General features: G+C 65.6%; 165 protein-coding genes, 7 tRNA genes, 1 pseudogene and 2 riboswitches. Of the genes and pseudogenes, 60 read left to right on the forward strand and 113 right to left on the reverse strand.

All coding sequences use genetic code 11. The annotated features are described in order from the left end of the window. Positions 1-69: 69 nt before the first annotated feature. The 6 genes from BLU67_RS05415 to BLU67_RS05440 form a co-directional block, all read right to left on the reverse strand. Entirely contained in the window at positions 70-399 is a 330-nt protein-coding gene (locus BLU67_RS05415; protein ID WP_261977044.1) for an MFS transporter, read from the reverse strand. A gap of 91 nt (positions 400-490) precedes the next feature. Next, positions 491-1,675, reverse strand: coding sequence for a thiolase family protein (locus BLU67_RS05420; protein WP_092563326.1), 1,185 nt, complete (start codon positions 1,673-1,675; stop codon positions 491-493). 19 nt (positions 1,676-1,694) lie between these two features. After that, a complete protein-coding gene (locus BLU67_RS05425; RefSeq protein ID WP_176780710.1) occupies positions 1,695-3,143 on the reverse strand; it encodes a CoA-transferase in 1,449 nt (482 codons plus the stop codon). Between the two features lie 14 nt (positions 3,144-3,157). Then, entirely contained in the window at positions 3,158-3,898 is a 741-nt protein-coding gene (gene fabG / locus BLU67_RS05430) for a 3-oxoacyl-ACP reductase FabG (protein WP_222842391.1), read from the reverse strand. After that, positions 3,895-4,908, reverse strand: a complete 1,014-nt coding sequence (locus tag BLU67_RS05435; protein ID WP_176780711.1) for a LacI family DNA-binding transcriptional regulator — start codon at positions 4,906-4,908, stop codon at positions 3,895-3,897. Before BLU67_RS05435 ends, fabG begins: the two co-directional genes overlap by 4 nt. Positions 4,909-5,082: 174 nt before the next feature. After that, positions 5,083-7,719, reverse strand: a complete 2,637-nt coding sequence (locus BLU67_RS05440) for a penicillin acylase family protein (protein ID WP_092563338.1) — start codon at positions 7,717-7,719, stop codon at positions 5,083-5,085. Between the two features lie 86 nt (positions 7,720-7,805). On the opposite strand from BLU67_RS05440, the gene BLU67_RS05445 reads away from it, so the two are divergent. From BLU67_RS05445 to mscL, 3 genes are all read left to right on the forward strand, one after another. After that, positions 7,806-8,078 carry an FmdB family zinc ribbon protein gene (locus BLU67_RS05445; protein WP_092563341.1) on the forward strand — a complete coding sequence of 91 codons (273 nt, stop codon included), beginning with the start codon at positions 7,806-7,808 and terminating at the stop codon, positions 8,076-8,078. 95 nt (positions 8,079-8,173) lie between these two features. Then, positions 8,174-8,842 carry an SAF domain-containing protein gene (locus BLU67_RS05450; RefSeq protein WP_092563344.1) on the forward strand — a complete coding sequence of 223 codons (669 nt, stop codon included), beginning with the start codon at positions 8,174-8,176 and terminating at the stop codon, positions 8,840-8,842. 94 nt (positions 8,843-8,936) lie between these two features. Continuing rightward, complete coding sequence (gene mscL / locus BLU67_RS05455; RefSeq protein WP_092563347.1) at positions 8,937-9,332, forward strand: large conductance mechanosensitive channel protein MscL; 396 nt, start codon at positions 8,937-8,939, stop codon at positions 9,330-9,332. Between the two features lie 68 nt (positions 9,333-9,400). On the opposite strand, the gene BLU67_RS05460 is transcribed toward mscL, so the two are convergent. From BLU67_RS05460 to BLU67_RS05470, 3 genes are all read right to left on the reverse strand, one after another. Then, a complete protein-coding gene (locus BLU67_RS05460) occupies positions 9,401-9,616 on the reverse strand; it encodes a hypothetical protein (protein ID WP_092563350.1) in 216 nt (71 codons plus the stop codon). Further along, complete coding sequence (locus BLU67_RS05465) at positions 9,606-13,877, reverse strand: hypothetical protein (RefSeq protein WP_092563353.1); 4,272 nt, start codon at positions 13,875-13,877, stop codon at positions 9,606-9,608. Before BLU67_RS05465 ends, BLU67_RS05460 begins: the two co-directional genes overlap by 11 nt. Before the next feature lie 183 nt (positions 13,878-14,060). Further along, positions 14,061-14,133: transfer RNA gene (locus tag BLU67_RS05470), tRNA-Arg, on the reverse strand. 176 nt (positions 14,134-14,309) lie between these two features. On the opposite strand from BLU67_RS05470, the gene rocD reads away from it, so the two are divergent. Then, entirely contained in the window at positions 14,310-15,533 is a 1,224-nt protein-coding gene (gene rocD, locus BLU67_RS05475; protein ID WP_092563356.1) for an ornithine--oxo-acid transaminase, read from the forward strand. A gap of 54 nt (positions 15,534-15,587) precedes the next feature. Here rocD and BLU67_RS05480 read toward each other — a convergent pair whose 3' ends face one another. From BLU67_RS05480 to BLU67_RS05490, 3 genes are all read right to left on the reverse strand, one after another. After that, positions 15,588-16,517: a universal stress protein gene (locus tag BLU67_RS05480; protein WP_092563359.1), complete on the reverse strand. Its 930-nt coding sequence runs from the start codon at positions 16,515-16,517 to the stop codon at positions 15,588-15,590. Between the two features lie 237 nt (positions 16,518-16,754). Beyond that, entirely contained in the window at positions 16,755-17,582 is an 828-nt protein-coding gene (locus BLU67_RS05485; RefSeq protein WP_092563362.1) for a C40 family peptidase, read from the reverse strand. Next, a riboswitch (cyclic di-AMP (ydaO/yuaA leader) is annotated at positions 17,581-17,750 on the reverse strand. It overlaps the preceding gene by 2 nt. Before the next feature lie 143 nt (positions 17,751-17,893). Beyond that, positions 17,894-18,574, reverse strand: a complete 681-nt coding sequence (locus BLU67_RS05490; protein ID WP_092563365.1) for a metal-dependent transcriptional regulator — start codon at positions 18,572-18,574, stop codon at positions 17,894-17,896. Between the two features lie 149 nt (positions 18,575-18,723). Here BLU67_RS05490 and BLU67_RS05495 point away from each other — a divergent pair, with 149 nt between their 5' ends. After that, positions 18,724-19,743 carry a phosphoserine transaminase gene (locus tag BLU67_RS05495; RefSeq protein ID WP_315971778.1) on the forward strand — a complete coding sequence of 340 codons (1,020 nt, stop codon included), beginning with the start codon at positions 18,724-18,726 and terminating at the stop codon, positions 19,741-19,743. On the opposite strand, the gene BLU67_RS05500 is transcribed toward BLU67_RS05495, so the two are convergent. The 4 genes from BLU67_RS05500 to BLU67_RS05515 all read right to left on the reverse strand — a co-directional run bounded on the left by BLU67_RS05500 (position 19,740) and on the right by BLU67_RS05515 (position 25,349). After that, a complete protein-coding gene (locus BLU67_RS05500; protein WP_092563371.1) occupies positions 19,740-21,104 on the reverse strand; it encodes an MFS transporter in 1,365 nt (454 codons plus the stop codon). The two genes, BLU67_RS05495 and BLU67_RS05500, sit on opposite strands and share 4 nt — an antisense overlap. Next, entirely contained in the window at positions 21,101-21,589 is a 489-nt protein-coding gene (locus BLU67_RS05505) for a MarR family winged helix-turn-helix transcriptional regulator (RefSeq protein ID WP_092563776.1), read from the reverse strand. Before BLU67_RS05505 ends, BLU67_RS05500 begins: the two co-directional genes overlap by 4 nt. 218 nt (positions 21,590-21,807) lie before the next feature. Further along, complete coding sequence (locus tag BLU67_RS05510; RefSeq protein ID WP_092563374.1) at positions 21,808-23,778, reverse strand: OPT family oligopeptide transporter; 1,971 nt, start codon at positions 23,776-23,778, stop codon at positions 21,808-21,810. Positions 23,779-23,885: 107 nt separating this feature from the next. Next, positions 23,886-25,349, reverse strand: coding sequence for an NCS2 family permease (locus BLU67_RS05515; protein WP_092563377.1), 1,464 nt, complete (start codon positions 25,347-25,349; stop codon positions 23,886-23,888). 77 nt (positions 25,350-25,426) lie between these two features. On the opposite strand from BLU67_RS05515, the gene BLU67_RS05520 reads away from it, so the two are divergent. Then, complete coding sequence (locus tag BLU67_RS05520; protein ID WP_092563380.1) at positions 25,427-26,374, forward strand: NAD(P)-dependent oxidoreductase; 948 nt, start codon at positions 25,427-25,429, stop codon at positions 26,372-26,374. Here the strand turns inward: BLU67_RS05520 and BLU67_RS05525 are convergent. From BLU67_RS05525 to BLU67_RS05540, 4 genes are all read right to left on the reverse strand, one after another. Beyond that, the gene (locus tag BLU67_RS05525; RefSeq protein WP_222842392.1) at positions 26,371-27,633 is read right to left on the reverse strand and encodes an MFS transporter; all 1,263 of its coding nucleotides are present in this window, start codon (positions 27,631-27,633) and stop codon (positions 26,371-26,373) included. The two genes, BLU67_RS05520 and BLU67_RS05525, sit on opposite strands and share 4 nt — an antisense overlap. Next, on the reverse strand, positions 27,630-28,406 hold the full coding sequence (locus BLU67_RS05530; protein ID WP_092563383.1) for a DUF3027 domain-containing protein: 777 nt from the start codon (positions 28,404-28,406) through the stop codon (positions 27,630-27,632). Before BLU67_RS05530 ends, BLU67_RS05525 begins: the two co-directional genes overlap by 4 nt. 14 nt (positions 28,407-28,420) lie before the next feature. After that, on the reverse strand, positions 28,421-28,798 hold the full coding sequence (locus BLU67_RS05535) for a cold-shock protein (RefSeq protein ID WP_092563386.1): 378 nt from the start codon (positions 28,796-28,798) through the stop codon (positions 28,421-28,423). Between the two features lie 77 nt (positions 28,799-28,875). Continuing rightward, positions 28,876-29,580 (reverse strand): type 1 glutamine amidotransferase, encoded by a 705-nt coding sequence (locus BLU67_RS05540; RefSeq protein WP_092563389.1) that lies wholly within the window; start codon positions 29,578-29,580, stop codon positions 28,876-28,878. A 71-nt stretch (positions 29,581-29,651) separates the two neighbouring features. Here BLU67_RS05540 and BLU67_RS05545 point away from each other — a divergent pair, with 71 nt between their 5' ends. From BLU67_RS05545 to BLU67_RS05585, 9 genes are all read left to right on the forward strand, one after another. After that, a complete protein-coding gene (locus tag BLU67_RS05545; protein ID WP_092563392.1) occupies positions 29,652-31,676 on the forward strand; it encodes a TPM domain-containing protein in 2,025 nt (674 codons plus the stop codon). 79 nt (positions 31,677-31,755) lie between these two features. Continuing rightward, entirely contained in the window at positions 31,756-32,616 is an 861-nt protein-coding gene (locus tag BLU67_RS05550; protein WP_092563395.1) for a PspA/IM30 family protein, read from the forward strand. Between the two features lie 70 nt (positions 32,617-32,686). Then, on the forward strand, positions 32,687-33,253 hold the full coding sequence (locus tag BLU67_RS05555) for an NYN domain-containing protein (protein ID WP_092563398.1): 567 nt from the start codon (positions 32,687-32,689) through the stop codon (positions 33,251-33,253). A gap of 17 nt (positions 33,254-33,270) precedes the next feature. Beyond that, on the forward strand, positions 33,271-34,737 hold the full coding sequence (locus BLU67_RS05560) for an amidohydrolase (protein ID WP_092563401.1): 1,467 nt from the start codon (positions 33,271-33,273) through the stop codon (positions 34,735-34,737). 23 nt (positions 34,738-34,760) lie between these two features. Then, positions 34,761-36,029, forward strand: coding sequence for a M18 family aminopeptidase (locus BLU67_RS05565; protein ID WP_092563404.1), 1,269 nt, complete (start codon positions 34,761-34,763; stop codon positions 36,027-36,029). 9 nt (positions 36,030-36,038) lie between these two features. Beyond that, on the forward strand, positions 36,039-36,752 hold the full coding sequence (locus BLU67_RS05570) for a response regulator transcription factor (RefSeq protein WP_092563406.1): 714 nt from the start codon (positions 36,039-36,041) through the stop codon (positions 36,750-36,752). Further along, positions 36,749-38,227, forward strand: coding sequence for a sensor histidine kinase (locus tag BLU67_RS05575; protein WP_092563409.1), 1,479 nt, complete (start codon positions 36,749-36,751; stop codon positions 38,225-38,227). Before BLU67_RS05570 ends, BLU67_RS05575 begins: the two co-directional genes overlap by 4 nt. A 52-nt stretch (positions 38,228-38,279) precedes the next feature. Then, on the forward strand, positions 38,280-39,440 hold the full coding sequence (locus BLU67_RS05580; protein WP_143027345.1) for an HD domain-containing protein: 1,161 nt from the start codon (positions 38,280-38,282) through the stop codon (positions 39,438-39,440). Positions 39,441-39,583: 143 nt separating this feature from the next. Further along, positions 39,584-39,871 carry a WXG100 family type VII secretion target gene (locus BLU67_RS05585; protein ID WP_092563415.1) on the forward strand — a complete coding sequence of 96 codons (288 nt, stop codon included), beginning with the start codon at positions 39,584-39,586 and terminating at the stop codon, positions 39,869-39,871. A 37-nt stretch (positions 39,872-39,908) separates the two neighbouring features. On the opposite strand, the gene BLU67_RS05590 is transcribed toward BLU67_RS05585, so the two are convergent. From BLU67_RS05590 to BLU67_RS05605, 4 genes are all read right to left on the reverse strand, one after another. Further along, on the reverse strand, positions 39,909-40,556 hold the full coding sequence (locus BLU67_RS05590) for a class I SAM-dependent methyltransferase (RefSeq protein WP_092563418.1): 648 nt from the start codon (positions 40,554-40,556) through the stop codon (positions 39,909-39,911). Between the two features lie 107 nt (positions 40,557-40,663). Further along, a complete protein-coding gene (gene groL, locus BLU67_RS05595; protein WP_092563421.1) occupies positions 40,664-42,292 on the reverse strand; it encodes a chaperonin GroEL in 1,629 nt (542 codons plus the stop codon). Between the two features lie 208 nt (positions 42,293-42,500). After that, the gene (locus tag BLU67_RS05600; protein ID WP_092563424.1) at positions 42,501-43,163 is read right to left on the reverse strand and encodes a LytR C-terminal domain-containing protein; all 663 of its coding nucleotides are present in this window, start codon (positions 43,161-43,163) and stop codon (positions 42,501-42,503) included. A gap of 9 nt (positions 43,164-43,172) precedes the next feature. Beyond that, the gene (locus BLU67_RS05605; protein ID WP_092563427.1) at positions 43,173-43,433 is read right to left on the reverse strand and encodes a DUF3263 domain-containing protein; all 261 of its coding nucleotides are present in this window, start codon (positions 43,431-43,433) and stop codon (positions 43,173-43,175) included. 95 nt (positions 43,434-43,528) lie between these two features. Between BLU67_RS05605 and BLU67_RS05610 the strand changes: the two genes are divergently transcribed. Next, complete coding sequence (locus BLU67_RS05610; RefSeq protein WP_092563782.1) at positions 43,529-44,212, forward strand: uracil-DNA glycosylase; 684 nt, start codon at positions 43,529-43,531, stop codon at positions 44,210-44,212. A 113-nt stretch (positions 44,213-44,325) separates the two neighbouring features. Next, positions 44,326-45,612: a hypothetical protein gene (locus tag BLU67_RS05615; RefSeq protein WP_092563430.1), complete on the forward strand. Its 1,287-nt coding sequence runs from the start codon at positions 44,326-44,328 to the stop codon at positions 45,610-45,612. 156 nt (positions 45,613-45,768) lie between these two features. Here the strand turns inward: BLU67_RS05615 and BLU67_RS05620 are convergent, their stop codons facing one another. From BLU67_RS05620 to BLU67_RS05635, 4 genes are all read right to left on the reverse strand, one after another. Beyond that, entirely contained in the window at positions 45,769-47,133 is a 1,365-nt protein-coding gene (locus tag BLU67_RS05620; protein ID WP_092563433.1) for a class II 3-deoxy-7-phosphoheptulonate synthase, read from the reverse strand. Between the two features lie 198 nt (positions 47,134-47,331). After that, positions 47,332-47,404, reverse strand: a tRNA-Thr gene (locus BLU67_RS05625). A 58-nt stretch (positions 47,405-47,462) separates the two neighbouring features. Next, positions 47,463-48,335, reverse strand: coding sequence for a DsbA family protein (locus BLU67_RS05630; protein WP_092563436.1), 873 nt, complete (start codon positions 48,333-48,335; stop codon positions 47,463-47,465). Positions 48,336-48,350: 15 nt separating this feature from the next. Then, on the reverse strand, positions 48,351-50,363 hold the full coding sequence (locus tag BLU67_RS05635; RefSeq protein WP_092563439.1) for a serine/threonine-protein kinase: 2,013 nt from the start codon (positions 50,361-50,363) through the stop codon (positions 48,351-48,353). Positions 50,364-50,482: 119 nt separating this feature from the next. Between BLU67_RS05635 and BLU67_RS05640 the strand changes: the two genes are divergently transcribed. The 5 genes from BLU67_RS05640 to BLU67_RS05660 all read left to right on the forward strand — a co-directional run bounded on the left by BLU67_RS05640 (position 50,483) and on the right by BLU67_RS05660 (position 56,123). Continuing rightward, on the forward strand, positions 50,483-51,907 hold the full coding sequence (locus BLU67_RS05640) for an alpha,alpha-trehalose-phosphate synthase (UDP-forming) (RefSeq protein ID WP_092563442.1): 1,425 nt from the start codon (positions 50,483-50,485) through the stop codon (positions 51,905-51,907). Next, positions 51,900-52,733 (forward strand): trehalose-phosphatase, encoded by an 834-nt coding sequence (gene otsB / locus BLU67_RS05645; protein ID WP_222842393.1) that lies wholly within the window; start codon positions 51,900-51,902, stop codon positions 52,731-52,733. Before BLU67_RS05640 ends, otsB begins: the two co-directional genes overlap by 8 nt. 153 nt (positions 52,734-52,886) lie before the next feature. Next, a complete protein-coding gene (locus tag BLU67_RS05650; protein WP_092563448.1) occupies positions 52,887-54,002 on the forward strand; it encodes an ABC transporter ATP-binding protein in 1,116 nt (371 codons plus the stop codon). Between the two features lie 136 nt (positions 54,003-54,138). Beyond that, entirely contained in the window at positions 54,139-55,386 is a 1,248-nt protein-coding gene (locus BLU67_RS05655; protein ID WP_092563451.1) for a DUF4032 domain-containing protein, read from the forward strand. Positions 55,387-55,850: 464 nt separating this feature from the next. Then, positions 55,851-56,123, forward strand: a complete 273-nt coding sequence (locus tag BLU67_RS05660; RefSeq protein ID WP_092563454.1) for a hypothetical protein — start codon at positions 55,851-55,853, stop codon at positions 56,121-56,123. A gap of 36 nt (positions 56,124-56,159) precedes the next feature. On the opposite strand, the gene BLU67_RS05665 is transcribed toward BLU67_RS05660, so the two are convergent. Genes BLU67_RS05665 through cysS form a run of 4 tightly spaced genes read right to left on the reverse strand, consistent with a single transcriptional unit; the run spans position 56,160 to position 61,000 of the window. Next, positions 56,160-57,437 carry a hypothetical protein gene (locus BLU67_RS05665; RefSeq protein WP_092563457.1) on the reverse strand — a complete coding sequence of 426 codons (1,278 nt, stop codon included), beginning with the start codon at positions 57,435-57,437 and terminating at the stop codon, positions 56,160-56,162. Positions 57,438-57,485: 48 nt separating this feature from the next. Beyond that, positions 57,486-58,460 carry a 23S rRNA (guanosine(2251)-2'-O)-methyltransferase RlmB gene (gene rlmB, locus BLU67_RS05670; RefSeq protein ID WP_092563460.1) on the reverse strand — a complete coding sequence of 325 codons (975 nt, stop codon included), beginning with the start codon at positions 58,458-58,460 and terminating at the stop codon, positions 57,486-57,488. A 24-nt stretch (positions 58,461-58,484) separates the two neighbouring features. Then, positions 58,485-59,513, reverse strand: a complete 1,029-nt coding sequence (locus BLU67_RS05675; protein ID WP_092563463.1) for a Gfo/Idh/MocA family protein — start codon at positions 59,511-59,513, stop codon at positions 58,485-58,487. A gap of 35 nt (positions 59,514-59,548) precedes the next feature. Beyond that, on the reverse strand, positions 59,549-61,000 hold the full coding sequence (gene cysS / locus BLU67_RS05680) for a cysteine--tRNA ligase (RefSeq protein WP_092563466.1): 1,452 nt from the start codon (positions 60,998-61,000) through the stop codon (positions 59,549-59,551). 38 nt (positions 61,001-61,038) lie between these two features. Here cysS and BLU67_RS05685 point away from each other — a divergent pair, with 38 nt between their 5' ends. Next, positions 61,039-62,448 carry an MFS transporter gene (locus BLU67_RS05685; protein ID WP_092563469.1) on the forward strand — a complete coding sequence of 470 codons (1,410 nt, stop codon included), beginning with the start codon at positions 61,039-61,041 and terminating at the stop codon, positions 62,446-62,448. Here the strand turns inward: BLU67_RS05685 and ispF are convergent. The 3 genes from ispF to BLU67_RS05700 are packed head-to-tail and all read right to left on the reverse strand — an operon-like array spanning position 62,436 to position 64,231. Continuing rightward, complete coding sequence (ispF, locus tag BLU67_RS05690) at positions 62,436-62,924, reverse strand: 2-C-methyl-D-erythritol 2,4-cyclodiphosphate synthase (protein ID WP_092563472.1); 489 nt, start codon at positions 62,922-62,924, stop codon at positions 62,436-62,438. The genes BLU67_RS05685 and ispF overlap by 13 nt on opposite strands. 4 nt (positions 62,925-62,928) lie before the next feature. Continuing rightward, positions 62,929-63,693 carry a 2-C-methyl-D-erythritol 4-phosphate cytidylyltransferase gene (gene ispD / locus BLU67_RS05695; protein ID WP_092563475.1) on the reverse strand — a complete coding sequence of 255 codons (765 nt, stop codon included), beginning with the start codon at positions 63,691-63,693 and terminating at the stop codon, positions 62,929-62,931. A gap of 7 nt (positions 63,694-63,700) precedes the next feature. Beyond that, complete coding sequence (locus BLU67_RS05700; RefSeq protein ID WP_092563478.1) at positions 63,701-64,231, reverse strand: CarD family transcriptional regulator; 531 nt, start codon at positions 64,229-64,231, stop codon at positions 63,701-63,703. Between the two features lie 175 nt (positions 64,232-64,406). On the opposite strand from BLU67_RS05700, the gene BLU67_RS05705 reads away from it, so the two are divergent. Continuing rightward, positions 64,407-64,880, forward strand: a complete 474-nt coding sequence (locus tag BLU67_RS05705; protein ID WP_092563481.1) for a hypothetical protein — start codon at positions 64,407-64,409, stop codon at positions 64,878-64,880. 24 nt (positions 64,881-64,904) lie between these two features. Here BLU67_RS05705 and BLU67_RS05710 read toward each other — a convergent pair whose 3' ends face one another. Both BLU67_RS05710 and BLU67_RS05715 read right to left on the reverse strand, forming a co-directional pair. After that, entirely contained in the window at positions 64,905-65,591 is a 687-nt protein-coding gene (locus BLU67_RS05710) for a response regulator transcription factor (RefSeq protein WP_092563484.1), read from the reverse strand. Continuing rightward, entirely contained in the window at positions 65,588-66,748 is a 1,161-nt protein-coding gene (locus BLU67_RS05715; RefSeq protein ID WP_222842394.1) for a sensor histidine kinase, read from the reverse strand. The genes BLU67_RS05710 and BLU67_RS05715 overlap by 4 nt, the downstream gene beginning before the upstream one ends. Positions 66,749-66,891: 143 nt before the next feature. Between BLU67_RS05715 and phoU the strand changes: the two genes are divergently transcribed. Continuing rightward, on the forward strand, positions 66,892-67,584 hold the full coding sequence (gene phoU, locus BLU67_RS05720) for a phosphate signaling complex protein PhoU (RefSeq protein ID WP_092563490.1): 693 nt from the start codon (positions 66,892-66,894) through the stop codon (positions 67,582-67,584). 61 nt (positions 67,585-67,645) lie between these two features. Here the strand turns inward: phoU and BLU67_RS05725 are convergent, their stop codons facing one another. The 8 genes from BLU67_RS05725 to topA form a co-directional block, all read right to left on the reverse strand. Beyond that, positions 67,646-68,383, reverse strand: a complete 738-nt coding sequence (locus tag BLU67_RS05725; protein ID WP_092563493.1) for a phosphoglyceromutase — start codon at positions 68,381-68,383, stop codon at positions 67,646-67,648. Positions 68,384-68,422: 39 nt separating this feature from the next. After that, on the reverse strand, positions 68,423-68,755 hold the full coding sequence (locus BLU67_RS05730) for a histone-like nucleoid-structuring protein Lsr2 (RefSeq protein WP_092563496.1): 333 nt from the start codon (positions 68,753-68,755) through the stop codon (positions 68,423-68,425). A gap of 82 nt (positions 68,756-68,837) precedes the next feature. Next, complete coding sequence (locus tag BLU67_RS05735; RefSeq protein WP_092563499.1) at positions 68,838-69,023, reverse strand: hypothetical protein; 186 nt, start codon at positions 69,021-69,023, stop codon at positions 68,838-68,840. A 61-nt stretch (positions 69,024-69,084) separates the two neighbouring features. After that, a tRNA-Thr gene (locus BLU67_RS05740) sits at positions 69,085-69,160 on the reverse strand. Between the two features lie 59 nt (positions 69,161-69,219). Then, a complete protein-coding gene (locus tag BLU67_RS05745; RefSeq protein ID WP_261977046.1) occupies positions 69,220-70,767 on the reverse strand; it encodes an alpha/beta hydrolase in 1,548 nt (515 codons plus the stop codon). Positions 70,768-70,803: 36 nt separating this feature from the next. Beyond that, positions 70,804-71,949 carry a DNA polymerase III subunit delta' gene (locus BLU67_RS05750; RefSeq protein ID WP_092563503.1) on the reverse strand — a complete coding sequence of 382 codons (1,146 nt, stop codon included), beginning with the start codon at positions 71,947-71,949 and terminating at the stop codon, positions 70,804-70,806. Beyond that, positions 71,946-72,557 (reverse strand): dTMP kinase, encoded by a 612-nt coding sequence (tmk, locus tag BLU67_RS05755; RefSeq protein WP_092563506.1) that lies wholly within the window; start codon positions 72,555-72,557, stop codon positions 71,946-71,948. Before tmk ends, BLU67_RS05750 begins: the two co-directional genes overlap by 4 nt. 10 nt (positions 72,558-72,567) lie before the next feature. Next, the gene (topA, locus tag BLU67_RS05760; RefSeq protein ID WP_092563509.1) at positions 72,568-75,282 is read right to left on the reverse strand and encodes a type I DNA topoisomerase; all 2,715 of its coding nucleotides are present in this window, start codon (positions 75,280-75,282) and stop codon (positions 72,568-72,570) included. Positions 75,283-75,414: 132 nt separating this feature from the next. Between topA and BLU67_RS05765 the strand changes: the two genes are divergently transcribed. Next, positions 75,415-75,948 carry a tetratricopeptide repeat protein gene (locus BLU67_RS05765; protein ID WP_092563512.1) on the forward strand — a complete coding sequence of 178 codons (534 nt, stop codon included), beginning with the start codon at positions 75,415-75,417 and terminating at the stop codon, positions 75,946-75,948. 228 nt (positions 75,949-76,176) lie between these two features. Here the strand turns inward: BLU67_RS05765 and BLU67_RS05770 are convergent, their stop codons facing one another. The 5 genes from BLU67_RS05770 to purD form a co-directional block, all read right to left on the reverse strand. Next, on the reverse strand, positions 76,177-77,145 hold the full coding sequence (locus BLU67_RS05770; RefSeq protein WP_092563516.1) for a CPBP family glutamic-type intramembrane protease: 969 nt from the start codon (positions 77,143-77,145) through the stop codon (positions 76,177-76,179). Further along, positions 77,142-77,942 carry a phosphoribosylformylglycinamidine synthase subunit PurQ gene (gene purQ, locus BLU67_RS05775; protein ID WP_261977047.1) on the reverse strand — a complete coding sequence of 267 codons (801 nt, stop codon included), beginning with the start codon at positions 77,940-77,942 and terminating at the stop codon, positions 77,142-77,144. Before purQ ends, BLU67_RS05770 begins: the two co-directional genes overlap by 4 nt. Before the next feature lie 4 nt (positions 77,943-77,946). After that, positions 77,947-78,201 carry a phosphoribosylformylglycinamidine synthase subunit PurS gene (locus tag BLU67_RS05780; RefSeq protein ID WP_092563523.1) on the reverse strand — a complete coding sequence of 85 codons (255 nt, stop codon included), beginning with the start codon at positions 78,199-78,201 and terminating at the stop codon, positions 77,947-77,949. Between the two features lie 95 nt (positions 78,202-78,296). Further along, entirely contained in the window at positions 78,297-79,193 is an 897-nt protein-coding gene (locus BLU67_RS05785; protein ID WP_092563526.1) for a phosphoribosylaminoimidazolesuccinocarboxamide synthase, read from the reverse strand. A 21-nt stretch (positions 79,194-79,214) separates the two neighbouring features. Continuing rightward, the gene (gene purD, locus BLU67_RS05790; protein ID WP_092563529.1) at positions 79,215-80,528 is read right to left on the reverse strand and encodes a phosphoribosylamine--glycine ligase; all 1,314 of its coding nucleotides are present in this window, start codon (positions 80,526-80,528) and stop codon (positions 79,215-79,217) included. A gap of 86 nt (positions 80,529-80,614) precedes the next feature. Here purD and BLU67_RS05795 point away from each other — a divergent pair, with 86 nt between their 5' ends. Both BLU67_RS05795 and BLU67_RS05800 read left to right on the forward strand, forming a co-directional pair. Beyond that, the gene (locus BLU67_RS05795) at positions 80,615-81,517 is read left to right on the forward strand and encodes a carbohydrate kinase family protein (RefSeq protein ID WP_092563531.1); all 903 of its coding nucleotides are present in this window, start codon (positions 80,615-80,617) and stop codon (positions 81,515-81,517) included. Then, positions 81,514-83,088, forward strand: coding sequence for a beta-N-acetylhexosaminidase (locus BLU67_RS05800; protein ID WP_092563534.1), 1,575 nt, complete (start codon positions 81,514-81,516; stop codon positions 83,086-83,088). The genes BLU67_RS05795 and BLU67_RS05800 overlap by 4 nt, the downstream gene beginning before the upstream one ends. A 265-nt stretch (positions 83,089-83,353) precedes the next feature. On the opposite strand, the gene BLU67_RS05805 is transcribed toward BLU67_RS05800, so the two are convergent. Further along, positions 83,354-85,189: a phosphoenolpyruvate carboxykinase (GTP) gene (locus tag BLU67_RS05805; protein WP_092563537.1), complete on the reverse strand. Its 1,836-nt coding sequence runs from the start codon at positions 85,187-85,189 to the stop codon at positions 83,354-83,356. A gap of 431 nt (positions 85,190-85,620) precedes the next feature. Here BLU67_RS05805 and BLU67_RS12400 point away from each other — a divergent pair, with 431 nt between their 5' ends. After that, a complete protein-coding gene (locus tag BLU67_RS12400; RefSeq protein ID WP_143027346.1) occupies positions 85,621-86,793 on the forward strand; it encodes a hypothetical protein in 1,173 nt (390 codons plus the stop codon). 61 nt (positions 86,794-86,854) lie between these two features. Here BLU67_RS12400 and BLU67_RS05820 read toward each other — a convergent pair whose 3' ends face one another. After that, a complete protein-coding gene (locus BLU67_RS05820) occupies positions 86,855-88,147 on the reverse strand; it encodes an adenylosuccinate synthase (protein ID WP_092563546.1) in 1,293 nt (430 codons plus the stop codon). Positions 88,148-88,211: 64 nt separating this feature from the next. Then, entirely contained in the window at positions 88,212-90,362 is a 2,151-nt protein-coding gene (locus BLU67_RS05825; protein WP_092563549.1) for an ATP-binding SpoIIE family protein phosphatase, read from the reverse strand. Between the two features lie 146 nt (positions 90,363-90,508). Between BLU67_RS05825 and BLU67_RS05830 the strand changes: the two genes are divergently transcribed. Beyond that, positions 90,509-90,817 (forward strand): STAS domain-containing protein, encoded by a 309-nt coding sequence (locus BLU67_RS05830; RefSeq protein WP_176780712.1) that lies wholly within the window; start codon positions 90,509-90,511, stop codon positions 90,815-90,817. On the opposite strand, the gene BLU67_RS05835 is transcribed toward BLU67_RS05830, so the two are convergent. The 3 genes from BLU67_RS05835 to BLU67_RS05845 all read right to left on the reverse strand — a co-directional run bounded on the left by BLU67_RS05835 (position 90,814) and on the right by BLU67_RS05845 (position 94,512). After that, on the reverse strand, positions 90,814-92,892 hold the full coding sequence (locus tag BLU67_RS05835; RefSeq protein ID WP_092563555.1) for a beta-galactosidase: 2,079 nt from the start codon (positions 92,890-92,892) through the stop codon (positions 90,814-90,816). The two genes, BLU67_RS05830 and BLU67_RS05835, sit on opposite strands and share 4 nt — an antisense overlap. Positions 92,893-93,001: 109 nt before the next feature. Continuing rightward, the gene (gene fbaA / locus BLU67_RS05840) at positions 93,002-94,021 is read right to left on the reverse strand and encodes a class II fructose-bisphosphate aldolase (RefSeq protein ID WP_092563558.1); all 1,020 of its coding nucleotides are present in this window, start codon (positions 94,019-94,021) and stop codon (positions 93,002-93,004) included. Between the two features lie 293 nt (positions 94,022-94,314). Next, positions 94,315-94,512, reverse strand: a complete 198-nt coding sequence (locus BLU67_RS05845) for a hypothetical protein (RefSeq protein WP_092563561.1) — start codon at positions 94,510-94,512, stop codon at positions 94,315-94,317. Positions 94,513-95,088: 576 nt separating this feature from the next. Here BLU67_RS05845 and BLU67_RS05855 point away from each other — a divergent pair. Beyond that, positions 95,089-95,799, forward strand: a complete 711-nt coding sequence (locus tag BLU67_RS05855) for an MgtC/SapB family protein (RefSeq protein WP_092563565.1) — start codon at positions 95,089-95,091, stop codon at positions 95,797-95,799. Between the two features lie 16 nt (positions 95,800-95,815). On the opposite strand, the gene BLU67_RS05860 is transcribed toward BLU67_RS05855, so the two are convergent. Further along, a complete protein-coding gene (locus BLU67_RS05860) occupies positions 95,816-96,397 on the reverse strand; it encodes a hypothetical protein (protein ID WP_092563568.1) in 582 nt (193 codons plus the stop codon). A gap of 207 nt (positions 96,398-96,604) precedes the next feature. Here BLU67_RS05860 and BLU67_RS05865 point away from each other — a divergent pair, with 207 nt between their 5' ends. Both BLU67_RS05865 and BLU67_RS12245 read left to right on the forward strand, forming a co-directional pair. Continuing rightward, the gene (locus tag BLU67_RS05865) at positions 96,605-98,065 is read left to right on the forward strand and encodes an NAD(P)/FAD-dependent oxidoreductase (RefSeq protein ID WP_092563571.1); all 1,461 of its coding nucleotides are present in this window, start codon (positions 96,605-96,607) and stop codon (positions 98,063-98,065) included. 9 nt (positions 98,066-98,074) lie between these two features. Continuing rightward, the gene (locus tag BLU67_RS12245) at positions 98,075-98,233 is read left to right on the forward strand and encodes a hypothetical protein (RefSeq protein ID WP_176780713.1); all 159 of its coding nucleotides are present in this window, start codon (positions 98,075-98,077) and stop codon (positions 98,231-98,233) included. Here the strand turns inward: BLU67_RS12245 and BLU67_RS05870 are convergent. The 6 genes and pseudogenes from BLU67_RS05870 to BLU67_RS05895 form a co-directional block, all read right to left on the reverse strand. Beyond that, positions 98,230-98,871: a TrmH family RNA methyltransferase gene (locus BLU67_RS05870; protein ID WP_092563574.1), complete on the reverse strand. Its 642-nt coding sequence runs from the start codon at positions 98,869-98,871 to the stop codon at positions 98,230-98,232. The genes BLU67_RS12245 and BLU67_RS05870 overlap by 4 nt on opposite strands. A gap of 4 nt (positions 98,872-98,875) precedes the next feature. Further along, the gene (locus tag BLU67_RS05875; protein ID WP_092563576.1) at positions 98,876-99,475 is read right to left on the reverse strand and encodes a LemA family protein; all 600 of its coding nucleotides are present in this window, start codon (positions 99,473-99,475) and stop codon (positions 98,876-98,878) included. A gap of 72 nt (positions 99,476-99,547) precedes the next feature. Then, the gene (pyrE, locus tag BLU67_RS05880; RefSeq protein WP_092563579.1) at positions 99,548-100,117 is read right to left on the reverse strand and encodes an orotate phosphoribosyltransferase; all 570 of its coding nucleotides are present in this window, start codon (positions 100,115-100,117) and stop codon (positions 99,548-99,550) included. A gap of 4 nt (positions 100,118-100,121) precedes the next feature. Beyond that, positions 100,122-101,912, reverse strand: coding sequence for an SDR family NAD(P)-dependent oxidoreductase (locus BLU67_RS12635; protein ID WP_092563582.1), 1,791 nt, complete (start codon positions 101,910-101,912; stop codon positions 100,122-100,124). Positions 101,913-101,931: 19 nt separating this feature from the next. Further along, positions 101,932-102,435, reverse strand: a pseudogene (locus BLU67_RS05890) (carbohydrate ABC transporter permease); the annotation flags it as partial. Beyond that, positions 102,399-102,803, reverse strand: coding sequence for a hypothetical protein (locus BLU67_RS05895; protein WP_092563585.1), 405 nt, complete (start codon positions 102,801-102,803; stop codon positions 102,399-102,401). The gene BLU67_RS05895 and the pseudogene BLU67_RS05890, both read right to left, overlap by 37 nt. A gap of 264 nt (positions 102,804-103,067) precedes the next feature. On the opposite strand from BLU67_RS05895, the gene BLU67_RS05900 reads away from it, so the two are divergent. Then, positions 103,068-103,865, forward strand: a complete 798-nt coding sequence (locus tag BLU67_RS05900; RefSeq protein ID WP_092563588.1) for an exodeoxyribonuclease III — start codon at positions 103,068-103,070, stop codon at positions 103,863-103,865. Between the two features lie 3 nt (positions 103,866-103,868). Here the strand turns inward: BLU67_RS05900 and BLU67_RS05905 are convergent, their stop codons facing one another. Together BLU67_RS05905 and BLU67_RS05910 are read right to left on the reverse strand one after the other, a co-directional pair. Further along, positions 103,869-104,735, reverse strand: a complete 867-nt coding sequence (locus tag BLU67_RS05905) for a serine hydrolase domain-containing protein (protein WP_092563590.1) — start codon at positions 104,733-104,735, stop codon at positions 103,869-103,871. Positions 104,736-104,756: 21 nt separating this feature from the next. Next, positions 104,757-105,227: a pyridoxamine 5'-phosphate oxidase family protein gene (locus BLU67_RS05910; RefSeq protein WP_092563593.1), complete on the reverse strand. Its 471-nt coding sequence runs from the start codon at positions 105,225-105,227 to the stop codon at positions 104,757-104,759. A 105-nt stretch (positions 105,228-105,332) separates the two neighbouring features. Here BLU67_RS05910 and BLU67_RS05915 point away from each other — a divergent pair, with 105 nt between their 5' ends. From BLU67_RS05915 to BLU67_RS05925, 3 genes are all read left to right on the forward strand, one after another. After that, the gene (locus BLU67_RS05915; protein WP_092563788.1) at positions 105,333-106,106 is read left to right on the forward strand and encodes an HAD-IIA family hydrolase; all 774 of its coding nucleotides are present in this window, start codon (positions 105,333-105,335) and stop codon (positions 106,104-106,106) included. A 282-nt stretch (positions 106,107-106,388) separates the two neighbouring features. Further along, a complete protein-coding gene (locus BLU67_RS05920) occupies positions 106,389-106,772 on the forward strand; it encodes a hypothetical protein (RefSeq protein ID WP_143027347.1) in 384 nt (127 codons plus the stop codon). Between the two features lie 38 nt (positions 106,773-106,810). Next, positions 106,811-107,323: a hypothetical protein gene (locus tag BLU67_RS05925; protein ID WP_092563599.1), complete on the forward strand. Its 513-nt coding sequence runs from the start codon at positions 106,811-106,813 to the stop codon at positions 107,321-107,323. A 143-nt stretch (positions 107,324-107,466) separates the two neighbouring features. Here BLU67_RS05925 and clpB read toward each other — a convergent pair whose 3' ends face one another. The 3 genes from clpB to BLU67_RS05940 form a co-directional block, all read right to left on the reverse strand. Next, the gene (clpB, locus tag BLU67_RS05930) at positions 107,467-110,082 is read right to left on the reverse strand and encodes an ATP-dependent chaperone ClpB (protein WP_092563602.1); all 2,616 of its coding nucleotides are present in this window, start codon (positions 110,080-110,082) and stop codon (positions 107,467-107,469) included. Positions 110,083-110,185: 103 nt separating this feature from the next. After that, positions 110,186-112,129 (reverse strand): heavy metal translocating P-type ATPase, encoded by a 1,944-nt coding sequence (locus BLU67_RS05935; protein ID WP_092563605.1) that lies wholly within the window; start codon positions 112,127-112,129, stop codon positions 110,186-110,188. Between the two features lie 99 nt (positions 112,130-112,228). After that, positions 112,229-113,680: an amidase gene (locus BLU67_RS05940; protein ID WP_092563608.1), complete on the reverse strand. Its 1,452-nt coding sequence runs from the start codon at positions 113,678-113,680 to the stop codon at positions 112,229-112,231. A 135-nt stretch (positions 113,681-113,815) separates the two neighbouring features. Between BLU67_RS05940 and BLU67_RS05945 the strand changes: the two genes are divergently transcribed. Then, positions 113,816-114,088 carry an antitoxin gene (locus BLU67_RS05945; RefSeq protein ID WP_092563611.1) on the forward strand — a complete coding sequence of 91 codons (273 nt, stop codon included), beginning with the start codon at positions 113,816-113,818 and terminating at the stop codon, positions 114,086-114,088. 56 nt (positions 114,089-114,144) lie between these two features. Here BLU67_RS05945 and BLU67_RS05950 read toward each other — a convergent pair whose 3' ends face one another. Beyond that, a complete protein-coding gene (locus tag BLU67_RS05950) occupies positions 114,145-114,861 on the reverse strand; it encodes a hypothetical protein (protein WP_176780714.1) in 717 nt (238 codons plus the stop codon). A 439-nt stretch (positions 114,862-115,300) separates the two neighbouring features. Between BLU67_RS05950 and BLU67_RS05955 the strand changes: the two genes are divergently transcribed. Together BLU67_RS05955 and BLU67_RS05960 are read left to right on the forward strand one after the other, a co-directional pair. Beyond that, positions 115,301-116,488, forward strand: a complete 1,188-nt coding sequence (locus BLU67_RS05955) for an MFS transporter (RefSeq protein WP_222842395.1) — start codon at positions 115,301-115,303, stop codon at positions 116,486-116,488. A 41-nt stretch (positions 116,489-116,529) separates the two neighbouring features. Further along, positions 116,530-118,641 carry a prolyl oligopeptidase family serine peptidase gene (locus tag BLU67_RS05960; RefSeq protein ID WP_092563617.1) on the forward strand — a complete coding sequence of 704 codons (2,112 nt, stop codon included), beginning with the start codon at positions 116,530-116,532 and terminating at the stop codon, positions 118,639-118,641. Positions 118,642-118,711: 70 nt separating this feature from the next. Here the strand turns inward: BLU67_RS05960 and BLU67_RS05965 are convergent, their stop codons facing one another. After that, on the reverse strand, positions 118,712-119,512 hold the full coding sequence (locus BLU67_RS05965; RefSeq protein WP_143027349.1) for a hypothetical protein: 801 nt from the start codon (positions 119,510-119,512) through the stop codon (positions 118,712-118,714). 123 nt (positions 119,513-119,635) lie between these two features. Between BLU67_RS05965 and BLU67_RS05970 the strand changes: the two genes are divergently transcribed. Genes BLU67_RS05970 through BLU67_RS05980 form a run of 3 tightly spaced genes read left to right on the forward strand, consistent with a single transcriptional unit; the run spans position 119,636 to position 121,079 of the window. Beyond that, the gene (locus BLU67_RS05970) at positions 119,636-120,112 is read left to right on the forward strand and encodes a DUF2871 domain-containing protein (protein WP_261977048.1); all 477 of its coding nucleotides are present in this window, start codon (positions 119,636-119,638) and stop codon (positions 120,110-120,112) included. Positions 120,113-120,172: 60 nt separating this feature from the next. After that, the gene (locus tag BLU67_RS05975) at positions 120,173-120,604 is read left to right on the forward strand and encodes a cupin domain-containing protein (RefSeq protein WP_092563623.1); all 432 of its coding nucleotides are present in this window, start codon (positions 120,173-120,175) and stop codon (positions 120,602-120,604) included. After that, positions 120,576-121,079: a hypothetical protein gene (locus BLU67_RS05980; protein ID WP_222842396.1), complete on the forward strand. Its 504-nt coding sequence runs from the start codon at positions 120,576-120,578 to the stop codon at positions 121,077-121,079. Before BLU67_RS05975 ends, BLU67_RS05980 begins: the two co-directional genes overlap by 29 nt. On the opposite strand, the gene BLU67_RS05985 is transcribed toward BLU67_RS05980, so the two are convergent. From BLU67_RS05985 to dnaK, 4 genes are read right to left on the reverse strand one after another with little or no spacing between them, the layout of a single operon-like run. Then, positions 121,076-121,558, reverse strand: coding sequence for a heat shock protein transcriptional repressor HspR (locus tag BLU67_RS05985; RefSeq protein WP_092563626.1), 483 nt, complete (start codon positions 121,556-121,558; stop codon positions 121,076-121,078). The genes BLU67_RS05980 and BLU67_RS05985 overlap by 4 nt on opposite strands. A 14-nt stretch (positions 121,559-121,572) precedes the next feature. Beyond that, positions 121,573-122,586, reverse strand: coding sequence for a DnaJ C-terminal domain-containing protein (locus BLU67_RS05990; RefSeq protein WP_092563629.1), 1,014 nt, complete (start codon positions 122,584-122,586; stop codon positions 121,573-121,575). Between the two features lie 37 nt (positions 122,587-122,623). Further along, positions 122,624-123,355, reverse strand: a complete 732-nt coding sequence (locus tag BLU67_RS05995) for a nucleotide exchange factor GrpE (protein WP_261977049.1) — start codon at positions 123,353-123,355, stop codon at positions 122,624-122,626. Continuing rightward, positions 123,356-125,215: a molecular chaperone DnaK gene (gene dnaK, locus BLU67_RS06000; RefSeq protein ID WP_092563632.1), complete on the reverse strand. Its 1,860-nt coding sequence runs from the start codon at positions 125,213-125,215 to the stop codon at positions 123,356-123,358. Positions 125,216-125,492: 277 nt separating this feature from the next. On the opposite strand from dnaK, the gene BLU67_RS06005 reads away from it, so the two are divergent. Further along, positions 125,493-125,978 (forward strand): MarR family winged helix-turn-helix transcriptional regulator, encoded by a 486-nt coding sequence (locus BLU67_RS06005; RefSeq protein ID WP_092563635.1) that lies wholly within the window; start codon positions 125,493-125,495, stop codon positions 125,976-125,978. Positions 125,979-126,155: 177 nt separating this feature from the next. Continuing rightward, on the forward strand, positions 126,156-126,833 hold the full coding sequence (locus BLU67_RS06010; protein WP_261977050.1) for an aldehyde dehydrogenase family protein: 678 nt from the start codon (positions 126,156-126,158) through the stop codon (positions 126,831-126,833). Here the strand turns inward: BLU67_RS06010 and BLU67_RS06015 are convergent. Beyond that, positions 126,830-128,170 (reverse strand): DUF2254 domain-containing protein, encoded by a 1,341-nt coding sequence (locus BLU67_RS06015; RefSeq protein ID WP_092563638.1) that lies wholly within the window; start codon positions 128,168-128,170, stop codon positions 126,830-126,832. The two genes, BLU67_RS06010 and BLU67_RS06015, sit on opposite strands and share 4 nt — an antisense overlap. A gap of 28 nt (positions 128,171-128,198) precedes the next feature. On the opposite strand from BLU67_RS06015, the gene gluQRS reads away from it, so the two are divergent. Beyond that, positions 128,199-129,155, forward strand: a complete 957-nt coding sequence (gluQRS, locus tag BLU67_RS06020; RefSeq protein WP_092563641.1) for a tRNA glutamyl-Q(34) synthetase GluQRS — start codon at positions 128,199-128,201, stop codon at positions 129,153-129,155. A gap of 67 nt (positions 129,156-129,222) precedes the next feature. Here the strand turns inward: gluQRS and BLU67_RS06025 are convergent, their stop codons facing one another. Both BLU67_RS06025 and BLU67_RS06030 read right to left on the reverse strand, forming a co-directional pair. Continuing rightward, positions 129,223-129,897, reverse strand: coding sequence for a PT domain-containing protein (locus BLU67_RS06025; protein WP_092563644.1), 675 nt, complete (start codon positions 129,895-129,897; stop codon positions 129,223-129,225). 444 nt (positions 129,898-130,341) lie between these two features. Beyond that, positions 130,342-130,427, reverse strand: a tRNA-Ser gene (locus BLU67_RS06030). Between the two features lie 90 nt (positions 130,428-130,517). Here BLU67_RS06030 and BLU67_RS06035 point away from each other — a divergent pair. Together BLU67_RS06035 and BLU67_RS06040 are read left to right on the forward strand one after the other, a co-directional pair. Continuing rightward, entirely contained in the window at positions 130,518-131,891 is a 1,374-nt protein-coding gene (locus BLU67_RS06035; protein ID WP_092563647.1) for a glycoside-pentoside-hexuronide (GPH):cation symporter, read from the forward strand. Continuing rightward, complete coding sequence (locus BLU67_RS06040) at positions 131,888-133,807, forward strand: alpha-glucosidase (protein WP_092563650.1); 1,920 nt, start codon at positions 131,888-131,890, stop codon at positions 133,805-133,807. The genes BLU67_RS06035 and BLU67_RS06040 overlap by 4 nt, the downstream gene beginning before the upstream one ends. Here BLU67_RS06040 and BLU67_RS06045 read toward each other — a convergent pair. Then, positions 133,804-134,298 carry a nucleoside deaminase gene (locus BLU67_RS06045; protein ID WP_410002420.1) on the reverse strand — a complete coding sequence of 165 codons (495 nt, stop codon included), beginning with the start codon at positions 134,296-134,298 and terminating at the stop codon, positions 133,804-133,806. The two genes, BLU67_RS06040 and BLU67_RS06045, sit on opposite strands and share 4 nt — an antisense overlap. Before the next feature lie 22 nt (positions 134,299-134,320). On the opposite strand from BLU67_RS06045, the gene upp reads away from it, so the two are divergent. Beyond that, positions 134,321-134,959, forward strand: a complete 639-nt coding sequence (gene upp / locus BLU67_RS06050) for a uracil phosphoribosyltransferase (RefSeq protein WP_092563656.1) — start codon at positions 134,321-134,323, stop codon at positions 134,957-134,959. 60 nt (positions 134,960-135,019) lie between these two features. On the opposite strand, the gene BLU67_RS06055 is transcribed toward upp, so the two are convergent. From BLU67_RS06055 to BLU67_RS06065, 3 genes are all read right to left on the reverse strand, one after another. Continuing rightward, positions 135,020-135,916 (reverse strand): MetQ/NlpA family ABC transporter substrate-binding protein, encoded by an 897-nt coding sequence (locus BLU67_RS06055; protein WP_092563659.1) that lies wholly within the window; start codon positions 135,914-135,916, stop codon positions 135,020-135,022. 92 nt (positions 135,917-136,008) lie between these two features. Then, on the reverse strand, positions 136,009-136,764 hold the full coding sequence (locus BLU67_RS06060; protein ID WP_410002421.1) for a methionine ABC transporter permease: 756 nt from the start codon (positions 136,762-136,764) through the stop codon (positions 136,009-136,011). Continuing rightward, positions 136,761-137,759: a methionine ABC transporter ATP-binding protein gene (locus BLU67_RS06065; RefSeq protein ID WP_261977051.1), complete on the reverse strand. Its 999-nt coding sequence runs from the start codon at positions 137,757-137,759 to the stop codon at positions 136,761-136,763. The genes BLU67_RS06060 and BLU67_RS06065 overlap by 4 nt, the downstream gene beginning before the upstream one ends. Before the next feature lie 8 nt (positions 137,760-137,767). Beyond that, positions 137,768-137,859: riboswitch (SAM riboswitch) on the reverse strand. 58 nt (positions 137,860-137,917) lie between these two features. On the opposite strand from BLU67_RS06065, the gene BLU67_RS06070 reads away from it, so the two are divergent. Further along, positions 137,918-138,955 carry an alpha/beta hydrolase gene (locus BLU67_RS06070; protein ID WP_092563665.1) on the forward strand — a complete coding sequence of 346 codons (1,038 nt, stop codon included), beginning with the start codon at positions 137,918-137,920 and terminating at the stop codon, positions 138,953-138,955. On the opposite strand, the gene BLU67_RS06075 is transcribed toward BLU67_RS06070, so the two are convergent. From BLU67_RS06075 to BLU67_RS06140, 14 genes are all read right to left on the reverse strand, one after another. After that, positions 138,945-139,961, reverse strand: a complete 1,017-nt coding sequence (locus BLU67_RS06075; protein WP_092563668.1) for a MauE/DoxX family redox-associated membrane protein — start codon at positions 139,959-139,961, stop codon at positions 138,945-138,947. The two genes, BLU67_RS06070 and BLU67_RS06075, sit on opposite strands and share 11 nt — an antisense overlap. 9 nt (positions 139,962-139,970) lie before the next feature. Next, positions 139,971-140,546, reverse strand: a complete 576-nt coding sequence (locus BLU67_RS06080) for a TetR/AcrR family transcriptional regulator (protein WP_092563671.1) — start codon at positions 140,544-140,546, stop codon at positions 139,971-139,973. A 43-nt stretch (positions 140,547-140,589) separates the two neighbouring features. Then, entirely contained in the window at positions 140,590-141,933 is a 1,344-nt protein-coding gene (locus BLU67_RS06085; RefSeq protein ID WP_092563674.1) for an MFS transporter, read from the reverse strand. A gap of 110 nt (positions 141,934-142,043) precedes the next feature. Further along, positions 142,044-143,105, reverse strand: coding sequence for a DMT family transporter (locus BLU67_RS06090; RefSeq protein ID WP_222842397.1), 1,062 nt, complete (start codon positions 143,103-143,105; stop codon positions 142,044-142,046). A gap of 259 nt (positions 143,106-143,364) precedes the next feature. Further along, positions 143,365-144,492, reverse strand: a complete 1,128-nt coding sequence (locus BLU67_RS06095; RefSeq protein WP_092563680.1) for a serine/threonine protein kinase — start codon at positions 144,490-144,492, stop codon at positions 143,365-143,367. Between the two features lie 152 nt (positions 144,493-144,644). Continuing rightward, on the reverse strand, positions 144,645-145,574 hold the full coding sequence (arcC, locus tag BLU67_RS06100; RefSeq protein ID WP_092563683.1) for a carbamate kinase: 930 nt from the start codon (positions 145,572-145,574) through the stop codon (positions 144,645-144,647). A 4-nt stretch (positions 145,575-145,578) separates the two neighbouring features. Beyond that, on the reverse strand, positions 145,579-146,580 hold the full coding sequence (gene argF, locus BLU67_RS06105) for an ornithine carbamoyltransferase (RefSeq protein WP_092563686.1): 1,002 nt from the start codon (positions 146,578-146,580) through the stop codon (positions 145,579-145,581). A gap of 33 nt (positions 146,581-146,613) precedes the next feature. Then, positions 146,614-147,837 (reverse strand): arginine deiminase, encoded by a 1,224-nt coding sequence (gene arcA, locus BLU67_RS06110; protein WP_092563689.1) that lies wholly within the window; start codon positions 147,835-147,837, stop codon positions 146,614-146,616. 375 nt (positions 147,838-148,212) lie between these two features. Further along, positions 148,213-149,172, reverse strand: coding sequence for an alpha/beta hydrolase family protein (locus tag BLU67_RS06115; protein WP_143027350.1), 960 nt, complete (start codon positions 149,170-149,172; stop codon positions 148,213-148,215). A gap of 334 nt (positions 149,173-149,506) precedes the next feature. Continuing rightward, positions 149,507-149,579: transfer RNA gene (locus tag BLU67_RS06120), tRNA-Arg, on the reverse strand. 101 nt (positions 149,580-149,680) lie between these two features. After that, a complete protein-coding gene (locus tag BLU67_RS06125) occupies positions 149,681-150,766 on the reverse strand; it encodes a hypothetical protein (RefSeq protein WP_092563695.1) in 1,086 nt (361 codons plus the stop codon). 25 nt (positions 150,767-150,791) lie between these two features. Continuing rightward, complete coding sequence (locus BLU67_RS06130; RefSeq protein ID WP_092563698.1) at positions 150,792-152,363, reverse strand: SLC13 family permease; 1,572 nt, start codon at positions 152,361-152,363, stop codon at positions 150,792-150,794. A gap of 231 nt (positions 152,364-152,594) precedes the next feature. Further along, positions 152,595-152,685: transfer RNA gene (locus tag BLU67_RS06135), tRNA-Ser, on the reverse strand. A gap of 72 nt (positions 152,686-152,757) precedes the next feature. Next, positions 152,758-152,844, reverse strand: a tRNA-Ser gene (locus tag BLU67_RS06140). A gap of 96 nt (positions 152,845-152,940) precedes the next feature. On the opposite strand from BLU67_RS06140, the gene BLU67_RS06145 reads away from it, so the two are divergent. Continuing rightward, a complete protein-coding gene (locus BLU67_RS06145) occupies positions 152,941-153,885 on the forward strand; it encodes an NAD(P)H-quinone oxidoreductase (protein ID WP_092563701.1) in 945 nt (314 codons plus the stop codon). Here the strand turns inward: BLU67_RS06145 and BLU67_RS06150 are convergent, their stop codons facing one another. From BLU67_RS06150 to serS, 8 genes are all read right to left on the reverse strand, one after another. Then, positions 153,886-155,160 carry an AGE family epimerase/isomerase gene (locus tag BLU67_RS06150; protein ID WP_092563704.1) on the reverse strand — a complete coding sequence of 425 codons (1,275 nt, stop codon included), beginning with the start codon at positions 155,158-155,160 and terminating at the stop codon, positions 153,886-153,888. It lies immediately after the preceding gene. An 87-nt stretch (positions 155,161-155,247) separates the two neighbouring features. Further along, positions 155,248-156,291 carry a carbohydrate ABC transporter permease gene (locus BLU67_RS06155; protein WP_222842398.1) on the reverse strand — a complete coding sequence of 348 codons (1,044 nt, stop codon included), beginning with the start codon at positions 156,289-156,291 and terminating at the stop codon, positions 155,248-155,250. Further along, entirely contained in the window at positions 156,288-157,265 is a 978-nt protein-coding gene (locus tag BLU67_RS06160; RefSeq protein ID WP_092563706.1) for a carbohydrate ABC transporter permease, read from the reverse strand. Before BLU67_RS06160 ends, BLU67_RS06155 begins: the two co-directional genes overlap by 4 nt. Before the next feature lie 91 nt (positions 157,266-157,356). Then, positions 157,357-158,757 carry an ABC transporter substrate-binding protein gene (locus BLU67_RS06165; RefSeq protein WP_092563709.1) on the reverse strand — a complete coding sequence of 467 codons (1,401 nt, stop codon included), beginning with the start codon at positions 158,755-158,757 and terminating at the stop codon, positions 157,357-157,359. Positions 158,758-158,919: 162 nt separating this feature from the next. Further along, positions 158,920-159,702 (reverse strand): hypothetical protein, encoded by a 783-nt coding sequence (locus BLU67_RS06170; protein WP_092563712.1) that lies wholly within the window; start codon positions 159,700-159,702, stop codon positions 158,920-158,922. Between the two features lie 8 nt (positions 159,703-159,710). Then, positions 159,711-160,718 carry a LacI family DNA-binding transcriptional regulator gene (locus BLU67_RS06175; RefSeq protein WP_176780715.1) on the reverse strand — a complete coding sequence of 336 codons (1,008 nt, stop codon included), beginning with the start codon at positions 160,716-160,718 and terminating at the stop codon, positions 159,711-159,713. Positions 160,719-160,740: 22 nt separating this feature from the next. Beyond that, the gene (locus tag BLU67_RS06180; protein ID WP_092563718.1) at positions 160,741-161,589 is read right to left on the reverse strand and encodes an HAD family hydrolase; all 849 of its coding nucleotides are present in this window, start codon (positions 161,587-161,589) and stop codon (positions 160,741-160,743) included. 8 nt (positions 161,590-161,597) lie between these two features. Then, positions 161,598-162,872, reverse strand: coding sequence for a serine--tRNA ligase (serS, locus tag BLU67_RS06185; protein WP_092563721.1), 1,275 nt, complete (start codon positions 162,870-162,872; stop codon positions 161,598-161,600). Positions 162,873-162,929: 57 nt separating this feature from the next. On the opposite strand from serS, the gene BLU67_RS06190 reads away from it, so the two are divergent. From BLU67_RS06190 to BLU67_RS06200, 3 genes are all read left to right on the forward strand, one after another. Beyond that, positions 162,930-164,114 carry a diacylglycerol/lipid kinase family protein gene (locus BLU67_RS06190; RefSeq protein ID WP_092563724.1) on the forward strand — a complete coding sequence of 395 codons (1,185 nt, stop codon included), beginning with the start codon at positions 162,930-162,932 and terminating at the stop codon, positions 164,112-164,114. 176 nt (positions 164,115-164,290) lie between these two features. Then, complete coding sequence (locus BLU67_RS06195; protein WP_092563727.1) at positions 164,291-164,929, forward strand: hypothetical protein; 639 nt, start codon at positions 164,291-164,293, stop codon at positions 164,927-164,929. 75 nt (positions 164,930-165,004) lie between these two features. Further along, complete coding sequence (locus BLU67_RS06200; RefSeq protein WP_143027351.1) at positions 165,005-167,359, forward strand: hypothetical protein; 2,355 nt, start codon at positions 165,005-165,007, stop codon at positions 167,357-167,359. On the opposite strand, the gene BLU67_RS06205 is transcribed toward BLU67_RS06200, so the two are convergent. Further along, positions 167,328-168,134 carry a glycosyltransferase family 2 protein gene (locus BLU67_RS06205; protein WP_092563733.1) on the reverse strand — a complete coding sequence of 269 codons (807 nt, stop codon included), beginning with the start codon at positions 168,132-168,134 and terminating at the stop codon, positions 167,328-167,330. The genes BLU67_RS06200 and BLU67_RS06205 overlap by 32 nt on opposite strands. A 103-nt stretch (positions 168,135-168,237) precedes the next feature. Here BLU67_RS06205 and BLU67_RS06210 point away from each other — a divergent pair, with 103 nt between their 5' ends. Together BLU67_RS06210 and BLU67_RS06215 are read left to right on the forward strand one after the other, a co-directional pair. Beyond that, positions 168,238-168,771, forward strand: a complete 534-nt coding sequence (locus BLU67_RS06210; RefSeq protein WP_092563736.1) for a methylated-DNA--[protein]-cysteine S-methyltransferase — start codon at positions 168,238-168,240, stop codon at positions 168,769-168,771. A gap of 157 nt (positions 168,772-168,928) precedes the next feature. Next, a complete protein-coding gene (locus BLU67_RS06215) occupies positions 168,929-169,960 on the forward strand; it encodes a LacI family DNA-binding transcriptional regulator (protein WP_092563739.1) in 1,032 nt (343 codons plus the stop codon). Positions 169,961-170,155: 195 nt separating this feature from the next. Here the strand turns inward: BLU67_RS06215 and BLU67_RS06220 are convergent, their stop codons facing one another. The 4 genes from BLU67_RS06220 to BLU67_RS06235 form a co-directional block, all read right to left on the reverse strand. Beyond that, positions 170,156-171,019: a DUF5926 family protein gene (locus BLU67_RS06220; protein WP_092563742.1), complete on the reverse strand. Its 864-nt coding sequence runs from the start codon at positions 171,017-171,019 to the stop codon at positions 170,156-170,158. 95 nt (positions 171,020-171,114) lie between these two features. Further along, entirely contained in the window at positions 171,115-172,164 is a 1,050-nt protein-coding gene (locus BLU67_RS06225; RefSeq protein ID WP_222842399.1) for a formate dehydrogenase accessory sulfurtransferase FdhD, read from the reverse strand. A gap of 8 nt (positions 172,165-172,172) precedes the next feature. Further along, positions 172,173-174,593: an FdhF/YdeP family oxidoreductase gene (locus tag BLU67_RS06230; RefSeq protein ID WP_092563749.1), complete on the reverse strand. Its 2,421-nt coding sequence runs from the start codon at positions 174,591-174,593 to the stop codon at positions 172,173-172,175. Between the two features lie 39 nt (positions 174,594-174,632). Further along, on the reverse strand, positions 174,633-174,983 hold the full coding sequence (locus BLU67_RS06235) for a rhodanese-like domain-containing protein (RefSeq protein ID WP_092563752.1): 351 nt from the start codon (positions 174,981-174,983) through the stop codon (positions 174,633-174,635). An 88-nt stretch (positions 174,984-175,071) separates the two neighbouring features. Here BLU67_RS06235 and pgm point away from each other — a divergent pair, with 88 nt between their 5' ends. After that, positions 175,072-176,772: a phosphoglucomutase (alpha-D-glucose-1,6-bisphosphate-dependent) gene (pgm, locus tag BLU67_RS06240; protein ID WP_092563755.1), complete on the forward strand. Its 1,701-nt coding sequence runs from the start codon at positions 175,072-175,074 to the stop codon at positions 176,770-176,772. A 215-nt stretch (positions 176,773-176,987) separates the two neighbouring features. Continuing rightward, positions 176,988-178,241 carry an MFS transporter gene (locus tag BLU67_RS06245; RefSeq protein ID WP_092563758.1) on the forward strand — a complete coding sequence of 418 codons (1,254 nt, stop codon included), beginning with the start codon at positions 176,988-176,990 and terminating at the stop codon, positions 178,239-178,241. 80 nt (positions 178,242-178,321) lie between these two features. Here BLU67_RS06245 and BLU67_RS06250 read toward each other — a convergent pair whose 3' ends face one another. The 3 genes from BLU67_RS06250 to BLU67_RS06260 are packed head-to-tail and all read right to left on the reverse strand — an operon-like array spanning position 178,322 to position 181,150. Next, positions 178,322-179,110 (reverse strand): ATP-binding cassette domain-containing protein, encoded by a 789-nt coding sequence (locus BLU67_RS06250; RefSeq protein WP_092563761.1) that lies wholly within the window; start codon positions 179,108-179,110, stop codon positions 178,322-178,324. Next, the gene (locus tag BLU67_RS06255) at positions 179,107-180,141 is read right to left on the reverse strand and encodes an ABC transporter permease (RefSeq protein ID WP_092563764.1); all 1,035 of its coding nucleotides are present in this window, start codon (positions 180,139-180,141) and stop codon (positions 179,107-179,109) included. The genes BLU67_RS06250 and BLU67_RS06255 overlap by 4 nt, the downstream gene beginning before the upstream one ends. Before the next feature lie 10 nt (positions 180,142-180,151). Next, positions 180,152-181,150, reverse strand: a complete 999-nt coding sequence (locus BLU67_RS06260; RefSeq protein WP_092563767.1) for a substrate-binding domain-containing protein — start codon at positions 181,148-181,150, stop codon at positions 180,152-180,154. A 102-nt stretch (positions 181,151-181,252) separates the two neighbouring features. Here BLU67_RS06260 and BLU67_RS06265 point away from each other — a divergent pair, with 102 nt between their 5' ends. Further along, positions 181,253-182,329 (forward strand): App1 family protein, encoded by a 1,077-nt coding sequence (locus BLU67_RS06265; RefSeq protein ID WP_092563770.1) that lies wholly within the window; start codon positions 181,253-181,255, stop codon positions 182,327-182,329. A gap of 37 nt (positions 182,330-182,366) precedes the next feature. Here BLU67_RS06265 and BLU67_RS06270 read toward each other — a convergent pair whose 3' ends face one another. Continuing rightward, on the reverse strand, positions 182,367-183,071 hold the full coding sequence (locus tag BLU67_RS06270) for a FadR/GntR family transcriptional regulator (protein ID WP_092563773.1): 705 nt from the start codon (positions 183,069-183,071) through the stop codon (positions 182,367-182,369). A 228-nt stretch (positions 183,072-183,299) separates the two neighbouring features. Between BLU67_RS06270 and gndA the strand changes: the two genes are divergently transcribed. Further along, entirely contained in the window at positions 183,300-184,946 is a 1,647-nt protein-coding gene (gndA, locus tag BLU67_RS06275; protein WP_261977052.1) for an NADP-dependent phosphogluconate dehydrogenase, read from the forward strand. Positions 184,947-185,107: 161 nt separating this feature from the next. Here gndA and BLU67_RS06280 read toward each other — a convergent pair. Continuing rightward, positions 185,108-186,289 (reverse strand): HNH endonuclease signature motif containing protein (locus BLU67_RS06280; protein WP_143027352.1); only part of this gene is annotated, 1,182 nt, incomplete at its 5' end.

Here is a 186,289-nt window from a genome sequence, read left to right on the forward strand (position 1 = left end):
CTGGGATTCCGGAACCTCACCCACTACATCGCCAGATCACTGCTCGAGACCGGCGGCTTCAGACCCCAACTACACCCTGCATTGTGATGAGCCCGTAATCATGATTCGCGCGATCCAGAATCGCGCACCGAGCTTATGCATCAACAGATTCGAGGGAACTTCGAGCAGAGAATATGCGAAGAAGAACAGACCTGCGCCCAGCCCGTATGCAGCGGCAGTCAGACCGATATCTGCCTGCAGCGCGTTCTTGGCCATGCCAATGTTGGTGCGGTCAATGAAGGCGATGATGTACACGACGATCATCAGTGGCATCAATTTGCCAAAGTTGGTCTTGGTAATGCGCTCCAAGCGGCTCCGCTTGGCGGGGTCGGCCATAGGCCCGACAACGGTATCGGACATGACAATTCCTTTCTGGGGAACTTACCGAGGGGTGTTTACATCCGCCGTGAGGCGGGGCGTGGTCGGCACAGGTGTACCGACCACGAATGCGCTACATTGCGCGGAACACAGCGGAGACAGCTTGGCCACCGCCGATGCACATCGTCACAAGCCCATGCTCGATGTCGTTGGCTCGCATATTCATCAGAGTGCGAAGGGTGAGGATAGTGCCGGTGGCTCCAATTGGATGTCCCCATGCGATCGCTCCACCGAGTGGGTTCGTGACCTGGGGGTCGAGCCCGGCATCACGCATGACGGCAACAGCCTGCGAAGCAAATGCCTCATTCAGCTCGATCCAACCGAGATCGGATAGCGTCAGCCCTGTTCGATCCAGAATCTTTTCGATGGCGAGCTTAGGCGCGTATCCCATGATTTCTGGGGCCAATCCGACCTTTGTGAAATCGAGAAGCTCTCCGATTGGGCTTAGGCCTCGCTTTTCTGCTTCGGCAAGCGTTGTCACAATGACAGCGGCACCTGCATCGTTGATTCCGGAGCTATTCCCTGCTGTAACTGAGCCGTCCTTCGCGAAAGCTGGACGCATTCGGCCAAGGGACTCAGTGGTAACACCCGAGCGCGGGTGCTCGTCGGTGTCGACGATTGTCTCTCCCCGTCGCGTCGAGATCGTCAGAGGTTCAATTTCGTGAGCCACTGCACCATTCGACAAGGCTTCTTGAGCTCGACGCTGAGATTCAGCTGCGAATTCATCTTGCGCTTCGCGGCTGACACCGAATTTATCGGCTACTTTCTCAGCAGTTGCACCCATTGGGTAATTGCCCCACGGGTCTGTGACGAGCGAGAGCGTGCCGTCTACGAGCGTGTGATGACCCAAGCGATAGCCGTTGCGGGCATCGAAATCCATGAAAGGCTGCCGAGACATATTCTCACAACCGCCTGCTACGACTAACTTGGCTTCACCTTGGCGCAGTTCCAATGCTGCACTTGCAATGGCCTGCAGCCCCGAGCCGCACAGCCGGTTCACGGACATGGCGGTCGATGATTCGCGCGCTCCAGCCTCGAGAGCAACACGGCGTCCGATGAATGCATCACCGCCAATTTGTCCTACACAGCCAATGATGAACTCATCTACATCTTCCACATTGACACCAGCGCGCTGACACGCAGCTTTGACTGCGTGCGCACCGAGCTCGTGATTGGGAACTGCCGCGAGCGCGCCACCGAAACTCCCGGTTGGCGTCCTAGCGCCCGAAATAACGACAATGCGTTCGTTCGTATCCATGGTTGGTTCTCCGTATTTCTTAGTTGGTTGCAAGCGCAAAGCGTATTGACGACAACGCTCGCTGAGCTTCAGGTGAGTCGTCCTCCTGCATGACCCTCCACCCCGAGTCAGTGAATTCGAGTAGGTAATACTCGCTTGCGAGGTAGACCTTCTTGCCTCGTTCGAGTGCGCGACGTGCGCTAAAGGAGACCTGGTCGACTTGCTCGACAAACTTCGGGTGTCGACCCGATGCTGACATCAGGAAACAGACCTTCTTGGCGCCGTCGGTGATGTCCATGAATCCACCGACGCCGACAGCTCTGCCCCCGAGCAACGAAACATTGACATCCCCATCGGGATCAACCTGTCCAGTCCCCATGAACGTGATATCGACTCCTCCCCCGTTGTAGAAGTCCATTTGCTGAGGGTGCCCAATGATCGCTTGGGGACTGATGGCAGCTCCGAAATCGACGACCCCCAGCGGAATGCCGCCATACGTGCCAGACTCGACAGTTAGAAAAACATCGTCGAGTTTTCCTGCTTGGAACAGCGCACGCCCGATGGTGTCGGCAGGGATCCCGGTGCCGACATTGATGACATCTCCGGACTCCACAATCTGCACGCCGCGGAGTCCTATAGCAACGCGTTCCTCGGCCATTTCCTGAGCTTCAAATGCACGGCCGACATTATCGGGTGTGACATATCCAGAAAGGAGTTCGTCGTTGTACTTCGGGAAGGAGTGGGTTTGCCGGTGATGTAAGTCAGGGTTCGTCGTCACCGCCGCGTAATCGACTAGCACACCTGGAACGGTGACGTCCCTTGGCCTAATCTCCCCGGGTTCGACGATCTCCTTGACTTGGGCAATCACAATGCCTCCGCAGTTGTGAACTGCTTGCGCAATTCCAAGAGCATCAAGACCTGATACCTCTTCGCGGTGCGATAGATTGCCGAGTTTATCGATCACGGCTCCACGGATGATGGCTACGTCGAGCTTGATTGGCTTGTACCTCAGGTACTCACGACCGTCTATTTCGACGAACTGCACGTACTCCTCGGAATCGACATTTGCCTTGGCTGAATCGTTGAACCGGCCCCCATCGACCCGAGGATCCACAAACGTCCCGAGGCCGACTGTGGAGAGCTGTCCTGGACGACCTGCAGCGATCGTGCGATAAAGCGTTGAGAGCTGGCCTTGTGGCAAACAGATACACTCTGCTTCATCGTTTCCTAGAAGTTCACCCATTTTTGGAGTGAGACCCCAGTGAGAGCCAATAACTCGTTTGACGAGTCCTTTGTGTGCCATCCGAGACATGCCAATTTCACGGTTTGACTGTCCAGCGGACTGCACCCACGTGAGTTGGTTTGGCGTACCCGACTCAAGAAACGAGCGTTCGATTTCGGCGAGGATCTCATCGGCTACACCCATAAGGGTCATACCATCCGTCACCACCGTAGAGCCATCTGGGATTAGGTCGGCGACCTCGTCCATCGACACAAAAGCGGTCACAGCTGGTACCCCCCACCGATGTCAATCACCTGGCCGGTGACGTAGGAGGAGTCATCCGAGGACAGGAATGCCACGACGCGTGCTACATCTGCCGGCTGCCCCACGCGCTGCATCGGAATCTTTGCGAGTTGAGCATCGAAGAGATTCTCCGGCATTCCGCGGGTCATATCCGTTTCAATGAAACCCGGGCAGACTGCATTCGCGGTGATTTGCGAGCGGGCAAGCTCTTTCGCGATTGAACGGGTAAGTCCAACGACGCCTGCCTTAGCTGCTGCATAGTTAGTCTGTCCGATATTTCCCATCCACGATGCAGATGCCACATTGACAATGCGGCCGTACTTATTTCCCCGCATATGGGCACCTACCGAACGACATGTGTAGAACACACCAGATAGGTCCACCGAAATAACCGAATCCCACTGCTCATCAGTCATCTTCCAGAGCATGGCGTCCCGGTTGATCCCCGCATTATTCACGAGGATGTCGATTCGTCCGCAGTTCTCAATGATGTCTGCGACCGCTGCATCAACTGCTTCCCGGTCAGAAACGTCCAAACCGATTCCGTAACTCTCGTTACCGAGGTCTTCAGCAGTACTAGAGGCGGCTTCGGCGTCAACGTCAGCAACGATGACCCGTGCTCCTCGCTCGGCCAATTCTGTGGCAATACCGCGTCCGATACCGCGCGCCGCACCAGTAACTAGCGCTACCTTGTCGTCTAACGATGCTGTCTCAATCACTCGTGTTCTCCTTTCTTCCTGCTGCATCCGCAGCTGGTTCCGATGTATAGGCCGTGGCGACACAGAATGCTCTGTGGAGGACCGTTGGGCCGCTTAAGCCGAATAGTCACCAGATCGACGGCTGCTTGGGCCATCTGGCGACGAGGCTGGATGATGGTGGTCAGATCGATCATGTGGGCACGAGTTGCAGTCAAACCGTCAAACCCCGTGACAGCGAGATCACGAGGAACTCGGATGCCCCTGCTTCTGAGTTCACTAATCACACCAAGCGCGATGGCGTCGGTACCGCAAACGACGGCTTCGGGCAGCTCGCCCAACTCGAGGAGATAGCGCGCGGCGTTAACCCCATCCGGGACGTTGAGACCGCCCGTAATGTTCCATTTCCTCGGAAGCCGAATCCCCGCGGAAGACAAAGCTTCGCGGAAACCAGCGGCACGGGTGGCAGAAGCAGTTGAGCTCACCGGACCACCTACGATGGCGAACTTCCGGTAGCCGTGTTCGAGCAAGTGACCAACTATCTGGAGACCCGCTGCGCGATCATCAATCCCGACAAAATCAGCTTCGGCGTATTCCATCCGCCGCGAGATTTGCACAAATGGAATGCGCGCGGCGCGGAGCATCCGACAAACCTCGCCGTCTCCGGACTGAATGGCGGTGAGGAGCACCCCATCGACGCGATGATGGATCATTGTCGTGACCGCGGCAGTTACAGCACGGTTCTCATCCCGACTGTGACTAAGAAAGACTTCGTGCCCCTGTTCGCGTGCCACGTCAGTTACCGAGATGGCGAACTCGCTGTAGAACGGGTTCGATACATCGGCCAGTATGACGCCAAGAACCGCGGTATCGCTCGTAGCACTACGAGGTTGCGTAGGACGAACGTCGTATCGCTTAGCGGCCTCGAGAATCCGCTTGCGCGTTTCGTCTGAAACACCAGGTTGGCCATGCAGCGCGTATGAAACCGCCGCAGCGCTCACCCCAAGCATCCGCGCTAGCTGGGCAGCCGACATCCGTCGACTCCCTTGCGGCGGGGAAGGAGTGTTCATAACTCTGTCCTAGGTCCAAGAGGGCTTCACCCCCGTTGGTGGGGCCCTTGTACCTGACAGAATGATCTGGCGCTAGGTGATTAAGCAACGTTAAGCTGCGACGTAGATCATACTCCTTGATAGCGAGCGGATTCCAAGCTACTCCCGCGGCTCGATCACGAGCGTCTGCGTGGCTGCCTCGGCCACCGCGTCGGCGCTGAACGGCCACGGGAAATACTCGCCGCTCGCCCACGGCTCGATCTGATCGGTGTAGTGCCGCGAGGCGGGATGGCCGGAATTGCCGGTGAGGTTCACCCAGCTGGAGGCGTCGAGGTCGGACAAGTCAACGACCATCCGCATCGAGGGCGCCGTCGTCACCTGGTAGTCGCCGCGGCCGCGCTTATCGAGCTGCGGGGACCAGCCCGTCGCGTTCACGATCGAGGAGCCGCCGGAGGCCGGCACGGGCGCGGGGTTGACGAGCCAGCGCACGGGCGCGGGAATGTCGGCGCCGCCCAGCAGCGAGTGCGTCGGGCGGAACTGGTGCAGATCGCCCCAGCTCCAGCGCCCGGGCTCCTTGCCCTGGACGTTCGTGAGTTCGTAGCGCGCGTTGGTCAGCGCGCGGGTGAGGATCTCGTCGCGGGTTTCGCGCACGTTAATCGTCGTGCGGTCATCCCACCAGCTCGACTGCGGATCGTCGATGAGCTCGGTCATGACGGCGAGCCAGCGCGAGCCACCGCTGATGGCGATCGAATCGGGCAGGTCGTCGTCGAAGGTGCCGGAGACGAGGTGGGCCCACACCGAGGCGAAGTAGGCGGCGCCGGGCGCGTCGGCGGACTGCTTCAGGCCGTCGCGCTGCCAGGTGCGCAGCTCGTCAATGGCCTCCTTGATGAAGGGGTCCTCAATGTCCAAGCGCAGGATCGCGGGCAGCAGCTTTTCGGCGAACGGGTTCGCGTCGTCGAGCATGTACTGCTCGGCCATCTCCGTGGTGATCGGTGTGCCGGCGGCGATGTCTTCGCTGATGCGGCCGCGCAGTTGCTGGGAGCGGTAGCCGTAGTCGAAATCGCGGCCGAGGAAGGGGCGGTCGCCCGGCGCGACGATCGCTTGGTTGGCGGCGACGACGAAGCCCTCCTCGGGGTTGGTCACGCGCGGGAGTTGATCGCCGGAGAGGTAGTCGAGCCAGTCGTAGGCGGCGTCCCAGCCGGGGCGCGGCCACGTGCCATCGGCGGGGACGACGGCGTCGGAGACGGTGCCGCGCACGGGGATTTTGCCGGGCATGACGTAGCCGATGTCGCCGTCGGTGGAGGCCCACACGATGTTCTGCGCGGGGACCTCGAACTTGGCGGCCGCAGCGGCGATCTCCTCGGCGCTAGTGGCGCGGTCGATCGCAAAGACGGCGTCCATCGTGGCGCCGGGCTGCAGCGCCGTCCACGCGAGGGAGACGGCGTAGCCGTTGGAGCCGGCCGACGGCGAGCCCGCGGGCACCGGCAGCGCGGAGACATCGGCCAGGCCGAGGACGTCGGAGACGATCGGGCCGTGGCCGGTCTCGCGCACCGTGAGTTCGATCGGCTCCTCGACGCCCGCGACGGCGAGCTTCTCGGTGCGCGTCGTCAGCGGGACCTCATCGGCGCCACGCTGGTAGGCGGTGCCATCGGCGGAGAGGCGTTCGAGAAAAAAGTCGGTGACGTCGGCGCCCGTGTTGGTCAGGCCCCACGCGATTTTATGGTTGTGGCCGATGACGACGCCCGGCATGCCGGCGAACGAAAAGCCCGAAACATCAAACGTGCACGAATCGGACAGCTGCTTGCATTTCAGCCCCACCTGGTGCCAGACGCTCGGCTGGGATACCCCGAGGTGGGGGTCGTTAGCGAGGATCGGCTTACCGGTATCGGTGTGCGCGCCCGAGATCACGAAGGAGTTCGAGCCGGTGCCCTCGCCGCCGCCGATGAGCTGCGGTACCGCGGAGATCGCGGCCTTGGCCGAGGCGAACGCGGCCGCCGCGGTGGGGTCGCGATACTCGCCGAGCGCGGAGTCGCGCTCCCCGCTCAGCCGCGCGGGCGAGGTGACGGCCGGCGCCGTCGGGGCGTTCGGGCCCGCGACGATCGGAGCGTTGTCCTGGATCGGGTAGTCGGGAAAGAGCTGCTGGACGCGGTCGAGATCGCCGAGCGCCGCATATAGGTGGGCACGCGTTAGCTCGTCCTCGAAGTTGTTCTTCAGGTCCCACGCCATTGCCTTGAGCCAGGCGAGCGAATCGATGGGGTCCCAGTTCTCGATATCGGGGGTGCCGGCGCTCAGGCCGAGGACGGTGTACTCGACGCCGAGCTCGCTCGCTTCGCGGCCCTTGAGGTAGGTGTTGACGCCGTCGGCGTAGGCGGTCAGCAGGTCGCGCGATTCCTGGCTGATGAGTTTCCACTCTTGTTCGGCGACGCGGCGCCAGCCGAGTGTGCGGATGACCTTGTCCGCTTGGATCGCTTCGGGCACGTCGCCGACGAGCTCCGCGAGCCGCCCGCTCGTGACGTGGCGGCGGTAGTCCATTTCGAAGAAGCGGTCCTGCGCGTGCACATAGCCCTGCGCGCGCATGAGGTCGGCGTCGGTTTCCGCCGTGATGGTGGGGACCGAGCGCTCATCGCGGGTGATCGTGACCGGGGCTGCGAAGTCGGATAATCGGATGGAGCCGTCGGTCGTCGGCAACGGGCGCCGAACCGTGTACAGGCCGACGCCGAGCGTGACAACGAGGGCGACGACGAGGGCGATCGCCGTAAAAATTCCGGCCCGCTTCGCAAATTGGGACTTAGTCACGGCAAAAGACTATCGATTTTCACCACGTCGCGTAGCGGGCTATCATTAGCACTCAGAAGGTCTGAGTGCCAAGCTTGGAGGAAGAGATGCCCACCTACGCCTACCGCTGCACGAACTGTGCGCACGAGTTTGAGGTTCACCAGTCCTTTAGCGAAGACTCGCTCAAGACCTGCGAGGGCTGTGGCGGCCGGCTGCGAAAGCTCTTCCAGCCCGGTGCCGTGATGTTCAAGGGCTCCGGTTTCTATCGCACGGACTCGCGTAATTCGGGCTCCTCGTCGGTCTCGAGTTCGAAGCCCGCCAAGCCCAGCACGTCTTCAAAGCCGTCTTCTGGTGGCGGCTCCAGCGCCGGGGGACGCTAGCCTTTTCTATCCACACCGCGCCCAACTGCGCGGTGTTTCATCCTGCCCTCGCACTCCCCCGCACTTTAGGGCCCGTGTCGACCTACCGTCGTGACATGCCTCCAGCACCTAGGTTCGCGGCCCCTACCCCATCCCGCTCCGCAGCCCCGCACGTCCGGCGATTTCGGATCGCGCTCTACCGCTTTCGCCACCTCCTCGCAGCCTTCGCCCTCCTCGCAGCGCTGTGGTGGGCGGTGAGCTCGTTTGCTCCAGCACCGGACAGCCGCGCCGTCGTTGTGGCTGCGAGCGAAATTCGCGCCGGGGAGCACATCAGCGAAACAAACATCGAGCTGCGCGAGATCCCCGAGGCGGGGATTCCACCCGATGCCGCGGTCGACCTCGAAGACGTTCTCGGGGATCCAGCGATCATTGGAATCCAGCCTGGTACTGTCCTCACCACCGCGATGGTGGCGAGCCCAAACCTTGGGCACACGCTGCATTCGGGTGAGGTCATCGTGCCGGTAACCTTCGCCGATCGCGGCTCGCTTTCTGTCGCTCGCCCAGGACAAATTGTCTGGCTGTATGCCAACACGGATGAGGAGGCCGCCCGCGTCGGATCGGAGGCGCGTGTTCTCGCCATTCTCTCCGCACCCGAGGCGGGACTCCTTGATTCAGGTGGGGAGGATCTCACCGACGGACTCGTCGCGGTGCAGGCTTCAGAGGCTAGAGTTTTGTTAGACGCGCTTTCCAGAGGCCCGCTGCGAGCTGTTTTGCCAGCGACCTGAGCGGCCAGGGCGCGCGGCGCGGAGCCAATCCTGGTTCGCGTCCCACCTCAGCACCGTTCCGCTTCCCAGCGGTTCACCATGTCAGGAGGCACTCATGCTCCAGGGATTCAAGGAATTCATCTCCCGCGGCAACGCCATGGAAATGGCCGTCGGTATTGTTATCGGCGCCGCATTCGGAAAGGTCGTCGACGCACTCGTCGAGGGCATCATCAACCCGCTCATCGGTGGCCTGTTCGGCGCCGTGAACTTCGCCGAAGCTTGGGCCGTCAAGATCGGTCCGGCCACCATCTCCTTCGGTATGGTCATCAACGCGCTCATCTACTTCCTGCTCGTTGCCGCCGCCGTCTACTTCCTCATCGTTGTCCCGATGAACAGGCTCGCCGCCATGCGCAAGGCCAAGGACGAGGAGCCCGCCGCTCCCGCCGACGACGTGCGCATCCTTACCGAGATCCGCGACCTGCTCGCTAACAACCAGCAGCCGCGCGTCTAAGCACCAACGCGAAAGCCGCCTCCGAGTTTTTTCTCGGGGGCGGCTTTCTTGCGTGTGCGAGTCGTCGCCTACCCGCGCCCCCAGTGCGGGGGTAGGTTCTCCAGCAGCCTCGCGTCGTTGGAGTCCTCGCTATCGCCCCAGGCTCGATCGGACTCGCTCTCGCTATAGCGCGGCAGGACGGGCGAGGCACTGCTGCTCGCCTCGCCCCGCTCCCCGGCTTCGCGCAATTCGCGGTCCACGCGGGATTCGACCACGACGCGGCGGCGCTTTTTCTTAGCGGTCACGGCGACGAATGGCGGCGAGCAACACGGCGTCGATCTGAGCGCCGCGACGCTCGATTTCCATCTCCTCGCGCAGCTCGGCAAGGAAGTCCTCGTCGCTACGAGGCAGCCCGTCGGAGGCGATCCAGGAGACCATGTCATCGAGTTGGTCATCGGAGTAGGCCGACAGCGGCAGGCCGGGCACGATGCCGGGGTGCGCGCTGCGCTCCTTGGGCTCGGGCGCTGACTGCTCCGCCTCCGGGCTCTCCTCGGAGACGTCCGTCGTCGATTCCTCCGGCGTTTGTGCAGCGGGACCATCGGCGATGGCCTCGACGTCGGTGCCACCGCTGCGCTCACTCATGACTTGCACGACGCGTTTGACAATGCGTTCGGCTTCGGACTGCGGGTCCATGAAGACGGAGGTTGAAAATGCCTGGTAGACGTCCCAGCCACGCTCGCGCAGGCGCTCGATGCGGTGGCGTTCGCGCACGCGCACACTCGGCTCACGCACGTAGCCCTCGTCGTCGGTGACGACGGCGACGAGGAGCTCGCCGGGCAGGTGCGGGTGGCCGATGGCGAGCGGGATGCGGACGCCGCCGGGCACGCCGTAGCGCGGGACGACGGTCAGGCCGAGGCGCCAGAGGCGATCGGCGAGATCGACGAGCAGGCGGTCGGGCGCGGTGTCCTCGAGTTCGCCGGCGACGGCAGGCGAATCGGTGGCGTCGGACTCGATGTGGGCGAGCAGATCGTGCAGCAGCTCGGCGCCGGCGTTGCGCAGGCGCTCCCGATCGAGATCGCTGGAGCTGAAGCACGAGACGACGACGAGTTCGCTGCGCACGGCGTCGAGCGTATCGACCATGAGGGATAGGCCCTCCGCGCCGGAGATGGCGCCGAGGCGGTGCAGGACGCGACCGTGGGGAGTCTTGCCGTAGCCGACCGACAGGATGATCGAATCGCGCTGCAGGCCCTGCGCGCCGGTGACGTCGGTGACGAGGAAGGGCTCGGCGGCGTCGGGGTCGAAGAACTCGCGGATCGCGGGTGAGTCCGCCACGAGGCGGGAGACCGCGGCCTGCACGCGTTCGGCGTGGCGCTCGTTCAGCGTGATGACGGCAAGCGATCGCTCGGGTTGGGTGAGGGCGTGTTCGACGACGAGGTCCACCGTGCGATCGACCTCGGACTGCACGGATTCGACGGCCTCGGCGCCGGGCGCGGGCATGCCGTAGCCCTCGACGTGCTCGATGCGCATCGTCGAGCGGGAGGGCGGCGCGGGGATCGAATCGACGAGGCCCGCATAGCCGTGGGAGGCAAGGAAGGCCGCGACGTGCTCCTCGCGGTCGGAGCGGTCCGTCGGCAGATCGCGGTGCGGCAGGATCGTCGCGAGGTCGGCGACGGCCGACTCGCTGCGGCGGCGCGGATCGCCGAAGACGATCACCTGCTTGGCACGCGCGAGGACGCCGATGAGGTGGGCCGTCGGCGTGTGCTGGATGCCGTCGATGACGACGAGATCGAGCGCGTCCTCGGTGCCAAGCAGTTGGCTGACCTGGGCGGGCGTGAAGACCCAGATGGGCCGCAGCGCGATGACGAGATCCCGGTAGCGCGTGATGAGCGAACGCAGGTTATCGGGGTGCGCGGAGGACAGCTCGCGGAACAGCTCGCGCGCGAGGCCCTTATCGCGGCCGACCTCGCGCAGCAGGCGACGAGCCGTGGCGCGGCGAACCGGCCCGGGCAGGGAGGCGATCTGGGCGGCGTCAAGCTCGCGGAAGGACTCCGCGAGCGTTGTGAGCTCAGCGCCGTCGTAGGTGGCGAGCAGCGAATCGGAGCGCAGCACCGTCTCCAGGATGGATGCCCACCAGCACAGTTCGACCTCGGCGCGCACCTGATCGCGCGTGATGCGGCGCTCGGCGAAATCGTCGATGAGGCTATCCGCGCCGAGCTCCCGCAGGCGCGCGAGGATCTGGGTGCGCTCGGGCAGCGTGCCGAGCCCGTCGACGTCGGTGGCGAGCGCGCTCATCCGCGTCTGCAGTTCGGCCAGGTCCATCGCGAGGAGGTCCTCGCCAAGGATCGGGGTGAGCTCGGTCAGCTCCGCCTTGACGTCGGCGACGAGTTGCTCGGTGGCGGCCATGCCCTGCGGCAGGCGCGGCCAGCCGCCGGCCGGGCAGTGGCGGCGCCAAATCTTGGCCTGCTGCTGGACGTGGACGAGCTCGGCGTGCAGGTCATCGACCTGGCGGCCGGGGCGCACGAGGTCCGCGGCCTGCTTGCGCAGGCGGCGGCGTGTGGAGCCCTTCATCGTGACGTCATGGTCCTCGCGCCACTGCCGGCTCGCCGTGGCGATGACCATCTGAGCGGCGGAGGTCTCAAAGATCTGGGGCTGGAAGACGTCGAGCGCGGCGCGCACGCCCTGGAGCATGTCGAGCTGTTCGGCAAGGCCCGCGACGCTCGTCATCTTCGTCAGCCCGGTGTCCGTCGTGATGGCCTCGGCGCGCGCGGCGAGCTCGGGCAGCAGCCGCGTGGCGAGCCGCTCGGCGCTCTTCAGCGCGTGATCGGCCTGGCCCGCATCGGTTAGCTGGGCGCCGTACCAGGCGGTCTCGTGGCGGCGCAGCGTGAAGGCACCGAGCTCGGCGGCGTGCTCGAGGTCGGCGATGACCTCCTCGCGACGCTCGCTCGTCATCGCGTTCAGGGCCGGACCGCTGAGGCGCACGCGGGTGCGAGCCCCGGGCCGCACGGCGGTCAGGCGCGCGAGTTCCTGCAGCGCGTGGTGGGCCGAGACGCCCCACGGCTCGCGGATCTCATGCAGCGCGTCGACGTAGCTGCCGAGCGTCTCACGCGCCTCGATGAGCTGTTTGCGCGAGGCGATGATGGCGGCGTCATCGAGGGTGTCCTCGTATTCGACGAAGGCGGACTTCAAGCGTTCCAGCGCGTCGGTGCGCCAGCGTGGGCCGGTCAGGTCGAGGACGAGGTCGGCGAGACCAAGCCTGTTCAGCGCGGAGATATCCGAGCGCGCGCGGCGGGCATTGCCGGAAACGAGCGCGACGGAGCGGCCGGAGGCCGCGGCGTCGGCGAGGATCGCGGCGATGACCTCGGACTCGTTGGAGCCTGGCACGGTATCGACCATGAACGATCGCCCGGCGGCGCTTGTTTCGACGACGGTTTGCTGGATCGGCGCGAGATCGCCGACGCCGCGCTCCGTGTCGGGATCACGGTCCGTGCGGTCGACTTTCGGCAGCGGCTGCGCGAGCCGCGTGCGCGAGGCGGGATCGCCCGCGAGCGCCGCGACGAGCGGCCGGCGCGCGAGGTCGCCCTCGAGCGCGTGCAGGTCAGCGCTCAGCAGCTGGCCGGGGTTAACGAACGGCGCGATGAGGATGCGCTCGTCGTAGTGGAAGCCCGCGAGGTGGCGCTGAGCCCGCTCGACAACCATCGCGAGCGCCGCGCGCGGCGTGAAACCGTGCTCGGTGATGACGGCGCGTGCCAGATCACCGGGCTTGATCTCGGCGCCCGCGCTGCGCAGCGAGGTCTCCAGCGCGGGGTTGAGTTCGATGCCGGGTTCGAGGCAGATGTCGATATCGCCATCGGGATGCGGGTCGACGCTGATGCGCACCGGCCGCAGCAGGATCGGCGCGGTAAATTCCCGCAGCCGCTTTTCCATCGGCGCGCCCGACGGCGAGGCCGCGCTCCCAGCGGCGGGCACCGGGCGCGGCAGCCCAGCGGCATCGGCGCGCAGCGAGCCCGCAGGCGCGAAGTGCGAGGGGGTGGGCTTCTCCCCCGTGGTGGGCGGCACCGGCATATCGACGATTTCGGACCAGCTCGCGACCCCGATCGCGAGGTAGATGGGCGCCTGGCCGTGCTGCTGTTCGAGCTCATCTGCCCGCTCAACGACGGCCTTGGCGGCGCGCCGCCCGCGCGAGTAGGCCGAGCCCTCGCGCAGCAGGTTCGTCAGGCGCGTGGGACGCGCGGCATAGAGCTGGGCGATCCCCGAGGGGTGGGCGGTCGTCAGGTCGAGGACGGTGCCATCGAGCTCGTCGATGTCGGTCAGCGCGGAGAGCCCCGCGAGGTCATCGATGCGCGCCTGCCAGGTCGGCAGCGCGCGGCGCACGAGGAACGCGGTCTCGCGTGCGACGGGTGCGGCGCCCGCGGGAGGCGGCGGAGCTGGCTGGGCAGAGACCCGCTTGTGGGCGCTTTGGGCACGGGCGGGCGCCTTGGCGGCACGCGGGGCGGCGGGCTCGGCAGCGGCCGGCGCGGTGCCGGCGCTCTCGCGTCGGCGACGGCCGAAAAACAGCGGCGGGGTCATTCTTCCACGCTAATAGACGGACAAAAATATAGCTGGGTGCAACACCGTGTGCGGGCAAATAGAGAGACGCCGTGTGACACGCAGGGGGGCAGGCATCACACGGCGTCGTAAACAAAAGTATGCCTGACGATTGCCGTGTCACGCAAGTTCTGTTTCGAGCGATTATTCCTCGCTCGCTGCCGGTGCCCCCGAGACGATTCGAACGTCCGACACCCGCTTTAGGAGAGCGGTGCTCTATCCACTGAGCTACGAGGGCAGCAACCCGCAGTTGCGGTTTGTTCCTCCGCAAGGTTACCAGCTCTACCCGCGATCCGATACGGGCGTAAAACCGCCGCAAAACGCCGATTCTTCGGGGGGTTACGCTTATCCGTTTTGCCCGTTATGATCAGGCTAAGGTGTGTTCCACCTCACCCACGTTTCTCAGGAGGTTTAATGCTGCAATCCACCCTTGATCGGACTGCCGTGTTGGCGCCCAATTACCGTCCGCTCGACGTCGTCATCGAATCCGCTGACGACTGCTGGGTCACCGACGTTGACGGAAAGAAGTACCTCGACTGCCTGGCGGGATACTCGGCGCTGAACTTTGGGCACAACAACCCTGTGCTCAACAAGGCAGTGATCGATCAGCTTCACAAGGTCACGCTGGTCTCGCGCGCGTTCGATCATGACCAGATGTTGCCGTTCGCCCGCGAGCTCACCGAACTCACTGGCACCGAGATGATGCTGCCAATGAACACGGGAGCCGAGGCCGTCGAGTCCGCCATCAAGGCGGCTCGTAAGTGGGGCTACGACGTCAAGGGAGTTGCGCCAGAGCAGGCCAACATTATCGTCGCGGAAAATTCCTTCCACGGCCGCACGACAACGATCGTCTCCTTCTCCACCGACGCCGATGCCAAAGACGGCTACGGCCCCTACACCCCGGGCTTCCGCGTCGTGCCCTACGGCGATATCGAGGCCGTGAAGGAAGCGATCGACGACAACACCGTCGCCCTGCTCTTCGAGCCCATCCAGGGTGAGTCCGGCGTCGTCTTGCCGCCCGATTCCTTCCTGCCGGCGCTACGCGAGCTGTGCGATGAGACCAACGTCCTCATGATCCTCGACGAGATCCAGTCCGGCCTTGGCCGCACGGGCCACACACTGGCCCAGGACTACTCGGGCATCCGCGCGGATCTCACGACGCTCGGCAAGGCCCTCGGCGGCGGTGTGCTCCCGGTCTCGGCCGTGGTCGGCCGCCGCGACGTCCTGCAGGTCATGACTCCGGGCACGCACGGTTCCACCTTCGGTGGTAACCCGCTCGCCTGCGCGCTGGGCCGCGCCGTCATCACGATCCTGGCCGAGGGCGAAATCCAGCAGCGGGCCGCCCACCTCGGCTCGATCATGGAAGAGCGCCTGAAGAAGATCGAAAACGATGGCCACCTGGCCGACACGCGCTGCCGCGGCCTATGGGCCGGCATCGATGTCGAGCCGCGCCTGGGCCTGACGGGTCGCCAGCTGTGTGAGCGCCTGGCCGAGCGCGGCATGCTGTGCAAGGACACGCACGGCTCGACGATCCGCCTCGCTCCCCCGCTGACGATCAGCGAGGAGGACCTGAACTACGCGATGGACATCCTCGAATCCGTCCTGAACGAACAGGCCGCTTCAATCGGCGTCGACTAACGCGCACGACAAAGCGGGCGGGAGACCTTGATCTCCCGCCCGCTTTGTCGTCTCTTAGCGGTGTTGCCACATCTCGGTGGGCGACATTTCCTTCGCGTCGTACTTGCTGGGCACGACCATCACCGGGCAGACCGAGTGCTGCAGCAGGGCCTGCGAGGTCGAGCCGAGCATGAGGCCGGCGAAGCCGCCGCGGCCGCGCGTGCCGACGACGACGAGGTCAACGGCCGTGGAGAACTCGGCGAGCAGCGCCGCCGCGTTGCCATCGAGCGCGTGGCGTCGCACTCGCACGTCCGGGTAGTCGGCCGTCGCGGCATCGATCGCGACGTCGAGGCCCTCGCGCACATCGGCGAGGATTCGATCGCGGTCGACGGTGGCCGGCATCCACGCCAGCGTGCCCGCGGCCGAGGCGATCGCCACCGCCGCGATTGCCGTGAGCTCTGCCTCCCACACGGAGGCCTCCCGCACGGCCTGGTAGAGCGCGCCCTTGGCGGATTCGGAGCCATCCACGCCGACGACGATGCGACGCACCGGCACGAGCGGCTCCTTGCCCTCCTCGCGCAGCGGCACGATGACGGTCGGGCAGTGCGCGTGGGCGGGCAGCGCCGAGGAGACCGCGCCGAGCAGCCGGTCGGTGAAACCGGAGCCCTTGTGCGAGCCGATCACGGCGAGGCCGGCTTGCTTGGACAGCTCGACGAGGACCGCCGTCGGGTCGCCGTTCTCTAGCGCTGAAGTTACTTCCAGGCCGTCGCCCGCGCGGGTGACCGCCTCGTGCAGGACCTGCTGGGCCCCGTTATGAATCTGAGTGTCGTCGAGGGCCGCGTAGCCGCCATCGATCGAGGTTGCTGGGAATGAGGGTAGGGCGTACGCGCAGACGATGTGCAGGCGCCAGCCGAGCCGTTTCGCGTGCGCCACCGCCCAATCGACCGCGCCCAGGGCAGCGGGAGAACCGTCTACTCCTACTAGCACCACTGGTTCGTGAGTCATGGCGTCACCTTCCTGTTGCCGATGCCACTCTCCGTCGGGTGGCCTTCGCTTCCTATTTTGCCTCTTTTTGACTTCCGCCGCACTGACCTCGCGCCCTTTCGGCGCCGAGAAAACCGAAATGGCCCCATCCGGGCAGATGGAGCCATTTCAGTTAGGGGTTGCAGCAATGCTGCTGGATAGGCCGCGACAAGGGCGACTCGGACTACCGCGCCTCGCCGCTGCGCAACGGAGACGTCGTTAGCCGGTGACGCGAATGAAGGTCGCGCCGCTGCGATAGATCGGTCCAGCCTTCAGCGGGGTGCCCGGGTTACGGGCCGCGATGTGCTGTCCGTTGCCGAGGTAGATGCCGACGTGTCCGGGCCACCAGATGAGGTCACCGGGGCGAGCCTCGGAAGCCGAGACGACGCGGCCGGCGCCACGCTGAGCAGAGGACGAACGCGGCAGGGTGATGCCCACCTGAGCGTAGACGTAGGCGGTGAAGCCGGAGCAGTCGAAGCCGCCCGGGGTCGAGCCGCCGTGGACGTAGGGGGTGCCGATGTAGCGGTAGGCGATCGAAACGACCTTCGCGCCAACGTCGGAGGCGGGAGCCGAAGCGACGGGCGCCTGCTCCTTGGCTGCGGGGGCAGCTTGCTGACGCTGGCGGGCGGGCGCCTGACGCTCATTGGTGCGCGAGGCGCGAGCGGTCTCGCGCTCAGCGGTCTGCTGCGGGGCGGCGGCGGGGCGAACGACGGGCTTGGGAGCCTTCTTCGCATCAACCTTGACGGCTGCGCCGGATTCCCAGGCGGCGTCCTTGGCGACCTCAACGGTCACCGGCGCGGCGAGGGCAGTCTTGGCCTGCTGGGAAATGTGAGTGGTATCGATCGTGGCCTGAGCGGCGAGCTCCGGGGTGGGAGCGGTCGCGGCGCCGGCGGCGGTAGCCACCATGGTCAGGGCCAGGCCAGAAGAGGCAGCAATAACAGTGCCCTTACGGGAATTGCCTGCCGTCAGTGCACCGGTGAGGTCTTTGACCGTAGAGAAAGCGGTGCGCGGGGCGCCGTATCGGGCCTTGTGAGAAGTTGCGGTCACGTCTTGTCTCCATGCCGACGAGGTGAGCTGTCGGGTGCGGGCGGAGTGCCCGGCGCTTTCGCGCTTTACCCCTAGGTTCTCGTATCTGAGAAAAGAACCAAATGGTGGTTCCCCCGTCCCCGCCAAACTGTCTTGTCCGATATCACCGAGCGGCGGCGAGGTTGGGCTCCGCCGGTGCCACTCATGGAGGAGGGTTCCACAAGCTGAAGTCGAGACTAGCCCCGTTGCCTCGCATTGTCACGCTTCGGTTACGTCCGATGGGACAAAGGGCCTCATCCCTAGGGATGATAGCTGTATAGAAGCTACAAGGGTCAGCGGCGTTTGACGAAGATCGACCGCGAGATATTGTCGGGGACCTCCAGAACTACGTCAGAATTCGTGGCGCCCACTACGTGGATTCCGTCCTGTTCGCTGACAGTAATCTCAGCCCCAGGAAGGACTCCAGCTTCGGTAAAACGGGTCAACAACTCGATATCAACCTGCAGGGGTTCACCGATGCGTGCGACGGTCACGTGCTGCTCGTCTTCCCCCTTAATCTCGGTCAGGGGAAGCAGGCCCACGCCCGCCGCGACAGCCGGATCGGCGCCCACTTCGGGGATGGGGTTGCCGTAGGGGTCGGTGCCGGAGGAATCGAGGATCCCGAGGAGCTTTGCCTCGACCGTATCGCTCATGACGTGTTCCCAGCGGCAGGCCTCGTCGTGCACGAGCTCCCACTCCAGGCCAATGACGTCGATGAGGAGCCGTTCGGCCAGGCGGTGCTTGCGCATGACGTCGCTCGCCTTGGCAAAGCCTTCATCGGAGAGGCGGATGATGCGATCCTCGTCGACGGTGAGCAGGCCGTCGCGCTCCATGCGGGCCACGGTTTGGGACACGGTGGGCCCGGAGTGGCCGAGGCGCTCGGCGATGCGGGCACGCAGCGGTGGCACGCCCTCTTCGAGCAGCTCGTAGACGGTCTTCAGATACATCTCGGTGGTATCGATGAGGTCTTTCACTGAGTGGTCCTTCCGTCCCGCGCGCCACGCAAACGTGCCATGGTCAAGACATGGATGATTCCGGCTTCGCTTCTGTCCCCTCAATCTTGCCTCATGACGGCAGGTTCGGCAGCGGTCCAACGCGAATTCGCCCCGAACAGCTCGCAAGCTTGTCGCGCGCACCGCTCGGAACCTCCCACCGGGCGGCTCCGGTGCGCAGCCTCGTCGGGGAGATCCGCGAGCGCCTTGGCGCGCTACTGAACGTGCTCGCGGGCTATGAGATTGTCCTTGGTAATGGCGGGGCGACGCTCGTCTGGGAGGCGCTGACATTTTCGCTCGTGCGCGAGCGTGCCGCGCACGCGGTGTGCGGGGAGTTTGGAGGCAAGTTCGCGGCACTGACGGCATCGGCGCCGTTCTTAGCGGATTCGATCATCCACCACGCCGAGCCTGGCAGCTGGGTCGGGGTGTCCAGCGCCGATGACGCCGACGTGCTCGCCTTCGCCCACAACGAGACCTCCACGGGGGTGTGCTCACCGCTCGATCACGTCGGCGAACGCGACGCCGATCAGCTCGTCGTCGTTGATGCGACATCGATCGCCGGGGCGGTCGAGGTCGAGCTGGACGGTATCGATGCCTACTACTTCTCGCCACAAAAGGCGCTCGGCGCCGACGGCGGCCTGTGGTTCGCGATCCTCTCACCGGCCGCGATCGAGCGGATCAGCCAGGTGCGCCAAGGGCGCTGGATTCCGCCGATGCTCGACCTTGGGATTGCGCTGGAGAATTCTCGCAAGGACCAGACCTACAACACGCCCTCGGTCACGAACCTTGCGCTGATTGCTGACCAGCTGCGGTGGATCGAGGCCGAGGGCGGGTTGGGTGCGATCGAGCGGCATTGCCGGGCAATGTCGCAAGCGCTTTATGACTGGGCGGATGAGCACCCGCAGGCCTCGCCGTTTGTGGCTAGCAGCGAGTACCGCTCCCCCGTTGTCGCAACGATCGACCTGAGGGAGGTCGACGCTGAGGCGGTGCGTGCGGAGCTCGCCGAGCGTGCCGGCATCGTCGATATCGCGCCCTACCGCTCGCTGGGTCGTAACCAGGTGCGCATTGGGACGTTCCCTTCGGTTGCACTCAGCGACGTCGAGGCTCTTATCGCCTGGCTCACCTGGGCGCTTTCCGCGCTGCGCTCCTAGGCGCTTTGGAGCTGCTCTTCCTTCGCCCGCGAGGCGTTGAGCGTCGCGTCGCCCTCGATCTCCTCGGCGTGCGGCACGAGGTTCTCGGCGCGGCGTGCCGCGCGCTCACCCGGGCCGTCAATGTCGAGGTAGGGACGGTGCCAGTGGTAGTGCACCTCCACCCGCCAGTTGCGCTTGGCCCACAGCGCCGCACCCGCGGCGACGAGGATTGAGGCGATCGCGCCGATCCCGACGGACCAGCGTGCCGAGAACGTCTCCGCGATCCAGCCGACGAACGGTGAACCGATCGGGGTCGTACCCAGGAAGACGAGCGTGTACAGCGCCATGACGCGGCCACGCATCGACGGCTCGGTCGACATCTGGATCGCGGTGTTCGCGGAGGTGATCATCGTCAGCGAGCAGAAGCCCACGGCGATGGAGGTCAGCAGGTAGAGCTCCCACGTCGGCGCCATCGCGTTGATGCCCGCGGCGATACCGAAGACGAACGCGGAGATAATGACGAGTCGGACGCGCGGCTGGCTGCGGCGTGCCGCGACAAGGGCGCCACCGACGGAGCCGATCGCCATGACGGAGCCGACGATGCCGTAGCCGGTTGCTTCCCGGCCGAAGACCTCGGTCGCCATGACCGCGCTCGTGAGCTGGAAGTTCAACCCGAGAGCGGAGACGACGCCCGCGACGATCATGATGACCATGATGTCGGTGCGGCGCTTGACGTAGCGCAGGCCGTCCATGACCTGCCCCTTGGTGCGCGGCGCCTTGGGCAGTTCCCGCAGCTCGCTCTTGCGCATGATCATGAGCGCGCCGATCGTGGCGGCAAACGAAACCGCGTTAATCAGGAAGACCCAGCCCGTGCCGACGGCGGCAATGAGAATGCCGGAGACGCCAGGGCCGATGAGGCGCGCCGCGTTGAACGACGTCGAGTTCAGCGCAACAGCGTTCGGCAGCGAGGAGGAGGGCACCATTTCGCCGACAAAGATCTGGCGCGCGGGGGCATCGATCGCAGCGATCGCGCCGAGCACAAGAGCAAGCACGTAGATGTGCCAGAGCTGGGCGTGTCCGCCAAGGACCAAGATGCCCTGGACGAGGGCCGTCAGCCCCATGCCCGCCTGCGTCCATATGAGGAGCTTGCGACGGTTGCACCGGTCGGCCAGGACGCCCGCGAGCGGGGTAAGCACGAGCAACGGAGCAAACTGCAGTGCCGTGACAACACCGACGGAAAAGCCCGAGCCGTCGGTCAGGACGCGCAGGACCAGCCAGTCCTGCGCAATGCGCTGCATCCAGGTGCCGACGTTTGCGACGAGGGCACCAATGAACCAGATGCGGTAGTTATGGAAAGAAAGGGATTGGAAAGTCTTGCTCATCGCTCCACCATTTTCAGCAAGAGTTCAGCAGCTTCACGCATCGCGTCGCGCTGCTTCGGGTCAAGTTCGTTGAGTGCGGCGGTCAGCCAGGCCGTGCGGCGGCGACGCACCGTATTGAGAATTTCGCTGCCCTCGTCCGTCAGGCCCACCAGAACTTGGCGGCGATCGGAGGGGTGCGGTCCACGCTGGACGTATCCCGCCTCGTCGAGGCCCGCAACGGTTCGGGTCATCGAGGGCGGCTGGACCTGTTCTTGTTCGGCAAGTTCACCCGGCGTCATCGGCCCGTGTCGATCCAGGGAGGCCAAGACGCAGAACTGCGACTGGGTGATATCCGCGGCGCTTTGTGCTTCAAAGCGCAACCGGCGGGCCGTGCGGTGAACGGCTACCCGCACCAAGGTGGTCAGGTCATCTTCTTGCGGCCCAAACGGCACGCCAATAACCGCATCTGCCTGGGGAAAGGTCTCGTCAGTCGGTGTCGCAGTCATCATTTAGTCCAAGGTGAAATCTCAATAACACCCTTAGCTTAGCTCATTACCTAAGCTAACGATAGATGACAACGGTCACCTTTTCAGCCAAAGGTCGCCTTTTTACCTTGATTCATCCGACCCGATGATGACGCGTCACCGACTTTCCTTTACTTTTATGCAATGAACGAGCCGCCATCCCCTGGCGGGCATGGCGGCTCGAGTCGGAGCGGTAGCGGTTACGGCGCCGTTGTTTGTGCCGCAGCGCGCTGCTGGACCCAGCGGTACAGACCGAGGATCACGACAACGAATGCCGCAACGCCCAGCCAATTCGCGACGGTCTGGAAGCCATCACCAACGATCGCCAGCGGCGTCTCGGAACCGGTCGCGGCAATGACACCGGCCAGGAGCACGCCGAAGAGGCTCTCACCTACGATGAGGCCCGTTGCCACAAGGATGCCGAGGCGCTTGGCGTGCTCGGGTCGCGCGGTGCGGGCGGCCCAGCGGTCGTAGAACAGGCCGAGGACGGCGCCGACCGGGATGATGAGCGTGAGGTCCATCGGAAGGTACATGCCCATACCGACGGCCAGCGGCGGCAGCGCCCACTTCTTCTTCGTCGTGCCGCCGAGGACCTCGTCGATCACGATGACGCCGATACCGATGAGGGCTCCGAGCCCGATGAGCCCCCAGTTCAGGTCCCCGCCGAGCACGCCCTTGACCAGGGAGGAAATGAGCGAGGCCTGCGGCGCAGCGAGCGCGTCAGGGCCGGCATCGGGGGCACCGGCGAAACCGAAAGCCGTATTCATGAGGCCAAGAACGGGCGGGATCACGACCGAACCGAAGAGCACACCAATGACGAGGGCGACCTGCTGCTTCCAAGGCGTGGCGCCCACGAGCTGGCCAGTCTTCAGGTCCTGCAGGTTGTCGTTGGAAATCGTCGCGACACCGAAGACGACGGCGGAGACGAACAGCGTGAAGGCCACGAGCGAGGTGATCTCGTTCGGGTTGTGGCTGTGCACCGTCTTAATGAGCAGCGCCGCGGTGATGGCGACGAGGATGCCGACGCCGGAGATCGGGCTGTTCGAGGCGCCGATGAGGCCCGCCATGTAACCACACACGGCAGCGATGACGAGGCCGATGAGCAGGATGTAGATGACGGCGATCGCCACGAGCCCAACGGAGTTGTGTGCGAGCGGGGTGTCCTGGACGAAGAGCCACAGCAGCACACCGATCGGCAGCATGGAGGCGAGCGTCGTTCCGACGACGACCGTCATCGGCAGGTCGCGCTCGGTGATCTCGACGTGGCCGCCCTGGCGGCGGGCGCGCGTGGACTCGAAGGCCTCCTTGATGCCGCGCGTAATCGGCGAGATGAGCTTGATGAGCGTCCAGATCGCGGCGATCGCGATCGCGCCGGCGCCGATGAAACGCACGTCGTGTGCGAAGGCGGTGGAGACGGCATCGGTGATGTCACCGGTCGCGGGCAGCGTGCCGGCCGAACGCATCGGCAGCAGGATCCCGTAGGAGATAATCATGCCGACGATCATCGCGATACCGACCGTCACGCCAACGAGGTGGCCAACGCCGATGAGCGCGAGCGACAGGCTCGCCCCAAACAGGGTGCCACCCGAGCCGATCCGGAAGGCCGTACCAATCGAGTTCGCCACGACCTTCAGCGCCGCACCCAGCGACATTGCGGCGGCCGCGAGCGAACCGGCGATGATGACGCGCAGCCCCTGCTGGTTGTCCTCGGCCGCGCCCTCGGTATCGCCCACTCGCAACACTTCGGCGGCGGCCACGCCCTCGGGATAGGGCAGGTCCGATCCCGTCACCATCGCGCGACGCAGCGGGATCGAATACATGACGCCAAGGATGCCGCCGAGCGCGCACAGCGCGGCGGTCGTCCAGTACGGGAATCCGGTCCACCAGCCGACGATGACAAGGCCCGGCAGCACGAAGATGATCGCGGATAGCGTTCCCGCCGCCGAGGCAATCGTCTGGACAATGTTGTTTTCGACGACGGAATGCTGCGCGAAGAAGCGCAGCACCGCCATGGAGATGACCGCGGCGGGGATCGATGTCGCGAAGGTCAAACCGACCTTCAAGCCGAGGTAGACGTTCGCGGCGGTGAACACCAGCGTGATGATTCCACCGAGGATAATCCCGCGGATGGTGAGTTCCCGGACGGGTGATGTGGTGGTGTCAGATGACAACGGAGTCTCTTTTCCAGAGGGAAGACGGAAACAATCAGTTCAGGCTACTACCGCAAAGTGCCGGCACCAGGGGCTTTTTTCCCCGGATGCCGGCACTGGCAGCAGCGTTACACGCCCAGTAAGCCCTGCAAGGGACCAAGGACGAAGTAAAGGACGAACAGCAGGGAGACGATCCACATGAGCGGATGGATCTTCTTCACCTTGCCGAGCGCCAGCTCGATGATCAGATAGGTGACGAACCCGGCGCCGATGCCGACCGTAATGGAGTAGGCAAACGGCATGAGGGCAATCGTCAGGAACGAGGGGATCGCGATCTCGGGGCGGTGCCACTCGATCTCGGTCACCTGGGTCATCATGAGGAATCCGACCGCGACGAGCGCAGTCGATGCGGCCTCGGAGGGCACGAGCTCGACGAGCGGCGCGAGGAACATCGACAGCAGGAACAAGATGCCCGTGACCGTCGTCGCGAGGCCCGTGCGGGCACCTTCTCCGACGCCCGCCGAGGACTCGACATAGCTCGTCGCCGAGGAGACGCCACCCATGCCGCCGGCAGCGGCGCCGATGGAGTCGACGACGAGGATCTGGCGGGTGCGCGGCGGGTTGCCTTCCTTATCGAGCAGGTCAGCCTCGCCACCGATCGCGACCATCGTGCCCATGGTGTCGAAGAAGTCGGCGAGCATGAGCGAGAAGACCAGCAGGATCACTGCAAGGAAACCGATCTTGCCGAAGGCACCAAACAGGTCGAACTGGCCGATCGTGGAAAAGTCCGGCAGCGAGACCGGGGAGCCCTCCAGCGCGGGGACCGTCAGGCCCCAGCCCGTCGGGTTCTCCTCCGACTTCGGGCCGAGCTGCGCGATCGCCTGGACGATGATGCCGAGGACGGTCGCGGTGAGGATACCGATGAGGATCGCGCCGCGGACCTTGCGGACCATGAGGACGATTGTGACGAGCAGGCCGACGACGAAAATGAGCGCGGGCCATCCGGCCAGCGAGCCATTGATGCCGAGCTGCAGGGGAGTGCCGCCGGGGCGGACGATGCCAGCGTTGACGAGGCCAACGAGCGCAATGAACAGGCCGATACCCACAGAAATGGCGGTCTTCATCTGGGCGGGAACCGCCCGGAAGACCGCCTCGCGGAATCCGGTGAGCACCAGGACGAGAATGATGATGCCTTCCCAGACGATCAGGCCCATTGCCTCCGCCCAGGTCAGGCCGGTGGCCGCCACGAGGGTGAAGGCGACCATGGCGTTCAGGCCCATGCCCGAGGCAAGCGCCAGCGGGAAGTTCGCCCAGACGCCCATGAGGATCGACAGCAGGCCGGCAATGAGTGCCGTACCGGCCGCGATCGCCGGGATGTTGGCTTCCGCGCCGCGGCCGAGGAAGCCGCCGGCGGAATCCATGCCCGACAGGATGATGGGGTTCAACACGAGAATGTAGGACATCGCGAAGAAGGTCACGAGGCCCCCACGGATCTCCCGGCTGATGGTGGAGCCACGCTGGGAGATCTGGAAGAAGCGATCAAGAGTGCCGGCGAAGCCGGAGTGCTGAGGGGTGGTGACAGGTGCGTTCACGAAAGGAATGGTCCCACACTTTTCGCCCACTTCCGGCACACTGGTGGCAGGACAAAACCGCTGCGGAAGGGCCCCTCATGAAGATCTTGGTTCCCGACGATGTCGCTCTTGACTTAGACCTTCCCCAGGACGAGGTCGTTTTATACACCTTTGGTGAGCCCATTGCTGAACAACACCGTGATGCTGACGTCATTGTGATGTGGGGTTTTGGTCACCGTTGGTTGAACGAAATTGTGCCGACCCTGCCCGACTTAAAACTCATCCAAACACTTGCCGCTGGTCCCGATGCACTCTTGGCCTCGGGCGCGGCCCCGCCCGGTGTTGAGATCACGACGGGTCGAGGTTTTCACGACCGCACGGTCGCCGAGCACACCCTCATGCTCACCCTGGCGCTCGTGCGCCACCTTCCGCTGTCCCTGCAAGCCCAGGCAGAGCACCGGTGGGCAACCGAGATCACCGGCAGCCAGCCGCTGCACCCCGAAGGCCAGATCACGACCCTGATTGACGCACGTGTCCTCATTTGGGGCTTCGGCTCGATCGGGACCCAGGTCGCCAAGGTCCTGGAAGTCTTCGGCGCCAAGGTGCGCGGCGTTGCCCGCAGCGCGGGCGACCGCGCGGGCTTCCCGGTCGTGGCCGAGGATGATATCGATTCCGAGCTGGCTGAGACCGACATTCTTATCATGGTGCTGCCGACCAGCGAGTCGACCGCCGACGCCCTCGATGCCCGCCGGCTCGCCCTGCTGCCGAAACACGCCCTTGTCGTGAACGTCGGTCGTGCGACCACGTGGGATGAGGATGCCGTCATGACCTCGCTACGCGACGGTGAGATCGCGGGCGCCGCCACCGACGTGACGCGCGAGGAGCCGCTGCCAGCGAACTCGAAGCTGTGGGATACCCCGAACCTCATTATCACGCCGCATTCGGCCGGCGGCCGGCCCGATAACCCCGAGCCGACTATTCACGACAACGTCGAGGCCATTCGTCGCGGTGAGCTCGACCGGCTCATCAATCGGGTCGAGCGCTAGTCCAGGAGCCCGGCCGCGCGCCGGGTGCCGCGTGAGGCGTGCACGCTCCAACGCGGCACCCACTTCGCCTGCGCAGCCGAGGAGACTACCGACATTCCGCCCATAACCCAGATGCCGGCGGCGAGTGAGCCGAGGAACGCTCCCCCGGTCAGGATGGCGGGACCGAGCACGCCGCCGAAGTCGGAAAATAGTCGCCACACGCCAAGGAACTGACTTCGCCCTTCGCTGGGGGCAACATCCGCGCCGAGCGTCATGAGGATCCCAGAAGAGATCCCATTTCCAAGGCCCAGGATGATCGCGACGATGCTCACGGAGATCACGGTCGTGGTGAACGGCAGCGCGATAAGCGCGCCGCCCATAATGATCATCGCGGGAATCCCGACCCAGAGCCGTCCCATGGTGTCCATGAGCTTGCCGGCCGGATAGAACAACAGCATGTCGGCGGCATTGGCAATACCGAAGACGATCGAGGTCGTCTCCGGCGAGATCCCCAGGTGTTCGGTCCACAGCGGCAGCACATTGATGCGCGCGGCCCGCACGGAGCCGATGAGGAGCACCGCGATCCCGAGGGTGGAGAACACCGGCCAGAATTTGCGGAAAATCTCGGTCATTGGGACGGCGGGCTTGTCCTTGACCGCGGCCAGGCGCTGACGCATGCCCGGGGCTTTCACGCCCTTTTCGGAGCCGAAGACCGCCACGAAAACCATCGCGATGAGCGTGGAGATCACCGCGAGCGCGTAGACCGCGTGCAGGCTGGAGAGTTTGATGACCGCGGCGCCCGCGAACGGTCCAATGAAATAGCCGACCCGGTGAATCCCGCCGAGGGTCGACATCACGCGGGCCCGGCGCAGCGGGTGGGTGATCTCGGTCAGATAGGACTGGCGCGCAAGAAAGTAGGAGGAGGACGCACCTCCGATCAGCAGCACGGAGCAAATGAGCAGTACGGGATTCGTGGCGAGCCCAGCGCCAATGAACCCGAGGATCGCGACGACGGAGGCCGCGAGCATCGCGGCCCGGTCCCCCACGCGCGCGGCGATGGCGCCCGCGGGCACGTCCATGAGGATCTGACCGATGGCGAGCACCGTGACGAGGAAGGCCGCGCCGCCAAGCGAAAACCCGACCTCGGTCGCGGTCGCCACAATGATCGGGATGACCGCACCGGCGCCAAGTTCAAAAAAGATCGTCGGGACGAAGGTTCCCAGCACCACGGTCCGCATGGGAAACATGGGACCGGTCGGCAGACCGATATCGCGAGTCACGACTCGCTGAGCGTGAAGGGTTCGAGATCGAGTTCGTCGATGACCGGCTCGGATTGCTGCCAGTCGCCGCTGCGGGCAGGGATATCGGTTTCGGAATGGGCGCCACAGCCGTGATCCAGGCTCACGACGCGGCCGTCATCGGAGGACCACTCGTTGGCGCAGACCCCGAACATGTGCCGGGTGGAGCCGGAGAGCTTCAGCAGGAAACCGCAGGTGCCGCACTTGGCTTTGGCGCGCCGGGCGGAGGAGGTGTTGGGACCACCTGGGCCGGCGTACCAGCGTTCGGCGGCCGCCGCCCGACCGGCAGGTGACAGGACGCGCTTGCGGCCGAGCCCCATCTCATCGAATTCGGTATCGGCTTCCTCATCCGCGGCCTGGGCGAGTTCGGCATCGCTTTGCTCGACGAGGCGTTCATCGTGCGGGACGTAGGGCAGCGTGTCGCCGGGGCGCACGTCCTCGGGGCGCAGGCGCTGCGCGTAGGGAACCCAGGGCGGGGCCAGCAGCGAATCGGGGCCGGGCTGCAGCGCGACCTCGCAGATCGTTGCAGCGCGACCGCGCGGGACGCGGGTGAGGGTGACGGCCCAAAACCAGCCGCGGTAGCCCGGATCGGTGCAGGCAAAGCGGTGGGTGCCGAGCCGCGTGTCCTCCATGTCGAAGGCGGCGTGCTCGCCGACTTTGTCTTCACCCGCGAGGTCGACGGCCGCCGCGCGGGCGACGTCGATCGCGCCGGCGAGCGTCTTATCGATCGGGGTCTTTTTGGCTGGTGAGCTCATCTATAACTACCTAGTTACGCGTCAAAATCATCGGCCACCGCGCGCAGGACCTGGGCGAGCTTGTGTCCGTGCTCGGGGTAGCGGCCACGGCGCAGCGCGTTGGAGGAGGCGTCGAGCATCCGGATGAGGTCCTCGACGATCGGCACCATCTCGGTGGGCTTGCGGCGCAGGTTGCGCGAGACGGAGGGGGCGGGTTCGGCGAGTTCGACGAACATGGCCTGGGGGCCGCGCCGGCCATCGGCGATGGAATACTCGAGTTTTGCACCGGCTCGCAGGGTGGTCACGCCCTCGGGTAGCGCTGAGGCGTGCAGAAACACTTCCTGGCCGTCATCGCCGGTGATGAACCCGAAGCCCTTATCGGCATCGAACCACTTGACCTTGCCACTGGGCATGGCGCTATCCTCCCCACGGTTGTTCCGCTTATGAATGCACAAGCTCCCCTATTCTATCGGGACAATAGCCGCCGTGCTTACGGCCGTGCGCGGGCGAGGACCTCCCGCGCGAAACCGCGCGCCAGCGCGCGACCCAGCGCGGCGATCGCCTCGTCGTGGGCGGCGAGCTCGGCCAAGACCGCCGCCGAATCCACCTCGGGGTAATTCTCCGTCCAGCCCGCTATGAGCTCGGGGCTCGCCTCCGGATGGAATTGGATGCCGAGCCCGCTCCCGATCCGAAACGCCTGGAGGTAGTCGGCCGAGTGGGCGAGCGCCTGCGCGCCCTCGGGCAGGCTCGTCACAGCATCGGAGTGCATCGAGGCCGCGGCGGTGAGGTTCGCTGCCACCGCCTCACCAAGGATCGGATCGGCCGCGGCCTCCTCACTCCACGACACCTCGATCGCGCCCAGTTCCCGACCCGCCGGATGGGAGATCGTCACCTCGCCGCCGGTCGCGACGGCGAGCAGCTGGTGGCCGAGGCAGATCCCGAGAACCGGAATGTCCTCGGCGACGGCATGGGCGATGAGGTCGCGAGTCGCGGGCAGATGCGGCGCCACGTCATCGGCATAGGCATTGGCCTCCCCACCGAGCACGATGAGGCCCGCTCCGGGCCGAGCAGGGATAGCGTCGTGGCGGCCGCTGACGACCTGCAGGTCGAGGTCTTCCTCACCGGCAAGCCAGTCGGCGAAGCGGGCGAGGGGCACATCGTCGTCGTGTTGGATGACGGTTACGGGAAGTGTCACGCTCGTGAGCTTAGCGCTGAATCGGTCCCGATAGTGTTGCGGCTCATAGTTCTGCTCGGGATGATGGAAGCGTGAAGAAATTGCTGACGACGACGGCGATCGGCGCCTTTGGCCTGATCGTGCTTGCCCCGGTGCTGCCGGCCCACGCGGTGAGCGAAGCACCCGCGGGGGCTATCAGTGTGGGCTTCGAAGCTCCCGAGCGCCTGCCCGAGCGCATCACGGACCACGCCGGGGTGCTGTCCGCGGCGCAAAAGACGGACCTGACCAACCAGATCGCGAAGCTGCGCGAGGAGCACGGCGCCGATCTGTGGGTCGTGTTCGTCAATACCTTTGACGGGATCAGCCGCGAGCAGTGGGCGGATCGCACTGGCCAGCTGTCCGACCTCGGCGAGGACCAGTACCTGCTGGCCGTCGCCGTGCAGGATCGCAACTTCCAGTTGGCCCGCCACCGCAACGCCGAGCTGTCATCCTCGCAGATCGCTTCGATCGCGAACTCCGATGTCAGCGGCGCGCTGTCGCGCAATGACTGGGCCGGCGCCGTCAGCGGCGCGGTCAGCGGCATCAACTCGGCGCTCACGCCCGGCTTCCCGGTGCTGCCCGTCGCCGCCCTTGGCGCGGGCGGGCTCGCGCTCGCCGGTTACGGGGTCTCACGGGCACGGAAGAAGGGCAAGGAACGCCAGCAGCGCGCGACGACGCTGCGCGGCCTCGCCCAACAGGCCGGATCGGCCCTCGTTGACGTCGATGACGCGATCCGCGGCGCCCGCGACGAATTGGGCTTCGCGCAGGCGGAGTTCGGCCTCCAGCAGACCGACGAATTCACCTCCTCCCTCAGCCAGGCCGAGAAGCTGCTCGCGCAGGCCTTCGCCATCCAAAAGTCGATCGATGATCCGGCCGCGGCAGGCCAGCTCAGCGAGGCCGAGACGATGGACCGCTACCGCGAGATCCTCGATCTGACCGACGGGGCCCGCTCGAGCGTGGAGGAACACCTCAAGCAGTTCTCCGAGATGCGCAACATGCAGTCCCGCGTCGAGTCCGTGCTCGCGGAGCTCACCACGCGCGAGACTGAGGTTCGCTCCCGGCTGGAGGGCACACGCTCGATCCTTGCGACGCTGTCCAACCGCTACCCGGCGAGCGCTCTCGCGTCCTTCGTCGGCAACCCGCAGCGCGCCAAGGACTTCCTGGACACCGCCCGCCACGCCATTGGGGCCGGCCGAGAGCGGGTGGAAAAGAACGACCGCGCTTCGGCCGTCGTCCAGGCGCGCCTCGCCGAGGGCGCCATCTCGCAGGCCGCCGAGCTCCTGGAAGTCGTCGGCCGCGCGGATACCGAGATCGCCGAGGCGGCCAAGCGCCTGCCCGCGGCCATTGCCTCGATCAGCTCGGACCTGAAGGACGCGGATCGGCTGCTGCCCGACCGCACGACGCTCGCCCCGGAACGCAAGGGCGCGCAGGCCGCGATCTCGCTCGGGCATGAAGCCCAGCAGCGTCAGGGCGATCCCGTCGGCGCACTCAATGCCCTGACAAGCGCCGAGGACGCGATCGACCGCGCGCTCGAGCCCTACCGCGCCGCGGAAGAGCAGCAGCAGCGCGCCGAACGCAATCTCGCCGATCGCCTCGGTCAGCTCGACAGCCGGCTGCGTCACTTGGACGGCCTGCTGCAGACCCACCGCGCCCGCATCGGTTCGCGTGCCCGTTCGATGTTCACCGAAGCGGTGGACCTGTCCGAGCGCGCGCATTCGCTGGCCAGCACCGATCCTGTCCAGGCGGTGCAGGTGGCCTCGGCCGGAATCCAAAAGATCGATGCCGCGACCCGCATCGCCCAAACCGATCTGTCCTCGGGCGCCAACCTCGGCGGCCCCTGGCGGGATCCCGCGCGCCCTCCCGGCTGGGACCCCGATGACTGGGACGACTGGGGCGGCGGCCGCTCACGGCGCGGCGGCGGCGGGGACATCCTCGGCCAGGTCATCGCCGGCCAGGTGCTCGGCAACATCCTTGGCGGTATGCTCGGCGGGGGCCGGGGCGGCGGCTTTGGCGGAGGCGGCGGCTTCGGCGGGGGCGGCGGCTTCGGTGGCGGCGGAGGCGGCGGCGGCCGGTTCTAGCCCATAGATATAGCGCAGATCACTTCGACCTTCTACCATCAATAGTGACCACGAGGTCGCACTCCTGAAAGGACACCCCATGGCAGAGAAGCAGACCATCCTCGGCCGTATTGCCCAGCTGACCCGGGCGAATATCAACGCCATCCTCGACCGCGCGGAAGATCCTCAGAAGATGCTGGATCAACTCGTGCGCGATTACACGAACTCGATTCGCGAGGCCGAAGAAGCCGTTGCCGTCACGATCGGTAACCTGCGTCTTGCCGAAAAGGACTACGAGTCCGACAAGGCCGAAGCTCGCGACTGGGGCAACAAGGCCCGCTCCGCGGCCACCAAGGCCGAAGAACTTCGCAGCGCCGGCGATAGCGATGGCGCCGAGAAGTTCGACAAGCTCGCCCGCATCGCGATCACCAAGCAGATCAACGCCGAGAACGAGGTCAAGGCCGCAGAGCCGATGATCACGCAGCAAAACGAGGTCGTCGACAAGCTCAAGGACGGCCTCGTCCAGATGAAGTCGAAGCTCGATGAGCTGAAGTCCAAGCGCGATCAGCTCGTGGCCCGCCAGAAGTCCGCCGAGGCCCAGTCCCGCGTGACCGATGCGATCTCCTCGATCAACGTGCTCGACCCGACGACGGAAATCTCCCGCTGGGAAGAGCAGGTCCGTCGCGAAGAAGCCCGCGTCGCCGGCAAGCAGGAAATCGCTGGCGCCTCCCTGGAGTCGCAGTTCGCGGAGTTGGAGGATTCCAACACCAACGCCGAGATCGAGGCTCGCCTCGCGGTCCTGCGCGGCGAGTCGACCCGGCAGATCACCTCCGATCAGGAAGCCGAGGTCGTCGACGACGTCGAATTCTCCGAGGATCACGACGATGAGGACTACGCGCAGCGCGCCCAGAAGTACTCGAAGGACTCCTTCGGTTCTTCCGGCCAGGCCACCGGCCACTAACTGACACATTCAGCGGCGGGTTCCGGACACCGGAGCCCGCCGCTGAGCTTTGCCCACTACGCTAGAGCCTATGGAAAACAATGAAACGACCTATTTGTTAATCGATGGCGAGAACATCGACGCCACCCTCGGGATGTCGGTCCTGAACCGCCGCCCGCACCCCGATGAGCGGCCCCGCTGGGACCGTATTTTGACCTACGCCGATTCTCGCTTCGGGCGCGATGTGCGCGCCCTGTTTTTCCTTAACGCCACCTCCGGGCAGATGCCCATCAGCTTCGTCCAGGCCCTCATTGCTATGGACTACCGCCCGATCCCGCTGGCCGGGACCGGCACCGAAAAGGTCGTCGACGTCGGCATCCAACGCACCCTGGAGGCGCTCGCCGATCGCGGCCCCGCCCACGTGCTGCTCGCCAGCCACGACGGCGACTTCATCCCGCAGGTCGAGGCGCTGCTGGAAATCGGTTCGCGCGTCGGCGTGCTGTGCTTCCGCGAATTCTTGAACGCCGAACTCGCCGCCCTCGTCGACCAGGGCCTGGAAATCTACGACCTGGAGGCCGACGTGCAAGCCTTCCAGGTGGCGCTGCCGCGCGTGAAGATCATTTCGCTCGAGGACTTCCAGCCCGAGGACTTCCTCTAAGCCGCAAGGAGCATCCCATGACAGCCACACTCGGCGCCCACCCGCACACCATCACCGAGGTGCGGATCGTCGGCGCCCCGAACGCCGAAGCCGTCGACGTGAGCCTAGAAGGCGGCGCGATTACCGCGATCACACCGGCCGGCGAGCAGCCTCCCGCGGGCGAGGTGCTCGCAGGCGACGGCGCCTACCTCAGCCCCGGGCTGTGGGACGCGCACGTGCACTTCGGGCAGTGGGCGGCGACCTTCACGCGCCTCGACCTGTCCGGCGCGAGCGATGCGCGCGCGTGCGCCAGGCTGCTCGCCGCGGAGGCAGACTCCAATCCGCCGCCGCGCAGCGGGGCCGTCATTGGCATGAGCTACCGGGGCGCGCTGTGGGACCCGGCTCCCACGACGAGCCTGCTCGATGAGGCAACGGGCGAGGTGCCCGTCATCGCGATCAGCGCCGACTACCATTCATCGTGGCTGAACTCGGCTGCGCAGCGCTTGTTCGACCTGCCCTGGCGCGAGGAGCCCGTGCAAGAAACCGAATGGTTCGACCTGCTGCCCCGCATCGACGCGCTACCTGCTGCCGACCCGGACGCCGGGCTGCGCGCGGCGCTCGCCGATGCGGCCAGCCGCGGCGTCGTCGGGATCACCGATGTCGACTTCGCGCCGAACTTCGACACCTGGCCTGAGCGCGTAGCGCGCGGTTTGAACGCCCTTCACGTGCGCGCCGGGTTCTACGCCGGCGACCTCGAAACCGTCATCGCGCGAGGCTTTGCGACCGGCGATGAGCTCACGGCGGGCGGCCAGGTGCGTCTCGGGCCGCTGAAAATCATCTCCGACGGCTCCCTCAACACGAAGACCGCCTACTGCTTCGACCCCTACCCCGGCGGCAGCCACGGAGTCCTGTCCGTTCCGCGCGACGAGCTCGAGCGCCTCGCCCGCCGCGCCCACGAGCACGGCATCGCCCTTGCGATCCACGCCATCGGCGATCATGCGAATGCGATCGCGCTCGACGTCTTCGCCGCAACGGGGGCGACCGGCTCCATCGAGCACGCCCAGCTTATACGCCGCTCGGACATCCACCGGATGGCCGAGCTCGGCATCACAGCCTCGATCCAGCCCGCCCACCTGCTCGATGACCGCGAGGTCGCCCACGAGCTGTGGCCCGGCAAGACGCCCTATCAGTTCACGACGCTGTCCAAGACGGGCGTCACCCTCGCCCTCGGCTCCGACGCCCCCGTCGCGCCCCTGGACCCGTGGCTCGCGATCGCCGCCGCCGTCGGGCGCGGCGAGCCCGCCTGGCAGCCGGCCGAGCGGATGAGCCCCGCGAGCGCCCTGTTCTCCTCCGTCGCCGGCGCCGGCCGGCCCCGGGTGGGCAGCCCCGCCGACCTCGCCCTGCTCGCCGCCGATCCGCTCGCGCCCGGCATCACCGCGGGCGCCTTGCGCGAGATGAACGTGCGCGCCACGCTGCGGGCGGGCGAGGTGACCTTCGCGGCGTAACCAAGCGGTGAGATAATGGAGGCATGACTGACTTCATCGCCGATCTCGCTGACTTCATTACCGCCTCGCCCTCCTCCTACCACGCCGCCGACGAAATCGGCCGGCGCCTATCCGAGGCCGGGTTCACGCGGCACAGCGAATCCGATGCGTGGGACGCCTCCCCCGGCGGCCACTACCTCATCCGCGACGGCGCACTCATGGCCTGGGTCGTGCCCGAGGGCGCCGATACCTCGAGCGCCTTTCGCATCGTGGGCACCCACACCGATTCGCCGTCGATCAAGCTCAAGCCCATCCCCGCGATCTCGCGGCACGGCTGGCAGAGCGTCGGCGTGGAAATCTACGGCGGCCCGCTGCTGAACTCCTGGCTCGATCGCGACCTCGCCTTCGCCGGCCGCGTCGTCGATGCCGACGGCGCCGTCCACCTTGTGCGCACCGGGCCCGTCGCCCGCATCCCGCAGCTCGCGATCCACCTCGACCGCCAGATCTCCGCCGATGGCCTGAAGCTCGACAAGCAGCAGCACACCGCCCCGATCTACGCCGTCGGCGATGAGGACGCCGATATCCTCGACGTCGTCGCCCGCACCGCGGGCCTGCGCGCTTCCGATGTCACCGGCCACGACATCTACGCGATCGACACCCAGCCGCCGGCCGTCATCGGCGCAAACGAGGACCTGTTCGCCGCGGGCCGGCTCGATAACCTCTCCTCCACCCACGCGGCGCTGTGGGCGCTTGAGCATCTCGCCGATCACACGCGCGACATCCTCGTCTTTGCCGCCTTCGATCACGAGGAGGTCGGCTCGGCCACCCGCTCCGGTGCCGCGGGCCCGATCCTCGCCGACGTCCTTACCCGCACCGCGGCGGCGCTCGGCGCATCCAGTGACGAGACCGCTGCAATACTCACCCGCTCCGCGCTGCTGAGCGTGGACGCCGGGCACGCCGTCCACCCCAACTACGCCGACCGCCACGACCCGGACAACCGCCCGCTGCTGAACGCCGGCCCCGTCTTAAAGGTCAACTCCCAGCAGCGCTACGCCACCGACGCGATCGGGATCTCGATGTGGCAGCGCGCCGTCGCCGCCGCCGGCATCGACTCCCAGGTCTTCGTCTCCAACAACGCGATGCCCTGCGGCTCGACAATCGGCCCGATCTCGGCCACCCGCCTGGGCCTCACCACCGTCGACGTCGGCGTCCCGCTGCTGTCGATGCATTCCGCGCGCGAACTCGCCGGCACGAAGGACCTGCCCGCCCTCGCCAGCGCCATCTCCGCGTTCTACACCACGATCGAGCTGTAAAGGAGCGCCATGCGCGAGACCGACGAAGCCAAACCACGCCTCCTCGTCGTCGACGACGAGCCGAACATCCTCGATCTGCTCGCCGCCTCGCTGCGGTTTGCGGGCTTCGAGGTGGACACCGCCGCCGACGGCAACGCCGCCCTGCACCTGGCACGCACGACGAGTTTCGACCTCATCGTGCTCGACGTCATGCTGCCCGACATGGACGGCTTCACCGTCATCCGGCGCCTACGCAGCGCCCGCATCGAGGTACCCGTGCTGTTTTTGACCGCGCGCGATGACGTCGCCGATAAGCTCACCGGCCTGCAAGAAGGCGGCGATGACTACGTCACGAAGCCGTTCTCGCTGGAGGAGGTCGTCGCCCGCATCAACGCCGTGCTGCGCCGCACCCGCCCGATCCTCGACGACGACTCGCGCCTGACCTATGCCGATCTCGTCCTGAACGATGACACACACGAGGTCCACCGCGGCGGCGTCCTCATCGATCTATCGCCCACCGAGTTCAAGCTGCTGCGCTACCTCATGATCAACGCCGAACGGGTCGTCTCCAAGTCGCAGATTCTGGACCACGTCTGGGAGTACGACTTTATGGGCGATGCGAACATCGTCGAGTCCTATATCTCCTACCTGCGCCGCAAGGTCGAGATGCCGGACGCACCCACCCTCATCCACACTCGCCGCGGCGTCGGCTACATGCTGCGAGCGGAGGAGGCCCGGCAGTGAGCGGCATCCAGCCGCGCACGAGCCGGTTTGAGGAAATTCCGCTTTCCACCCGGCTCGTGACGACGTTCGCCGTGCTGCTGAGCTTCGGCCTGTTCGTCGCCTTCCTCGTCACGAGCTCGATCCTGCGCTCCTCGCTGCTCACCCAGCTCGACGTCCAACTCGCGACGACGGCCGACTCCCTACAGGCCTCGCCCGCGCAGTGGCTCGATCAGCAGCGCAGTGACGAACAACTGCCGAGCCAGTACTTCATCCAGGTCGATCTCGTCGACGGCCGCTCCCACCAGCTCGTGCGCGAGGACACCATCAAGGAGTTCGGCAGCCCGACGATCGCCGAGCTCGACTCGCAATCGCTCGCCACGAGCCGCCAGGCCGTGACCGTGCCGAATCAGGAAAGCGGCGGGCCGTGGCGCGTCTACCAGGTGCCGCTGTACAACCAGGCGACGAAGTCCGTCATCGGGGTGCTCTCCGTTGCGCTGCCGACGGCGAGCGTGCTGCGCCCGCTGGAAGATTCCATCGGGCTGCTCGTTGGCACCTCCATCCTGCTCGTAGTCATCGGCGGCCTCGTCTCCTGGCTCGCGATCCGCCGCCACCTCAACCCGCTGCGCGAGATCGAAGCGACGGCCGGCGCGATCGCCGCCGGGGACCTGTCTCGGCGCATCAGGCCCCGGCCGCCGACGACGGAGGTCGGCTCGCTCGCCCAATCGCTCAACGTCATGCTCGCCCAGATCGAGCAGGCATTTTCCGATCGCACCGCCTCTGAGGCCCGCACCCGCCAGTTCATCTCCGATGCCTCCCACGAGCTGCGCACCCCCGTCGCGACGATCCGCGGCTACGCCGAGCTCTACCGCATGGGCGGCATCCCCGAGGCGAACCTGCCCGAGGCGATCGGCCGCATCGAGTCCGAGGCCGCACGCATGGGCGAACTCGTCGCCGACCTGCTCCAGCTCGCCCGCCTGGACGAGGGCCGCCCGCTGCACATCGACATTATTGACCTGGCCGCGCTCGCCTCCGACGCTGCCAAAGACCTCGCCGTGCTCGACACCTCCCGCACCGTCGAGGTCATCGCCCTAGACGGTTCGGCCGCCAGCGAGACCCTCGCGTGCGCCGATCCGGACAAGATCCGCCAGGTCCTAGCCAACCTCGTCGGCAACCTCATGAAGCACACGCCCGCGGGCTCCCCCGTCGAATTCGCCGTCGGCACCGAGGACGAGCGCGCCGTCGTCGAGGTCCGCGATCACGGGCCGGGCGTCCCGCCCGAGGAGGCCTCCCAGATTTTCCGCCGGTTCTACCGCGTCGATACCTCGCGCGCCCGCACCTCCGGTGGCTCCGGCCTGGGGCTTGCGATCGTCGCGGCCATCGTCGAGGCGCACTCCGGTGAGATCGCCGTGCGTACGACCGACGGCGGCGGTTTAACCGTCAAACTTCTGCTCCCGCGCCCACCATCGGCTGTGATGACTGAGACAACCGAGCAATGAGGTGGCAATCGGGCCCCTGCCGGGTCTAGCATGGCGGGGCCAGTATTGTCCTATGGAGGATGTTGTGAACATGGGCGGTGCACCCGCACCCCAATGGCTCGCCTCAGCGTTCGTGCGTAGCGCACGCGCCGTCGGAGCCACCGCCGATGCGGCCGAGCTTGCCGCGGTCGCTGACCGCCTCATTGCCCGGTGGCAGGAGCCCGGCCGCTTCCACCATGGCCTGTCCCACCTCATCGAGGTGCTGCAGCGCGTGGACACCCTCGCCGAGGAAACCCACGACCCTGACGCCGTGCGCCTGGCCGCGTGGTACCACGGCGCGATCTTCGATACCTCGCTGGTGACCGAGTACCGCCGCGCCGCAGGTGAGGACAAGGCCGCCAGCGCCGAACTCGCCCGCACCGAGCTGAGCGCCATCGGTGTGCCGGAGGCGATGGTTGATCGGATCACGACGATGATCCTGACGCTGCGCGGGCACGCGAGCGAGTGCACCGACATCGACTGCCAGGCGCTGTCCGACGCGGACCTCGGATCGCTCGCCGTCGAGCCGCAAAAATTCCGCGCCTACCGGGACAATGTCCGCAAGGAATTCGCCCACCTGGACGTCCTCGACTACGTCGAGGCGCGCATCGCGATCATCACGAAGCTGCTGGGGCGCAATCACCTGTTCGCCTCCCCCATGGCAGCCGTGTGGGAAGACGCCGCACGCGAAAACCTCGCCGCCGAGCTCTCCCGCCTGAAGGTCGAGCGTGAATGCCTCACCAAAAAGCGCGAGGCCGGCCCCTGCGAGGATCCGGTCGCGCCCCACGACATTCCCGAGCAGATCTCGGGCGATAAGCCCGCGGCGACGACGCCGAGCTCGCTGGAATCCGAGCCCGCACCCAAGCCCCGCCCCGAGGGCGAGCGCCACGTAGATGGCGAGCGCCACGTAGATGGTGAGCAGCGACCGGCCGAGGTCCTTGGCCGGCCCGTGAGCGACGCGTCAGCGCCCGGCGCCGAGACCGGCCCCGCGGCCTCCTGGGGTATCGAGCGCGAACCGTCGGATCTGCGGAGCCTGCCGCGCCGCAATGCGCGCACTATCCGCTTGGAGCGCCGCACCGAGCTGCAGGTCGACGATCCGGATAAGAACCCGCCCAAGCCTTCCGGGGAGCGTCCCACCCGCCCGAAGGATGATGACGCGACGGGTTCGCTGTTCAAGCCGCTAAACGTCGACTGACCTGGCCGGGCCTATCCACAGGTCCACCGTGCGGGCGCCGCGCCCGCCCTCATCCCCGCCCGCGCCCGGGCCGCTGCCCGATCCTTCCTAGCGTGTGTCTCGCAGGTGAAAGCCACCTGATTCTCAACGCAAGGACGAATCCCATGCAGCTAACCGTCAACTCAACCGAACTCCAGGCCTCCTCTGCCCGCACCACCGCCTCGGTATCCTCCGTGCGCGCCGAGGTCCACGCCCTCATGGCCAACCTGCAATCGTTGCAGGGCTCCTGGTCGGGCGCAGCCTCCGACGCCTTTGGCGACTGCGCCCGCCGCTGGCACCTCATCCAGCAGCAGGTCGAGGTCAGCCTCGAAGAAATCAGCCAGGCCCTCACCGCTACCGCCCGCCAGTACGAGGACGTGGAGGCCGCCTCCCGTGCGATGTTCGCGGCCTGAGGCCGCAGCTTACCTGCCGTCGCCGGCCCGGCCGCGCCTAGGACTGGTCGGGCCGGATGACGTGCAGCACGGTATCGAGCGCCGCCTGCTCGCCGTCCGCATCGCCGGTCGCGGACTCGGACTCGTAGCGCTCAATCACCTCCGCCCGCACGATCGTCCCCTCGGCGACGTAGGGCAACAGCTCCTCGAGGCGGTGCAGCACGTCCGGGTTCTTCGGCCCGCCGACGCCGCCGGCGAGGTTCGAAATATCGTGTCCGATGAGCACGAGGCGCCCGCCGGGCGCGAGCCAGCCCATGGCCCGCTGCAGGATCGCGCCGAGGTCCTCGCTCGGTAGCTGCAGGTAGCTGAGCGCAATGAGCTCGACGCGGCGCGGCGGCGCATAGTTCTCCACCCGCGAGGCAATCCACGTGATCTGCTCGCCCCACGCCTGCCCAGCCGCGGCCTGCTTGCCGCGCTCGATCGCGACGCTCGACTGCTCAACGGCGATCACCCGGTAGCCACGCTCGGCGAGGTAACGCGCATTTCGCCCCTCGCCCGCACCGATGTCGAGCGCCACGGGTCGCGCGCCATCGCCCGCGGCGGCCAGCTGCGCATCGGCAAATGTTTCGACCTCAGCCACGAGCGGGCCCGCGGGCTCCTTAACCCACACGGGCGCGTCGCGGTAGGTATCATCCCAATTCGTCATGGCTCCACAGTAGGGCACGCCGATCGCTCCGCGCCGACGACGAACCGCCGGCCACCCACGAGGGTGACCGGCGGTTTCGCGGTGATGTGGACGCTAGGTCCTCGGGCTTAGAAGCCGCCCATGCCGCCCATGTCGGGGGCAGCCGGAGCAGCCGGGGCCGGCGGCTCGGGCTTGTCGGCGACGACAGCCTCGGTGGTGAGGAACAGGCCAGCGATCGACGCGGCGTTCTGCAGCGCGGATCGGGTGACCTTGACCGGGTCGTTGACGCCCGCGGCCATGAGATCCTCGTACACGCCGGTCGCGGCGTTCAGGCCGTGGCCGGGCTCCAGGTTGCGGACCTTCTCCACGACGACGCCACCCTCGAGGCCAGCGTTGACGGCGATCTGCTTGAGCGGAGCCTCGACGGCGAGCTTGACGATGCTTGCGCCCGTCTCCTCATCGCCCTCGAGCGCCAGGCCCTCGAAGGCCTCCTTGGCGGCCTGGATGAGCGCGACGCCACCACCGGCGACGATGCCCTCTTCGACGGCGGCCTTCGCGTTACGCACGGCATCTTCGATGCGGTGCTTGCGCTCCTTGAGCTCGACCTCGGTCGCAGCGCCAGCCTTGATGACGGCGACGCCACCGGCCAGGCGCGCGAGGCGCTCCTGCAGCTTCTCGCGGTCGTAGTCCGAGTCGGACTTGTCGATCTCCGAGCGGATCTGGTTGACGCGGCCCTCGATCATCTCGGGCGCGCCGGCGCCCTCAACGATGGTGGTCTCGTCCTTGGTGACGACGACCTTGCGGGCGCGGCCCAGGACGTCGAGGTCGGCGGTCTCCAGGGAGGTGCCGAGCGTCTCGGAGATGACCTCGCCACCGGTGAGGATGGCGATGTCCTGCAGCATGGCCTTGCGGCGGTCACCGAAGCCGGGGGCCTTCACGGCGGCCGACTTGAAGGTGCCACGGATCTTGTTTACGACGAGGGTCGCGAGGGCTTCGCCCTCAATGTCCTCGGCAACGATGAACAGCGGCTTGCCGGACTGGATGACCTTCTCCAGCAGCGGCAGCAGGTCCTTGACGTTGGAGATCTTGGACTCGACGAGCAGGACGTAGGCGTCCTCCAGGACGGCTTCCTGGCGCTCGGGATCGGTCACGAAGTAGGGGGAGATGTAGCCGCGGTCGAAGCGCATGCCCTCGGTGAGCTCGAGCTCCAGGCCGAAGGTGTTGGACTCCTCGACGGTGACAACGCCTTCCTTGCCGACCTTGTCCAGCGCCTCAGCGATGAGATCGCCAATGGCCTGGTCGCCCGCGGAAATCGCGGCGGTCGCGGCGATCTGCTCCTTGGTCTCGACCTCCTTGGCGTCTTCCAGCAGCTTCTCGGCGACGAGTTCGACGGCCTTTTCGATGCCGCGCTTCAGCGCGATCGGGTTGGCGCCAGCGGCGACGTTGCGCAGGCCTTCCTTCACGAGGGCCTGGGCGAGAACGGTCGCGGTGGTGGTGCCATCACCGGCGACGTCGTCGGTCTTCTTCGCGACCTCCTTGACGAGCTCCGCGCCGATCTTCTCGTAGGGCTCTTCCAGCTCGATTTCCTTCGCGATGGACACGCCATCGTTGGTGATCGTGGGGGCGCCCCACTTCTTTTCGAGCACGACGTTACGGCCCTTGGGGCCGAGGGTGACCTTGACGGTATCGGCGAGGGTGTTCAGGCCCCGCTCCATGCCGCGACGAGCTTCCTCGTCGAATGCAATCATCTTTGCCATGGGGTGAAATCCTCCATAGATGGGCAAGGCGGCTCGATGCCCGCGACGGACGGAAAACTTCAAGCGACGCAACTCGGTCTGCACGCCGCGGCTTTCCTCATCGACCCACCGGGTTCTTATCACTCACCTACCGGGAGTGCTAATAGGTAGTTTGGCACTCTCGCCTCGAGAGTGCAAGACCGCTAACGCGGCTGTGGACAACCGCGGGTTAGCGCCCGAGTACGTTGGTGCGCAGCACGATCGCGATGGACTGGCTCGATCGCGACGATTCCACCAGATTCGTAATCCCGAGCTTGGCCGCGATCTTTTCCGCCGACGCCTTGTGTGCGGGCGAGTTGTAGTAGATCGTGTCCGCTGCCGGCGAATTCGAGGTGTAGTTTTCGGCGACGACGTTCGTGAACCCATCGGCCTTCAGCGACTGCGTCACGCGGCCCGCGAGCCCGTTAATCCCCGAGCCATTGAGTACCGTCACGAGCTGGTTGAGATCCGCCTCGCCCGAGGTCGCCTCATCGGTGGGCTCATCGGTCGCGTCATCGCCCGGTGTTTCACTCGCGCCATCGGTCGGGCTCGCCTCATCCGTGGGACTTGCCTCCTCGGTCGGGCTCGCCTCATCCGTAGGACTTGCCTCCTCGGTCGGCGTGCTCGTCTCGGGCGCGGGCGCCGCGCTCGTCTGAGTGGGCGACGGAGCTGGCGCCGGGGTGCGCGAGGAGCCAAGGAAACTCACGGCGGCCCACGCGAGCAGTGGCGCGAGCAGGATCACCACAACGTAGGGAAGATAGCGCTGCCACGCCGGCTCCAGGCGGCGATGCACGCCGACGGGACCACGATCGCGCGCAGCGACGTCGAATTCATCTTCCTCGTAGTGGGTCATGGCGCTAGCTTATCGGTCTGCCGCGCTTTTTCGCCGCTCCTGCCTCGCGCGGGCGCGAGATTCTCGCTGGGCAAGCAACTTCTTGACGACGATCGGGTTGGCCGCGAGCGCCTCGGGGCGATCAATCAGCCGCGCGAGGTGATGGTAGTAGTCGGTCGACGTCATCCCGAAAGTCTCGCGGATTGCGCGCTCCTTGACGCCCGTGAGCCGCCAGTAGCGGCCTTCGAACTGGAGCATTGCTTCCTCGACGTCACTGAGCTGAGCTGCCATCGATCCTTCCTTCGCGGGGTCATCGCCCCTCACCCATGTACCTCTGCCCTCCACGGTAACCGACGCGCACGCGCGAACGCTCTAGCATAGTGCGCGTGAGAGTCACTGCCGCCATCGACCCGAGCTGGGCCGAACCGCTTGCGCCCGTCCTTAACACCATCGCGCGCCTGGGCGACATGCTGCGCGAAGAAAACGCGGCCGGCCGCGGCTATCTGCCCGCCGGCACCGACGTCCTGCGCGCCTTCACCTACCCCTTTTCGGGCGTCAAGGTCCTCATCGTTGGCCAGGACCCCTACCCGACGCCGGGCCACCCCATGGGCCTGAGCTTTTCCGTGCAGCCCGACGTGCAACCGCTACCCAAATCGCTCGTCAATATCTACCAAGAACTCTCCGACGACCTCGGGATCGAACCGGCCGCTCACGGCGACCTCACCGCCTGGTCCCGCCAGGGCGTCATGCTGCTCAATCGCGTCCTGACGGTCACCCCGAGAAAGCCTGCCTCCCATCAGGGCCGCGGCTGGGAGGAGGTCACCGAATGCGCAATCCGCGCGCTCGCCGCCCGCGATCAGCCGCTCGTCGCGATCCTGTGGGGACGACACGCGCAATCACTGACTCGCCTGCTACGCGAGGGCCCGAGCGTCTCCATCATTTCCTCCCCGCACCCCTCGCCGCTGTCGGCCTACCGTGGCTTTTTCGGATCCAAGCCCTTCTCCCGCACGAACGACGCGCTGCAAGCCGCTGGCGCCGACCCGATCGACTGGCGCCTGCCACCCGCTTAGTCACGCTGCCGCACGCCGCCGTTATCCACATGCCCCATCGCCCCGACGCCGCAGGCGCCAGAGTTATCCCCACCCCTCCTCCGTGAACAGGATGACCGTGCCACGGTTGACCCATGTCGCATTCGGAGCTCATCGCCCAGTTCACCACCGAGACCGGTGAACTGGACCTTCGCGCGCTTGACGCCATCGATGCCCTCCTGCGCGCCGGCCAGGAAAGCGGCTGGTCGCGGCGCACCCCGCAGGAGCACCTGCACGCCGTCCGCCTCCTCGGGCGCATCTCCCGCCGCGCCGACGCCTCCGGCACCACCTGTATCGCCGACGCAAACGCCACCAAAGCAGCCAAGATCGAACGCACATACCTCTCTGGCATCATCCAAGCTGAAACCAACGAGACCTCCCGCGCCGCCTCCAACGCGGTCCTGTCCGCAATCGACGCCGCCCGCTACCCCACCTTCCTCGCCGCCTACGCCAACGGCCAACTCTCGCGCCGCCACGTCACCCGCGCCGCCCGCACATTAAACCGCTGCGAGCGCTTCTTCGATCCCGAGGTCTTCGACGAGCTCACCGCCTCACTGCTGGAACGCGCCGTCACCGTCGATCCCGACTCCTTCGTCAAGGATTGCGAGAACCTCCTGCGCGATGTGGACGAAAAGTCCGGCAAAGCCCAAGACGAACTCGCCAAACTCAAAATCGAGCAGTCCCGCGCCGACCGCGGCATCGTCTTCCTGCCACGCGATCGAAACCACCCCGAGTTCGGCACGGACGTGCGCATGCACCTCACCCAAGCCGACTGCGACGTCCTCCTGCCCGTCCTGGACCGCATCTCCCAGGGCATCCGCTACCGCCGCCGCGCCGCCAAGCAACCGGGCCTGAGCACCCGCGAACGCTACGCCGCCGCGCTCGTCGAGGTCGCCCACCGCTTCACGCGCCCCACCTCCGGCAGCTGGTACCACCGCGGCGAGGACCTCTTCACACAGTTCGACGACACCCTCGCCGACGCCAACCCCGCCAGCCCAGACGGTTACCCGCCCTTTGACCCCGACGGGCTACCGCCACTCGACGACGAACCAAACTTTCCGGATGACCTCACTGGCCGCATCGCCTATCAGCCTTCCGACGAGCGCGACGGCATCACGCCCTCGCGAGCCCGCGCTCTCCAAAAGTTCATCCAGGCCCCACGAAGCGCCACATTCCCTCTGTGCCGCAGCGCCTACGCGCCGCGAAACGAGGACGATGACGACGCGGCGATCACGCCAACGCGGCGCTCGCGACACACGAGCCTTCAACGCAGCCGCGAACCGCAACCAACCGATCAAGCTAGGCCGCCGCCGGCACCGCCAGCTACCCCACTGCAGGACACCTGCGAAACGATCCGCAGGAAACCACCCCAAACTGCCTGACGCAATGTCGCCGGCCAGCAGCCGGCACCCCTGAGCGAAGGACCGCCCACTCATAACTGAAAAGCGCGCACGCCACATCCCCCGCTCCAGCGGAAAAGCACAGATGTGGCGGGCTCAGCCATGCCCACGGGCACGCCTAAGCGCGCCACGCACGGCCTAGGTGTGCAGCATCTCCGCCACCGCAAACGCCATCTCGAGCGACTGCTGGTGATTGAGCCGCGGATCAACGAGCGTCTCGTAGCGCCGAGCCAACCCGACGTCGTCAATCTCCTCCGAGCCACCAAGGCATTCGGTCACGTCATCGCCGGTGAGCTCGATGTGCAACCCGCCCGGCACGGTCCCGGCCTCATCGTGCGCGTCAAAGAAGCCCCGCACCTCGTCGAGAATGTCCGAGAACCGCCGCGTCTTGTAACCAGAGCCCGACGTAATGGTGTTGCCGTGCATCGGATCGCACATCCACGTCACGGGCGCCGCATTCTTCGTCACCTCAGCGAGCAACGGCGGCAGGAACTCCCGAATCTTGGAAGCCCCCACCCGCGTAATGAACGTCAACCGCCCGGGCTCGCCGTCCGGGTTGAGCTTTTCCGCCAACCGCAATGCGTCATCGACGCTCGTCGACGGCCCCAGCTTGACCCCGATCGGATTGCGTACCCGTGACAGCAGATCAACGTGCGCCCCATCGAGCTGCCGGGTGCGCTCCCCGATCCACAGGAAGTGCGCCGAGCAGTTGTACGGCTGGCCGGTACGCGAATCGATGCGCGTGAGCGCCCGCTCATAGTCAAGCAGCAGCGCCTCATGCGAGGAGTAGAAGTCAACGGTCTTCAGCGCCTCGAAATCCACGCCCGCGGCCGACATGAAGCGAATCGCCCCGTCGATCTCCTGCGCGATCGTCTCGTAGCGCTTGTAGGCGGGATTCGACATGAACCCCTTATTCCACTCGTGCACCCGCCGCAGGTCAGCGAACCCGCCCATGGTGAACGCGCGAATAAGGTTCAAGGTCGCCGCCGACGAATGGTAGGCCTGCAGCAAGCGCCACGGATCGGGCGTGCGCGCCTCCGGCGTGAACGCGTGCGCGTTGACGGCCTCCCCCCGGAACGTCGGCAGCTCGACGCCATCGCGCACCTCGGTGTCCGAGGACCGCGGCTTGGCGTACTGCCCGGCCATCCGGCCCATCTTGACGATCGGCAGCGCCGCACCATAGGTCAGCACGACGGCCATCTGCAGGATCGTCATAATCTTGGAGCGGATCCGATCCGCGGTCGCATCCGCAAACGTCTCGGCGCAATCCCCGCCCTGCAAGACGAAGGCCTCACCACGCGAGGCGGCAGCCATCCGCGCCCGCAGCGCGTCAGCTTCGCCCGCAAATACGAGCGGCGGCGTCACCGCCAATTCCGCCAGGACATGATCGAGCACGTCCTTATCGGGCCACGACGGCTGCTGCGGCGCCGGCAACTGCCGCCAAAAATCGAGACCCTCAATAACGGACTGCGGACTCTGCTCGTTCACCTGCTCACCTTTCATCGCCCACGCGCCTTGCGCGCGCGGTAACGCGCGGAAACCCGCCGCGTCGGCCTAACAACACGTATGCGCGGGCCTGCGCCCGCGCTGCGTTAAGTATGACCCATCGCTCGACGCCTGTGGCAAACGCCGCCACCAGATGGACCACCTGCCCACCGCAGATACGAGAAAACCCGCCAAACGGCGGGCTTTCCCAAAATGAGCCGACTAGGAGGCTCGAACTCCTGACCTGCTGTTTACAAGACAGCTGCTCTACCAACTGAGCTAAGTCGGCGGCTCGGGCGAACCCGAGCTTCCGGCCACTTAAGGGCCGGAAAAATGGTAGCAGATCCCTACTTGGTGATCTCCAGAATGTGATCGCGAAGCTCGGAGCCATCGGCGTCCGCACCCCAATTCTCGCTCTTGACTTCCGCGCCGTTGACGAGCAGCGACGGCGTCCCACGTAGGCCAGCCTTGCCCATCGCCTCGGTCGCAGCCTTGGCAACGCGCGGCACCGAGCCATTGGCGATCGCATCGACGATGTCTTGCTTGACGCCCGCCTCACTCGCGGCCTTCGCCAGATCAGCCGTCACCGGCATGGCTGCCTGGTTGCCGGAGGTCTGGTAGTTGTGCCACAGCTCGAAGAACTTCGTCGCGGCCGCACTCGCCTTGTCCGGATCACCCTTGGCAATCGCATAATAGGCGTCGGCCGCGCGCGACGGGAACGCGTTAAAGACCCCGGAGCCGTCAAGGATCGCGACGGGATGCTGCACGAAGGTAATCTCGCCGTTCTTCGCCATCTCCATAAGCTTCGGCACCCGCGTCTGCTCGAAGGTGAAGCAGTGCGGGCAGGTGAAGTCGGCATACAGTTCGACGACGGGCGCCCCCTCATTGACCCCACCAGGCTTCAGGTCGGAGCCGAAGGAGATCGATCCCGCGTCTGCGGCATGTCCGCCCGTGGCAGCGGAATGATTCTCCGAGGTCTGCTCGCCCGTGAGCTCGACGGTCTCTTGGCCAGCGGTCGGCTCGCTCGGCTCGTCCTTCGCGTTCGCCAGCACGAACCACACCACACCGGCGACGACGAGAATGAGGCCAACGATGCCCGCGATCGTAATCGTTCGGGTGCGCTTGGCCCGTGCTTCCTGTTCGGCGCGCAGCCGAGCAGCTTCAGCGCGGGCGGCCTCGCGCCGCTGGGCCTTCGTCGGGCGGGGATCACCGTGAGCCATAGGTCTCCTTAAGCCTTATCCAAACAACCGTTGTTGTAACCAAGAGTCAATACTACTCAGCGGAGCCCAGTTCGCGGTGGCGGGAGTGCCCAGCGTCACCATGAGAAGTATGCCCGCGAGTCCAATGAGCGCGAGCGCCAGCAGCGCCCGCCAATAAAAACCAGGGAACGCCAGCGAGATGGCGCGCCGCGTAGCTTCCCGCCCGGCAGCGTAGCTCGGCTGCCACCACAGTGCGGTCATGACGACGGCCATCGAGATCGCTGAGGCGACGGGATCCGTGCCCGCGCTCGCCCAGCCGGAGCCCACATCGGCAATGGAACTCGTGCCAAGCAGGTAGGCGATGGAAAGGATGATGACGGCGATGACGACGTGCCAGAGCGCCGCGAAGGCATGCGCCACCGTATGCCACAGAGCCCGGCCCGCGATCATCACGCCATCGGATGCCCGCCGGCCATAGCGCCACACCGAGTACGCGTGCGCGCGCATGCCCTGCCCAACGATCCCGGTGATGAACATCCAGATAAGGACCCCGACGAGAACCCAACCGGGCCACCGCAATGACAGGCCCGAAAGCCCAATGAGCGCCGCGATGCTCGTCCAGGGGTGCGGCGCCGACAGCGGCCGCGGCCCCATCGGTAGCTGGCCGTCTACCGCAGCCGGCCCGGGAGGCCCAACCTCGGCAGGTCCCAAGGAATCAAGTTCGCCGCCGTATCCGGGCGCCGCCGGATAGGCGCGCGTCGCATCGCGCCCGCCACCGGCCGGCAGCACCTGCGTAGCCGGCTCACTATTCGCCGCAAAAATGGACTCCCGCTGTGGGCCCGCACCACCCCGTTCGCCGACGGCGCCATAACCCTCATGGACGCCCAGCTGCTCCGTCGCCCCGCCCGCGACGCCTGACCCACCAAATCCGTCTGCCCTGCCAGCCTCACCACTGTCGCGGTCGCTACCCAACGCGGGCACCTGCTGCGTCACTGCATCCGCCGCGCCCGTCATCGGCGACGGGCCACCTAGCCCGCCCGGGCTCGCCCCGACACTCGGTGGCGGCGGCGGAATAATGCCCGCACCCGCCGCAGTGCCCGCGGCCCCCGCAGCACTCGCCGCCCCGGCAGCACCCGCGGCGCCGGGTGCAAACCGCGGATCGGCACCGTTATCGCCCGCAGCCAGCTGCTCGCGCGCGGCGGCAAGATGTTCGGTCACGAGCACCTGCCGCGTATTCTCGGCCTCGGCGATACTGCCATCGTCCCCGGCCTCAGCGGCGGCATAAATCGTCGCGAGCACGGTCGCGGGCGAGGGCCGGTCGAGCGGACTCACCGCGAGCGCCCGCCGCAGCACATCGGCAACGGCCTCCGGCAACCCGGCCGTATCAACCTCCTCCGAATGCACCCGCGCAATGATCCCGGGCGTCGGCCCAGAGCCGTACGGCGCCCGCCCAGTCCCGGCGAAACACAGCACGGCCGCCCAACTCCACCAATCCCCCGCGGGCGAGGGATCCTTGCCGAGCAGCGCCTCCGGATCCAAGTACCCGGCCGTGCCGGTCACGAGCCCCGTCGCCGTAAACCGCGCATCATCCGCCACCTGCGCGATCCCAAAATCGATCAAGACCGGACCGGTCGAATCCATCATGACGTTCGACGGTTTCAAGTCCCGATGCACGACGCCGGCCGCGTGAATCTGCTCCAACGCGCGCTTAAGTCCCGACGCGAGCCCCGCGAGCTCGTCCATCGTGAAGGCCCCCCAGTTTTCGACGTCATCCTGCAGCGTCGGGCCGTCGATGAGTTCGGTAACGACGAAGGCCTCCGTATCGTCGACCTCCGCGTCGAGCACCCGCGCCACGCCCGCACCGCGCACCCGGTGCAGCGTCGCCACCTCGCGCGCCAGCCGCGCCCGCGCCTTGGGATCGGCGGAAATCGCCGGATGGAGGATCTTCACCGCGACGTTGCGTCCATCGGCATCGAGCGCACGATAGACCCGGCCCATGCCACCGGAGCCGATTTGCTCGCCCAGGTAGTACCCGCCGAATTCCTCCATGCCCCTAGTATCCCTGCCGAGCCCGGCTCCGGGCCACCTTCCGCCCCCGCAGGCGGCTGGCCAAAGCGCCGCGCCGAGCCAGATTCGCTAGGCTTGAAGGGACCCGAGGAGGGGATGAAATGCCTGGCAAGGCAGATGTCGTCGTCGTTGCAAATCGTTTACCGGTCGATATTTCCGTCGACGCCAAGGGCAAACTCAGCTGGGACCGCGCACCCGGTGGCCTCGTGACCGCCCTGGCTCCCGTCATGCGCGCGCGCAAGGGCGCGTGGGTGGGCTGGTCCGGCAAACCCGATCTCGACGTGGACGCGTTCGATGCCGACGGCATGCACCTCGTGCCGGTCGAGCTCTCGGCCACCGAGGTTGAGGACTACTACGAAGGCTTTTCCAACGGCACGCTGTGGCCGCTCTACCACGACGTCATCGTCAATCCCGAGTTTCACCGCGCGTGGTGGAATGCCTACGACGCGGTCAATCGGCGTTTCGCCGAGGCCGCCGCGAACGCCGCCGCCAAGGGCGCAACGGTGTGGGTGCATGACTACCAGCTGCAGCTCGTGCCCGCGCTGCTGCGCAAGCTTCGGCCCGACGTGACGATCGGCTGGTTCAACCACATCCCGTTCCCGCCCGTGGAGATTTTCTCCCAGCTGCCGTGGCGCGAGCGGGTGCTGGACGGCCTGCTCGGCGCGGACCTCCTGGGCTTCCAGCGTTCCTGGGATGCGGAGAACTTCTTGCGCTCGGTACGCCGCCTGACGAGCGAGAAGGTGCGCGGCTCGCGCGTGACCGTCGAGGCCCGCTCCAAGCTGCCCGCGCGCGAGACGAAGGTCGGCGTCTACCCGATTTCGATCGACACGCAAAGCTTTCAGGAGCTCGCCGCCTCCGAGGAGGTGGGCAAGCGCGCGCTCGAAATCCGCGCCGAACTCGGAAATCCCGACGTGCTGCTGCTGGGCGTTGACCGCCTCGATTACACCAAGGGCATCCGCCACCGCCTGAAGATCTTCGGCGAGCTGCTGCGCGACGGTCTGGTCAAGGCTCCCGAGGTGTGCATGGTCCAGGTCGCCTCCCCCTCGCGCGAGCGCGTCGAACAATATAAGACGCTGCGCGACGAAGTCGAGGTGACCGTCGGGCGCATCAACGGCGATTACTCGGCCCTTGGGCGCGCGCCCGTGCACTACCTGCACCAGACGTTCCCGATGGAGGAGATGGCCGCGCTCTACCGCGCCGCCGACGTCATGCTCGTGACCTCGCTGCGCGACGGTATGAACCTCGTCGCCAAGGAATTCGTGGCCGCGCAGGTGGATCTCGATGGCGTGCTCGTGCTCTCGGAGTTCACGGGGGCCGCCGACGATCTGCCACAGGCGCTCGTCATGAACCCGCACGATATTGAGGGCGCCAAGCGCGTCGTCATGCGGGCGATCGAGATGCCGAAGGCGGAAAAGCGCCGCCGGATGCGGGCGCTGCGCCGCCGGGTGGCACGCGATGACGTCGCCGCCTGGGCGGACCGGTTCTTTGACGATCTCGCCGCGGCGAAGAAGGAGCACCGTGACTGAGCCCGGAACCTCCCCGGAAGCAGCCGAACTACCCGCGGACCTGACCGCCGCCCTCGCGCGCGCGGCGCGCGCCAGCCGCCTTCTCCTCGCGCTCGATTTCGACGGTTCGCTCGCGCCGCTCGTGCCTGTGCCCGAGGACGCGCGCATGCTGCCCGCGGCCGTGCCGCTGCTGGCCCGCCTCGCCGCCAAGCCCTCGATCGACCTCGTCTTAGTCTCCGGCCGCGCCGGCGATTCCCTCGCGCACTGCGCCGAGGCCCCTGACGGCACCCGCGTCGTCGGATCGCACGGCGCCCAATGGGGCGCCATTCGCGTCAGCCCCTCCGGCGAGCGCAGTTTCGAGGCCGCAGCCCTGGAGCTAACCGACGAGGAAGCGGACCTGCTAGAGCGCGTCACGTCAGCGGCAGAGGAGATCGTCGCCCGCCACCCGGGCGCGAGCGTGGAATACAAACCCGCCGCCACCGTCGTCCACACCCGCCGGGCCACCCCCGAGGTCGCCGCCGCCGCCGAAGCCGCCACCCTCGCGGGCCCCGGTCAGTTCGCGGGCGTCAACGTACTAGCCGGCAAGGCCGTCATCGAGCTCTCCGTCCTGCACACCACCAAGGGCGAGGCCCTCACGCGCCTGATCGAGACAACGGGCGCGACGCACGCGATCTACGCGGGCGACGACGTCACCGACGAATTCGCCTTCCAAGCCCTCGCCAGCGCCCCGATCAAGGCGACGACGATCAAGGTCGGCGACGGTGAGACCTCTGCCACCTTCCGCGTCGCAGATCCGCACGCTCTCGTCGCTGCCCTCGCCATCCTTGCCGAAGCGGACATTTCGTAGGGGACTTTTGTTGCCTTTTGTGAGACACTGTTACCGGTCGAACGCCTGAACAACAACGTCCAGGGGCGACTGTGTCAGAGCGGACACGAGCTGACACCTTTCACAACGGATCGTCCGGCACGTACCTGCCGGTGAAGGGATGTACTTTCAATCATGGCATCGGTAACTTACGACAACGCCACGCGCGTTTACCCCAACACCGAACGTCCAGCAGTCGACAGCCTCAACCTGGAAATCGCCGACGGCGAATTCCTCGTGCTTGTGGGCCCCTCCGGCTGCGGTAAGTCCACCTCCCTTCGGATGCTCGCCGGCCTCGAGGATGTAAACTCCGGCCGAATCTTCATCGGTGACCGCGACGTCACCGACGTGCAGCCGAAGGATCGCGATATCGCGATGGTGTTCCAGAACTATGCGCTGTACCCGCACATGTCGGTGGCAGACAACATGGGCTTCGCGCTCAAGATCGCGAACACCCCGAAGGACGAGATCGAAAAGCGCGTGAAGGAAGCGGCTCGCATCCTTGACCTGTCCGAATACCTCGACCGCAAGCCAAAGGCCCTGTCGGGTGGTCAGCGTCAGCGCGTGGCGATGGGCCGCGCGATCGTGCGCCAGCCCCAGGTCTTCCTCATGGATGAGCCGCTGTCCAACCTCGACGCGAAGCTGCGCGTGCAGACGCGTACGCAGATCGCCTCGCTGCAGCGTCGCCTCGGCGTCACCACGGTCTACGTCACGCACGACCAGACCGAGGCCCTGACCATGGGCGATCGCATCGCTGTGCTGAAGGACGGCATCCTGCAGCAGGTCGGCACCCCGCGCGAAATGTATGACACGCCCGCCAACGTGTTCGTCGCCGGCTTCATCGGCTCCCCCGCCATGAACATCGGCACGTTCGATCTGCACGACGGCTACGCCCAGCTGGCCGAAGCCAAGGTGCCGATCACGCGCGAGACGGCCGAGGCCGCCGACGGCGACAAGATCACCATCGGCTTCCGTCCCGAGTCCCTGGACGTCGTGCCCGAGGGCACCGACGGCTCGATCCCGGTGCGCGTCAACCTCGTCGAAGAGCTCGGCTCCGATGCCTTTATCTACGGCGAGCTGGCCGGCAGCGAGGAACTGGGCGAGAAGCTCGGCTCCGGTGAGGACGCTGACCAGGTCATCGTCCGCGTCGCCCCGCACTCCGCGCCCGATAAGGGCGAGGTCGTGCACGTGCGCATCCGCGAAGGCGAACAGCACAACTTCTCCACGACGACGGGCGAGCGCCTGCCCTAAGGCAGCATCCGCTGCCGTACGCAGCCTCCCCTCAGGTCAAGCGGGCCGCCGGACGCACCGGCGGCCCGCGGCCATGTCACCGGGCGCACACCGCCGATCCCGGCGGCGGCGCGGCCCGACGTGAAAGGATGTGGGCATGGTAGCTCAGCTACAGATCACTGCCGCCTCGCTCGATCCAGCCCTGCTCGATCTCCCGTGGGAACTTCCCCTGGAGGAGTGGCCCGAATCGGTGCTCGCGGCCCTGCCCCGCGGTATCTCCCGGCACATCGTGCGCTTCGCCAAGCTCTCCGGGCGCGTCGTCGCCGTGAAAGAAATCGGCGAGACGGTAGCGCACAGGGAGTACGAAATGCTGCGCGCCCTGCACCGACTGGGCGCGCCCTCCGTGCTGCCCATGGCCGTCATCACCGGCCGCCGCAGCGCCGACGGCGAGGAACTCACGCCCGCGCTCGTCACGCAGCACCTCAGCTTCTCGCTGCCCTACCGTGCGCTGTACTCGCGCTCGATGCGCCCCGAAACCGGCGATCGCCTCGTCGACGCGCTCGCCGTCCTCCTCGTGCGGCTGCACACCCTCGGCTTCTACTGGGGCGACGTCTCGCTGTCGAACACGCTGTTTCGGCGCGACGCGGGCGCCTTCGCCGCCTACCTCGTCGACGCGGAAACCGGTGAACTGCACCCGCGCCTGACCGTCGGGCAGCGCGAATATGACGTCGACCTCGCGCGCACCAACATCATCGGCGAACTCATGGACTTGCAGGCCGGCGGCGTCATCGACGAGTCCGAGGACCTCATCGCGATCGGTGACCGGCTCGTCGAGCGCTACCACTCGCTGTGGAACGAGCTCACCGCCTCCGAGGCCTTCGACGCCTCCGAGCGCTGGCGCGTGGCCGAACGCATCAACCGGCTGAACGCGCTCGGATACGACGTCGACGAAATCCAGATGACGACGGACGCCGATGGCACGACGATGCACATCCAACCGAAGATCGTCGACGCCGGGCACTACCACCGCCAGGTCATGCGCCTGACCGGGCTCGACGTGCAAGAAAACCAGGGCCGTCGCATGCTCAACGACCTCGAGTCCTACCGCGTCATCACCGGGCGCAGCCACGAGCCGATCGAGATTGTCGCGCACGACTGGGTGACGGACGTTTTTGAGCCGACGGTGCGGGCGGTGCCGCGCGAGCTGTCCGGCAAGCTCGAGCCGGCCGAGATCTTCCACGAGGTGCTCGAACACCGCTGGTACATGTCCGAACAGCAGCAGCGCGACGTCCCAACGGACGAGGCGGTCGCCTCCTACGTCGCCGACGTGCTGCCCACGCGCGAGGACGAGCACACCTTCTTATCGATGGGCGATACCCAGGAGCTGGAAGCGATCCACGACTAGCGCCTCGCGCGCGTGTGCGTGCGCGCGTGTGCGTGCGCGCGTGTGCGCGGGCACGCATAGATCAGGGGCACGAGACCGTGCTGGAGTTCGGTCCCGTGCCCCTGCGCTTTGTTAGCGGCGGGCGTGACGACGCCGCGCGAGCAGCACTCCGCCGCCGGTGATCCCGCCGAGCGCGATGAGCGCGAGCGCAGCGAGCTCACCGCCCGTGCGCGCTAACCCTCCCGGCCTCGAGGCGCCCGGTCCGCTCGTCGGACCCGCGCTCGGTACGGCACTTGGAGCCTCGCTCGGAGTAGCCGTCGGAGATTGGCTCGGCGTCTCGGTCGGCGTCTCGGTCGGAGTAGCCGTCGGAGTGGCACTCGGATCGGGTGTCGGAGCGGCAGCCCCGGTGAGGATCGCGCGTCCAAACTGCGTCGTCGTGAACGTAATCGCCGCTGCTGGCCGGTGCGCTGGAGAGCGGCGAGTCGATGCACGTCAAGCAAACCGAGGCGATCGAGCCCGGGACGTACCAGGTGACGATGGCCTGCATGGGCGACGGCGAAGCAGTCCTCGCCGTTGCGGCGCCCGAGGGCGCGCTTGAGGATCAGCACCTGCGGTGCGCCGTCGGGGATATCGCGACGACGTCCGCGACGTTTCAGGTTGGCGAGGGCGTGAGCGAGCTCGAGATCTCGGTGCAAGCGAGCGACGCCGCCGATATCGGTGTCGACGTCCTGCTCAAGGCGCCGGACGCCGCGGACTAGCGCCGAGCGCCGCGAACTAGCGCCTGGCGCCGCGAACTAGCGGGGCGCGTTGTCGGAGCGGCCGGCGTCGAAGCGGCGGACCTCTAAGCGGCCGTCGTCGGAGAGACCGAGGTCCGTGCGGCCCTCGCGCTTCCACTTCTCGATCAGCGGCGTCAGCACGGCATTGCCGATGGCGTCGACGATGAATAGCGCCCCGAAGGTGCCGCGGACCTTGCCGCCGGACTTGATCGCGCTGCGCAACAGCAGGCCGCCGATCAGGCCGCCGGCGCCGGCGAGGGCCAGGCGCATGCGCGGGTTGTCGAAGGTGGCGTGGCCGAATTGCGTCCAGAACTCTCCGGCGGTGCCCTCGGGGAACTGTTCGGCCATGTACAGCCGCGTCGTTTCCTTGATCGCGCCGCGCCAGGATTCGTGGGTGAAGGTCTGGGCGCCGGGGACGTCGGCGGGCTCGATTGCCTCGTCGAGGACCTTGGCGACGACGCCGGGGAGGTTGAACAGCGCGATCATTTCGAGCATGCCGCGGTCGCCGGGCTTCGTCATCGCGGCATACATCCGGTCCGGGGAGACGCCGGCGTAGCTCGCGAAGGCTTCGGCGTCGCGCGTGGCGGAGAAGAATTCGTCGATGAGCGCCTGCGCGCCGGGGCCGGGGGTGGCCACGCTGCCGGTGACGAACTCGGTGACGAGGTCCCAGCTGTGCAAGCCCTCGGCGAAGTTCGCTTCCGTCTCGTGCAGGGCGACGGTGCGCTCGCCGAAATCGTTGAGCAGCACGAGGGAGGGTAGCGTGTCCTCGCTCCAGCCGAAGTGGCCAAAGCCCACGGGTTCGTCGCTGGAGGTCGACATGACGACGCGGCGGTCGCCGAGATCGAGCACCGACAGATCCTGCTGGACGGCGGTGGCGTACATCGGCATCGCGGACATCGGCGCGGGCGTGACGACAACGATCGTCGCCTTCTCGCCCTTCAAGCCGTTATCGGTGGCGGTATCGCGCGCGCCGGGCGCCGGATCGTAGCTCGCGGGCTCGACGTCGAGATCCCACTTGGGCACCCAGAGCGAGACTTCGAGCCGGTTCGCAATCGCCCCGACGAGATCGCGCGCCTGCGGCCCGACGGCGACGCCGGCGTCGGTCACCGTGACGATGCGTTCGGCCTCGTCGACGAGGATGCCGGCGGTGATGAAGACCGCGCCATCGCCCGCGCTCGCGCGCACGGATGCGGGCAGGTAATCGATTCGAGCCAGGACATGCGCCTGCTCTAAAGCCTCGGTGAGCGCGGCTGGCTCCGCGTGAAAAACGAGCTCGACCGACGTGAACTGTGACATTTTGCCTCCTTGCACCTGGCTCTATTTCATCACGGTTACCGCGCGCTGTCAGGACTCGGAGCGGCGCCGGGCAACGTCGTAGAGCGCGATTCCCGTGGCGACGGCGGCATTCAGCGATTCGACGACGGGCGAGATCGGGATGGAGACGATCGCATCGCAGGTGTCCGCAACGAGGCGCGACAGGCCGGTGCCCTCCGAGCCGGTGACGAGCACGAGCGGGGAGTCCGCGAGAGTGAAATCGGCCGTCGATTCCGTCGTGCCGCCGGCAAGGCCCACGACGAAGCAGCCCGCGTCCTTGGCTTCCTTCAGCGCCCGCACGAGGTTCGTCACCTGGGCGACGGGCACGCGCGCGGCCGCGCCGGCCGAGACCTTCCAAGCGGTGGCGTTCACGCCGGCGCTGCGGCGCTCGGGCACGATGACGCCGTGGGCCCCGAAGGCGCCCGCGCTGCGCAGCACCGCACCGAGGTTGTGCGGGTCCGTCACCGAGTCGAGCGCGACGAACAGCGGCGTCTCGCCGGAGGCGAGGGCGTCGCTCAGCAGCTCGGTGAAGTCCGCGTACTCATACGGCGGCACCTCGATCGCGATCCCCTGGTGGACGGCGCCCTCGGTCAGGGCGTCGAGCTCGGGCTTGGTAACCTCGAGCATGGGTGCGCCCAGGGCCGTCGCGGTACGCAGCACCTTGGCCAGGCGTTCGTCGTTCTTCGTGCCGGGCGCGAGGAAGACGCGCAGCAGCGGGATGCCGGAGGTGACGGCCTCGTAGACGGGATTGCGGCCGGCGATGACCTCGTGCCCCTCGGCGAGCTTGAGGTGGCCCGGCACCTTCTTCTTGGGCTTGGCGGCTTCGCGACGCTCGGCCGCGGCCTTGCGTTTGCCCGCGGGATGCCACGTGCGGTCCTCGGCCTTGGGGGTGGGGCCGCGGCCGGCGAGCTTCTTGCGGCCGTGGCCGCCCGTGCCCTTGACCATGCCCTTCTTCGAGCCGTCTTTTCGTACGGCCCCGCGGCGGGGTTGGTTTCCTCGCGCCATGACGTTCTCCTTGTCCTTGGGCCGTTACCGGGCGCCGAGCGCCGCGCGCGCCTCGTCCATCACGGTGGCGAGGTGGCGCGAATCCCAGTGCGGCATGCTCGTCGATTCCGTCTTGCCCGCGGCCACGCACCGCGCGACCTCACACGCCTCAAAGCGGTAGGGCGCGGTGACGCGCGCGTCGATCTTTTCCTTGACCTGCTCGCCGTCGATCTCAAGCGCGACCTGCATCGCGCCCGGCTGGTGCATCCGCGTCGGGATCCGGACCCAGCCCTTGGTGCCGACGACCTCGGCCGAGGACGGGGCCTGGCCGCGCATCGAACACATCGAGATGGCGGGAACGCCGCGGTGGTCGGTGATCATGATGGCGTCGGACTCGACGCCGGATTCGGCGAGGGTGCCGCTCGTGTGCACGAGCTCGCCGTCGCCGAGGAGGAACTGCGCGAAGTTCAGCGGGTAGACGCCGAGATCGCGGATCGCGCCGCCCGCGAGTTCCGGGTTCGTCATGCGCTCGACCTCCAGCAGCGGCGAGGTCAGTTCCGCCTTGACGGAGACGATCTCGCCGAGGTGGCCGCCCTGGACGAGTTCGCGGGTGAGGACCCAGGGGGTGAGGAAGCGTGACCAGAGCGCCTCCATCGCAAAGACGCCGGCCTTTTCGGCGGCGGTCAGCAGCGCGTCGGTGTCCTTCGCGTTCGCGGTGAGCGACTTTTCGACCAGGATCGGCTTACCGGCGGCGATTGCCTTCATCGCGGGCTCGATGTGGTGCGAGTGCGGCGTCGCGATGTAGATCGCGTCGACCTCCTCATCAGCAATGAGCTCCTCGTAGGACCCGTAGGCGCGGTCGGCGTCGTTCTTCGCAGCAAAGGCTGCGGCGCGCCCGAAGCTGCGCGAGCCGACGGCAAACAGTTCCTGGGCGGTGTTTTGCCGCAGGTGCGAGGCGAAGGTCTGCGCGATCTTGCCCGGGCCGAGGATGCCCCACTTCAGGGGCGGCGCGTCGGTGGGGCTCGGCAGGTGCAGGTCGGGAAATAGCTCGGCAAGGGAATCCGGCAGGCGCATGGGGTCTCGTTTCTCTGTTTTGTTTGTATCTCGTCTTAGGCCAGGTGCCAGGTGGCGCCGGAGGGGGAATCTTCGACAACGATTCCCGCGGCCGCGAGCTGATCTCGGATGGCATCGGCGCGCGCCCAATCCTTGGATTCGCGCGCGGCGGCACGATCAGCAAGCATAGCGCTGATGAGGGTGTCCAAGGCACCGTGCGCGGCGTTTCCCGCCTCACGTTCGCCCGCCCACTGCTCGGCGAGCGGATCTAGGCCAAGGACGTCGAGCATCGAGCGCACGAGTTCCAGCTCGCGCGCGACGGCCTGTGCGTCCTCGCTCGCGATCGCACTATTGCCGGCTTTCAGGTGCTCCCAGATGACGGCGAGCGCGCCCGCGACGTTGAGATCGTCATCCATGGCGGCGACGAATTCTCCCGGCAGCTGGTCCACCGGTAGGTTGGCGACGTCACTCGGCGCGCTCGCGCGGGCGCGCGCGAGGAACTCGGTGGCGCGCTCGGCAAAGCCGGTGATGCGCTCCCAGGCGGCGGCCGCGGACTCGAGCAGCTCCTCGCTCCATTCGATCGTCGAGCGGTGATGGACGGTGCACAGCGCGAAGCGCAGGACGGGCGCGGGGACCTTGTCGAGGAGTTCGGCAACGACGAGGGAGTTGCCGAGCGACTTGCTCATCTTCTCCCCCTTCGTCGTCACCCAGGCGTTGTGCACCCACATGTTCGCAAAGCCGTAGCCGGCGCCGTGGGACTGGGCCTGCTCGTTTTCGTGGTGCGGGAAGCGCAGGTCGATGCCGCCGCCGTGGATGTCGAAGGTCTCGCCGAGGTACTTGTGGCTCATCGCGGAGCACTCCAGGTGCCAGCCCGGCCGGCCGCGACCCCAGGGCGAATCCCATGAGGCCGTCGCCGGTTCATCGGCCTTGGTTGCCTTCCACAGGGCGAAATCGCGCGGATCGCGCTTGCCGGCTTCGACGTGATCGAGGATCTGGGAATCGTCCTCCGTCGTCGCCAGATCGCACAGCTGCTGGCGGGTCAGGGAGCCATAATCGGGCAGCGAGGTCACCGAGAAGTAGACGTTTCCGGCGCCGTCGTCGTAGGCGTGGCCCCGCTCGATCAGGCGCTCAACGAGCGCGATCTGCTCGGGGATGTGGCCCGTTGCGCGCGGCTCGTAGGTGGGCTCGACGGCGCCGAGCGCCCGGTAGGCGTCGGCAAATTCGCGTTCGAAGCGCATCGCCCACGCCCACCACGGCCAGCCCGCCTCAGCGGACTTGGCAAGGATCTTGTCGTCGATGTCGGTGACGTTGCGGATGTAGTGGACCTCAAGGCCCCGCCGGCGCAGCCAGCGCACGAGGGCGTCAAAAGACAGGGCGGCGCGCAGGTGGCCGATGTGCGGGGAGCCCTGAACCGTCGCGCCACACAGGTAAATTCGCACGAGCCCGGGGGTGACGGGCTCCAGGGGGCGGACGGTCCTAGTCGCAGAATCATACAGTTGCACACTCACCCTTACAGCCTACGGCCCTTTGGGCTAACGTGAGGGTCGTGAGCACACACTCCCCTCAGTCAACATCGACCCCGGAAGTCTCGCCTGTCGTCGGGCCTAGCGGCGAGGGTCACCGCCTATTTTCTCGCCCCGTCTTGTCCTGGGCGCTGTGGGATTGGGGCTCGGCCGCCTTCAACGCCGTCATCACGACCTTCGTCTTTACCGTCTACCTCACGACGGCCGAGGGCTTCAAGGGCGAGCCGGGCGATGCGAGCCCGGAGACGATGCTCGGGATCGCGATGACGATCGCGGGTCTCGCGATTGCGCTGTTCGCGCCCGTCAACGGCCAGCGAGCCGACCGGCAGGGCAAGCGCGGCATGTGGCTCATGGTCAACACGCTGCTCGTCGTTGCGATCTCGGCCTCGCTGTTTTTCGTCACGCCCTCGCGACCGGGCCTGTGGCTCGGACTGTTCCTGCTGGGCGTCGGCAATATCGTCTTCGAGTTTGCCTCCGTTAACTACAATGCAATCCTGAACGACATTTCGACGCCGAAAAACATTGGGCGGATCTCCGGTTTCGGGTGGGGCATGGGCTACCTCGGCGGAATCGTGCTGCTGCTCATCGTCTACTTCGGGCTCATCTCCCCGGAGGTCGGCTGGTTTGGGGTGACGAGCGAGAACGGGCTCGACGTGCGGGTCACGATGCTGCTGTGCGCGGCCTGGACCCTCGTGTTTTCGATCCCGGTGTTCATTACCTCGCGCCAGCAGCGGCCGGTGCACGCGGCCGGCGCTGTCACCAAACAGTCCTACCTAGAGTCCTACCGCCAGCTGTTCCGGCTCATCGCGCGGCTGTGGCGCACCTCGCGGCACACGGTGTTTTTCCTCGGTGCCTCGGCGATCTTCCGCGATGGGCTCGCGGGCGTTTTCACCTTCGGCGGCGTCATTGCGGCGAAGGTCTTCGGTTTCTCCAGCGCGGACGTCATCATTTTCGCCGTCGCGGCCAACGTCGTCGCCGGTCTTGCCACCATCAGTTTTGGGGCGCTCGATGATCGGCTGGGGCCCAAGCGCGTCATCATTTTCTCGCTCATTTCGATGATTATCGCGGGCCTTTGCGTGTTCTTCTTCCACACCGGTGGGACGACGATGTTCTGGATCTTCGGGCTCATCCTGTGCATCTTCGTCGGTCCGGCGCAGTCGGCCTCGCGTACCTTCCTCGCGCGCATCATTCCGCGCGGCAAGGAGGGCGAGGTCTTCGGGCTGTATGCCACGACGGGGCGCGCGGTCTCCTTCCTCGCGCCGGCGGCCTTCACCGCCGCAGTCGTCGTCGGGGAGATGATTGAGGGTAGCGGCCATGGCACGCCCTATGGCATTTTCGGCATCATCGTCGTGCTGGCTGCCGGCCTGCTGCTGTTGCTACCCGTAAAGGAAGCCGAATCGCGCTACCACCTGGATGAGGATCACGAGGAGTAGACAAGCGCCGTCGCGATCGCGGCTAGGCCCTCGTTGCGGCCGGTAAAGCCGAGGTGGTCGGTCGTCGTCGCGCTGACGGCGACGGGGGCGCCGACGATGTCGCTCATGACCTGGCAGGCTTCTGCCGCGCGCGCACCGAAGCGCGGTTTTTGGCCGATGATCTGGATGGCGATATTGCCGATCGTGTAGCCGGCTTCGGCCGTGAGGCGGACGGCTTCGCGCAGGAGGCGCTCGCCGGAGGCGCCGTCGAACTCCGGTCGCCCGGTGCCAAAATGCGTGCCGAGATCGCCGATGCCGGCGGCGGAGAATAGTGCGTCGCAGGCGACGTGGGCGGCGACGTCGGCGTCGGAATGGCCGACGAGCCCGATCTCGCCGGGCCAGTGCAGGCAGGCGAGCATGAGGGGGCGATCGAGATCGGTGTCGAAGGCGTGGACGTCGGTGGCGATCCCGATGCGCGGAATGATGGGCTGGCTCATGGCCTCACCCTAACGCGGCGAGCCTGAGTTCTAGTGCGGCAAGGTCTGCCGCCGTGGTGATTTTGCTGGCTGCGGCGTCGCCGTCGATGACGCGGACGGCTTCCCCCATGGCTTCGACGAGCCCGGCATCGTCCGTCGCGGCGAGGGCCTCATCGCTGGCGCGGGCGGCGCCGTACGCGTGCGCGCGCGCGAGGAGATCGGTGCTGAAGGCCTGCGGGGTTTGGATCGCGCGGAGGTGGGCGCGCTCGATGATGCCCGTGACGAAGCCGTCGTCATCGACGCGCTTGAGGGTGTCGGCGACCGCCAGGCCCGGGATGACTGCGCCCTGCTCCTCGCTCACGGCGTCGGCGAGGCGCGCGATCATCTCGGGTGGTGTCAGCGGGCGGGCGGCGTCGTGCACGAGGATGACCTCGGGGCGTTCCATCTCAGCGAGGACCTCAAGTCCGGCGGCGACGGATGCCTGCCGGCTCGCTCCCCCGGCGGCGATTCGAACCTCGATGCTCGGTGGGATGCCGAGCTCGGGCCAGGCGCGCGCGGCGGCGGCTTGCAGCTGTTCATCGGCCACGACGACCTCGAAGGCTGCGAGCTCGTTAGCCGGCGCCGTCACGATGATCGTGGGGATGCCTGCGAGCGCCATTGAGGCGACGGCGTAGGCGAGCATGGGCTGGCCGCCGACCTCAACGAGGGCTTTGGGTATGCCAGCGCCGAGTCGGTTGCCCGACCCGGCGGCAGTGACAATGGCGGCGCAGCCGGCACGTGTGGCCGACACGGCGCGCCTACTTTTCTTCTTCGGTTGTCTCTTCGGCGGGCACGTCCGCGCCCTCGTCGAGGACCTCGTCGACGCGATCGCGCGCGGTGTCTTCGTTTACTTCCTCGGCGAGCGCGACCTCGGATTCGAGGATCTGGCGCGCCTTGGACAGCATGCGCTTCTCGCCCGCGGACAGGCCGCGGTCGGCGTCGCGGCGGGAGAGGTCACGCACGACCTCGGCGACCTTGATGACGTCGCCGGAGGCGATCTTCTCGACGTTGGCCTTGTAGCGGCGCGACCAGTTAGTTGGTTCTTCGGTGTGCGAAGAACGCAGCACGTCGAAGACCTCTTCCAGGCCCTCTTCATCGACGACGTCACGCACGCCGACGAGATCGAGATTTTCCGCGGGGACCTCGATGGTCAGATCGCCCTGGGCGACATTGAGCTTGAGGTAGGTTTTTTCTTCACCGCGGATGGTGCGCTTGTTGATGGCTTCGATCGTTGCGGCACCGTGGTGCGGGTAGACGACGGTTTCGCCAACCTTATAGGGAACGGACACGTGTATAGACTCCCTCTTGACAGATACTTCGGCTATTCTATCACGCGGGTTTTGCCCTTAACCATGCGGAATTTGAGCTACTTAAGGCCATGGCACGCCCAATAGTCCTTCCCCCTATTCTCCGGTACGCTTACCTCAAACGTACGTCTGTATTCCTGACCCAAGGAGTCCCCTCATGGCTCGTCGTTCGTCGCTGAAACTCGCCGCGATTGCCGCGGTATGTGCTGCCGGGCTTGGCCTATCGGCCTGTACTTCCGCTAGCCCGATCCTTACGACGAAGTCCTATGCCGCATCCGATGGCGTGCGGGCCCAGCTTTCGGAGCATGTGCGCGCCGAGAACCTCATGATTTTGACCGAGGGCCCGGGCAGCGAGGCGGCGCTTTATGGTGCGCTCGTCAATAATTCTGAGGAGCCGGTGACGTTCACGATCACCGTCGGGGACCTGCCCGAGCAGACCGTGGAGGTCGCACCGGGCGCCGTCGTCAGCCTCCCGCAGGACGGCGAGGAAAGCGCGAGCGGCGACTATCAGCCGGGCGCGACCGTCGAGGGTTCAGTCGCGACTTCGCAGACGGGTTCGCACAGCGTGCGGGTGCCGATCCTTGATGGGACGATTCCGCCCTACGACGAATACCTCGTCGGCGACAAGTAACGCGGCAGCAAGGAGGGCGACGCGCTAGGCGTCGACCATCTTGTAGCCAAGTCCCCGCACCGTCCGGATCATCCGGGGGGCTGCGGGGTCTTCTTCGATCCGGCCGCGGATGCGCTTGATGTGGACGTCGAGGGTCTTCGTGTCCCCCACGTAGTCCTCACCCCAGATGCGATCGAGGAGCTGGCCGCGCGTCAGGACGCGATCGGAGTTGCGCATGAGAAATTCGAGGAGTTCGAATTCGCGCAGCGGCATGTCGATGAGCTGACCATCGACCTCGACCTCGTGACGGTCAACGGAAAGCCGTACCCGCCCGACCTCGAGAACCTCTTCGTGGTTGACATGCTCGGAGCTGTGTTCCGAGCGGCGCAGGACGGCCGAGATGCGCGCGAGGAGTTCGCGATAGGAGTACGGCTTCGTGACGTAATCATCGGCGCCGATTTCCAGTCCGACGACCTTATCGATCTCCGAGTCCTTGGCCGTGAGCATGATGACGGGGACGTTGGAGGTTTTGCGGATCTCGCGGCATACCTCGGTGCCGGATAGGCCCGGCAGCATGAGGTCGAGCAGGATGACGTCGAAGTCGTCGGTGAAGGCATCGAGGGCGGCGATCCCGTCCTCGACGGCGACGACGTCGTAGCCATCTCGCGTGAGCGAGTAGGCCAGCGGCTCGCGGTAGGACCCTTCGTCTTCGACCACCAGAATGCGGGTCACAGGTGCTCCTTCGATTCGGCGTCGCGGCCCTTGGGGAAGGCGCGCGGGATGATCAGGGTGAAGGTCGAACCGCGGCGCGGCTCGGACCAGATGGTCACGGTACCGCCGTGATCGGCGGCGATGTGCTTGACGATGGAAAGGCCGAGCCCGGTCCCACCCGTATCGCGCGAGCGGGCATCGTCGATGCGGTAGAACCGTTCGAAGATACGGTCACGCTGGTCGAGCGCAACTCCGATGCCCTCGTCGACGACGGCGATGCGGACGACTTCCGCGTCGCCGGATACCCCGAGGTTGACGCGGGTATTGGGCTCAGAATAGCGGATCGCATTATCGAGCAGGTTGCGCACGGCGGTCATGAGCAGGCCCGGATCGCCATAGACCTGCAGGCCGGGAGTTCCGCCACTGACGAGTTCGACCTGCGCGCTGCTGGCCGCGACCCGGACGCGGTCGATCGCCTCGGCGACAACCTCATCGACCTCGACGAGGCTCGGTTTGACGAGCGCGTCGGGGCTTTCCAGCTGGGACAGCGCGATGATCTCCTTGACCAGCCGCCCAAGGCGGGTCGCCTCGCGCTTCATCCGGGAGGAAAAATGCTGCACGGCCTGCGGGTCTTCCGCGGAGTCGTGCACGGTCTCGGCAAGCAGGGCCAGCGCCCCGACGGGGGTCTTGAGCTCGTGCGAGACGTTCTGCATGAAGTCGCGGCGAGTGTTTTCCAACCGGACTTTTTCTGTCCGGTCGGCGGCCGCCAGCAGGATGCGGCCGCGCGGCAGGTGAGAAAACCGTAGCGTGAGGTAATACACGCTGGATCCTGCCAGGGTCGAGCGCGGCACCTCGACGTCCTCCTGGACGGCGGTATCGGTGGCGACCGCCCGCTCGAAAAGTTCGCGGACGCGACCATTGACCAGCTCATTGTCGACGACGAGGCCAAGAGAGACAGCCGTTGCATCCGCGCGCAAGACCTCGCCGGAGTCCTTCAGCAGCACAATCCCGCCGGAAAGGACCGCGAGGATATTGGACTCATCGGGGGTAATGTCCTCCGACGGTTCCGGATCCTTGCCGCGCATTTGGCGCTGAGAGAACCGGAATGAGGCGACGGCGACGGAGCCGACAAACAGCCCAAGGAGGGCCGCAATGATGGCTTGCCAAGGTGTGTCCACATCCGACACTGTAGGGGCAAAGTCGGGAGAAGTCCCAGCGCTTCCCATCGGTGACGTAATGTTCCCTGCCGGGTCACCTCGCGTTAACCTAGACATGGTCGACTAAGGCGTCGACACCCTCAGGAGATCAAGGAGCATGGTCCGTGCGTGCAATTTTCCGCCAGGAGCTTGAGCAGCTCGGCGACAACCTCATCGAGATGAGCCAGCTCGTCGCGACGGCCGTCCAGAAGGCCGCAAAGGCCCTCGCTGACTCCGATCTGGCGCTCGCTGAACAGGTCATCGACGAAGACGAACAGATTAACGAGCTCGAGCGCACCGTCGACGAAATGTGTGTCTCGCTGCTCGCCCGCCAGCAGCCCGTGGCAACCGACCTGCGCGTCGTGGTCACCGGGCTCATGATGTCGACGACGCTGGAGCGTATGGGCGACCTCGCTCGCCACGTCGCCTACGTTGCTCGCGGCCGCTACCCACGCACTGCCGCGAGCGGTGACGTGCAAAAGCTGCTGAACAAGATGGGTAAGGCCGCCACCGAGATGGCCAAGCTCGTCGTCTCGCTGATGGAATCGCGCGACCTGTCGGAAGCCGCGCGGATCGAAACCGATGACGATCACCTTGACCAGCTGCACCGTGAGGTCTTTACTCGCGTGCTGAACAAGGACAATGAGCTCGATCGTCAGGAGCTCATCGACATCATCCTGCTCGCCCGCTTCTTGGAGCGCTTCGGCGACCACTGCGTCTCGCTGGCCCGCCGCACCTCTTTCCTCGTGACCGGCGACCTGTCGAACTCGGTATCGCTGCCGCTGGAAGAAGACGCGACGGACCCGCACGCGGGTTAAGCGCCTACGCAAAGGCGGGCCGGAAGCGATTGCTTCCGGCCCGCCTTGGTGTTGTGCGAGGTTACTTGCCCTGGTTCGCAACCGCCTGGATGGCCGCGGCGGCCGCGTCCGGATCCAGGTAGGTGCCACCCTTCTTGATGGGCTTGAGGTCCTCGTCGAGCTCGTAGACGAGCGGAATGCCCGTCGGGATGTTGAGCCCGGCGATGTCCTCATCCGAGATTCCGTCGAGGTGCTTGACGATCGCGCGCAGCGAGTTGCCGTGCGCGGCAACGATGACGGTCTTACCAGACTTCAGGTCCGGAACGATTTCCTCTTCCCAGTACGGCAGCATGCGCTCAAGGACGTCCTTGAGGCATTCCGTGCGGGGAATCGGCTCGCCGGCGTAGCGTGGGTCGGAGTCCTGGGAGAATTCCGAGCCGAGTTCGATCTCCGGCGGCGGGGTGTCATAGGAGCGGCGCCACTCCATGAACTTCTCCTCGCCGTATTCGTCGCGGATCTCCTTCTTGTTCTTGCCCTGCAGCGCGCCGTAGTGGCGTTCGTTCAGGCGCCAGTTCCGTTTGACAGGGATCCAGTGGCGATCGGCGGCGTCAAGAGCGAGGTTCGCAGTCGAGATCGCGCGACGCAGCAGTGAGGTGTGGAGGACATCGGGCAGAATGTTCTCCTTCTTCAGCAGCTCACCGCCCTTCTTTGCTTCCTCGACTCCCTTGTCGGATAGGGGAACATCCACCCATCCGGTAAAGAGATTCTTCGCATTCCAGTCGCTCTGGCCGTGCCGAAGCAGTACCAGTGTGTACGTCATTGGATTAACTCCAGATTCGGTTGACAGTAAAAAACAAAATTACGAGGAGGTCGCTTCGAGATAGCGTTCGCGAATATCGGCGGGAATTCGGCCACGGTCTGAAACCTTAATGCCTTCCTTTACCGCCCAGGCGCGAATCTTCGCAGCGTCGGACTGGCCGCGCGCATCGGATGCGGAGCGACGAGTAGCGCGCTGGCCGGGGCGGCGGCGCGCCTTTTCGATCCAGCCATTGAGCGACTCACGCAGTTCCCCGGCATGCTGATCGTTGAGGTCGATTTCGTAGGTGACTCCATCAAGGCCGAAGCGCACCGTCTCCGAGGCTTCACTCCCATCAATGTCGTCTATGAGCACAATGTGAACTTTTTGCGCCATGGGATCTCCTTTGTCGAATATGATTGCCCGCCCCTCAGTCTATTGCACCGCAATTAGTGAATTCAAAGAATTCGGACGATTCCTATTTCTTTGATGGCTGCTGAGCGTCAGCAATATTGTCCGGATTAGGATGGTCGGCCTCGTAGGTCTCTTCCATCTCTTGCAGCAAACGACGTTCGCGTCGATCTGCTTGAAAGATGAGGCGCATGACAAAAAAGAACAGGACGCCTACCGCTACCGGAGGAAAGATGGCGATGAGGTATTCCATGCCCCGATGATATCGCGATATGCAAGCGCCCCGCCCGGGTGGCCGGGCGGGGCGCTTGGGCTGGAGCCGCCTAAGGGAATCGAACCCTTGACCTATTCATTACGAGTGAATCGCTCTGCCGACTGAGCTAAGGCGGCGTCGCCGCAGTCGCCTGCGGCTCTCCCGACTTTAGCGAAAAGTGGGGAGCTTGGACAACTCAGGAACAGCGAGTTCCGTCACTAGGAACGGTGCCGTCGATGAGGAAGTCGTCCACGTGGTTGGCGATGCAGGTGTTCTTGGCGTTGTAGGCGGTGTGGCCTTCGCCCTCATAGGTCAGCAGATGGCCGTTTTCCAGCTGCTTGGCGAGGGCTTCGGACCACTTGTACGGGGTGGCCGGGTCGCCCGTCGTGCCCACGACGAGGATCGGGTTGGATCCGGAGGCCTTCAGCGCGGTGCGCTCGCGCGTCGACTTCACGGGCCAGTTCTCGCACTGTAGGTCGCCGTAGCCGAGGTCTTGGCCGAACAGCGGGGAGGCCTGCTCGATCGTCTTGGCTTCTTCGGCCCATTCTTCCTTCGTGCCGCGTACCGGGTAATCCAGGCAGTTGATGGCGGTGAAGGCCTCATCGGAGTTGGTGGCGTAGGTGCCGTCGGCGTTTCGGTCCGACATCATGTCGGCCATCATGAGCAGCATCGAGCCGTCCTGCTGGGTCATGGCCTGGGTCAAACCCATGGTCAGTTGCGGCCAGCTCTGCTGGGAGTACAGCGGCGTGATGACCCCGGTGATGCCAAGGGGCCGGGTCAGCATGCGGTCGCCGTCGCCGGTGGGCAGCGGGTTGGTGCGCAGCGAATCGAAGAAACGCTTGAGTTGCTCGATGCCATCATCGACGCTGCCCTTTAAGGGGCACTCGGAGCCGGCCTGGCAGTCGGCGATGTAGGCGCGGATGGACTTGTCGAAGCCCTCGGCCTGGCCGAGGGAGACGTCGAAGGACGTCGTGGCGGGATCGAGCGCGCCGTCGAGGACAAAGCGGCCGACGTTCTTGGGGAAGAGATCGGCGTAGGTGCCGCCGAGGTAGGTGCCGTAGGAAAAGCCGAGGAAGTCCAAGGTAGGGGCGCCGGAGATGACGGCGCGCAGGATGTCCATATCGCGGGCGGCGGAGACGGTGTCGACGAAGCCGAGGAGTTTGCCCGTCTTTTCGGCGCACTTTTCGCCGTAGGCCCGCGTCGCCGCGGCGGCGGCTTCGCGGCCGGCTTCGCTGGACAGGTCCGCATCCTCGGCGCGGTAGGCGTCGCGTTCGGCGTCGGACAGGCAGGAAACGGCGCTGGATTCGTTCACGCCGCGGGGGTCAAAGCCGGTGAGGTTGTAGTGCTCGCGCAGTTTCTTCGTCGCGAGGTGATTGACGTAATCCATCATCTGGACGCCGGAGCCGCCCGGGCCGCCGGGGTTGAGCAGCAGGGCGGGAGCGTCGGCGCCGGCAGAGACGAGCTGCTTGACGCGGATCGTGATGGTTTCGCCGTCCGGATTGGCGTAGTCCATCGGCACGGTGACATCGGTGCAGCGTAAGTCGGTGCCGCAGTCTTCCCAGGTGATCTGTTGGGAGTAGAACGTCTCGAGTCCCTCGGGTACGGCCGAGGAATCGGGCGTGCGCGTCGTCAGGGGGACACCGTCCGAGGTCGATGATTCGGAGGGTTTGGTCACGGTTGGCGTGGTGCATCCGGCGAGCAGGAGCGCCGCGGATGCGAGGCCGATGAGCAGCTTCGATTTCACCTTATCTACTGTACGGAAATGCGCGCCGGGCGTGAGTCATGCCTGGGGACGAATCGCGATGAGCATCGCCTCCACCGCCAGCAGTGGGGCGACGTTGGCGGCGAGGCGGCGGCGCGCGGTTTCCACGGCCGCCATCGTGGCGACAGAGCGCTCGAGGCTGCCGGCGGCGGCGAGGCGCTCGATGTCGGAGGCGAGATCGGCGTTGACGAGGTCGATGTCGGAGCCGAGTTGGCGCACGACGACGTCGCGGTAAAGGGAGAGGAGATCAACCATGATGCGGTCCAGCACGTCGCGCTGGAAGCGCGTGGCGCGGCGCTTGTGATCCTCTTCGAGCTGCTTGACGCGGGCGCGCACGGCCGGGGGCAGGCGCGTCGTGCCGTCTTCGACGCCGAGATCGCGCAGCAGCTTTTCCTTTTCCTTGCGGTCGCGTTCCTCGGTGGCGGCAGCCGCGTCGTCCTTGGCGAGATCGACGAGCGTCGTGGCAGCGAGGACGGCGTCGGAGACGCTGCGGATTTCCAGCGGGAGGCGCAGGATTGCGAGGCGGCGGGAGCGGGCGGCGTCGTCGGTGGCGAGGCGGCGCGCCATCCCGACGTGGCTTTGCGCGGCGCGGGCGGCAGCGCGGGCGATTTCCGGGTCGATGCCGTCGCGGCTGGCGAGCAGCTCCGCGATGGCGTCAACGGGTGGGATGCGCAGGCCGATGTGGCGGCAGCGCGAGCGGATCGTCATGATGACGTCCTCGGTGGAGGGTGCGCACAGCAGCCAGATGGTGCGCTCGGGGGGTTCTTCGATCGATTTGAGCAGGACGTTGGAGGTGCGCTCGAGCATGCGATCGGCGTCTTCAACGATGATGATGCGCCAGCGGCCGCCCGAGGGTGCGCGCTGGGCGACCTGGATGAGGCCGCGCACCTCCTCCATCGCGATGACGACCTTTTCCGTCGTGACGCGGGTGACGTCGGGGTGGGTGCCGGCCAGGACCTGGCGGCAGTTCTCGCAGCGCCCGCAACCTGCGGGCGTCTCGCGGCACTGCAGGGCGGCGGCGAACGCCGTGGCGGCAACCGAGCGGCCCGAGCCCGGGGGGCCCGTGATCAGCCAGGCGTGGGTCAGCGCCCCCTTGGTGGCGAGGGCATCGGTCAGTTCGGCGACGACGTGATCCTGACCGATGAGCGCATCCCACACGCTCATGGCCGGCCTGCTTTCAGGCGCGCGGTGACGACGGCCGCGACATTGGCGGCGATCGTCTCGGGCTCACGGGCCGCGTCGATGACGACGAACCGCTCCGGTTCGGCGGCGGCCGCGGCGAGGAAGTTGTCCCGCACGCGGGTGTGGAAGGCGAGCGGTTCCCGCTCGAGGCGGTCGGGTTCGCCGGTGCGGCGCGCGGCGCCGATGCGCGGATCGAGGTCGAACAGGATCGTCAGATCGGGCAGCAGCCCGTCCGTCGCCCACAGCGAGAGGTCGCGGATTTCCTGGGTGCCGAGCTCGCGGGCCGCGCCCTGGTAGGCGACGGAGGAATCGAGGTAGCGGTCTGATAGGACGATGGCGCCGCGCTCGAGCGCCGGGCGCACGATGCGGGCGACGTGTTCGGCGCGGTCGGCGGCAAACAGCAGCGCCTCGGTGCGGGCGTGGATGTGGCCGGAGTGCTGCATGAGGCGGCGTAGTTCCGCCCCGAGATCGCCCTCGCCCGGCTCGAAGGTGACACGGACGTCGTGGCCACCCTCGCGAAGCAGCTCGGCGAGCCGGCGAATCTGGGTGGATTTGCCGGCGCCGTCGCCACCTTCGAACGTGATGAACACGCGCGGCTCCTTAGCTCTTCTTCGTCGTCTTCTTCGCGGCTGTCTTCTTGGCGGGGGCCTTTTTTGCCGTCGTCTTCTTACGTGCGGGGGCCTTGCGCTTGGCGGGGCCCTTCGCGCGCTTTTCGGCGAGCAGCTCGTAGGCGCGTTCCGCTGAGATGCCTTCGACGGTCTCGGCGCGCGGGACCGTCACGTTAGTCGCGCCGTCGGTGATGTAGGGCCCGAAGCGTCCGTCCTTAATGACGACGGGCTTTTCCGTGGCCGGATCGGTGCCCAGCTCGCGCAGCGGCGGCTTGGCGGTCTGCCCGCGTCGCATCTTCGGCTGCGCGTAAATTTCGAGCGCTTCGGCCTCGGTGATCGTGAAGATCTGGTCTTCGCTGGTGAGCGAACGCGAGTCGGTCCCCTTCTTCAGGTAGGGCCCGTAGCGGCCGTTTTGCGCCGTGATCTCGGTGCCTTCGGCGTCCTTTCCAACGACGCGCGGCAGGCTCATGAGCTTCAGCGCATCCTCGAGGGTGACGGTGGAAAGGTCCATCGTCTTAAACAGCGAGGCCGTCTTCGGCTTGGGTTTACGCTTGGGCTTGGCCTCACCCTCGGCGGGTTCGGGTAGGACCTCGGTGACGTACGGCCCGAAGCGACCGTTCTTGGCGATGATCGTGTGCCCGGTGTCCGGGTCGACGCCGAGCTCGCGGCCATCATCGGCGCTTGCGGCCAGGAGTTCGCGGGCTTTGTCCTCGGTCAGCTCATCGGGGGCGATGTCCTCCGGCACGGAGGCGCGCTGCGGATCACCACCCTCGGCCGGGGCTTCGGCTTCCAGGTAGGGGCCGTAGCGTCCGACGCGCAGCGTGATGCCGGGAGCGATGTCGACGGAGTTGATCGCGCGGGCGTCGATGTCGCCCAGCCCTTCGACCAGGCCCTTCAGGCCGCTCGCGTCGTTTCCGGGCCCGAAGTAAAAGTCGGTCAGCCACTGGACGCGGTCCCGGTTGCCGGCGGCGATTTCGTCGAGGTCGGATTCCATCTCGGCGGTGAAGTCGTAATCGACCAGGCGCGAGAGGTTTTCTTCCAGCAGTCGCACCACGGCGAAGGCGAGCCACGTCGGGATGAGGGCCTGGCCGCGGCGGAAGACGTAGCCGCGGTCGGCGATGACGCTCATCGTCGCGGCGTAGGTCGAGGGCCGGCCGATCCCGCGCTCTTCCAGCGCGCGCACGAGGGAAGCCTCGGTGTAGCGCGGCGGCGGGTTGGTCGTGTGGCCCTCGGCGGTGACGTCGCGGACGGTGAGCAGCTGGCCACGCGTGAGCTCGGGCAGGCGAACGGATTCGTCGCTCGCCTTTTCGTTGCGCTTGGCGTCGCGGCCCTCTTTGTAGACGGCAAGGAAACCGCGGTGCGTGATGACGGTGCCGGAGGCCGACATTTCGACGTCTCCGACGCCCTCGACGTCGGCGGTGATGCGCACGGTATCGGTGTGGCCGGTGGCGTCGGTCATTTGGCTCGCGAGCGTGCGACGCCAGATGAGGTCATAGAGCTTCAGCTGCGCGCCCGAGAGCTGGCTGGCGAGTTCATCTGGGCTGCGGAAGGTCGAGCCCGCGGGACGAATCGCCTCGTGCGCCTCCTGGGCGCCCTTCGACTTCTTTTCATACACGCGCGGCTTATCCGCGACGTTAGCCGAGCCGAAAAGCTCGGCGGCCTGTGCGCGGGCGGCGGCGATCGCCTGGCCGGACAGCGCCGTGGAGTCGGTACGCATGTAGGTGATGTAGCCGTTTTCGTACAGCGACTGGGCCGTGCGCATGGAATCGCGCGCGCTCATGCGCAGCTTGCGGGAGGCTTCCTGCTGCAGCGTGGAGGTCGTAAAGGGAGCCGCGGGACGGCGCCGGTAGGGCTTGGTCTCCACCGCTGAAACGGCGACGGCATCCCGGCCGCCGGCCTCGCTCAGGCCCGTAGCGATGCGCTGCGCTTGCGCCTCGTCAAGGACGAGGACACCGGCGGACTGGGCCTTGTCACTCAGTGCCCCGTCGTCCGAAAAGTCGCGGCCAGTTGCCACCTTCGCGCCGTCGATGCTTGTGACGCGGGCGCTGAATTCCGGGTCGGCGTCCGGGGCCTTGAGCTCCGCGGTGATGTCCCAGTAGCTGGCGGCTACGAATGCCATGCGCTCGCGTTCGCGCTCGACAACGAGGCGCGTTGCGACCGACTGGACGCGGCCCGCCGAGATGCCAGCCTTGACCTTGCGCCACAGCAGCGGCGAAACCTCGTAGCCGACGAGGCGGTCGAGGATTCGCCGGGTTTCTTGGGCGTCGACGAGGCGGTCATCGACCTGGCGCGTCGCGGCCTTCGCTTCTTCGATCGCCTCGGGGGTGATCTCGTGGAAGACCATGCGCTTGACGGGAACCTTCGGCTTGAGTACCTGTAGCAGGTGCCAGGCAATCGCCTCTCCCTCGCGGTCCTCATCAGTGGCAAGAATGAGTTCGTCGGCGTCCTTTAAATAGCGCCGCAGTTCCGTGACCTTCTTCTTTTTATCCGAATCCACCACATAGTAGGGATCGAAACCCTCATCAACGTTGACGCCGAACTTGCCGTACGGACCCTTTTTCATGTCGGCGGGCAGTTCGGAGGGTTGCGGAAGGTCCCGGATGTGCCCCACTGAGGCCTCAACCTGATACCCGTCGCCGAGGTAGGCCGCGATGGTTCTCGCCTTCGCAGGAGACTCGACGATCACAAGGGAACGGGTGGCAGACACGGATCATCCTTCGCAGATATATAGAGGAACGGTCTAGGGGTTACCCTACACACCACCGCTGAGCATACGCCCTTTTGTGGCACGTGATCTCGCGCGGCTGCCTGCAGGCCCCGTCTCGATATGCTGCCTCATATGTACGACATCGACCCGCTCACCCTGCGCGAGCGCATCACGGATCAGGATGCCTTCGATCACGAACTTGCCCAGCTGCGGGCGGCGTTTGCTAACGGTTCGGACGTGCGCGCCCAGCTCGTGCCGATGCTACGGATCGCGGGTCGGCTCGATGAGGCCGAACGGATGGGACGCGACTACCTCGGGCAGCTCGATCCCGATGTCTCCCCCGCCCGCGCTCATGCAGCCCGGCTGCGCCTTGCCCACGTCCTGCAATATCAGGGCCGATTCGATGAGGCCCTCACACTGTTCGACGCTGTCGTCGCCGCCACCTCCGGATCGCTGCACGCATTCGCGTTGCAGCATCGCGGCAAGTGCCTCCTAGAATGCGGCCTCGCCCAACGCGACACCGTCCAACTTCGAGCTGCGCTTGCCGATCTGGAAAATGCCCACGCCTTGCGTCAGGCCCTGCAGGTTGCCGACGAGTTAATTGCGTCGTCTTCGCTCGCGGTCAATCGGGTGCGTGAGATCCTTCAATCCACCTCAGAAAACTAGTTATCCACAGAAAGCATCCACACCCGTGTGAACAAGTACCCAGTCATCCGGGAAAATCTGTGGATGAACCGTGGACAACCATGAGGATGGGTATTTTCTGCAGAATCTAGCGGAAATTTGTCTATAGCACACGGAGCCTAGGGCTCGCAACATCGCGGATAATCACACGGTTGTCCTCAGTTATCCACCGAGGTGTGGGCACAATACACACCTTTTGTAGGTGGTCTACTAAGACTTCGGCGCGCTGGCCGATTTCGTTGGCGCGAAGCCGCCCGTTAACCAGATGATTGCCACAAGGATGCCTGGAACAATCCATCCCGCGACCCCCAAAATCGTGGCGAGGGTCGTATTGAAGATGAGCGGGGCGGCGCCCAGAACGAAGGCTAGACCCGCCGCGGCGTTCAGTGCACCGTGCCCGATCGCGGCCGGCCACACCGAGTCGGTGCGCAGTCGGACCCAATACAACAGGGCGCCCACGAGGGTGCACATGCCCGTCATGGCGCCGGCGGCGACGATGGGGTTCGCGCCGGGATAGTTGTAGCCAAGCAGCAATAGCGGCAGGTGCCACAGTCCCCATGCGATGCCGGAGAACACGATCATCGGAAGCACGCCAAGGTGCGAGAGATGCGGCATGAGCCAGCCGCGCCAACCGATTTCTTCCCCGAGCGCCGGAATGATATTCAGCAGCGAGAAAAAGACAATCGAAATGATCTGCGCGACAAGCACCTCGTGCACGGTCGCCGGGATCTGCTCAATAGCCTCCGCATTGTTCTGCGCGAGTGCCTGCTCGACCATGATCGAGCTCAGCCCCGATAGATTGGCGAAATCGAAGCGGTACACCCCAAAAAGTGCCGAGGTCACGAGCGCGAGGAAGACGAGGACAATCATGCCGAGCCAGGCCAGCACAAAATAGCCGAAGAAGCGCTTATAGGGCCGGGTAAAACTCAGCCCGAGCCGCTGAAAGCCCGAGATCTGGCCGTCGCGACCCATGAGCGGATAGCGCTGGATCCAAAAGACGACGATGAGCGCGGCGATCATAGGGGTCGCCATAATCCCCACCGAGATCGGGATGAAAAACCCGTGCGAGAGTCCCGCACCCGAGGTGTACAGCGGCAGTGCGACAAGCCAAGCTAGGCCGAATGCGATCGCGATATAGGCGATCAGTGGGCGAGCAAAGCCCGCCGAGGGGGCACTCACGAGGCGAGCAGCGTCGCGACGAGCGAGGTGAAGAACGTCGCGCCGTCAGTTCCGGTGCGCGGCCCCAGCGGACCGTCGGGACCATAGCCGGCCTCCACGGCGTGCTCCGGGTGGGGCATCAGGCCGACGACGTTGCCCTGCTCGTTGGTGATGCCGGCGATGTCGTTGATCGAGCCGTTGGGGTTCATGCCGTGGTAGCGGAAGACGACGCGGCCGGCATCTTCCAGCTCGTCGATCGTCGCGGCATCGGCCACGAACTGTCCCTCGCCGTTCTTCAGCGGGATCGTGATCGTTTGACCGGGCGTAAAGCGGCAGGTGAAAGCGGTGTCGGTGTTTTCCACGCGAAGCTGCTGGTCGCGGCAGATGAAGTGCTGGTGATCATTTCGCACGAGGGCCCCCGGCAGCAGGTGCGATTCGCACAGCACCTGGAAACCGTTGCAGATCCCGAGGATCGGCATGCCGCCGCCCGCGGCGTCGACGACGGCGTCCATGACGGGGGCGAAGCGCGCGATCGCGCCGCAGCGCAGGTAGTCGCCGTAGGAAAAGCCGCCGGGCAGCACGATGGCGTCGACGTCTTGCAGGCCCTCGTCGGCATGCCACAGCGGAACGGCCTGGGCTCCGGTGAGGCGGATCGCGCGCAGAGCGTCGCGATCATCGAGGGTGCCGGGGAAGGTCACGACGCCGATGCGCAGTCGCGCTACGTCGGACTCGTTGAGGGAGACATCCGCGTTCAGGGCGCGGGGAGATTCAATCGGCGCGGTCAGATCGAGCCCGGGCATGGAGGAGGGGACAACCACGGCGCTAGTCCGCCTCGGTGGCTTCGACGCTGACGACGTCTTCAATGATGGGGTTGGACAGCGTGGATTCCGCGACGATGCGGGCGGCCTGCAAGTGCTCTTCGGTCACGTCGCCCTCGACTTCGAGTTCGAAGCGCTTGCCCTGACGCACGCCGGTAAAGGAGTGTTCACCGAGGCGCCCGAAGGCGGTGGCGATGGCCTTTCCCTGTGGGTCTAAAATCTCCGGTTTGGGCATGACGTTGACGATAATTCGACCCATTGTTCCTTCTTTTCGGGGTGCGGGGAAAAGGGAGTAACGCATAGCAGCCTAACGCCTCGCGCGGCTGCTGTCCGCGCGATCTCACGTGCCGGGAGCTAGAGGACGGGCTGGTGACCCGTGAGGCGTTCGAAGGCGTCGAGGTAGCGCTGGCGGGTGGCGGCCACGACGTCGTCCGGCAGCACCGGCGGCGAGGCGGTTCCGGCCTTGTCCCAGCCGGAGGCGGGCGAGCTCAGCCAATCGCGCAAGTACTGCTTATCAAAGGAGGGGGTGGCCTGCCCGGCCTCCCATTCTTCGGCCGGCCAGAACCGGGAGGAGTCCGGGGTGAGGACCTCGTCGCCGAGGATAATGCCCGCCTGGGTGGGTTCGGCGCGGCGGCCGAATTCGAACTTCGTATCGGCGATGATGATCCCGCGGGTGGCGGCGATCTCGGCCGCTGTCGTGTACAGCGCGATGGTCAGATCGCGCAGCTGCTCGGAGATCTCGTAGCCGAGCTTTTTCACCATCTGATCAAAGGTGATGTTCTCGTCGTGCTCCCCGACCGCGGCTTTGGCAGCGGGGGTAAAGATGGGCTCGGGCATTTTATCGCCCTCGCGCAGCCCGGGTGGGAGCGCGACGCCGCAGATCGCGCCGTCGCGGCGATACTCCGCGAGCGCCGAGCCCGTGAGATAGCCGCGGGCGACGCATTCGACGGGGTACATGTGCAGCTGGTGGCAGATCATCGCGCGGCCCTCGACCTCGGCGGGCACGTCGTAGGACACCACGTGGTTGGGGACGACGTTGCGCAGCTGATTGAACCACCACTGCGACATTTGGGTGAGGATCTTGCCCTTATCGGGGATTTCGGTGGGCATGACGTGGTCGTAGGCGCTGATGCGATCGGAGGCGACGACCAGGACGACGTCCCCGATGGGTGAGACGGAGGAGTCCTGCGGCACATAGAGATCGCGCACCTTGCCGGAATACATGTGCGCCCAGCCGTCTAGATCAAGCATGACCCGTCCCCGCTTCAGTGGTTAGAGATTCTCGTTCCATCGTGCCACGGTTGGCTCCCCGGTGCGGGGTCTGCTCGCATCCGGGACGACGATCGTCTCGGTTGCGGCAGCGATGTCTCGTCGATAGTGCGAGCCGCGCAGGCCGATGCCGGCGATCGTCTCGTACGCGTCGGCGCGCGCGGCCTCGATATCGGGGCCCCGACCGATGACGCCGAGGACGCGTCCCCCCGAGCAGATGAGTTCGCCGTCGCGCAGCGCCGTGCCCGCGTGGCGGAGTTTGGCCTCGACCTGCTCGGTGCCACTCACGCAATCCCCCGTCGTGGGGGTGGCCGGGTAGTTTTCGGCGGCGAGCACGACGACAACGGCGGCGCCGTCGTGCCAGCGCAGCTCCGGCAGCGTGGACAGGCTGCCCGTCGCGGCGGCGTAGAGCAGCTCGGGTAGCGAGGAGGCAAGCAGCTCGAGGACGACCTGGGTTTCCGGATCGCCGAAGCGCGCGTTGAACTCGATGACGCGCAGGCCCCGCGAGGTCAGCGCGAGGCCACAGTAGAGCAGGCCAGTGAATGGGGTGCCGCGGCGCGCCATTTCCTTCAGCGCCGGACGCGCGACGCGCTCCAGGACTTCCTCGGTGATGCCAGCGGGCAGCCACTCAAGCGGCGCATAGGCGCCCATGCCGCCGGTGTTCGGGCCGGTATTGCCCTCGCCGACGCGCTTGAAATCCTGGGCGGGCAGCAGCGCGACGGCGTCGGTGCCGTCGCACACGCAAAAGAGTGAAACCTCGGGGCCGTCGAGGTAGTCCTCGACGACGACGGCGCCGCCCGGGGCGGCGAGGCACTCGCGCGCGTGGGCCAGCGCGGCCTCGCGATCATCGGTGACTATGACGCCCTTGCCAGCGGCCAGGCCGTCATTTTTCACGACGTAGGGCGCACCGAAGGCATCGAGCGCGTCTTCGACTTCGGCCTCACTCGTCGCGAGGCGCGCCATCGCCGTCGGGATATCGGCTGCGGCCATGACGTCCTTGGCGAAGGCCTTGGAGCCCTCAAGCTGGGCGGCTGCCTTCGTCGGGCCGAAGGCCGGGATGTTTGCGGCCTGCAGCGCGTCAACGACGCCCGAGACGAGCGGGGCTTCCGGCCCGATGACGACGAGATCGATGGCGTGCTCGCGGGCGGCGGCAACGACGGCGTCGACATCGCACGGGTCGAGTTCGATGTTGGTGCCGACGGCGGCCGTGCCGGGGTTACCGGGCGCAATTAAGAGGAGCTCGGTCATCGGGTCGCGGGCGAGCGCGGCGGCGAGGGCGTGTTCGCGGCCGCCGGAGCCTAGCAGCAGGATTCTCACGCTTGCACACTACCAAGATGACGCGCCAAAGCCCGGGCCTACGGGCCTAGAAACCTGTCCCAGCTCACACTTGGTAGCGTGGTGGCATGCCGCAGGCGGTCTTCCTTGGTCTTTCGACGCTCGATGTCGTCCACGCCCGTAGCCGCGCGCTCGGCGCGAACGAGAAGGCCCGCGCAGCCGCGCAGTTCCTCGCCGCCGGCGGGCCCGCAGCGAACGCCGCTGTCACCGCTGCCGCGCTCGGCATCGACGCCACGCTCATCACCGCGCTCGGCGATCATCCGCTCGCCGATATCGCCCGGAACGACTTGAGACACCACGGCGTGCACGTCATTGACGTCGTCGAAGTGAGCGGTACTCCCCCACTGCCGCTGTCCCTCATCCGACTCGCCACCGCGAGCGCCGAGCGGTCGGTCTCCTCCCTCAACGATGGTGCGCTCGCTGCCGCGGTGCCGCCCGTCCTCCCCGCTGCGGCGCTCGACGTTGTGAGCGCGGCCGAGGCGATCCTCTTCGACGGGTACTATCCCGATCTCGCTCGCAGCGCCCTAGCCTCGCTGCCGGATTCGGCACGCATCGTCCTGGACGTCGGATCGTTCAAGGAGGTCTACCGCGATCTCGCGCCGCGCGCCCACATCGCGGCAGCCTCGGCCGACGCCTCGATCCCGGGCGCCACCGATCCGGCGCTCGGCCTCCTGGCGCTGGGCGCCGATGCCGCCATCATCACCGCGGGTGGCGAACCTATCCGTGTCGTGGAAGCCGGCGGCGAGGAGTCGATCGCGCCGCCAGCGGTTGCTGCGGTCGACACGCTCGGTGCCGGCGATGCCTTCCACGGCGCCCTGCTCGCCGCCGCCCTGTGCCGCCCGCGCGAGCACCTGTCCTGGCAGGTCGACTTCGCCGCCCGCGTCGCGTCCCTGCGCACTACCGTCCTCGGGCCACGCGCCTGGCTCGATTCGCCCACCATCGCCACCTTTGCTGGAGAACTCACCTCATGACGTTGCCGTCCCTGCTGCCCACCCCCACCTCCGTCACCGATCTCGGAGGTACCCTGCCGCTCGGCACGGCCGTCGCGATCCACGCCGCCGAGCTACCCGGCGAGGCCGACCCGGTCGGGATCCTCACCCAGCGGCTGCGCGCCACCGCGGGCCTTTCCATCACGAGCGACGCCGACGTCCCGATCACCTTCGCGCGCGAAGATGCGCTGGCCGAGGAGGCCTACCGCCTGCGCATCGATACCACCGGCGTCACGATCACCGCGAGCACCTCGCGCGGCGCCCTCTGGGCCGTCCGCACCCTGTGCCAGCTTCTGCCGCCCGCGATATTCGGCCCCGGCCCCATGCCGTATAACGCCCTCACCCTGCCGCACGTCGAGATCGTCGACAAACCCGCGCATGCCTGGCGCGGCGCCCACCTAGACGTCGTGCGCCACTTCTTCACGGTCGACGAAGTCCTGCGCTACGCCGAGCTCGCCTCCCAGCACAAGCTCAACCGCCTCCACCTGCATCTGACGGACGACCAGGGCTGGCGCTTGCCCATCGCCGCCTACCCGCGCCTAACCGAGGTCGGTGCCTTTCGCGACGGCACGATCCAGGGCAGCCACCGCCAACTTGAGAACAACGGCGACGTCACGGAGCACGACGGCATCCGCTACGGCGGGGGCTACACTCGTGCCGACATCGAACGCATCGTCACCGAATGCGCACGCCTCGGCCTGATAGTCGTCCCCGAGATCGACATGCCCGGCCACATGCAGGCCGCCATCGCCGCTTACCCCGCGCTCGGCGTCGACGGCATCAGCCACGGCGTGCACACGAGCTTCGGCGTGTCCAATCACGTCCTGAACCTCTCCGATGACTCGCTGCAGTTCTGCCGCACCGTCCTTGCCGAAACCGCCGAGATGTTCCCCGGCTCGCCCATCCACATCGGCGGCGACGAATGCACCACCGTCGAATGGGAAGAATCCGAGTCCGTGCGAGCGGATCTCGCTCGCCGCGATCTCACCCCCGATACCGCCCAGGCCTGGTTCTTCCACGAGATGATCTCCCACGTCAACTCCCTTGGTCGCCCCGCGATCGTGTGGGACGACGGGCTCGGCGTGCCCCCACCAGCAGAGCGCGAACTGACCGGCGACGTCATCGTCATGTGTTGGCTCGACGCCAGCTACGGCGTGGCCGCGGCCGAAGCCGGCTACCCCGTCATCATGACGCCCTACCGCTCGACCTACATGAGTTTCGGTCATCACGAGGCCGACGACCTGCCCGGCGAGCAGCTCTCCTTTAAACCCGCCCTCACCATCGACACGGTCGCGAGCTACACGCCCTACGCCGAGGGCCTGAGCGAGGAGGCACGGTCCCGGATCCTTGGCGGCCAGTTCTGCCACTGGACCGAATACACTCGCTCCTACGCGCGCGTCGAGCACCTGTCCTACCCGCGCGGTGCCGTCATCTCCCACATCCTGTGGTCGGGCGAGATCACGGATCGTGAGAGCTTCCTCGACGACGTCTTAGCTCCGCACCTCGAGCGTCTAACCGCGGGGGAAGTGAATTTCGCACGGAACTGGCGCTAAGGTGCGAAATCTCTTGGCGCCATAAATCCCTTGGCATCTGACTCGACGACTCCGATCAAGGACGCCTTTTCGATCTCGCCACCAATATTCACCCTCTCCGGCCCTGGGGACATCACCATTTGCGAAACGGACGAACTGTTCATCGAGAAAGAATCCGATGGGGAGGAGTTCGACACCTGCTAACGGGCGGGGAACAAGACCAGGGGCCCGGGTCGACAATGGCTGTCAACCCGGGCCCCTGGTGCGTTGAGCTAAGGCTCAGACCTTACTCGGACTTGGCTGCTTGCAGGCGCTCGCGCAGCTTGGTCAGCTGCTCGTTGACCTCGGCCGGGACGTGGTCACCAAACTGGGCGAAGTAGCCCTCGGTGTCGTCGGTCTCGGCAAGCCACGCCTCGGGATCGATGGCGAAGAGCTTGTCCCAGGTCTCCTGATCGAGGTCCAGGCCCTCGAGGTTGAAGTCCTCGAACTTCGGGTAGCGACCTGTCGGGCCATCAATGGCCTCGACCTCGCCCGCGACGCGGCGGACAATCCAGTCCAGGACGCGCGAGTTATCGCCGAAGCCCGGCCACAGCCAGTTGCCCTCCTCGTCCTTGCGGAACCAGTTGACCTGGTAGACGCGCGGGAACTTGTCGCCAAGCTCGTTCTGCATCTCGATCCAGTGGCCCCAGTAGTCGGCCATGTTGTAGCCGCAGAACGGGAGCATCGCGAAGGGATCGTGACGCAGCGAGCCAACGGAGCCTTCCGCTGCGGCGGTCTGCTCGGAGGCAACGGAGGCACCGATGAAGACGCCGTGCGCGCCCTCGTACTGTTCGGCAACGAGCGGCACGTTGGTCGCGCGGCGGCCACCGAAGAGAATCGCGTCGACCGGAACACCCTGCGGGGCTTCCCAGTCGGGGCAGATGATCGGGCACTGCGCGGCCGGCGTGGTGAAACGCGAGTTCGGGTGCGCGGCGGTGGTGGTGGACTCCGGGGTCCAGTCGTTACCGTGCCAGTCGATCAGGTGATCCGGGGTCTCGCCGTCGATGCCTTCCCACCACACGTCGCCATCGTCGGTCAGCGCGACGTTGGTGAAGATGGTGTTCTCGCGCATGGTGTCCATCGCCATCGGGTTCGTCTTGTAGGACGTTCCCGGCGCGACGCCGAAGAAGCCGGCCTCGGGGTTGATGGCGTAGAGGCGACCATCCGGGCCCGGACGCATCCAGGCGATGTCGTCACCGATGGTCTCGACCTTGTAGCCCGGGATGGTGGGCTGCAGCATGGCGAGGTTGGTCTTACCACAGGCCGACGGGAAGGCCGCGGTCACGTGGTACTGCTTGCCGGACTTCTCGTCGGTCAGGCGCAGGATGAGCATGTGCTCTGCCATCCAGCCGTCCCGGCGGGCCATCGTCGAGGCGATGCGCAGCGCGAAGCACTTCTTGCCGAGCAGGGCGTTGCCACCGTAGCCGGACCCGTAGGACCAGATCTCGTTGGTCTCCGGGAAGTGGGTGATGTACTTTTCGTCGTTGCACGGCCAGGTGGTGTCTTCCTGCCCGGGCTCCAGCGGCGCACCGACGGAGTGAACGGCCGGGACCCACGGCTTGCCTTCACCGATGAGCTTGAGAGCTTCGGTGCCCATGCGGGTCATGATCCGCATGTTGACGACAACGTAGGGCGAGTCGGTCAGTTCGATGCCGAGCTGGGAGATCGGTCCACCGATGGGGCCCATCGAGAACGGAATGACGTACATCGGGCGACCGCGCATTGCGCCGTCGAACACGCGACGAAGCGTGTCCTTCATTTCCTTCGGATCTGCCCAGTTGTTCGTGGGGCCTGCATCTTCTTCCTTCTCGGAGCAGATGTAGGTACGAGATTCGACACGCGCCACATCGGACGGGAGCGAACGGGCCAGGAAGCTGTTGGGGCGCTTTTCGGGGTTGAGGCGGGTAAACATTCCCGACTCGACCATCTCGCTGGTGAGGCGATCCCACTCTTCGTCCGAGCCATCGACCCAGATGACTTCTTCGGGCTTGGTGAGCTCGGCTACCTGAGCGACCCAGTCGACGAGTTCCTTGGGAGCAATTTCGGGTGCGCCTTCAGCGATCTGAGTGGCGTCTACGGTCATTTTCTCCTCCATCATTGCCTTCGGGGGCGGTTCCTCCGAGGCGGGGTGTTGAGACCAGGTTGTTCCGCTGTGAACCATCTTTCCGCGCCCAACTCCCAGTTATCGGAGACGAAGGGCCCAGATGGCACCTCTGACGTAATCATTGTTTCAGCAAATCGGACGAATTGCACTGTACTCACCTGAGTATTTGGCACGATTTCGCGGATTTGCTGATTCCCGCGAATTTTCGCAAACCCGAAACTCCATCCGTGTTTCGCCTCACAGCGAACCAGCGAATGGCACAACCGAGACTCTTGTTGTGTCGCATCAAAGCCATCGATTGTGGGAGATTGACTTCATATCGCCCGAAATCAGCCTTTCGCCACCACAACTTCACCCATGAGTTGCTCTATTGACACGAGATCAGACCTTGGCCGTGGAACAATCGCACCATGGTTACAACCAAATCACACCCCTCGTACCGGCGGCTGTGGGCACTGCTCCTGCTGCCCCTCATGCTTGTCCTCGCGTCCTGCGAGATGAAGGCCAATACTGAGTTCTTCGAAGACGAAACTGCAGAGGCCTCCGTGGAGATGGCCCTGCCCAAGGCCCAGGCCAACATGTTCGGCATGACCGACTGTGAGGCCATGAAGACCCAGATCGATCAAAACGGTGGCGGCGATGACGCCACCGTGACCGATAAGTCCAATGACTCCGAGCTTCGCTGCGTTATCTCCAGCGGTCGCAACCCCATCAGCGAGCTGGACGGCGATATGAAGGCCGAGGTCAAGAACGGCAAATACATCGTGACCGCTGAAGGTGATGAGTCCGTCGATACCTCGATGCTGGAGGGATTCCTCGGAGGCGGCGCGTTCTCCTTCACCTTCACCTTCCCCGGCAAGGTTGAAAGCGTGACCGGCGACATCGCCGAAGACGCCTACACGATCGATGGAAATAAGGTGGAAATCTCCAACCCGGTCGCGGTGAGCAAGGGCTTCGTCATTACGGCGGACGCCACCGGCACCTCCTCCTCGTCCAACCTGTGGCTGATCCTCGGCATTATCCTTGGCCTCCTGGTCATTGGTGCCATCGTCTTCTTCATCTTGAAGGGCCGTAAGAAGCCGAACGGTGACGCAGGTGCCGCCCCCTATGGTGCTCCCCCCACAGCGACGGATCCGGCAGCTCCCTACGGAGCCCCGGCGCCGAGCAGCGAGCAGCCGACCTCGCCCTACGGAACCGCTCCCCAGGGCTCGAACGCCACCTATGGCAAGGGTGTTCCGGCAGAGAACCAGCCCTATTCATCTCCGGCCGCGCCGGACACGCCGTTCTCCCCCTACGGCCAGCCGCCGTCAGGTGAGGGTCAGCCCTCGGAAGACCAGCCGTTTGTCGCACCCGCGGATCCGGGCGCGCCGGGCGCGCCGGTCGCTCCGCAAGCCCCGCAGGCGCCGCAGCAGCCGGTAAGCCCGCAGACCCCGGTTACCCCGGAGACCCCCACGACGCCGGAAACTCCGATTAACCCGGGACCTCCGCGCAGCACCGAGGAGTCGCATGGCACGGACCCGGTCCTCGGATTCGAGGAGCCACGGGCTGATGGCCAGAATCCGGATGATCCGAATCGCAGCTAGCTAGCAAGCGCTCGGGCGGGACAGTTTCGTAACTGTCCCGCCCGTTTGCGTTATGTCGTGACTACGCGCCCGGCACGAGGGCGTGCCGCACGATCGTGGCATCGCGGCTCGGCCCGACTCCGATAGCCGAAATCCGGCACCCGGAGATCGACTCGAGGTATTCCACGTAGGCGCGCGCCTTTTCCGGCAGCTCCTCGAAGCTGCGGCAATGGCTGATGTCTTCCTTCCAACCGTCCAACATCTCGTAGATCGGCTTGGCATGGTGGAAGTCGGACTGCGAGGCAGGCATTTCTTCCACTCGCGTCCCGTCAATGTCATAGGCGACGCACACCGGGATCTCGGCGTAATCAGAGAGCACATCGAGCTTGGTCATAACGAAGTCGGTGAGTCCGTTGACGCGCGCGGCGTAGCGAGCGATGACGGCGTCATACCACCCGGTGCGGCGGGGCCGCCCGGTCGTGACACCGAATTCGCCGCCCGCCTGACGCAGTCCCTCGCCTACCTCGTCGGTAAGTTCGGTTGGGAACGGGCCTTCCCCGACGCGGGTGGTGTAGGCCTTAATGACGCCGATAACGCGATCAATGCGCGTGGGTCCGACGCCCGATCCGGTGCACGCACCGCCCGCCGTCGCTGAGGAGGAGGTGACAAAGGGGTAGGTCCCGTGATCGACGTCGAGCATGGTTGCTTGGCCGGCTTCGAACAAGACCGTCTTGCCTTCGTCGAGCGCCTTGTTCAGCTCGAGGGTCGTATCAGCGACCATGGGCCGAACCCGCTCGGCGTAGGCCAACAGTTCCTCGGTCACCCGGTCCACGTCAGCGGCCCGTCGGTTATAGACCTTCACGAGCAACGAGTTTTTATTCTCGAGTGCGCCCTCGACCTTTTGCCGCAAGATCGAGGCGTCAAACAGGTCTTGAATTCGGATGCCGACGCGGTTCATCTTGTCCGCGTAGGTCGGGCCGATCCCGCGGCCCGTCGTGCCGATCTGGCGCTTGCCCAAGAATCGTTCGGAGACGCGATCGAGGGTCCGGTTATAGGAGGCGATGACGTGCGCAGAGGCGGAGATCTTCAGCCGCGAGATATCGACCCCGCGGGACTCGAGCGCCTCGAGTTCTTCGAACAGCACCTGAAGGTCGACGACAACGCCGTTGCCGATCACGGGGGTGACGCCGGGCGAGAGAATGCCCGAGGGCAACAGGTGCAACGCGTACTTTTCACCATCGACGACGACGGTGTGGCCGGCGTTATTGCCGCCATTAAACTTCACCACGTAATCGACGTCAGAACCGAGCTGGTCCGTCGCCTTCCCTTTTCCTTCGTCGCCCCATTGGGCACCAACGACGACAATGGCTGGCATAGCCTTCTCCCTTCGGGTTTCGGCACAAACGCCGAATAACGCACGGCCCTAAGGTTACTCGCAATCACACTTCGATGCGGGCCCACACCACTTTTCCGACCGGAGTGGGGCGCCAACCCCAATCACCGAGCCGGTCAATAATGTGCAGGCCGAACCCGCCGACGCTCTCGTCGCTCGAGCGGCTACGCGAGCGGTGACGGTGGCGCGGCGGCGTCGGGTTCGCGTCCTCGACCTCGATCCGCACTCCCCCATCAGTCTCCATGATCCGCAGTCCGACCGTGCCCCAGCCGTGCAGCACTGCATTGGACACGAGCTCCGAGACGGTGAGCAGTACGGACTCCTGGTTCTCAATTCCCCACTGGCGCAGTGCGCGGGCGCAATACTCGCGCGCTTGGGAAGCTGCCGCCGGATCGGAGACGAGCTGCCACCGCCGGGCCCGAGCACCCGGGCCTTTGCGCTTGCCGCCGGGGATCCGCACGACGACGACGGCGACATCGTCTTGCGCATCTTCGGCCAGATCCATAATCTCCTCGCCGAGCCCCGCGGCATCCGGCGCCTGCGATTCGCCAAGGGCCTTGCCAAGGACCGACAGGGCGAGGCGCATGTCGTGTCCCCGACGCTCAACCAGGCCGTCGGTGAAAAAGATCAGGGCGTCGCCCGGCTGGGCAATATGAGTCTCAGCGATGCGTTCACCCGAGGGGAAGCCGAGCAGACCCGCGCTTGTACAGTCCAGGACCTGCGCACTCTCGGCGCTCACATGGATCGCGGGCACGTGCCCCGCGCGCGTGCACGTCACCGTCCACGACTTATCGGCATTTTGAACCATCTGAGCGATGATGAGGGACGCCGTGCGAGAAAGCCTCAGCCCCTGGATTGCCGCATCAACATGAGTGACCAGTTCGTTCGGCGAAAGCTCCTGACGCGACAGCGCCTGGATGACCGTGCGAATCTGACTCATCGCGACGACCGACTCGACATCGTGACCGACCGCGTCCCCCAGGATGACCGAAATCGAGCCGTCCTCGCGTGTCGCGATGTCATACCAGTCGCCACCGACCTGGGCGAAGGTCGAGAGCGGTTGATAGTAGGTCCAGATGTCAAGGCCGCGCACCCGAGATTGGGCCGGCAGCATGGAGCGCTGCAGCGATTCGGCTAGGACGTGCTCGCGATGGTAGAGCTCGTAGTTTTCCATCGCTACCGACACCCGTCGCGCCACGAGGTTCAGGAGCGCCCGAAGACCGTCCTTGGGCGGACCAAGGATGGCATCGGGCTCACCGTGCTCGCTTGTCGTCGGATGCGTTTTCGTGATGAGGACGCCGCGCGACCGTCCCTCGCCCGCGGCAGTTGTCACGAGGACCGTGAGGGGCTCTTGGGGATCGTCAGCGAAGGCGGCCCGCACTCGGCCGGAGGGCGAATCTGGGTCGACGTCGCCAGGAATCGTGAGCTGGACGGTACCAGCCTCGTTGTCGAGCCAGATCGTAAACAGTGGATCAGCCAGCGCAACCGGATCGCGCACATCACGCGCCTCTTCACGGTCGGCCTCGAAACCGATCGAGCGCATGAGTCCCTTACCGCGGCGCATCGTCATGAACTCGGCGCGCGCGACAACGTTGCGCTGCAACAGGTCCGCGATCGTTCCTAGTACCTGCTCAGCGGGGACATTGGCGAGCAGCTCCGAGACTCGCGAGACGAGAACCAGATTCTGGTTAGCCTGGCGTTCGATCTCGGAACGGAAGGCCGCCAGCGTGGAGCGGTCGGATACCTCCTGCATGACCGGGTTCACGATGGCGGTCAGGACCCACAAGTGGGCCCACGGGCCTGCACTTGGCAAGCGACGGAAGGACACCTGGGTCCACACGTGTTCGCCGGTAGGACGCGTGAAGATCAACGGTTGGGAATCGATGGAGGTGACGGCAGGTTCGGTCATCTGCATCATCTGGCGTCCCCCGCCCACGCCGCGCAGAGCCTCCACTCCGAGGAGTTTGAGGTTGTCGAGTGACATGCCGGTCTGGTCTTCGAACACGGCATTGCACCACAAAATCGCCCAGCCTTCATAGGAGCTATGGGCGGCAGGGACAGCGCTGAACATGCTCGCGCTTTCGCTGTCAGCCTGCACCGGATCGAAGTATCCGAGGATCGCGGTAGGGATAGCTAGCGCATTAAGTACATGTGACGATTCGATAAACTCTGGCACGCCGCTGTCATCTTGTTCCATTTTAATCCTTCCGCGGCGTATCCTGGTCCCACTTGCCTGCTCTCCCTAACTATGTCACTGACATGGATCTGAGGTTAACAGTGACCGAATCGCCCGACCTGCGCGCCCCCTCCAGCGCTTCGAGCGACCCCGGCTCTGCTTCTGTCATGATGGCTGCTAAGCGGACCCGACTGATCCTCTCTGGCGCTATCGATCTCACGATGGTCTCAGAGTTTTCCGAAGCTGTCGCTGAATGCCTCGAGCGTGCCCTGCCGCTCGATGTCGACCTGCGACACGTCACCTTTATGGATTCCTCTGGTGTCGCCACGCTCTCGCGCCTGGTCACCAAAGACTCCCCGGTGCAGCCCGTTCGTATGATCAAGCCGCCGGACATGGTCCAGTTCCTTCTCGACGTCACTGGCCTTGCGAGCCAGGTGGAGATCCTGCAGGAGGATCCCGGCTTCGAGTCAAACTAGTCGGTCACGACAACCGCTGCCGACCGCGGCGGAACCACCAGGTGACCCGTCACCTTGGAATCGGAGATGAGGTCTCGACCGCAGATCCCGGCCACCTGAGCGGCCGCATCCCCATGGTTAAGTAGGAAGACAGCAGGTCCGCGACGAACAGCCTCCACCCCGGCCGGAGCCTCAATACGGTTTCCGGCAATCCGGGTACGCGCCTCGGCGACGCGTAGCAGCGCCGCGCGACCAGCGCTATCGAGATCCGTCGCAACGTAAGTGCCGCCGCCCTCGCCACACGATCGATACGTGATCGCAGCCAAGCCATCGAGATCGAGCCCGACGAACGTCGCAAGGACGTCGACGTCATCATCGATGCTGAGTTCTTCTGCCCAGTACTCCCCGGAGATCGCAGGACGCGGGCTCGCTATGGCATCAAGCACCCGGAACAGTGGCGTGCGCGGATCGACGTCAAGCTCGACCCGGTCTATCGCAGACGTCGCCGTCATCGCGGCGGAGATGGCATCGACCCGCGGATCCACGAGGTCGTTGACTTCGCCGCCGGGCAGGCAGTGATCGACGACCCGGACTCCCAGCAGCTCGCTCAGCACGCCGGCGTAGCCGCCCGTTGCGGCTCGACCGGTCTCATCCAAGACCGCAGTTGGCGCCGTCACGATGATCTCGGCTCCCGACTGGGCGGCCTCGAGCAGCTTCGATGCCGTGTCCTTCGACATGGCAAAAAGCTCCGGGACGATGATGACGCAATAGCCAGAGAGGTCCGAATCGGGGAAGACGAAATCGACGGGGTATCCGCGTTCAAAAGCAGTGCCATGCCAGGCTGCGATCGCTTCTAGCGTGCGATTAGGTCCCGGCCCAATGGCTGCGGCGCGGTGCCACTGGCTCTGCCAGTCCATCAAGAGGGCAACCTCGGTTGGCACCCTCGTGCCGACAATCTCGCCCATCCGCGACAGTACGTCGCCCAGGCCCACGACGTCCCGCCAGATTCGTGAATCGCGTCCCGAGTGCGGGACCATCGCCGAGTGGAAGGTCTCGGCTCCGCGCACCGACTGGCGCCACTGGAACTGGCAGATGGCATCGGCGCCGCGAGCCACGCGCTGCAGGCTTTGCAGAGCGAACGAGCCGGGACGCTTTCTGGCGTTGCGCTCGCGCCATTGGACCGCGGCCGTTGTTTGCTCCAGCAGATAGAACGGCTGGCCGTCCTTCAGTGAGCGCATAAGGTCGGAGACGAGGGCCGTCTCGCGGGCCGCGAACACCGAGTTCGGATCCGGGTAGGAGTCATCGGAGATGACATCGATGTGGGGCGCCCACGCGCGGTAGTTGGTGGGCGGGAACAAGCCCATGAAGTTCGTCGTGACCGGAGCATCCGAGTGCTCGCGAATCGCGGCCTTTTCTGCCAGATAGCAGGCGAGCATTTCGTCGGAGGAAAATGCCCAGAAATCGTTAACCTGGCCAGGATTCTTCAGCGTCGGGGTGGCGCGCGGCACGTCGACCTGGTCGAAAGACGTGTAACGCTGGGCCCAAAAATCGGTCCCCCACGCCTCGTTCAGCGCTTCGATATCGCCGTATTTTTCTTCCAGCCAGGTCCTGAACGATCGCGCCGAGTCCGGGCAGTAGCAGTGGGCGGAATGGCAGCCGTATTCGTTCGAGATGTGCCATAGCCGCAGGTTCGGGTGGTTGCCGTAGCGTTTGGCAAGTTCCCCGGCCAGGCGCGAGGCGTAGCGTCGAAAAACGGGCGAGGAGAGGCAGAAGTTCTGCCGGGATCCGTGGCCGAGCCGCACGCCGGTTTCGGTCATCGGGAGGATCTCTGGATGCTCGATGGTCAACCAGGCAGGGGGCGAGGCAGTGCCCGTCGCGAGGTCAATTCCAATCCCCGCGTTCGTCAGGCGCTCGATGATTTCATCGAGCCAGCCAAAGGAGAACTCACCATTCGCGGGCTCGAGCCGCGCCCAAGAAAAGATTCCGATCGAGACGAGGTTTACTCGGGCTTCCACCATTTTCTCGATGTCATCGAGGTGGATGTCGGTGGGCCACTGTTCGGGGTTGTAATCGCCGCCGTACAACATTTCTGCCATGCCTCCACCATAGGCTCGGTAAGGCAACGAGTTGACCTTCACACCACAGCAAAGCGGCCCGCACCGGACGTCGGTGCGGGCCGCTTTGACAGATTCGGGACTGACGTCCTTACATCTTGGTGCCGGCGGAGCCGAGGCGCTCACAGGCCTCGACGACGCGGGCGGCCATGCCGGCTTCAGCAGCCTTGCCCCACGCACGCGGGTCGTACTGCTTCTTGTTGCCGACCTCGCCGTCGATCTTCAGGACGCCCTCGTAGTTGGTGAGCATCCAGTCGACGACCGGGCGGGTGAAGGCGTACTGGGTGTCGGTATCGACGTTCATCTTGATGACGCCGTTGCGCACCGCGGTCGCGATTTCTTCGGCGGAGGAGCCGGAGCCACCGTGCATGACGAGGTCGAAGGGCATGTCCTTGCCGATCTTCTCGCCAACTTCCCTCTGGATATCGCCGAGGATTTCGGGACGTAGCTTGACGTGTCCGGGCTTGTACACGCCGTGGACGTTACCGAAGGTCAGGGCGGTGATGTAGCGGCCGTTCTCGCCGGTACCAAGGGCCTCGACGGTCTTCAGGCCGTCTTCGGCGGTGGTGTAGAGCTTCTCGTTGATCTCGCCAACGACGCCGTCTTCTTCGCCACCGACGACACCGATCTCAACTTCCAGGATGATGTTGGCGGCGTTGCACAGCGCCAGCATTTCCTGCGCGATCTCCAGGTTCTCGTCCAGCGGAACCGCGGAGCCGTCCCACATGTGGGACTGGAAGATCGGCTCACGGCCGGCCTTGACCTCTTCGGTCGACATTTCGATCAGCGGACGGATCCAGCTGTCGATGTTCTGCTTGGCGCAGTGGTCGGTGTGCAACGCAACGGTGACGTTGTAGTTCTTGGCAACCTCGCGCGCGTAGGCCGCGAAGGCGAGCGAGCCAGCGACGCGGTCCTTCTTCGTGGAACCGGACCAGTACTCAGCACCGCCAACCGACACCTGGAGGATGCCGTCTGAGCCGGCTTCCTCAAAGCCCTGCAGCGCGGCCGTCAGGGTCTGGGAGGAGGTGACGTTGATGGCCGGGTAGGCGAACTTGCCGGCTTTCGCGCGGTCAATCATCTCGTTGTAAGTCTCGGGATTTGCGATGGGCACAGGGGCCTCCTATGTAACGCGAATAGTTCCGTGCCCTATTCTTCCACGCATCGCGAGCGTGTCGAGTAGGACCATGAGCCCGTTTTCACGATCTGGACGATTTTTCTAAATCGCCCAATTGCGACGCGCACTACACACATCACATTCTTAATTCTGTCGAACTGTCGACGGAAAAATTGTCCGGAAAATATCCTGAGATCATGCGCCGCAGTGCTCTATCCCCTACCCGCCGGGCCCATGAGGATCAGCTGCTAGAGCTTCTGCGCCATCATGGACCTCTCACGCGCGGTCAGTTAAGCGAACTGTCCGGCATAACGCGCTCCACCGTCTCCGAGATCGTGACGGACATGCTCAACCGCCGGGCCATCACGCTCGATGGCAACGACACCGAGTGCCCCGGTCGGGGCCGTCGCGCCGAGCGGATCGCCCTGGACCCCAGCGCCGGCCAGTATCTCGGCATCGAGTTCGCACACGATGGTGCGTGCTTTCAACTCGCCAACGCCTCACTTTCCGTGATCGCGCAGCGCCATTGCATCTACCCCTTCAATGCCCCCTGGGATGTTCGCCTTCGTATGGCGCGCCAGACGATCGATGAGCTCTCGGACCTGCCCCACAACGGCCAACGTCGATCGCTACAGGACGTCATCCGCGAGACCATCCACGCGGCACTCAGCCCGAATGCAACCGTCGTCGTCCAAAATAATGTGCAGCTCGCCGCGCCTCCGCCAGCGCGCTGCTTGCTGCCGCGAGCGAAGTTGGCATCGCCGTCGACTCGCTGTCGGACCTCGTCATCGCGGGCGAGGTCTTTGCCCCGCTGCCACAGCTGTGCGAGGGGATTATTGAGCGCGTCCGCTCGGTGCCGCTGACCCGGCGATTTGGCAACCTCGGACTGCGCAAACCAGACATCGTCATTCATGCCGGCGCGCTCGGCGGGATTCAGGCAGTGGTCGCTCTTCCGCGCCTGCCGTTTTCACCGCCCGACGCCAATCACCTAACTGCGGCACCGGTCCCGCTCAACCGGACTATGATGCGGTAAATACCACGTTTTCGCCCAGGGCCGGGAGGCAATGATGCACTTTTTTACCGGGAGCGTTGGCACCCAGGCCGGCCTGCTCCTGTTGTCTTTCGTGCTGTGCGGGATCATCGGGCTCGAGCGGCAATACCGGCAAAAATCCTCGGGCTTTCGCACCCACGTCCTCGTCGGGATGGGGGCCTGCACCTTCACGCTGATCGGCGCCTTCGGCTTCGCTGACTTCAACCTCGGCCAGATCAACCACGACCCGTTCCGGATCGCAGCCCAGATCGTGGCCGGTATCGGCTTCCTCGGTGCGGGTGTCATCTTCACGCGCCGCGATATCGTCGTCGGCCTCACCACCGCCGCGACGGTGTGGGTGACGGCGGCCGTCGGGATGGCATGCGGGGCGGGCATGGGTGGCCTCGCGGTCATGCTGACGGCCCTGCACCTGTTCTGCCTCATCGCGCTGACGCCGCTCATCGACAAGCTGCCGACCGCTGATCGGCACTCCCTGCTGGAGCTCACCTACGAAGACGGCCATGGCATCTTGCGCGAGATCGTCGAGATCGCAAGCGAGCAGGAATTTGCCACCCAGGTGCTCAGCACCTCAAAGCGCACGTCCGAGGAGGGCAGCGCCGTCGTCGATATGCAGATGAGGTTTACCGGTAAGAATCCGCTCGACGTCCTCATGGACCAGCTGCAAGGAGTGAGCGGAATCGTCTCCCTGCACGTGGCCCACGAGGACGACCACGAGCGCGATTAGGTAGGGCTAGCGCCTATTAGCGCTTGGCGTACCAGCGGCCGTCGACCTGCTCGGTATGCAGGGTGAAAGGCTCGGTTTTGCCGGGGCGACGAATCTCTACGACAGTGGTCGTATCGTCCTTGGACTTGACGGTGTACGTCGAGCCTTCGAGCGTCGCTCCCGCCGGAATGTTCTGGCGGTCCAGGACCTTGGTGAGTGAGGGTTCGCAGCCCCCTTCGGCTTCGAGCGCCTTTTCCTCGTTCGGTGAGATGACCGCACACACGGCCTTCGGGTTCTTCTCGATGAAGCCCGTCATGAACTCCTTGGCAACGGCTTGCGGGGTGCCGGCGCCCTTTTCGTCGTCCACCTGGACATCGGCGTCGTTAAAGGTTCCCTCCACGCCAGCGCCGCCGCCTGCTGCGCCGGTTTCGCTGTCGGTCGTGGGCTCGCTCGATTCGGTCTCCTCGGCGCTGGGAGCCGCCGACGTCTCGGCGGCCGAGGTCTCGGCGGCCGTGGTTTCGGCAGGCTTCGTCGAGTTGTCCGACGAGCAGGCGCTTAGGGCAAGCACGCCAGCAGCGGCGGCGGCGAGCAGCGATCGGGTCACGGCTCGGTTCGTCATGAAGTCCCCCTCGGTGTGTGGTCACGCGAACACTGGGCAGCTTATCGGCCAGCGCGGATCGATGTCACGGCAGGTTGCATCCGACATCCGCCCATCTGTGAAGACGCGCCGTATTTCTTAGCGAAACGCCATTCCATCTCAATACCCTCCAGGGTATGCTGACGGTACGGCAACACGATTGCCGTGGTGCCGATCAAGGAGGATGCAATGGCACGAGTCGTGATTCTAGGGGCCGGGGTATCCGGCCACACTGCAGCGCTGCATTTACGCAAAAAACTCGGTTCCGAGCACACGGTCACCGTCGTGACACCGAATTCGCACTGGAACTGGATTCCGTCCAATATCTGGGTCGGGGTGGGCGACATGGCGAAAAAGGACGTCGTCTTTCCTCTCGCTCCCGTGTATCGCAAGAAAGGCATCGAGTTCGTCCAGGCGCTCGCCACGACGATCCTGCCCCACGGCGATGCGGCAAGCCCCCAGGGTGCGGTCGAGGTGCGCCATACGAGCCCGCAGCGCAGCGGCGAGGTCGAGCGATTGCGCTATGACTACCTCATTAACGCCACGGGCCCGAAGCTGCGCTTTGAAGCAACCGAGGGGCTTGGGCCCGACGGCGGCCATTCGGTATCGGTCTGCACGGCCGACCACGCCGTGCACGCGGCGGCCGAGCTCGACAAGGTCATCGCCACGCTGAAGACCGGGGTGCGCCAGACGCTCGTCGTTGGGATGGGCCACGGCATGTGCACCTGCGAGGGCGCGGCCTTCGAATACGTCTTCAACGTCGACCATCAGCTGCGCCAGGCGGGCGTGCGCGACCTAGCCGAGGTCATTTATCTAACGAACGAGGCCCAGCTCGGCGACTTCGGCGTCGACGGCATGACGTTCGTCGAGCACGGGTTTAAGCAGAGTTCGCGCATGTGGACCGAATCGATCTTCACCGAACGCGGCGTCCACTCCATCCTCGGGGCGCACGTCACCAAGGTCGATCCCGGCGTTATCCACTTCGAGACGCTCGATGGGGCGAGCCACACCCAGAGCTTCGACTTCGCGATGCTGCTGCCGCCCTTCGGGGGCGTCGGGCTGACGGCTCTGGATCGCGATGGGCGGGACATTTCTGCCGAGCTGTTTGCGCCCAATGGGTTTATGAAGGTCGACGCCGACTATACGCAAAAGCCCTACGATCAGTGGCGCGCGGAGGATTGGCCGGAGACCTACGAGGTCCCGGGCTATCGCAATATCTTCGCCGTCGGGATCGCCTTTGCGCCGCCGCACGGTATTTCCAAACCGCGCACCTCCCCCACCGGGACCGTCATCGCGCCGTCGCCGCCTCGCACCGGGATGCCGTCGGGCGTCATGGGTAAGACCGTCGCGAAGACGATCATCGATCGGATCTCGGGCAAGCCGGATGCGGCGCATCGAGCGGCGATGTCACGCCTTGGAGCGGCGTGCGTGGCGTCGTCGGGTACCGGTCTGCGTCGCGGATCGGCCGCCACAATGACGATGTTTCCCGTCGTCCCGAACTATCAGAAGTATCCCGACACGGGCGGCCGAAACATCAAGGGGACGCGCGGCCAGATCGGGTTGTCGGGGCACTGGCTCAAGCTCATGCTGCACTACCTGTTTATCTACAAGGCCAAGGCCCGCCCGGGCTGGTCGTTGATCCCGGAGTAAGGAGGAGCAATGCAACCATCACCGGTTATTCGCGAGTATCCGGATGCGCCGCTGCCGACGAAGCGCACGCTGCGGCGCCGGCAGAACCTTGCGGTGCAGGCCGTGAAGTTCATCGGCTCGAGCCTGAACATCATGATGATGGTCATCAAGGGGCACGATAAGCCCTAGGGCGCGGGCGGGTGCTGGATGCTCCACGCCCACATGGCGATTGCTGCCGCGTGCCCGACGTTGATGGAGCGGGTCGATCCGTATTGCGTAATGTGATGCACCGCCTGGCACGCGGCGAGCATCTCGGGCGAGAGTCCGCGCGCCTCGGAGCCGAAAACGAGTGCACTCTCGCGCGCGAGGCTCGCGCCCTCGATCGGCGTTGAGGTGGGGATGTTGTCGATCCCGATGAGCGCGATGCCGCGCTCGGCGCTCCACGCCGCGAAGTCCTGCGCGCTCTCGTGGTGATAGACGTGCTGGTAGCGGTCGGTGACCATGGCGCCGCGGCGGTTCCATCGCCGCTTGCCGACGATGTGCACCGCGGCGACGGCAAACGCGTTCGCGGTGCGCACGATCGAGCCGATGTTGAAGTCGTGATCGAGGTTTTCGATCGCGACGTGCAGCGGGCGTCGGCGTGCATCGATATCGGCGATGATCGCCGCCATCGTCCAATAGCGGTAGTGGTCCTCAACGTTGCGGCGATCGCCGTGTTTTAGGAGGTCCTCGTCGTAGCGTTCATCGGTCGGCCATACCGCCCGGCCCCCGGGCCAGGGGCCGACCCCAAGGCCGGCGTCGGGGTGTGGTTCGTGCGGGCGTGGCACGCTGTTACTGCGCGGCGTCCGCGTCGCCCTGGTCGGTGAAGCTGACCTGCGGGGTGGCGCGCACGGCCGGGTCTTCGGTCTCGAAGTATTCGGCGCGCACGAAGTTGAACATCGAGGCGATGATCGAGGGCGGGAATGTCTCGCGCTTGGTGTTGAGCTCACGGACGTTCGCGTTGTAATAGCGCCGGCCCGCCGCGATGCGGTCCTCGGTGTTGGTCAATTCGGCCTGCAGCTGCTGGAAGTTCTGGTTCGCCCGCAGCTCCGGGTAGGCCTCGGCAACGGCGAAAAGACGAGCCAGGGCGGAGGACAGCACGTTTTCCTGCTGGGCCTGCTCGGCCGGACTGGAGCCGGCGGCGGCCGCCTGCGCGCGAGCGCGGGTGACGTCGTCGAAGACACCCTTTTCGTGCGACGCATAGCCCTTGACCGTCTCGACGAGGTTCGGGATGAGGTCATGGCGGCGGTGCAGCTCGACGTCGATCTGGCGCCAGGCCTCTTCGACCTTGTTGCGCAGCTTGACGAAGCCGTTGTACGTCGCGATGGCCCACAGCAGCAGGATCAAGACGAGCACGCCAATGACGACGAGAATCAGGGCGATCGGATCCATGGTTATCCTTCGTTCTAAGGTCCGGTTAGGGGAAAGTCTGGCACATTTTCGGCTGCGCGACGTGCCCGGTAGCTAGGCGAGATCGAGATCCGTCAGATCGAGCGCGAAAACGTAGGGCACGCCGAGCTCCTCGATCTTCTCCTTGGCTCCCGTCGCGCGATCAACGACGACGGCGCACGCGACGACCTCGGCGCCGGCCTCGCGCACCGCCTCGATCGCGGTGATCGGCGATCCGCCCGTCGTCGAAGTATCTTCCACGACGACGACGCGCCGTCCCTCAATCGCCGGCCCCTCGATCTGGCGCTGCATGCCGTGGGTCTTTGCGGACTTACGGACGACGAACGCATCGATGGCGAGGCCGCGCGAGGCGGCCGCATGCATGATCGCGGCCGCGACAGGATCGGCGCCCATCGTCAGGCCCCCAACAGCGTCAAAGTCATCGGGCGCGAAGCCGGATTCCTCGAGCAGATCGAGCATGACATGCCCGATCAGCGGAGCCGCCTCGTGGTGCAGCGTCGCGCGGCGCAGATCGACGTAGTAGTTCGACGTCAGGCCGGAGGCGAGCGTCACCTCGCCGTGGACGACGGCAAGGTCCTTAACGAGCTGGGCAAGGCGAGCTTTGGGAGTGTCGTTCGTGGTCACGGCCCTAGTCTAGTTCGCCGCGGTCCTCGATGATCGGATCGACCGCGGGGTCCCCGTGATCGGTGTCGCCAAGGCCCTGCGTCTCGGCATCGATCGGTTCTGCGTAGAGCCGCTTATCGGCGATGAGCGTTTCGGCGAGCTGCGCATCGCATCCGAGGAGCAGTGAGCCACCGTCCACCTCAATCGCGTAGGCCCAGCTGCGATCCACCGGCCAGACCAGGTTCGGATGCCAGCTGTAGGGCTCTAGCCACCCCAGGTAGTTCACGAGGTCGGCGAGCGATCGGAACCGCAGCAGGATGTGTTCGCGGTCGGGCAGTTCGAGGGTTGGTCCATCACGAAGGGCCTTGGGCAGCAGTCGCAGGTTGGCCTGCCGCTCGAATTCCGCGATGGCCTGCGACTCAGGCAGATCGACATCGTCATCGTCATCGGCCGGTGCATCGGGCGCGACGAGGCGGCTGACAGCGCTGCGGAATCGGTTGCCGATGCGCTCAATGAGAGTTTCGTCATCGCCGGAGGTGAGGCCGCTATAGCCGTGCCAGAATCCCGCGATCACCTCGCCCTCGGGTGTTGCTAGGTGCTCCATCAGCGCGTTGAGCTGCGAGGGATTCAAACCGCCCACGCGCTCATAAACCTGTTTCCAGTCCGCGGGATCCAGCGAGGGCGCCTCGTCGTACAGTTCGGGGAAGGGGTCTTTCCAGGGTGGGACCTCGCCGCCCCAGGTCCAGCCGTCCTTTTCGTTGATCCAGGCTTTATCGACGGGAAAACGCACCTGGACGTAGCGCTCGAAGTTCGGGCCGAGCAGGTCAGCGGGCGCGAGGCCGAATCGCTCACCGATGGCCTCTTGCAGCCATGCTCCCTCGCTCGGGTCCGCGGCGCTGATCGTCGATAGCACCGCCGATTCCTCGGCGGTGAGGTCATTGCCTTCGCGTTCCAGGAGCTCGGCGAGCGTTCCGTTGACGGGTTGACGATTGCTAGGCATGGCTTTTTCCCACATTCTTGGTCCACCGAGTGCGCGAACCGCCGCGCGGGGCGCGAGTTTGATGACGCCTTGGACTGCTTTGTAGCGCAGCGATGGCGTGGTCAGGACAGCGCCGCGTCGCACTGCGGCAAGCGCATCAGCCACGACGTCTTCGGCATCGAGCCACCCGATCTCGGGCCAGGCCTCCTCCTTCATGCCGGAAGAGGAGTGAAACTCCGTGCGCACCAGCCCGGGACTGACTGCGGTCGCCGTGACGCCCGTGCCGTGGAGCTCGCCCGCGAGCGCCTCGGTGAACGTCCGAACCCAAGCTTTGGCGGCGGCGTAGGTTCCCATGGCCGTCTGCGAGACCATCGAGGCCACATTCAAGATCGCGCCGCGACCGCGCGGCACCATCTCGTTTGCGGCGGCATGGGACAGCTCCATCACCGCGCGAATCATGACCTCTATGGCCTGGTTCTCGCGCTCGATGTCACCGGAGATGAACGGCTGCCCGAGCCCAAAGCCGGCGTTATTGATAAGCAAGCCGATGGGTGCCGACTGGCGATCGGTGATCCGGCCGACCACCTTCGCACGCCCGTCGGCGGTGGCGAGGTCGGCGGCAAGAACTTCTACCTTGACGCCAGCGGCCTGCTCGATGTCGTGTGCTAGCTGCGCCAGCCGCTCTTCGCGCCGGGCAACGATCACGAGGTCGTGACCGGCAGCCGCCAGCTGCCAGGCGAATTCCTCGCCCAGGCCGGCGGATGCTCCGGTGATGAGGGCCGTGCCGCGGCGATGCGCACCGGCCGGATGGGCAGGTCCCCTGCTCCGTGAGGTCATAGACCTATCGTAAAGGTCGTTAGCCCTTCACTGCGCCGGCTGCGAGGCCAGACTGCCAGAATCGCTGCAGCACCAGGAAGATCACGACGAGCGGCAGGACACCGAACAGCGAGCCCATGAGCACCGAGCCATAATCCGGCGTGTTGTTCTGCGCCATCATGCCGTACATGCCGAGCGTGACGGGCTTGAGCTTGTTCTCGGTGATCATAATGAGCGGCAGCAGGAAGTTATTCCAGGTCGCAACGAAGATGAACAGGAAGATCGTCACCATCGCGGGTGCAAGCAGGCGCAGCACCATCGTGGAGAAGATCCGGAACTCCCCCGCACCATCGATCCGCGCCGCCTCGATCAATTCATCGGGCACCGAAGTCTCGGCGTAGAGCCGACCGAGGAAGACACCAAAGGGAGAGACACACGACGGGATGATGATCGCTGCCATGGTGTTGGTCAGCCCGAGCCCGTGGAAGACGAACTAGAGCGGAACCGTCAACAGCGCGATCGGCAACAGGAGGCCGGCAAGCATGCTGAGCTGTAACCGACCTGCGCGAGGCATGGGGCGTTGCCGGCCTTGACGGCCTGCTGAATCTTGGCGTAGGACTCCTGCGGCTTGCCTTCGAACTTGACGGCCTTGACCTGGATGTTCGAGTTGTCCTTGTTCCAGCGATCGACAAATTCCTGGACCTTGACCATGCCGTCGTTGTCGGGAAGGCGGTGCCAATACTCAATCTCTAGGGGCTCGCCGCCGTTGTCGGCAGTTTCCGTGGTGTTGGGTGCGGCCGAGGTGGTATCTGCCGGGGCGTTGTTCGAACCGCCACAGCCCGCGAGGATGAGCGTTGCTGCTGCCAGCGCGCTCACCATTGCTGGCCCGCGGCCAATCTTCTTGATGGACATCTTGTCGACCTCTCCGTCGATGGTTGCTGATGTGTCGCGTGTTGTGCGCAGGAAGCCGAGGCTGAGACATCAGACCTTTAGCTTCATAGCCTTACTGCATAGCAAACGCTCACAAACCACCAGCCTGATTGGTCGCGATTCGGTCACAAACTATCATTTTCGATCACAAGATATGCAATATTAGGAAATCTCCTTGAGGTAGTTTCGCGCGTTGTGGCGCATTCGAACAAGACCCCTGTCCTCGATCGTCGTTAGAGTGGCCCCATGAGGCTTGCTACATGGAACATCAACTCGGTGCGAACCCGCATCGACCGCATCATCGCGTTCTTGGAGCGCGGCGGAATCGATGTGCTGGCGATGCAGGAACTGAAGTGCAAGGAAAACCAGTTCCCGTTTGAGGCATTCACCGAAGTCGGCTACGAGGTCACGATGGTCGGGCACAACCAGTGGAACGGCGTCGCGATCGCCTCGCGCGTCGGGCTGTCTGATAGCTCCGTCGGATTCAGTGAGATGCCGACCTGGGGCGATGACAAGGTCTCCGAGGCTCGCGCGATTCGGGCCGTCGTCGGGGAATCAATCGATCTTCCCGTAGAGGTGTGGAGCCTGTATGTCCCAAACGGCCGGGAGTTGGACCACCCGCACTATGCCTACAAACTGCAGTGGCTCGCCAACCTGAAGGAACACGTGCGCGCCGAGCTCGAGGAACGCCCGAAGGCGAAGATTGCCCTCGTCGGGGATTGGAATGTGGCTCCCGAAGACGAGGATGTGTGGTCGATGGAGTTCTTCGAGGGCAAGACGCACGTCAGCCAGCCAGAGCGCGATGCCTTCAACGCTTTTGAGGACGCCGGATTCACCGAGGTGACGCGCAAGTTCGTTACGCAGTACACCTACTGGGACTATCAGCAGCTGCGCTTCCCGAAAAACCAGGGCATGCGCATCGACTTCGTGAAGGCCTCCCCCGCTCTCGCCGAGCGCGTCACTGGCGCGGAGATTGACCGCAACGAGCGCAAGGGCAAGGGCGCCTCGGACCACGTGCCCGTGATCGTCGAGATCGCCGAATAGGAGTTAGAAGACCTCGCCCTGCTCGCGGTGCAGCCGCGAGCACGCCACGATCCGACCGTTGAGGTCAGTCCACTTTGTCAGGTGCTCATCGTTGAAGGGCTCGGCCCCGAGGAAGACCGTAGCAATCTCGATCTCGGGGTCCACCCACAGGAACGATCCAGAGCGCCCGAAGTGGCCGAATGTCTCCGGGGAGTTCAGTTCCGAGAGCCAGTGCGGTTTCTTATGCCCGTGCAGCTCGAAGCCGAGACCCCACGCGTTGTCCTCGTGGCGACCGTAGCTCGGGACGACACCATCCAGGCCCGCGAACTGGTTGCTCGTCGCTTCGGCAAACAGTTCCGGGGACAGGAGTGTCGGGTTCAAAAACTCGCGCGCGAGTTCTGCAAGGCATCGGGCGCTACCGTGCGCGCCCCAGGCGGGTGAGCCGTCAAATTCAACGTCGACGATCCCGAGCGGCGTCAACACCTGCTCATCGGCCCACGTCTGGATATCGACACCGACTTCTTCCTCGAAGCGCTCGCCCATAATCTCGATGCCGACATTGGAATAGACCCGGTGGCGCTCGGGGCGCTGGGATGCGTAGCCCGCGTCAAAGGGCAGGCCCGAAGCATGCGACATCAGGTGCCGGATTGTCGCCCCCTTCGGTGCCCGCGGCCCCGCCGGAGCATCGAGATCGAACATGTGGCGATCAACCGCGATCAGCGCCGAGTACACCGCGAGAAGCTTGGTGACGGAAGCGAACGGGAAATCCTGGTTCGTGGCACCTTCGGCGTGCACGACTCCATTCTTATCGACGATCACCACGCCGCAGTCGAAGCCCCACTCCCCGAGGACGGGGGTGCAGGGCAGGGCGTCCGTTGTCTGAAGGGTCATGGCCTCCAGTGTAGGACTGGCTTAGATCGATAGCTTGCCGGATTCTCCGGGATCGGCTGGCGAGTCGGTCACAGCGCCCTTGACGATCTGCAGCAGGGAAGACAGCTTATTGGCCTGCTCCCAGTATTCCGCGGAGCTCACCGTCACCTTAACGACCACCACGTTCGGGTCCTCCTTACCGTCAGGGAAGAACCCATCAGCAAAGGCGTTCCACAGCTCGTCCTTCAAGGCCTCATCATGCAAGATCACCGCGCGGCCGCTGGCCGAGACCCACAGCGAAGATTCCACGAAAGCGAGGTTAACTTCGGCGTCGTTTTGGATTTCGCGCGTCTTATCGTGCTGGCCGTCGGTCAGGAAGTAGACGGCGTCTCCCTCGACCTTCTGCACGCCCATCGGGCGCGAGACGAGCGAACCTTCCGGCGTGATCGTCGTGAACATGCACTGGTGCAGGCCGGAGACCTTGTCAGCAAAAGTAGGCGTCTCGTTGGTCATCGGAATCTCCTTCGATTGTTTCGTCACTTCATTGTCGAACGAATGGCGGGCCCGGGCGACTTGGGGCCTACCTGGCGGCAAGGTTGGCCGACTACTGTGGAAGATATGACGCAGGAAATCACCGCTTGGCTGTCCGACATGGATGGCGTCCTAGTGCACGAAGGGCACGCGATCGAAGGTGCCGCCGAATTCCTCAATGGCCTGCAAGAACGCGAGATGCCGTTTCTTGTTCTAACCAATAACTCGATCTATACCCCGCGCGACCTCTCCGCCCGGCTACAAACCTCCGGACTCAATGTGCCCGAGGACCGGATCTGGACCTCCGCCCTGGCAACCGCGACGTTTCTGGCCAAGCAGTCGGATTCGCGCCGCGCATTCGTCGTCGGGGAAGCCGGCATTACGACCGCGCTACACGAAGAGGGCTTCGTCCTGACGGAAGAAAAACCCGACTTTGTCGTCCTGGGCGAGACGCGGACCTACTCGTTTGAAGCGATCACGAAGGCAGTGCGCCTCATCCTTGGCGGCGCGCGCTTCATCGCCACGAACCCCGACCCGACCGGCCCGACCAAGGAAGGGCCGCTACCCGCGACCGGTTCCGTCGCAGCGCTCATCCAGCACGCCACCCAGCGCGAGCCGTACTTCGTGGGCAAACCGAACCCCGTCATGCTGCGCCACGCGATGAACAAGATCGGGGCGCATTCGGAAAACACGGCGCTCGTGGGCGACCGAATGGATACCGACATCCTTGCGGGCATGGAGTCCGGGCTGCAGACCCACCTCGTGCTCACCGGCTCGACGCACGCCAGCGAGATTGAGCGCTTCCCCTATCGTCCCGAGTACGTGCACGACTCGATCGCCGACATCGTCGAGCGGCTCTAGCGGCGCTGCCGGGCCCGGGCGAGCAGCGACCCCGGGCGGGTAGTGGGCGCCGCTGCTGCGGCTACGTTTCCCGCCTGTGCGAGAGATCGGGGACGTTAGGGAGAGATCGGGACAGCGAGCTTTCCCCGAAGTCTCCATAACGTCCCTAGAATGCGGTTTTTTGGGGCTGGGACGGTGGCGGTGCTGGCTGCGGTCTGGCACAGGGACGCGTCCTGGAGCGCGATGGGGCTCGTCATGCACAGATTGCGGCAAGGATACGCGCGGCCGCCCATCGTTGGGCGTATGAACGATCGCAAGCCTCCCTCTATTCCTCGGATCCTGCGCACCACGAGTACGTCTCGTCGGCCGCGCGGAGTGCCGCCCGGCTTTGAGCTCGTGAAGCTCTACCGTGGTCACCACCTCCTGCTGCCGCAGGACTGCCCGCCGTGGCAGCGGGCGCGGGAAGTCTCCCTTGGGACGGCGGTGGCGGCGTCGACGTCGTCGCGGAGAGTAAGCGTTGTGAGCCACGAATCCGCGGCGGTGCTGTGGGGATTGTGGCTGTGGAATGCGCCCGAGTTCGGGCACGTCATGGCGGATTCGCGGTTCACGAACCCGCGACATGCGCTGTTGAAGCGGCATGCGCTGCCGGCCGGGCGGACGTTCGTTGAGGTGCAGGGGTGCGGGTGACGTCGCCGGCTCATACTGTTCTTGACTGCGCGCGTGCGATGGCGAGCGATGAGCTGTTCGTCTTGCTCGCGAGTGCCCTGCGGGCGCGCGTGGGGCTGGGTGAGCTGCGGCAGCTGATTGCGGATCCGCCGCGGCGTCAGGGCGTTCCGCGGCTCGCGGACATGCTCGCGTGGTGCCCGGCAAACTGCGATTCGCCGCTGGAGGCTTACTGTCTGTGGTTCGCCTTGGCGCTCGGGTTGCCGACGCCCGAAACGCAGTATCGCGTCGTCGTCGGCAGCCGGGCGTACTGGCTGGATCTCGCGTGGCCTAAGCTGCGGGTTGCGGTCGAGCTCGATGGGCAGGTGAAGTACACGAGCGATGAGGTCTGGTTTGCGGAAAAGCGCCGCCAGGATGACCTCAATAATGCTGGTTGGCGCATTATTCGCTTGAAATACGCGGACCTGCGGGCGCCTCGCAAGCTGCGGGCGTTGCTCCTTGGCGCGGTGCTGCGCGAGGATCGCGCGGACATTCCGCACTCGCTGCTCGACGCGCAGCTGCAGCGCGCGGGGTGAGCCGCGTTAGGACATGGCAATGCCCGGGCCGCAATTGCGGACCCGGGCAGTGCCGCGCAGTGCGATAAGGCAGCGACGCGACGGGCGCTAGGAGCGCGGTACCGCGCGGTGCTCATGCGCACGGTGCTCGTGCGCGCGGGGCGCTAGGAGGCGGCGCCTTCGCGGGTGAGGCTCAGGCTCGCGCCGTCGCTCGCGATGTCCACGAGCACGGTGTCGCCGTCGTCGATCTGCCCGCTGATGAGGAGCTTGGCGAGCTGATCGCCGATCTCCTTTTGCACCAGGCGGCGCAGCGGCCGCGCGCCGTAGGCCGGATCGTAGCCGGTCTCGGCGAGCCATGCCTTAGCGCCGTCGGTGACGTCGAGGCTGATGCGCCGGGACTTCAGGCGGCTCGCCATTGCGGCGATCTGCAGGTCGACGATGTGGGTCAGCTCGTCTTTCGTGAGCGGATCGAAGATGAGGATCTCATCGAGCCGGTTGAGGAATTCCGGCTTGAACGCCGCGCGGACGGCCCCCATGACGGCGTCGCGCTTGTCATCGTCGGACATCTCCGGTGAGACCAGGAACTGCGAACCGAGGTTGGACGTCAACACGAGGATCGTGTTGCGGAAGTCCACGGTGCGGCCTTGGCCGTCGGTGAGGCGTCCGTCGTCGAGCACCTGCAAGAGGATGTCGAAGACTTCGGGGTGCGCCTTTTCCACCTCGTCGAGCAGGACGACGGAGTAGGGCCGGCGGCGGACCGCCTCGGTAAGCTGGCCGCCCTCGTCGTAGCCGACGTATCCGGGAGGCGCGCCGACGAGGCGCGAGACCGAGTGCTTTTCCGAGTACTCGGACATGTCAATCCGGATGATGGCGTGCTCGTCGTCGAAGAGGAAGTCCGCGAGCGACTTGGCCAGCTCCGTCTTGCCAACGCCCGTGGGGCCGAGGAAGAGGAAGGAGCCGGTGGGGCGGTTCGGATCCGCGACGCCGGCGCGCGAGCGGCGCACGGCATCGGAGACGGCGCGCACCGCGAGCTGCTGGCCGATGAGGCGCTCGGCGATGACGTCCTCCATGGAAAGGAGCTTGTCCATCTCGCCCTGCAGCAGGCGCCCGGTGGGGATGCCCGTCCAGGACTCGACGACCTCGGCGACCTCGCCCGGCCCGACCTTTTCGGCGATCATGGGCGCGGTTTCGAGTTCGCCCTCGGCGTCCTCGGCGCGCTCGGCGTCGGCGATCTCGCGTTCGATCTTCGGGATTTCGCCGTTTTGCAGGCGGCCGGCTTCCTCCCAGCGGCCCTCACGCATCGCGAGGTCGAGCTGGGTGCGCAGCTCGTCGAGCTTCACGCGCAGGTCACCGACGCGGTTGCGTCCGGCCTTTTCGGCCTCCCACCGGGTGGTGAGGGCCGTGAGCTCTTCGGTCTTGTCCGCGAGTTCGGCGCGGACCTTGTCCAGCTGGGCGCGCGTCGTCGCATCCTCGTTCTCGGGATCCGACTCGGTTAGGTAGGACTCCTCCATGCGCAGGCGGTCGACCTGGCGGTTGAGCGCGTCGATCTCCAGGGGCTCGGAATCGAGCTCCATGCGCAGCCGCGAGGCGGCTTCGTCGATGAGGTCGATCGCCTTATCGGGCAGTTGGCGCCCGGAGATATAGCGGCTGGACAGCTCCGCGGCAGCGACGAGCGCGCCGTCGGAGATCGTCACCTTGTGGTGGGCCTCGTACTTGGGCGCGATGCCGCGCAGGATCGCGATCGTGTCCTCCACGGAGGGCTCGCCGACGTAGACCTGCTGGAAGCGGCGCTCCAGGGCCGGGTCCTTTTCAATGTTCTCGCGGTACTCATCGAGCGTCGTGGCGCCGACGAGGCGCAGCTCGCCGCGCGCGAGCATTGGCTTGAGCATGTTGCCGGCGTCCATCGAGCCGTCGCCGGAGCCGCCCGCACCGACGACGGTGTGGAGTTCGTCGATGAAGGTAATGACTTCGCCGCCCGAGGACGCGATCTCGTTCAGGGCCGCCTTGAAGCGCTCTTCGAACTCGCCGCGGTACTTCGCGCCGGCGACCATCGCGGCGATGTCGAGCGCGATGAGGCGCTTGTCCTTCAGCGATTCGGGCACGTCGCCCGCCACGATGCGCTGTGCGAGGCCTTCGACGACGGCCGTCTTGCCGACGCCGGGCTCGCCGATGAGCACGGGGTTGTTCTTGGTGCGGCGCGAGAGCACCTGCACGACGCGACGGATTTCGCTATCGCGGCCGATGACGGGATCGAGCTTGCCGTCGCGGGCGTCCTCGGTGAGGTCGCGGCCGTACTTCTTCAGCGTTTCGAAGCTGCCTTCCGGATCCGCGCTCGTGACGTTGTTGGGGCGGATCTGCGGCAGCACCTGCGCGAGCAGTTCCTCGCGCGCGCCGCTTTCGGCGAGGATGCTTCCGGCGCGAGAGCTGGAGGCCGCCAGTGCGAGCAAGAGATGCTCGGTGGAGACGTAGTCATCGCCCATGGCCTTGGCGCGCGCGCCGGCGTCGGTCAGGACGTTGAGCAGATCGCGATCGGCCTGCGGCTGGCTGACGGAGGAGCCCGTCGAGCTGGGCATGGCGACGAGCGCGTTGCGGACCTTGGCGCCGATTTCCTGGCGCGAGGCGCCGACGGCCTGCAGCAGGGCGAGCGGGACGCCGCCTTCTTGTTCGAGCAGCGCCGAGAGCAGGTGCAGCGTCGTCACCTGCGGGTTTCCGGCGGCCGTGGCCGCCTGCACAGCGGCAGTGAGCGCCTCCTGTGACTTCGTCGTGAATTGTTCGTTCATGTTTCCCCAATACCTTGATGAATGTGTCTATTAAGGACAACCACTCGGCTCGGGGCGCTATTCCAAAGTTGAGCGCCTCTGACTCAACTGTAACCCGGCTCACCTAACGCTGCACGGTGCAGCAATCGCGGGCCTCGCTCGCGGGCAGGGTGCACCTGGGGAAGCACTCGGCGTCGGCGTCGAGGTCCTCGCTCAGCGCGGGCTCGTGGCGGCCGGGTTTCATCGCGCGCAGCGCCCACAGGATGCAGGCGAGGTCGACGAGCTCCTGCGCGCCGGCGCCCACGATGGCGGGCATGACGCCCGTCAGCGCGATCCCCATGAGAACGACGGACAGCGCCACGCCGATCCCGATGGCCTGCAGCGCGACGCGGGTCGTGTGCTGGCCGATGCCGACGGCGACGGCAGCGCGGTGGACGTCGTCTTTCATGAGGACGACGTCGGCGCTGTCGGCCGCGGCTGCGGAGCCGGTGATGCCCATGGCGACGCCGACGTCGGCGGCCGCGAGCACGGGGGCGTCGTTCACGCCGTCGCCGACCATCATGACCGGGCGCGCCGACGCGCGCGTCACGGCCGCGACTTTGTCCTCGGGCAGCAGGCCGCCCTGCACGTCGGTGATGCCGAGCTCGGCGCCGATATAGCGCGCGGTGGCGGGGGTATCGCCCGAGAGCATGAGGACGTTGTCGATGCCGAGGCGCCGCAGCTCGGCGATCGTGCGGGTGGCCTCGGGCCGGTACTGGTCCGCCAGCGCGATCGCGCCCGCGTACGTGCCGTCGATCGCGACGTAGACGAGGCTGACCCCCGGCTGCACGTGCTCGCGGGCGCGCTCGAGTTCGGCGTCGCTCACGTGCGCGACCTCGGCAATCCAACTGGCCTTGCCGACGGCGACGTGCCGGCCCGCCACGCGGCCCTCAAAGCCTGCGGCGACGACTTCGCTCGCGTCGGTGGCGCGCTCGAGCTCGATGCCCCGCTTCCGGGCGGCGGCGACGATCGCGCGGGCCAGCGGGTGCGTTGAATAGTCCTCGACGGCGCCCGCGGCGGCGAGCAGGTCGGTTTCTCTGATGCCGTTTTCACTCTGCACGGCGACGACGGCCGGCGTGCCGCGCGTCAGCGTGCCGGTCTTGTCGAAGGCTGCGGTGGCGATGCGCGAGAGCCGCTCGATCGTGCCACCGTCTTTCACGATGATGCCCGCGCGGGCGGCGCGAGACATCCCGGCCATGAAGGCGACGGGCGCGGCGATGAGCAGCGGGCATGGGGTCGCGACGACGAGCACCTGGGCGGCGCGCAGCGGCTCGCCGGAGATCCACCAGCCGATGCCGGCGACCGCGAGTGCGAAGATCGTGAACGGCAGCGCGATGCGGTCGGCGAGGCGCACCATTGGGGAGCGCGAGGCGGCGGCCTCCTGCACGAGGGCGACGATCTGCTGGTATTTCGAGTCCGCCGCGCTCGCCAGGGCGCGAACGTGGATCGCGCTCGAGCCGTTGATCGAGCCGGACATGATCTCCTCGCCGCGCGCGTGGCTGACGGGCAGTGATTCGCCGGTGAGCGAGGATTCGTCGACGCTCGCTCGGGCGTCGAGCAGTTCGCCGTCGACGGGCACGATCTCCGAGGGCCGGATGAGCAGGACGTCGCCCGCCGCGACCTCACCGATCGCGACGGTGCGCACCTCATCGCCATCGACGACGTGCGCCCGCGAGGGCGCGCGCTCGAGCACGCCGGTCAGTTCGGAGCGGGCGCGCGCCGAGGCATAGTCTTCGAGCGCTTCCCCGCCCGAGAGCATGAGGCAGACGACGAGCGCCGCCCAGTATTCGCCGACGGCGACGGTGGCGCAGATCGCGACGATGGCGAGGATGTCGATGCCCCAGGCTCCGGAGCGCAGGTCGGCGATCATGTCGCGCAGCTGGTCGGCGGCGACGATGAGCGCGAAGGCGCTGACGAGCACCTGCGCGTAGATCGGCGGCGCCAGCCACGCGAGGATCAGCCCGATCACGCCGACCGCGATCGTCGCTCCCACCCACGGATAGGTCCGCCACCACGTCATCGCCTTCATACCCCCACAATCCGACATTTCGGTGTTGGGCGCAAGCTTGGCTAGGCTCCCCTTTGCCGCATGATCCCGCGGAAAAGGGCAGCCTAAGCTAGCTTCGGATCAGCGGTAGGCGGGGGCCAGCGCGGGCCACGGATCGGCCAACTCCAGGCAGCGCGCGATGCGCAGCAGGAGCGCTTCGCTGCCGAGCCGTGTCGCACCCAGGTGCACCCCGAAGGGTAACTCGACGCCATCGATGACGGCGCGGTGCAGCGGCAGCGAGATTGCCGGATTGCCCGTGATGTTCCAGACGGAGGAAAACGGCGTGAAGTGCTTTTGCGCCTCAAAGTCCGCGGCCGGATCCGCCAGCTGCAGTTGTTCGAGCGGCAGCGGCGGCCCGGACAGCGTCGGCGAGAGGATGACGTCGAATTCCGCCCACGCGTGTGCGATCTGGCGCGTGAGATGCTGCAGCGAGGAGACGGCGTTCGCGTAGTCGAGCGCCGAGATGTCCTGGCCCTGGTCCCGCAGCCACCGCGTGAGCGCCATGAGGTGCTCCTCGGCCTCGGGTGGCACCGGGATCGAGGCCGCGCCGACGGCCCACAGCGGCATGAAGCCCATCCACTGCTCGGCGCTCAGTGGGCGGTGAGCCTCCTCGAGCACGCACCCCGCGTCGGCCAGCAGCTTCGCGGCGCGCTCCACGCCCGCGAGCGCCTCGGGGTGAAATTCGGTCGTCTCGACGTTGAGCGGCTCGGTCAGGACGCCGACGCGCACGCGCGAGCCCGCATCGCAGCGGGCAAGAGTCTCCGCGCGCTCGGCGCGGCGCAGGTCTTCAGTGAGGGAGTCGAGGCTACCCAGCGTGAAAAAGTCCCCGGGACGATTGCCGCTGATGGCCTGCAGCGCGCTTGCCGCATCGACGACGGTGCGTGCGAGCACGCCTTCGGTTGCCAGGCCCGGGCCGGAGACGGAATACGGACCGGGAGAGACTCGGCCGCGCGAGGGCTTCAGGCCGACGACCCCGCACGCCGCCGCCGGGATGCGGATCGAGCCGCCCCCATCGTTGCCGTGCGCCAGCGGCGTCAGCCCGGCCGCAAGTGCCGCACCCGCGCCCCCGGAGGAGCCGCCCGCGGTGCGGCGCGTATCCCACGGTGAGCGCGCTGGACGCTGCCCAGCCGGTTCGGTGTAGGCCGGCATCCCGAACTCGGGCGTCGTTGTCTTGCCGAGCATGATCGTGCCCGCCTCGGCGAGGCGTTGCGCCACCCCGTCGGTGACGTCTGCGCGGTTACCGCGCAGGATCGCGCTGCCCGCTTCGAACGGCTCGCCCGCGACTTGCGTGAGGTCCTTGATCGGGCACGGTACCCCGACGAGCGGTCGCGGATCGCCGTCCGCGATAGCCGCGCGGGCCGTGAGTGCGTCGCGTTCCGCGCGGCGCCGCGAGACGTGGACGAAGGCCCCCACCTCGTCGTTGAACTGTTCGATGCGCTCCAGCATGGCGCGGGTGACTTCCAGCGGGTCAGTCACGCCTCGACGGTAGGCGTCCGCGAGGTCGCTCGCCGATAGCTGGTGAAGCTCTCTCATGGTTCCAACCTTACGTAAGATCTGCGTCCGGCCAGCAAAAAAGTCCACCTAATCGGTGGTCGATCGCCTCACTTCACGGCATGCTTGATGGTGAGAGCGGTGCAACCGGGCCGCGCGAAAGAAAGGAGCGCACTAATGGGACTTGGTGACTTCGTGAACAAGGCGAAAGAGCAACTCTCCGGCGAGAAGGGCGAGCAGCTCTCGGACTCCGCCCTCGACAAGGCAGCCGAGTTCGCCTCCCAGAAGACCGGCGGTAAGTACGACGAGAAGATCACCTCGGTACGCGACGCCATCGATGAGCGCGTCGGCTCCGAAGGCGCTACTCCTGCGACGGACCCGTCCACCGAGCAGGTGAACGAGCCCGCGGAAGCAAAGCCCCGCATCGACTCGGATCAGCAGCTTAACTAGCCACACGAACAGATGTCCCCGGAACCATCACGGTTCCGGGGACAGCTGTTTGCGTCCTAGTAGGCGCGCTCGCCCTCCGCTGGAACGACCTCTGGCCCCTTCTCACCCTCGGCCAGGTTGAGTTCCTTAAGGCCGGGGTTCGACTGCACTCGCGCAGAGCGGCCGGCACCATCCGGGCCGATCGGCGGACGTCCGATAAAGGTCCGGCCGGTGGCGTGGTTAAGGGTGCGAATGAATGAAACCCACTCACCATCGACCATGACCGAGCGGGTGATCGATGAGTAGTCGTAGTAGCTACCCGTGCGGCAGCCGTCCCAGTCTTCACGCACAGTCCGAAACTCGAAAGCGGGGCGGCCCACGAGGCACAATTCATCGCCGTATGGGCTCGGACACTGGGTGTACCCGCCGGTATAGGTCGAGGTGTAGGTGTAGTAGCCCTGTTCGTCTTGTGGTGGGGTGGTTGCGGTCGGAGTTGACCAACCATCGGTATTGCATCCCCGAGGAGACAGTTTTTTCACCGTCATGGGTTCCGCGAAGTGCCACGTAATCTGGGCTTGCTCGATGGTGTGGCCATCGGCCTGCGTGATGTACATGCCGTAGCGAACGCCCGACCCTGTTCCGCAGGCGTTCGCCTGGTGGCGGCACCTGTAACGAAAGAGGCTACTGCCCCAAACGTTATCGCGCGTCGCCTCCATCCAGCCATCGAGGTGGACCGGCGGCAACTGAGAGGCGGCAAAGGCCGGGGTTGACGCGGCTACGGCAATGGCGGGCACTGCCCATGCAGCACCCTTGGCTACGGCGCGGCGTGATACCGCGCGACGGTCAGATGTCTCCACAAATCCCCCAATATTGGCGTCGAAGATTGAGTTCGCAAGTTTCCGCGGCTACTGTATCAGGCGCGAAACGGCAACACTCGCGCCAAATATGGCCTATTCGTGGAAATCCGAAGAATCGACACCGTATTGCATACTTCATGCAAAAGACTTCACTCAGCCTTGCTCACTAATTGGCACTTATTTACCGTAAGGTCTTTAATCCGCTCGCATCGGAGCCCGCCCGCCAACGTTGGTGAGTGGACAGCTACTAGCGTGGCCCGGTTTCGCCTCGCAAATTTCTCGGTGATTACTAATCCGCCATGTGGAATAAGCTTTCGGCGAGACGGGCTACGATGTTCTTACCCTCCCGCCGTACTCGGACTCGTTAAGGTCTCCGGTGACTGTCACCTCTACTCCCCTCGCGTTGCGTCGCGCCCGCCTTGGCGTGAACCTCATGTTCCTGACCAATGGGGCGATCTTCGCGAATATTTTGCCCCGCTACCCCATGGTGAAAGATCAACTCGGGGTGGACGCTGCGACTTTCGGGCTGCTCGTTGCATGCTTCCCGGCAGGGGCAATGATCGCGGGGCTGGCCGCGGCGCGGGTGATTCGGCGATTCTCCTCGGCGCACACGGCGGTCTTCGGGACCTACATCGTTGCGGCGGCGCTCATGCTGGCGGCGTTCGCCATCGATGTCTCCCCCTGGCTATTTGCGGCCGCGATGTTCCTTGGCGGCTCCGCCGATGCGATTGTTGACATTGGACAAAATGCTCATGGCATGCGCGTCCAGCGCGGTTATGGCAGATCGATCATTAATTCGTTCCACGCGGCGTGGTCGGCCGGCGCCGTAATCGGCGGCCTCATGGGCTCGGGCGCGACAGCGCTCGAACTGCCATTGACGTGGCACCTCGTGATCTCCGGGATCGTCTTCTCGCTCGCCGTCGCGGTAGCCGGCCGGCTCGCCCTCCCCGGTCCCGACACGCTCGATGACGACGAGGAACACCGCGCCAAGACATCGCGCGCACCACTCGGCCGCGTCGCGCTCATCCTCGCGGCGCTGTCCGTCGTGGCGCTCTCGGGAACCTTCGTCGAGGATGCCGGATCAACCTGGTCGGCGCTCTTCATGCGCGACATCGCGGGCGCAGCCCCCTCGATCGCGGGACTCGCCTACGTCTCGATGGTCGGCGCTCAGTTCATTGGCCGCCTTACCGGAGATAGTTTCGTCGACCGCTACGGAGCCCGCACCGTTGCCTACGCGGGAGCCGTCATGATCGGCGCTGGCTTCCTCACGATGCTGCTCGCTCCGAGCCAGATCACCACCATCGGAGCCTTCGCGCTGGCGGGCTTCGGGTGCGCGACCCTCGTCCCCGCGGCGTTTGATGCGGCGGACCGGATCCCGGGCCTGCCCGTCGGAACCGGCCTGACGATCATTGGCTGGCTCATGCGGCTGGCCTTCCTCGCCGGCCCGCCCGTCGTCGGCCTCATCACGGACCACTTCGGTCTTCGGGTGGGCCTTTCAATTGTCCCGATCGGCGCTGTCGCGTTGATCGTTGCGGCTCGTGTGCTGCCGACAAAGGTCCGGTAAAGGATTTTCCGACTTCGCTCGCCTCATGACACACTGCCCTCATGACGGACACTGATACCAGTACGCCCATCCATCCGGACTCCAATCCCGCCCCTCACCTCGCATTCCTCGACGATGTCGAAGGCGAGAAGGCCCTGACCTGGGTCAAGGAGCGTAATGCCGAGGCCGAAGCGACCCTCGCTTCGACGTCCCGCTACGGCGAGCTGCGCGATGGCGTCCTGGCCATCTTGGACTCGACCGACAAGATCCCGGGTGTTGTCCAGCGCGGCGACTACCTCTATAACGTCTGGACCGACGCCGAGCACGAACGAGGCATCTGGCGCCGCACCACCTGGGAGTCCTACCGCAGCGATAATCCCGAGTGGGAAGTCCTCATCGACGTCGATGCGCTCGCCGAGGCCGAGGACACCCCGTGGGTGTGGCACGGCGCGACGGTGCTGCGCCCCGGAAACAACCGGGCACTGATTGACCTCTCGCGCGGCGGTTCCGATGCTGATATCACCCGTGAATTCGACCTTGAAACCAAGCAGTTCGTCGATGACGGCTTCTACCGCCCGGAGGCCAAGGGCTCAATGCAGTGGGCCGATACGACGGGCGAAAGCGTCTTCGTGGCGACCGACTTCGGCGAAGGCAGCCTCACCGATTCCGGCTATCCCCGGGTCGTCAAGCGGCTGCGCCGCGACCAGCCAATGGACCAGGCCGAAACGATCTTCGAGGGCGAAACAACTGATATCTCGGTCGGCGCTGCGTACAACCGGCTCGATGACCGCACCTTTGTCTACCGCAGCACTACGTTCTACACAGGCGAATTCTTCGAACTCACGGACGAGGGACTCGTCAAGATCGATATCCCCGAGTCCGCCCACGGCTCCGTGTGGACCGACTGGCTCATCGTGCGCCTGCGTGATGCCTGGCAGGTCGGCGGCCAGACGTTTGCCGCCGGCTCGATCCTCGTCATCAACTACGAAGAATTTCTTTCCGGCAAGCGCGAATTCACCGAGCTGTTCGCCCCGACGGCAAGCGCCACCGCGGTCGACATCACCGCGACGAAGACTTTCCTTGTCCTGACCATCCTGGATGACGTTGTCAACCGCATCGAGCTGTTCACCCCGCCCGTCGGCGACGACGCGTGGACGAGCCAGCCGCTCGATTTCGTCTCCGGCGTCGTACCGGAGACGACCGAGGGGCAGCGTCCCATCGTGACGGCCTCGGTCGCGGCGATCGACAGCGAAACGAGCGATGACCTGTGGGTCACGATCGAGTCGTTCAACCTGCCCTCGACTCTCGCGGTTGCCCACCTGGCCTCCGATGGCAGCGTCACCGAGGTCGAGACGCTGAAGTCGCTTCCCGCATACTACGACGCGGACGGCGTCGAGGTGAGCCAGCACTTCGCGACGAGCGAGGACGGCACGAAGGTCCCCTACTTCCAGATCAGCCCCGTCGGCGCCACCGCTGACGGCTCCACCCCGACGCTGCTCTATGGCTACGGCGGCTTCGAGGTCTCCCTCACCCCGAGCTACTTCGCGGTCGCGGGTAAGTCGTGGGTCGAACGCGGCGGCGTCTACGTCATCGCCAACATTCGTGGCGGCGGCGAATACGGGCCGCAGTGGCACAAGTCCGCCCTGAAGGAAAACCGCCACAAGGCCTACGAAGATTTCGCGGCCGTCGCCAAGGATCTCGTCGAGCGCGGCGTCACGACGCCCGAGCACCTCGGCGCCCAGGGCGGATCCAACGGTGGCCTCCTCATGGGCAACATGCTGACGCAGTACCCGGAGCTCTTCGGCGCGATCGTCTGCCAGGTGCCGCTGCTCGACATGCGGCGCTACACCAAGCTGCTCGCAGGCGCTTCGTGGGCCGCCGAGTACGGCGATCCGGACGATCCGGCGCAGTGGGAGTTCATTAAAACCTTCTCGCCGTTCCATCTCTTTGATCCCGACGCGAGCTACCCGCCCATTTTGTTCACGACGTCGACGCGCGACGACCGCGTCCATCCGGCCCACGCCCGCACGCTCGCCTTCGAGATGCTGGCCGCCGGCAAGGACGTGACCTACTTCGAGAACATCGAGGGCGGCCACGGCGGTGCGGCAACAAACGCCCAGCGCGCTATGATGCAGGCCTATGCCTACGAATTCCTCTGGCAGCGGCTGAACTAAGACGCAGACACCACACACACAAGGGCTGCCCCAGGATTACTCCCGGGGCAGCCTTTATGTTTATGCCAGACTAGCGATTCTCGTTCGGATCGATCCGCTCGCCATAGCGCGGCGGCTCGTCATTGGACGGCGGAGTGCTCGGCGGATTCTCGCCATAACGCGGCTGATCCTGCGGTGCCGCAAACGGGTCCGAGGTATCTCCGCGGACTGGACGTTGCTCACCATAACCCGGCTGCTGACCGTAACCCGGCGCCTGCCCATAGCCCGGCTGCTGACCGTAACCCGGCTGCGGCTGGCCATAGCCTGCCTGCGGACCGCCATAGCCACCGCCATAACCGCCCTGCATGCCCTGCATCTGGGCGATCGCTTCGCGTCGGCGGCGGTTAACCCGCAGCAGCCAGACGATGCCAACGATGAGCAGCACGAGACCCGCGAGCGAGGCCAGCAGGCCAATGAGTATCGGGGTGCCAAGTGCGCCCGGGTTGTTCGCGATCTCTTCGACCGCCGAGGCCGGGCCCACCACGAGGGAACCGTCAGTACCGCAGTTGATGGTGTACTCGCCGGCCGAGGGGGCTTCGTAGATCGTCAGCCCCTGGATATCGGAGACCGAGGCGGCCGTGCCACTTGCGTCGAGATTGCAGGACAGGTCCGTTTGGTTCTGCGTCGTCACGAAGACCCGATCACCCTGGTTCAGCGAGATCGTGCCGCCATCGGAGACTTCCTGGAACGAGGACAGGTCCATGTTTCCAATGACGCTCATGCCCGCAGCAATAAGACCGCCGAAGAAGCCGAACACCAACATGAGGGCGCCTAAGACAATCGAAAGAACGGGGCCCGTACGAGACGGAATCGGTGGTGCTCCAGCACTCATCGCAGCTCCTTGTGTGGGATGCATTAACGGTTGTCAGTCTACGCGCCTCGCGGAGAAATTCGAGACACGGACCACATAACCGAGGTCTAGATGTTATCGACAACGTGTCTATAAGATAGAGACATGATGTCGACAAACCGTTCCACCGCCGCTACTACTCCGTCCAAAACGCTCACGTTTGCCTACCTCGCAGCCGGCTACACCGTCGCCGGTCTCCTTGCCGGTCTCGGCTACCGCGAGCTCACCCGCCACTCCGACTTTGATGGCTTCACCCAGCTCGCCGTCATGCACACCCACCTGCTGGTCCTCGGCACCTCGATGATGCTGGTCTTCATGCTCATCGAAGCCGTTTTCCGGCTCTCAGCCCACAAGTTCTTCACGGCCTTCTTCTGGGTCTACAACGCGGGCGTCATCATCACCTCTGCGATGATGGGTGTCATCGGCTACCGACAGCTGGAAGGACTCGAGCACTCCAAGGCGCTTGCTGGAATCTCGGGCACGGGCCACATCCTCATCACGATCGCCTTCGTACTGTTTTTCCTCTGCCTCTTCCGCGCCGTCAAAGCCCGCGAGACTGTTTCCGCCCAGCCGGTTGCCTAACGGCTCCCACCTTCCTAGGCTCAGAAGTGAAAGACCCGCAACGGAGCTTTAAGGAGCATCATGGCTGACTACATTGATCCGAGCGTCGACCACGGCAAGAAGCCGTATGTTATCGACATCGAAAAGGAGACAGTCGGTAACGATCTGTTCCGCAAGACGATTTGGACGGGCGCCCACCTGCAGGCCACGCTTATGACCATTCCGGTCGGAGGCGACATCGGCCTTGAGGTCCACGAGGAAAACGACCAGTTCCTGCGTCTGGAGCAGGGCAAGGGTCGCTGCCAGATGGGACCGTCCAAGGACGATCTGTCATTCGATGAAGAGGTCGAAGACGACTGGGCCATTTTCGTTCCGGCCGGAACCTGGCACAATGTGACGAACATTGGCGATGAGCCGATGAAGCTGTACGCGATCTACGGTCCGGCCGATCACGAGCCCGGCACCGTTCACAAGACCCAGGAAGATGCCGAGAACGATCCGCACGAACACTGATTCGCTTCCTACCCCAAGGACGCTGAACGAAAACGAGCCGTCCGCCCCTAGCCGGGGGCGGACGGCTCGCCTTGTCAAAGCCGGCGCTATCGCGCTGGCGACACTACTAGTCATCGGGCTGCCGACGGACATCATCCCGAATCCGATCTTCGGCCGCGAGGTTCCGGTGCGCGCGTGGGAATACCCCGTGCTCGCATTGACCGTCGTGCTGACGTTCGCGTGGTTCGCTATTCAAGCGCCGCGCCGTCCGAAGGACGATGGCCGGTTGGCCGGCGGCCTCACCCTCGCCCTGTTCGCCGTGGCCTGTCCCGTATGCAACAAGATCATCTTGCTGCTGCTCGGGGCATCTGGAGCGATGGGCTTCTGGGCCCCTTTGCAGCCCTATATCGCCGTCTTTTCGGTCGCGGCGCTCGCCGTGGCGCTGTATCTGCGCATCCGCAATCGCGATTGCACGACCGAGGCCTGCGCCGCCTAGCTCGCTTCGTCCTTGGAAGGCAGCGCCGGGCGAGCCGGCGCTAGCGCGAGGATCGGGCGCGCACGCATCGGCGGGCGCGGCTCCGGGAGCCGGCCCTTGAGCCGGATCCCATGCGGCACAACGACGACATCGCCGGCTGGTCCCGCCGCGAAGACGCGGTGGGAGCGACGAGCATCGGCTTCTTCTTGCAACTGGATCAGCTGGCGCGCGGCGCGCTGCATATCGCGCTCCATCTTCTTCAGCTTGCTGCGCAGTTCAATGATGTGGCGAATACCCGCGAGGTTGATGCCTTCGTCGCGGCTGAGCCGCTGGATCTCGCGCAGCGCCTCCACATCATCGCGGCTGTAGCGCCGCCCCTTGCCTCGGGCCCGCGAGGGCGTAACGAGGCCGAGGCGGTCGTACTGCCGCAGCGTCTGGGGGTGCATGCCCGCGAGTTCGGCAGCGACCGAGATGACGAACGTGGGTTCTTCAGTTGTCATCGGCGCTTACCTCCTCACTGACGGGCTCGCGCGGCCAGGTCGGCGCGCGGATTATCTCCAGCTGTTGCGGCCTTCAGGGCCTCGATGGCGTCCTTCGCCTCGTCGGACAGGTGATGCGGCACCTGGATCGCGACGGTTAGGAGCAGGTCTCCCTTGCCCTTCTTCGTCTCGATGCCGCGGCCCTTGACGCGCAGCACGCGACCGGAGGGCGTGCCGGCCGGTACCCGCACGCGCACGGTCGAACCATCGAGCGTGGGGACCTCAACCGTCGCCCCGAGCGCGGCTTCGGCGTAGGTGACGGGCAGCTCCATCCGCAGGTTGTTGCCGTCCATCTCGAAGACGGGATGCGGCGTGACTCTCACGGTGATGATCATGTCGCCGGCCGGGCCGCCGTTGCTGCCAGGGTGTCCCTTGCCGCGCAGTTTGATCTTCTGGCCGTTCTTCACGCCCGCGGGGATGCGGACGTTGATCGAGCGGCCGTCGACCTGCAGCGTGACGGTTTCACCCGTTGCTGCCTGGCGAAAGCCGAGCGTCGTTGCGGCATGCAGATCCGCGCCGGACTGGGGGCTCGGAGCGAATCCGCCGAAGCCACCAAAGCCGCCGCCAGAGCGCCGGGTTCGGGTACCGCCACCGCCGAACATCTTGAGGATGTCGTCGATATCGGGACCGCCGTCGCCGCCGGTTTCGAAGCGGACGTTTCCGCCGCCACCAAACATGCCGGAAAAGACGTCTTCAAATCCGCCGCCGGGCCCGCCGGGGCCGCCCGGACCGGCAGAGAAGCGAGCTCCTCCGCCGGCCATGGCGCGGATGGCGTCGTATTCTTCGCGCTTCTTTGGATCGGACAGGACCGCGTAGGCCTCGCCGACTTCCTTGAACTTCGCCTCGGCGGCCTTGTCCCCCGGGTTTTGGTCCGGGTGGTAGGTCCGCGCGAGTTTGCGATACGACTTCTTGATCGCGGCGGCATCGGCGTCTTTCGGCACGCCGAGCACCTGATAAAAGTCCTTATCGAACCAGTCTTGGCTGGCCATGACGCCTCACCTCCACGTGTGTTGTTGGGATTGCGATTTACTCAGGGTTGGACACCGCCACTCGGGCGGCTCTAAGGACCTTGTCGCCCATCTTGTAACCGGGCTGCATGACCTGCGCGATCGTGGCGACCGAGACCTCGGAGGACGGGGTGGCCATGAGTGCCTCGTGCACCTCTGGGTCGAACTCTTCGCCGGCTTCGCCAAAGCGGGAGACCTTGAAGTGCTGCTCCAGGGTGTTTTCCAGCTTGGTCGCAACCGTCGCAAAGGTACCGTTGAGGTCACCGTGCTGGCGGGCGAGCGCAATATCGTCAAGGACGCTGAACAGCGCTTCCACGACGTCGGCGACGCCCTGATCCTTGGCCTGGGAGGCCGCCTCGCGGGAGCGGCGAACGAAGTTCGCATACTCCTGCTCGGTGTTGTACTGCGCGGCGCGCGAGCGGGCCAGATCGTCGGTCAGCTTGGCGTTTTCGGCCTTGAGATCGGCGAGGTTGGACTGGGCCTCATCCTGCGCGGGGGTCTCCTCCACGTAGGCGGGGCCGAACTTGTCCCCTTCGGGATGCGTATCGGCGCTGGCGCCGGCATCTTCCGTCGTGAACTCCGCGGCCTGCGCCGCATGAGTCTCGTCGACCTCGTCCGTCACCGGGGACTCCCCCTGGTGGCCGCCAGGTTCGGCCTCAGCCGGAGCCTGGCGCACCTTGCCAGTTTCGGGGTCGATCCGACGACGATCACGCACGATCGGCTTCTCGTCGTTGTTCTCGAAATCCGTCACTTACTTCTTCTCTTCCTCATCGTCGACGATCTCGGCGTCAACGACGTCCTCGTCGGCGTTGGGGCTCTCGCCGGCCGGGGCCTGCTCGCCCGCAGCCTGCTCGGCCTGGCCCTGGTTGTAGAGCGCCTGACCGATCTTCTGCGCCTCTTCGGTCACCTTGGACTGGGCCGTGGTGATGGCATCGAAGTCGTCGCCTTCCAGCGCCTTCTTCAGATCATCGACGGCGGTCTGTACCGAGGTGGAGACGTCGGCCGGGATCTTGTCCGCGTTGTCCTTCAGGAGCTTCTCGGTGCCGTAGACGAGCTGCTCGGCGGAGTTGCGGGTGTCGGCTTCCTCACGGCGCTTCTTGTCTTCGGCAGCGTGCGATTCGGCTTCCTTCACCATGCGGTCGATCTCGTCCTTGGAGATGCCGGAGCCGCCGGTGATCGTCATCGACTGCTCCTTGCCCGTGCCACGATCCTTGGCGGAGACGTGGACGATGCCGTTGGCGTCGATGTCGAAGGTCACCTCGATCTGGGGCACGCCGCGGGGGGCCGGGGCGATGCCGGTGAGGTCGAAGGTGCCGAGCGGCTTGTTGTCCCGGGCGAACTCGCGCTCACCCTGGTAGACCTGGATCAGCACGGAGGGCTGGTTGTCTTCCGCAGTGGAGAACACCTCGGAGCGCTTCGTCGGGATCGCCGTGTTGCGCTCGATGAGGCGGGTCATGACGCCGCCCTTGGTCTCGATACCGAGGGAGAGCGGGGTGACGTCGATCAGCAGGACGTCCTTGCGGTCGCCCTTGATGACACCGGCCTGCAGGGCGGCGCCGACGGCGACGACCTCGTCCGGGTTCACGCCCTTGTTGGGCTCCTTGCCACCGGTCAGCTCGGTCACGACTTCGGTCACGGCCGGCATACGGGTCGAGCCGCCCACGAGGACGACGTGGTCGATTTCGGAAACGGAGATGCCGGCGTCCTTGATGACGTTGTTAAACGGTGTCTTGGTGCGGTCGAGCAGATCCTTGGTCATTTCCTCGAAGTGGGCTCGGGTGAGCTTTTCTTCCAGGTGGATCGGGCCGCCTTCGCCCATCGAGAGGTAGTGCAGCGAGATATCGGTCGAGGTCGCGGTCGACAGTTCCTTCTTGGCCTGCTCCGCGGCATCCTTCAGACGCTGCAGCGCGATCTTGTCCTTGGACAGATCCACGCCGTCCTTCGTCTTGACCTGCTCGACGAGCCAGTCGACGATGCGCTGATCCCAGTCGTCACCACCGAGGCGGTTATCGCCGTTGGTCGCGCGCACCTGAATGGTGGAGAAGTCGTCCTCGTCCTTGCCGACTTCCAGCAGCGAGACGTCGAAGGTACCGCCACCGAGGTCGAAGACCAGGATGAGTTCGTCTTCCTTACCCTTTTCCAGGCCGTAGGCGAGGGCCGCGGCCGTGGGCTCGTTGACGATACGCAGGACGTTGAGGCCAGCGATCTGGCCGGCGTCCTTGGTCGCCTGACGCTCTGCGTCGTTGAAGTAGGCCGGCACGGTGATGACGGCTTCTGTCACGGGCTCGCCGAGGTACTCTTCCGCGTCGTGCTTGAGCTTGCCAAGAATACGCGCGGAGATTTCCGGGGCGGTGTACTTCTTGCCGTCGATATCGACCGACCAGTCGGTGCCCATGTGGCGCTTGACCGAGGAGATGGTGCGATCAACGTTGGTGACCGCCTGACGCTTGGCGATTTCGCCGACGAGGACATCGCCGTTCTTGGAAAACGCGACGACAGACGGGGTGGTGCGAGCGCCTTCAGCGTTCGCGATGATGGTGGGCTCGCCGCCTTCGAGGGTGGCGATGGCCGAGTTTGTGGTGCCGAGGTCGATACCTACTGCACGTCCCATAAGTTCTGCTCCTTTTGTCGCGGCCGGGTCCGGCCCGAAGGTTCCGGACCGGCACGTCGACCTGATAGTTGAGTGGTCTGCACTCAAGTTTTCCAGTCGCTCGACTGTTGTCAAATCGACATCGGCAAACTTGAGTCTAATAGGCTCAACTTAGCGGAGGCAGGAATTATTCCCGCCGCCCTATGGCGTGGCCCACAGGACACCTGCTGGCTCGATGAGCGAGCTAAACGTGCTACCGCGTTGAGTTTTTCTGCCCGATGAGCGATACGCTTCTGATATGTCCACGTCACCTTCGCCGCATTGGCTGACCTCCAAAGAGCAGCAGTCGTGGCGCGCCTACCTCGCGATGACCGCGCGGCTGCACGCACTCCAGGGACGTCAGCTCCAGGTCCTGCACGGAATCTCGATCCAAGATTTCCAGGTCCTTGTCCACGTCTCCGAAGCCAGCGATGGCTGCATTCGAACCTCCGATCTCGCAGACGCTGTCGTCTGGGAGCGCTCCCGCCTCTCCCATCACCTCGCCCGTATGGAAAAACGCGGCCTTATCGCGCGAAACACCTGCCCCAACGACGGCCGCGGCGTCCTCGTATCCCTAACACCCGCGGGCGAAGAACTCCTCGTGAAGGCAGCGCCGGACCACGTTGAACTCGTCCGGCGGGTCTTTATTGACGCCCTTGGCCCCGACGGACTCGGCGAACTCGACTACGTCACCGCCACCGTGCTCGGAGCGCTGGACGTCGAACCCGAGCCACAGTCGCGCTAGGGCATGCGACCACGCGGCACTGAGCGCGCGCATCAGCACCGTGGCTTAGGCTGGCGGCCATATCACGTGCTCTGCCACACGAAGGGACGCCAACGATGACTACCTACGACGAACTCCTAGCCGCCATCAGCTGCACTGATGGGCGCGAGATTTTCGGCCCGGCCACGGGCGAGCTGGGTGGCAACGACCCGGGGCATCGTGCTGCCCGACGCTGACCCCGAGGCCATCTCCGAGGGCCTGTTCTGGGGCGCATTCATCAACACCGGGCAAACGTGCGCCGCCTTGAAGCGACTCTACGTTCACGAGGACATTTACGACGAGGTCTGCCACGCCCACACAAACGTTGCGTCCGCGATGCCGATGGGCGTGGGCACCGAGGAGGCGAACGTCCTTGGTCCGCTGCAAAATAAGGCGCAGTTCGACATCGTCGCCTCGCTCGTTTCAGCCGCCAAGGCCGCGGGCGGGCGTGTGCTGCTCGACGGCAATCCCGACCCGGAGCAGGTCGGTTTCTTCTACCCGACGACGCTCATCGCTGATCTCGATCACGACAACCCGCTCGTCCGTGAGGAGCAGTTCGGTCCCGCGCTCCCGATCGTCAAATACTCCAGCATCGACGAAGCCGTCGGCTACGCCAATGACCTGGATGTCGGCCTCGGCTCCTCCATCTGGACGAGCGATCCGGACAAAGGCAAAGAACTCGCACGCCGCATCCAAGCCGGAACGGTGTGGATTAACAAGCACGGCGCCATCGACCCGCGAGTACCTTTTGGCGGCGTGAAGCACTCCGGCTTCGGGCTGGAGTTCGGCATCGAGGGCCTAAAGGCCGTCGCTGCGCCGAAGGTCATCAGCTCCTAGGACTCCGAGTCTTCCGTCTCGTCCTCGGACTTGACGAGATCATCCTGCGGGCCGGTGATGCGAGAGGCCCGCTCGATCGCGCCCGGCTGCGCTAAGTGCTCGACCCAGCTCACATCGTCGGGATGCGTCATCAGGTCACGTGCCGATTCGACGATCCGGCGCCGCTCCTCGTCGATGATGCCCTGGACCTCGTCGTCGCTCGTACCTTCTTCCACGACGGCGAGCAGGCGCAGCAGCTGGGCGAGTACGAGCGGCTCTGCCGTCGCGTACCGCCGCACCGGTCCGACGATCTCCTGCAGGAAGTCGATCGTGCTGGGCGCGGGGGCGAATGCTCGCAGGATGCCGTCCTCGTCGGTCACCCACTCGTGGTTGAGGGGGCGCTCGGCAGCCAGACGAGCAACAGAGATTGCTTGATTGACGGCATGCACAGCCGTCGTCGGATCATTGGTCCCGGGGGAGAGTGCGCGCACCGCGATATCGGAGAGCTGATGCATGCCGAGGCGAATGTCGGCATCGGAGACGCGTTCGTGATCGATCTGGACGACGCCGCGCGGTAGCTCAGTGTCCTCATCGAGCTTGCCCTCCCGACCAAAAACCCACGCGACCGCCTGACCGGTGATGAGCGGATCCCCGGGCGAGACCGCGATGACGACGACGGCATCATGCTGTTGCGCCCAGTTCGCCGCGCGCTTCGTCGCGACGAGGCGGACGTGACCGGAATCCTGCGCCCGCACCGCGAGGGCGTCGTCGGGAATCTCGGGCACGTCATGCGGCTCGCTCCACTGCTTGCGGTGGCGGGCATATAGCCGCTCGACGCGTTGGGACGCTGTTTCAATGATGGAGTCGACGCGCACCATCGCGACGACGCGCGAGACGTACCAGACGAACGTGCCGATCGCGATGAAGACGAGCAGCATCGCGACGGTGACACCGATCTGCGGGGGCCGTTTGCGCGATTCCGCCTCCACGGAGCGCAGCAGCAGGAGCGCGTAAACGAACACCGCGATGAACACCGCGAATATACCTCTGACCGCACGCGACTGGATGAAGTCGCGCAGCAGCTGACCGGAATATTGGCCGGAGGCCACCTGCAGCACGATGAGCGTCATCGAGATCGTCGTCGTGAGCACCGTGAGCATGGAGGAGGCGATGAAGCTCAGCATGTCCGCCGCAGCGGAGGTGTCCCCGGGCCACAGGTACCGGGCGAGCACATACTCGCTCGGGACGTAGACCCGCGCGAGGATCGTCGCGGCGATCGCGGCTGCCAATGCGCTCAAGAGCGGCACGAACCAGATGGTGTCGGAGATCAACTGCCGGAGCTTTTCTGAGGGGCGCATGCTCCATTGTCCCCGCTAACCTGGAATCATGACCACCCGCCCGCACTCCGCCGGTCGCTACGCGCCCTCCCCCTCGGGCCGGCTCCACATCGGAAACCTGCGCACCGCGCTCATCGCCTATGGCCTCGCGGTGCGCTCGGGGCGCCGCTTCGTTATACGAGTGGAGGACATCGACCGGGTCAAGGAGGGGGCGGCGGCCGACCAGCTCGCCGATCTCGCGGCGCTCGGGATCACGTGGCAGCACCCCGAGCTGTATCAATCGACGCGGGCCGAGGCCCACGAACAGGCGCTCGCCGAGCTCACGCAACGCTCGCTCACCTACGAATGCTACTGCTCACGAAAAGACATCCTGGCGGCGCCCACGGCCCCGCACACCCCGCCCGGCTCCTACCCCGGCACGTGCCGCGATCTCAGCGAAACCGAGCGCGAGCGCGCCCGCGAGCGCCTGGCCGCCGCCGGTCGCAGCCCCTCGATTCGGCTTCGCGCCGATACGCGCAGCTTCACTGTCACTGAGCAAATCGTCGGGGTGAGCCCCACTGCTCCCGAGGACGCCACCACGAGCTATACGGGCGTCGTCGACGATTTCGTCATGCGGCGCGGCGACGGCGTCCTCGCCTATAACCTCGTGGCCGTCCTCGACGACGCCTATCAGGGTGTGGACCAGGTATGCCGGGGCGACGATCTTTTAGCATCCTCGCCCCGCCAGGCCTACCTCGCCGCCATTCTCGGCGTCACCGAACCGGTCTACGCGCACGTCCCCCTGGTGGTCAACGAGGAGGGTGCGCGCCTCGCCAAGCGCGATGGTGCCGTCACGCTGCCCGAGCTCACGGCTGCCGGCTGGGAGGTCGCGGACGTGATCGAGTGGTGTGCGACGAGCCTGTCTCTGCCGCCAGTACGCACGGCGGAGGACTTCGTCGCCGAGTGCTCGCTGACCGCCTTGCGAGCCGCTGGTGGCCCGCACGTTTTCATCGCACCCGCCCCCTGATCTGCATAGCAAAGCGGCCCCACCTCCGCGCGAGGTGGGGCCGCTTTGCGCTAGTCAGCTAGCTCGTCTACTTGGCGCGGTGACGGCGCACCGCGAGGGCGGTTCCGCCGCCGCCAAGGCCGAGGGCCGCGGCAGCCAGCAGGCCGAGCGCCGGAACACCGGTAACCGGCAGCTCAGGCTCCGGGGTCGGCTTCGGCGGCTTGCCCGGGGTCGAGGGCTCCGGAGCGTGCGTCGGCTCGACGGTGGGCTTATCGGTCGGCTTCTCCGTCGGCTCCTCAGTGGGCTTATCGGTCGGCTTCTCCGTCGGCTCCTCAGTGGGCTTATCGGTCGGCTTCTCCGTCGGCTCCTCAGTGGGCTTATCGGTCGGCTTCTCCGTCGGCTCCTCAGTGGGCTTATCGGTCGGCTTCTCCGTCGGCTCCTCAGTGGGCTTATCGGTCGGCTTCTCCGTCGGCGGCTCGGTGGGAGTCTCGGTGGGCTCCTCACTCGGCTCGCCGGTCGGGGCTACGCCGGTGCACAGGAAGGCGTGCGAAATGCGCTTGCCGCTGATCGGCGAGTACTTCTCGCCAATGACGGGGTTCCAGAACTGGTCGTTCACCGTGGCAGACTTCAGCACGAGCAGCACCCACTCGCCACCCTGCTTGATCTCTGGGACCCGAAGGTAATCTGACTCCTCCTCGAGCTTGATGCACTTGGCATCGTCGTAGCCTTTTTCAGCCAGAACGTTTTCCCCAATACCAGGCATGGTTCTGATCCGAGTCGTAACCGGGCTCCGCCATGGCAGGACCCGCCAACAGTCCAACACCCAAGGCAGCGGTGCCGACGGCCGCAAAAATGCGCTTCATAAGAATCTTCCTCCCGAGAAAACTAGGTCAGGCAGATTTAAATAGAGATTTTTCCTGCTCGCACAGGCTGCTCTCTTGATCCGGGATAGGAATCCGGCTTTTTTGCGCAAATGTATACGACACCGAATGCGACGTACTCAAACTCAACTAACTGCACTTGCCCGGCAACTACACGCCCCGACATCTTTTGCGGAGTACGGCAGCCAGCGCACGTGGGCGTTAGTGCAGAACTCCACACCACGTTGGGGGACACCCCCGCAGACTTCTGAAATCCCATGGCGGCGACGGCCCAAAAAACAATCCCCGGGACCATGTTTTGCCCATGATCCCGGGGATTTTTCGTGCGGTAGCGGTGGGATTTGAACCCACGGTGGCTGTTAACCACACAGCATTTCGAGTGCTGCACCTTCGGCCGCTCGGACACGCTACCTTGCCGGATTATCTTAGCTGGCCTAACCCAGCCAAACAAAACCCAGGGCATGTGATCCCGAACGCGGCGCCACTGTGGGAGACTCGCGACATGACGGGCGGGAGCACTGGGGCGCGCAATGTGTGGGGCTTCGGCCTGGGGACCCTCGGTCGCGATATGCTCGCGGCGCTCGTCGCGATGTACCTCATGTTCTACCTGACGGAAGTGCTCGACATCTCCGCGAGCGCCGTGGTGGCGGTGACGGCAATCATGGTCGTGATGCGGATCTTTGACGCCGTGAACGACCCTGTCATGGGGATCATCGTCGATAACACCCGCTCGCGGTGGGGAAAGTTCAAGCCGTGGATCGCGATCGGCGCCCTGGCGTGGGCGGCTGCCTCCATCCTCATGTTCGCCGACTGGGGACTTGAAGGAACGACATTCCTACTCGTCTTTACGGTCGTCTACCTGCTGTGGGAGATCGCCTACACCGTCAATGACATCTCCTACTACGGCATGCTGCCGAGCCTGTCGCGCGATAAGAAGCAGCGCGAACGTATCGGGGTCGTCGCCCGAATTTGCGCGAACATTGGGCTCTTTTCCCTCGTCGTCGGGGTGTTGCCGCTGACCAAGGCGCTTGGGCAATGGACGGGATCGCTACAGCGGGGCTGGTTCACCCTCGCCGTGATCCTTGCGGTCATCATGCTCGCCTTCCAGACGATCACGCTCGTGGTGGCCAAGGAAGAAATCCGGATCGAGCAGCCTCCCACGACTCCGCTGCGGGAATTGTTTTCCGTCATCGTTCGCAATGACCAGCTGCTGTGGGTCACCTTGGCGATGGTCACGTTCATGACGGGCTACCTCGTGACGACATCGCTCGGGATTTACTACTTCCGCTATGTCTACGGCGATGAGGACATGTACTCAATCTTCGCGGCGGTCCTTGGCATCACCCAGATCGTTGGGCTCGCGATCTTCCCGCTCATTGCTCGATTCCTTACTCGCCGCCAGATTCACCGCCTCGCGACAGCGCTGTGCATCGCGGGCTTCGCGCTGTTCTTCGTCGCCGAGCCCTCCATGGCGTTGATCGGATTTGCCGGGGTCCTGCTGTTTTCCGGGCAGGCGTTCATTCAGCTCCTCATGTTGCTGTTCATCGCGGATTGTGTCGAATACGGCGAATGGAAGCTCGGGCGGCGCAATGAGTCGATCACGGTCTCGCTGCAGCCGTTCATCTATAAGGGATCGAACGCGCTCGCGAGCGGCATCGTCGGACTGACGCTCCTCGCCAGTGGAATCGCCTCGCTGTCCTCCGATGATGAGGCGGCAGCGATAACTGCCGGCGGCATACTCGTCGTCAAGATCGCGATGATGGTGCTCCCGCTCGTCTTGACCGCAACGAGCTGGTTGATCCTGCGCGCCAAGTACCGCATCGATGAACCGACCTATGCCCGCATCGTTTCCGACCTGAAGGAGCGCGAATTATGACCGGCCCCATCACTCGCGACTCGAGACTCAAAGACGTCTACGCTCATCCCCTCGGGCGCGACATCATCGACAAGGTGCTGCTGCAGCTAGGCCGCTCACGCGCGTGGGTGACGAATCCGCTAATCTCGGCGGTCTCGCTGAACCAGATCGACCAACTCCTCGGGCGCATCATCGGGCCCGGCTTCATCGACACGCTCATCACGCTGCTCAATACCGAGACCGCGACGCCCGCCGTTTCCCACGCAGCTACCGAGACCCCCTGGTGGAAGGAGGCCATCTTCTATCAGGTTTACCCGCGCAGCTTCCAAGACTCCGACGGTGATGGCATCGGCGATCTGCGAGGCATCAACTCGCGCCTGGATTACCTCGCGTGGCTGGGGATCGATTGCCTATGGCTCTCCCCAATCTTTGACTCCCCTAACGAGGACATGGGCTACGACGTGCGCGACTACCGCGCGATCATGGCCGAGATGGGGACCATGGCCGACATGGAGGCGCTCATCAAGGGCTGCCATGAGCGCGGCATGCGCATCATCTTGGACCTCGTCGTGAACCATACCTCCGACCAGCACGACTGGTTCCAGGCCGCCCTCGCCGACCCGGAAGGCCCATACGGCGAGTATTACTTCCTGCGGCCCGGTAGTGCACAGCCACCGAACAACTGGGAGTCGTTCTTTTCTGGCTCGGCCTGGCGATACCTTCCCGAAGCCGACCGCTGGGCATTGCACCTGTTTGCGCCCGGCCAGCTCGACTTGAACTGGGACAACCCCGGGGTTCGCGCGGAGATCGCTGACATCGTCCAGTTCTGGCGGGCCAAAGGAGTGGACGGCTTCCGCATGGACGTCACCAACTACATCTCGAAATCGCCGGGGCTGCCCGACGGTAACGAGTTCATCGGGCAGCTCATCGGCTTTCGCGGCATCGAGCACTATTTCTACGGCCCCAAGTTGCACGAGTATCTGGCCGAACTGCGTCGGGACGGATTCACCTCACCCGATGGGCAGGTTGGTGTCATGGTCGGGGAGACCCCCGGCATTGGCGTGGAGACCGGGCGGTTGCTATCCGGAGCCGAGCGAGGCGCACTCGACCTCGTCTTCAATTTCAATGTGCTGGAGCCGCCCGGCAAGATCAGGTGGGACGACTACCGCTACGACCTCGCCTATCTCATCGAGTTCTACCGCGACTACCTCACGCGGGTTTCGAGCAGCGACTGGATCGCGCTGTTCGTCGAGAATCACGACAACCCGCGCATGATCTCCAAGGTGCTGGGCAGCGCCGACCGGGATCCGGTGTTGCGCGATGCCGTCGGCATTGCGATCGCAACGATTCAGCTCACGCTGCCGGGCACGCCCTTCATCTTCCAGGGCCAAGAAACTGGGTCGGTCAACCAGCCGTTTTTCGATATCGGCGAGCTGCGTGACGTCGAATCACTCAACCGCTACGCCGAACTGCTCGCGGCGGGGATGAGCGAGGAGGCAGCATGGGCGCAGATCATGGCGGGCTCCCGCGACCACGCTCGCACGCCGCTGGCGTGGGAGACCGGCGGCGGCTTCACGACGGGCGCGGCGTGGCTCGCCGAAACGGTCGCGGGCCCGGGCTATTCGGTTGCCGAGCAGCGAGCAAACCCCGACTCGGTCCTCAACGTCTACCGGCGTCTCATCGCGCTGCGCCGCGAGCATCCGGCCCTCGCAACGGGTGAGGTGACGTTCCTTGCCAGCGGTCAGCGCGGCTATGCCGCGTGGCTGCGAACCTCGCCCGACGGCGCGGAGCGCTGGCTCGTCGAGGTCAATACGACCGGCAGGCGCATTGCGCGCCGAATACCCGAGGGCCCGTGCGAGATTGTGCTCGGCCCGCCGGCGCGCGGCGCCACCATGGCACCGTATGAGGCCGTCGTTGCGCGGCTGCGGCCCCGCTAGCTTCGGCGCTCGTCGAAGAATTCGGCCATGAGCGCTCCGGCGGCGGCCGCTCGTACACCCGCGATAACCTCGCAGCGGTGGTTGGCTCGCGTATCTCGAACGACGTCGCGGATGGAGCCGCACGCACCAGTCTTGGGCTCCCACGCGCCAAAGATGACCCGGTCAACGCGGGCAAGAACCGCCGCGCCCGCACACATCGTGCACGGCTCGATCGTCACGACGAGCGTGCACCCGGCAAGGCGCCACTGCCCGCGCACCGCGGCGGCTTGACGCAGCGCCAGCACCTCGGCATGCGCGGTCGGATCGCCTGCGGCCTCCCGCTCGTTCTTGCCGCGGCCAATGACCTGTCCGGCCTCGTCGATGACGACGGCGCCGATCGGGATATCGCCCGCCAGCCCGGCCTGCCGGGCAAGGGCGAGCGCCTCGTCCATCGCGTCGCCAAAGCGCATCTCGGCCCACGGTTGGGTCCGTGCGTCATCACCGCTACTCACGCAACCACGGTACCGTTAAGACATGCGCTTGCACGTTGCTGACCACCCGCTCATTGCCCACAAATTAACGGTTCTTCGCAAGAAGGACACGCCCTCTGCGACGTTCCGGCTACTCGTCGACGAACTCGTCACGCTGCTCGCCTACGAGGCCACCCGCGATGTCGCCACCGAACCCATCGAGATCGAGACCCCGGTCGCCCGCACCAAGGGCACTCACCTCTCCCTGCCCAAACCCGTCGTCGTTCCCATCCTGCGCGCCGGACTCGGCATGCTCGACGGCATGACCCGGATGCTGCCGACCGCTGAGGTGGGCTTCCTTGGGATGAAACGCGATGAGGAAACCCTCCTCGTCGATACCTACGCCAACCGGTTGCCCGAGGATCTGTCCGGCCGCCAGGTTTACCTGCTGGATCCGATGCTCGCGACGGGTCACACGCTCATTGACGCGATCGAGTTCGTGCTGGAGCGCGGCGCCCGCGACGTCACCTGCGTGTGTCTGCTTGCCGCCCCCGAGGGCCTGAAGAACCTCGAAAAGGCCGTCGGCGACCGCGCCGAGGTCACGATCGTCACCGCTTCGGTCGACGAGAAGCTGAACGAGCAGGCCTACATCGTTCCGGGCCTGGGCGATGCTGGCGATCGCCTCTACGGCATCGTCGACTAACAACGAGCGCGGGCCCCGAGGACAACGACATGTCCTCGGGGCCCGCTGCGTGAGCTGGCGCTAGTTCTTGGAGGAGATGACCTCACCGTTGGGCCAGGTCTTCTTGATGAAGTCGGCGACCTCCTGGCCGTGCAGGATCTCGTCGAGCTTCTTCAGCGCATCGAGCTTTTCGCCCTCCTCGTTCGAGCGGTATGCCACGAGGTTGGCGTAGGGGTTGCCGTCCACGGACTCCAGGACGATCGCATCCTCGGAGGGCTTCAGGCCGCCTTCCAGCGCGAAGTTTCCGTTAATGATGGCGATGTCGACATCCGGCAGGACGCGCGGCAGTGCCGGCGCCTCGGTCTCGACGAACTCGAGCTTCTTGGGGTTGGCCTCGGCGTTGCCGTCGTAGTCGACGATCGAGACGTCGTCCTTGTCGATCTTCTGCAGCGCGCCTTCCTTCACGAGCAGGTCGAGCGCTCGCGCCTGGTTCGAGGGGTCGTTGGAGATGCCGACCTTGGCGCCATCGGCGAGCTCCGAGATGTTCTTGATCTTCTCGGAGTAGATGCCGTAGGGCTCGATGTGGACGCCCTCGAAGTGCGAGAATTCGTAACCCTTGTCGGCGATCTCGGCCTCGAGGTAGGGCAGGTGCTGGAAGTAGTTGGCGTCGAGGTCGCCCTCGGACAGCGCAACGTTCGGCTGGACGTAGTCGGTGTACTCGACGATCTCCAGGTCGAGTCCGGCCTTTTCCGCCAGGCCCTCGCTCTTCACGAAGTTCAGGATCTCGGCGTGCGGCACCGGGGAGGCTCCGACGATCAGCTTGACGGGAGCGCCGCCCTCGGCGGCGGCGGAGGTGTCCCCGGACGCTGGCGTCGTGGCGGAATTGGTGGTGCCGTTGCCACCGCAGGCGGCGAGGGTGAGGGCGGTCGCCGCGGTGATGGCGGCAATCGAGAGGCGGGTGGTACGTGAGCGAGACATGGAATGTCCTTTCGGGTAGCTCAAATGGAGGTTCATGAGGTTGGGGTTGTGAGGGTGCTGGCCTGAAGCTGTTCGCTCCGGTTGGCGGGTGCCTAGCGGTGGTCCACCAACCGGCTCAACATGTCGCCCATCATCTGCACGAGCTGGACGATGAGAACGATGATGACGACGGTCGAGATCATCGTGTCGGTCTGGTAGCGCTGGTAGCCGTAGTTGTAGGCGAGGGTGCCAAGCCCGCCGCCGCCGAGGACGCCCGCGATCGCGGAGTAGCCCACGATCGTGATGATAAGGACCGTAATGCCCTGGACGATTCCGGGCAGGGCTTCTCGCACCTGCACGCCGAACATCACCTGGCGTCCGGTGGCGCCCATCATCGTGGCCGCCTCGACCTTTCCGGGATCGACGGCAAGGACGCTCGTTTCGACGAGGCGCGCGAAGAATGGGATTGCCGCGACCGCGAGGGGCAGCACGGCTGACGTCCACCCGATCGCCGAGCCCATGACAAAGCGCGTGAAGGGGATGAGCGCGATCATCAGGATAATGAAGGGAATCGAACGCCCGATGTTGACGATCGCCCCGAGGACCGAGTTGACGGTCCGGTTGGCGAGGACGCCACGCTTGGAGGTGGCGACGAGCAGCAGGCCGAGCGGCAACCCGAGCAGGACCGTGATGAGTGAGCTGAGGCCCGTCATGTAGAGGGTCTCCAGCGTCGCGGGCCACAGCCGGCGCGAGATCGCGGGGTTATCGAACCAGGTCGGCTTGTCCGTAGCGAGCAGCCGAGTGGCGATATCGGCGAGGGCCGGGGTGTGGCTGGCGCTGACGGCAGCGGCGTATCCAAGAATGCTCACAGCTCGACCTCCACTCCGTTCTCGCGGCGGATCTGCACCGCATGGCCTTCGCGCCACAGCGCGTCGCGCGCCTCACCGGCGACGTCGGGCGGGACGGATACCGCGAGGCGTCCCACCTGCGCGGAGCCGATGGTCTCGAAGGTTCCGGCCGCGATATCGCCGCCGAGATTCGCAACGGCCGAGAGCACGCGCGCGCCCGTAGGCTCGCCAGGGTGGGAGGTGAACATGACGTCCAAGATGGTGTAGCCATCGAGGTAGCCGTCGTCGGGGATCGACGGCGGCGGTACCAGGGCGCGTGCCAGTCGGCTCGTCTTATCGGAGATGATCTCCTCGAGCGTGCCGGTTTCCGCGACCTCGCCGGCGCTCAGCAGCGTCACCGAGTCGCAGATCTCGCGCACGACGCTCATCTCGTGGGTGACGATGACGATCGTGACGCCGAGCTGATCGCACACCTCGCGCAACAACTGCAGGATCGAAGTCGTCGTCTCGGTATCGAGCGCGGAGGTCGGCTCATCGGCCAGGAGCACCGGCGGCCGGGTCGCAAGGGCTCGCGCAATGCCGACGCGCTGCTTCTGCCCGCCCGAGAGCTGGGAGGGATAGGAATCTCCCCTGCCGGTCAGGCCGACGATCTCCAGGAGTTCGGCTACGCGCTTAGCGATATCGCCCTTCGGAGTGCGCATGATTTGAAGCGGGTAGGCGATGTTCTTCGCGGCGGTGCGCTGGTCGAACAGGTTGACGTGCTGGAAGACCATTCCGATACGGCGGCGCAGCGCGCGCCGGGAGCGGGCGTGGGCGGCGGATACTTCAACATCGTCGACGACGACGCGGCCCGAAGTGGGGGTGACGAGCCCGGTCAGGCAGCCGACGAGCGTCGACTTTCCCGCGCCAGAAGGACCTACGATGCCGTGAATGGTGCCGCGTTCGACGCTCAACGTCACGTCGTGCAGGGCTGTCACGGAGCCGTAGGTCTTACCAACTGACTCGAGGGTTATCACCGGGTGTGCCTCCATCGGTCCCGGCGGTAGCACCCTCGCCCGTAATGGGGGGTTGCTGCAGCGTCATCGAGCCGGGTCTCTCAGCTGCTCTGGATGGTTCCGACGCTAGCTTAAACGAAACTTCGCGCTGCGTGCGACCATGGTGTGAGAATTGAGTCATGAATCTCAGCGAGCTACCCCGCGTCCCCGACATTCTCGACGGCTATATTTCGCGACAATTTCGCGTAACAGAAGCCCCCTCGATGCCGCGTGCGACGACGGCCACGCTGGTCCACCATGCGGAACTCCTGCCTGATGCGCAGCGAGCGATTCTCTACCTGCCGGGCTATTCCGACTATTTCTTCCAAACCGAGCACGCGACGGCGTGGCGCAAGCGCGGGTTTGAATTCTTCGCGCTCGACATGCGAGCCCAGGGCCGCAACCTCCTGCCCGGTCCGCGAAGCGAGGAGGGTCCACTGCCGGAATACCTGCCCGACCTGCGCATCCGGCACGAAGACATCGCGCTCGCGATGCGCGCGCTACGCGAGCGCTACGACCAGATCGCGATCCTCGGCCACTCCACGGGCGGCTTGCAGGCCGTCATGTACGCCTACCTCTCCTCCCCCGCCGCGCACCCCACGCGCTCGCGCGGGCTGCCGGATCGCACGCGCCACCCGCTCGCGCCCGACGCGTTGATCCTCAATTCGCCATGGTTCGGCCTCAACGCCAACCCCCTCACGCGCCTCGCCGCGCCGCTCGGCGTCGCTGCCCTCGCTCGCATTGCGCCGACCCAGCAGGTAGCGACCCTCGACCCGGCATACACGCATGACCTCATCGAGTATGACTCCGGGCGCTGGGGCATCGACCCGATGCTGAAACCGATCGACGGCTTCCCCATGCGGGCGGCGACGCTCGCCTCGGTGTGCTCCGCCCAGCGCCGCCTCGCGCGTGGTCTTCACCTCGATATCGCGACCCTCATTTGCCACTCCGCACGCTCGGGCAATAACTCCCACCCCACCGCCGACGAAGTGGCGACAAGCGACGTCGTGCTCGACGTTGCGGACATGACCGGTCGCGCGATGTGCGTAGGCGTGAACGCCCAGACATACGCCATCGAGGACGGGAAGCACGATCTCGCGCTCTCGGGGCCCGCGGCGCGCGAGACCTACCTGCGGCGCATCACCGACTTCGCCGATCTGACGCTCTTTAGGGCGTGAGCATCCCGGCCGCGATGAGCTCCGCGGCGACGTCCTCGATGAAATCTTCGATCGCTTGCCGCCCCGCGACGGGACCGCCCGCGAGATAGGAATCCGTGCCGAGGAGCATCGCGCTCGGCGTCGCAAGGCGCATTGCCCGCGCCGTCCTGCCTGCCGGATCGCGCACGACCGTCACGGCGGCGCCCGCGCGCTCGGCGGCCGCGTCATCGTCATCAGCGACGAGCGCAACCACCTCGACGACGTTATCGAGCCGTTCGCGGTAGTGCGCGAGGCGATCGGTGACCTCCTCGCACGCGTGGCATGCCGAGGTGAGGTTCACGAGGACGACGGCGTGCTCGGTCGCGAGGTAGGGTAGCGCGACGATCTCGCCGTCGGCACGTTGCACATCGAGCACGGGAACGGCCGAGCGCACATAGTCGTTGCGGCGCGCCTGAAGCTCGGCTTCGGCCTGCCGATAGGCCTCCTGCACGCCCTCATCGCGCGCGCCGGAGCGCTCGCCGGCCAGGTAGCCCCACGCCGCCAGCGCCCCTGCCGCCGCGACGGCGACGCTCGCCGCAAAGCCCACTGGGTGCGCCGCGGCGTAATCCCACGGCCCGACGCGCATCAGGTGCGCGACAAGCGCCAGGCCCGCGAGCGCCAACAGTCCGAGGTTGCGAGCCACGGTCGCGTACGACATGGGAGCCGAGGACTCGCCAAAGCAGTGGCAGGGCGTGCCGCGTCCCGAGGCGACGGCCGCGGTCACGAGCAGCGTGAAGATGATCAGCAGGGCGAGCAGGCCCGCGGCCGCGGCGACGCCGAAGGCTGCGGGCAGCAGCAACGCGATCGCAAGGACGAGCTCCACGATCGGCAGGGCGCGCACCGCCCACGGCTTCGCGAGCGCGCGCGGCACGCCGAGCCGCCGCCACGTCGCGATATCGCGCCCGATGCCGGGCGAATGACGCAGCTTGCCAACGCCGCTGCCAATGAAGGCAGCGGCGAGAAGAATCGTTGCAACAGTGAGGGCCACGCTTGCAGATTACAAGATCTGCGTGAGCATCTCGCGTGCCGTTTGCCGCACATCGCGTCCCTCGGACAGCGCCGAGACGGCCGAGCCGTCGACGACGGCGACGATGAGCTGGGGCGAGACGTCGATCCCGACGTGGCACAGCACCCGCGCGATGGCGTCATCGAGCTGCTCACGCCCGGCCGCATAGGCGGTTGCCACCGGCGCGGTGCGGGCGGCCTCCAGCAGCTGGAGGTAGTGGTTTTCGAGGCTGTCGGTCGGCGGCAGGCAGGCGCGCAGGATGAGCGAAATTGCCTCGTCCTTCGTCTCGGGCGCCGCCGATTTCTCGATGTCCTCGGCCACCTTTTCGGCGCGCCGAGCCCACATCCGGATGTTGACCTTGCCCGCCTCGGTGAGGAGCTCATCGAGGCCGGAGAAGTAGTACGTCGTCGCCGAAAGCGAGCACCCCACTCTTCGTGCGACGGCGCGGTGAGAGACGGCGACGGGCCCCTCCTCGCGGATAATTGCCGCCGCCGCTTCCACGAGCGCCATCCGTCGCAGTTCGCCGCGGGCGCGCCGCGCAACCGGGGTCGATGGGGTCTCAGTCATTGTCTTCGTCTCAGCTCGTCGTTGAACGTATCTGTTCTTGAGCCTACTCAGTGCGCAGCGGTTCGTGCGACCGCTCCTTGGCAGCAATCATTCCCGCGAGCGCCATCACCGCGACGGCCACGAGGTACCAGGCCGGAGCCAGCTTACTTCCGGTGGCACTGATAAGCCACGTCGAGATTGCAGCGGCGGTCCCACCAAAGATCGCGTTCGCCAAATTGAAACTGAGCGCGAAACCCGTGTACCGCACCTTAGTCGGGAACGTTTCCGCCAGGAACGTGGCAAGCGTGCCATCGTTTGCCGTGAGCAGGATATTGAACACCACCAGCACGGCAAGCACTGGGATGAATGTAGGCGTGCCCAAGACCAAGAACAGCGGAACAGTCAACACAATGAAGCCAACGCACGCCGAAATGAGCATCCGGCGCCGCCCAACCATGTCGGACAGGTGTCCCATTCCGAAGATCGACGCGACGTAGACGGCGAGCGCGATCGACTGCGCGATGAATGCAGGCGTCTCCCGCATTCCAAGCTCCTCAGTTAGGTACGTCGGCATGTACGACAGAACGAGATAGAACGCGACAGCGTTAAGAGTGGCCACACCAAACGCGATCGCGAGTTCGTGGAAGTGATGTTTAAAGACATAGGTGACTGGCACCTTCACGTCAGTATCTTCTTCCCCGCTTTCGATCTGGTCCTGCATTTCGCGATACGCGGGAGAGTCCTCCAAGTGAGTTCTGATGTAGCGTCCGACGAGACCTAGGGGGAGCGCCAACAGGAACGGAATGCGCCATCCCCAGCTATGAATTTGCTCAAGAGTTAAAACCCCGTACATCCCCGTAACGAACAGGGATCCGACGAGAAGGCCGGTTGCCGTAGAGGCGGGTACGAAAGAGGTGTACATACCGCGCTTTTCTGTTGGCGCATATTCCGCCAGGAAGGTCGCCGCGCCGGCATATTCACCCGAGGCGGAAAAGCCCTGGATCATGCGGAATACGAGCAGCAACAAGGGGGCTGCTAAACCGATTGTGGCATAGGGTGGGATGAGTGCGATCATGAATGTCGCGCCGGTCATTAAGAGAATTGACCAGCTCAATGCCCAGCGCCGCCCGTACTTATCTCCCCAGGTGCCCCACATCATCGCGCCGATTGGTCGCAGGATGAAGGACAGTGCAAATATAGAGAATGTTGCGATTCGCTGCGCTACGGGGTCTGCCAGGGGAAAGAAAACCTGCCCGATAACCACAGCTAAATAGCCGTACGTTGCGTAGTCAAACCACTCAACGAAATTCCCAATAAAACTTGCCGTCGCTGCCTTCCGCAGGGCATGGTGCTGCTCCCCGCTAGTGGGACCGCGGCCACCTCTGTCCCCCTGATCACTGCCTGACATGAAATTTCACCTTCTAGTTCGGATGATAATCTTCACCATCGAAGATCGCTAAGTGTCGTCGGCGGCAGGCCCATCCGATTTCCTGCCGCCGACGACGTCATATCCGGTTGTTATACCGGTGTCCCTGCCGGCGGGGCAGCGCGCTGGCTTCGCCGTTTACGAGCCTTCGATAGCTCGCCGAAAACGGGGCCCATACCACCGACGATGATCAAGAGTCCTCCAATAGCGCCGATCAGGGTGAGTGATTCCTTCCAGATCAAGGCACCAAGAATCAACGCAACAACGCACTCCCAGTACGCGATTGTTGACAACTCAACTGCGAGGAGATGTTTGCCCGCGACGACAAGCAATCCGATAGCGAACAGGCCGCAGACCAAGAACAGGACGACTGCCCACAGCCAGTTTGTCCCCGTCATCACGGAAAGCGGGTTCGTGTCATCCAGCGTCGTCATGCGGAAAATCATCACGACGATGGCACCGATAGCACCGAAGATGAAGTTCCAGAAACCACGCACCTCGGAATCAATGTCGCCGCGATAGCGGTAGAAAAAGAGCGCTAGTCCGTAGAACACTCCCGATCCGAGTCCGAAGATGTCACCCATGACCTTGTTCGGGAATGCCGGGTCCGACCCGAGCTGCAACCCGATTTCAAGCCCGGCACCGGTTGTGTAGTTAATGATGCCAATCGTCATGAGCATGCCGATGAAGACTAGCCCTAGGAACCCAGCATTCTTCAGTGAAATCTTCTCCTTGAGAAAGATCCAGGCGAGAATTGCTGAGAACAATGGCCCTGTATAGATCAAGAAAACAGCGTTGGCGATCGAGGTCATCAACGTCGACGATACGTACAGGGCAAGGGACGTACCGATCGCGAGGCCACCGGCGATAACGGTAAAAGATAGCTTAGTTTCCTTGAGCTTTGGGAGTTTCTTCACCGCCAAGATAATTAACAACATGCCGATCGCACCGGTTGTCATGCGACCAAAAGCAAGAAAATCTCCGATGATATATCTATTTCCATCGGGATCAATTGGCGTCGCTAAGCGCCCAAGTGTTCCTACGAGACCCATTCCGGTGGCCGATAGGAGCATGGCGACGAAACCGAGCTTTTTGTTCATAATCTGAGTTGGAAGTACTGTTCCGTCAGGAGCGACTGCTGTCGTGTTATTCATGATGATCCTTCACAGGGTTGCGGCAGCACTCACTCACCTATGAGCAAGTACAGCGGATGATGTGACTGCACAGCATGACTGGACCACCTCTAGCCAGTCATGAGAAAAGAAATGCAAGCTCCCAGTGGAACCTAGACGCACCACTGCGTTGTGTAGTCCTGCAAGCCGTTCGTCGTTTCCACCGGTGGTGGCGCAGATGCTCCTGCGCCACCACCTTGGGGGGAAGGATGCTAGCCACTAGGCAGCTAGCGAGTGCGAACTAGACGAGGGTCGGGTCCTCAACCTGGTTCGGGAAGTAATCCTCGCAGCCACCTTCGCGGTAGACGTCGGCGGTCGCGCAGTGCAGGGCACCGCCGAAGGCGTAGGCGTCGCGGAAGGGCACGGGGATCGGGTTCATGCCGAGCTTGTCCATCTGCTCGAGCTGGTTGTGCTCCGAAGCCTCAACGATCACGTTCTTGTGGTCGAGGACGAGGCAGTTCATCGACAGCCAGACCGAGGAGTAGCACAGCGGCGGCGGGGTCTCGTGAGCCGGCATCGCGGCGTCGACGATCTCCCAGTCGTTGGCCTCGAAGATCTTGCGCTGCTCTTCGGGCAGACGACGGTGCGGGTTGTTGATGATCAGGCCCGGGCGCAGCGGCACGAAGGTCGCGTCGATGTGGATCGGGTAGGGATCGCCGGGGAAGTTCACGGCGTGGATCCGCAGATCCGGGTACTTGCGCTTGAACCACTCCATGGCCTTACGGTTCGTGGTCAGGCCATGCTGGATGAAGAGGTCCTTGCCGAGGCGCAGCACGTCGGCGGCGTCGAACAGAATTTCTTCTTCAGTGGTCACGAAGTCCTTGTTGGCGGTGCGCTCGAGACGCTCCTCCAGCGAGATCTTCTCATCGTAGTAGTTGTGCTTGTAGGACTTGTCCGTCAGGCGCGGGCGCGGTGCCTGCGACCACAGGAACTCCGGGTCCTCGTTGAAGTACTGGCTGAGCAGCGGCCAGTAGGCCAGGTACTCCCAGTAGCGGCAACGGAAAGACATGGGAGCGGCAATGATCTCCGAACCAATGGTGAGCAGCACGTCACGGGGCGGCATGCAGGTCATCATTGAGTCAGTACGGAAATCAGGGGTAATAACAGGCTGGTTCCACTGCAGCGGCGTGGGGCGGTCAACCTTGACACCGTGCTCTTCAAGAACCTTTGCGAGGTTGTCGAGCTGAGCATTAGCCTTCTCAACGGTCTCGAGAGGACGGGGTCCCCACATGCCGCGCATTTCCGAGTCCACCGGCACCTTCTCCGAGGTGGCAGGCTCTTCATTCGGGATGACCGAGTTATCCGCACGACCAACAATCACGTGCTTGAGCGGGTCAAAGTCGTTCCATGAATTGACGATCTTCGCCATGGTGTAACTCCTTCTTTCTCTGGCGCGCTACGTTACGCACCAGGCTGGGTGACGCACGAGGATCATGCGTCGGCTTGGTTCCGTTCCCCAGGTGGGGGTCGGAGGTTTGAGGAGGTGGGCGGAAGTGGTTGCTCCCTTCCGCCCACCGCGGATTAGGCTTCGCGCGGGTAGGTACCGTCGCGGGTGATGATCGTGCCGGCTTCGCCAGCGATGATCTTTTGGGCGTCAGCTAGGCGGCCGATGGCAGCGACGCCGCCGGTGGCTTCGACGAACTGGATGGCTGCTTCAACCTTCGGCCCCATGGAACCGGCAGCAAACCCTTGCTCGCGCAGTTCATCTGGAGTCGCGCGGTTTATCTCCCGCTGTTCGGGGGTGCCCCAGTTTTCCATGACGGCGGGAACGTCGGTCAGGACAATGAACATGTCCGCCCCGAGTTCCTCCGAGAGCACCGCACCGGAACGGTCCTTATCGATCACGGCCTCAACGCCGACGAGCTTGCCGGACTCATCCTGCTTCACCGGGATACCGCCACCACCGGAGCAGATGACCGTGGTGCCCGCGCCCACAAGTTCCTTGATCGTCTTGATCTCAACGATCGACTTGGGGATCGGGGAGCCCACCACGCGGCGGAAGTAGGGCCCATCGGCCTTCATCACCCAGCCACGCTCGGCCTCGAATTCCTTGGCCTGCTCTTCGGTGTAGACCTCGCCGACGAACTTCGTTGGGTTGTCGAAGGCGGGATCATCGGCGTCGACGAGGGTCTGGTTGATCGTGCAGACGACCTCGCGGTCTGGCAGCGCGTTCTTCAGCGCGTGCTGCAGCCAGTACCCGATCATGCCCTGCGTCATCGCGCCGAGCGTGTCGAAGGGGTAAGGCTCGGAGAGCTTGGGATCGTTGGCCGACTGCAATGCGATGACGCCGACCTGCGGGCCATTGCCGTGAGTAATCACGAGTTCATGTTCCTCGGCAACGGGTGCAAGGGCATCGACGGCGGTGTTGACGTTATCGATCTGGATGCGGGCGTCAGGTTTCTGGCCCCGCTCCAGCATGGCGTTTCCGCCGAGTGCTACGACAATGCGCATCTGGCTACTCCCCAAGGGTTGCGACCATAACGGCCTTGATGGTGTGCATGCGGTTTTCGGCCTGATCGAAGACGACCGACTGCGGGCCTTCGAAGACCTCGTCGGAGACCTCCATCGATTCCAGCCCCGTTTTTTGGTAGATGTCTTCGCCGACGACGGTATTGCGGTCGTGGAAGGCGGGCAGGCAGTGCAGGAACTTGGCGTTCGGGTTGCCGGTGGCATCCATGAGCTTCTGGTTGACCTGATAGTCCTTCAGCAGCGCGATGCGCTCGTCCCAAACCTCCTTGGGCTCACCCATGGAGACCCACACGTCGGCGTAGAGGAAGTCGCAGCCCTTCACGCCCTCGAGCGGGTCGTCGGTGTGGGTGACCTTGCCGCCGGTCTTCTCGGCGATTTCGTTCGCCTTGTCGATCCACTTCTGCTCGTTCCACAGCTCCTTCGGACCGACGATGCGCACGTCCATGCCGAGCATGACGCCCGCGATCATCAGGGAGTTGGAGATGTTGTTACGGCCATCGCCGAGGTAGGCGAAGGAGATCTCGTTGTAGGGCTTGCCCGAGTGTTCCTTCATCGTCAGCTGGTCACACAGCATCTGGGTCGGGTGCCAGTCATCGGTCAGGCCGTTCCACACCGGGACGCCGGACAGTTCGGCCAGCGTCTCGACGTGGGACTGTTCCTTGCCGCGGAATTCGATGCCGTCGTAGTAGCGGCCAAGGACACGAGCGGTATCGGCGACAGATTCCTTGTGGCCCATCTGCGAGGAGACCGGATCCAGGTAGGTAATGTGCGCGCCCTGATCGTAGGCAGCCACTTCAAAGGAGCACCGGGTCCGCGTGGAGGTCTTTTCGAAGATGAGCGCGATGTTCTTGTCCTTGAGGTGCTTTTCCTCTCGGCCTTCCTTCTTGGCGGCCTTGAGCTCTTCGGCGAGCTCCAGGAGCGACAGCCACTCTTCGGGGGTGAAATCCAGTTCCTTGAGGAAGTGCCGGCCGTGCAGTGCGTGCTTCATAGTGTGTTCTTTCTCTGGGTAGGGCTGTGGTGGTTAGATTCCGTCGCGTTCGATCGGGCAGCTCATGCAACGCGGTCCTCCGCGACCGCGGCCGAGTTCAGACCCGGGAACTTCGATAACCTCGATACCCTGCTTGCGCAGGTAGGTGTTCGAAGCGACGTTGCGCTCATAGCCGACGACGACGCCGGGCTTGACCGCGAGTAGGTTGCATCCGTCGTCCCACTGCTCGCGCTCTGCCTGCAAGGAATCCTGCGGCGTGGTCAGCACGCGGATTTCGGGCAGATCGAGAGCGTCAGCGATGACGTCGAACATGGTGTCGGGAGAGTTGTAGGTGACGTCGAGCTTGCCAGAGGATTCCCCGGGGCGAATGGTGTTCGACGCCAGCATGCCGAGGTTGCCGTACGCGGTGAACGATTCCTCATCAACCATCGTCATGACGGTATCGAGGTGCATCATCGCGCGTTCGCTCGGCATATGAAGTGCCACGATGCGCTCTGCACGTCCGGCATCAAAGAGTTGCCGGGCAAGCCGTTCAACACCCTGGGGCGTGGTGCGTTCCGACATTCCGACAAGGACGGAGCCCTTGCCGATCACGAGGACGTCGCCGCCCTCGATCGCTGCCGGCCCTTCCTGGGTCGCGGTTGACCAGTTGTTGAATTCCTTATCGGCGAACTTCGGATGCCACCGGTAGATGGCTTCGTAATTGATGGTTTCGCGTTGCCGCGCATCCATCCTCATCGAGTTCACCGACACCCCGTCATAGACCCAGCACGACGTATCCCGGGTGAAGAGGTGGTTAGGCAACGGCGTCAGGGCGAAATCATCGGGCCCGAGCATGTCCAGGACGACGGACTTGGGATCGCCGACCTCCTTAAACAGCTCCTGCTTCGTCATGCCCCCAACGAGGACCGCCGCAAGTTTGTCCGATTCCAACCGGTCTGCGTAGTTTCGCAGCGCATCCGTGGTGGACAGCCCATAGCGGCGTTCGTCGAAAACATGATCAAGAATGTGGGCCCGTGCGTCCGGGATGTCCAGCGTCTCCGAAAGCAGATCTTGGAAGTACAGAACTTCACAACCCTGCTCGCGCAGAGCGTCAGCAAACATGTCGTGCTCTCGTTGGGCTTCTTTCAGCCATACGATGTCGTCGAAAAGAAGTTGATCTTTATTCGACGGGGTAAGACGAGCAAGTTCCTGACCGGGGCGATGAATGATTACCTGATGAAGTTGTCCAACTTCGGAATCAACGTGGTACGTCATTGTTCCTACGCTCTCTCGTGGGTCTCACGTGGTCGGTACGTGTTCAGTCTCTCCTTTCTGGTACGACCGTACTAGGGACGTTGGTCCCAGATCATTTCAATTCCGCAGAATTCTGCGGAAAACTTCCGGTACGACCGTGCTAGCTTCTACGGAGAAAGCCATTGATCGTTACCATTCTGTCACCCGCAAGTGTGTCACAGCGACGCCGACAAGGCACGAGAATCTCCCTGGGAATACCCTGAAAATCCCGCACCTTGGGATATCCACGGCAGGGATATCGAGTGGCCACTAAATTCACGCCACACCACCTGATCGGATCAAGAATTCCCGTAGTTGCTAATTCGGGAATAGTAATGCGGTGAGGTACGAGCCGGTCTACGGAGTCGTGGCGACCAGCAGCCAATGCCACCGCGCCGCAGGAGTGGATTCCGACGTCAGTAGGCCTGGCTCGGTCGGCGAGAAGAGCGACTCGCGCTGATCAGCGCTGTTCACGAACTCGGTGCGGCGCTCGCGCACATCGCTCAGCCCCGTGGAGATGACCTCCGGGATGTCGTAGCTGTGCCCCTGGTCGGGAATCTCGATCCACTGGGTGGCAGTGAATCCCGCCTCCTGGTAGCTCGTGCGACCACTGTCGGCCGCCTGCTTGGCCGACCAGGTGTCTTCGTTTGGCTCGAGGGTCCCATCATCGGAGCCAATGAACCAGTACAGCGGCATGGTCGCGATCCGCACATCGTCGACGGCTTCGACGCCGCGCATCGCCTCGCCGCCGCCCATCACGATCGCTCCGCCACCGGCGAACCACCCACGATCGTGAGCCATGAGCTCACTCATCACGAGCTCGGCTCCCCCGGAGAATCCGGTCAGCCAGATGCGGGTCTCATCGACGTCATATGAAGCAAGGACATGCTTGACGAGTTCGCGCGCATACTCGCCTTTATCGGGCACGTTCCACCAGTTGAGGAAATCCTCGTCCTCAATTCCTTCGGGCGTGTGCGGAGCGACGAGCACGAGATTGTGTTCTGCTGCGACGTCCCGCAGGCGCGCCATCGTCTCGTCATCCCCGTAGTTCGCCGTCTCGTCAGACGCGGTATCGCCATCGAAGAAGAACAGCACTCCCGGCCGATCGGTTGCGAGATCCTCACCGACGTAGAGATCGTAGACGTCGGAGTAGCCCGCTTCGCTGAAGGCTAGCCCCATCGTCGTTGTTAACAGCTTATTGCCTTCGGACTCTTCGGCGACCGCTGCAACCACAGGTGATGTCGAGTGCGCTTCGGAGTTGGAAGCGGACATGGGCAGGCCAAGGACTAGGGCGACCAGCGCGGCGCTGGCAGTCACAACGTGTCGGCGCATCATGTCCTCGGGGGAGGATGGACGCTACGCGTCCGGGTGGGCAGCTTGCCTTGCGGCAAGCGGTGTAAGGAGGAGGGCCTCACTATTGATATTTCATCCGGATCTGCCGGTCAAACGCAAGCAGTTTCGCCTCAAGGCGGCGAAAACCACGTCGAGTCTGATCGTCACAATGCTCCCGTGACCCGCGTTCTGCCGCGTCTGCCGCGCGGAGGGATTCCACTACCTTTTGGCTAGCCCGGATCGACGATCACCGAGTTGTGCGGACACGGAAACGGCTCACATACACAAAAACCCGCACAATCGTGCGGGTTTCTGCTTGCGCGCCCGGAGGGACTCGAACCCCCAACCTTCTGATCCGTAGTCAGATGCTCTATCCGTTGAGCTACGGGCGCTGGGCCTTTCGGCACCCTCAACAATAGCGCGCTGAGGGCCGGCCTACCAAATCCTAGGGGCGGTGATCCCCGCGACATTTTTCCTGGCGCCCCCTCGCTCGCTATCTGACGCCATCGGGCATGCATAGCTCCCCGACGTCTTGTCCTGAGTAGGTGATTCGGACCGTTCCACCGCTGAAGATTGGTCCACAGTTCTCGCGCGTAATGTTGCGCTCCAGGCCGTTGCCAGTAATGCCGTTGGATCGGCAGCCTACGTAACTCACGTGGAGCATCCCGGTTGCGGAGCGAACGTGGATAAACTCCCCGTCTTCCTGCCCAGACGCGCAGTTATCGGGGTTGTTGGGACCAAGCCCCATTGGTGCGTCGTACACAGCAGATAGCCAGGAGGCGGCGACGTTGCCGGAGAGCACATGTTCCCCAATGTGTAGCCCCTGGGGGCGATCGGCGGATGTGCCCGTCCCCTCGCTAGCGCCAGCGAAGTACTGGCAGATCACCAGGTCTCCCTGTTCATCTTTTTCTATTGCGCTCGTGGCAGCCCCCGGCGTCGCCACACTCGGGCACCCTAACGGCGTCGTGGATATCGGGACCACGGTTTCCAAGATGCCCGCGGCGAGCGTTTCGTCCACGTCATCTGGCGGCATTCCCACCGTCACGGTAATCGGGCCAACGCTCCGAGAAAATCGCTCATAGCTTTCGAGCGGATCGGGGCTTGTAGGCCCCAGTTCGTCACTGTCCGGCCCTGGCGGTTCAGCTTCGTGCCGGGTGATGCCCTCGACTTTTTCCGCCGCCCAACTCTCAGCAGCAATGCGCTTGAGCGGTTCCTCGCCTTCCGGATCTACCTCGACCCGAACCCAGGGGACGAAGTACTCCCGCGGCATCGGTCCGCACGCGATTGCTAGTACAGCCCAGCTGTGCATCGGGATGACGACTTTGGTGCCCGATTTCGGCGGGTCGTCGGCGATGCACCACTGCGTGTATGGGGGCCAGTCAAAGGTGAACTCGTCTGGGGTCTGGAATGCTACTCCCCCTTGTGCATTCCACCTCCAACCCTCGCGCGCCTGCCCGATACTGCTCGCGGTGCCCGTCGGCGAGGAAGCTGGGGGTTGTTCGTGCTTTCCACCCGCACAGCTTCCCGCCACCAGCACTACGGTGGCGATCGCGGCCAGTCGTACGAACGCCTTCATCATAACCCCCCAGCTCCTCACACCCTTGCTATAGCTGGATCCCCAGCACCCAGACGGCGAGAGTCATCGTCGTCAGAGAAATCAACACGATACCGATGAGGTTCAGCCAGATGCCGCCGCGCACCATGTCACCAATCCGGATATAGCCCGAGCCGTAGGCGATCGCGTTAGGCGGCGTGGCAACCGGCAGCATGAAGGCACAGGTCGCGGCCAGGGCGACCGGAATCACGAGGAGCATGACATCTTGACCGAGCCCCATCGCGACGCCACCCATGATCGGCAGGAACGCTGCAGCGGTCGCGGTGTTCGATGTCATTTCCGTCAGGAAGATGACGAGTGCCGCCACGGCGATAACGAACAGGATGATCGGCAGTCCGCCTAGTCCCTTGGCCTGGTCTCCGATCCACGTCGATAGTCCGGTTGTGGAGAACATGGCGGACAGCGCGAGACCGCCACCGAAGAGGAGGAGAACGTCCCAGGGAATATGTTTCGCGGTGTCCCAGTCCAGCAGGGCCACACCGTGCGCGGGATGAACGGGAATGAGGAAGAGGACGAGGGTGATCGCCATGGCGATGAGTTCGTCAGTGATTCCCGAGTCGGGGAACATCGTGGGAAGGAAGATCCACGAGAGTGCGGCGATGACAAAGACGATTCCGACGAGCTTTTCACCGCGAGACATCGGCCCCATCGCATCCAATTCTCGGCGGATCAGTTCCTTGCCGCCCGGGATCTCATCGATTTCCGGCTTGAACAGCACGTGGGTAAGAAGGAACCACGTAATGAATAGGAAGCCCCAGGCCAGCGGCACGCCAACCAACATCCACTGGCCAAAGCCGATGTTGATGTCGTGGTTGTCCTTGAGGTAGCCGCGCAGCAGGGTATTGGGCGGGGTGCCAATGAGGGTTGACAGCGACGCAATAGAGGCCGAGTAGGCGATGCCAAGGACGAGTGCAATAGCGAAGTTCGACTTGACCCTGCCTTCAGCATCCGTCTTCATCTCTCCGATGAGGGTGAGGACCGACAAGCCGATTGGCAGCATCATGACGGCGGTGGCAGTGTTGGAGACCCACATCGACATGAAGCCTGTTGCCACCATGAAGCCCAAGATCAACATCTTCGGCTTCGTGCCCACCGCAAGCACCGTAATCAGGGCTACCCGGCGGTGCAGGTTCCATCGTTGGAGCGCGAGGGCAAGGAAAAAGCCACCCATGAACAAGAAGATCGTTCCGGAGGCATACGGCGTTGCCGTGGTCTTGAAGTCAGCGACGTGGAAGGCCGGGAAGGCCACCAGAGGAACCAGCGCCGTAGCGGCGAGCGGAATCGCCTCCGTCATCCACCACACACCCATGAGCACAGCGACCGCCGCGGTGAAGGCTAAGCCGTGAGGAGTGAAGGCAGCTTTCCCGCCTTCAACGGCCTTGTCACTGGCCGCCTGCATGGCCTCTGACAGGGTGTCGGGCATGAGGAAATAGACGATGACCGCGAGGATCAGGCCGACCGCGATACCGATCAGCTTCTTTGCCAGGGGAGCTCCGGTCAGTTTGGGTGCATCCTCGCCCGGAGCATGCGCGGTACTTGGGGAGATTTCTGGTGTACTCATGCTGTCCTCTTCTTTGACATGGCTCACAGAGATTTACTGGCACTCTACGGTGAGCCAGATAACAATTCATGCAATTGTGGCGTGCATCAGATAACGATGTGGTGACAATTTCCAGATTCGCCTCAACGGCGTGCGGTACGTTGAATTACGCGACGATCTAGTGCCAAAAACCGCACATTATTGCGGGATGTGTTCATGGCCCGACCTGCGTCGCAGGCCGGGCCATCCAGCTGGCGGAGACGAGAGGATTCGAACCTCCGAGCGGGGATCACCCGCTACTCCCTTAGCAGGGGAGCGCCTTCGGCCACTCGGCCACGTCTCCATAAGCAGAACTAGCTTATCGGTTGCACCGCCGAAGAGAAAAACACAGGTGCATCACGTCGGCTGTTATGCGCGGAGGGTAAGGGATTCGAACCCTTGGTACGGTTGCCCGCACAACGGTTTTCAAGACCGTCACCTTCGGCCGCTCGGTCAACCCTCCCGGTCCCAGGAAGCGTTCACGACCTGGGCCGAACGCTAGTGTATCGCGCACGGCGGAGCTTGCCACAACCGGCAATAATCCTGAAACACTGGGGCCATGCGTGCCATCGATCCGTCCACGTTCGCCATCTCCGACCTACCAACTCCCAAGCCGAAGGACGGTGAGGTCTTGATTCGCGTTCACGCCGCGGGCGTGAACCGGGCAGACCTCTTGCAGCGTGCGGGCCACTATCCCCCACCGCCCGGTGCGAGTGAGATCCCGGGCCTCGAGGTTGCGGGCACCGTCGTCGCCGCGCCCCATACCGCTCAGGGCGTGAGTGTGGGCGATGAAGTGATTGCGCTGCTCGCCGGTGGCGGTTACGCCGAGTTTGTGTGTGCGCCGGCGGTTCAGTGCCTACCGCTGCCCTCGGGCCTGTCGCCCGTGGAGGGCGCCGGCCTTCCCGAGGCCCTCGCAACCTCGTGGCTCAACCTCGTCGACCTCGCAGATATTGCCGAGGGGGACACGGTCGTGATCCATGGCGGCTCGGGCGGTGTCGGCTCGGTTGCTATCCAACTTGCCGCCCGGCGTGGCGCGCGGGTGCTCACGACGGTGGGGAGCGCGGAAAAGGCCGCGCGCTGCCGGGCGCTCGGTGCGGAGGTCGCCGTTGATTATCACGACGAGGACGCAACCGAGCAGTTAAGGCAGTCGGCCGGCGAGGATGGCGTCGCGATCATCCTCGATATTTTGGGCGCCGGCGCCCTGGATTCCAATATCGATCTGCTCGCGCGCGATGGCCGCCTCATCATGATCGGCCTGCAGCAGGGCAGGACGGGGTCGATCAATCTCGGCAGTGTGCTGACCGAGCGATTGCAGATTATCGGCTCAACGCTGCGCGCTCTGCCGGTGGCGCGAAAAGGCGAGATTGTCGCGGCGATGCGGCACGCCGCGAGGCTCATCGCACCACAGATTCATGCGAGCCTGCCGCTGGAAGAGGTGGATCGAGCCCACCAGCTCATGGACGATCCCGCGACCTTCGGCAAGATCATCCTGACACTCGACTAACTACTCACTGAGGTGTGCGACCGCGGGCGCAAACGCGGGCGCGAGCGGCAGATCGGGCATGAGGAGTGCTTGCACCGCGTGGTAGATATCGGGCTTGCCTTCCCAGGTCCCGGCCGCGGGCGAATTGTGGCGATCGAGCTCGTGGATCCACTGCCCCGGCTGCGCGATGAGGAAGCGCTCGATGTAATCCCAGGCCTCGGCCGCGATCGCGGTGAAGCGCTCGGCGAGGGCAGGGTCCGCGAGCGCCGCAGCAATACCGGCGGCGAAGGCTTCGCAGGCGACCCAGTGCATCCGCTCATGGACGACGGGCGTGCCGTCGAAGTCCGTCGTGTAAACATAGCCGGGCTCACCGTCGACGCCGAAGCCCTCTTGGGCGCCGGCCTCGATCAACGCGAGCGCACCGTCCTTGATGCGCGCCGATCCGGCGCGCTCGATCCCGCGGGCTTCTAATTCGGCGAGCGATTGCAGTGCGAGCCGGCCCCACTCGAACCAGTGACCAGGGGTTGCGCCGTAGGGCCGGAACGGGTCGGCGGGTTTATCGCGGTTGAAGTCTAAAATCGGCTCGTAGTTCGTGTCCAGGTGCTCGGGAAAGCGCCACTGGAATTGCGGCGCGAGGTCACCCACGACCCGATCGATGATCCGCACCGCGCGCATGAGATACGTGTCATCGCCGGTGACCGTTGCGGCGGCGAGATAGCTTTCGACGGTGTGCATCGCAGCGTTCACGCCGCGGTAGGCTTCGGCCTCGCTGAAGCGGCGGTCATAGGACTCATAGACCATGCCAGCGTCCTCGTCCCACCAGCGCTCGGTGGATGTCGCGAGCGCATCATCCAAGACGGCCTGCGCACCCTCGATACCGGCGACGCGGGCCGAACTTGCCGCCAGCACGACGAAGGCGTGCGCGTAGGCCTGCTTCCGATCGCCCCCGCCAGCGGCCGGCTCCCCCGTTTCGGCATCGAGCGCGGCAACGTAGCCGCCATAGTCTGCGTCGTGGAAGTGGTCAGCGAGGCTCGCGATCCCGTGGGCCGCGAGCGCTCTGGCCTCCTCGCGGCTGAGCTCTCCGAGGTAGCGTTCGGGCAGCATCGATGCGAGGGCGAAACAGTGCGTCATGCGGCAGGTGATCCACAGTTCGATGCCGCGCTCGGTAAGGATCTCGCCATTGTCACCGAGGTAGCCGAAGCCGAATTCGTGGCGCGCGCGGGCCCCCCAGGCTAGGAGGTCGGCGATCTCACGGGCTCGCGTCTCATCGGTGGGCAACGTCATTGATGCAGTCATACCGCTAGCGTATCGGGCGGCCTCGAGCGACGAAAAGCGGCGGGTAGGTTCGACCTACCCGCCGCCTGTCGACTCGTTATCGGAGCGCTAGCCCTTGACGGAACCGGCGAGCAGACCGCGCACGAAGTAGCGCTGCAACGCCAGGAAGACGCCGATCGGGATGATGATCGAGACAAAGGCGCCGGCCGTGAGCAGGTGCCAGTCCTGTCCACGCGAGCCGGCCATTTCCGCAAGGCGTGCGGTCAGTGGCTGGATCGCGTTGTTGCCGCCCGTGAAGGTCAGACCAACGAGCAGGTCGTTCCATACCCACAGGAACTGGAAGATCGCGAACGACGCGATCGCCGGCACGAGCAGCGGCAGCATGATCTTTAAGAAGACGGTCACGTGCCCCGCGCCATCGACCTTCGCGGCCTCGATGAGATCCCTCGGGATCTCGGCCATGAAGTTGTGCAGCAGGAAGATCGCGAGCGGCAGGGCGAAGATCGAGTGTCCCACCCACACGGCGATATAGGGGAACATCTCCATCGCCGTGGAGCCCGCGAAGATCCGCAGCAGCGGAATCAGCGCCATTTGCAGCGGCACGATCTGCAGCGCAAAGACGGTAATGAACACGACGTCGCGGCCCCGCCACTGCAGCACGGAAAATGCGTAGGCGGCGAGCACGGCTACCGCGAGCGGGATGAGCGTCGCGGGAATCGTGATGACGAGCGAGTTCATGAAGTAGCTTGCCAGCGAGCCGGAGGAGGCTCGACCAAACAGCACCTCGTTGTAGTTGTCCATCGTGAACTGCGGGTCGGTGAAGAAGTTCCACCAGCCCGTGCGCTTAATGTCGCGTTCCGGTCGGATCGAGGAGATGAACAGGCCGAACGTCGGCACCGTCCACAGCGCCGCGATGAGCAGCGCCACGAGCGAACCGACGCGCGAGGTGAGCATGCGCTTCGCGCTGGAGCCGAGGCGGTCATCCTTATCGCGCACGCGCTTGCCCGGCGTATCGGCGGGCTTGTCGCCGTCGTCGGTCTTGACGACCGTCGTTCCGGCGCCCGCGAGATCGCGGGTTCCAGTGGCGGCCACGTCCTCGGGCACGCCGTCCACGGGCGAGACCCGTTCCTTATCGCGATTGGTCTCACTCATGCCCCACGCACCTCCCGGTTAATGAGCATCTGACGAACGTTGTAGACGACGATCGGGATGACCAGCAGGAAGATGATGACCGACAGCGCCGAGCCGGTGCCGTTATTGCCGAAGGTAAACGACTGGTCATACATCTGGTTTGCCAGCACCTGGGTGCCGTACTTCGCGCCCGTCATCGTGCGCGGAATATCGAAGATCTTCAGCGTCGCGATCGTGATCGTCGTTAACACGACGACGAGGGTCGGCCGGATCGAGGGCACGGTGATCGACTTGAACATCTGCCAGGAGTTCACGCCGTCCAGCAGCGCGGCCTCGACGATGTCATCGGGCACCGCCTTGATCGCCGCGGAGAGCAGGACCATGGCGAAACCGGCCTGGATCCAGATCATCACGACGATGAGGAAGAACGTGTTCCACGGCGCGTCTTGCAAAAAGCGCAGCGGCTCTCCCCCAAGCCCCGTGATGACGGCGTTGGCGAGGCCGATCTGCTCCTGGGCCGCGCCCTTGTAGTCGTAGACGAATTTCCAGATGATACCGGCGCCCACGAACGAGATCGCCATCGGCATGAATAGCAGCGTCTTCGCTACCTTTTCAAAGCGCGACTTGTCGATGAGGATCGCGTAAATGAGTCCGATTCCGGTGGAGAGCGTCGGGACGAGCAGCACCCACCAGAAGGTGTTGATGAACGACTGGACGGAGTCCGTGTTCGTGAACACCCACTTGTAGTTATCGAGCCCGACGAAGGTGGTGGAGCGTCGGTCATAAAACGACATCACTGTCGTGCGGATCGCCGGATAGATGAGTCCGACGCCGAGCATGGCTAGGGCGGGACCTGCAAAGATGAGGGGAGCCGCCCAGCGACGCAGCCGTTCTGGCATCCGGTCAGCCAGTTTCGCCAGCGCCATAATGATCGCCACCACCGCGATCAGCGCCAGGACGGCCGCAAGCATCTGGCCAATCTTGGAGTTCAACATGGTGTCAGCCTTCTACAGTCCTGGTTGCCGGTTCGACTGTGGGGACGGCCCCTGATGGTGACCGCCCCCAAGCCGAATCGGCGTCTGTCAGCTAGTTAGCCGGCCAGGACGCTTCGATGTCGTTCAGCACGCCATCGAGGTCCTTTTCCTTGTTCAGCCACTGGGTCATGCCCTTCCAGAAGGAACCGGCACCCACCTCAGAAGGCATGAGGTCCGAGCCGTCGAAGCGGACCACGGAGTTTTCATCCTGGAGCAGCTCGATGGCCTGCTTGAGCACGGGCGAGGAGGCCTTGGAAGCATCCACGGCCTTGTTCGCGCTCGTCACGCCACCGATCTCGACGCGGGTGTTCGCCCACGTGCCGGAGGCCATGTAGGCCTGGACGGCCTCGGTTTCCGGCTTGTCGTTGAACGCGCCGACGAACTCGCCACCGACGAGCAGCGGAACTTCGCCCTCGTTGACCGGAGGCAGCGGGAAGGCGAACGCTTCGCCGTCTTCGCCGACGTTGGTGCCCTGCGGCCACTGCGCCTCGTAGAAAGAGGCCTGGCGGTGCATGAAGCACTCCCCGTCGAGGATCGGTAGGCCGCCGTCGTTAAAGGAGGTGTTGGCGATCGAGCGGGCATCGCCGATGCCGCCGTTGACGTACTTGTCGTCGGTCAGGATCTTGCCGACGTACTCGGCCGATTCCTTGATCTTCGCGTCGTTGAACGGAATCTCGTGGTTGACCCACTGGTCGTAGACGTCGCCGCCGCCGACACGTAGGACGAGGTCCTCGATCCAGTCGGTGGCGGGCCAGCCCGTCGCGCCGCCGGATTCGATGCCCGCGCACCAGGGGCGGGTGGAGCCCTCGGAGTGCTCGGAGGCGATCTTGTCGGTCAGCGTCATGAGCTCATCCCACGTCTTGGGGATCTCGTAGCCGCCCTCCTGGAACGCCTTCGGGGAGTACCAGACGAAGGACTTCACCGAGGCCATCAGCGGCGCCGCGTAGAACTTGTCGTTGACGGTGCCGTAGGCTTTCCAGTCCTCGGTCCAGCCCTCATCGACGAGCTTCTCGACCGACTCGGGGGCTTCCTTGACGTAGTTTTCTTCCACCATGCGCTTGAGCAGGCCCGGCTGGGGGAAGATCGCGAGGTCGGGGGCGTTACCGCCTTCGGCCTGGACGACGATCTGGTTTTCGAATTCGCCGATGCCGTTGTGCTGGACGGTGATGCCCGTGCACTCGGTGAACTTCTCAAAGGTGTCCTGCAGCTGGTCGGCTTCGACCTCGCGAATGGAGGACGTGATCGAGACCGTCTTGCCCTCGTGCTTGCCGTAGGCCTCGAAGTCCGAGCAGTCGGACGAGCCGGCATCGCCGCCGGTATCGCCACCGCCGGTGGTGCTACCGCCGCCACCGCCGCCCAGGTTATCCGCCCCACCGCACGCGGCGAGGGTCAGCGCGATGGCTGCGGCCCCGGCGAGGGTCGCGGCTCCGCGACGTGTTGTGAACGTACGCATGTATGTTCCCTTCTGACTCATCCACCCGCGGAATGCGGATGCGCATACTTCTATGCAAGCGCTTTCAGAGGGAAATATCTACGAGTTGCCGCCGTGCAGCATTACAGTTTGGCAACAATTGTTTACTGACCCGATTTAGGTGGCGGACGCGACGCGAATGCGTCACAAATCGAGATGTCGATTGGAGCGGGCGAGCGCCCACGCGAGCGCGATGACGATGATGACCGCGACGCTCACGACGATCGTCGGCAACCACGGCGAGCCGATCGGCGAGGCGGCGTCAGGCGTCGGCGAGGCCGACGCTGGCACGAAGTCGGGGACCTGCTCGGTCGCGCGCAGCAGCACGCGCTGGCGGAAATCAACCGCTGTGATCGCCCCGCCCACGGCGGCCTTCGCCGCCGCATCAAGGGGCTGCAGCTCCTCCAATTGCGGGTCGACGAGATACGTCGCCGAGTTGGCTGGGTCCCGCAGCAGCAGGCTGCCGGCCTCCGCGCCGGCGACGGCACGCACGATCTGTTCGCTCTGCCCGCCGAGGGCGATAAAGGAGCCATCGGCCGCGATCTCCACGAGGTCGGCGGGCTCGCCGTCGGCCGAGACGACGGCGACAAACTGGGGAGCGCTGTCCGCGAGATCCTCGCGCGTCAGCCGGAGGCCGCTGCCCGCAGGATCCTCAGCCAGCAGGATGAAGCGGGCAAGGGGCCCAAAGGTGAGCTGGGCGCCCGCGAGCTTGCCTCGGGCGGGCGCGGGTGAAGATGTCTCGGTGGCAAGTCCCGCCACGTGGCGTGCCACCTCGCCGTCCGGCTCGACCGCGGCGGTGACGGCCGGCGGGATCTCTCCCAGGTTCGCGTCGTCGGTGGTGGCGAGCGCGAAGGGCGCGACGAAACCGATCGCGAGCATGGCCGCGAGGATGATCGCGATCGTGATCCGCACGTGGCGATTGCGCATCTTTCCTCCTAGACGCTCGCGCGCTCGATGAGCGTCGTCGGGAACACGTTTTGCTCCGGCACGGGCGCGCCCGTGAGCATATCCAGGGCGAGGCTCACGGCGGCTTCGCCCTGCAGCACGGGATCCTGCGCGAGGCTCGTGAGCGCGAGGACCTCGGACAGCTCCGAACCGTCAATTCCCACGATGGCGATGTCTGCCGGCACGCGCAGGTCGAGATCAGCGGCCGCGGCGAGCGCCCCGGCGGCGTGCACGTCGGAAAACCCGAGGATCGCGCTCGTATCGGGCCGGGTGCGCAGCAGGTCTCGGGCGGCGCTGCGGGCGGCTTCGCGATCGTAATCGCAGTGCGCGATCAACTCGTAGTCGACCTCGATCCCGCCGGCGGCAAGCGCATCGACGTAGCCGCGCAGCCGCAGCAGGGGCGGGCCTTCCTCGGCGTCATCGTCGGCCGGTCCCGTCAGGTGCGCGATCGTCGTGTGCCCGCGCCCCAGCAAGTAGCTCGTGGCCTCTCGCGCGGTGGCGTATTCGTCGATGTGGACGCAGGCTTGGCCGGTAACGGCGGGACCGACGAAGACAACGGGGACGTTCAGGGCTTGCAGTTCGGCGAGTTCGCCTGCCAGCAGCGGCAGGGCGACGACGATGACGGCGTCGGCGCGGCGGCGGAGTTTTGCGGCCTGAACGCGGCGGCGCTGGCCGGCGCCGGCCTCGTGCAGGGAGCCCTTGCCCAGGCACAGCAGCGAGGCGGTGAAGCCTTCGTCCTGCGCGGCGCGCACGATCGCCTCGCAGACGTTGGAGGTGAACCACATGTTGAGCTGGGAGCAGACGATCGCGATATTGCGCGTCGCCCCGCTGGCGAGCGAGACGGCGGCGGGCGAGGCGGAATAGCCGAGCTGCTCGGCAACCTGCGTGACCTTGGCGGCCGTCGCGGCCGAGACGTTCGGCAGGCCCCGAAGCGCTCGGGAGACCGTCGCCGTGGACACTCCTGCGGCGCGCGCGACGTCATTGATCGATGGCTCCACGCCCTTCATTGTGCCAAATGTGTTAGCGCGTGAGGATGGCGGAAAGGACGTAGGCGAGCCCACCCTCGGTCACGGGGGCGGTCACCTCATTGGCCTGGGCTTGCACCTGCGGTGGCGCTTGGCCCATCGCGACGGAGTAGTGCGCCCAGGCGAGCATCTCCACGTCGTTGCTGCCATCGCCGACGGCGACGGTCGCGTGCGGCGCGATCTGCAGCCGGCCGCGCAGCATCTCCAGCGCTGAGGCCTTGGATACGCCCTGGGGCGCGATATCGAGCCACGCGCTCCATCCGATGTAGTAGCCGACGCCGTGCAGGCCCGTGTCGGCGATGAGCTCGGCGAACTCGGCGCTCGGTACGTCGGGCGCGCGCACGGTGACGCGGGTGGCGGCCATGTGGCGCAGCCGCTCGAAGGGCACGATCGGCGGGGCGGTGGCGAGCTCGCCGTCGGGGAAGGGGCCCGTCGTGTAGTGATCGCCGTTGCCGTCCTCGACGAGGAAGAGCGCGCTCGGGATGCGCTCGCGCAGTTGGTCGAGCGCGCTCGCCGGGTCAAAGGTGACGACGTCAGACAGGTGGTAGCCCGCGGGTGAATCATCGAATTGCAGCACGACGGCGCCATTGGCGCACACCGCATAGCCATCACTCATGCCGAGCTGGCGGGCGATCGGCAGCACGCCGTCGACCCCGCGCCCGGTGGCGAGCACCACGGCCGCGCCGCGTCGCCGCATCGCCGTGATCCCCTTGGCGACGACGGGGTGCAAATAGCCGTCGATCTGCACGATCGTCCCGTCGATATCAAGCGCGACGAGCAGTTCCTCAGAGGGCGCGAGGCTCGCTGGGGGCGAAAGGCGCGGGCGGGCGGGAGCGGACGTCATGGCTGCTGCTAGCGGACGGGCTCGATGACCTCCAGGCCACCGAGGTATGGCCGCAGCCCCTGCGGCACGATGACGGAGCCGTCAGCTTGCTGCTGGTTTTCGAGGATCGCGACGAGCCAGCGGGTCGTGGCGAGGGTGCCGTTCAGGGTCGCGGCGGGCACGATGCCGTTCTCGCGCCGCTCGCGCACCTGCAGCCGGCGCGCCTGGAAGGTCGTGCAGTTCGACGTCGAGGTCACTTCCATCCACCGCTGCTGGGTAGGCAGCCAGGCCTCGCAGTCGTACTTGCGTGCCGCCGAGGAGCCGAGGTCGCCCGCAGCGATGTCGATGATGCGGTAGGGCAGTTCGACCTTGGCGAGCATCTCCTCTTCCAGCGCGAGCAGCTTGAGGTGTTCCTCGTGCGCCTGCTCCAGCGGGCAGAAGGAGAACATTTCGACCTTGTTGAACTGGTGGACGCGGATGATGCCGCGGGTGTCCTTGCCGTAGGAGCCGGCCTCGCGGCGGTAGCACGTGGACCATCCGGCGTAGCGGATGGGGCCCTCGCTCAGGTCGAGGATCTCGTCCTTGTGGTAGCCCGCGAGCGCCACCTCGGAGGTGCCGGTGAGGTAGAGCTCGTCGGCCGGCAGGTGGTAGACCTCGTCGGCGTGTTCGCCGAGGAAGCCCGTGCCGCCCATGATCTCGGGGCTGACGAGCGTCGGAGTCAGCATCGGCGTGAAGCCGTGGGCGATCGCGAGGTCCATCGCGCAGTTGAGCATCGCGAGTTCGAGGCGCGCTCCCATGCCCGTCATGTAGTAGAACCGCGAGCCGGCGACCTTCACGCCGCGCTTGGTATCGATCCCGCCGATGGCTTCGCCGACGTCGAGGTGGTCCTTCGGCGTGAAACCCTCGGCAGCGAAATCGCGTGGCGCCGGGCCTTCGGTGCGTAGGACGACGAAGTCCTCTTCGCCGCCGGCCGGGGCGCCGTCCTCGATGATGTTGTCGATCTGGTAGACCAGGCGCGTCAGCTCGGCCTCGGCCGCTTCGGCCTCGGCGGCCAGGCGCTTGACCTCCTCAGCCATGGCGCGCGCGTTATCGAGCGCCGCCTGCCGGTCCTCGGGAGCCGCCTGCCCAATCGCCTTGGACAGCGCTTTTTGTTCGGCACGCTTGTCTTCGTGGGCCTGCAAGCTAGCGCGGCGCTTCTCGTCCGCGGCCAGGATCGCATCGACCAGAGACTCATCGGCGCCACGCGCCCGCTGGGATGCGCGTGCGACCTCGGGATTATCACGCAAAGCTCGCAAATCGATCATGGCCCCAAGCCTATCGGATATCGGGCGGGTGCCCAGGCCCCGGCCTACACTCGCACTATGGACACCTGGTCATCGATTGTCGCGCTCCTTGCCTGTCTGCTCGCGGCCGGTGCGCTCGTCGTCGCGATCGTGGCCTATCGAGCGTCAGCCAGCATCTCCCGTTCCGGCACAGACGGTGCCGACGCGGCCGCCCAGGCGGATTCGGCGGCAGCCGCCGAACCGCCCCCGACCGGTCCCCCGGCGATCATCGTCAATCCCGTGAAGCTCAATGACCTCGACGCTTTCAAGGAGCGCTGCACGCAGATCGCTCGCCAGTGCAACCTGCCCGAGCCGCTGTTTTTTGAAACCTCGGAGGACCACCAGGGCCATTCCCAGGCGCGCGAGGCCGTCGCCAAGGGCGCCTCCGTCGTCGTTGCCGCCGGCGGCGATGGCACCGTGAGGCAAGTGGCACGTGGGCTCGCGGGAACGGGCGTCCCGCTCGGCCTCGTTCCCATGGGCACCGGTAACCTGCTGGCCCGCAACCTCGATATCCCCCTCGGCTCCGTCTCCGATCAAATCACCGCGGCGTTCACCGGCCCCACGCACGCCATGGACGTCGGCTGGCTCAAGGCCGAACCGCTGCGCGACGAGGAAGCCCTCGAGGCCGCCACCGCCAAGCGGTTCGCGAACCTCCTTACCGACGAAGGCGCGGTGCCCGCACCCAAGCCCGATCACGAATATCTCTTCCTCGTCATCGCGGGTCTGGGCTTTGACGCCGCGATGGTCGCGGGCGCCGACGATGACCTGAAGGCACGCATCGGCTGGCTCGCCTACTCCGTCGCCGCCATCAAGCACATGACCGGACGGCGCATCGATGCGCGCATGTGGATCGGTGGCGCCGAAACCCCCGAACACCAGCGCGCGCGCACGATCATGTTCGCTAACTGTGGGCGCCTTCCCGGCGGTGTCGTCCTGCTGCCCGACGCCCAGCTGGATGACGGCTGGCTCGATATCGCCACCATCGATACGACGGTCGGTCTGCTCGGGTGGGCGGCCGTCGGCGGCAAGATCCTCCTGCAGGGCCTCGGCATTCGCCGCGATCAGCCCGGGCCGCTGCCCGGTTCCATGACCTTCCGGCGCGGCAAATCGGTGCGCGTGAGCACCGCCGAACCCGAGGCCGTCCAGGTCGACGGTGACCTCGTCGGCATCTCACGCCACATCGAAACCCGCGTCGAACGCGGCGCCCTGCTCGTGCGCAGCTAACAACATTCCGCGCGAGCAGCCAACGCTATTTTTTCCTAAATTCACAGTGAGACTCGCCATATACATAGCTCAACGGAGACGACAACCATGACTCGCGCTCACCTCACGCCCTGGCCCCTCGCCGCCCAGACCTGCCAGAACGCGGCCCGCGCCCCGGATTTGCGTTGCCTGCAGCGATGCTGATGACCACGCTCGACGATAGCCACACCATAGTCCCCACGTTCTGGCACGGCGGACTTGCCTGCACCCAGAGCTGGCTGCGCTACGACGGGATTCGTCCGCCCGCCGCGGGATGGCGCGTCCTGCCTGAGGGTAACTGGGAGCTCTCGACCGAACTCGACAACGAGCCCTGGGCCGCCCCGCTCACCAGCACCTATCGTCTCTCCCCCGCCGCTGCCGCCTCCCCCTCCGGCGCCGCCCACGCCTTCCCCGCCCGTGGCGAACTTGACGCCTATGCCGCGGCGCTCGCACAAGAACTCGCTCGCCTCACCGAGCCACCCACCTTCCAGACCGACGCCCCCGTCGTCATCGCAGGCCCCCACGACCTCATCTCCGTGCACGTCCCATTCGACGGCACCACCGTGCGCATCCTCGAGCACCCTCCCCTCGAAACCCCCACCGGCTCCGACCGGGCCCGCCGCGCACGCGTCCTGCGCGACGACGCCCCGCTGAGCTGGGAGGGCTGCCTCTATTGGACCGAGGACGACGGAAAAGCGTCACCGCGATACTGGCCCGACGGCAGGCATCCCGCGCTTGATGCGCCCGAAACCCGCGGCCCGCTGCTCGATCTTCTTGCCGACGTCCTCTCCGCGTAGCACCGACGCTGACCGGCACGCGCATCTGCCCGAAACTATCGGAGTGCGCGCGCGATGGCGCATAATAGGCAAGATATGTCGAACGCGCATGCCCTGGGGGGACTCCGACGCGCCGCCAGGTTCGTGGCGGCTAGCCTTGTGGCACTCCTCGCGCTCGTTGTTGCTCCGCTGCCAAGTCACGCGGCGCCCGCAAGCACGAGCGATGAACCGGTCATCGTCGTGGGCCTCGGTGCGATGCGCTGGCGGGAGGTCGATGCCGCGGCGACACCCAACCTGCTCTCGCTCCTGGCCGAACCCTCGGCCGCGGCCGGGTCCCTCGTCGTGCGTTCGGTTGCCACCCTCACGTGTCCCGCCGACGGCTGGTTGACCGTCTCGGCAGGCCGCCGCACAACGGCCGAGCCACGCGGCACCGCCTGCGCGGGCATCGCCACGCACAATAGCCCGGCCCGTGCCGCCGACTGGGCGACCTACGTCCAGACCGCCACCGATCAGGACTACGGCGCAATCCCGGGAACGCTCGGCTCACTGCTTGCCAGCCACGATATCTCCGCCGCGGCGCTCGGCCCCGGCGCCATCCTGGCGCTCACGCAGACCGACGGCCTGCTCGCCGATCCCACGCTCGCCGACCCCGAGCCCCTCACGCCTGAGTCAATTTCCGCGACGCTGCCGGGTCTACTCGAGGCGGGCACGCGCGTCATTGCGATCGACGCCGCCTCCCGAATCGACGACATCACGCGCCTCGGCCACGGCGCGGCCGCCAACCCCGCGACCGCCGATGACGACATCACCACCGCTCTCGACGCTAACCTCGGCGCGGCCCTTGCCGCCGCCCGCAGCTACGCCGAGACCTCCGGCACGCCCGTGCGAATGGTCGCCGCGGGCCTGCACGATCGCCACACGCGCCCCTACCTCCACGTGTTCGTCACCGCACGCATCACCCCCGACGGCGATGTGACGCCCGCGAGCGACGCGGGCGTCCACCTCATCTCCTCCGCCTCGACACGCCAGCCGGGCATCGCCCAGAGCACCGATCTACTACCAAGTATCGCCTCCTGGCTCGACGCGCCGACGCCCGCCACCGCCGTCGGCTCCCCCATCAAGGTCACGGCCGACGAACCCATCCCGCTCGCCGAGTTCCTCGCCGGCCAGGTGGACTACGACATCCACCTCGACCGCTCGCGCGCCGCCGTGCCGTGGTTCTACCCGGGCTACATCATCCTCGTCCTCGCGCTGTTCGCCCTCAGCGCCCGCGCACTGGGCGCCCCGCGTGTCAGCCAGCTCGCGCCCGGGCGCCACCGCCTCCTCGCGCTGTGGGCCGGAACCGCGCTCGCGATGCCGCTCGGCGTCTACCTCGTCGACCTGCTGCCCTGGTGGCGTGCCGGTGCCGCCCTCGCCCCCGTCCTCGGGCTTCTCGGCGCCCTCGCGTTCGCGATCGGGCTCTCGGCGCTCGCACTCGCTGTCACGGCGCGCGCCGCTCGCGGCATGTCGGGAGCAAGGGGCGCCCTGACCCGCGCGGTCGCTGCCCCTGCCCTGCTCGCCACCACCCTGTGGCTCACGCTCATCCTCGACGCCCTGGCGGGCGCACCCCTGCAACGCACCGCCATCATGGGATCGTTTGCGACGGTCGGCGGCCGGTTCTACGGCATGAACAACACCTCGTTCGTGCTGCTCGCCGTCACCTCATTCATCGTCGCGGCGAGCCTCGCGGCCGTCCTCGCTCGCTTCGCTGCCCCCACCGAGTCCCGTCGGCGCCAGCGCGCCTCGGCCGCCTTCGTCGCCATCGGACTCGTGACCGTCATCATCGACGGCGCCCCCTCCATCGGCGCCGATTTCGGCGGTCCGCCGGCCCTCATCCCGGGCTTCGCGATCGCCACCCTCGTTGCGCTCGGCATCGCCTTATCGCTGCGACGCGTCCTGCTCATCCTTGCCGCGACGGTCGCCGCCGCGTTCGCGATCTCCTACCTCGATTACCTCCGCCCGCCGGCCCAGCGCACCCACCTCGGGCGGTTCATGCAGTCGGTGTTCGACGGTGAGCTCATCCAGATAGTCGGCCGCAAGGCGAGCGCCAACCTGCACATCCTGACGAATTCCTACTTCACGATCCTGTTCGCTGCGGCCCTGCTCATCCTCGCGGCCTTCCTCCTCGGGGCCCGCACCCGACGCCGCAATGCGCCCAACCTGCCTGCCGCCGAGGCGCCCTACGGTTGGTTGCTAGCGGGGCCGAACGCCCTGGCGGCGCGCCTCACCTACCTGCGCCCAGCGGCCCTCGGAATTGCGGTCACGCTCCTGATCGCCTTTGCGGTCAACGACTCCGGCGTCGTCATTCCCGCGATTGGCCTCGGCCTGGCCGTTCCGGCCTTCATCATGATCGCCCACACGTGGCAGGCCGAACGCGTGCCTATTTCGGCAGCGACGCACCCCGAAGGTTAAGCCGATACGGCTCCCCCGGGCGCTGCATTGCGGCCGACTGCGCGATGATCTCGCCCGGGATCGCGCGCGTGCGCACCCGCCGCTGAGTCACCGCGAGCATGACGTCGCGATACTGCCCGGCGCGGTGCAGCTGCCCGGCCAGGTCATTGCCCGTCGCGCGATGCGTGAGATCGCATGGCACCTCGATCACGGTCAGGCCAGCGCGCAGCACGTCGATCGTCATCCCGGTCTCCACGCCCCAACCGCGCGACAGTGGCGTCGCGACCTCATAGGCCTCCCGGCTCAAACACCGCTGACCGGACAGCGGCTGCAGCGGCTGCCAGCCCGTGAACTTCTCGATCGCCTTGCGCGCCGCGCCGACGACGAAGCCCCGGCCACCGGCCCCAGCCTGCGGTGGCAGCGCCGCGATCGCCAGATCCGCGCGGCCTTCCAGCACGGGCGTCACGAGTTCATTGCATTCGACGGCGCTCTCGCCAAGATCCGCATCCAAAAACAGCAGGTGCCGCGGCGGCCGGTTATCAATATCGCGCATCGCCACGACGGCGGCGCCCGTCTCCATTGCCGATGCCTTCCCGCGGTTGACAGCATGGCGCACGACGGCGGCGCCAGCATTGCGGGCTACGTGTTGCGTCTCGTCATCGGATCCGTCATCGACGACGATGACGAGGTCGACCCGTTGGATGGCGCGGGCGGCACGGATCGTCGTAGCAATCGTCTCCGCCTCGTTTTTTGCAGGAATCACCACGGCTACGCGGCGCGTGGGATCGGAACTCACGCCACTAGCCTAGCGGGGTGTGAGCGGTGACGCAGCCGCGAAATGGTGGAATGATGGAAATGCTCGACGCTCACTGTCCCCACCAGATCGGAGGCCCGCCGTCATGACGCCTCCCGCCCCGCCGATCGGCGACCGCCACGCCCTGATTGCTTCGCCGCTCGGCGAGCTCACGGTGATCGCCCGCGACTACCGCCTAGCCGGCCTGTACTACGACGATCACACCCACCGCCCCGATGCTGCCCGCTTCGGTCAGCGGGTCGAGGCCAGCGCCGATCCGTTCCTGGCCGAGGTCGCCCACCAGCTCGAAGGCTACTTCGCGGGCACGCTCACCCACTTCGATCTGCCGCTGTACCTGCCCGGCACAACGTTTCGCACCCGCGTGTGGGAACTCCTGCGCCACATCCCTTACGGGGAGCACCGCAGCTACGCCCAGCTCGCCGCCCTTGCCGGAATCCCCGCCGCCGCCCAGAGTATCGGCCAAGCGGTCGGGGCGAACCCGATCTCGATCATCGTGCCCTGCCACCGCGTGCTCGGCGCCGACGGCTCGCTGACGGGCTACGCGGGCGGAACCGCGCGCAAACAAGCGCTGCTCGATCTCGAAGCCCCGACGGACCTCACCGCCTCGCGACTGTTCTAGCCGCAGGCGCGAGGCCCGTCGACGCTCCGCGAGTCCTACAGCCGCCGCCACCTCCGACGCCAACGGGCAACCGGCACTACCCCCCGGCCGGCTGTGGGACGATAGACTACGACGACCATTGCGCTGAGGTTCAGCGCGGAAATTACTGGATTTCGCCATGGCTGCCGATCCACGTCCGACCATCCGAGACATCGCTCGCGAGGCGGGAGTATCGACGACGGCTGTCTCCTTCGCGCTCAATAATCGCCCGGGCATTTCCGTCGCGACGCGCGAACGCATCTTGCAATTGGCAGAAGACCTCGGCTGGACGCCCTCAATCGCGGCGCGCGCTCTTTCCAGCCAGCGGGCGCGGGCCGTCGGCCTCATCATCGGCCGACCCTTGGGATCCTTCGCGGGCGAGCGGTTCTTCTTCCACTTCATGATGGGCGTGGAGCGCGGGCTATCCGCCCACCGCTATTCCTTCGTCTTCCACACCGCCGCAGAAATGTCCGACGAACTCGATACCTACCGCCGCTGGTGGGCCGAGCGGCGGGTCGACGCCGTCATCGTCGTGGACCTCCTGCAGGACGATCCGCGGCCGGCGCTCCTGGCCGAAAGCGGTATCCCCGCCGTCTTCGCCGGCGACTTCCCCGGCTACGGCGCGGCCGTGATGAGCGACGAGGAAGCTCTCATGCGGCGCGTCATCGACTATGGGCGTTCCCTCGGAATCGAGTCGATGGGCTACGTCGCGGGCCCGCAATCGATCGTCCACTCCGACCGACGGCTGCGCGCATTCGCCGAACTCACCACAGCGGCCGGCATCTCCGGCATGGGCGTCGCCGCCGATGATTACACCGTCGAAGCCGGCCACGACATCGTGCGCCAACTGCACGCGGCCGGGGACCTCCCGCACTTTATCGCCTTCGACAACGAGGTGCTGTGCCTCGGCGCCACGCGCGAGCTCGTCGCACAGGGCATTCGAGTCCCCGACGACGTGGCCGTCATGAGCTTGGAAGACTCCCAGCTGTGCGAGGTGATGGTCCCAGCTGTGACCGCGATTCGGCGTGATTCCGCGGAATTCGGCGAGCAGTGTGCGGCGCTTGTGCTGGACCTGCTGGACGGGCGCGCTGAAGCAGGCACCTCGGTCGTGTTCGACCCGGCACCCGAGGTCATCGAGCGCGCCTCCACGGCCATCGCCCCTGCCTCCTAGCCAGCAGCAACCCGGCTTCCCACTCCCTCAAAACCGGGCGATCGGAGCCGTTGTGGAGAATTAGGGGAAAACACAAACCCCTAACTCTCCATAAGCGCACCTATCCCCTCCAGAGAACGTAAACGCCCAAGCGGGAACGCCCGCCCAGGTGCGGACGCGAGCGCGGACACGCTAGCGCAGGCGCGAGCACGCACGCTAGCGCAGCGTCACCTCGCGGGAGATGAGGCCGGAGCGGGCGCTGCGCTGCTCGGGCGTGAGCGGCGCGTCGTCGGCCAGCGCCTTGCCGAGCCGCTCCTCGAACGCGGCGGCGACGGCGTCGAGCTCGTCGGCCTCGCTGCCCGGGTTGAGCTCCCACACTGGGACGAGCAACCCGCAGGAGCGGAAGAACCCGATGAGGCGGGTGCCGTCCTCCAGCTGCGTCGCGCCGTCGGTGTGAAGCTTGGCAAGCGCGTCGAGCAAGCTGTATTCGTCCTCCGGGCGCACCCAGCGCAGGTACTCCTTGCCCATGCGGCACCAGAAGGCGGACGCGACACCGGCGACGGGCGCGGACGGCACGATGTGCTCCGCTGCCTGCTCGAGGGCCTGGTCGAGCTCGGGCGAACGCTCGGCGCTCGGATCCACCCAGTAGGCGAAATCGTCGTGCACGGTGAGCTCCCACGCGGCCTCGGGATCGACGATGTCTTGCAGGCGCGGGCCGGGCTCGGGCAGTTCGACGTGACGCAGCGGCGTGCCGGGGGCGAGCGCGGCGGCGGATTCAATCGCGTGCGCGATATCGCGCGAGGCATCGCCAGAGCGGGTCGCGGCCTGCAGCGCGACGACGACCGTGCCATCCTCGCGACGCAGCGCGGGCCACATCTCCGGCAACAGCGTGACGAGCAGAACGGGCACGTCGGCGAGATCGCCGGTGAGCTTCAGGGGCGCGGAGGCCGACGGGAGGAGCTCGCGCATCGCGACGAGATCGGTTTCGCCCGCCAGACCCTCAAACGGGCGCTCGACGAACGCGACCTCCTGGCGCTTCGGCTTCGCGGCGCGGTCCTTCTTACGGTTCTTTTTTCCCATGACGACAAGGATACGTCCTGGCCGCGACTAAGGCGCTAACGACTCCGCGCCCGCGCTAACGTCCCCGCGCCTGCGCTAGCGTGTCCGCGCCTGCGCTAGCGAGTCCGCCCCGTGTAGACGTTCATGCGGCCCTCGCGCGTAAACCCGGCAAGGAGGATTCCCGCGTCCGCGGCGAGGTCGATGGCGAGGGAGGATGCCGCGGATACGGCGACGACGGCGCCCAGCCCAGCCATGGCGGCCTTCTGCACGAGTTCGAATGACGCGCGCCCCGATAGCGCAAGAATGGCAGGGCGATCGTCACTCCCAGCACCGCCAGGTCCGGCTATCCCGCCGCGAGCGCCAGTACCGTCCGTTTCCCCGCGAGCGCCAGGGGCACCCACGGCCGGCAAGGCACCCGACATCAGCAGCGCACCAATTGCTTTATCGGCGGCGTTGTGGCGCCCGACGTCCTCGCGAATGACGACGGGATGGCCGCCGCCGGTGAAAATGCCCGCGGCGTGGATGCCGCCGGTGGTGGCGAACGCCGTTTGGCGCTCACGCAGGAGCTCCGGCAGGCGAACGAGCACTTGCGGGTCAAACCGCGCCTCGCCCGCACTTTCGCTACCATCATCCCGAGCCTCGCCACCCGCTCCGGCGAGCGAATCCCGCCCAGCCATCGCGCCTGCCCCAGCAAGAGCGGCGGCGCGGCGCGCCATCACCTGCTCGATCGACGTCGTGCCGCAAATCCCGCACGCGCTCGTCGTCGTGAGCAGCCGCCGGCCGGACAGATCGGGCGGCGCGAGCCCGGGCGCGAGATCCACGTCGACGACGTTAAACGTATTCTCGTTCTGCCCGCATGTCCCGCCGCAGTAACGCACCTGCGCGATATCGGCGCCGGCGCGAATGAGGCCCTCGGAGTACAGCAGGCCGTGGACGAGCTCGACGTCAGCGCCGGGCGTCCGCATCGTCGTCATCAGCGACTGACCCGCGACGCGAATCTCGAGCGGCTCCTCCACGGCGACGGTATCGGCGCGACCGCCAATGATGACCTCGGGCGCACCAGCGTCACCAACCTCGGGCGCACCAGCGACACCGACCTCGGGCGCACCAGCAACACCGCGGACGACGACGCGCGTCATCCGCAATTTGCGCGTAATCCTGCCCACGGCTCCCCTTACGCGCGCGCAGCCGTGGCGGCCGCCTGTTCCGCGCCGGACGCCGCATATTCCGCGCCGGACGCCGCATACTCCTCGCCGGACGCAACCCCGGCCTGCCCGGCCGCGGGCTCCAGCCGGATAATGATCGACTTGCTCGTCGGCGTATTGCTCGTCTCGGCCGTCGAATCCAGCGGCACGAGCACGTTCGTCTCCGGGAAGTACGCCGCCGCGCATTGCCGCGCGGTGTCATAGGCGACAACGCGGAAGCTGGGCGCGCGCCGCTCGCCATCGGGCGCCACGGAGATCAGGTCGACGATATCGCCATCCGCGACGCCGAGCTCCGCGCAGTCGGCGGGGTTTACAAAGACGACGCGGCGCCCGCCGCTGATCCCGCGGTAGCGGTCATCGAGCCCGTAGATCGTCGTGTTGTACTGGTCGTGACTGCGCACCGTTTGCAGGATGAGGTGGCCGGGCGGGCACTGCAGGACCTCGAGCTCGTTGACGCTCAGGTGCGCCTTGCCATCGCTCGTCTCGAAGCGCCGCTCGCGCGGACCATTCGGCAGCGCGAAACCGCCCGGGGCCGCGATGCGTTCCTCGTAACGCTCAAACCCGGGAACCGTCGCTTCGATGTGGCGCCGTACGACGCGGTAATCGTCCGCCATGGCCCGCCAGTACGCCTCACCAAAGGCGCGATGCCCGATCTCCGCGACGATGCGCGGCTCGGAGTGCAGGCCGCGGTGGGCGGTGCGCCGCCCGGTGGAGGCGTGCACCATGCCCATCGAGTCTTCGACGCTCACAGACTGGATCCGGCCCGCCTGGCGGTCCTCGTCCGTGCGGCCGAGCGTCGGCAAGATGATCGAGGTCGCGCCCGGGTGCAGGTGCGAGCCGTTGAGCTTGGTCGAGACGTGCACCGTGAGGTCCACACGCGCCATCGCCGCCTCCGTCACGGCCGTATCCGGCGTAGCCCGCACGAAGTTGCCGCCCATCGCCATGAAGAAGCGCACCGCGCCGTCGCGCATCGCGCGGATCGCCTCGACGGTGTCGTAGCCGTGCTTGCGCGGCGCAGCAAAGCCGAACTCCCGATCGAGCGCCGCAAGGAAATGCTCCGGCGGTTTCTCCCAAATCCCGACGGTGCGATCGCCCTGAACGTTGGAGTGGCCGCGCACCGGGCAGGCACCCGCGCCGGGCTTGCCCATGTTGCCCGTCAGCAGCAGGAAGTTGACGATCTCGCGGATCGTCGGCACCGAGTTTTTGTGCTGCGTCAGCCCCATCGCCCAGCAGACGATCACGCCGTCGGCCTCTTGCACGAGGTCCGCGACGCGGCTGATCGCCTCGGGCCGCAGTCCCGTCGCCGCGCGCACCTCGTCGTCGGACAGCGCCAACAGGTGCTCGATGGCAGCCTCAGTGCCGGTGCAGTAGGTGGCGAGGAAGTCCGTATCGAGCGCGTCGCGGCGGATGAGTTCGCGGCTGAGCGCCTGGAAGAACGCGAGATCGCCGTTAACGCGGATGCGCATGTATTCGTCGGCGAGGTCCGTGCCGCCGCGCAGCATGCCGCGGATCGTTTGCGGGTTTTTGAAGTTCTTCAGCCCCGCTTCCGGCAGCGGGTTGAGCGCGACGATGCGCCCGCCGGCCGCCTTTTGCTTCTCCAGCGCCGCGAGCATCCGCGGGTGGTTCGTGCCGGGGTTTTGCCCGACGATGATGATGAGGCCCGCGCGGTGGATGTCCTCAAGCGTCACCGTGCCCTTGCCGATGCCAATCGTCGTGCCGAGCGCCGCGCCCGAGGACTCGTGGCACATGTTCGAGCAGTCCGGAAGGTTGTTCGTCCCGAGACGCCGCGCGAGCAGCTGGTACATGAAAGCGGCCTCATTCGACGTTCGCCCCGAGGTGTAAAAGACGGCCTCCTCGGGCTTGATCGCGCCGAGGTGGGCAGCAATCTCGTCGTAGGCCTGCTCGTAGCTGATCGGGCGATAGTGCGTATCGCCCGGCGCGAGGCGCATGGGCGTGGTGAGGCGGCCGGCGCGCCCGAGCTCGTAATCGGTGAACTCCCGCAGCTCGGCAATCGAATGCTCGGCGAAGAACTCCGGGGTGCAGCGCCGCGCCGTCGTTTCTTCCGCGACGGCTTTCGCGCCGTTTTCGCAAAACTCGACGATGCCTTCCTCGCCGGGCTTCGGATCGGGCCAGGCGCAGCCCGGGCAGTCCACTCCCCCGGGCTTGTTCAGCGTGATGAGCGGCAGCAGCGCGCGGTCGCGGATCGCGAAGTCCATCGCGTGGTGGATGCCGCCGAAGCCTGCGGCGGCGCGCTGGCGCGGCCCCACCCGCGGATCGTCATAGGCGGTTGCGCTCTGCGCCTCGCCGACCTCCCCCGCCTGGCCGGCCTCCCCCGCCTGGCCGGCCTCGCCCGCGTCGCCCGCCTCGCGGGCCCGTCTCGCATCAGCCATCGCTGCTCCTTTACTCGGCTCCACAATCGGGGGCCCGCGCTACAGAATCTCGGGGACCGAGCCGTCCTCGCTCGTGACGGGCAGCCCCGCCTGGTGCCAGGACGTCATTCCACCGTCGACGTTGTAGGCGTCATAGCCGTTCTGATTCAGCCACGCGGCCGCGCGCCCGGAGCGGCCCCCGGTCCGGCACACGACGAGCAGATCCTCGTCGGGCAGTTCGTCGATGCGATCGGGCAGATCGCCGAGCGGAATGTGCAGCGCGCCCGGCGCGTGGCCCGCCTCCCACTCCTCGTCCTCGCGGACATCAAGCAGGACGTAGCCGTCGGGCACCGGATCGGTGACGTCGAGATCAGCGACGGTGATGGTCTGGGGCGTGTGCGGAATAGCCATGGGTCAATGGTGGCACGTATGGGCAATTTTGGCCCGCACAGCGGCGAAGCACCGCGCGAAAGCGCGCCCGGGCGGGGACAATGGAGGCATGCATGAACGAGCCGGCCAGGTGGCACGCGAAGAAGATCTGATCGACGTCGACGCCCTCATCGCGGCGTACTACGACAAGGAACCCGATCCGGATAATCCGGACCAGCAGGTGGTGTTTGGGACGTCCGGGCACCGCGGCTCCGCCTTCGATACGGCCTTTAATGAGGCGCATATCGTGGCGACGACGGCCGCGATCGTGGAGTATCGCCGCAGCCAGGGCACCGACGGCCCGCTGTTTATCGGGCGTGACACGCACGCGCTGTCCAAGCCCGCCTTCGACTCCGCGCTCGAGGTGCTGGCCGCCGCCGGCGTCGAGGTGCGAATCGACGCGAGCGACGGGTACACGCCCACCCCCGCGGTCTCGCTCGCGATCCTGCAAGCCAACGGCGCGGGCTCTCGCGCGGGCGCGGGTGCGGGCGCGAACTCCAGCACCGGGCTGCGCCGCACGGGCCCCGGGCTCGCCGACGGCATCGTCATCACCCCGAGCCACAACCCGCCGCGCGACGGCGGCTTCAAGTACAACCCGCCGCACGGTGGCCCCGCAGATTCGGACGCCACGAGCTGGATCGCCCGCCGCGCCAACGAGCTGCTGCGCACCGGCTGGCGCGAGATCGCCCGCCTGCCGCTGAAGGAGGCGCTCGCCGCCGAAACCACCACGCGCTTCGACTTCCTTGCCACCTACGTCGAGGAACTGAAGAACGTCCTGGATCTCGACGTCATCCGCGACGCCGGCGTGCGCATCGGCGCGGACCCGCTCGGCGGCGCCTCCGTCGAGTACTGGGGCGCCATCGCCGAGCGCTACGGCCTGAACCTCACCGTCGTCAATCCCAAGGTCGATCCGCGCTGGTCCTTCATGACGCTCGATTGGGACGGCAAAATCCGGATGGATTGCTCCTCGCCGTACGCGATGGCCTCGCTGCGGGAGAAAATGAGTGGCGATGCCCCCTTCGATATCGCGACGGGCAACGACGCGGATTCCGACCGGCACGGCATCGTCACCCGCGACGGCGGCCTCATGAACCCCAACCACTTCCTCGCCGTCGCCATCTCCTACCTCTACACGCATCGCGACGGCTGGCGCGCGGACGCGGGCGTCGGCAAGACCCTCGTGTCTTCCTCGCTGATCGACCGCGTCACGGCGGATCTCGGCCGGCGCCTCGTCGAGGTACCCGTCGGCTTTAAGTACTTCGTGCCCGGGCTGATCGACGGCTCGATCGGGTTCGGCGGCGAGGAGAGCGCGGGTGCCTCGTTCCTGCGCAAGGACGGCACGGTCTGGACGACGGACAAGGACGGCATCATCCTCGCCCTGCTCGCCGCCGAGATCATGGCGCGCACCGCGAAGAGCCCCTCCGAGCTCCACCGCGAGCTGACGGAACGCTTCGGCGAGTCCGTCTATGCGCGGATCGACGCACCGGCAAACCGCGAGCAGAAGGCCAAACTCGCGGCGCTCAGCCCCGAGGACGTCACGAGCACCGAGCTCGCGGGCGATCCGATCACCGCGAAACTCGTGCGCGCGCCCGGCAACGACGCGCCGATCGGCGGCCTGAAGGTCACGACCGACAACGCCTGGTTCGCGGCGCGACCCTCGGGCACGGAGGACGTCTACAAGATCTACGCCGAGTCCTTCCGCGGTGAACAGCACCTTCAGCAGGTGCAGGCCGACGCGAAACAGGTCGTCGACGAGGCCCTCGGCAGCTAGCCGCTGAGCTTCCGGCCGCGCGGCTCCCACCTCCGAGCCGCGCGGCTCGAACGACCGGGCCGCCCGCCGCCCGTCGCCCGTCGCCCGCCGTCAGCCGTCGCCGCCAGCCGTCAGCCGTCGCCGCCAGCCGTCCGCCGGCGCCGGCTGCGAAAGTGTGCGCCGTAACCTACCGGCGAGGGCGAAATCTGCCCTGCTCGGTGTGAGACGATCCAGGGGTGGCGAACCCCTATGCTGCGATCCTCTCCCACCCCGGCGCTCTCGCATTTTCGGCGACGGGGTTAGTGGCGCGCCTACCGCTCGCGATGACGGGCCTCAGCATCATTTTGATGATCGAGCACACCTACGGCAGTTACGGCCTGGCGGGCGCCGTCTCGGCCGTCTACGTCGTGACGATGGCCGCCGCCGCGCCCATGCTCGCGAACCTCGTCGACAAATACGGCCAGGCCCGCATCATGCGCCCCGCGCTCGCGATCTTCAACCTCGGGCTCGCCGCCCTCGTCGCGGCAACGATCACCCGCGCGCCCGCCGCGCTGCTGCTCATTGCGGCCGCCATCGCCGGCACCGCCACGGGTTCGATTGGCGCGCTCGTGCGCGCCCGCTGGTCCATCACGGTGGCCGACGCCCGCGAGCTCCACACCGCCTACGCGCTGGAATCGGCCCTCGACGAGGTCGTGTTCGTCATCGGGCCGGTGCTCGCTACCATCCTCGCGACGACCCTCGCGGCGCCCTCCGCCATCATCGCCGCCATCGCCTTCTCGCTCATCGGCGGTTTCTGGTTCCTCTCGCTCACCGCCACCGAGCCCCCGGCGCAACGCCGCACGAAGCGCAAACGCGAACTGTGGGAAGACGCCGTCGACGATCCGCACGCCCGCGCAAGCGACGCCGCCCCCGGCGTCCTCACCCTGCCCGCCATGTGGTCGCTCATTGTCGTCATGGCGTGCATCGGCGTCATCTTCGGCGCGACGGACGTCTCCACCGTCGCCGTCTCCAAGGAGTTTGGCCGCGAATCGCTCGCGGGCGTCCTCCTCGGCATCTTCGCCTTCGGCTCCCTGATCTCCGGGCTGCTGTACGGCGCGCGCGTCTGGAACGCCACCCTCACGATGCGCTTGGCAATCGGCGTCATCGCGCTCGCCGCCGGATCCTCGCTGTTCTTGTTCATCCACTCGCTGCTGGTGCTGGGCGCCGTCATGTTCGCGACGGGATTCGCCATCGCACCGACGTTCATTAACGCCAACGCCGTCATCCAGCAGGTGGTCCACGCCTCGCGGCTGACGGAGGGATTGACATGGATGGCGACGGCAAACTCCGCGGGAGTCTCGCTCGGCTCGGCCATCGCCGGCGCCATCATCGACGCCAAGGGCGGCCACGCCGGTTTCTACGTCGCGGTCGCAGGAGCCGTCGGCGCCACGATCATGGTGCTCGCGACGCTGCCCGTGATTCGCCGCTCGATCACGACCTCGCGCCTCTAGCGCGTTCCCGCCTCTAGCGCGTTCACCCCTCTAGCGCACCGCCACCAGTGAAATCCGCAGTCGCTTAAACCTTGAGGTCACTACTCATCAGCCCGCAGGTCCGGCGAAGCGTCCAGTTCGTCGGTCAGGGCATCGAGTTCGGCGCCACCGGCCATGAGATGGGTGAGCTCCTCAAGGCTGATGCCGGCCTTCGCGTACGTCCCGAGGGAGGCGCCGCGGTTCAGGACGAGGAACTGGTCCCCGACGAGATAGGCGTGCTGCGGGTTGTGCGTAATGAAGATGACCGCGATCCCGCGCTCGCGCGCCGCCTGGATGTTCTTCAAGACGACGCCGGACTGCTTGACGCCGAGCGCCGCCGTCGGTTCGTCGAGGATCAAGACGCGGGCGCCGCGGTGGATGGCGCGCGCAATCGCGACGGACTGGCGCTCCCCGCCGGAGAGCGTGCCGACGGGTTGCTCGACGTCGCGGATATCGATGCCGAGCGCGGCGAGCTCACGGCGGGTGGTGCGCTTCATCTCGCCGATTTTCAGCGTGCCGAACAGGCCCACACGCTCGGAGCCGAGGAAGAAATTGCGCCACACGCTCATGAGCGGGACCATCGCGAGGTCCTGGTAGACGGTGGCGATCCCGGCCAGGAGCGCTTGCCGCGGGGAGGTCAGGCGCTGCGGCTCGCCGTCGATGAGGAAGTCGCCGGCGGAATGCTCATGCACGCCCGCGAGGATTTTGATGAGCGTCGATTTACCGGCGCCGTTGTCCCCGAGGATGCAGGTGACTTCGCCCGAGCGCACCGAAAGGTCGATATCGCGCAGCGCGATGACGGAGGCGAAGGTCTTGCCGAGGCCGCGCGCCTCGATGATGGCCTCGCTCATGAGCGCACCCCCGCTCGGCGTGCGACGGACCAGTTCACAAGCACGGCCGCGAGCAGCATGATCCCGAGGAAGGTTTTCAGCCAGTTGTTGTCCCAGCCGGCGTAGACGATGCCCTGGTAGGTCATGCCGTAGATGAGCGCCCCGAAGGCCGCGCCGATCGCGGAGCCGAAGCCGCCGGTGAGCATACAGCCGCCGACGACGGCGCAAATGATGTAGATGAACTCCTGGCCGACGCCCGTCGTCGCCTGCGCGGTGCCGACCTTGAACAGCGCGAGCATGCCCACGAGCCAGCCCGCGGCCGACGTCGTCATGAACAGTGCCATGATGGTGCGGATATCGCGCACGCCGACTGCCCGCGCGGCGCTCCGGTCCCCGCCGACGGCGAAAATATGGTTGCCGACGCGCGTGCGCTGCAGCACCCAGGTGGCGATCGCCGTGACGACGATGAACCAAATGACGGGTGCTTTAATCGCGAACGGGCCGAGATGCAGCGTCGAGCCGAAGAGCTGCCGGACGGTGAAAAAGCCCGAGATTTTGTCGATTCCTTGCAGCGCGACGGTGCCGGTGAGCAGCTTCGTGACCGCGAGGTTGATGCCCTGCAGGATGAAAAACGTCGCGAGGGTGACGATGAAGGACGGCAGGCCGGTGCGCAAAACGATCGCGCCGTTGGCCGCCCCGATGGCGAGCGCGAGGACAAGCGCGAGGATGACCGCGAGCCACAGGTTCACGCCGTAGGTGCCGGCGAGGATGCCGACGAACAGCGCGGTCGTGCCGGTCATGACGCCCGCGGACAGGTCGAAGTGCCCGCCGATCATGAGCAGCGCGACGGCCACGGCCATGATCCCGATCGTCGCGGAGGACTCCAGCCACGTCGAGATCCCGGCGGGAGTGAGGAAGGTCGTCGTGTTCAGCGCGAAAAAGACGAGCACGGCGACGGCGGCGATGACCGCCCCGATCTCGGGGCGTCGCATCACGGTGGTGAGGTGGGAGGTGGCGACGGCTCGTTCGTCGGGTTTTTCGCGCTCAGTCATCGTTGCCCGGTTAGTGCTTGCCGCGCTGGATCGCGTCGGCGATCTGCTCGACGTTGTCCTTCGTGACGACGAGCGGGCCGGAGTAGACGGGCTGGCCGCCGCCGGTGTCCATCGCGTCGATCACTTTCTGCTTCAAAAAGACGACCGGCAGCCAGCCCTGGGCATAGGGCTGCTGATCGACGGCGAAGGCAAGCGAGCCGTCCTTGATGGCCGAAACGACGTCGGCGTCGAGGTCGATGCCGCCGATCATCGCCGAGCTGGACGCGTCGCCGATCGACTTGAGCGCGGCGCTCGTGATCGAACCGTTGAGCGTGAAGACGGCGTCAATATCGGGGGTGGCCTGCAGCTTGGCGGTGATGGTGTTTTGCGCCGAGGCGAGATCGGAAATGTCGACCTGGAGGTTCTCCGCCTGGCCGCCAAACGTCTTGGCCGCGCCCGCGCAGCGCTGCTCCTGGCCGATATTGCCCGCCTCGTGGATCACGCAGATCATGCGCTTTTTGCCCGCGGCCTTGAATTGCTCGCCGGCCGTTTCGCCCGCGAGCTCCTCGCTCTGGCCGACGTGCGTCATCGCGCCGAATTCCTTGTAGCGCTCGATGCCGGAGTTGATCGTAATGACGGGGATTTTGGCGTCGACGGCGGCCGTGATCGCCTCTTTCAGCCCGTCGGGGTTCGCCATCGAGACGATGAGGCCGTCGACGCCCTGGGCGATCGCATTCGTGATGAGGATCGACTGCTGGGCTGGATCCGGATCGGCCTGGTAGGTCATCGTCACGCCCATCGTGGCGGCGGCGTCCTCGCCACCGGATTTGACGATGTCCCAAAAGGCGTCGCCCTGCGCGGAGTGCGTGACCATCGCGAAGGTGAGATCGGCGCCCTCGGAGGTGGAGCCGGAGCCCTGCTGGGTGGCAGCGGCGGAGCTCGTCGTCGTAGTGTTCGGGGCGTCGTTGGTGCAGGCGGTTAAGGTCATAGCGCTCAGCGCGCAGGCGGCAAACGCGAGAATGCGTCGCATGGGATCCTCCAGTGGGGCGGGCGATTCTGCCCGCCAGCCTACTCCGTGTGCTAGGTCACGCGCCAAGTCGTTTGCGGCCCGGTCCTCCCGTAGCCTGAAGGCATGGGATTTTCTCGCACCGGTTCGATCCTGGAAGACGCGCTGCACGCGCGCGTTGAACCCCTCGTTCGCCGCTTCGGCTTCCGCCCCCGCGTCCTCGGCTATTTCGGCTACGGCACCAGCGAGCGCGCCCGCGTCCTGGTGCGGGTGCTGCTCTCGCGCCCCGCGCCGAAGCCGTCGTCCCTGCCCGAACCCGTCGCGCGTGCCCAGCGCGGCTGGCGCAATTTCATGACGGTGCACGCCGCGAACCTGCCCGTCACGATCCAGCTCGGCGCGGCGATCACCCACACCCACACGGACCGCAACGGTTATATCGACGTCGTGCTTGAAGGCCACGGGCTGCCGCCCGGTCGACACCGCGCTTACGTGCACGCCGAGGGCGCCGCCGTCACTCGTGCCGACGTCGAAATCATTGGCGATAACCAGCGCCTCGGCCTCATTTCCGATATCGACGACACGGTGCTCGTCACGATGCTGCCGCGCCCGCTGCTCGCCTTCTGGAACTCCTTCGTGCTTCGCACCTCCACCCGCAAACCGGTGCCGCACATGCCGGAGCTGTACACCGCGCTGACGGCGCGCTGCCCGGAGTTGCCCGTCTTTTACCTCTCGACGGGCGCGTGGAACACGTTCTCGGTGCTGCGGCGCTTCCTCGCGGCCAATGGTTATCCCGACGGCCCGCTCCTGCTGACCGACTGGGGACCGACGCAAACCGGCTGGTTCCGCTCCGGGCAGGAACACAAACGTGCCATGCTCGCCGCGCTCAGCGAGTGGTACCCGCAGCTCACCTGGCTCCTCATCGGCGACGACGGCCAGCACGACCCGATGATCTACGGCCAGTTCGCCAAGGAGCATCCCGATCGCACGCTGCTCATCGCGATCCGCGAACTCACCGCGGCCCAGCAGGTCCTCGCGCACGGCACGCCCGATACGGGTCCGGGCGATAAATCCGCCCCCGAGGTCTGCGAGGACGAACTGTCTTCCAGCGTGCCGGTGGTGACAGGGCCGACGGGCCGTGAGCTCGCCACCCAGGTGCTCCCCGTCGTCGAACAGTTCGTCGCGCAAGCACCGGAGCGGGCCTAAGCGCGGCGGCTAAGCGCGGCGGCTAAGCGCGGCAGGCCTAGCTGCGCGAGATCAGCGGCTCGAGGCTGAAACCCTGAAAACTATCGAAGCCCAGGTGCGCGAGGATCGCCATCATCGCATTGCGCGCCGCTTCCGCGTCTCCGCAGCGGATCGCCTCGGCCAGCTCGCAGTAGGAATGCCCCACCGAGTCATCGCCGAGTAGCCGCTCGGGCCGCTGCCCATACGTCGTCCGAATAACGTCGCCGATGAGGTTTGCAATCCCGTCGAAGAGGCGGTTGTTCGCCGAACGGTAGAGCACGCACTGGAAGGAGATTTCGAGGTCGACGAACGACGCGAACCGCTCCTCGCCGAGCAGCGTCACCATGCGCTGCGCGTAGGCGAGCATCAATTCGCGGTCGGCCTCACTGGCACGGTTGGCCGAATACCAGCACGCCCACGGCGCGAGCGCGGTGCACAACTCCCCGAGCGCCTGCAGCTCCTCCTTGCGGGCGCGTCCCGCCAGCCGCCAGCGAATAATCGCCGGATCGAAGGGCGTCCATTCCGAGATGGGCGTGACCTGCAGGCCCACCCGGCGCTTCGGCACAAGCATGCCCTTGTCTTCCAACACGCGCATTGCCTCGCGCGCCACGGTCCGTGATAGGCCGTACTTGTCGCAGATATCTGCGATCGTAAATGTCGAGCCGGCCGCTATCTCGCGATTAGCGATCCGGGCTCCGAGCTCATCAACAAGCTCTGTCGCCACTATGCGTCATCCCCCTGGTGTCGTGGTTTTCTGACCATCGAACGTCATCATCCTTTAGGGGCCATCCTAACGGACGCGGGCACCTTACCCTATGGGCAATCTTCGGTTGCCCGAACGAAGAGCCCGGCGCGGTGCTCCGCGAGCCGGCGCGGCGGATGAACGTGAAATTGCCGCCGGGCAGGGTGACAATGGGAGGCAGACGCTATCCGTCCTCACGCTAGGAGCACCATGACCGAGCACGTATTCGCCACGCCCCCCGTCGCCGTCGCCGATCTCGGCGTCACTGGGATGGGAGTCATGGGCTCGCGGCTGGCCCGAAACTTCGCGCGCCACGGCTACACCGTCGCGATTCACAACGTCACCCCGGACATGACGGCCGACGTCATTAACGAGCACGGCGAGGAGGGCCAGTTTGTCCCCGCCGACGACATGGCGGATTTCGTTGCCTCGCTGAAGACGCCGCGCGTCGTGCTCGTCATGGTCGTCGCAGGCGAGATCACCGACCAGGTGATTGAGCGCGTCGCGCAGTACCTGGAGCCGGGCGACATCATCATCGACGGCGGCAATGCGCTGTACACCGATACGATCCGACGCGAGAAGGAGCTCGCCGAGCGCGGGCTGCTCTTCGTCGGAGCGGGCGTTTCCGGCGGCGCCGAGGGTGCGCTCAACGGCCCGTCGATCATGCCCGGTGCCTCCGACGAAGCCTACGAGCGGGTCGGGCCGCTGCTCACGGCGATTGCCGCGCGCGCCGAGGACGGCGAACCGTGCACGACGCACATTTCGACCGACGGTTCGGGCCACTACGTCAAGATGGTGCACAACGGCATCGAATACGCCGACATGCAGCTCATCGCCGAAGCCTACGCGCTGATGCGCGGTGCCCTGGACATGACGCCGGCGGAGATGGCGAAGGTCTTTGCCGCATGGAACGAAACCGAGCTCGAGTCCTACCTCATTGAGATCACGAGCGAGGTGCTCGCCAAGGTCGATGAGGAAACCGGCAAGCCGCTCGTCGACGTCATTGTCGATCAGGCCGGGCAAAAGGGCACCGGCCGCTGGACGGTGCAGGATGCCCTCGACCTCGGTGTGCCGATCACGGGGATCGCAGAGGCGACGTTTGCGCGTGCCCTGTCCTCTTCCGTGCCGCAGCGCGAAGCCGGCGCGGACCTGCAGGCCCTCGCCGAAGCATGGGACGTGACCGACCGGGACGCCTTCATCGAGGACGTGCGCCGCGCCCTGTACGCCTCCAAGGTCGTCGCCTACTCCCAGGGCTTTGACCAGATCGCCGCCGCTGCCCTCGAATACGACTGGAACATCGACCTCGGCGCCGTCGCCAAGATCTGGCGCGCGGGCTGCATTATCCGGGCGCGCTTCCTCGACGAGATCGCCGCTGCCTACGATGCGGACCACGTCATCCCGGCCGCAACCTCTGATGGTGACGCCGGAGCGGGCGATGAGCCGGACAAGGACGGCGCCGGTACCGCCAATGAGGCCTCGACGGACTCCGAGCACGCCGCGGGCGAGCATTCCGGCACCCACACTCCCGATGCGGAAACCGCGGATGCGGAAGGTTCCTCCGGCGGCGAGACCGACGTTCCGCTACTGCTCGCGGCTCCCCACTTCCGCGCCACCGTCGAAGAATGCATCCCGGCGCTGCGCCGCATCGTCGCCCAAGCCGCGTTGCACGGGGTGGCGGTGCCAGCCTTCGGCGCATCCCTCGCCTACTATGACGGCGTCCGCGTGAACCGACTGCCCGCGGCGCTCATCCAGGGACTGCGCGACTACTTCGGCTCGCACACCTACGCACGCATCGATAAGGACGGCATCTTCCACACCCGCTGGGCGGAAGACGGCGCCGAGGAAAAAGTCGGCTAGAGCCTTCCAGCCTCCAGCGTTTCAACTCCCACCTAGCTCCTCAGCTCCGACTTCGCGTCATCGCTGGCGAGCGTGAGAGCCTCGTTGACACCAGAAAGCCGCTCCGATACTCATCTGAAGTATCGGAGCGGCTTTCTTTTGGCAGTGGAATGCTGCCCGCATCAAAAGGGTGGTGGTCCGTTGAGGGCTTCGTCGAAGCGCCAGTCGTTGGCCAGGGTGAAGCCGCGCGACTGTCCTGCCGCGCTTGTCTGCGTTGCCTCAGGTGTCATCGCGGTATCGGTGTTCGCGGTGGTGGTGAGGGGTTGATGGTCCGGGCTGGGTGGTGCGCCTGGTTTGGGGATGGCAACAATGGGCGGCGTCAGGCGCGGGTGGTAGATGGGTTGTTGGTCGGGGTCGATTCTTCGGGGTGGCCTGGCTGCTGGGATCCCGTTTTGGTCGATGATGATGGTCCAGCTGTTGGGGTCGCCGGGTGGTTTTTCGACTCGGGGATGATGACGTGAGCACACTAAGGCCAGGTTGGTGAGGTTGGTGGGGCCGCCGCTTTCCCAGGAGATGATGTGGTGGGCTACGCATCCTTCGGGTGGGTCGGTGCACATGGGGAAGACACATCCCCCATCCCGGAGGGCTAAGAGTTTGCGTAGTTTTTTGTTGGCGAGGCGGGTTTCTCGTCCTCGGTCTGCTTTGCGCGTGTCCCAAATGTGGCGGGTACGCTCCGGAAAAGCGAGCAGCGCATCGTCTGCTGACACTATGTGCGGGGCGGGTGGCGCCGGAGTCAACTTGGTGGCTTCGGGTCCGGTTCCGGTAGCTACCGTCGTGGTAGCAGCACTGGGACGGGACGTGTCGCCATTGGTGAAGTCATCATCTGCCATGATGCGGTCGGTCAAGGATTCGGCATCATCTTCAAAGGAGTCCGCTTCCGGGCCCTCCATATGGGCTCCATGACTTCCATTGCCACCAGGGTTATTCGGGCGCGGGCTCCCACCGCCGTTACCGGATGGGCCGTCACTGTCATCGCCCGAGGGGTCGTTGTCATCGAACGGGTCCTGCCCGTCGAAGGGGTCTTCGTTGTCGAAGAGGGATGGTTCCGGGTTGGTGGCCTCCCGCCCGGTGTCGTTGCCGGTGAGGTGGGTGAGGTCGTCGGGCTCGGGTGGGTAGTGGCCGGTCATGGTGGTGAACAAGGCATCCAACAACCGGGTCTTCCGGTCGGCAGCCTTGCGGGTTTTGCTGTGGCGTTGGGCTCTTGCGATGGCTTCGGCTTTCTTCTCCAATGCTGGCATCAAGATGCGCAAGTATTCGGCGGGGATGTGGGCGAACAGGTTCGCCCCAAACTCACCGTCTTGGAT

Origin of the sequence: Bowdeniella nasicola (genome assembly GCF_900107735.1) — a bacterium.
In the GTDB taxonomy this organism is placed as follows: domain Bacteria; phylum Actinomycetota; class Actinomycetes; order Actinomycetales; family Actinomycetaceae; genus Bowdeniella; species Bowdeniella massiliensis.

Coding starts and splice junctions, on each gene's coding strand:
- BLU67_RS05435 (WP_176780711.1), bottom strand. CDS start 4,908: ATGTCGGCTGCCCAGCTAGCGCGGATGCTTGGGGTGAGCGCTGCGGCG.
- BLU67_RS12635 (WP_092563582.1), bottom strand. CDS start 101,912: ATGACCTCACGGAGCAGGGGACCTGCCCATCCGGCCGGTGCGCATCGC.
- BLU67_RS06095 (WP_092563680.1), bottom strand. CDS start 144,492: ATGGCGAAGATCGTCAATTCATGGAACGACTTTGACCCGCTCAAGCAC.
- BLU67_RS05560 (WP_092563401.1), top strand. CDS start 33,271: ATGACAGCCACACTCGGCGCCCACCCGCACACCATCACCGAGGTGCGG.
- BLU67_RS06220 (WP_092563742.1), bottom strand. CDS start 171,019: ATGGGAAAAAAGAACCGTAAGAAGGACCGCGCCGCGAAGCCGAAGCGC.
- BLU67_RS05555 (WP_092563398.1), top strand. CDS start 32,687: ATGGAAAACAATGAAACGACCTATTTGTTAATCGATGGCGAGAACATC.
- clpB (WP_092563602.1), bottom strand. CDS start 110,082: ATGAACGAACAATTCACGACGAAGTCACAGGAGGCGCTCACTGCCGCT.
- BLU67_RS05620 (WP_092563433.1), bottom strand. CDS start 47,133: ATGAAAGGTGAGCAGGTGAACGAGCAGAGTCCGCAGTCCGTTATTGAG.
- BLU67_RS06085 (WP_092563674.1), bottom strand. CDS start 141,933: ATGTCAGGCAGTGATCAGGGGGACAGAGGTGGCCGCGGTCCCACTAGC.
- arcC (WP_092563683.1), bottom strand. CDS start 145,574: ATGCGCATTGTCGTAGCACTCGGCGGAAACGCCATGCTGGAGCGGGGC.
- BLU67_RS05415 (WP_261977044.1), bottom strand. CDS start 399: ATGTCCGATACCGTTGTCGGGCCTATGGCCGACCCCGCCAAGCGGAGC.
- gndA (WP_261977052.1), top strand. CDS start 183,300: ATGACCGAGCACGTATTCGCCACGCCCCCCGTCGCCGTCGCCGATCTC.
- BLU67_RS05825 (WP_092563549.1), bottom strand. CDS start 90,362: ATGGAACAAGATGACAGCGGCGTGCCAGAGTTTATCGAATCGTCACAT.
- BLU67_RS05875 (WP_092563576.1), bottom strand. CDS start 99,475: ATGGATCCGATCGCCCTGATTCTCGTCGTCATTGGCGTGCTCGTCTTG.
- BLU67_RS05830 (WP_176780712.1), top strand. CDS start 90,509: ATGATGGCTGCTAAGCGGACCCGACTGATCCTCTCTGGCGCTATCGAT.
- BLU67_RS05945 (WP_092563611.1), top strand. CDS start 113,816: ATGGGACTTGGTGACTTCGTGAACAAGGCGAAAGAGCAACTCTCCGGC.
- groL (WP_092563421.1), bottom strand. CDS start 42,292: ATGGCAAAGATGATTGCATTCGACGAGGAAGCTCGTCGCGGCATGGAG.
- BLU67_RS05445 (WP_092563341.1), top strand. CDS start 7,806: ATGCCCACCTACGCCTACCGCTGCACGAACTGTGCGCACGAGTTTGAG.
- BLU67_RS05735 (WP_092563499.1), bottom strand. CDS start 69,023: ATGGAATACCTCATCGCCATCTTTCCTCCGGTAGCGGTAGGCGTCCTG.
- BLU67_RS05960 (WP_092563617.1), top strand. CDS start 116,530: ATGACGGACACTGATACCAGTACGCCCATCCATCCGGACTCCAATCCC.
- ispF (WP_092563472.1), bottom strand. CDS start 62,924: ATGAGCCAGCCCATCATTCCGCGCATCGGGATCGCCACCGACGTCCAC.
- BLU67_RS06200 (WP_143027351.1), top strand. CDS start 165,005: ATGTCGAACGCGCATGCCCTGGGGGGACTCCGACGCGCCGCCAGGTTC.
- BLU67_RS06055 (WP_092563659.1), bottom strand. CDS start 135,916: ATGTCTCGCTCACGTACCACCCGCCTCTCGATTGCCGCCATCACCGCG.
- BLU67_RS05565 (WP_092563404.1), top strand. CDS start 34,761: ATGACTGACTTCATCGCCGATCTCGCTGACTTCATTACCGCCTCGCCC.
- dnaK (WP_092563632.1), bottom strand. CDS start 125,215: ATGGGACGTGCAGTAGGTATCGACCTCGGCACCACAAACTCGGCCATC.
- gluQRS (WP_092563641.1), top strand. CDS start 128,199: ATGACCACCCGCCCGCACTCCGCCGGTCGCTACGCGCCCTCCCCCTCG.
- BLU67_RS05905 (WP_092563590.1), bottom strand. CDS start 104,735: ATGACCCTTCAGACAACGGACGCCCTGCCCTGCACCCCCGTCCTCGGG.
- BLU67_RS06070 (WP_092563665.1), top strand. CDS start 137,918: ATGAATCTCAGCGAGCTACCCCGCGTCCCCGACATTCTCGACGGCTAT.
- rocD (WP_092563356.1), top strand. CDS start 14,310: ATGCTGCAATCCACCCTTGATCGGACTGCCGTGTTGGCGCCCAATTAC.
- BLU67_RS05795 (WP_092563531.1), top strand. CDS start 80,615: ATGCCGCAGGCGGTCTTCCTTGGTCTTTCGACGCTCGATGTCGTCCAC.
- BLU67_RS06080 (WP_092563671.1), bottom strand. CDS start 140,546: ATGACTGAGACCCCATCGACCCCGGTTGCGCGGCGCGCCCGCGGCGAA.
- BLU67_RS05635 (WP_092563439.1), bottom strand. CDS start 50,363: ATGGAGGAATTCGGCGGGTACTACCTGGGCGAGCAAATCGGCTCCGGT.
- BLU67_RS05730 (WP_092563496.1), bottom strand. CDS start 68,755: ATGGCGCAAAAAGTTCACATTGTGCTCATAGACGACATTGATGGGAGT.
- BLU67_RS05640 (WP_092563442.1), top strand. CDS start 50,483: ATGCCTGGCAAGGCAGATGTCGTCGTCGTTGCAAATCGTTTACCGGTC.
- BLU67_RS05750 (WP_092563503.1), bottom strand. CDS start 71,949: ATGAGCGTGTGGGATGCGCTCATCGGTCAGGATCACGTCGTCGCCGAA.
- BLU67_RS06190 (WP_092563724.1), top strand. CDS start 162,930: ATGGACACCTGGTCATCGATTGTCGCGCTCCTTGCCTGTCTGCTCGCG.
- pgm (WP_092563755.1), top strand. CDS start 175,072: ATGCATGAACGAGCCGGCCAGGTGGCACGCGAAGAAGATCTGATCGAC.
- BLU67_RS05800 (WP_092563534.1), top strand. CDS start 81,514: ATGACGTTGCCGTCCCTGCTGCCCACCCCCACCTCCGTCACCGATCTC.
- BLU67_RS05570 (WP_092563406.1), top strand. CDS start 36,039: ATGCGCGAGACCGACGAAGCCAAACCACGCCTCCTCGTCGTCGACGAC.
- BLU67_RS05450 (WP_092563344.1), top strand. CDS start 8,174: ATGCCTCCAGCACCTAGGTTCGCGGCCCCTACCCCATCCCGCTCCGCA.
- BLU67_RS06025 (WP_092563644.1), bottom strand. CDS start 129,897: ATGCCTGGTATTGGGGAAAACGTTCTGGCTGAAAAAGGCTACGACGAT.
- BLU67_RS05650 (WP_092563448.1), top strand. CDS start 52,887: ATGGCATCGGTAACTTACGACAACGCCACGCGCGTTTACCCCAACACC.
- BLU67_RS05530 (WP_092563383.1), bottom strand. CDS start 28,406: ATGAGCTCACCAGCCAAAAAGACCCCGATCGATAAGACGCTCGCCGGC.
- BLU67_RS06215 (WP_092563739.1), top strand. CDS start 168,929: ATGGCTGCCGATCCACGTCCGACCATCCGAGACATCGCTCGCGAGGCG.
- arcA (WP_092563689.1), bottom strand. CDS start 147,837: ATGACGTACCACGTTGATTCCGAAGTTGGACAACTTCATCAGGTAATC.
- BLU67_RS05675 (WP_092563463.1), bottom strand. CDS start 59,513: ATGCGCCTGCCGGATTCCCTTGCCGAGCTATTTCCCGACCTGCACCTG.
- BLU67_RS05765 (WP_092563512.1), top strand. CDS start 75,415: ATGTACGACATCGACCCGCTCACCCTGCGCGAGCGCATCACGGATCAG.
- BLU67_RS05630 (WP_092563436.1), bottom strand. CDS start 48,335: ATGGCTCACGGTGATCCCCGCCCGACGAAGGCCCAGCGGCGCGAGGCC.
- BLU67_RS06150 (WP_092563704.1), bottom strand. CDS start 155,160: ATGACTGCATCAATGACGTTGCCCACCGATGAGACGCGAGCCCGTGAG.
- BLU67_RS05535 (WP_092563386.1), bottom strand. CDS start 28,798: ATGCCCAGTGGCAAGGTCAAGTGGTTCGATGCCGATAAGGGCTTCGGG.
- BLU67_RS05520 (WP_092563380.1), top strand. CDS start 25,427: ATGAAGATCTTGGTTCCCGACGATGTCGCTCTTGACTTAGACCTTCCC.
- BLU67_RS05655 (WP_092563451.1), top strand. CDS start 54,139: ATGGTAGCTCAGCTACAGATCACTGCCGCCTCGCTCGATCCAGCCCTG.
- BLU67_RS05615 (WP_092563430.1), top strand. CDS start 44,326: ATGTCGCATTCGGAGCTCATCGCCCAGTTCACCACCGAGACCGGTGAA.
- BLU67_RS05990 (WP_092563629.1), bottom strand. CDS start 122,586: ATGGCCAGCCAAGACTGGTTCGATAAGGACTTTTATCAGGTGCTCGGC.
- BLU67_RS06155 (WP_222842398.1), bottom strand. CDS start 156,291: ATGAGTGAGACCAATCGCGATAAGGAACGGGTCTCGCCCGTGGACGGC.
- BLU67_RS05550 (WP_092563395.1), top strand. CDS start 31,756: ATGGCAGAGAAGCAGACCATCCTCGGCCGTATTGCCCAGCTGACCCGG.
- upp (WP_092563656.1), top strand. CDS start 134,321: ATGCGCTTGCACGTTGCTGACCACCCGCTCATTGCCCACAAATTAACG.
- BLU67_RS05665 (WP_092563457.1), bottom strand. CDS start 57,437: ATGTCACAGTTCACGTCGGTCGAGCTCGTTTTTCACGCGGAGCCAGCC.
- BLU67_RS05940 (WP_092563608.1), bottom strand. CDS start 113,680: ATGAGAGAGCTTCACCAGCTATCGGCGAGCGACCTCGCGGACGCCTAC.
- BLU67_RS05425 (WP_176780710.1), bottom strand. CDS start 3,143: ATGGACGAGGTCGCCGACCTAATCCCAGATGGCTCTACGGTGGTGACG.
- BLU67_RS05805 (WP_092563537.1), bottom strand. CDS start 85,189: ATGACCGTAGACGCCACTCAGATCGCTGAAGGCGCACCCGAAATTGCT.
- BLU67_RS06165 (WP_092563709.1), bottom strand. CDS start 158,757: ATGCGTACGTTCACAACACGTCGCGGAGCCGCGACCCTCGCCGGGGCC.
- BLU67_RS12245 (WP_176780713.1), top strand. CDS start 98,075: ATGCAACCATCACCGGTTATTCGCGAGTATCCGGATGCGCCGCTGCCG.
- BLU67_RS05465 (WP_092563353.1), bottom strand. CDS start 13,877: ATGACCCCGCCGCTGTTTTTCGGCCGTCGCCGACGCGAGAGCGCCGGC.
- BLU67_RS06210 (WP_092563736.1), top strand. CDS start 168,238: ATGACGCCTCCCGCCCCGCCGATCGGCGACCGCCACGCCCTGATTGCT.
- BLU67_RS05705 (WP_092563481.1), top strand. CDS start 64,407: ATGGCTCGTCGTTCGTCGCTGAAACTCGCCGCGATTGCCGCGGTATGT.
- BLU67_RS06145 (WP_092563701.1), top strand. CDS start 152,941: ATGCGTGCCATCGATCCGTCCACGTTCGCCATCTCCGACCTACCAACT.
- BLU67_RS05965 (WP_143027349.1), bottom strand. CDS start 119,512: ATGAGTGCTGGAGCACCACCGATTCCGTCTCGTACGGGCCCCGTTCTT.
- BLU67_RS05925 (WP_092563599.1), top strand. CDS start 106,811: ATGGCGAGCGATGAGCTGTTCGTCTTGCTCGCGAGTGCCCTGCGGGCG.
- BLU67_RS05915 (WP_092563788.1), top strand. CDS start 105,333: ATGACGCAGGAAATCACCGCTTGGCTGTCCGACATGGATGGCGTCCTA.
- BLU67_RS05785 (WP_092563526.1), bottom strand. CDS start 79,193: ATGCTTGATCTAGACGGCTGGGCGCACATGTATTCCGGCAAGGTGCGC.
- BLU67_RS06180 (WP_092563718.1), bottom strand. CDS start 161,589: ATGACGTCCGCTCCCGCCCGCCCGCGCCTTTCGCCCCCAGCGAGCCTC.
- BLU67_RS05500 (WP_092563371.1), bottom strand. CDS start 21,104: ATGAGCAAGACTTTCCAATCCCTTTCTTTCCATAACTACCGCATCTGG.
- BLU67_RS06040 (WP_092563650.1), top strand. CDS start 131,888: ATGACCGGCCCCATCACTCGCGACTCGAGACTCAAAGACGTCTACGCT.
- BLU67_RS05600 (WP_092563424.1), bottom strand. CDS start 43,163: ATGACCCACTACGAGGAAGATGAATTCGACGTCGCTGCGCGCGATCGT.
- BLU67_RS06235 (WP_092563752.1), bottom strand. CDS start 174,983: ATGGCTATTCCGCACACGCCCCAGACCATCACCGTCGCTGATCTCGAC.
- BLU67_RS05585 (WP_092563415.1), top strand. CDS start 39,584: ATGCAGCTAACCGTCAACTCAACCGAACTCCAGGCCTCCTCTGCCCGC.
- BLU67_RS05480 (WP_092563359.1), bottom strand. CDS start 16,517: ATGACTCACGAACCAGTGGTGCTAGTAGGAGTAGACGGTTCTCCCGCT.
- mscL (WP_092563347.1), top strand. CDS start 8,937: ATGCTCCAGGGATTCAAGGAATTCATCTCCCGCGGCAACGCCATGGAA.
- BLU67_RS06125 (WP_092563695.1), bottom strand. CDS start 150,766: ATGATGAAGGCGTTCGTACGACTGGCCGCGATCGCCACCGTAGTGCTG.
- BLU67_RS06130 (WP_092563698.1), bottom strand. CDS start 152,363: ATGAGTACACCAGAAATCTCCCCAAGTACCGCGCATGCTCCGGGCGAG.
- BLU67_RS06005 (WP_092563635.1), top strand. CDS start 125,493: ATGTCCACGTCACCTTCGCCGCATTGGCTGACCTCCAAAGAGCAGCAG.
- BLU67_RS05920 (WP_143027347.1), top strand. CDS start 106,389: ATGAACGATCGCAAGCCTCCCTCTATTCCTCGGATCCTGCGCACCACG.
- BLU67_RS06260 (WP_092563767.1), bottom strand. CDS start 181,150: ATGCGACGCATTCTCGCGTTTGCCGCCTGCGCGCTGAGCGCTATGACC.
- BLU67_RS05420 (WP_092563326.1), bottom strand. CDS start 1,675: ATGGATACGAACGAACGCATTGTCGTTATTTCGGGCGCTAGGACGCCA.
- BLU67_RS06170 (WP_092563712.1), bottom strand. CDS start 159,702: ATGCGCAATCGCCACGTGCGGATCACGATCGCGATCATCCTCGCGGCC.
- BLU67_RS05865 (WP_092563571.1), top strand. CDS start 96,605: ATGGCACGAGTCGTGATTCTAGGGGCCGGGGTATCCGGCCACACTGCA.
- BLU67_RS05835 (WP_092563555.1), bottom strand. CDS start 92,892: ATGGCAGAAATGTTGTACGGCGGCGATTACAACCCCGAACAGTGGCCC.
- BLU67_RS06160 (WP_092563706.1), bottom strand. CDS start 157,265: ATGTTGAACTCCAAGATTGGCCAGATGCTTGCGGCCGTCCTGGCGCTG.
- BLU67_RS05985 (WP_092563626.1), bottom strand. CDS start 121,558: ATGACAACTGAAGAACCCACGTTCGTCATCTCGGTCGCTGCCGAACTC.
- BLU67_RS06090 (WP_222842397.1), bottom strand. CDS start 143,105: ATGAATAACACGACAGCAGTCGCTCCTGACGGAACAGTACTTCCAACT.
- BLU67_RS05975 (WP_092563623.1), top strand. CDS start 120,173: ATGGCTGACTACATTGATCCGAGCGTCGACCACGGCAAGAAGCCGTAT.
- BLU67_RS06035 (WP_092563647.1), top strand. CDS start 130,518: ATGACGGGCGGGAGCACTGGGGCGCGCAATGTGTGGGGCTTCGGCCTG.
- BLU67_RS06195 (WP_092563727.1), top strand. CDS start 164,291: ATGCTGATGACCACGCTCGACGATAGCCACACCATAGTCCCCACGTTC.
- BLU67_RS06250 (WP_092563761.1), bottom strand. CDS start 179,110: ATGAGCGAGGCCATCATCGAGGCGCGCGGCCTCGGCAAGACCTTCGCC.
- BLU67_RS05860 (WP_092563568.1), bottom strand. CDS start 96,397: ATGACGAACCGAGCCGTGACCCGATCGCTGCTCGCCGCCGCCGCTGCT.
- BLU67_RS05820 (WP_092563546.1), bottom strand. CDS start 88,147: ATGCCAGCCATTGTCGTCGTTGGTGCCCAATGGGGCGACGAAGGAAAA.
- BLU67_RS05590 (WP_092563418.1), bottom strand. CDS start 40,556: ATGACGAATTGGGATGATACCTACCGCGACGCGCCCGTGTGGGTTAAG.
- BLU67_RS05855 (WP_092563565.1), top strand. CDS start 95,089: ATGATGCACTTTTTTACCGGGAGCGTTGGCACCCAGGCCGGCCTGCTC.
- argF (WP_092563686.1), bottom strand. CDS start 146,580: ATGAAGCACGCACTGCACGGCCGGCACTTCCTCAAGGAACTGGATTTC.
- BLU67_RS05910 (WP_092563593.1), bottom strand. CDS start 105,227: ATGACCAACGAGACGCCTACTTTTGCTGACAAGGTCTCCGGCCTGCAC.
- BLU67_RS06255 (WP_092563764.1), bottom strand. CDS start 180,141: ATGACTGAGCGCGAAAAACCCGACGAACGAGCCGTCGCCACCTCCCAC.
- BLU67_RS12400 (WP_143027346.1), top strand. CDS start 85,621: ATGGTTACAACCAAATCACACCCCTCGTACCGGCGGCTGTGGGCACTG.
- BLU67_RS05505 (WP_092563776.1), bottom strand. CDS start 21,589: ATGACTGCGACACCGACTGACGAGACCTTTCCCCAGGCAGATGCGGTT.
- BLU67_RS05605 (WP_092563427.1), bottom strand. CDS start 43,433: ATGGCAGCTCAGCTCAGTGACGTCGAGGAAGCAATGCTCCAGTTCGAA.
- rlmB (WP_092563460.1), bottom strand. CDS start 58,460: ATGGCGCGAGGAAACCAACCCCGCCGCGGGGCCGTACGAAAAGACGGC.
- BLU67_RS05900 (WP_092563588.1), top strand. CDS start 103,068: ATGAGGCTTGCTACATGGAACATCAACTCGGTGCGAACCCGCATCGAC.
- BLU67_RS06230 (WP_092563749.1), bottom strand. CDS start 174,593: ATGGCTGATGCGAGACGGGCCCGCGAGGCGGGCGACGCGGGCGAGGCC.
- BLU67_RS05895 (WP_092563585.1), bottom strand. CDS start 102,803: ATGTCCATCAAGAAGATTGGCCGCGGGCCAGCAATGGTGAGCGCGCTG.
- BLU67_RS05725 (WP_092563493.1), bottom strand. CDS start 68,383: ATGACGTACACACTGGTACTGCTTCGGCACGGCCAGAGCGACTGGAAT.
- BLU67_RS06265 (WP_092563770.1), top strand. CDS start 181,253: ATGGGATTTTCTCGCACCGGTTCGATCCTGGAAGACGCGCTGCACGCG.
- BLU67_RS05980 (WP_222842396.1), top strand. CDS start 120,576: ATGCCGAGAACGATCCGCACGAACACTGATTCGCTTCCTACCCCAAGG.
- BLU67_RS05780 (WP_092563523.1), bottom strand. CDS start 78,201: ATGGGTCGAATTATCGTCAACGTCATGCCCAAACCGGAGATTTTAGAC.
- BLU67_RS05580 (WP_143027345.1), top strand. CDS start 38,280: ATGGAGGATGTTGTGAACATGGGCGGTGCACCCGCACCCCAATGGCTC.
- BLU67_RS05970 (WP_261977048.1), top strand. CDS start 119,636: ATGATGTCGACAAACCGTTCCACCGCCGCTACTACTCCGTCCAAAACG.
- BLU67_RS06015 (WP_092563638.1), bottom strand. CDS start 128,170: ATGCGCCCCTCAGAAAAGCTCCGGCAGTTGATCTCCGACACCATCTGG.
- BLU67_RS05935 (WP_092563605.1), bottom strand. CDS start 112,129: ATGAAGGCGATGACGTGGTGGCGGACCTATCCGTGGGTGGGAGCGACG.
- serS (WP_092563721.1), bottom strand. CDS start 162,872: ATGATCGATTTGCGAGCTTTGCGTGATAATCCCGAGGTCGCACGCGCA.
- BLU67_RS05660 (WP_092563454.1), top strand. CDS start 55,851: ATGCACGTCAAGCAAACCGAGGCGATCGAGCCCGGGACGTACCAGGTG.